The sequence below is a fragment of the Herbaspirillum seropedicae genome (assembly GCF_001040945.1).
Classification (GTDB): Bacteria; Pseudomonadota; Gammaproteobacteria; order Burkholderiales; family Burkholderiaceae_D; genus Herbaspirillum; species Herbaspirillum seropedicae.
On sequence record NZ_CP011930.1, the window covers coordinates 339,993 to 567,056 of the forward strand.

Here is a 227,064-nt window from a genome sequence, read left to right on the forward strand (position 1 = left end):
CCGTGTGATCCGCCAGGCGCTCGCCCCGCTCACCCAGGACCAGCTCAAGCTGCTGTCTTCGCCATTGCGCCGGCAGGCCGATCCCGAGGCCACCTGCGAGGCTTCCATCGCCTACCTGCGCGCGGTCAACCAGCTGCCGCCGCAGGAGCGCCGGGTGGCGCTGCGCGTGCTGTATTCACGCAACTGAGGCGAGCGAACCGGCCTACATGGCCGGGGGTGTTTGCTGCAATGCGGTAGAATGCGGGCTTCACTGCATGCCGACGCCGGTTCCTGGCACCGTTGTCCCTCTGGCATGTTTCCCTGAAGCATCGCCTTTTCCATCGCGTCCCTGCGCCAGCGCGTGCGGGCCGAGCTGCTGCCCATGACGACCATCACGACACCGACTTCGCGCCTGCGCGACCTGCGCCAGAATGTACTGGCCGGCCTCACCACTTCCTTCGCGCTGGTGCCGGAATGCATCGCCTTCGCCCTGGTGGCGCAGTTGAATCCGCTCATGGGTTTGTATGGCGCCTTCTTCATCTGCACCATCACGGCGCTCTTTGGCGGGCGGCCCGGCATGATCTCGGGGGCGGCGGGGTCGATGGCGGTGGTGATCGTGGCGCTGGTGGTGCAGCATGGCGCGCAGTATTTCCTGGCCACCGTGGTGTTGTCGGGGCTGATCATGCTGGCCTTCGGGGCTTTGCGGCTGGGCAAGCTGGTGCGCATGGTGCCGCATCCGGTGATGCTGGGCTTCGTCAATGGCCTGGCCATCGTGATTGCCTTGTCGCAGCTGGAACATTTCCGCATCGCCACGGCGGCCGGCACGCAATGGCTGCAAGGATCGGCGCTGTGGGTGATGATCGCGCTCACGCTGGCCACCATGCTCATCGTCTGGCTGCTGCCGCGCGTGACCAAGGCGGTGCCCCCGGCGCTGGCGGCCATCCTCGGCGTCGGTCTGGTGACGTACGCCAGCGGCCTGCACACCCGCACGCTGGCCGACATGGCGCAGATCGCCGGCGGCCTGCCGCCGCTGCACCTGCCCAGCGTGCCGCTCACGCTGGAGACCTTGCGCATCATTGGTCCCTACGCCGTCCTCATGGCCATCGTCGGCTTGCTGGAGACGCTGCTGACCTTCAATCTGACCGACGAGATCACCGCCACGCGGGGCCAGCCCAACCGGGAATGCCTGGCGCTGGGCGCGGCCAATATCGTCTCGGGCCTGTTCGGCGGCATGGGCGGTTGCGCCATGATCGGCCAGACCATGATCAACCTCGGCTCGGGCGGTCGTTCGCGCTTGTCCGGTGTGGTGGCCGGCGTCATGATCCTGTTGTTCATCCTCTTCCTGTCGCCGGCCATCGAGCGCATCCCGCTGGCGGCGCTGGCGGGCGTCATGTTCGTGGTGGCGCAGGAGACCTTCGCCTGGGGTTCGCTGCGTGTGCTGGGCAAGGTGCCCCGCAGCGATGCGCTGGTCATCATTGCGGTGACGGTCATCACGGTGCTGACCGATCTGGCGGTGGCGGTGCTGTGCGGCATCGTGATCGCCGCGCTCAACTTCGCCTGGCAGCATGCGCGCGAGGTGCGTTCGGACGTGCGTGATGAAGACGATGGCAGCCGTACCTACCTGCCGCATGGCACGCTCTTCTTTGCCTCCACCACGCATTTCCTCGCATTGTTCGATACGGGAAATGATCCGCAAGAGGTTACGCTGGATTGCCGCCACCTGCGTCTGGCCGATCACTCCGCCATTGCCGCCGTGCAGACCCTGGCCGAGCGCTATACACGGATGGGCAAGCAATTGCGCGTGGTGGCCTTGTCGCAACGCTGCAGCCAGTTGTTGCAGCGGGCCGGACTGCCGCAGGTCGCCTGAAGAAAAAAGACCCGCCCTCAGGGGAGCGAGGCGGGCCAAAGTACCACGGGAAACGAGTCGTCACGGACGGCCCGCATCGCAGGATGCGGGCCGTTTTTGCATGCAGCCTACAAGGCCAGGAAGTCCATCTTGCCCAGCTTGACGCCCTTGTGGCGCAGGATGCCGTAGGCGGTAGTGACGTGGAAGAAGAAGTTGGGCAGGCCGAAGGCGGTCAGGTAGTGCTGGGCCGTCATGGTGCGTTCTTCGCCGCGCAGCTTCATGGTCACGGCGCGTTCTTCCTGGCCATCGATGGCGTCGGCCGGGATCGATTCCAGGAAGACGATGGTCTTGTTGATGCGCGCCTGCAAGTCGTCGAAGCTGGCTTCGTCGTCGGCGAAGGCCGGTGCGGCCACGCCAGAGAGCCGGCTGGCGGTGGCCTTGGCGGTATCGCTGGCGCGCTGGACCTGGCCGCTCAGGGCGTACATGTCTTCGTACAGGCGCGCCGTGAGCAATTCGTTGGGATCGAGCTGGTGTTGCGCGGCGTGCTGCTCGGCCTTCTCCAGCAGGGTGGACAGGGTATCGAGGCCGTGGATCAGCATCGGGATGCTGACCTGGTACAGGGAGAGGGACATGGTGTTCTCTATCTATCTTGCTTGGGTGGATGGAAAGAAAGGCGCGGCGTTCCTGCTGCCAGCGGCAGCAGGAACATCTTACCTGGCCGAGGACAACTGCTCGGCCGGGACGCCCCAGCCGCCGCCCAGGGCGCGGATCAGGTTGACGGTGGAGCGGGCGCGTTCGCCATCGAGGGTGACCGAGGCGCGCTGTTGTTGCAGCACGGTGCGGTCGGCGTCGATGACGCTGAAGTAGCTGACCGCCCCTTCGCGATACTGCGTGTGCGAGAGCTTGGCCGCGCGCGCCGAGGCGGCCACGGCTTCATCCTGGGCGCGGTTCTGCTGATCCAGGATACGCAGGTTGGCCAGGTTGTCTTCCACTTCGCGGAAGGCATTCAAGACCGTGCCGCGATAGCTGGCCACCTGTTCTTCATAGCTGGCGCGCGCGCGATCCACGCCAGCCTGACGACGTCCTCCATCGAAGAGCGGCATCGACAAGGCCGTGCCCACCAGCGGACCCAGCAGGAAGGTGCGGCTGGACCAGTTGAACAGGTCGCCCAGCTGCGCCGATTCATAGCCCAGCCCGCCGGTCAGGTTCAGGCTGGGGAAGAAGGCCGACTTGGCCACGCCCACGCGGGCGTTGGCCGCAGCCATGGCGCGCTCGGCCGCGGCGATGTCGGGGCGGCGTTCCAGCAGCGCCGAGGGCAGGCCGGGCGGCACCGTGACAGCAAGACGCGTCAGCGGCTGCGGCGGCAGCGAGAACTCGGCCGGGGTGCGGCCCAGCAGGATGGCCAGCGCATGCTCGGCGGTGGCGCGCTGGCGGGCGATGCCCAGCGCTTCCGATTGCGCCGAGGCCAGTTCGGCGCGGGCGCGGGCGACGTCCACTTCGCTGATGTCGCCTTCATCGAAGCGGCGCTGCACCAGGCGCAGCGATTCCTGGCGCAGGTCTACGGTGCCGCGATAGAGGGCCGCCGCGGCGTCCAGTTCGCGCACCAGGAAATACTGTTGCGCTACGTCTGCCTGCAAGGCCAGCAGCACCGAATGGAACAGCGCTTCGCTGCGCTGGGCGTCGGCGGTGGCGGCGTCGACCGTGGAGGCGACCCGGCCAAACAGGTCGACTTCATAGGAGACATTGACCTGGGCGCGGTAGAGCGTGTTGGGCCGGGTGTCGGCATCGGCCGGCAGGCCTTGCGAGGCGGGCGACGGGCGTTGGCGGGTCGCACCGACGCCGGCATCGACCTGCGGGAAGTAGCCCGCACGCGCATCGCGGGTCAAGGCACGCGCCTGGCCCAGGCGGGCGGCGGCGGCCTTGAGGTCTTGGTTGGCTTGCTGGGCGGTGTCTTCCAGGGCGTTCAGCTTCTCGTCACCGAAGATCTTCCACCACTCGCCGCGGGCGATGTCTTCGGCAGGTTGCGCGGTCTTCCACTGGCTGCCATTCTCGCCGGTCTGCGTGGCGGGGGCGGCTTCCTTGAAGGCGGCCGGGGTGTCCACCGAAGGACGTTCATAGGTCGGGGCCACCGAGCAACCGGCCAGCACCAGCAGCGCAGCCAGCAGGGCCGAGCCGATGCGCACGGGACGCAGCAGGCGGCTCATCGATAGAGGTTGGGTCATCATTTTTCTTGCTCCATTCATGGGCTGATCGGCAGATCAGCGATCATCCTGTGCGTCCGGTGCAGCATGGGCGATGTGAGTGCCGGCAGTCATCGGGGCTTCGTGATGCGAGGCCGAGTGCAGGGCGCGGCGGTCGATGGTGCGCAGCAGGACGTAGAACACCGGGGTCAGGAACAGGCCGAACAAGGTCACGCCCAGCATGCCGAAGAACACCGCAATACCCATCGCATGGCGCATTTCCGAACCGGCGCCGGAGGAGGTCACCAGCGGCACCACACCCATGATGAAGGCGATCGAGGTCATCAGGATCGGACGCAGACGCAGGCGGCTGGCTTCGATGGCGGCCTGCACGGCAGTGCGGCCCTGCATTTCCAGTTCGCGGGCGAATTCCACGATCAGGATGGCGTTCTTGGCCGACAGTCCCACCAGCACCATCAGGCCGATCTGGGTGAAGATGTTGTTGTCGCCACGGGTGAGCCACACACCGGTCAGTGCCGCCAGGATGCTCATCGGCACGATCAGAATCACGGCCAGCGGCAGGGTCAGGCTTTCATACAGCGCCGCCAGCACCAGGAACACCAGCAGCACGCTGATCGGGAACACCCACACGCCGGCATTGCCTGCCAGGATCTTCTGGTAGGTCAGGTCGGTCCATTCGAACTTGATGCCGCGCGGCAGGGTCGCTGCAGCCACACGTTCGGCAGCGGCCTGCGCCTGGTCCGAGGAATAGCCCGGGGCCGGACCACCGTTGATGTCCGCGGCGGTATAGCCGTTGTAGCGCACCACCATTTCCGGGCCGAAGGTCTGCTTGACCTTCACCACCGAGGACAGCGGCACCATCTCGCCGGCATCGTTGCGGGTCTTCAGTTGCGCGATGTCCTCGGCCTTGGCGCGGAAGGGCGCGTCAGCCTGGGCGCGCACCTGGTAGACGCGGCCGAAGCGGTTGAAGTCGTTCACGTACAGCGAACCCAGGTAGATCTGCATGGTGTTGAACACGTCGGTGACCGGAATGCCCAACTGCTTGGCCTTGACGCGATCCAGTTCCACGTCCAGCTGCGGCACGTTGATCTGGTAGCTGGAGAACATCGGGCCCAGCGCCGGTTCCTTGGCGGCGGCCTTCATGAAGGCTTGTGCGGCCTTGTCCAGTTCGGCGTAACCCAGCGCGTCGCGGTCTTCGATCTGCATCTTGAAACCACCCAGCGTGCCCAGGCCCATCACCGGCGGCGGTGGGAAGACAGCGGTGAAGGCTTCCTTGATGCTGCCGAATTTCTTGTTCAGCGAGGCGGCAATGGCGTTGCCCGACAGGTCCTTGCTCTTGCGTTCTTCGAAGGGCTTCAGGCCGACGAAGACGATACCGGCCGACGAGCTGTTGGTGAAGCCGTTGATGGACAGGCCGGGGAAGGCGATGGCGCTGGCCACACCGGGTTCCTTCAACATGATGTCGCTCATCTTGCGCATCACTTCTTCGCTGCGGTCGATCGAAGCGCCATTGGGCAATTGCGCGAAGGCCACCAGGTATTGCTTGTCCTGGCCCGGCACGAAGCCGCCGGGGACGATGTAGGAGATGCCCAGGGTGGCCGCCAGCAGCAGCACGTACACGCCCATGGTGGCGCCCTTGCGCTTGATCACACCGGTGACGCCATGACCGTAGTTGTCCGAGGCGCGGTTGAAGAAGCGGTTGAAGCGGATGAAGAAACCACCGAGGAAACGGTCCATCTGGCGCGTCAGCCAGTCCGGCTTGTCGCCATGGCCCTTGAGCAGCAGGGCGGCCAGGGCCGGGGAGAGTGTCAGCGAGTTGAAGGCCGAGATGACGGTGGAGATCGCAATGGTCATCGCGAACTGCTTGTAGAACTGGCCGGTCAGGCCGGTCATGAAGGCCAGCGGCACGAACACCGCCACCAGCGTGAGGGCAATGGCGATGATGGGGCCGGACACCTCCTGCATGGCGCGATAGGTGGCGTCGCGCGGCGAGAGACCGGCGCCGATGTTGCGCTCGACGTTTTCCACCACCACGATGGCGTCATCGACCACGATCCCGATGGCCAGCACCATGCCGAACAGCGACAGCGCATTGATGGTGTAGCCAAAGCCCAGCATCAGGGAGAAGGTACCGATGATGGACACCGGCACGGCCAACAGCGGAATGATGGAGGCGCGCCAGGTCTGCAGGAAGATGATCACCACGATCACCACCAGGGCAATGGCTTCCAGCAGCGTATGCACCACCGCTTCGATGGAAGCGCGCACGAACTGGGTCGGGTCATAGACGATGCTGTAGCTGACCGAGCTGGGGAAGTCGGCCGACAATTCCTTCATCGCCGCACGCACCTGGGTCGAGACATCCAGCGCATTGGCGCCCGGCGCCTGGAAGATGGGGATGGCCACGGCCGGCTTGTTGTCCAGCAGCGAGCGCAGGCCGTATTCGGACGCGGCCAGTTCCACCCGGGCCACATCACCCAGGCGGGTGGTGGCGCCGTCCGGCGAAGCCTTCAGGATGATGTCGCGGAATTCGCCTTCGGTCTTCAGGCGACCCTGGGCGTTGACCGACAGTTGCAGCGGTGTTTCCGGCGAGCTGGGCGAGGCGCCGATCACACCGGCGGCCACCTGTACGTTCTGCTCGCGGATGGCGCGCACCACGTCGGTGGCGGTCAGGCCGCGCTGGGCCACCTTGTTGGGATCGAGCCAGACGCGCATGGCGTAGTTGCCCGAGCCGAACAGGCCCACTTCCCCCACGCCCTGGATGCGCGCCAGGCGGTCCTTGACGTTCAGGACCGCGTAGTTGCGCAGGTAGGTGGTGTCGTAGCGGTTGTCGGGCGAGGTCAGGTGCACCACCATGGTCAGCGTGGGCGAGGACTTGAGCGTGGTCACACCCAGTCGCTGCACATCTTCCGGCAGGCGCGGCAGGGCTTGCGAGACGCGGTTCTGCACCAGCTGCTGGGCCTTGTCGGGATCGACGCCCAGGCGGAAGTTGACGGTGATGGTGAGGTTGCCGTCGCTGTTGGCCTGCGACTGCATGTAGAGCATGTTTTCCACGCCGTTGATCTGCTCTTCCAGCGGCGAAGCCACGGTTTCAGCGATCACCTTGGGATTGGCGCCGGGATACTGCGCGCGCACCACCACCGAGGGCGGCACCACTTCCGGATATTCGGAGATGGGCAACTGCAGCATGGCCAGCACGCCGCCCAGCAGGAGCAGTACCGACAGCACACCCGCGAAGATCGGGCGGTCGATAAAGAATTTGGAGATATTCATGTAGGTTCCTTGTCAGTCGTCAGGATGCAAATGCCCTTGCAGGGGCCTTGCAGTCCCTGCGACTTGTTCTTCCTTGAATGCGAGAGCTCTGGTGTCGGATCAGGCCTTGCCAGCGCCAGCGGCAGGTGCAGCTGCCGTCTGCATCGGCACCACGGTCGGGGTGATGGCGTCACCCGGGCGGATGCGTTGCAGGCCATTGACCACGATGCGTTCACCCGGCTGCAGGCCCTTTTCGATCACCACCAGGCCGTCGTGGCCAGCGCCTACCACCACCTGGCGATAGTTGGCGTGGTTGTCCTTGTCGGCCACCATGACGAAGCGCTTGTCCTGGTCGGTGCCGATGGCCTTTTCGTCGATCAGCACGGCCTGGTGCGGTTCGCCGCCACCCAGTCGCACCCGGGCATACAGGCCCGGGACCAGCTGGCTGTTGGCGTTGTCGAAGATGGCGCGCACGCGGATGGTGCCGGAGGCGGTGTCCAGACGGTTGTCCACCGAGCCGACACGACCCTTGCGGGAATAGCCGTCTTCATTGGCCAGGCCCAGTTCCACGGGCACAGTGGCGCCGGCGGCGCGGGCCGGGTTGACGTATTTGAGGAAGCTTTGCTCATCCACGTCGAAGGAGGCATACACCTTGGCTACCGAGACCAGCGTGGTCAGCGGCGCATTGGCGGCGCCCGGGTTGACCACATTGCCCACCGTGACTTCGGCGCGCGAGATGCGGCCCGAGACGGGAGCGGTGATGCGGGTGTATTCCAGGTTCAGGCGGGCGGCGCGCAGCGCAGCGCGGGCGGCGGCAACATTGGCCGATGCTTCGCGCGAGGCGTTCTGCTTCTCCTCGAAGTCGCGCTTGGCAATGGCGTTGTCGCTCAACAGGCGCTGGCCGCGGGCGAGGTCGGAGGCGGTGTAGCCGGCGCGTGCTTCGGCGCCGGCCAGTTGCGCTTCGGCGCGCGCCACTTCGGCCTCATATGGGCGCGGGTCGATGGTGAAGAGCACGTCGCCCTTCTTGACCAGGGCGCCATCCTTGAAGTGCACGGCGGTCAGGGTGCCGCCGACCAGCGGGCGGACCTCGACGCGGTCGACCGCTTCGATGCGGCCCGAATAGGATTGCCAGTCGATGATCTGGCGGCTGACCACCTCGGCCACATCGACCGGTGCGCCGGCCGCCGCCGCACTGGGCGCGGTGGTGGCGTTGGCCGACAGGCCTACGACCGAGATGGCGCCGCCGACCGACAGGGCGATGACGGCCAGGACCGTAGCAGTAAGAGCGAAGCGCTTGCGCAGGGGAGCAGGAGTTTGCATTTTCTTATCCTCAGAATGGTGTGGAGGGTTGGAGCTTGTTGGGCAGGAATTCAGGGTGCGGTGCATGGCCCTGCAATTTGGCGAAGCGACATCGCAGGAAGTTGACGATCTCGGTCAGCAGCGGCAGGTGGGTGCGCAGCGCCGCATGGGTGATGCCGGCAAAGCGCGAGACCTGCGTGGGTACGCCTGCGCGGATCAGGCTGGAGGCGTATTTCTCGGCCTCGGGGCACAGTACGTCGCGCTCGGCGGTGGCGATGAAGGCCGGCGGCAAGCCCGCCAGGCGACTCACTTCCAGCGGCGCGGCATAGGGATGCAGGCGCTGCATGGTCTGCGGCAGGTACTGGCGATAGCTGGCCGCGCAGGTCTCGGCGGTGAGGTCCGATTGCAGGCGGGCGGCGTCACCCAGAAGGCGCATGCTCGGGTCCAGCATCGGGCTGATCAGCACCTGCGCGGCCAGCGGCTTGCCGCAGCGGTCGCGGGTCATGAGCGTCAGGCTGGCGGCCAGGCAGCCGCCGGCGTCGTCCCCGGCCACGACCATGCGGTCCAGGTCCACCTTCAGTTCAGTGGCGTTCTTGCAGGCCCAGGTCGCAGCGGCGAAAGCGTCCTCGGGGGCAGCCGGGAAGGGTTTGGCCGGGGCCAGCGCATAGCCCACTGACAGCACGGCCAACTGGCCATGCTCGGCGATGAAGCGCGCCGGGGTGTCGGCGTCCTCCAGCGAACCGCTGACGAAGCCGCCGCCGTGGAAGTACATCACCAGCGGGCGCTTCTGGCCGCGCGCCAAGGGAGTGGCCGGCAGGTAGAGGCGCACGGGAATGCGCCCCAGCGGGCCGGGAACGAAGAAATCGCGGATATCGAGTGAAGACGAACCTTGCATGATGTGCGCCTGGGCATGAGCCACTGGTCCAAGAATGGAGCGGATTGTGCGCCACAGCAGGGGTCTGAATAAACACCTATAATCCAACAACACTGTTCGGTTGCGCCGAACAATCGCAGTGATAAATTCCTTCACAATTGCACTCCGTGATGAGATCAAAGTGCCGGCGACGGCGCCGGCGGGCCTTCATGCGATGCTGCACGTAGAAGGGCGATGATGCGGATTTGTTGTTAAATGCTGCTAATTGCTGAAATTTGCATTAGATTGGAGAGATCTGCCCGGCTGGGCGGAGCGGCTCTCCGATCAAGGCGGGCCAGCGCGCCGGGGGCGGCGCGGGCTTGATGCCACCTGTATCCTTGCCCCCGTTTATCCCCGTTTGTCCCCCGTTTTTCCCGTTCGACGCCGCAGTCTGGCCGGGAAGACGGCCTCAAGGAGAGAGCAATGGACCGTTTCCAGGCCATGCAGGTCTTCACCGCCGTGGTGGATGCCAACAGCTTCACACGCGCTGCCGACAACCTGAACCTTCCGCGCACTACCGTCACCACCCTGGTCCAGGGGCTGGAAAGCATGCTGCAGGTGCGGCTGCTGAACCGCACCACGCGCCGCATCAGTCTCACGCCCGATGGCGCGGCCTACTACGAGCGCTGCGTACGCATCCTGGCTGACCTGGATGAGACCGAGCAGTCCTTCCGCAACGTCACCCGCGGTCCGCAGGGGCGCTTGCGCATTGACGTGCCGGCCTCGGTCGGGCGGTTGATGCTGTTGCCCAACCTGTGCGACTTCTATACCCGTTACCCCGATATCGAACTGATGATGGGCATGGGCGACCGCCCGGTGGACCTGGTGCAGGAAGCGGTCGATTGCGTCATCCGCATCGGCGAGCTGCAGGATTCGTCGATGGTGGCGCGCCGCATCGGCACCTTCCAGACCGTCACCTGCGCTGCGCCTGCCTATCTCGAACGGCACGGCGTGCCGCATACCATCGAAGACCTGCAGCAGCACAAGGCCGTGCATTACTTCTCCAGCCGTACGGGGCGCACCATCGACTGGGATTTCGTGGTCGAGGGCGTCACCCGCGAGGTGAAGATGAACGGCAAGCTGGCCGTCAACGAGGCCGATGCCTACGTCGAATGCGCGCTGCAAGGCTTTGGCATGGTGCAGGCGCCGCTGTACATGGTCACGCGCCACATCGACGAAGGCCGCCTGGTCGAAGTGCTGTCGCAATGGAAGCCGGCGCCCATGCCGATCTCGGTGGTCTACCTGCACAACCGCCATCTCTCGCCCAAGGTGCGCGCCTTCGTGGACTGGGTGGCCGAGCTGTTCGCCACCTGTCCGCTGCACAAGGCCTGCACCATGGGCATGGAAGAGAGCGAATGCCGCTTCGTCGACAAAGCCGAGACCAGTACCGTGCGCAACGTGGTGGAGCAATACAACATCGCCGAGAGCGTGTTCTGAAGCTGTTGATGTTGGCTTGGGTTCGGCGAGGATTATGCAGGGCAAGGCACGTTTTGCACGTGCCGAAAGCTGCCGATTTTTTGCCTGATCCTCTGCGTGTTGCGATTGGAGTTTCAGGTGGATTCGCGCTGGGGCCGGGTGTTGCGGACTGATGGCGTCATCATCGCTGCGCTCATTCGTGCAGTGGCATACCTGATTCTGCAAACTTCTTGCCTGATCCTCTGGCGATGGCTGCTGGAGGATAGTGCAATTGCCGGTCCGCGCTAAAGTTGCATCTGTTTTTCGAAAGAGAGAAGCTTATGGAGCTCGATCTGCACACCATCCAGGATGCCGCTGCGCTGCTGTCGCCCGAAGCGCATGACGCCGCGCCCGCGCCCGCACCTGCACCGGCAGGCGAGGAGGCGCGTTTCCAGGCCATGCAGCAGGAGTTGCTGCAACTGCTGGAGCACTACACCACTGGCGTGGAGGGGATGCTGGAGACGGCCATCCCCAACATGGAAATCTATCGCATCACCTGTCCGAGCGGCCCCAAGCATGCGGTGCAGAAGCCGGTCTTCGCGGTGATCGCGCAGGGTTCCAAGCGCATCTTCGTGGGTGATGAAATCTACGAATACGATCCCATGCATTACCTGGTCGCCTCGGTGGATCTGCCGGTGGTGGGCAAGGTCATGGTGACCAGTCCCGATGAGCCTTATCTGGGGCTGCGGCTGGAACTCGATACCCAGGAGATCGGCGAGCTGATCGGTGACGAGAACCTGCCGGCGGCAGCCCAGGTCAGCGAAGGCGCCGCCCGCGGGCTGTATGTGAACCGGCTCGACGTGGATCTGCTCGACGCCGTGCTGCGGCTGTTGCGCCTGCAGGAGAGACCGGCCGACGTGCCCATTCTGGCGCCGATGATACGGCGCGAGATCCTCTATCGGCTGCTGATGAACGGCCAGGGCGCGCTGCTGCGCCAGACCGTCCTGCAGGACAGCCAGATGAACCGTGTGGCCAAGGCCATCCGCCTGATCAAGGAAGGCTACGACCAGGCCTTGCGCATCGACGATATCGCGCGCGATGTGCACATGAGCGTGTCGTCGCTGCATCACCATTTCAAGCTGGTGACGGCCATGAGCCCACTGCAATACCAGAAGAACCTGCGGTTGCAGGAAGCGCGCAAGCTGATCCTCACCGCCGACGCCAGCGTGGCCACCGCCGCGCATCGGGTGGGCTATGAAAGCTCATCGCAGTTCAGTCGCGAATACAGCCGCCTGTTCGGCGCGCCGCCGCTGCGCGACAAGCGCCGCTGGCAGGAAGAGGAAGCGCCGGTGCTGTAGCGCCAGCGGCGGTGAGCGCCCGGCGCTAGAATGAGCGGCTCCCAGCAGTTAACTTATCCACACCCATTTTTGATTCGGAGACAGCATGCACTATCGTCGCCTCGGCAAGAGCAATCTCAAGGTATCGGCCCTGTGCCTGGGTTCCATGATGTTCGGGGACCAGACCGACCTGCAGGAGTCTGGCCGCATCGTGGCCTCGGCGCGCGAGCATGGCGTCAATTTCATCGATACCGCTGACGTCTATACCAAGGGCAAGTCCGAGGAAATCGTCGGCAAGCTGCTGGCCGGACAGCGCCACGAGTGGGTGCTGGCCAGCAAGCTGGGCAATGCCATGAGCGGCAAGCCCAATGAATCGAACTATTCGCGCAGCTGGATCGTGCGCGAGACCGAGAACATCCTCACGCGTCTCGATACCGATTACCTCGACATCCTCTACATGCACCGCGACTACCAGGACGAGAACCTGGAAGAAGCCGTGCAAGCCCTGGGCGACCTGATTCGCGTGGGCAAGATCCGTGGTTTTGGCGTCTCCAATTTCCGGGGCTGGCGCATCGCCGAGATCGTGCGCCTGTGCGAGAAGAACAATGTGCCGCTGCCGCTGGTCTGCCAGCCTTACTACAACCTGCTGAACCGCCAGCCTGAGGTGGAAATCCTGCCAGCCTGCGCCCACTATGGTCTGGGCGTGGTGCCGTACAGCCCGATTGCACGCGGCGTGCTGACCGGCAAGTACCAGCCCGGCCAGAAGCCCGCGCAGGATACGCGCGCAGGCCGTGGCGACAAGCGCATGATGGAAACCGAGTTCCGCGAAGAGTCGCTGCTGATCGCGCAGCGGTTGCAGCAGCACTGCGAAGCGCGCGGCGTCAAGCTGGGCCAGTTCGCCACCGCCTGGGTGCTGGCCAACTCGGCCATCAGCAGCGTCATCGCCGGGCCGCGTACGCTGGCGCAGATGGAGGATTACTATGATGCGGCGGAATTGAAGATCAGTGCCGAGGAAGAAGCGCTGGTGGATTCGCTGGTGACGCCGGGGCATGCGTCCACCCATGGGTATAACGATCCCAACTATCCGTTCTTTGGGCGCGTGGTGAGGGGCTGACTCTCGCCGGTAATGCACGGGGACGGTTGTCGAGGCTGCTCGTCAATATAGGCGGTGCGGCCGTCCCCGCTGCGTCAAGAGCTGATCCAGGGCCGAGAGGCGCGGATGAGATTGATGCGGCTATTCCATTCCCACCAGGGTGAACAAGTGGGGCGAGGCGACGGCAGAGGCTGGATACAGATTGGGTTTGTCTCGGAATTGAGGATGGGTGAAGGCGTCACGGAAGTGGCGCGTGGATTCCCAAACAGCGTAATTCATGAAGACGGAGCTGTCGCCTGCTCCCTTGTGCAGTTGCGTCGAGATGAAACCGGGTTGCTTCCTCATCCAGTCGGCGTCCGCTTTCCAGGCTTTCTTGAAGGCGTCGATATCTTTCGTGTCCACCGTGAAGATGTTGACCAGTACGACAGGGGACTCGTTGCCATTGAGCTGCTTGCCGATTGGGAAATTGGCGTCCAGTGGACGCATCTGGACAGATCGTGCGTCCTGCCTCGGCGCCGCCGTCTGGGCCAGGGCTGGGCGCGAGCTGATGAGGCCGGCAAGGGTAAGGGTGACCGCTGCGACGGCCAGGAAACGGGGTGGCTTCATTGGAAACTCCTATAGTGTTGGCGGTACTGCATGGGGAGAGTGCGTCGGCGATGGCGTGATTCGCCCGTCGGCCTCTGTCGTGGATGCCGTCCTTGGTATGGCAATCAACAGAATGAGGACGCTAGCAGGGGGCCGAAGATGCGCTCAGTGGCCAGTTAGCGCCACATCGGTTCGGGACCGAATCCGCCCCGCTCGTCTGCGGGCCATAGGACCCTGTAGCCTTCATCCGCCACCTCATGGCGCATCGATTTCTTTTGAATAGACGGCCGTCAATGTCGCGACGATGTCGGTGAGCGCTTTCAGGTCCGTTCCCTTGATCTTCGCTGCCGTTTGGGTCGCGTGCGCAATCCAGCGTTCGTAGATTGCAGCATGAACGGCCTGGCCCCGCTGGGTCAGTTCGTAAAGAGGGGAGCGTTGGTGTATCGGATTGACTTGGCTTTGCATGAGTCCATCCTCGACAAGCTGGTTGACCTGCTTTTGCGCCCCTTGCCGCGTCATGCCCATATTTGCCGCAATCTGTGGAACAGTGAGCGGCCGCTCTGCAATGGCAATCGCACCCAGCATCTGCCATCGCGCGCTGCTCAAGCCTTCAGGGGCGACGAATTCATTGCCCCAGTCGATCAACGCACCGTTGAGACGAAAGATCGCCAAAACCAGGTCTGATAACTGCATCGCTTTGGTACGCGACATCATGGACTCCAGTAACCATATTGGAAATAGGTTACCAATATGGTTACTGGTTGTCAATAAGTCGGATTCTCGAAATGACCTGGGGCGGTGCCTATGTCGTCTCCGCATGGGGGACCTGATGTTGATCGGCCTGATGAGGTATTGACGGTGGAGATCATGGGCGGTCCCCACTTTCGGCGTTTCATCGCAACGCGCTGACCCGCCGCGCCCCCTCCGCCTTGATCTGCTGGATATCCGTCCCCGGCACCACCAGGTCCATGCCGATGCCCTTCATGCGCTGGGCCATCTCCATGGTGCCGGCAAAGATCCCCACGTACTTGCCCAGCTTGCGCGCCAGCGCCAGCAGATGATCGATGGCCTCGTTGAGGCGTACATCGTCGTAGGCGTCCGGCGCCAGGCCCAGTTCGATGGCCAGGTCGCTGGGGCCGATGAAGATGCCGTCCAGGTCGGGCGTCTGCAGGATCGCCTCCGCGTTGGCATAGCCTTCGCGGGTCTCGATCATGGCCAGGGTCAGGAGGGTGGCGTTGGCATGGGTGAAGTAATCCGCGCCGCCATACAGGAAGCCGCGCGCCGGACCATAGCTGCGTCCACCGCGCGGCGAATAATGGCAGGCCCGCACGAAGCGCTCGGCGTCGGCCGCGGTGTTGATGAGCGGGCAGATCACGCCATAGGCGCCGGCATCGAGCAGCTTATTGATTTCGCCCAGGCTGTTTTCCGAGCAGCGCACCAGCGGCACGGCGGGGGTGCTGGAGATGGCCTGCAGCATCGGCAGCGCGGCGTCGATGGAGAAGGGGCCGTGCTGCAGGTCTACCGTCACGGCGTCGTAGCCGCTGTGCGCGATCACTTCGGCCAGGAGGGCGTTGCCCATCGATACCCAGCCCGAGAGGGCCAGTTGCTGTTGCGCGAACAGGGTGCGCAGCCGGTTTTCCCGCATCTTTCGTCTCCCATGGATCAGGCCAGCAAGCGGCTGGCGAGGCTCCATGGTAAGTCTGAATGGGCGGCTAAGGCATGAAACTTCTTCAGGTGCGGTAGCGGAAGGGCGTGTCGTCGATGCTGCACGGCCGGCCGGCGATCTGGTCGGCGATCAGCGCGGCGCTGCCGCAGGCCAGCGTCCAGCCCAGTGCGCCCTGGCCGATGTTGAGATAGAGATTGTCCACAGGACAGGCGCCGACAATGGGAACCCCGCTGGGGGTGGCCGGGCGGAATCCCATCCACGGCGACAGCCGGGCGTCCTCGCCCAGCACGCAGTCCGGGAAGAGTTCGCGCATACCCTGCTTGAGTTCGGCGATGGCGCGCGGCGGGATGCTGCGATCCTGTCCGACCAGTTCGATGCGGCCGGCCACGCGCAGGCGCTGGCCCAGGCGGGCATAGACGATCTTCCTGGCGATATCGGTGATCGATACCTGCGGGGCGGCTGCGCGGCTGGCCTCATCCTCCAGCGGGACGGTGATGCTGTAGCCCTTGAGCGGATAGAGCGGCAGGCGCAGGTCGAGCTGGCGGGCGAAGTCGGCGCTGTCAGCACCCAGCGCCAGCACGAAGCGCTGCGCGCTGATCCATTCATTGCCCGCCTGCACCGCGCTCAGCGCGCTGCCTTGACGGCGCACGGCAGTGATCCTGGCGCCGCCGATGAAGCGGAAATTCGGGTCCGCCTGCATGGCGGCGACCAGGGCGCGGCAGAAGGCGGGGCAGTCGCCGGCCTCTTCGCTGCGTGTATAGACGCCGCCGACCCAGTCGCGCTGCGAACGGCCCAGTGCAGGTTCGATGCGGATGCACTGGGCCGCGTCCAGCACTTCCTGCTGGCAACCATATTGGGCCTGGAATCGCACTTGCCCGGCCGCCGCTTCCAGGCCCTGGGCATCGGTGAACATGACCAGCTTGCCGGAGCGCTGGTGGTCGAAGGACAGCTTCAGCCTGCCATTCCACTGCGTCAACTGGTCGCGGCTGTAGAAGGCCAGTTGCAGCAGGTCGATGGTGGTCTGGCGCACGCTGCCAGCGTTGCAGTAGCGCAGGAAGCCGGCCAGCCAGCGGTACTGGGCGGCCTCCAGCGTGGGTTTGATGGTCAGCGGCGAGTCCTTGCTGAACAGGTAGTAGGCCCACTTGGACCAGACCGAGGGATCGGCCAGCGGCGCCACATAGGAGTAGCTCAGCTGCGCGCCGTTGCCCTGGCTGGTGCCAGCGCCGGGTTGGTCGCGCTCATCAATCAGGCTGACCTGGTGGCCATCCTGCAATAATCGGTAGGCAGTGGTAACGCCGATCACGCCGGCGCCCATGACGCAAATATGCATGGTGTTTCGTCGAAGTCTGTGAAGAACCGCGTGGCGCGTGGCCTGCAGCGGATCAGCATCAGACTACCGAAGAGCCGCGCAGGTGTCACATGCCGAATCGGCATGAGCTTTGCGTGTGCGCACAAGCGTTTTGCGCATGGCAATCTCCGGGGCGGGCGCATGCTGCGCTACAATAGCGCCCGATGCAGGCCAGACAGCCGCTGGCCGCCTTCGCAAGGAGGCGGCGGGAGGAAGGTCCGGACTCCACAGAGCAGGGTGACGGTTAACGGCCGTCCGCTGAAAGCCGGCGCAAGCCGGTATAAGGCGAGGAACAGGGCCACAGAGACGAGCGTATTAAGTTACGGTGAAACGCGGTAACCTCCACCTGGAGCAATTTCAAATAGGCACGCGTTGATGTGGCTCGCGGAGCGTGCGGGTAGAAAGCTTGAGCGGCGGAGCAATCCGTCGCCTAGAGGAATGGCTGTCATAGCGGGTTTCCCGCCGTAACAGAATCCGGCCTACCGGCCTGCTTCATTGAATTCGATTCGTTCATAACAACACTGCGGCCCGTGGGCACTGCGGGCTCGCCAGCGACCCCAGGAGACCCATGAACCAAGCCGCCGCCCCCGTGGTATTCGAAGAACTGACGGCCGCCAATGGCCGCCGCATCGGCATCGCCACCCTCGCTTCCGAAAAGACCCTGCACGCCATCTCGCTGGAGATGGTGCAGCTGCTGACGCCGCAACTGCAGCACTGGCAGGCCGATCCGGAGGTAGCCATGGTGGTCCTGCAGGCGCAGGGCGAGAAGGCCTTCTGCGCCGGCGGCGACCTGCAGCAGCTCTATCGCTCCATGCGCGAGCATCACGCCTCGCCGGCGCGCGAGGATATCCGCGCCAATCGCTATGCGGCCGAATTCTTCGAGCAGGAATACCGGCTGGATTATCTTATCCACAGCTTCACCAAGCCTATCCTGTGCTGGGGACATGGCATCGTCATGGGCGGCGGCATTGGTCTCATGGCCGGGTGCAGTCATCGCGTGGTCACCGAAAAGTCGCGCCTGGCCATGCCCGAGATCACCATCGGCCTGTATCCGGATGTGGGCGGGAGCTGGTTCCTGGCGCGCATGCCGGGCAAGATCGGGATTTTCCTGGCGCTCACCGGGGCCAACCTGAATGCCCAGGATGCGCTGTTCGCGGGGCTGGCCGACTATGGCATGGCGCATGCGTCCAAGGCAGCGGTGTTCGATGCGCTGCTGTCGCAGCCCTGGGGTCAGGGACGCGACGCCGAGTTGCTCGACCGCGTCCTGGCCGGCGCCCAGGCAGCGTCGCGGCGGGAGGGGGTGGCGGCGTTCGTGCCGTCCAACTTGCGCTCCCATTTCGACCAGATCGAGGCGCTGTGCCGCCGGCCCACCCTGCCGGAGATCGTCGACGCCATCCTGGCGGTGCAGACCGATGACGCCTGGCTGCTCAAGGCCCAGTCGACCTTGCGCGCGGGCGCGCCTGGTTCGGCCTGGCTGGGCTATGCGCTGCAGAAAAAGGTGCGTCCGCTGTCGCTGGCCGAGGTGTTCCGGCTGGAATTCGTGGTCTCGCTGCATTGCGCGGCGCGGCCTGATTTCGTCGAGGGCATCCGCGCGCTGATCATCGAGAAGGATCAGAAACCACAATGGAAGCCAGCCTCGCTGAAGCAGGCCACGCCGGCGTGGGTGGAAGGGTTCTTCGCTGATCCCTGGACCCAGGGTGGCCATCCGCTGGCCGACCTGGGGCGCTGAGTCCGTTCACAGGCCCGCCTCGGACAAGCCGGGCTGGTCCGCCCGGCGCGGATGGACGAGCCAAAGCAAGGTTCGCAGACCAAGATCGGAAGGGGCTGTCAGCGGAGGGGCAATGCGGGAGAGGGTTGGTGCAGGGAGGTACTGAGAGGCACTGCGCGGATTGTTGTGGGAGGAGGACCGGCCTGGAGAGGCCGGTTTTCGATTTGAATGCCATGAACCTGGTTCATGGCATTCAAATGCAGAATTATTTCTTCTTCTTGTTCACGGCTTCCTTGAAAGCCTTGCCAGCCGAGAACTTGACGGTGGTCGCAGCGGCGATCTTGATTTCTTCGCCGGTTTGCGGGTTGCGGCCGGTACGGGCAGCGCGCTTGCCGGTCGAGAAGGAACCGAAGCCAACCAATTGCACGGTATCGCCCTTGGTCACGGCCTTGATGATGTTCTCGATGACGGAGTCCAGCGCGCGCTGGGCTGCTGCCTTGGAGATCTCGGTGTCGGCGGCGATAACGTCAACCAATTCAGATTTGTTCACTTGAAAATTCCTTTCACTGTTAAGGTGCCCAGATTTTAGCACTGGAATGAGCCGGATTCGCAAGCCCTATCTGCGTTTTGAGCCGATTTGACCTGGACGCATCCAGCCTTGATTGAAAAAAATCGACCGGTCTTTCGACGCTGGCGAGCAGCCCGGAAAATATCCGTACTGGCGCTTCGATCTTCCCAAAGACACGGATAGTAAAAGGTGGGCGGCGCGGAAGTCAAAGCAAAATCGCGTTGAACCCCCATTTGATGAAGATTCGGGAGGAATTTGCCGCGCTGCGATGAACTAAAGTTGTGCTGCAAAATCCATCTCGATCTTTCTCGGCACTCGCAAATCAGGTCAGCTTGACCCGCTTCTGTTGTCGTCCCTTATCGTTGCCTTCTTGTGGTGCGGGGAAGCTCGTCCACTCCGCGCAAATGCCCGCCGTTACGCAATTCTGACGCGAAACACATGTGTAAAGCTCAGGTTGCACCTTCAATGTAAATGCTAAGTCCTTCATTTAGTTCGAAAAACTTCCCGCAACGGTGTGTTAAGGAAGTGCGCTAAGTCTTTGACTTTATTAGCAAAATCCCTGTTTTTCCCTGCGTATACCGCTTGACCTGCCATAGTGCATCCTCTAAAGTGGGCGGCAGTGTCAAAAAGTGTTTTTTTGTGGGGCGTTTTTGCAAAGTCATTTGCATTTGCCCTTCGCGACAAGACACCCCGATCAACAATCCCAGTAATCTCACTCGCCACAGGCGAAGGAAAACACAGTGTTCCAGGGCGCGTCAGCACTCAATCTCGATGCCAAAGGACGGATGACCATTCCGGCCAAGCATCGTGACGCCCTCATGGTGCAGTGCGAAGGGCGCGCCACCGTGACGCGCCATCCGCATGGCTGCCTGCTGTTCTTCCCGCGCCCGACCTGGGAGACGCATCGCGAGCAGATCGCCAACTGGCCGATGTCGGCCCGTGCCTGGCAGCGCATCTTCCTGGGCAATGCCCAGGACGTGGAACTGGACAGCGCCGGCCGCATCCTGATTGCGCCTGAGCTGCGCGTGGCCGTGGGCCTGCAGCGCGATGTGATGTTGCTGGGCATGGGTAGCCATTTCGAAATCTGGGATGCCGTCAAGCTGGCCGAAAGCGAAGCCGAGGCCGTGGCGGGTGGCATGCCGGATGTGTTGAGTAATTTTTCCTTCTGACGGTCGGACGAGATGAATTTGCAACCGGTGCCCGAGCTGCAGCACCGCACCGTGCTGTTGGAAGAAGCCGTGGACGCGCTGGCCATCGAGGGCGAGCGCGCCAATGGCGTTTATCTGGACGGAACCTTTGGTCGCGGCGGTCACAGCCGCGCCATCCTGTCCCGGTTGGGCCCGCAGGGCCGTTTGATCGCATTTGATAAGGACCCGTTGGCCATCGCCACGGCGCAGAAGATCGCCGATCCGCGTTTCGAGATCGTGCATGACAGCTTCGCGACCATGGACCAGGCGCTGGCCGAGCGCGGCATTGCCCGCGTGGACGGGGTATTGATGGATTTGGGCATTTCCTCGCCGCAGGTGGATGACGCTGCGCGCGGTTTCAGTTTCAGGCTCGATGGCCCGCTGGACATGCGCATGGACACCACGCGCGGCGTGTCGGCAGCGGAATGGCTGGCAACGGCGGATGAACAGCAGATTGCAAAGGTGATACGAGATTATGGGGAAGAACGGTTTGCTCTTCAGATTGCAAAGAAGATTGTTGCTGGCCGGGCAGTCGAGCCAATTTCAAGCACACGACAGCTTGCCGCGCTCGTGGCACAAGCCGTCAAAACCCGCGAGAAAGGCAAAGACCCGGCCACTCGTACCTTTCAGGCTGTACGGATTTTCGTCAATCAAGAGCTTGAAGAACTCGAAGTAGGACTGGAGAAGGCCTTTGCCCAGATGGCGCAGCACGGGAGATTGGTTGTGATCAGCTTTCACTCGCTGGAAGATCGCATCGTCAAGCAGTTCATGGCCTCCAAGGCCCATGCGCCGCAGCCCGACCGCCGCCTGCCGATTCGTGCCGTCGACCTGCCGCAGGCGCCGGCGCGCCTGCTGCCGCGGGTCATGCCCAGCGCCGGCGAGGTCGAGGCCAACCCGCGCGCGCGCTCGGCCGTCATGCGCGGCCTGGAGCTGATCGTGGCCGCGCCCGCGCAAGGAGCCTCGGCGTGACCGGCCGCCTGTGCCTCCTGCTGACCATCCTGCTGGTGGCGTGCGCGCTGTCGGTGGTGAGCGCGCAATACAAGGCGCGCAGCCTCTTCATCGAACTGGAACGCGCCCAGAGCGCGGCTCGCCAGCTCGACGTGGACTGGGCGCAATTGCAGCTGGACCAGTCCACGCTGGGCAAGAACGCCCGCATTGAGGAACTGGCCCGGCGTGACCTGGGCATGGTGCCGGTCTCGGCCGCCCGTACCCAATACCTGACCGTGGGAGCGCCATGACCAAGATGCCTCCCCGCACCAACCTGTCCGGCGGTCGCGTGGCCGCTTCCAAGGGCGTGGCGTTTTCCTCCAATCCCATCCTGCAGGTCAAGCTGCCGGCCTGGCGCTCGCGTTTCGTGCTGTTCGTGCTCTTCGTCGCCTTTGTCGCGCTGGTGCTGCGGGCCTTGTGGCTGCAGGGCGTGTCCACCGACTTCCTGCAGAAGCAGGGCGCCTCGCGTTATGCCCGCACGCTGGAGCTGCCCGCCACGCGCGGCAAGATCACCGACCGCAACGGCCAGGTGCTGGCTTCGTCCGTGCCGGTCAAGGCCATCTGGGCCATCCCCGAAGACGTCCAGGCCGCGCCCAAGGACAAGCTGGTGCAACTGGCCAAGCTGCTGGAGATGAGCGACGCCGACCTGCGCAAGAAGCTCGACTCCGACCGCAGCTTCGTCTACCTCAAGCGCCAGGTCGAGCAGGATACCGCCGACAAGATCGTCAAGCTGGGCATTCCCGGCATCGAGACCCGCAAGGAATACAAGCGCTTCTATCCTGAAGGGGAGGTGATGGCGCACGTGGTCGGCTTCACCAATATCGAGGATGCCGGCCAGGACGGCATGGAACTGGCCGCCCAGAAGACCCTGGCCGGTGTGACCGGCAGCCGCCGCGTCATCAAGGACCGCCTGGGCCGGGTAGTGGAAGACATCGAATCCATCCGCGAGCCGCACGATGGCCGCGACCTGACCCTGTCCATCGACAGCAAGATCCAGTACATAGCCTTCACCCAGTTGAAGGAAGCGGTGGAGAAGTTCAAGGCCAAGGCTGGCGGCATCATCGTGGTCGACGCCAAGACCGGCGAGGTGCTGGCGCTGGCCAACCTGCCCACCTACAACCCCAACGACCGTTCGGTGCTGACCGGCGCGCAGCTGCGCAACCGCGTCGTGACCGATACCTTCGAGCCGGGCTCGACCATGAAGCCCTTCACGGTGGCGCTGGCGCTGGACACCCATCGCGTCACGCCTTCCACCGTATTCCAGACCGCCCCCGGCAAGATGACCATCGGCACCGCCACCATCGGCGACTCGCACGCCCATGGTCCGCTGACGGTGGCGCAGATCATCGAAAAGTCGTCCAACATCGGCACTGCCAAGATCGCCCTGGGCATGCCGCCGGAAGAGATGTGGGAAATGTTCACCACGGTCGGCTTCGGCCAGCAGCCCAAGTTCGGCTTCCCGGGCGCGGTGGCTGGCCGGGTGCGTCCGTACAAGTCCTGGCGTCCCATCGAGCAGGCCACCATGAGCTATGGTCATGGCATCTCGGTGTCGCTGATCCAGCTGGCGCATGCCTACCTGATCTTCGCCCGCAATGGCGACATCATTCCCCTGTCCTTCACCAAGGTCACCGATTCGCCCATCGGCCAGCGCGTGATCTCGGCCGATACCGCCCTGCAGATGCGTCGCATGCTCGAAACCGTGGTTGCTCCGGGCGGTACGGCTCCGCAGGCGCAGGTGCCGGGCTATCGCGTGGGCGGCAAGACCGGTACGGCCTACAAGATCGAGGGCGGCAAGTATGTGCGCAAGTATGTGGCCTCCTTCTCGGGCATCGCCCCGATGTCGGACCCGCGCCTGATCATCTCGGTCATGATCGACGAGCCGCAAGGCCAGCACTATGGCGGCCCGGTGGCCGGTCCCGTGTTTGCCAACGTGGCCGCCAACGCCTTGCGCGCGCTCAATGTGCCGCCGGACTCCAGCGTGACCAACATCATCATTCCCAAAGAACCGCTTGAGGAGAGCATGTGATGCCCGAGCGTGCTCTGAACCTCCACGATATCCAGGCCTGGCTGCGCCAGGCCGCGCCGTCGGCGCAGCTGACATCGGACTCGCGCCGCGTGGCGCCCGGTGACGTCTTCTTCGCCTATGTGGGCGACGCCGATGGGCGCTCCTATATAGCCGACGCGGTCGAGCGTGGCGCCGCCGCCGTGGTCTATGAAGCGGCCGGCTTCACCTGGCCGGCCCAGATCGACGTGCCGCACCTGGCGGTGACCGATCTCAAGTCGCACGCCGGCGAGATCGCCGCGTCCTGGTACGGCCAGCCCGACCAGGGCATGCTGACAGTGGCCGTCACTGGCACCAACGGCAAGACCTCCTGCGCCTACTGGCTGGGTATCGCGCTGTCGCGCCTGGCTGGCGCCAGCACCGCCGGCGTGATCGGCACCCTGGGCGTGGGCAGCTTCGTCAACGGCAAGCCGCAAGGCTTCGATGTCACTGGCTACACCACACCGGACGCCGTGCTGCTGCAACGCAGCCTGTTCAAGCTGGCGCAGGGTCGCGTGGGTGCGCTGGCCATCGAGGCCTCCTCCATCGGACTGGCCCAGGGCCGCATGAACGGCATGCACGTGGATGTCGCCTTGCTGACCAATTTCACCCGCGATCACCTGGATTTCCACGGTGACATGCAGACCTACGAAGACGCCAAGCGCAAGCTGTTCCAGTGGCCGGGCCTCAAGCACGCCGTGGTCAACCTGGATGACGACATGGGCCAGCGCCTGCTGCCGCTGCTGGCCGAGCGAAAGGTGCCGGTGATCGGCTACGCCATTGCCGACGAGCAGGGCGGCGACCCGCACGGCGTGCCGACCCTGCGCGCCAGCCAGCTGCGCAGCAGCCACACCGGCACCGTCTTCCACGTCGATTCACCCTTTGGCAGCGGGCAAGTCAAGACCCAGTTGGTCGGACGCTTCAACGTCAGCAATGTGCTCGGCATCATGGGCGTTCTGCTCACGCAGGGCGTGGCCTGGGACGCCGTGGTCGCGGCGGCCGCCGCACTGAGCCCCGCGCCGGGCCGCATGCAGCAATTCGGCGGCCCCGACGTGCCTCTGATCGTGATCGATTACGCGCATACGCCCGACGCCCTCGACAAGACCCTGTCCACCCTGCGCCAGCTGGCCACCCAGCGGGGCGGCCAGCTGTGGTGCGTGTTTGGCTGCGGTGGCGACCGCGATCCGGGCAAGCGCCCGCAGATGGGCCAGATCGCCGAGCAGGCCGATCAGGTGGTGCTGACCAGCGACAACCCGCGCAGCGAAGATCCGCAAGCCATCATCGACCAGATCCGCGCCGGCATGAGCCGCGTCGAACCCGTGGTGCTGCCGGACCGTGCCGGCGCCATCCTGTGGGCGATCCGCCATGCCACCAAGGCGGACGTGGTGCTGCTGGCCGGCAAGGGCCATGAGTCCTACCAGGAAATCGCCGGCAAGAAATTGCCCTTCCTCGATGCCGACCATGTCGCGCTGGCGCTGGCTGCGCGCTCGACCATGATGGGAGGCGCATGATGCGATTCGATTTCCGCCAGATGCTGGAATGGCTGCGCACCGCCGAAGCCGCCGCCTCCGCCCACACCGTGCCGGGCGTGGTCAATGCGCCGGCCGGCTTGCTCGCGCTCAACGATGTCGTGACCGACAGCCGCGCGGTCAAGCCCGGCAACGTTTTCGTCGCCCTGCGCGGCGAGCGTTTCGATGCCCATGACTTCCTCGACGCCGTGGCTGACCAGGGCGCCGCTGCCGTGGTGGTCGAACGCGTACCGCCGGGGCTGGCGCTGCCGGCCATCGTGGTGCCCGACACCCGCGCCGCACTGGGCCAGATCGCCCATGGCTGGCGCATGCAGCGGCAGATTCCGGTCATTGGCGTCACCGGCAGCAACGGCAAGACCACCGTCAAGGAAATGATCGCCACCATCCTCGCAGCAGCTTTTGGCGAGGAGGGCTATCTGGGCACGCGTGGCAATTTCAATAACGAGATCGGCGTGCCGCTGACCTTGTTCCGCCTGCGCGCACAGCACCAGGCCGCCGTCATCGAGATGGGCATGAACCATCCGGGCGAGATCGCGGTGCTCTCGCGCATTGCCGCGCCCACGCTGGGCCTGGTCAACAATGCCCAGCGCGAGCATCAGGAATTCATGGCCACCGTGGAAGCGGTGGCGCGCGAGAACGGCGCGGTGATCCGCCACCTGCCGGCCGATGGCGTGGCCGTGTTCCCGGCCGATGACGATTTCACGCCGCTCTGGCGCGAAGAGGCCGGGGCGCGTCGTGTGCTGAGCTTTGGCCTGAGTGCACAAGCCGACGTCAGCGCCAGCTATCAGGCCACGGCCTTTGGCAGCACCTTGCAAGTCGCCGTCAAGGGTCTGGCCGTGCCGCCAGCGCAGTTCAAGGTCGAGCTGGCCGCCGTGGGCGAGCACAATGTACGCAATGCCCTGGCCGCCGCCGCTTGCGCGCTCGGCGCCGGCATCGCCATCGAGGCCGTGGTGCGCGGGCTGGAGAGCTTTGCCCCGGTCAATGGCCGGCTGCAGCGCAAAGAGGCCAGAAGCGGCGCGCTGGTGATCGATGACACCTACAACGCTAACCCGGATTCGGTCCGCGCCGCCATCGACGTGCTGGCCGCCATCGCCGGACCGCGTGTGCTGGTGCTGGGCGACATGGGCGAGGTCGGCGACCAGGGACCGCAGTTCCACGCCGAGATCGGCGCCTATGCGCGCAGCCGTGGCATCCCGCTCTTCTTCGGCCTGGGCGAATTGACGAAACACGCCGTCACGGCCTATGGCGCCACACCGCAAGGGGTTGCGCAGGCCCTGCATTTCGACGACATCGCCGCACTCAATGCAGCGGTGGAGCAGGCCGCGCCGCAAGGTGCGACCGTTTTGGTAAAAGGTTCACGCTTCATGAAGATGGAGCGAGTTGTACAGCATCTGGTCAACGTTGAATCCCCCACGCAACATCAACAGGAGACCCATTAGCATGCTGGTCTGGCTCGCACAGAATTTTCAACAGGACTTCGGCTTCTTGCGCCTGTTCAACTTCATCACCTTCCGCGCGGTGTTCGCCACGCTCACGGCCTTGCTGATCGGCATGATCGCCGGCCCCGCCGTGATCCGCATGCTCACCCGCATGAAGGTCGGCCAGGCCGTGCGCACCGACGGTCCGCAGACCCACCTGATCAAGTCCGGCACCCCGACCATGGGCGGCGTGCTGATCCTGATCGGCATCGGCATTTCCACCCTGCTGTGGGCGGACCTGTCCAACCGCTTCGTCTGGATCGTGCTGATCGTCACGCTCGGCTTTGGCGCCATCGGCTGGGTCGATGACTACCGCAAGGTGGTCTATCGCGACCCGCAGGGCATGCGCTCGCGCGAGAAGTATTTCTGGCAATCGCTGATCGGCCTGGTGGCCGCCTTCTACCTGGCCTTCTCGGTCTCGGAAGTGAGCAACATGAAGGTCTTCGACCTGTTCGTGGCCTGGGTGCGTTCTGGCTTCAGCCTGGACCTGCCGCCCAAGGCCGACCTGATCGTACCCTTCTTCAAGACCGTCAGCTATCCGCTGGGCGTCTGGGGCTTCATCGCGCTGACCTATTTCGTCATCGTCGGCACCAGCAACGCCGTGAACCTGACTGACGGCCTGGACGGCCTGGCCATCATGCCCACCGTGCTGGTGGGCGCGGCACTGGGCCTGTTTGCCTACCTGACCGGCAATGCCGCCTATGCCAAGTACCTGTTCATCCCGCATATCCCGGGCGCCGGTGAATTGCTGATCTTCTGCGGCGCCATGGGCGGCGCCGGGCTGGCCTTCCTCTGGTACAACGCCTACCCGGCGCAGGTGTTCATGGGCGACGTCGGCGCGCTGGCGCTGGGCGGCGCGCTGGGCACCATCGCCGTGATCGTGCGCCAGGAGATCGTGCTCTTCATCATGGGCGGCATCTTCGTGGTGGAGACACTGTCGGTGATGATCCAGGTGGCCTATTTCAAGTACACCAAGAAGCGTTTCGGCACCGGTCGACGCGTGTTGTTGATGGCCCCGCTGCATCATCACTATGAGCAGAAGGGCTGGAAGGAAACCCAGGTGGTGGTGCGGTTCTGGATCATCACCATGATGCTGGTACTGCTGGGCCTGTCGACGCTGAAGCTGCGCTGACCCGGGAGCCGGAAAAGATACGCGCCCCCTTGCCATGTGGCCAGGCGGCGCTTTTGTAGCAGGCAGATTTGAAGAAGTGAGTTTGGAAACAACAATGAACTATTCGGGCAAACACGTTCTGGTGCTCGGACTCGGTGAGTCCGGCCTGGCAATGGCGCGGTGGCTGGTCTACTGCGGCGCCAGCGTGCGCGTGGCCGATACCCGTGGCGAAGCAGCGCTGGCCGAGCGCCTGGCCGCGCTGCGCGCGGATGCGCCCGAGGCCCAGGCCGTGCTGGGACAGCCCTTGTCCCCGGCCTTGCTGGAGGGCGTGGATTTCGTCGCCGTCAGCCCGGGCCTGGCTCCCGAGGGCGAACTGGCGCCGCTCATGCCCGCCATCGCCGAACGCAGCCTGCCGCTGTGGGGCGAGATCGAATTGTTTGCCCAGGCGCTGGTCGCCTTGCGCGAAGAGACCCTGTATCAACCCAAGGTGCTGGCCATCACTGGCACCAACGGCAAGACTACCGTGACGCGCCTGACCGGCCTGTTGTGCCAGCGCGCCGGCCTGTCGGTGCAGGTGGCCGGCAACATCAGCCCGGCTGCACTGGATGTGCTGCGCGAAGCCGTGATCAGGGACAAGGTCTTCCTGGCCGAACTGGCCGAGCAGGACGCCCTGGCCGCGGCCCAGGCCGCCGCCGAAGCCGAGGCCCAGGCAGCCCAGCAGGCCGTGCTGGACGCGCAGCAGGAAGCCGAAGCCGAGAAACACCGCCGTGCCGCTGCCCGCATCGAAGAAGCGGCCTCCATTGCGGTGCCGGTGCTGCAGTCGCATCCCGTTGCGCCGGCATCCCTATCCGAATCTGAACAGGAGACGGCTGCGCAGCTGGACCTGCTGGATGCGGCCGACGCCTCCGGAGAGCATGCGCAGGACCATCAGCCGCCCGCCGCCGACGTATCGCCCAGCGCAGCAGAGGCAGCCAGCCAGGTCGATGCAAGCGCTGCCGATGAGCCGGACACCAGCGAGAGGGTGGCCACCGATGAGGCTGACGCGGTGGCACAAGACGCGTCCGCCGCCGCCGCCGCCGCGACCCTGGACGTGGCTTCCGACGTAGTCCCGCAAGCCCAGCCGGATGCGCCCGCCACCACGGGCGAGGCCATGAACCTGGGAGACTTCATGGAAGTCTCGCGCAAGGCCGAGGAAGACGCGCTGGTCGAGGTGCCGCCGCCACCGCCGCCGGAGCCCACCTATCGCGGTTCCATGCCGCAGGCCTGGGTGCTGGAGTTGTCCAGCTTCCAGCTGCACACCACGCATAGCCTGCAGGCCGACGCCGCCACTGTGCTGAACCTGACCCAGGATCACCTCGACTGGCACGGCAGCATGGAACACTATGCCGCCGACAAGGCCCGCATCTTCGGCCAGCACACCGTGCGCGTGCTCAACCGCGACGATGCGCTGGTCATGCAGATGGCTGCTGCCGGTAGCGCGCTCTCGACCTTCGGACTGGATGAGCCGACCGCGCCCAACAGCTTCGGCCTGGTCAATGACAACGGCATGCTGTGGCTGGCCAATGCCTTCGTCCATGAAGATGACGAAGTGCCCGAAGGCAAGCGCCGTCGCAAGCAGAAGGACATGCTGCCGCCGCCGGTCACCCTCAAGCGTCTGATGCCCGCCGACGCCCTCAAGATCCGCGGCGCACACAATGCGATGAACGCCCTGGCTGCGCTGGCCCTGTGCCGCGCCATCGATCTGCCGATGGCGCCGCTGCTGCACGGCCTGCGCGACTACACGGGTGAACCGCACCGGGTGGAGCTGGTGGGCGTGATCCAGGAGGTCGATTACTACGACGACAGCAAGGGCACCAATGTCGGCGCCACCGTGGCTGCGCTCAACGGCCTGGGCCTGGGTGGACGTCCCAATCGCATCGTGTTGATCGCCGGTGGCGACGGCAAGGGCCAGGACTTTTCGCCGCTGGACCTGCCGGTGCAGAAATATGCCCGCGCGGTGCTGCTCATTGGCCGCGATGCGCCGGCCATACGCGCTGCGCTGGCCGACAGCGGTGTCGAGCTGATCGATTGCGCCAGCCTGGAAGCGGCCGTGGAAAAGGCGGGCGAGATCGCTACCGCCGGCGACATCGTGCTGCTTTCGCCGGCCTGCGCCAGCCTGGACATGTTCCGCAACTACGCCCACCGCGCCGAAGTCTTCGTCGATGCGGTGCGCGAACTGGCGCTCTCGCGCGGTGAGGTGCTGGCATGAAACTGAACCTGTCATCGATGCGCAGCTGGCTGGGCGGCCTCAGGGAAGCCGCTCCGGCGGCGGCCGGTCGCGCCCGCAGTGGCCGTGGCGGCGCATCGGGCAGCATCGGTTTCGAGCAGCGCTCGCGCATGATGGAATACGACCAGCCCCTGATCTGGGTGGTCCTGCTGTTGATGCTCTTCGGCATGGTGATGGTCTACTCGGCCTCGGTGGCCTTGCCAGATTCGCCCAAGTACGCCTCCTATTCGAACTACCATTTCCTGATCCGTCAGGCCATCTTCATCGTGCTCTCCATCATCGCGGGCGCGCTGGCCTTCCGCGTGCGCATCGAGACCTGGCAGAAGTGGGCGCCCTACCTGTTCGGCATCACCCTGATCCTGCTGCTGATGGTGCTGGTGCCGGGCGTGGGCAAGGGCGTCAATGGCGCCAAGCGCTGGCTGTCCTTGAAGATCATCAACCTGCAGCCGTCCGAACTGATGAAGCTCTTCATCGTCCTGTACGCAGCCGACTACACCGTGCGCAAGCAGGCGGTGATGCACAAGCTGGTCAAGGGCTTCTTCCCCATGGCCGCAGCCGTCGGCCTGGTCGGGCTGCTGCTGCTGCTGGAGCCTGACCTGGGCGCCTTCGGCGTGATCGTCTGCATCGCCATGGGCATCCTGTTCCTGGGCGGCATCAATGGGGTCTGGTTCGGCGGCATCGGCGCGACCCTGGTTGGCGTGTTCTCGCTGGTCATCGTGACCTCACCCTGGCGGCGCGAGCGCATCTTTGCCTACCTCAATCCCTGGGAAGAAGAAAACGCCCTGGGCAAGGCCTACCAGCTGTCGCACTCGCTGATCGCCTTCGGGCGCGGCGAGCTCTTCGGCGTGGGCCTGGGCAGCAGCGTGGAGAAGTTGCATTACCTGCCGGAAGCGCATACCGACTTCCTGCTGGCGGTGATCGGCGAGGAACTCGGTTTTGTCGGCGTGCTGGTGGTGGTGCTGCTGTTCTACTGGCTGGTCAAGCATGCCTTCGAGATCGGCCGCCAGGCCATCGCCCTGGACCTGACCTTTGCCGGCCTGGTGGCCAAGGGCATCGGTATCTGGCTGGGCGTGCAGGCCTTCATCAACATGGGCGTGAACCTGGGCTTGCTGCCCACCAAGGGGCTGACGTTGCCGTTGATGAGCTACGGCGGTTCGGGCGTGCTGTTGAATTGCGTGGGCCTGGCCATCCTGTTGCGCATCGATTATGAAAACCGGGTGTTGATGCGCGGAGGTCGCCTATGAGCGCGCCCCGCAAGTTGCTGATCATGGCGGCCGGCACCGGCGGCCATATCTTCCCGGGCCTGGCCATTGCCGACACCATGCGCGCACGCGGCTGGGAAGTGAGCTGGCTGGGGACCTCGCACGGCATGGAGCGCGAGCTGGTGCCGTGCCATGGGGTGGAGATGGACAGCATCGTCTTCGCCGGCCTGCGCGGCAAGGGCTTGATGCATACCGTCAAGGGCGCGTGGCGTCTGGTGGCGAGCTTCTTCGATTGCTTCGCCATCCTGGGACGTCGCCGTCCGGATGTGGTCCTGGGCATGGGCGGCTACGTCACCGTGCCGGGTGGCGCGATGGCGCGCCTGCGCGGCAAGCCGCTGGTGCTGGTCAATGCCGACGCGGCGCTGTTGCTGTCGAACAAGGCGCTCACGCCGTTGGCCGACAAGGTCTTGTTCGGTTTCCCGGCGGATTTCGGCAAGGCCGCCGGCAAGGCCGAGGTGACCGGCAATCCGGTGCGCCAGGAAATCACCGCCTTGCCGCCGCCGGTCCAGCGTTATGCCGGTCGTCGTGGCCCGCTGAAGATCCTGGTGGTAGGCGGCAGCCTCGGCGCCAAGGTGTTGAACGAGACGGTCCCGGCCGCGCTGGCCCAGTTGCCGCTCGAGCAGCGCCCGCAGGTGACGCACCAGTCGGGCAAGCAGAATATCGTCGCGCTGCGTGCGGCCTACGAGGCTGCAGGCGTAGAGGCCGAGGTACTCGACTTCATCGAGGACATGCCGCGCCGCTATGCCGAGGCTGATCTGGTGATCTGCCGCGCTGGCGCGATCACGGTGTCCGAGCTGACGGCAGCGGGCGTGGCCAGCGTGCTGGTGCCCTTGGTCGTCTCGACGACTTCGCAGCAGATCGAAAATGCCCGCTGGATGGCCAAGAACAAGGCGGCGATTCACCTGCCGCAACGCGAACTGAGCCCGGACGCCCTGGCCGGTTTGCTGCAGAAACTGGACCGCGCTGCATGCCATGAGATGGCGCAGGCGGCGTACGAACAAGGCCGGCGCGACGCCAATGAGGCGATCGCGCGCGTGCTGGAAGGACTGGTAACACCATGAAGCATCGCGTCAAGAATATCCATTTCGTCGGCATCGGCGGCTCCGGCATGAGCGGCATCGCTGAAGTGCTGCTCAACCTCGGCTATGGCGTCTCGGGTTCCGACCTCGGCAGCAACGCCGCCACCCAGCGCCTGGCGCAACTGGGCGCGTGCATCCGCTATGGCCATGCGGCCGGGAATATCGAAGGCGCCGACGCCATCGTCACTTCCACCGCCGTCAAAGGCGACAATCCGGAAGTGCTGGCGGCCCGCAAGAAACACATCCCCATCGTGCCGCGCGCGGTCATGCTGGGCGAGCTGATGCGGTTGAAGAAGGGCATCGCCATTGCCGGCACCCACGGCAAGACCACCACCACCAGCCTGGTGGCAAGCGTCCTGGCCCAGGGCGGACTGGACCCGACCTTCGTCATCGGCGGCCGCCTCACCAGCGCGGGCGCCAATGCCAAGTTGGGCACCGGCGAATTCATCGTGGCCGAGGCTGATGAGTCGGATGCGTCCTTCCTCAACCTCACACCCGTGATCGAAGTCATCACCAATATCGATGCCGATCACATGGAAACCTACAACCATGATTTCGCGCGCCTGAAACAGGCCTTCGTCGAGTTCACCCAGCGCCTGCCGTTCTATGGCGTGGCCGTGCTGTGCCTGGATGACCCGCACGTGCGCGAGATCATGCCCATGGTCTCCAAGCCCATCCTCACCTATGGCTTCCACGAAGACGCCGATGTGCGCGCCATCGATGCCAAGGCGGTGGACGGCAAGATGGAATTCACCGTGATCCAGGATGGCTATGCGCCCATGCAGGTGAGCCTGAACCAGCCCGGCATGCACAATGTCCAGAACGCCTGCGCCGCCATCGCCATCGCGCGCGAGCTGGACGTGGACGATGCCGCCACCCAGAAGGCGCTGACCGAATTCAACGGCGTGGGCCGCCGCTTCACCCGCTACGGCGAGGTGCCGCTGTGGGACGCCGAAGGCAAGCCGGCCGGTCACTTCACCCTGGTGGACGACTATGGCCATCACCCCGTGGAGACCGCCGCCACCATCGCCGCCGCCCGTGGCGCCTATCCGGGCCGTCGCCTGGTGCTGGCCTTCCAGCCGCATCGCTATACCCGCACCCGCGATCTGTTCGAAGACTTCGTCAAGGTCTTGTCCTCGCCCGATGTGCTGGTGCTGGCCGAGGTGTACTCCGCCGGCGAAGCGCCCATCGTGGCCGCCGATGGCCGTTCGCTGGCGCATGCGCTGCGCGCGGCGGGCAAGGTGGAGCCGGTGTTCGTGGACGATATCGGCGATATGCCTGAGACCATCCGCAATGTGGTGCGCGATGGCGACGTCGTCATGACCATGGGCGCGGGTTCGATCTCGGCGGTGCCGGGTCGTCTTACCGCCCAGGCCGATGTGAAGAATGAACAGGGGGCAGCATGATCAGCCAGGACCAGATCAAGGCCTTTGGCCGCGTCGGCGTGCTCTTCGGTGGCCGTTCGGCCGAGCGCGAAGTGTCGATGATGTCGGGCAACGGTGTCTTGCAGGCCTTGCGCAGCAAGGGCGTGGACGCCCATCCCTTCGATCCGGCCGAGCGCAGCCTGGGTGAGTTGCAGGCCGAGCAGTTCGATCGCGTCTTCATCGCCCTGCATGGCCGCTATGGCGAGGACGGCACCTTGCAAGGCGCGCTGGAACAGATGGGCCTGCCCTACACGGGACCGGGCGTGATGTCTTCCAGCATCGCCATGGACAAGGTCATGACCAAGCGCATCTGGCTCTCGCATGGGCTGCCCACGCCGCGCTTCCTGACTCTGGACGCCCAGGCGACCACCCGCGAACAGCTGCGCCTGGTGCCCGATACGCTGGGCCTGCCGCTGATGCTCAAGGCGCCGCACGAGGGCTCCACCATCGGCATCGCCAAGGTCAACGGCTATTCGGACATGCAGGAAGGCTTCGACCTCTGCGCTCGCTACGACAAGGTGGTGCTGGCCGAGGAGTTCATCCGTGGCCGCGAACTGACGGTGCCGGTGCTGGGCACGGGCAGCGCTGCACGCGCCTTGCCGGTCATCGAGATCCGGGCACCGGAGGGTAACTATGATTACCAGAACAAGTATTTCACCGACGACACGAAATATTTGTGTCCGGCCCCGCTGGATGAGGAACTGACGCGCCATCTGCAGAATCTGGCGGTACAGGCCTTCAATGCCTTGGGTTGCCGTGGCTGGAGCCGTGTCGACTTCATGTTGCGCGAAGTCGATGGCAAGGCCGAGCCCTACCTGCTGGAAATCAACACCTCCCCCGGCATGACCGGCCATTCGCTGGTGCCGATGGCGGCCAAGGCGGTGGGCATGAGCTACGAGGATCTGTGTTGCGAGATCTTGCAGATGGCGGCGCTGGACATGACGCCTTCCAAGGATTGGACGCCGCAGGCGGGCCAGTCGTGATGGTTCGGGTTTAAGGGAGCGCGCGCGTCGATGTGGCAGGACGTCAAGATGCTCAACGCCATCAGCAGTGCGCTCCTTGCGCTGGTGCTGCTGGCCCTGGTGGCGTCGGGTTTGTGGTGGGTGGCGCAGCGGCCGATGTTTACGCTGCACACGATACGCATCGAGTCGGCGGGCGAGCTGCCGCTGGAGAAGGTCAATGCGTTGACGGTGCGGGCTACTGCAGTGCCGCGCATCCATGGCAATTTCTTCACTGCCGACCTGACGGCGGTGCGGGCGGCCTTCGAGGCCGTGCCCTGGGTGCGCAAGGCCATGGTGCGGCGTGAATGGCCGGACCGGCTGGTGGTGAAGATCGAGGAACACAAAGCCCTGGGGACCTGGGGCGAAGATGGCAAGTTGTTGTCGCAGAAGGGCGATGTGTTTACCGCCAACCTGGCCGAGGCCGAGGACGACACCGACCTGCTGGAGTTTGATGGCCCGCCCGGCAGCGAGAAGCAGGTGGTGGCGCGGCTGGCGCAGTTTCGCCAGTGGTTTGCGCCCATCAAGCTGGAGCCGGAGTCGCTGGTGCTGTCCAACCGCTATGCCTGGACGGTGCGGCTGGACAATGGCATGACGGTCGAGCTGGGCCGCGACCAGGGCGATGCGGTGTTGAAGGAACGTGTGGCGCGGCTGGTGGCGGTCTATCCGCAACTGCTGGACAGGCTGCAAGGAAAGATAGAAAGCGTTGACTTGCGCTATCCCAACGGGATGGCCTTGAAGGCGGATGGAATGGTGCTGGCGGCAATGAACGGGAAAAAGAAATAAGCGGAACGATATGACAAAAGACGCAAAGAATCTGATCGTCGGTCTCGACATCGGCACCTCGAAAGTGGTGGCGGTGGTGGCCGAGGTGCTGCCCGATGGCCGCCATGAAGTGATCGGACTGGGGCAGTCCGAATCCAAGGGGCTCAAGAAGGGGGTGGTGGTCAACATCGAGGCCACCGTCGAATCCATCCAGCGCGCCCTGGAAGAAGCCGAGCTGATGGCCGACTGCAAGATCCGCAATGTCTATACGGGCATCGCCGGCAGTCACATCCGCAGCTTCAATTCCAGCGGCATGGTGGCCATCAAGGACAAGGAAGTCACGGCGGCCGACGTCTCGCGTGTGATCGAGACCGCCAAGGCGGTCAACATCCCGACCGACCAGCAGCTGCTGCATACGGTCCCGCAGGAATTCATCGTCGACAACCAGGAAGACGTGCGCGAGCCCATCGGCATGAGCGGCATCCGCCTGGAAGTGAAGGTGCACATCGTCACCGGTGCGGTGTCTGCGGTGCAGAACATCGTCAAGTGCGTGCGCCGCTGCGGCCTGGAAGTGTCGGACCTGATCCTGCAGCCGATGGCGTCGGCCGATTCGGTGCTGACCACCGATGAGCGCGAGCTGGGTGTGGTGCTGGTCGACATCGGCGGCGGCACCACCGACGTGGCGGTCTTCACCGAAGGCGCGATCCGCCATACCGCCGTGATCCCGATTGCCGGCGACCAGATCACCAACGACATCGCCATGGCCCTGCGCACGCCGACGCTGGAAGCCGAGGAAATCAAGCTGCGCTATGGCGTGGCCAAGCAAATCCTGGCCGACCCGACCGAGACCCTGGAAGTGCCCGGCCTGGGTGACCGCAATCCGCGCACCCTGTCGCGCCAGGCGCTGGCGGCCGTCATCGAGCCGCGCGTGGAAGAGCTCTTCGCGCTGGTCCACCAGGTGGTGCGCGAGTCGGGGTATGAAGAGGTGCTGTCCTCGGGCATCGTGCTCACCGGCGGTTCGGCGATGATGCCGGGCATGACCGAGCTGGCCGAGGACATCTTCTTGAAGCCCGCCCGCCTGGGCACGCCCGAATACAGCGGCCAGCTGGCCGACGTGGTGCGCAGCCCGCGCTACTCGACCGTGCTGGGCCTCTTGCAGGAAGCCAAGAAGCAGTATCTGCGCGGCTACATCGTGACCCGCCAGGAGGGTTCGGTGAAGGCAGTCTGGCAGCGCATGAAGGAATGGTTCCTGGGCAATTTCTGAACGATGCAGGCGGCGTGAGCTTGCAGGAACGCCGAGTGCATCAGGATGTAAAAGCATTGGCCGTCAGTGATTCAACAGCGGTACGGTGCAGCATGAAAAACAATGAGAAGCAAATGGCAGCAAGGCAGCAAATGGGCAGGACAGTTTTTCGATTGGCAGTAACCAGGCAAGCAAATTAACGAAGTCAACGAATCAACGTTTAGACAGCAGTGATCAGTTGCTAGTCGTCACACCGCGTGATGCCTATCAACTGCCAGCTGCAGGACACATATATTTAAAGGAGTCATCATGGAAATCGATATGGTCGACAATGCTACGCTGGGTACGATCATCAAGGTCGTGGGCGTTGGCGGTGCTGGCGGCAATGCCGTGCAGCACATGATTAACAAGGGAGTGTCGGGGGTCGAATTCATCGCCGCCAACACCGACGCCCAGGCGTTGAAGCAATCCAAGGCGCACAACGTCATCCAGATCGGTGATACCGGCCTGGGCGCTGGCATGCAGCCTGACGTCGGCCGCCGTCTGGCCGAGGAAACCCGTGCCCGCATCGAGGATTCGCTGCGCGGCGCGCACATGGTCTTCATCGCAGCCGGCATGGGCGGCGGCACCGGCACGGGCGCTGCTCCCGTGGTGGCGCAGGTGGCCAAGTCGCTGGGTGCACTGACCGTGGCGGTGGTCTCCAAGCCGTTCTCCTATGAAGGCCAGAAGTGCATGGATATCGCCGACGCTGGTCTGGAAGAGCTGTCCCAGCATGTCGATTCGCTGATCATCATCTTGAACGAGAAGCTGGAAGAGATCTACGAAGACGACAGCATGATCGAATGGCTGTCCCACGCCGATGACGTGCTCAACAATGCCGTCGCCGGTATTGCCGAGATCATCAATGTGCCGGGCCACATCAACGTCGACTTCAACGACGTCAAGACCATCATGGGCGAGCAGGGCAAGGCCATGATGGGTACCGCCACCGCTTCCGGCGTGGACCGCGCCCGCGTGGCGGCCGAGCAGGCCGTGGCCTCGCCGCTGCTGGATGGCATCGACCTGTCCGGCGCGCGTGGCGTGCTGGTCAATGTCACCGCCAGCCGCAGCCTCAAGGGTAAGGAAATCAAGGAAGTCATGGCCACCGTGCGTGCCTTCGCGGCGCCTGACGCTTCCATCGCCCAGGGTATCGCCTATGACGACAGCATGGGCGACGAGATCCGCGTGACCGTCGTGGCTACCGGCCTGGGCCGTGCCCGCAAGGCCGTGCAACTGGTGCAGACTCCGGTCATGCGCACCGGCACCCACAACGAGCCGATCATGGCCGTTGGCGGCGCGATGCCGCAAGGCGGTGCGCAGGCCGCGCCTGCCTTCGGCGGCCTGAAGGCGCCGGCGGTATGGCGTCGCGAGTCGGCTTCCGACACCGTGCGCGCGCTGGAAAAGAACGGCATGGAAACCTACGACATCCCGGCCTTCCTGCGCAAGCAGGCGGACTGATCGTCGTCGCATTGGAGAGTCCGGCTTGCACAGTCGCAGCAGGCCGGACCGATCCAAGGCATACTAACGCCGCGCCTGGTGCGCGGCGTTTTTTATGCGCGCTGGCCCGCCCACGGCTGTCGTGGTTGCGCCGGGCAAGCGCGACAGAGCCAGTTGCAGCACCGATGCACTCCCCCCCATTCACAGTCATACAACCAGACGAGGAAACACCATGACCATCAAGATCGGCGACCGCCTGCCCGAAGGCACCCTGACCGAATTCATCGAGACCGAGACCGAAGGCTGCAGCCTGGGCCCGAACGCCTTCAAGGTGTCGGACCTGGTCAAGGGCAAGAAGATCGCGCTGTTCGCCCTGCCCGGCGCGTTCACCCCGACCTGTTCGGCCAAGCATGTGCCGGGCTATATCGCCCTGGCTGACCAGTTCAAGGCCAAGGGTGTGGATGAGATCTGGTGCATCTCGGTCAATGACGCCTTCGTCATGGGCGCCTGGGGTCGCGACCAGAAGGCCACCGGCATCGTGCGCATGTTCGGTGACGGCAGCGCCACCTTCACCAAGGCGCTGGGCATGGAGTTCGACCTGACCGAGCGCAACATGGGCGTGCGTTCGCAGCGTTACTCGATGTTGGTCGAAGACGGCGTGGTCAAGCAGCTGAACCTGGAAGCCCCGGGCAAGTTCGAGGTTTCCAACGCCGAGACCCTGCTGGCGCAGCTGGGCTGATTGCTGCCAGGCATCAAGAAGACGGCATGCTGCGGCATGCCGTTTTTCCTGGCGCCAATGTTTTATTGCATTGCTGCGCCTGCTGACATGGTCCTGACGACAGCTTGCAGATGGGAACGATTTGCAACAAAGCCGCGCCCATCGGGGCGGGGCAGGGGCATCTTGGCTATAATGCCTGGATGTTGAAACAGCGCACAATCAAGAATCTGGTCAAGACCACCGGCGTGGGTCTGCACTCCGGCACCAAGGTCGAGCTGACCCTGCGTCCGGCCGCACCCGACACCGGCATCATCTTCCGTCGCATCGATCTCGATCCCGTGGTCGAGCTGCCGATGATGGCTACCGGCGTGGGCGACACCCGCATGGCCTCGACCCTGACCAAGGATGGCGCCAAGGTATCCACCGTCGAACACCTGCTGTCGGCCTGCGCCGGCTTGGGACTGGACAACCTCTACATCGACCTGACCGCCGAAGAGATTCCCATCATGGATGGTTCGGCCTCGTCCTTCGTCTTCCTGTTGCAGCAGGCCGGCCTGCAGGAGCAGGAAGCGCCCAAGAAGTTCATCCGCGTCAAGAAGCCCGTGGAAGTGCGCGAGGGCAGCGGTGACAAGGAAAAATGGGCGCGCCTGGAACCCTATGACGGTTTCCGCCTGAAGTTCTTCATCGAATTCAACCATCCCGCCGTGGACGGCACCGGCCAGGTGGCCGAGGTCGATTTCGGCATCGATTCCTATGTCAAGGAAATCGCCCGCGCGCGCACCTTCGGTTTCATGCAGGACGTGGAAACCCTGCGCGGCATGGGCCTGGCGCGCGGTGGCTCCTTCGAGAACGCCATCGTCATGGATGAGTACCGCATCCTCAACGCCGACGGCCTGCGCTACGACAACGAGTTCGTCCGCCACAAGATCCTCGACGCCATCGGCGACCTCTACATCATCGGCCATCCGCTGCTGGCCAGCTATGACGCCCACAAGTCCGGCCACGGCCTGAACAATCTCTTGCTGCGCGAACTGCTGGCGCAGCCGGATGCCTACGAGATCGTCAGCTTCGATACGCTGGAGCAGGCGCCGCAGACCTATGTGATGCAGGCCAAGCAGGAGTGGGCGCTCAACTGAGGCCTCCCTCCTGCAAGCAAGCAAACGCCCCGGTCAATCCAAATGACCGGGGCGTTTGCTTTTTCGACATCCAGCGAAGAAATCCTTGTAAATTTTTTAGTGAGATTTCGACAATCGACTACTTTCCCTCTGGAAATGGCGGCGCTTCTCCCGCCTGTTTGGCCAATCGGCGCCGTTCGCGCCGCTGTAACATGGCGTCAATGGCATCCTTGAGGCCCTGGCTGCGCGGGTCCCGGGCCAGGTTGCTGCTGAGTTCGGCGAAGGAAGAGAGCGCGTCTTCGGTCAATTCCAGCACCCGTTTCGGGGCTGACGGAGGCTCGGTCCGGCCAACTTGCACTTTGATTCGGATTGAATTAACCTGCCATCCGTCTTTCAGCAGGCGGTCCTGCAAGCGGGGGAGCTGTTGCTTCAACCGGGCCGCCAATGCTGCGTTGGGCGCGCTCATGACCAGCACGCCTGCCTCGAAATGCAGGATCTGACACGCGGCAAACATCGCCGGCAGCGCCGCAGCCACCGACTGCTGCAGCGTGCCCATGCGAGCCAGGGCAGGCAAGAGCGCTGCCATTGTCGAATTCGACCGCAAGAAATCCGCGGCTCCCTTCGTGCTCTTCGCCATGCGTTGGGCGCTCGTGGGAGCAGGCCGATAAGGGGTGAACGTAGATGGGTACTTCATCTTTAAACCTTATCACATCCGGTGTCTGACCGGCCGGAGACCAAGGAGCAAAGATGCAAATTATCCTGTTGCACCCCCGTTTCACCAAAGCCCGTTCCATCACGCTCGGTACGCGTCACCTGCTGCTTCTCCTGCTGTTGCTGATCGGCTCGGTGATCGGCTGCTCGATGCTGATCTCCTATCTCATGCTGCGCCAGGCCGGCGACCCCGAGGCGTCGCCCATGCTGCACAAGCTGGCGGCGTCGATGAGCCAGGAAGAGGACGACCGCAAGGAAAAATTCGTCAAGGAAAACCTGGCCATGATGGCCGTCAAGGTGGGCGAGATGCAGGCCCAGATGATGCGCCTGGATGCGCTGGGCGAGCGGGTGCAGGGCCTGGCCGGCATCCGCCCCGAGGAATTCAACTTCAAGGAACTGCCCGGCCGAGGTGGCGCGGAAGTCTCCAGCCTGGCCGGTCCGGGCCGCGATGTCGGCCTCGATGAGCTGCGCCGCATGCTGGACAACCTGGCCGTGGATGCCGGTCACCGCACCGACTACCTCAACGCCGTCGAATCCACGCTGATGGGCGACAAGATCAAGTCGCGCCTGTTGCCGACCAACCAGCCGGTCAATGTTGCCTACAACTCCTCGAGTTTCGGCTGGCGGCTGGACCCCTTCACCGGCCATAACGCCTTCCATGAAGGCCTGGACTTTCCCGCGCCAGTGGGCACCCGCATCGTGGCCGCCGCCGCCGGGGTGGTGATTGCCTCCGAATATCATTACCAGTTTGGCAACATGCTGGAAATCGACCACGGCAACAACATCATCACTCGCTACGCCCACGCCTCGCGTCTGTTCGTCAAGGTGGGCGACATCGTCAAGCGCGGCCAGCATGTGGCCGATGTTGGCTCTACCGGCCGCTCTACCGGCGCCCACCTGCATTTCGAGGTGCGCATCCGCGGCATCGCGCAGGACCCGCGCAAGTTCCTGGCGCTGGGCGCCAATGGCGGCAACCAGCCCAAGCAGATGCCGGTCTTCGTGGCCGGCCGCTGATCCCGCACCGTCCGCATCGTCCGCTGCTTTCGGTCCGGCCGCCCGCCGCGGCCGCCTGCGGCATTTTCAGCAGCCCATTGAAACCTGGCCAATGCGCCCGATCTAACGCCCATGCAGCATCTGTACGGGCGCGAAAGCCATTGGCGCGGGCCTGCGTGCTAGAATCCATGGTTTATTTTCGGGCGTTGTCGGCTGGAATCCCGCAGCCGGGAGCCCAACGTCACTCTGCCGGATCGTTCATCGGCGCTTTTATAGAATCCAAGCATGTCATTCCTGACCAAGATTTTCGGCAGCCGTAACCAGCGACTGCTCAAACAATATCAAAAAATCGTCCGCCAGATTAATGCGCTGGAGCCCACGGTCGAGAAGCTGACCGACGCCGAACTGCAAGCCAAGACGCCCGAATTCAAGCAACGCATCGCCGGCGGCGAGACGCTCGACGCGATCCTGCCGGAAGCCTTCGCGGTCTGCCGCGAAGCCAGCCGCCGCGTGCTCAAGATGCGCCACTTCGACGTCCAGTTGATCGGCGGCATGGCCTTGCACTTCGGCAAGATCGCCGAAATGCGCACCGGTGAAGGCAAGACCCTGATGGCGACCCTGCCGGCCTACCTCAATGCCCTGGCCGGCAAGGGGGTGCACGTGGTCACCGTCAACGACTACCTGGCCCAGCGCGACGCCGAAGACATGGGTCGCCTCTACAGCTGGCTGGGCCTGACCACCGGCGTGAACCTGTCGCAGATGGAACACGACGTCAAGCAGGAAGCCTACGCTGCCGACATCACCTACGGCACCAACAACGAATTCGGCTTCGACTATCTGCGCGACAACATGGTCTTCGACGCCGACGACCGCGTGCAGCGCGCGCTGAACTTCGCCATCGTCGACGAAGTGGACTCGATCCTGATCGACGAGGCGCGCACGCCGCTGATCATCTCCGGCCAGGCCGAGAACCACACCGAGCTGTACCACAAGATGAACGCCGTGCCGCCGCTGCTGACCCAGCAGATCGGCGAAGAGACCCCGGACGGCAAGGGCAAGGTCGAAGTCCCCGGCGACTACACCAAGGACGAGAAGAGCCACCAGGTGCTGCTGACCGAAGCCGGTCACGACAAGGCCGAGGAAATCCTCACCCAGATGGGCCTGCTGCCCGAAGGCGCCTCGCTCTATGACGCCGCCAACATCACCCTGATCCATCACCTGTACGCCGCCCTGCGCGCGCACACCCTGTACCACCGCGACCAGCACTACGTGGTGCAGAACGGCGAAGTGGTGATCGTCGACGAATTCACCGGCCGCCTGATGACTGGCCGCCGCTGGTCCGACGGCCTGCATCAGGCCGTCGAAGCCAAGGAAGGCGTGAAGATCCAGAACGAGAACCAGACCCTGGCCTCGATCACCTTCCAGAACTACTTCCGCATGTATGCCAAGCTGTCCGGCATGACCGGCACGGCCGATACCGAAGCCTACGAATTCCAGGAAATCTATCACCTGGAAACCGTGGTGATCCCGCCCAACCGTCCCAATGCCCGCAAGGACCGCCAGGACCAGGTCTACAAGACCGCCCAAGAGAAGTACATGGCGATGTTGAAGGACATCCAGGACTGCTACGAGCGCGGCCAGCCCGTGCTGGTGGGCACCACCTCGATCGAGAATTCGGAACTGCTCTCGGGCATCCTGACCAAGGCCAAGCTGCCGCACAACGTCCTGAACGCCAAGCAGCACGCGCGCGAAGCAGAGATCGTGGCGCAGGCCGGCCGTCCCAAGATGATCACCATCGCCACCAACATGGCCGGTCGCGGTACCGACATCGTGCTGGGCGGCAACGTGGGCAAGCAGATCCAGCTGATCGAGGCCGACGAATCCCTGTCGGACGCCGACAAGGCCGCCAAGGCGCAGCAACTGCGCGATGAATGGCAGTCCCTGCATGACCACGTCGTCAATGCCGGCGGCCTGCACATCATCGGTACCGAACGTCACGAATCGCGTCGCGTGGACAACCAGTTGCGTGGCCGTTCCGGCCGCCAGGGTGACCCGGGTTCCTCGCGCTTCTACCTGTCGCTGGATGACGCGCTCCTGCGCATCTTCGCCGGCGACCGCGTGCGCGCCATCATGGACCGCCTGAAGATGCCCGAAGGCGAACCGATCGAAGCCGGCATCGTGACCCGCTCCATCGAATCGGCCCAGCGCAAGGTGGAAGCCCGCAACTTCGACATCCGCAAGCAATTGCTGGAATACGACGACGTCGCCAACGACCAGCGCAAGGTCATCTACCAGCAGCGCAATGAACTGCTGGAGTCGGCGGAAATGGCGGAGATGATCGCTTCCCTGCGCGACGGCGTCTTCACCGACCTGTTCCGCGAATACGTGCCGGCCGAGTCGATGGAAGAGCAGTGGGACATCCCCGGCCTGCAAGCCGTGCTCAAGAACGAATGGCAGCTCGACGTCTACCTGGACGCCACGCTCAAGGCCGAGCCCGACATGGCCGACGACGAGCTGCTGGCGCATCTGCTGAAGGCCGCCAAGGACGCCTACGACGCCAAGGTCGCCGTGGTCGGCGTGGAAGCCTTCGCCGGCTTCGAGCGCAGCGTCATGCTGCAGAGCATTGACAACCACTGGCGCGAACACCTGGCCGCGCTCGATCACCTGCGCCAGGGCATCCACCTGCGCGGCTATGCGCAGAAGAACCCCAAGCAGGAGTACAAGCGCGAAGCCTTCGAGCTGTTCGCCCAGATGCTGGACCTGATCAAGAACGAAGTGATCAAGGTGGTCATGACGGTGCGCATCCAGAGCCGCGAAGAGATCGAAGCGGCCGAGGAAAGCATGGCCGGTGGCTCGCCCATCAACGTCAACTACCAGCACGCCGACTTCGACCCCGAAGCCGCGCCGGAAGAGCTGCTGGCGCCGACCGTCCAGGCCGGTTCCGGAGACGACGGTTCGGAATACGCCAAGGTCGGCCGCAACGACCCCTGCCCCTGCGGCAGCGGCAAGAAGTACAAGCAGTGCCACGGCAAGCTGGCCTGATCGCCGCCTAGCCCGATGTGAAGAGGCCGTCCACCTGCCAGGGTGGACGGCCTTTTTTCTGCGCGGCGCATGAAGGCTTCTGCATGAAGCGCCCGGCTGGCCTTATCATGGGCGCTCCGGCAGCCATCGCCTGCCGCCCAGGAGAACAAGAAGATGTCCCTCGCCACGCTGGTCCGTGCTTTGCCCTTGTCCTTTTCATCCTCCCGTCTGGCCTGTGTTGCTGCTGCCACCGCCGTTCTGCTGGCTGGCTGCGCTTCCTCGCCACTGCCGCAATGGCGCGACAGCGACAATGCCGGTTACGCTCCGGTCACGCCCTCCATCCCGGTGACCAATACCGCTGTGCCCGCAGTGGCCATCAGCACCGCCCCGCCCACGCGTGCAGCGCTGGTGGACGCGGCCAAGGCCGAGTGGGATTTCTTCGGCAACCAGCAGATCGACATGCGCCACGAGCCCTTCAGCGCGCCGCGCCTGGGTTTGCTGGAAGACGAGGGCGAGGCCGTGCAGCGCGTGGCCGAGTATTGGCATGCGGTGGGCAAGAACCTCACCGGTGCGGATTGCCAGCAAGCCTGGTCGGCCGCCTTCATTTCCTGGCTGATGGTGACTACCAATGTGCCACCGCAGGATTTTGCGCCCAACGAAACCCATTTCAATTACCTGAGCTTCCTCAAGGACCGCGAGTCCCGGCCTTCGCCGCAATTCCTGCTGCGCCCGGCGGACAGTGAGCCCATCGCCGCCGGCGACCTGATCTGCGCTCCGCGCGGCAACAACAACATCACGTCCATCGATGAAATCCGTCCCGGCCTGGCCGGACATTGCGATGTGGTGGTGGAAGTGCATGCCGATGATGGCTGGGCCGGGGTGATTGGCGGCAATGTCTTCAATTCGGTGTCGGAATCGCTGATCCCGGTGGATGGCCAGGGGCGGGCGCAGCCGATTGCGGCGCGGCCGTGGCTGGTCGTGGTCAAGAATCTGCTGCCCTGATGAGGGTGGCGGCATGCTGATCCTCGCCAAGCTGTTGCTGGGGCCACTGCTGCTGGCGCAAGCCAGGCGCTTGCGCAGGACGGCCCTGCGCCTGCCGGAAGCTGCCGGCCCGCGCGCCGGGCTGGAGCCAGCGCCGGCCACTGTTGCCGGCAGCGGCGCGCCGTTGCGCCTGCTGGTGGTGGGCGACTCATCGGCGGCGGGCGTGGGGGTGGAGCACCAGGAGCAGGCCCTGGCCCAGCCGCTGGCGCGCCATCTGGCCGAGCGTGCGGGCCGTCCGGTCGCCTGGCAGCTGGTGGCGCAAAGCGGCGTCAATTCGCTTGAGGCGCTGGAGCTGCTGGCGCACCACGAGATCGGTCCGGCGGCCGTGCTGGTGGTAGCGCTGGGGGTCAATGACGTCACTTCGCAGATGCCGCCCCACCGCTACGTGGGCAATCTGCGCCTGCTGTGCGAGCGCCTGATGGCGCAGGCGGGCGTGGAGCACATCGTCTTCTCGGGCTTGCCGCCCATGCACCTCTTGCCGGTGGCGCCGCAGCCGCTGCGCTGGTACCTGGGGCGCTACGCCCGCAAGCTGGACCGCACCCTGCGCGACTGGATCCGCAGCGAGGCCGCCCTGCGTTACTGCTCGCTGCAATGGACGCTTCCCCATGAAATGGCGATCGACCGCTTCCACCCCGGCCCGGGCCAATACGCGCAATGGGCCAGGATGAGCGCCGAGATCATCGAAACCGAGTTCCTGCGTCATCAGCCGGTGACGGAAAGTGTTTAAAATACGCGTTCCGATTTTTACGCTGAAAGCTCGCCATGGCCGTCAATTCCCCGATTCCCGTTCCTTCCGACCTCAAAGCCGTCGCCGGCATCGAACTCGGCCATGCCGAGGCGGGTGTGCGCAAGGCCAATCGCAAGGACGTGCTGGTCATGAAGCTGGCCGAGACGGCCACCGTGGCGGGCGTGTTCACCAAGAACCGTTTCTGTGCCGCCCCGGTGCAGATCTGCCAGGCCAACCTGGCCCAGTTGAGCGCCGGCAAGCCCATCCGCGCGCTGGTCATCAACACCGGCAACGCCAACGCCGGCACCGGTGAAGAAGGCCTGCAGCGCGCCAAGTCGGTCTGCGCCGCCCTGGCCCAGCAGATGGGCGTGGAGGCGCAGCAGATCCTGCCATTCTCGACCGGCGTGATCCTGGAACCGCTGCCGGCCGACCGCATCATCGCCGGCCTGCCGCAAGCCATCGGCAACCTGAAGGCCGACAACTGGTTCAACGCGGCTGAGTCCATCATGACCACCGACACCCAGCCCAAGGCGGCCTCGCGCACCCTCACCATTGGTGGCAAGCAAGTGGTGATGACCGGCATCAGCAAGGGGGCTGGCATGATCAAGCCCAACATGGCCACCATGCTGGGCTTCCTGGCCTTCGACGCCAAGCTGCCGCAGGCCCTGCTGAACCAGCTGGTCAAGGACGCCGCTGACCACTCCTTCAACTGCATCACCATCGATGGCGATACCTCGACCAACGATTCCTTCATCCTGATGGCCACCGGCGCCGGCGAGCTGGAGATCACCAGCGCCGACAGCGAGGAATACCAGCAACTAGCCGCCGCCGTCACCGACCTGTCGCAGCACCTGGCGCACCAGATCGTGCGTGATGGCGAAGGCGCCACCAAGTTCATCGAAGTGGCCGTAGAAGACGGCAAGAGCGTCGAGGAATGCCGCCAGATCGCCTACTCCATCGGCCACTCGCCGCTGGTCAAGACCGCCTTCTTCGCCTCCGACCCGAACCTGGGCCGCATCCTGGCCGCCATCGGCTATGCCGGCATCGATGACCTGGATGTGTCCAAGATCAACCTGTGGCTGGACGACGTCTGGGTCGCCAAGGATGGCGGCCGCAATCCGGATTACCGCGAAGAAGATGGCCAGCGCGTCATGAAGAAGGCCGAGATCGTGGTGCGCGTGAAGCTGGCGCGTGGCGCGGCCAAGGCGTCCATCTGGACCTGCGACCTGTCGCACGATTACGTGTCCATCAACGCCGACTATCGTTCCTGAGCGCCTCCATGACCCAGCTAGACCAATTCCTGCAGCGCGCCGAAGCCTTGCTGGCGCGCGTCGAAGCCATCCTGCCCCAGGCCGCCGCCCGCGAGCCGGACTGGAATGCCGCGGTTGCCTTCCGCTGGCGTGGCGCCACTGCGCAGCGCCCTGGCTACCTCCAGGCGGTCGGCCACATCTCGCAGATCGGCTTGTCGGATCTGCACAATATCGGCCCGCAAAAGGAACAGATCGACCAGAACACCCGCCAGTTCGTCGAAGGCCGTCCGGCCAACAACGTGCTGCTGACGGGCGCACGCGGCACCGGCAAGTCCTCGCTGATCAAGGCCTGCCTGAACCAGTACGCCGATCGTGGCCTGCGCCTGATCGAGGTGGACAAGGACGACCTGCATGACCTGCAGGACATCGTCGAGCTGGTAGCGGCACGTCCGGAGCGCTTCATCGTCTTCTGCGATGATCTCTCCTTTGAGGAAGGCGAGGGGGGCTACAAGGCGCTGAAGGTAGCGCTCGATGGCAGCATCGCCGCCCAGTCCGATAACGTCCTCATCTACGCCACCTCGAACCGTCGCCACCTGATGCCGGAACGTCTCTCCGACAACAGCACCTATACCCACACCGAGGATGGCGACCTGCATCCCGGCGAGACGGTGGAAGAAAAGATCTCGCTCTCCGAGCGCTTCGGCCTGTGGGTGACCTTCTACCCCTTCAAGCAGGACGATTTCCTGGAGATCGTGGCGCATTGGCTGCGCCACTTCGGCTGCAATGACGCCCAGATCGCCGAGGCCCGCGCCGATGCGCTGCGCTGGGCGCTGCAACGCAGTTCGCGCTCGGGCCGGGTGGCCTGGCAGTTCGCGCGCGACTACGCCGGCAAGGCGCAGCGCTGATGAGCGCAGCGTCCAAGCCCGTTGGCAAGCCTATTGGCGAGCCCATCGACGTGGCCGTGGGCATCCTGATGCAGCCCAACGGCGACGTGCTCGTGGGCCAGCGGCCGGAAGGCAAGCCCTATGCGGGTTACTGGGAATTCCCCGGCGGCAAGGTGGAGGCCGGCGAAAGCATCTTCGCCGCCCTGCAGCGCGAGTTCAAGGAAGAGCTGGGCATCGAGGTGCTCGACGGCGAGCCCTGGTGTGGTGTCGAGCACGTCTATCCGCATGCCCATGTCCGCCTGCATTTCTACATCAGCCGCCAGTGGCGCGGCCAGCCGCAGAGCCTGGAAGGCCAGGCCTTCGCCTGGCAGGGCAGCGTGGGCGTGGAGCCTTTGCTGCCGGCCACCATTCCGCTGATCGAATGGCTGGATCAGCTGCGGTACGGCGAACAAGCAGGCAATTGAGCGGGATTGGGCGAGGATAAAACAAAAAGCCCGTGATCACTGCACGGGCTTGTCGCCTTCATCGTCCAGCGGCAGGTTCACGGCCGGGATGGTGTATTTCTCTTCGGCCCAGGCGCCCAGGTCGATTTGCTTGCAGCGTTCGGAGCAGAACGGGCGAAACTTGTTTTTTTCACTCCATTCCACCTTGGCGCCGCAGGTGGGGCAGTCAACGATCGTAGCCATACTTTCTACTTCACTTCCATCACATCAGTTCAAAAGCCGCACAGGGCCAGTTCGAAGGGGACTTCGCCCTCGAAGGAGCGCGGCTTCTCGTCACCATCCTGCTGGGTGAAGCGCACCCACAGCATGTACTTGTTGGCCGAGATCTCGGGAATCGCGCCGAGCTCCATGTCGAGCGACAGGCGCAGCATCTGGTAGACCTTGCCCTGCAGCATCTGTTGGTAACTGCCGCCTTCGGCATTGATCTTCACTGCATGGCCGGATTCGCGCAGCAGTCGCATGACGATGGCGATGGCGTCGAACAGCGGGATCAGCGGAGCGAACCAGTTGGAAATATCCTGGAAACGTCGCTCGAAGGGGTGTTGTTGCCAAGCGTAGTAGGCGGGCAGGTCGAATTCGCAAGCACCGCCAGGGATGATGGTGCGGCCGCGGATGCTCATGAGCCATTCATTGTCGCGGATGTTCTGGCCGGTCTTGCCCTGGGCCGCTGCGAGGGCGCTGCTGGCCTGGTCTACTTCGGCCAGGATGGCGTTGAGCATCTCGGGCTCGACATTGGGATTGGACTGGTAGGCCAGCAGGATCTGCTTTTGCCGTTCCAGCTCTTGCAGCAGGTCGGACTTGAGGTCGGCGCGTCCGGCGACCTCCAGCATTTCAAAAATGGTGGCAAGGGCGATGTGATGCTGATGCGGGCTTTCCTGATGCAGGAAGAAGACGAACTTCTCATACAGGTCTTCCAGTCGCAACAGCGTGCGAATACGCTCGTTGAAAGGGTATTCGTAGACGATCAAAGCATGATCCCTTTATTGGTTGAGCCGGACTTGTTAGGCCGCTGACAGGCCGCGGGTGCAAAAACCTCGTCAACAATGCAATGTCTGTGATTCTGACCCATGCAGCAGAAAATTACAAATGCATGCCGCATCAAATGAAGCGTCAAGCAGGCTCAGCGCTGTGCTGCGAGCGCAAGGTATTGTGAATGCAAGTTGCGCACCCGCTCCGGCAGGCTGTCGGCGGCGCCGCCGTTGTCGACGACGTCGTCGGCCACGGCCAATCGCGCCTGGCGGCTGGCCTGCGCGGCCATGATGGCTTCCACCTCGTCGCGGCGCAGGCCATTGCGCTGCATGACGCGAGCGACCTGCACTTCTTCGGGGCAATCGACCACCAGGATGCGGTCGGCGCGTCCGACCCAGTTGCCCGATTCCACCAGCAGCGGCACCACGAAGATGACGTAGGGGCCGCTGGCCATCTCGGCCGCGCGCAGGGTCTCGCTGCGGATCAGGGGGTGCAGGATGGCCTCCAGTGCGTGGCGCGCTTCGGGATTGCCGAACACGTGCTGGCGCATGCGCGTGCGATCCATGGCGCCGCGCGCATCGATGAAGTCCGCGCCGAAGTGTTCGATGATAGGCGCGATGGCCAGGCCGTCAGGCGCAGTCAGGGCATGGGCGATGACGTCGGTATCGACCAGCGCCGCGCCGAGTGCGCCGAACAGTTCGGCCACGGTGGTCTTGCCGCTGCCGATGCCGCCGGTCAGGCCGATGGTGAAGCGTTCAGAAAGTGCAGTCATGCGTATCCAGGTCAGTAGTCGTAAAGTCCCCGCCAGAGCCAGTCCAGTCCCTGCAACAGCGCCAAGAGGCCGGCGCTGGCCAGGCAAGGTCCGAAGGGAATGGCCTGGCCGCGGCGATGCCGGCCAGCCGCCATCAGCACCACCCCTAGCACCGCGCCCATGGCCGAGGCCAGCAGCAGGATCACCGGCAGCGCCTGCCAGCCCAGCCAGGCGCCGAGCGCAGCCATGAGCTTGAAGTCGCCATAGCCCAGCCCATCCTTGCCGGTGATGAGCTTGAAGAGCCAGAAGATCAGCCATAGCACGCCATACCCGGCCGCAGCGCCCAACACCGCATCCTGCAGGGGCACCAGGCGGTGCGTCAGGTTCACCAGCAGGCCCAGCCACATCAGCGGCAGGGTCAGGTCGTCGGGCAGCAGCATGGTCTGGGCGTCGATGAAGGCCAGCGCGACCAGCGTGGCCGTGCAGGCCATCACGGCCAGGCCGGTGACGCCCAGGCCGAAGCGCCAGGCGGCGAAGGCGAACAGCGCCGCCGTCAACAGCTCTACCAATGGATAACGCAGGCCAATGGCGGCCTGGCAGTGGCCGCAGCGCCCGCGCAGCAGCAGCCAGCTCAGTACCGGCAGCTTGTGACGCCAGGGCAGAGGGGTGGCGCAGTGCGGACAGGCCGATGAGGGCAGCCAGAGGTCGTAGCGGTCTTGATGGGGCGGCGTTTCCCCGCGCTCCTGCGCCACGAAGTTGGCGCTTTCGCGCAGCATCATGATGGGCAGGCGGTGGATCAGCACATTGAGGAAACTGCCCACCAGCAAGCCCAGCAGGGCCGCCAGCGCGCAGAGGATGGGGTCGCCGGGGAGGGCGTAGGCTTCCAGGAAGGGCATCGTGGCAATCGTGGATCGGGGATCGGGGATCGGGCATCGCGGGGATGTTCGTCAGACGACCGACCCCATGCGGAACACCGGCAGGTACAGGGCAATGACCAGGCCGCCGATGACCAGGCCCAGGACCGTCATGATAGCCGGTTCCATGAGGCTGGTCAGTGCCGTGACCGTGTCATCGACTTCGCGCTCGTTGAGTTCGGCGATCTTGATGAGCATGGCGTCCAGCGTGCCGGTCTCTTCGCCCACGGCGGTCATCTGGACGGCCAGGTCGGGGAAGACGCCTGTGGCCTGCATGGCTGCATGCAGCGAGGCGCCATTTCGCACGGCATCGCGCACGGCCAGGCTGGCCTGGCCGATGACCACGTTGCCGGCCGCGCCGGCCACCGTCTCCAGCGCTTGCACCAGGGCGATGCCCGCGCCCAGCAGGGTGCCGAAGGTGCGGCTCCAGCGCGCCAGCGCGGCTTGCCTGAGCAAGCCGCCCAGCAAGGGCAGGCGCAAGGAGAGCCGCTGGGCGTGCTGGCGCAGGGGCAGCCAGCGTCGCCAGGCCTGCAGCCCTGCCAGGACCGCGATCGCCAGTCCCGGCAGCAGCCAGGGCCACGCCTGTGTCAGCGCGTGTGCCAGGCTCATCACGATACGGGTGGGCAGGGGCAGCTCAGCCCCGAAATGGCGAAACATCTGTTCGAAGGCCGGCACCACCCACAGCATGATCACCACGGTCACGGCCACCGCCACCAGCACCACCGCGCAGGGATAGGCCAGTGCGGCGCGCACCTTGCCTCTGAGGGCCAGGGATTTCTCGCGGTAGCTGGCAATGCGGGCCAGCATGCTGTCGAGCACGCCGGCGCTTTCCGCAGCCCGGACCAGTTGGCAGAACAGCGCATCGAAGCGCTGCGGATGACGCGCCAGCGCCGCGTGCAGGCTGTCGCCGCGCGCCACATCCTGGCGGATGGTGGCCAGCAGCCCGCCCAGGGCATCGGCGCCGGCGCCACGGATGGCGATATCGAGCGCCTGCAACAGCGGCAGCCCGGCTTGCAGCATAGTGGCCAGTTGCCGGGTGAAGAGTACGATCTGCTTGTCGGTGATGCGACGCCGCCCCCGGCGCGCCGATATGCCCGGCGCGGGCGTCGCAGCTGCGGTGTCGGCAGGCTGCAGTCGTGCCACCCGTACACCGTCCCGGCGCAGCGCCTGGCGCGCGGCAGTGGCGTCGCGCGCCTGCAGGACGCCGCGTTGCGGCCGTCCGTGGCGGTCCAGGCCCTCCCAGCGGAAGCGGCCGCCCTGACTGCGTTCAGGTGCTGGCAAGGACTTCTCCCAGGCTGGTGTCGCCGCGCAAGGCCTTGAGCAGGCCGGCGCGGCGCAGGTCGATGACACCCTCGGCGCGGGCCTGCCGGGCGATATCCTGGGTGCCGGCCTGGGCCTGGATCAGCGACTGCATCGTGGCGCTGACCGGCATGACCTGGTAGATGCCGGTGCGACCGCGATAGCCGGTATGGCTGCATGCCGGACAGCCATGCGGCACGAAGCTGCCCGACGCGTCGCGCGCCGGGCGGCGGCAGCTGCACAGCCTGCGCACCAGCCGCTGGGCCACGATCAGGCTGACCGAGGCGGCGATGTTGTAGGCCGGCACGCCCATGTTGAGCAGGCGCGTGAGCGTGGCCGGGGCGTCATTGGTATGCAGGGTGGAGAGCACCAGATGGCCGGTCTGCGCGGCCTTGATGGCGATGTCGGCGGTGTCGAGGTCGCGGATCTCGCCCACCATCAGCACGTCCGGATCCTGCCGCAGGAAGGCCCGCAGCGCCACCGCAAAGTTCAGTCCGGCGCGTTCGTTGATGCTGACCTGGTTGATGCCGGGCAGGTTGATCTCGACCGGATCCTCGGCAGTGGCGATGTTGATGCCTGGACGGTTCAGCCGCTGCAGGCAGGCATACAGCGAGACCGTCTTGCCCGAGCCGGTGGGGCCGGTCATGAGCACCATCCCATGCGGCCGTGCGATGGCCTGTTGCAGCGCCTGCAGCTGGGCCGGCTCGTAGCCCAGCTGTTCCAGCGCGAGGGTGGCCTGCTCGGTGTCGAGGATGCGCAGCACGATCTTCTCGCCGAACTGCGTGGGCAGGGTCGAGACGCGAAAGTCCACTGTGCGGGTTTCCAGGGCCAGGCGCATCTTGCCATCCTGGGGCAGGCGCTTTTCGGCGATATCCAGTCGCGCCAGGATCTTGAGCCGGGTCGCCAGCTTGTCCTTCAGGCTCAGCGGCGGCTGCGCCAGCTCATGCAGTATCCCGTCGATGCGCAGGCGCACCCGGCAATAATGTTCGAAGGGTTCGAAATGCAGGTCCGATGCGCCCATGCTGACGGCATCAGCCAAGAGCTTGTACAAGAGCCGCACGACAGGGACGTCGTCGGCCAGGGGAGTCTCGGAAGCTTGCATGGAGGACCTCGCGCGCGAGGTCGCCGGCGGAGGCGGCGACCGGGGGCAGGCAGTCTCCCATGCGGGTTTGCGCGGAGGAAAGCAGGGCCGCTATTGTCTGCGGCAAAGTCGGCAGAGTTCGACGAAGGGTTTCGAGGCCTTGTTCGCCGGGCTCACTCTGCCTTTAGTCGGGCGCCGCCGAGGCTGCCCCCGGCGCCTGCGCCAGCGCGATCAGCTTGACCATGCGGATGGCCTGGTTCTGCACCTGGACGATCTCGATGACGCAGCCGTCCATCTTCACGGCCACGCTGGCTTCAGGGATGTCCTGCAGGTATTCCAGCAACAGGCCATTGATGGTCTTGGGGCCATCCAGTGGCAGCTGCAGGCCGAGGCGCTTGTTGATGTCGCGCAGGGTGGTGCTGCCTTCGAGCAGGCAGGCGCCGTCCTTGTCCCAGCCGAAGCCCTCGCCCGAGCTGCCCGGCGAGGAGGTGGTGAATTCGCCGATCATCTCTTCGATGATGTCTTCCAGCGTCACCAGGCCTTGCACTTCGCCATATTCATCGACCACCACGCCCAGCCGTTCGTGGTTTTCCTGGAAGTACTGCAACTGGGTGAAGACGTCGGTTTCCACCGGCACGTAGTAGGGCGCCGAGAGCAGCTCACGGATGTCGTCGTGGCTGATCTCCTCTTCGCGGCGGAACAGCGAGACCGTCTTGCGCACATGCAGGATGCCGACGATGTGGTTGATCTCGCCCTCGAAGACCGGCAGCTTGTTGTGGTAGCAGGTGGCCAGCTGGTGCAGGATGTCATCGACCGGTGCGGCCAGGTTCAAGGCCTCGACCTGAGAGCGCGGCGTCATCACGTCTTCGACCGAAATCTTTTCCAGGTCGAACAGGTTCAGCAGGATGCTCTTGTGCTTTTGCGGAATGAAGCTGCCGCCCTCGAGCACGATGGAGCGCAGCTCTTCGGGCGAGATGCGCTGTTCGGCGGCGCGCGCGCCGGTCTTGATGCGCAGCAGCCGGAGGATGGCCGAGACGAACAGGTTGACGAACCAGATCAAGGGCTTGGCCACCCGCATCAACGGCTTGAGGATGAAGCCGGTAAAGAGCGAGATGCGCTCGGGATAGGTGGCGCCGATCACCTTGGGCACGATTTCCGCAAAGATGATCAGCAGCGCCGCCACGCAGGCCGTGGCCGCTGTGATGACGCGCTGGTGGTTGCCGAAGGCGGCGATGGCCAGGGCCGTCACCAGGGCGGTGGCCAGGGCGTTGATGGCGGTATTGGCGATCAGGACCAGCGAGAGCAGCCGCTCGGTGCGGTCCAGCAGCCACAGGATGGTGATGGCGGCGCGATTGCCCTGCTTGGCCAGGTGCCGCAGGCGATGGCGGTTGGCGGCCATCAGCGCCGTCTCGGTCATGGAAAAGAAGGCCGAGAGCAGGATCAGGATGAAGAGTGCAAGAACTTGCACCCATATGGGTACGGTTTCCAAACGTTGCCGTCAGGTTGATTACCCTCAGCGGAGGGAGGCGGCGGGCCTGTTTGCCTGCCGGCAAGGCAGGCAGCGCAGGGCGGCCAGGGAGCGCCAAAGTCTAGACGATGGGGGAGTATCCCGCAAGCGGGCATGCTGGCGATGGCGGCAAGTGCGAAGTGGGCGTATAATGCATGGATCGCTCACGAAAAGAGCGGAAATCCCGATCTCCATGAGTGTTGCTGCCGACGCAATCCTCGTGCTTCGCATCTCCATCCGCTTCCCCGAGTTACTGAACGCTGTCGGCCTCACCGCAAGCGCGTTCGCACGTCCTCCGACCTTTACGCTCCCGGCCGCCCTGCTGCGTGGCCAGTCGTCAAAGCCAGAGTTTGCAAATCCCCGAGCCCTTCCTCGCTGGAGGTCGCGTGCTCACGTCAAAGAAAGAGAAAATGGCAAAAGAAGAACTGATTGAAATGCAAGGACAAGTCTCCGAAGTCCTGCCCGATTCGCGTTTTCGCGTGGCGCTGGACAATGGACATTCGCTGATCGCCTACACCGCTGGCCGCATGAAGAAGAACTTCATCAAGATCCTGGCCGGTGACAAGGTCACGTTGGAACTGTCGCCCTATGACCTGAACAAGGGCCGCATCATCTTCCGTCACCTCGAAAACCGTGGCCCGACCGGTCCCCGTCCGGGCTTCCGTCGCCGCTAGCCGTATCCGGCATTGCCGGGCGCGTCTCCCTGCGCCCTAAGGAGGGCGGCCGTCAATGCAGCGGCGGCGCTGGCTCCCCATCAGGTCGGTATTGCGAAAGAAGAACAAGATGCCAAGTCCGATCGATCACCGCGACCATTACCATGGCTACCAGGTCAGTCTGAGCTGCGTGCAGCGCGGTGGCCTCTGGAAGGTTGCGGGCATCACCATCGTGCGCAGCGGTACGCTCACGCCGCTTTTTCCCAGGCGCGCCTTGCCGGGACAATCTCCTGATGCCGACCACGCCGTGCAACGCGGGATGGGCTGGGCGCGCGCGGTGATCGACAACCTCGATCCCGGACGGCTGGTCGAGGCTGTCTGAGGGCTCCGGAGCTGGGGTCCGGATGGACTTGCGCTTGTTTGATTGTTTGAAGATCGATGGCGCAGGGGAAAGTGGAAGCGGAAATGAAAAAGCCCAGCATTGCTGCTGGGCTTTTTTGTCCTTGATGTACAAGGAAATAATTCTGGTCGGGGTGAGAGGATTCGAACCTCCGGCCTCTACGTCCCGAACGTAGCGCTCTACCAGGCTAAGCTACACCCCGTCGAGTGAGATCTAAGTCAGTGATTTCGATCTACTGCGAAAGCCGATAATTCTAACAGGGATTTTTTGAATTGGCTATCCGGAAGTGAAATAATTGCGTCGGCTGCCCGGCGGGCGGCGATTTCCGCCTGTTCGCGGGTATAGGCCAGCGCGCCCGAATGGGTGATGGCCGACAGCACTTCGTCGAAATGCTGCTCGTCGCCATTCTCGATGCAGGTACGCACCAGTTCGCGTTGTTGCGGCGTGCCGTGCTGCATCAGCCAGATCAGCGGCAGGGTGGGCTTGCCTTCGCGCAGGTCGTCGCCGACGTTCTTGCCGATCTCGGCGCTGTTGCCGGAATAGTCCAGGACGTCGTCGATCAACTGGAAGGCGGTGCCGATGGAACGGCCATATTCGGCGGCGGCTTCGATGCCGGCCTCGTCGGCGCCAGCGATGAGCGCGCCGATCTGGCTGGCGGCTTCAAACAGCTTGGCGGTCTTGGAGCGGATCACCTGCAGGTAGCCGTTCTCGTCCACGTCGGGATTGTGCATGTTGAGCAACTGCAGCACTTCGCCCTCGGCGATGACGTTGGTGGCGTCGGCCACGATTTCCATCACGCGAGGATTGCCCACGGCGACCATCATCTGGAAGGCGCGCGAATACAGGAAGTCGCCCACCAGCACCGAAGCGGCGTTGCCGAACATGGCGTTGGCGGTCTGCTTGCCGCGCCGCAAGGAAGACTCGTCCACCACGTCGTCATGCAGCAGGGTGGCGGTGTGGATGAATTCGATCACCGCCGCCAGCGAGTGATGGTGTTCACCCTTGTAGCCGAAGGCGTTGGCGATGAGCACCACCAGCACCGGGCGCAGGCGCTTGCCGCCCGCACTGATGATGTATTCGGCGACCTGGTTGACCAACGGCACTTCCGAATACAGCTGCCGGCGGATGACTGCGTTGACCGCCTCCATGTCGGCGACGATCGGTTGCAGGATGGTTTGTTGCGAAGCGGTTTGTACGGCGGCAGACAAGGCGGAACCTGTGAAAAAGGGTTATTTCCGGGATTATACGATGACAAGGCAGGCCCACGCCAAAGACCGTGTTTGCAGGCCGGCGTGGGAGATGCGCATTGCTGTGGCGAAATTCCCGTTGGATGGATATCTTGCTCGTCCGGCAAGAATGGCTGGCGTCGTCGTTGTCCGGGCGGAAACTGTGTTGTACAGCGGTCGGGCAAAGTGTCAAGCCTTTTGACCGAGCAGCTAAGTGCCTGTATAATTTGCGGTTTTCCTGTTTCGGCAGGGAAAAATCGTTCTTATTCATTCATTCGTGAGGTTTCACATGTACGCGGTCATAAAAACCGGCGGCAAACAATACAAAGTTGCTGCTGGCGAAAAACTCAAAGTAGAACAGATACCGGCTGACATTGGCTCCGAAATCACTTTGGATCAAGTGCTCGCAGTGGGCGCAGGCGAAACCGTGAAGTTCGGTGCGCCGCTGGTCGCAGGTGCTACGGTGCTGGCTACTGTGGTAGCGCAAGGTCGCCATGACAAGGTCCGCATCTTCAAGATGCGTCGTCGCAAGCACTACCAAAAGCGTCAAGGCCATCGTCAGAACTACACCGAACTGCAAATCGTCTCGATCAACGCCTAAGCGTTGACCCAAACGAACTGCTCATCCAAAGTCATCAAGGAGTTTTAAATGGCACACAAAAAAGGCGGCGGCACTACGCGCAACGGCCGTGACTCAGAATCGAAACGCCTGGGCGTCAAGGTTTATGGCGGCCAAGTGATCAACGCTGGCGGCATCATCGTCCGTCAACGCGGCACCCGCGTCCACGCTGGCGAAAACGTCGGCGTCGGCAAGGACCACACCCTGTTCGCCCTGAAGGACGGCAAGGTCAAGTTCGTTGTCAAGGGCCTGCAACAGCGTCAATACGCTACCGTCGTTCCGGCGTAAGCGTTCCTGTCATCCGGGTTCGCCCGGAAACCAGGCATAAAAAAGGCTCTGCCGGCTGGTGGAGCCTTTTTGATTTTTGAAGAGCCGTCAACAAAGCGCCGAGCCCCGGCTTGCATGGCAAGTGCAGGGGTGGGTCCTGATCAGGATCCAGGATGCATCGACGTTTTGTTAGCGGCTCCCATGTCCCACGAGGCGTCAATATCATGAAATTCATCGACGAAGCACGCATTGAAGTCGTGGCGGGGGATGGCGGCAACGGTGTCGCCAGCTTCTGCCGCGAGAAATTCCGCCCCTTCGGCGGTCCCGACGGCGGCGACGGCGGCAAGGGCGGCACCATCTGGGCCGTGGCCGACCGTAACGTCAACACCCTGATCGACTATCGCTACGCCAAGCTGCACCGCGCCGGTCGCGGCGAGAACGGCCGCGGCTCGGACTGCTACGGCAAGGGCGCCGACGACGTCTACCTGCGCATGCCGGTGGGCACGCTGATCGTCGACATCAATACCGGCGAGCACATCGCCGACCTGACCTTCCACGGCCAGACCGTGATGCTGGCCAAGGGCGGCGAGGGCGGCTGGGGCAACATCCACTTCAAGACCTCGACCAACCGCGCCCCGCGTCAGAAGACCGAGGGCAAGGAAGGCGAACGTCGCGAGCTGCGTCTGGAACTGAAGGTGCTGGCCGATGTGGGTCTGTTGGGCATGCCCAATGCGGGCAAGTCGACCTTTATCACGGCGGTGTCCAACGCCCGTCCGAAGATTGCCGACTATCCCTTCACCACGTTGCATCCCAACCTGGGGGTGGTGCGCGTGAGCCACGAGAAGAGTTTCGTGATCGCCGACATTCCCGGCCTGATCGAAGGCGCGGCCGATGGTGCGGGCCTGGGCGTGCAGTTCCTGCGCCACCTGCAGCGCACCGGCCTGCTGCTGCATATCGTCGATCTGGCGCCCTTCAATGAAGAAGTCGATCCGGTCAAGGAAGCCAAGGCCATCGTGCAGGAACTGAAGAAGTACGACCAGTCCCTGTTCGACAAGCCGCGCTGGCTGGTCCTGAACAAGCTGGATGTGGTGCCCGAGGCCGAGCGCGCCAAGCGCGTGAAGGACTTCGTCAAACGCTTCGGCTGGAAGGGCCCGGTCTTCGAGATCTCCGCCCTGAACCGCGATGGCTGCGAAGAACTCATCAACGAGATCTACAAGTATCTGGAAACCAAGCGCGCCGAAGAGCACCGCTCGGAAGAGACGCAGATGACCGAGGAAGCGCGCGCCATCTCCAGCATCGACCCGGACGATCCACGCTTCAAGGTCCTGGACTGATTCATCCGTGCGCGGCCCCGTCCCTTCTCGGGGCTGCGCGCGGGGGCGGTTCGGGCTATCATCTCAGCCTGTCGGATTTTCCGCCCGCCCCCAGAAGAATCAGAACCCGGAACACTATGCAATCGGTCATTCAACGCGCCAAGCGACTCATCATCAAGGTGGGCTCTTCCCTGGTCACCAATGATGGCAAGGGCCTGGACGCCAACGCCATCGCCCGCTGGGCCGAACAGATCGCGCAACTGCGCGCGCTCGGCAAGGAAGTGGTGCTGGTCAGCTCCGGCGCGGTCGCCGAAGGCATGCAGCGCCTGGGCTTCGAGAAGCGCCCGACCGGCATCCATCACCTGCAGGCTTGCGCCGCCGTGGGCCAGATGGGCCTGGCGCAGATCTACGAAACCAGTTTCCGCAAGCACGACCTGCACACCGCCCAGGTGCTGCTGACCCACGCCGACCTGGCCGACCGGGAACGCTACCTCAATGCCCGCTCGACCCTGTTTGCCCTGTTGCAACTGGGCGTGGTGCCGGTCATCAACGAGAATGACACGGTGGTCACCGATGAAATCAAGTTCGGCGACAACGACACCCTGGGCGCGCTGGTGGCCAACCTGATCGAAGCCGAAGCCCTCATCATCCTGACCGACCAGCCTGGCCTGTTCACCGCCGATCCGCGCAAGGATCCGACGGCGACCCTGATTTCCGAAGCGCGCGCCGGCGACCCCTCGCTGGAACTGATCGCGGGCGGCACCGGCACTGGCATTGGCCGGGGCGGCATGCTGACCAAGATCCTGGCCGCCAAGCGGGCCGCCACGTCCGGCGCGCATACCGTGATCGCCTGGGGCCGCGAAGAGCAGGTCTTGACGCGTCTGGCCGCCGGTGAGGCCATCGGCACCCAGCTCAACGCCGAGACCGCGCAGCTGACCGCCCGCAAGCAATGGATGGCCGATCACCTGAAGACGGCCGGTCGCGTGGTGCTGGATGCCGGCGCAGTGCAGAAGCTGAGCCTGGAAGGCAAGTCGCTGCTGCCCATCGGCGTGGTGGAGGTCTCGGGCGAGTTTGGCCGGGGCGACGTGATCACCTGCGTGGACGAGAACGGACGCGCCATCGCGCGTGGCATGAGCAACTACAACAGCTCGGATGCGCGCCGCATCATCCGCCATCCTTCTTCCGAAATCCAGGCGATCCTGGGCTTCGTGGAGGAGCCGGAGCTGGTGCACCGGGACAACCTGGTGCTGCTCTGATTAAAACGATATAAAGAATATAAAGGAAATAAAAAACGCGGCCTGGCCGCGTTTTTTATTGCCTGACTGTCTTTCCAGCGCCCGCTCTTAGCGGCGCACCGGGTCAAGCCGGGTCTGGCTCTTGAGGCGACCGATGATGCTCTTGAGGTTTTCATTGTCGGCAATCATCCTGCCTTCGCAGAAATAGTCCTTGAACAGTGCGCCGTCGATGCGATTGGCACCCATGTCACGGATCGGTTGCCACTTGTCCCGACGCGAACGCGACCAGCTGCCATCGGGATGGCCGAAGGCATAGGTCTTCTTTTCCCAGGTCTCGCAGCGCATGCCTTCATAGAGGGTGTTGACGGCGCCGCCTTCGGTGCGGGTCACCACCGTATAGCGGACCACCTTGTCGGCGCCGATGGAGACCGAGTTGGTATCGACATAGGCCTTCATCGTCGCGTTCGGGCTCAGGTAGAACTCCGCCAGGTTCTGCTGCTGCGGCGCAGGCGGCAGGTGGACGGCGATTTCCTGCCAGGGCTTGGCTTCATCATCGAATTCTTCGTCGAAGCTCTGCGCCAGCGTACTGGCGCAGACCGCCAGCAGCGAGCAGGCCAGCGCCGCACGACGCAGGCCGCGCAGGCTCAGGAGGGAACGGACTTGTTCGGATTGCACGGAAAAAGGCATGTGGCTCACTTGGGTTCGGGCGCAGGCGCCGCATTGGGGGGCAGGCCGCTGGCGGCCGGTTTCTTGTGGGCGGGCAGGGCGCGCGCGGTCGGCTCATGGCGGCGCGCACCTTGGCCGGGCCGGTTCAGGAAGCGCGACAATTCCTGCAGCGCCTGCTGGTAGACCTCGCGCTTGAACTCGATCACCACGTCCAGCGGCACCCAGTAGTCATGCCAGCGCCAGGCATCGAACTCCGGATGCGAGGTGCCGCGCAGGTTGACGTCGCAGTCGCGCCCGACCATGCGCAGCAGGAACCAGATCTGCTTCTGGCCGCGGTAATGGCCGCGCACTTCGCGCTTGATGAAATGATCGGGGACTTCATAGCGCAGCCAGTCACGGGTGCGGCCAATGATCTTCACGTGCTCGGCGCGCAGGCCGATTTCTTCTTCCAGTTCCCGGAACATCGCCTGTTCGGGGGTCTCGCCGTGCTTGATGCCGCCTTGCGGGAATTGCCAGGAGTGCTCGCGCACGCGCTTGCCCCACCACACCTCGTTATTGGCGTTGAGCAGGATGATGCCGACGTTCGGGCGGAAGCCTTCTCGATCCAGCATGGTGATCCTCAAACTTTCTGCGGCTGGAAGTCCCCTTCAGGCAGGCTCATGCGACTGTGCGAGCGCTGGCCGATGCCGGCGCGCCAGGCGTGTCAGGAGCAATCACATCGATGCACGGATGTCATTGAAACTAGGAGCAAATCTGCAAAGAAAGGGCGCATCAGCCAGCTAATCCTTTAAAATTGGAATGATTATAACCCTCCTCTTTTTAAAAAGAACCGACCGTCATGCGCGCCTCACGTTTTTTTATTTCCACCCTGAAAGAAGCCCCTTCGGACGCTGAAATCGTCAGCCACAAGCTGATGATGCGGGCCGGGATGATCAAGCGTCTGGGCGCCGGCATCTACACCTACATGCCGATGGGTCTGCGCGTGATCCGCAAGGTCGAGGCGATCGTGCGCGAGGAAATGAACCGCGCCGGCGCCGTCGAGCTCCTGATGCCGGTGGTGCAGCCGGCCGAGCTGTGGCAGGAGACCGGGCGCTGGAACAAGATGGGCGCCGAGCTCATGCGCGTGAAGGATCGCCATGGCCGCGACTTCGCCATCCAGCCGACCTCGGAAGAAGTGGTCACCGACGTGGCCCGCTCCGAGCTGCGCAGCTACAAGCAACTGCCGGTCAACTTCTACCACATCCAGACCAAGTTCCGCGATGAGCGCCGTCCGCGTTTCGGCTTGATGCGCGGTCGTGAATTCACGATGAAGGACGCCTATTCCTTCGACCGCGATGTCGATGGCTTGAAGAAGTCCTACCAGGCCATGTACGACGCCTACGTGCGCATCTTCACCCGCTTCGGCCTGGAATTCCGCGCCGTGGCCGCTGACAACGGCGCCATCGGCGGTTCCGGTTCGCATGAATTCCACGTCGTCGCCGCCACCGGCGAAGACGCGCTGGTCTACTGTCCCACCTCCGACTACGCCGCCAACATGGAAGCGGCCGAGGCCCTGCCGGTGGACAGCACCCGTGGCGCCGCCACCCAGGCGCTGGAAAAGACGGCCACCCCCGGTAAGTCCAAATGCGAAGCCGTGGCCGAGCTGCTGGGCCTGCCGCTGGCGCGCACGGTCAAGTCGATTGTTCTGGCCGTGGACAACGAAGACCCGGCCAAGAAGGAAATCTGGCTGCTGCTCCTGCGCGGCGACCATGAATTGAACGAAGTGAAGGCCAGCAAGATCCCCGGCCTGTCCACCTACCGCTTCGCCAACGAAGCCGAGATCGTCGAGTGGTTCGGTACGCCGCCGGGCTACCTGGGCCCCATCGGCACCAAGAAGCCGGTCAAGGTCGTGGCCGACCGCACGGTGGCCAACATGGCCGATTTCGTCTGCGGCGCCAACGAAGCCGACTTCCACTACACCGGCGCCAACTGGGGGCGCGACCTGCCCGAGCCGCTGGTGGCCGACATCCGCAACGTCGTCGAAGGCGATGCTTCGCCGGACGGCAAGGGCGTGCTGGCGATCCAGCGCGGCATCGAAGTGGGCCACGTGTTCCAGCTGGGCACCACCTATTCCGAAGCCATGAAGGCGACCTACCTGGATGAAGCCGGCAAGCCGCAACCGCTGGTGATGGGCTGCTACGGCATCGGCGTGACCCGTATCCTGGGTGCGGCCATCGAGCAGAACTTCGATGACCGCGGCATCATCTGGCCGACCTCGATTGCGCCGTTCGAAGTGGTGCTCTGCCCCATGGGCTATGACCGCAGCGAAGCGGTCAAGACCGAGATCGACAAGCTCTACGCGCAACTGAGCGAGGCCGGCGTGGACGTGGTGCTGGACGACCGTGGCGAGCGTCCGGGCGCGATGTTCGCGGACTGGGAGCTGATCGGCGTGCCGCATCGCATCGTGGTAGGCGACCGTGGCCTCAAGGATGGCAACATCGAGTACCAGGGCCGTCGTGATACCGAGGCAACCCAGGTGCCGCTGGCCGAGGCGCTGGCCTTCATCCAGGGCAAGCTGGCGGCCTGACTCGGCACGGCAACAAGACAAAAAGGCGGGCGCCATGCATCGGCGCCCGCCTTTTTGTTTGGGACTGCGGTGATACTTACTTTGACTTACTTGGCAGTGGCCGGAACGATGGTCACGGTCTCGCGCAGGATGCCGCCTTCAGACACGCTGCCTTCGACACGTCCCTCGCCGTTGACGCGCTTCTCGCAGTCGATGCGATCCGATTGTGGCAGACCTTCGCAGCGCTTCATGGCGTTTTCCTTCAGTTGGGCCGCGCCGGGGTCGGTGAGATTGCCGCGGCTGGCGGCCTGTCGTGCAGCGCCGGCTTCGCGCAGGCAGGTGGCGCGGTCTTCGCTGGAACTGCCATTCTTGCAGGCGGCGACCTGTTGCTGGTAATCCGAGTTGTCCGTCTTGCCGGCAGCCAATACGTGCGAAGCGCCGCCCAGGGCCGCCAGGCCGATCACGAGGGCGCTGGCCGAACGCAGCAGTTGATGACGCAGGGTTGCGGTTGAATTGGGCATGTCATTTCCTTTCTCTTGGCAATGAGCGCGCAAGCTCATCATTGGATGGCATGGTAATAGACCTGCTGATGCTTGTTCAGTTCTGTTTACTTCAGTTCTACGGGTGGGGAGGTGAGTGTCGGTACATCGGTACACGGGCAGCGCCGACACATCATGCAGAATGATCAGAATAAGCAGGATAACCAGGCGTCGCCTTGCGCGGCATCAGAGAAGCTCGCCAATGGGCGTCAGACAAGAGGAAACCTGCCGATCCGGCAGGGCCGCTGCAGACGTGCGGACACATCTGGAAACAAAAACGCCCGCATGACATCTGCGGGCGTTTTTGTTTGCAAGTCGCTTGCAAACCGCGGGCGTCGATCAGCTCAGGTGAGCCGAGATCAGCTTGGTCATTTCAAACATCGTGACTTGCTTCTTGCCACCGAAGATCGCCTTGAGCTTGTCATCCGCATCGATGTTGCGCTTGTTCTCGGCGTTCTGCAGCTTGTTCTTCTTGATGTATTCCCACACCTTCTTGGTCACTTCGGTGCGCGGCAGCGGCTTGGCGCCAACCACTTCGCCCAGGGCTGCCGACGGGGTCAGCGGCTTCATGAAGGCGGCGTTGGGGGTGCGCTTGGCGGCGGGCTTCTTGGCTGCTGGCTTGGCTGCGGCTTTCTTGGGTGCTGCCTTGGCGGCGGCCTTCGGAGCGGCTTTGGGCGCTGCCTTTGGAGCTGCCTTCGCTGCAGGCTTGGCGGCCGGTTTGGCGGCTGCCTTGGGCGCTGCCTTAGCGGCGGCCTTGGGGGCTGCGGCCTTGGCGGTCGCCTTCGTCGCAGGCTTTGCGGCTGCCTTGGCGGCGGGTTTTGCTGCTGGCTTCTTTACTGCGGCTGCTGCTTTTTTTGCTGTGGCCATCTGAAAGACTCCTCACAAGAATGAGATGAATGCGTCGATTTACGCACCGCTAATAGTGGTGCTGTTTGCACTGCGGTGCAAGTATTTTTTAGTGGATTTCTGCCCGAAAGAACCAGGAAACAACGAGCCTGTGCGATCCGGCCTCAAGCCGCGCCAGCAAAGGGATCGCGGCAGATCGTCCGGGTCCGCCGCAGCCCTGTCTGCCGACCCTTTGCAAGGGGCCTGAAGAGATGACGGAAGGACATGATCCGGCCCTGGCGGAGCACCCGGAAAAAGGCAGGGGAGGAAGGAGAAAAGGAGGGGGTCTGGTGGCGGCAGGACTGCCGCCGGAGAATCCGGCGCAGGCCGCAAGGCCAGCACCGGCAAGGCTTTTCGGGCGAAGGGCCTAGCGCATGCCGCCGGGCAGCATGCCCTTCATGTTGCGCATCATCTTCATCATGCCGCCGCCCTTGAGCTTCTTCATCATCGATTGCATCTGCTCGAACTGGGACAGCATGCGGTTGACTTCCTGCACCTGCACGCCCGCGCCGGCGGCGATGCGGCGCTTGCGGGTGGCCTTGATCAGTTCGGGCTTGGCGCGTTCCTGCGGGGTCATGGAATTGATGATGCCTTCCATGCGGCGCACCTGCTTTTCGGCCTGGTCCATGTTGGCGTTGCCAGCGGCGGCCTGCATCTGCGCCGGCAGCTTGTCCAAGAGGCTGGTGAGGCCGCCCATCTTCTTCATCTGCGACAACTGGGCCTTGAAGTCGTTGAGGTCGAACTTGCCGCCGCCCTTGATCTTGTTGGCCAGGCCTTCGGCTGCGGCCATGTCCACGCCCTTGCGCGCCTCTTCCACCAGCGCCAGGATGTCGCCCATGCCGAGGATGCGGTTGGCCATGCGCGAGGGATCGAAGGCTTCCAGGCCATCCAGCTTTTCAGCCACGCCGGCGAACTTGATGGGCTTGCCGGTGATGTGGCGCACCGACAGCGCCGCGCCGCCGCGCGAGTCGCCGTCCAGCTTGGTGAGCACTACGCCGGTCAGCGGCAGGGCGTCGCTGAAGGCCTTGGCGGTGTTGATGGCGTCCTGGCCCAGCATGGCGTCGACCACGAACAGGGTTTCGATGGGCTTGATGGCCGCATGCACGGCGCGGATCTCATCCATCATGGCCTGGTCGATGCCCAGGCGGCCGGCGGTGTCCACGATCAGCACTTCGTGGTGGTGCTTCTTGGCGTAGTCCAGCGCGGCCAGGGCGATATCGACCGGCTTGTCGGTCGCCTGGCTGGGGAAGAAATCGGCGCCGGCCTGGCCGGTCACGGTCTCCAGCTGGCCGATGGCGGCCGGGCGGTAGACGTCGGCCGAGACGGTCAGCACCTTCTTCTTGGTGGTCTCGCGCAGGTACTTGGCCAGCTTGCCGACGGTGGTGGTTTTACCGGCGCCTTGCAGGCCGGCCATCAAGATGATGGCCGGGGGCTGGGTGGCGAAATTGAGCTGCGAGGCTTCCGGGCCCAGGTCGGCGCCCATCAGGCTGGCCAGCTCGCGCTGCACCACGCCCACCAGCGCCTGGCCGGGGGTGAGTGAGCCGATGACTTCCTCGCCCAGGGCTTTTTCCTTCACCTTGGCGATGAACTCGCGCACGGCCGGCAGGGCCACGTCGGCCTCCAGCAGGGCCAGGCGCACTTCGCGCAGCATCTCGGCAGTATTCGATTCGGTCAGTCGCGCCTCGCCGCGCATGGTTTTGACGACTTTGGCGAGGCGTTGGGTCAGGTTGTCTAGCATGGTGATATCTGCAAATGAGTGGATGGCCGCCGGACAGGGCTGGCCCGGTGGGGCAGGGCGGCGGGCAATCCCGCATTCTAACCGATCAGCCCCGGCGCGCCCTGGTTGGCGCAGCCCGGCTCAGATGGGGACGCTACGTAAAATTAACAGCTTGTACAGCCCGCGCTCTTTGTGTATACATGGGCGCTGAATTTCCAAGCGCAAATAATAATCAAGGCGCGTCGCCCACGAGGCCGTCGCCAACGCCATCGAGACAGCCGGCCCTGCACCCGCGCCGTCGGCCTGCCGCAACAAGAACGATACACACAAGAGGAGAGTGGAAATGCAAAAGAAATTGATCGCCCTGGCCCTGCTGGCAAGCGCCGGCTTCTCGGCTGCCAGCCATGCCGCCGATGACGTGATCCGCCTGGGCAATCTGAAGTTCGCCCATTATGGTGCGGTCTCCTACATCAAGGAAATCGCGCCCAAGTGCGGCATCAAGGTCGATGAAAAGGTCTTCGCCAAGGGGCCTGACGTGATGCAGGGCATCCTGGCCGGTGAGCTGGACGTGGGCACCACCGCTTCCGAGGCGGCGATTTCGGGTCGCGCCAACGGTGCGCCGATCTACGTGGTGGCCGGCTTCGCCAAGGGCGGCGCGCGCCTGGTGGCGGGCAAGGATTCCGGCATCAAGTCGGTCAAGGACCTCAAGGGCAAGAAGGTGGGCGTGACCCGCGGCGGCATCCACGAAGTGCTGCTGGACGCCGAGCTGGGCCAGAACGGCCTCTCCGCCAAGGACGTGACCATCGTCTACCTGGCCTTCGCCGACCTGAACCAAGCCCTGCTGGGCAAGAACATCGACGCCATGATGCAGAGCGAGCCGCAATCCTCGCAGGCCATCAACAAGGGCTTCGGCGTGGAAGTGATGAAACCCTACGACACCCCCATCGGCGAGCCCTACCGCACCATGGTGATGACCGAGAAGTTCTACAACGAGAAGCGCCCGCTGGCCGAGAAATTCATGCGTTGCTTCCTGGAGGCGACCAAGACCTTCATCGACAAGCCGGAAGTGGCCGAGAAGTACGTGCGTGAAGTGATCTTCAAGAACCAGATCAGCAAGGAAGACTTCTACGACGCCATCGGCAACTCCCCCTACGCCTACGACATCACGGCCGAGCACATCCAGATCACCACCGACACCATGGCCAAGTACGGCACCGGCAAGATGGCCAAGCCGCCCGTGGCCAAGGATTGGGTAAAGACCGATCTGCTGGAGCAGGCCAAGAAGAGCATGAACCTGAAGTAAGCCCAGGGGGGAATCTCGCATGGCAAAGAAGAACAAGGGCAGCTTCCTGCAGGGGCTGCTGGTGCCGATCATCGTGATCGCCCTGTGGGAGGGGGCGTCACGGGCCGGCTGGATCAATCCGCAGATCCTGCCCTCGCCCTGGGCGGTGCTCAGGAAATGGGTGGAATACGCCACCCCGCTCAAACCCTATGACCCTGAGGCGGGCAGCTGGCTGGCCTGGGCCTTTTCGGGCGAGCTGGTGATGGACGCCATCGGCAGCCTCTACCGGGTAGTGGCCGGGTTCCTGATCGGCGCGGGCCTGGCCTTGCCGCTGGGCTTGCTGATGGGGTCGAGCCAGCGTATCTACGGGCTGATGAATCTCACCGTCCAGGTGATCCGGCCGATCCCGCCGATCGCCTATATCCCGCTGGCCATCCTCTGGTTCGGGCTGGGCAATCCGCCGGCGCTGTTCCTGATCTCGCTGGGGGCGTTCTTCCCGGTGCTGATGAATACCATCGCCGGGGTGCGCCAGGTCGACAGCATCTACCTGCGCGCCGCCCGCAACCTGGGCGCGAGCCAGTCCACGCTGTTCTTGCGGGTGATGCTGCCGGCGGCCGTTCCCTACATCCTCTCGGGGGTGCGTATCGGCATCGGCACGGCCTTCATCGTGGTGATCGTGGCCGAGATGATCGCGGTGAGCAATGGGCTGGGCTTCCGCATCATGGAGGCGCGCGAGTATTTCTGGTCCGACAAGATCATCGCCGGCATGATCACCATCGGCCTCCTGGGACTGGCCATCGACCTGGGCATGAGCCGCCTCAACAATTACATGCTGCGCTGGCATCGCGGGCTGGAGAACTGACATGAACCAGACAAATGCTTCCCCCCGCATACGTATACAGGGCGTCCACAAGGTCTTCAAGACCGATGACCGCGAAGTCGTGGCGCTCAAGGACATCAACCTCGATATCCCCGATGGCCAGTTCGTCTGCCTGCTCGGTCCCTCCGGCTGCGGCAAGTCGACGCTCTTGAACGCCATCGCCGGGTTTGCGCTGCCCTCGTCCGGGCAGATCCTCACTGACGACAAGGTGGTCAGCGAGCCGGGGCCGGATCGCGGCATGGTGTTCCAGGAATATGCGCTGTTCCCCTGGATGACGGTGGAGCAGAACGTGGCCTTCGGCCTGGAGATCAAGGGAACGCCCAAGGCCGAGATCCACCAGCGCGTCACGCAACTGCTGGACAAGCTGGGCCTGATCGACTTCCGCACCCGTTTCCCCAAGGACCTCTCGGGCGGCATGCGCCAGCGTGTGGCCATCGCTCGGGTGCTGGCGCTGGATTCGCCCATCATGCTGATGGACGAACCCTTCGGCGCCCTCGATGCGCTTACCCGCCGCAACCTCCAGGATGAGCTGCTGCGCATCTGGGACGAGTTCAGGAAGACCATCGTCTTCGTCACCCACAGCATCGAGGAGGCGATCTACCTGGCCGACCGCATCGTGGTGATGACCTACCGGCCCGGTACGGTCAAGCGCGACATGCTGGTCAACCTGCCGCGCCTGCGTGACCCGGCCGATCCCGAGTTCAATGCCTTGAAGCGGGAACTGGGCCAACTGGTGATGGAAGAGCAGCAACGCCATCACAACGCCGAGATGAAGGCGGCGGCGGTGGACTGAGGCGGCAAAGGCTATAGGGTAGCGCCCCGACACGGCAGGCAAGTCCTGCCGTGTCGCATTGTGGCGCGATGATCGCAGCGCCTACTGACCCTCTCCAAGCGGGCGACGGGCCGAGATAGTGTAAACTTGGGCGATGCAAACTTATTTTTTCATCCTGGCTGCGCTGCTCTACCTGGCCTGCGCCTTCATGCCTTCGCAGCGGCGCATGCCGATCTCGCTGGGCATCGTGGCCGGCTGGGTGCTGCATGGCGGCGCGCTGCTCTCGGACATGTTCGCTCCGGACGCGCTGCGGGTGGGCTTTGCGGTGATGTTGTCCTCCACGCTGTGGATCTCGGTGGCGGCCTACTGGCTGGAAAATCGCAATTTCTCGCTCGATAGCATGCGCGTACTGGTGCTGCCGGTGGCGGCGCTGGCGGTGGTGCTGCCCAGCATCTTCCCCGGCAATATGGTGGCGCTGACCGGCAAGTCCGACTGGTTCCTGGCGCACATCGCCATCTCCATCCTCGCCTACAGCACCCTGACCATCGCCGCCTTCCATGCGGTGCTGATGGTGCTGCAGGAGTCGCGCCTGCATACCCGCCCGGGCCTGGCGACCCAGTCCGGCTGGTTCGGCCTGGCGCTGGATCGGCTGCCAGCGCTGCTGACGATGGAAAAACTGCTGTTCCGCCTGATCGCCTTCGGCTTCACTCTGTTGACGCTGACGGTGCTCTCGGGCGTGGTCTTTTCCGAGCAGTTGTTCGGGACGCCGTTGAAGTGGGACCACAAGACCATCTTCACCATGCTGTCCTGGCTGCTGTTCGGCCTGCTCCTGGCCGGCCGCCGCTGGCAGGGATGGCGGGGGCGTACTGCGCTCAGCTTCACGCTGGCCGGCTTCGCCATCCTTTTATTGGCTTATGTGGGCAGCCGGTTCGTGCTTGAAGTCGTGCTGCATCGGGTTCTGACATGAAATATCTGATCTGGCTGGTCGTGCTGCTGGCCGTGGTGGTGTGGTTCCAGCGCGCCAAGAAATCCATGCTGGCCGGCAATGACGCCGCCGCCGATGCGCGCCCGGAGTCCGGTATCCCCCGGCCCAAGGCGGGCGGTACGCGGCGCAGCGCCGAACCGGGCGCCGAGACCATGGTGCAATGCGCCCATTGCGGCATCCACTTCCCGGTCTCCGAAGCGGTGGTGCATGCCTCGGGCGCCCTGTACTGCTCGGAAGAGCATCGCCGCCTGGCCTCCTTCTGAACCATGACTGCCGCCGTGACTGATCCCGCCGCCTGGAGCATCGATGGTGAGGGCTGGTGCCAGGGCGCCCGCCGCGAGCCTTCCCCCAATTGCGACGACCGGCCCGAGGGCGTGGTGAGCCAATTGCTGGTGATCCACAACATCAGCCTGCCGCCCGGTGAATTCGGCGGCTCTTATATAGCAGACCTGTTCTGCAACCGGCTCGACTTCGACGCCCACCCCTATTTCGACCAGTTGCGTCCCTTGCGGGTGTCGGCGCATTTCCTGATCCGCCGTGATGGCGAGGTGGTACAGTTCGTCCCCGCCCATCGCCGCGCCTGGCATGCCGGCGTGTCCAGCTTCGAAGGGCGGGAGCGGTGCAATGACTTTTCCATCGGCATCGAGCTGGAGGGAACCGACTTCACGCCCTTCACCCCCGCCCAGTACGACGCCCTGCTGGGTTTGTCCCAGGCCCTGGTCAGCCGCTACGGGCTGAGCGCCGTGGCCGGTCACGAACACATCGCCCCGCTGCGCAAGACCGATCCCGGCCCCTTCTTCGACTGGCAGCGCTATCGCGAAGAAATGATGAAAATTGTTAACCCGGCGCAATTGCGCTTCCCTTCTGGCCTTCACAAAAGTCAAGCGTGAGGGGCAGAAAAATTCTCGAAATAGCGGTTGCATCCTCCCTAACCCGCCACTAGAATTAGTCCCAATCGATGTTTTGATACTAGATGTAGTGTCCAGGTGAACTTATTTTTGTACACGGGTCTTCATCCACAGATGGCCCGGCTGGCAGTGCTTCAGAAGGCGCAAGATCCCGCGAGGCAGTCACCAAGTACCAAGCAACAAGTACGAAAGCGCCCCGGTTCTCCCTTCTTATTCCGTCGTTTCGCTCATCAGTTTCAAGCAGTTTTTGCGTCAGCATGAATATCCATGCAAGGGATAGTCATCGTGGGACGCAGTCGTCGTTCGCCAATCCCGTGTAGTTCGGGATTCTGATTTAGCAACTGGAGTCACCGTGTCGGTTGCTCCACTCATGTATCTAGGAGGCTAAGTGCGCTCAACCCAAGAAATTTCCGTCAAATCTCCTGCCGCCTATGGCGTTTCCGCCGAGCTGGAAGGCTCCGCTGAAAGCCAGGCCGTTGCTTCCCAGACCGCTGGCCTGGGCGAATACCGCATCATCCGCCGCAATGGCGCCGTGGTCGGTTTCGAACCCTCCAAGATTTCCATCGCCGTGACCAAGGCCTTCCTGGCCGTCAACGGCGGCCAGGGTGCGGCTTCGGCGCGCGTGCGCGAGATGGTCGAGCAACTGACCACCAACGTGGTCTCGGCGCTGGTGCGCCGCCAGCCCACCGGCGGAACTTTCCACATCGAAGACATCCAGGACCAGGTCGAGCTGGCCCTGATGCGTTCGGGCGAGCATGACGTGGCGCGCGCCTACGTGCTCTACCGCGCCAAGCGCATGGAAGAGCGCGCCCAGCAAGGCGCCGCCACCAAGACCGAAGTGGTCGCACCGCAGCTGCACGTGACCGAAGACGGCCAGAGCCGTCCGCTGGACATCAATGAAGTGCGCTCCCTGATCGCCGCCGCCTGCGTCGGCCTGGAAGAGCACGTCGACGGCGAAGCCATCCTGGCCGAGACCGTCAAGAACCTGTACGACGGCGTGCCCGTCGAAGAGCTGTACAAGTCCGCCATCCTGGCTGCCCGCGCGCTGATGGAAAAGGACCCGGCCTACAGCCAGGTGACCTCGCGCCTGCTGATGCACACCATCCGCAAGGAAGTGTTCGGCAAGGAAGTGGCCCAGGCCGATGCACCGGCCGAGTACCTGGAATACTTCCCGCAATACGTCAAGAAGGGTATCGAAGCCGAGCTGCTCGACACCAAGCTGGCCCAGTTCGACCTGGCCAAGCTGGCCGCCGCCCTCAAGCCCGAGCGCGACCTGCAGTTCGGCTATATCGGCCTGCAGACCCTGTATGACCGCTACTTCCTGCACATCGGCGGCACCCGCATCGAAATGCCGCAGGCGTTCTACATGCGCGTGGCCATGGGCCTGGCATTGAACGAAATCGACCGCGAAACCCGCGCCATCGAGTTCTATGACCTGCTGTCGTCCTTCGACTTCATGAGCTCGACCCCGACCCTGTTCAACTCGGGCACCCAGCGTTCGCAGCTGTCCTCCTGCTACCTGACCACGGTGGCCGACGACCTCGACGGCATCTACGAAGCCATCAAGGAAAACGCCCTGCTGGCCAAGTTCGCCGGCGGCCTGGGCAATGACTGGACCCCGGTGCGCGCCCTGGGCGCCCACATCAAGGGCACCAATGGCAAGTCGCAAGGCGTGGTTCCCTTCCTGAAGGTGGTCAACGACACCGCCGTGGCGGTCAACCAGGGCGGCAAGCGCAAGGGCGCGGTGTGCGCCTACCTGGAAACCTGGCACATGGACATCGAGGAATTCCTCGAACTGCGCAAGAACACCGGCGACGACCGCCGCCGCACCCACGACATGAACACCGCGAACTGGATTCCCGACCTGTTCATGAAGCGCGTGATGGAAAAGGGCGAGTGGACCCTGTTCTCGCCGTCCGACACCCCGGACCTGCACGACAAGTTCGGCCGCGCCTTCGAAGAAGCCTACACCGCCTATGAAGCCAAGGCCGCCCGCGGCGAGCTGAAGCTCTTCAAGAAGGTGCAAGCCAACGACCTCTGGCGCAAGATGCTGTCGATGCTCTTCGAAACCGGCCACCCGTGGATCACCTTCAAGGATCCCTGCAACATCCGTTCGCCCCAGCAGCACGTGGGCGTGGTCCACAGCTCCAACCTGTGCACCGAGATCACCCTGAACACCAACGACAGTGAAATCGCCGTCTGCAACCTGGGTTCGGTGAACCTGCCGGCGCACCTGGTCAATGGCGAGCTGGACCATGCCAAGCTGCAAAAGACCATCCGCACCGCCATGCGCATGCTGGACAACGTCATCGACATCAACTACTACGCCGTCAAGAAGGCCCGTGACTCCAACCTGCGTCACCGTCCGGTGGGCATGGGCATCATGGGCTTCCAGGACTGCCTGCACATCAAGCGCGTGCCGTACGCCTCGATGGACGCCGTCGAATTCGCCGACCGCTCCATGGAAGCCGTCTGCTACTACGCCTACATGGCCTCGACCGAACTGGCTGAAGAGCGCGGCCGTTACGCTTCCTACCGCGGTTCGCTGTGGGATCGCGGCATCCTGCCGCAGGATTCCCTGAAGCTGCTGGCGCAAGAACGCGGCGGCTACCTGGAAACCGACAGCACCGAGACCCTGGACTGGGCCGCCCTGCGCGCACGCATCGCCGAACACGGCATGCGCAACTCGAACTGCGTGGCCATCGCCCCGACGGCGACCATCTCCAACATCATCGGCGTGTCCGCTTGCATCGAGCCGACCTACCAGAACCTGTACGTGAAGTCGAACCTGTCGGGCGAATTCACCGAGATCAACGAGTACCTGGTGCGCGACCTGAAGGCCCGTGGCCTGTGGGACGAAGTCATGGTTGCCGACCTCAAGTATTTCGATGGCAGCCTGGCCAAGATCGACCGCATCCCGCAAGACCTGCGCGACATCTACGCCACCGCCTTCGAAGTGGATCCGTCCTGGCTGGTGGAAGCCGCCTCGCGTCGCCAGAAGTGGATCGACCAGGCTCAGTCGCTCAACATCTACATGGCCGGCGCTTCCGGCAAGCGTCTGGATGAGACCTACAAGCTGGCCTGGCTGCGCGGTCTGAAGACCACCTACTACCTGCGCACCATCGGCGCCACCCACACCGAGAAGTCCACTTCCCGTGCGGGTGCCTTGAACGCCGTGGCTGTTGACGGCGGCGCTGGCGCCATGGCCTCGGCTTCCGGTACGGCCGTGCCGGCCGCCCCGATCGCTTCGGCTGCCACTGCTTCGGCGGCCTACGTGATGCCGAACCCGGGCGCGGCGATCGAAGCCGACGGTCCGGTCTGCACCATGCGTCCAGGCGATGCCGGTTTCGAAGAGTGCGAGGCCTGCCAGTAAATGTAAGTAATCCGGGCAGGGTCGAGACGGCCTGCTGATGAGGATGATCAAGGTCATCCGAGATGACGGCAGCTACACTGTCAACGTCCTGCCCACCCTAGCCGGCGCATCGCGGTGAACTTCACCGGATGCGCCGTTGTCACCTGATAGACACCCGCCGCGCCACGGTCATCCGACCCGCCGGCAGCGACCGATAAAGTAAAGAGGAACCACAGATGCTTTCTTGGGATGATGAAGCCAAGCAGCCGGCCCAGGCGCCGCGCACTCCTAACCTGCAGCCGCAACTGCAACCGGCCTTCGGCCAATCCAACGCCGCGCTGAATCCGGCGCTGATGGCCGGCAACAGCGAGCAGGTCGACACCACCCGCCGCGTCAATGCCGCCGACAAGCGCATCATCAACGGCCACACCGACGTCAACCAGCTGGTGCCCTTCAAGTACAAGTGGGCCTGGGACAAGTACCTGGCCGGCTGCGCCAACCACTGGATGCCGCAAGAGATCAACATGCAGCGCGACATCGAGCTGTGGAAGAACCCCAATGGCCTGACCGAAGACGAGCGTCGTCTGGTCAAGCGCAACCTGGGCTTCTTCGTCACCGCCGACTCGCTGGCGGCCAACAACATCGTGTTGGGCACCTATCGCCACATCACCGCCCCCGAGTGCCGTCAGTACCTGCTGCGCCAGGCCTTCGAAGAAGCGATCCACACCCACGCCTACCAGTACATCGTCGAATCGCTGGGCCTGGATGAAGCCGAGATCTTCAACGCCTATCACGAGGTCGCATCGATCCGCGACAAGGACGAGTTCCTCATTCCCTTCATCGATACGCTGACCGATCCTGAGTTCAAGACCGGCACGATGGAGAATGACCAGAAGCTGTTGAAGTCGCTCATCGTCTTCGCCTGCATCATGGAAGGTCTGTTCTTCTACGTCGGCTTCACGCAGATCCTGGCGCTGGGTCGCCAGAACAAGATGATGGGCGCGGCCGAGCAGTACCAGTACATCCTGCGTGACGAATCGATGCACTGCAACTTCGGCATCGACCTGATCAACACCGTGAAGATGGAGAACCCGCATCTGTGGACTCCTGAATTCCGCGAGGAGATCAAATCGTTGTTTTTACGCGCTGTGGAGTTGGAATATCGTTACGCAGAGGATACAATGCCGCGAGGCGTGCTCGGGTTGAACGCACCGATGTTCAAGAGCTACCTGCGATTCATCGCGAATCGCCGCGCACAGCAAATCGGATTGGACCCGCTGTTCGCACAAGAAGAAAATCCGTTCCCGTGGATGAGCGAGATGATCGACTTGAAGAAGGAGCGCAACTTCTTTGAGACCCGTGTCATCGAATACCAAACCGGGGGCGCACTGAGTTGGGAATGATGTGCAGTCTCGAAGCACTCTTCATCGAGACGTGATGCACAACAGTGGTCGGGTAGCTTGCAAGATGCCCGACTGCTGAAACGGAAAAGGCCTACGCCACATTAATGAACAGTCAGAGACCGAATCAATCTTCTCTGTTATCGCCGCTTAACCCCATCTTGTCGGGTCAGGCGGCTTTTCCTTTGAAAAACACCGAGGTTTTTCAGGAACGCGATTCCGACGCTAGCGTTTGAACACGCTGGCGTTTTTTTTGGTGTCGCGCCTGCTCCCGTAGTCGAAGTCTTCCTGCGCCATTGCGCGGGCACTACCGGAGGGGCGTCGCCAAGATAGCTGAAGCGCTGCATAGGTGAGGGGATGCAGCAGTTCAGCTGGTGCCGAATTCATTAGCGCAAGCGACAGGCTGCTTGTGCCGATGAATAGCTCGCCCGCGTCATCGCGATGTCGCGTGCGGGTTGCTTATATCAAGCTTGATTTTTTCCATTCACGTGAAGAAGGAGAAACAAAATGGCAACAGCAGCAAAGAAGACCGCGGCCAAGAAGCCGGCGGCAAAGAAGGCGGCAGCCGCCAAGGAAACCACCAAGAAGGTCGTCGCGGCTACTGCCAAGAAGACCGTGGCCAAGGCCGCCGTCAAGCCGGCAGCCGCCAAGAAGGCTGCAGCGCCGAAGAAGGCCGCTGCTCCGAAGAAGGCTGTGGCAACCAAGGCCGCCGCCAAGCCGGCAGCCGCCAAGAAGGCAGCAGCACCGAAGAAGGCAGTCGCTGCCAAGAAGCCGGTCGCCGCCAAGAAGGCAGCAGCACCGAAGAAGGCAGTCGCCGCCAAGAAGCCGGTCGCCGCCAAGAAGGCAGCAGCACCGAAGAAGGCAGTCGCCGCCAAGAAGCCGGTCGCCGCCAAGAAGGCAGCAGCACCGAAGAAGGCTGTCGCTGCCAAGAAGCCGGTCGCCGCCAAGAAGGCAGCAGCACCGAAGAAGGCAGTCGCCGCCAAGAAGCCGGTCGCCGCCAAGAAGGCTGCAGCTCCCAAGGCCGCTGCCAAGAAGGTCGCTGCTCCCAAGGCTGCCGCCGCCAAGAAGGTTGCAGCTCCCAAGGCCGCTGCCAAGAAGGTTGCTGCTCCCAAGGTCGCCGCCAAGAAGGTTGCCGCTCCCAAGGCCGCCGCCAAGAAGGTCGCTGCTCCCAAGGCCGCCGCTCCCAAGGCTGCAGCAGCCCCCAAGGCCGCCGCCGCCAAGAAGCCCGCCGTCAAGAAGGCCGCAGCACCGAAGAAGGCAGCTGCCAAGCCGGCAGTCGCTGCAGCACCGGCCGCCAAGACCGTGCTGAACCCGGCAGCCGCATGGCCGTTCCCGACTGGCAACAACCGTCCGTAATCACGGTTCGCGCCTAGTCTGATTCGTTCAGGCGAAAATGCCGCTGTGTGGCTTTATGCCATGCAGCGGTTTTTTTATGCCTGCGCGCCTGCGTGCGGCGCTTGTTGATGCAGGCATGGCTCTGGCAATGCCGCACAATGGCACAATATGGGCACCAGCGGGTTTGACCCGCATCCACGGCTTGGCGATTGCGCCAATGCGCTCTAGTATGTGCGCTGCCTCTCACTGATGGAGAACCCTGTGCTGCATAGTATTTTCATGTTGATCGTCAATGCCGTGGCCAGCATCCTGGCCGGCGTCATGCTCTTGCGCTTCTGGATGCAGGTGGTGCGCGTGCGTCCGCCGCAGTCGGTCGGTCAGTTCGTCTACCAGCTCTCGGACTGGCTGGTCAAACCGTTGCGCCGCGTGCTGCCTGGCGGCGCCTATGACTGGGCCAGCCTGTTGGGAGCCTTCCTGATCGTGGTGCTGGCGACCGTGGCCGCAGTTGGATTGCAGTCGGGCTTCGACTTCAAGATCATCTTCCTGCTCTCGCTGGAGCGCTTCGTCGAGTGGATCTGCTACGGCTTCATGGCCACGCTGATCATCGAGGCCATCTTCAGCTGGGTCAATCCCTACGCGCCGCTGGCGCCTTTCGTGCGGGCCTTGAATGAGCCGCTGCTGCGTCCGCTGCGCCGCGTGATCCCGCCGCTGGGCGGCGTGGACCTGTCGCCGCTGGTGCTGCTGATCCTCCTGCAGATCGCCGTGCGCGTGATCAGCACGCTGCTGTTCGCCCTGCTGTGAGGGCAGGCTGGCCGGACGCTCTGTTCGGCATCGCCATGGCAAAAGAGCCGGACTTCATCGTCCGGCTCTTTTTTTTCCTGGCTCAGCCTGGGCGATCCACACATCAGCGCTTCTGCGCAGCCGACCATTTCTCCAGCGCCTGCATGGTGTTTTCCACATGCTTTTCCGGATTCATGTCGGTGTACTCGTAGAGGATGGCATGGTCCGGCGTGATGACGTAGGAGGTGCGGCTGGCGTAGCCGGTCACCTTCAGGAACTGGGCGTCATAGGCCTTCATGATCTTCTTGTCGACATCGGCTGCCACCGCGAACTTGCTGCGGCATTCGCTGACGGAGAACTTGTTGAGTGTCTCGATATTGTCGCCCGACACGCCGATGACCGTCGCCCCCAGCGCCTTGTAGCGGTCCACCGCCTCGGCGAACAGATGGGCTTCGATGGTGCAGCCGGAGGTGAAGGCGGCCGGGTAGAAGTACAGCACTACCGGGCCTTTCTTGAGCGCTTCCGACAGGGTGAAGGTCGACACCTGCCCGCCCAGCGAGGCCGGCGCCGAGAATTCCGGCGCCTTCTCGCCCGGCTTGAGCGCGGCCGGCGCCGCCGGGCTGGCCAGCACCGCACCGAGCAGCGCCGCGCCGACAGCCAGTCCACGCAAGGTGGACAGTGACGGCAAGACCAGGGATGAACGATGCGGCATGATCAGTCTCCTTGAAGCGGACAGCGTTAGCGGGGCAAGACTCAAGCGAAGCGATAGCCAAAGGCCGCGTGGAAGCGCTCTTCGATTTCTGCCCTGGACGGCGCATGATTCTGCGGACCTTGCGAGGCGATCTTGAGCGACCCCATCAGGCTGGCCAGGCGACCGGTAGTCTCCCAGTCATAGCCCTCGGTCAGGCCAAAAAGCATGCCCGCACGGAAGGCATCGCCACAGCCGGTGGGATCGGCGATGCGGTCGGCCGGGACGCAGGGGATGTCGAACTTCTTGCCCCCCTCGAAGATGTCAGCACCCAGTTCGCCACGCGTGACAATCAGGGCCTTGGTACGTTCGGCGATCTGCGCCAGCGACAGGCCGGTGCGGGCGGTCAGCAGCTCGGCTTCATAGTCGTTCACGGCGACATAGGTGGCCAGGTCGATGAAGTTCTTCAGGTCCTCGCCATCGAACATGGGCATGCCCTGGCCCGGATCGAAGATCAGCGGGATGTTCAGCTCGGCCGCCTGCTGCGCGTGCTGCAGCATGCCGTCACGGCCATCCGGAGCGACGATGGCGAACTTGACCGGGCCTGCATCGGCGACCTTGTTCTCGTGGGACCAGGTCATCGCACCCGGGTGGAAGGCGGTGATCTGGTTGCTGTCGGCGTCGGTGGTGATGAAGCACTGCGCGGTGAAGGAGCTGTCGATCTGACGTACGCAGCGGGTGGAAATGCCCAGCTCGGCGAAGCGTTCCAGATACGGTGCGCTGTCCAGTCCCACGGTAGCCATGATGACCGGGTCGCCGCCCAGCAGCTTGAGGTTGTAAGCGATGTTGCCGGCGCAGCCACCGAACTCGCGGCGCATGGTCGGCACGAGGAAGGAGACATTGACCTTGTGTAACTGGTCGGCCAGCAGCGCTTCGGCGAAGCGGCCCTCGTATTGCATGATGTTGTCGTAGGCGAGGGAACCGCAGATGAGAGAGCTCATGGGAATGGACGCAAGAAGTGACTGATGCCGCATTGTAGAAGAAAAGCGGTGTTCAGGCTGGCTTTGATGCGTCCGGTGTGCGCGGACGGGAAGGGCAGGCTCAGGGATAGAACAGGTAGACGCGGTAGCCCGAGACCAAGGCATCCTTGAGTTCAAAGTTCAGCTTGATCTGCTGTTCGCTGTCGGCCGCGATGCCGCGATCGATCTGGCGGGCGTTAGGCAGGTAATCGCGTGGACGGAAGACCCGGCGCACCACGGCTTTCTCGTCATCATTGTTGAGCGTGAGTTCCAGGTGCGGCCAGGCTTGTGCGCCGGGACCGCGATTGCGCATGACCACCGTCAGCGCATAGACGTTCTGGTTGGGCGGCACGACCTGCAGTTCATTGGCTTCCAGCGACAGGCGGTCAATCTCGGCCGGCAGGCCGACGCTGCAATGCAGGGCCACGCACATGCCGTTGAGCATGGGGCGCACAGGCGGCAGGGCTTCGGCCAGGGGATTGCGCCAGTAATAGAGCGCTTGCAGCAGCAGCACCGGCACCATCACGCCGGCCAGGATCATCATGATGACCTTGAGCACGCGTCCGGCCCGCTCGCGGCGTTCGACACGCCTGACGAAGCCGGGCAGTTCGGCATCGTCTTCGCTGTCGTCGGCTGCGCTGTGGTCAGCTGCGGAGAGCTGGTCTGGTTCGTCCTCATGACCGCGGAGGTGATGCACATCTTCCTCATCCAGGCGCGACGTGGCCGGGCCGAAGGCCGCGTCGATATCGGCTGCGCTGACGATCTCGTCGTCCGTGCTGGAAGAGCGGCGCAACAACGCTGCGCCCCCGGCAGGTGCTGTCGGGATCTCGTCGGCGACGGGGAAGGGAGGCAATGCGTCGGCCTCATCCCGCTTGTCTTTATCCACAGCTGCTGGCGACTTCAGCGGTGCGCCCAGGTCAGGGATGTAGCCGGGACTGGTCGGCGAGCGAAACACCTTGGGCTCGGCGATCACTGGGATGGCTGCAGGAACCGGTGCGGGAACTTGCACCGGCGGGGGCGGTTCGGCACTGACCGGGGCGGTGCCGCTGGAAACGGGGATGGCGTGGACGGGCGCAGACGGCTGTGGCGCGGGTCCGCGCGTCGCCATCGGGCTGGCGGGAACCGGCGATGGCGCCGGTGTTGGCGTGGCGGGGGCCGCAGCGGCGCTGGGCGTCATCACGCCGGCCTGGGCCTTGCTGCCCGGTGCGGGCTGGTAATGGCCGTCGGCCACGCTGGCCTCGACCAGATAGTCATTGCCATTGAAGACCTGGCGGCAACTGCCGCAGCGGACCAGGCCGCCACGCAGTTTGAGCTGGTCGCTGACGACCCTGAAGATGGTCAGGCAGTGCGGACACTGGGTCGCCAACGCCATCGATTACTCCGGCAGGCGGCCTGCCAGCGCCACCCAGCCTTCATGCGCGGCCCACACGTTGAGCGCGATGTAGGGCGCATAGGTGGCGATGACTTCCTGCGCCTGGCGTTCCAGCACGCCGGACAGCACCAGCGAACCGCCCGCGCGTACGCGACCGGCCAGCATGGGGGCCATCAGTTGCAGCGGGCCGGCCAGGATGTTGGCGACCACCACGTCAAAGCGTTCGCCCTCCGGATGCGCCTGGGCAAAGGGTTCCGGCAGGTAGTAGGTGGCCGTGCAGTGATTGCGCTCGGTATTGTGATGCGCCGCTTCCAGCGCCTGCGGATCGATGTCCACCCCGATCACCTGGGGCACGCCGATCTTGGCCGCCACCAGCGCCAGGATGCCCGAGCCGCAGCCGTAGTCCAGCAGCGTGCCGGCCTCGGTAGCATTGGCTTCCAGCCATTCCATGCACAGTCGGGTGGTGGGATGGCTGCCGGTGCCGAAGGCCAGACCGGGGTCCAGCTCCAGCACCAGCGCGTCCGGATCGGCGGGGGCTTCGTGCCAGCTCGGCACCACCCAGATGCGCTTGCCGATATGGATGGGCTCGAACTGGGATTGCGTCAGACGCACCCAGTCCTGCTCTTCCACCACGCGGGTGGAGAAGGGCAGGGCATAGTCCAGGCCGATGGCCTTGGCCGCATCCATGACGATGGTGGCGTGGTCGGCATCCTTGCCGGCCAGCGCTACCACGCGGCTGCGATCCCAGGCGGCTTCCTCCGGCTCCATGCCGGGTTCGCCGAAGAGCGGACGCTCGGCGTCCGTCCCTTCATCCGCATCTTCCACCGACACCGACAGGGCGCCAGACTCCATCAGGGCGTCGGACAATGCCTCCGCCTCTTCCCGCGCCACTTCGATGACGATTTCTACCCAAGCCATGCTCGCCTGCCTTTGCTGATGAGGTGTTGCTGCTGTCTTGCTTACTTCTTGATGGCCTTGTCCGCTTCCGGGGAAGCCGGACGTTCCGACAACTTATGTTCCAGATAATGGATATTGGTTCCACCTTCGAAGAAGCGCGCATCCACCATCAGTTCGCGGTGCAGCGGGATGTTGGTCGAAATGCCCTCGACCACCATTTCCGACAGCGCGATCTGCATGCGGCGGATGGCCTGCTCGCGGGTGGCGCCATAGGCGATCACCTTGCCCACCATGGAATCATAGTTGGGCGGCACGAAGTAACCCGAGTAGGCGTGCGAATCGACGCGGATGCCAGGACCACCCGGCACGTGCCAGGCGGTGATGCGGCCCGGCGAGGGGATGAACTTGAACGGATCCTCGGCGTTGATGCGGCACTCGATGGCGTGGCCCTTCAACTCGATGTCGCGCTGGCGATAGCGCAGCTTCTCGCCGGCGGCGATGCGGATCTGTTCCTGCACGATGTCCACGCCCGTGATCATTTCGGTCACCGGGTGTTCGACCTGCACGCGGGTGTTCATCTCGATGAAGTAGAACTCTTCGTTTTCGTACAGGAATTCGAAGGTGCCGGCGCCACGGTAGTTCATCTTGCGGCAGGCTTCGGCGCAGCGCTCGCCGATCTTCTCGATGATCTTGCGCGGGATGCCCGGTGCAGGCGCTTCCTCGATGACCTTCTGGTGGCGGCGCTGCATGGAGCAGTCGCGCTCGCCCAGCCAGATGGCTTGCTTGTGTTCGTCGGCCAGGATCTGGATTTCCACGTGACGCGGATTTTCCAGATACTTCTCCATATAGACTTCCGGATTGCCGAAGGCAGCGCCGGCTTCCGTCTTGGTCATGGTCACCGCATTGATCAGCGCGGCTTCGGTATGCACCACGCGCATGCCGCGGCCACCGCCGCCGCCAGCGGCCTTGATGATGACCGGATAGCCGATCTTGCGGGCGATCTGGACGATTTCCTTGGGATTGTCCGGCAGCGCGCCGTCCGAACCCGGCACGCAGGGCACGCCGGCACGGATCATGGCTTGCTTGGCCGAGACCTTGTCGCCCATCATGCGGATGTTTTCTGCGCGCGGGCCGATGAAGACGAAGCCCGACTTTTCCACACGCTCGGCAAAGTCGGCGTTTTCCGACAGGAAGCCATAGCCGGGGTGGATCGCCTGGGCGTCCGTGACCTCGGCGGCGCTGATGATGGCCGGCATGTTCAGGTAGGACAGGGTCGACGGGGCCGGGCCGATGCAGACCGACTCATCGGCCAGCTTCACGTACTTGGCTTCGCGGTCGGCCTCGGAGTGCACGACCACGGTCTTGATGCCCAATTCGCGGCAGGCGCGCTGGATACGTAGGGCAATTTCGCCACGGTTGGCGATGAGGATTTTTTCAAACATAAAGGATTGAAGCGTCGCTAGGATCAAGCGTTATAGGTTCGGGAAGCAGGCCGCTGCGGGCGGCCGCATCTGGCCAGGCCGGGGACGATACGCGATCAGCCCAGCACGAACAGCGGCTGGCCGAATTCCACCGGCTGGCCGTTTTCCACCAGGATCTGCTTGACCACGCCACCCTTGTCGGTGTCGATCTCGTTGAGCAGCTTCATTGCTTCGATGATGCACAGGGTGTCGCCTTCCTTGACTTCCTTGCCCACTTCCACGAAGGCCGGTGCGCCCGGCGCGGAGGAGCGGTAGAAGGTGCCGACCATGGGCGACTTGACGATATAGCCTTCCGGCACGGCGGCGGCAGCCGGCGCGGCAGCGGGGGCTGCCACCGGAGCAGCGGCGGCGACGGGCGCGGCGGCCGGTGCGTAGGCTTGCTGTTGCGGCACCATCACGACCTGATTCTGGGTATTCGGGGACGATTTGACGATCCTGACCTTGCTTTCGCCTTCGGTGACTTCCAGCTCTTCGATGGCCGATTCAGCAACCAGGTCGATCAGCGTCTTGAGTTTTCGTAAATCCATTTGAATCCCTCGGAATGTAGATTGAGTAGTGTTAAAAGAAGCGCCGGCGCGAGCTGCGGCCGGCGGGTCCAGTCAGATGATGCAGTCGGTGAAGCGATCCATGGGCGCAGGCCGGAAAACGGCCCGCAAGGCCGTCAGGATTGACGCAGCCAATGGTCGACGGCCATGCGATAGCCATCCACCCCAAAGCCGCACAGGACTGCCCGGGCAATGCCGGACAGGTAGGAAAAATGCCTGAATTCCTCGCGCTGGTGAATATTGGAGATATGCACTTCCACGAAAGGGATGGCCACCCCGGCCAGCGCATCGCGCAAGGCCACGCTGGTATGGGTCAGTCCGCCCGGATTGATGATGATCCCGTCCACGCCCTCGCTGCGGGCCTGATGGATGCGGTCGATCAGCGCGCCTTCATGATTGCTCTGGAAGGCGACCAGGCTAGCGCCTGCGGCGCGGGCCTGTTCTTGCGCACGCTGTTCGATATCGGCCAGCGTGGTGGAACCGTAGACTGCCGGCTCCCGGGTCCCGAGCAGATTCAGGTTCGGACCATTGAGCAGGAGTAGCTGTTTTGCCATGGAGATTAAGCTCCGTTTGACGACGATGCGCGCATTTTGCCGTCAAATGCCATCAATTGGCAAGAAAAACTTTCTTTTTCGCAGATTTTCTCGAATTTACAGCTGGGAGAGGTCCTGGCGCAGTTCGTCGAACTTCAGACGACCCAGGTAGATCTTCTTGACGTTGCCGTCCTTGCCCACCAGAGCGGTGAACGGAAGACCGCCCGCCTGATTGCCGAATTGCCGCAGCAAATCGGTGGCGCCGGTTCCGGCAACGAAGAGAGGATAGCGGATTTGGTACTTTTGCGCAAACTTGCCGATATTTTCCTGGCTATCGACGCCAATTCCGAGGATCTGCACCGGCGCGATTTCTTGCTGCAGAGCCGTCAGCTCGGGCATTTCCTCCACGCAAGGGCCGCACCAGGTGGCCCAGAAGTTCACGATCAGCGGCTTGCCCCGATACTGCGCCAGCGACTGCATCTGCCCGGTAGCGTCAGGCAGCGACTGCGCCAGCAGGCGGTTCAGCGCCTGGGTCTCGGCGGACTCGGCCGGATGGGCGCGATGGCTGGCGTACAGGCCGATCCCCACACAAACGACGGCAACCACGGCCAACAGGATCACATTGCGCAGCTTTTTCATCAATCTTCTTCCTTGCAGGTCTCATCGATCAGGGCGGCCAGGGCGTTGGCATCGCCGCGTTCGGCGCGCTTGCCAGGCGCCGCACGCAGGCTGCCGCGCAGATCGTCCTCCTCATATAGGGCCAGGTGGGCCAGTTCCGGATCGGCTCCGCGCTGGGGCAACAGGAAACTCAGGGTTTCCACCGGCTGGCCGGTGCGGAAGTGCGCCGTCTCGCCCACTTCGAAATTCACGTTCTTGTTGAGCAGGAAGATTTCCACATCCTTGGCGCTGGGAGAGAACAGTTGCAGATGGATGTCGGAATGCTCCCCGGCGGTGCCATTCCAGACCGCGCCGGTAATATAGGGATTGAAGGCCTGCAGGTCCTGCATCACCTGCAGCGCCACCTGGCGCAGGTGCAGCAGCCGCGCCGGCTGCGTATCGGCGAAGAACAATTCATTGTAGACACGCACTTCCTCTTCGATCTGCTCGTTATCGGGCATGATCTCGCCGCGTACTTTCTGGTTGCCCAGGATCTGCCGCGCGGCCTTGCGCTTGGCGCTGCCATAGTCGGCGCCATCTTCGGCGATCATGCGGGCGGCAGCGGCGGCGATCTCGGCGCGCAGCTGCTCGGTGGGGGAGGTGAATTCAGACATGGGCCACATGATACCCGTTGCGCGCCATGGCTGCGCTCCTGGGTACGGGTCAGCTACCGCTCCACTTGGCCGCCCGCCTGGCCAGGGTGGCCTGAGGGCTCTCGCCGAACTGCTTCTTGTAATAGCGCATGAACAGGTAGAGATGGGTGAAGCCCCAACTCAATGCAATGTGCTGGATATCAGCAGGAACGGCCGGATCCAGCAGGTCTTCGCGCACACGCCCCAGGCGCTGGGTGCGCAGGAACTCCATCGGTGTCATTTCCTTGTAGCGACGAAAGCCCGACTGTAGCGAGCGCACGCTGATGGCGGCATGCGCGGCGATGTCGGCCAGGGTGATCGGTGCGGACAGCCTGGCCATGATGAACTCCACGGCGCGCTTGATCTGGCGCGGCGCGGGCGCGGGTGGCCGGCGCGTCAGGGCGTGCGAATGATTGTGCGGCAGGTTGTGCAGGATCAGGTAGGAGGCCGCCTGCAGCAGATTGGCCATGGCCAGCGGCGCATTCTTCAGCGGCGCTGACCCACCCAGGCCTTCGGCGATGAGTTCGCCCAGGGACGCCAGCGGAGCCAGCACATGGGCGTCGTGCACCAGCGGTGACTGGAAACGCAATTGCCGGTGCACCGGCGCCTCCAGCAGCTGGGACAGATTGTGCGTCATGCAATGCATGGAGAAAAAGAAGCCCGTGCCCGAGGATGAGCCCAGGCTGGCGAGCTGCTGCATCCGAGCCAGGTCCAGCATGATGGCGCTGCCACTGCGGCAATGGATCAGGCCCTCGGCCGCGCGCCAGTGCAACTCGCCGCTGCGCGGAATGTAGAGACTATAGCCCTCGGCCTCGGGGATGCTGAGCATGACCCATCCAGAGGCGGTCATGGAACGGTAGAGCCCCCCCTCGGGCAGCAGGAAATATTCGCCTTCATATTGGACCGTGGCGTGTGGCGCATTCAGGTTCTCGATCTTGACACCGGTGGTGCGCAAAAAGGTGTCGGCATGGTGCGGGTCGGACAGATCGACCTTGGTGCTTGAGCCCAGGGCAGAAAAAGAGGCTTGGTTTTTGATGCGGCTTTCAATGAGAAAAGCACTCAGCGGCATTTTCTGTTGCATCCAGGGCAAATCAAGACAGGGAGCATGTCGATTTAAGTCAGAAAATGTTTAATGAATATGTAAGTTTTTACTGTGATTCTCTCTCAAGCCCTGGAGCTTCCTTCCACGGAAACGAAGCGCGCCGAAAAAATGCGCAGGAATTTTTCGGCGCGCCGGAACCTTGGTGAGGAAGCGGTTAAGTTCGGTCTATCGCGTACGCAGCAGACCGGTTTTGGCCATGGGGTCGGGCGTACTTTTCTTGCGCATCCGACTATGAAAAGGGGAAGTCATGAACTGGTTCTACAATCGCAGGATCGCCACCAAGCTGTTGCTGGCCTTTGCCTGCGTGCTGCTGTTGACAGGCGGGCTGGGCATTTTTTCCATTGTCCAGTTGCACAAGGTGAACCAGGCGGCCACGGAGCTGGCCACCAACTGGCTGCCCAGCATCCGCTCGCTCAATGACATGAAGGTGGCGCTCTCGCGCGTGCGGGCCAACCAGGCCCAGCTGGCGCTCTACGATGGCGATGAAAAGCAGAGCAGCGCAGTCATCGGCCTCATGAACAAGAACCTGGAAGCCCTGGCGGAGGCGCGCAAGCAGTACACGGGCCAGATCTCCGAGCCGGGTGAAAAAGCACTGTTTCCTGGCGTCAATGCGCGTATCGACAAATTCATTGCATTGCACGGTGACACGCTGGCCGCCGTTCGGGCCGGCAAGCTGGACGAGGCCAAGCGCCTGCTGCTGGGTCCGGCCTTCGAGAACTACCTGAGCCTGCTCAACGATCTCGACAAGCTGGCCCAGGTCAACCTGGATGGCAGCGTCCAGTCCACCCGCAGCGCCGAGACCACCTATGACCAGGCGCAGGTGTGGGTCGTGGCCATCCTGATCGGCGCATTGCTGGCAGGCCTGGCCCTGGCCTTGTTCATCGCCCGGGTAATTGCCACGCCCTTGCGCAGCGCGGGCGAGTTTGCCCATCTCATTGCCGCCGGTGACCTCACTGCCGACATCACCGCCCGCTCCGACGATGAAACCGGGCAACTGACTGCCGCGCTGGCGGCCATGAATACCAGCCTGCGCCGCATCGTCAGCCAGGTCAGGAGCGGCACCGACGCCATCGCCACCGCCTCGGGCCAGATTTCCAGTGGCAACCTGGACCTCTCCAGCCGCACCGAAGAGCAGGCCAGTTCGCTGGAAGAGACCGCCTCGGCCATGGAAGAACTGACGTCCACCGTGCGCCAGAATGCCGAGAATGCGCGCCAGGCCAACCAGCTGGCGCTGAGCGCCTCGACCATCGCCGAGGAGGGCGGCAAGGTGGTCAGCCAGGTCATCGAGACCATGGGCAGCATCGATGCGTCTTCCAAGAAGATCGTGGACATCATCAGCGTGATCGACAGCATCGCCTTCCAGACCAATATCCTCGCGCTGAATGCGGCGGTGGAAGCGGCCCGTGCCGGCGAGCAAGGGCGCGGCTTTGCCGTGGTCGCCACCGAAGTGCGCTCGCTGGCCCAGCGTTCGGCCACCGCCGCCAAGGAGATCAAGACCCTCATCGACAACTCCGTGCAGCAGGTCGGCCTGGGCAGCGGGCTGGTGCAGAAGGCCGGGGTGACCATTTCCGAGGTGGTGTCCAGTGTGCAGCGGGTCACCGATGTGATGTCCGAGATCTCGGCGGCCAGCGGCGAGCAGACCCAGGGTATCGAGCAGGTCAACCAGGCCATTACCCAGATGGATGAGGTGACCCAGCAGAATGCCGCCCTGGTGGAAGAGGCGGCCTCGGCATCGCAGTCGCTGTCGCACCAGGCCCAGCGACTCTCGGAGCTGGTCGGAGTGTTCCGCCTGCCTGGCGCAGCGCGGCAGCAAGTTCCCGAGGTGGCCGTTGTGGCCACTGCGGCGCCCGCCTACACGCCGCGACGCCCAGCAGTGGCCGGCGCCACGTCAACGGCTACGCCCGCGCTGGCCGTGGCGCAGGGGCCGGATGAACAATGGGAAACCTTCTGAGGCAGCGATGAGCAAGCCCGACAACGCAGAGCTGGACCGCATCCGGCGTGAGCTGGCGGAGGTCTATCATGAGGCCGCCTGGAAGGCGGCGGCCCTCATCACCCGGGCCAGCGCGGTCAGAGATGGTCTGGACCAGCCGTTGGAACCGGATGAATGGGAAAGCCTGCGACTGATCCTCAACCGCCTCAACAGCGCCGCCCGTCATGCCGAGCAGGTGCTCAGGCACATCAGGCGACCGTTCGGGCCGGATCGCTGCTGCGCCGGTGAGGCCGGGCTGGAGCCGGAGGACCTGCCGGCCGCCTTGCGCAGCCAGGACAAGGGCATCGCTTGAGCCCGCCGCGTCGCCGGGGGTAGGGAGGAGCCGCCGGCTCAGGTAAAATCTTGGGATTACACCCCAAGATTCGCTATGCATATACATATCCTCGGCATCTGCGGCACCTTCATGGGCGGCCTGGCCGTGCTGGCCAAAGAGGCTGGTCATACGGTGACCGGCTGCGACGCCAACGTCTATCCGCCGATGAGCACCCAGCTCGAAGCCCAGGGCATCACGCTGACCCAGGGCTTCGATGCCGCCCAGGTGGAGCTCGAGCCCGACCTGTTCGTCATCGGCAATGTCGTCTCGCGCGGCAATCCCCTGATGGAAGAAATCCTCAATCGCGGCCTGCCCTATGTGTCCGGTCCGCAATGGATGGGCGAGAACATCCTGCAAGACAAATGGGTGCTGGCCGTGGCCGGCACGCACGGCAAGACCACCACCTCGGCCATGCTGGCCTGGGTGCTGGAACATGCCGGTTATCAACCTGGCTTCCTGATCGGCGGCGTGCCGATGAACTTTGGCGTCTCGGCCCGCCTGGGCAGCGATGGCCAGGGCGGTCCTGCGCCTTTCTTCGTCATCGAAGCCGATGAATACGACACCGCCTTCTTCGACAAGCGCAGCAAGTTCGTCCACTACCGCACCCGCACGGCGGTCCTGAACAACCTCGAATACGACCACGCCGACATCTTCCCGGACCTGGCCGCCATCGAGACCCAGTTCCATCATCTGGTGCGCACCGTGCCCGGCATCGGCCGCCTGATCGTCAATGGCCGCGAGCCGGCCTTGCAGCGTGTGCTGGCGCGTGGCTGCTGGAGCGAGCGCGAAGACTTCGGCGTGGCCCAGGGCCAGTCGGGCTGGTCGCTGCTGACCCATGAAGATGGCCGTTTCGATGTCTTCTTCGATGGCCAGACGCAAGGCACCGTGGAGTGGCAACTGACCGGCGAGCACAACCGCATGAATGCGCTGGCGGCCATTGCCGCTGCCCGTCACGTGGGCGTGCCGGTGGCCCAGGCCATTGCGGCGCTGGGCGCGTTCCAGAGCGTCAAGCGGCGCATGGAACTGCGCGGCAGCGCCAATGGCGTGGCCGTCTACGACGATTTCGCCCACCATCCCACCGCCATCGCCACCACCGTGGCCGGCCTGCGCAAGAAGGTCGGCGCGGCGCGCATCCTGGCCGTGCTGGAGCCGCGCTCCAACACCATGAAGCTGGGCACCATGAAGCAAGCCCTGCCGGGCAGCCTGGCCGACGCCGACCTGGTCTTCGGTTTCGGCGCCCACACCGGGCGCGACGCGCTGGGCTGGGATCTGGGCGAGGCGCTGGCCCCGCTGGGCGCCAAGGCGGCCGCCTTCGACGACCTGGCTGCGCTGGTGCAGGCCGTCAAGGCTGCGGCGCGGCCCGGCGACCATGTGCTGGTGATGAGCAATGGCGGCTTCGGCGGCGTGCACCAGAAGCTGCTGGACGCCCTGGCATGATTCTCTACCTGCACGGCTTCCGCTCTTCGCCGCAGTCGTACAAGGCGCGCCTGATGGGGCAGCGCATGGCCGACCTGGGGTTGCAGGAGCACTACCTCTGCCCGCAATTGCCGGCCTCGCCGGCAGCGGCCATTGCCCTGGCTGGCGCGCTGGTGGCGCAGGTGGAACCGGCGCAACTGACCGTGGTCGGTTCTTCCCTGGGCGGCTTCTACGCCACCTGGCTGGCCGAACGGCTGGGCTGCCGCGCCGTGCTGCTGAACCCGGCCGTCAAGCCGCCGCGTGACCTGGAGTCGTATGTGGGCGTGAGCACCCAGTACCACTCCGATGAACCCTTCGAATTCAAGCACGAGTACATCGCCGAGCTGCAAGCACTGGTCGTGCCGGCCATCACCCGGCCCGAGCGCTATTTCCTCATCGCCGCTACCGGCGACGAGGTGCTGGACTGGCGCGAGATGGTGGCGCACTACCCGCTGGCGCGCCAGACCGTGATCCAGGGCAGTGACCACGGCATTGCCGAATTTGCCGATTACCTGGATGAGGTGCTGGCCTTCTGCGGCGTCGATCCCCACCGCAAGGCGGTGTCCTGATGCCGCGTGGTGTAGGCCGGGCCCGCTGGATGGCGCACCCGCAGGCGCTGGCAGGGCAACTGGCCGAGCAGGGCGGCGTGGCGCGGCGTACCCGCGCCTGGTTGTCCGATCCGGGTTCCATGACCTTGAAGCTCAAGGCCCGCACCGCGCATTTCACGGTGCGCCTGCTGCGCCAGCGCCCCGGCCCCATCCTGGCCGACGAGCATGCCGCACTGGGCGTGCCGGCCCGCAGCCGGGTGGTCGAGCGCGATGTGATCCTGCATTGCGACGGCCAGCCGGTGGTGTTCGGGCACACCGTCTTGTCCACCGCTTCGGTGAAGTCGGATTGGCCCTTCTTCAGCAAGCTGGGCAACACCCCGCTGGGGGCCAACCTGTTCTTTGATCCGCTGGTGGGGCGCAGCCCTATCCAGTATGCTCGCCTGGCAGCCGATCACCCTCTGATGCGCCGCATCGTGCAGGCCCTGCCTGGCTTGCCCTTGCCTCCCAGCCTCCTGGCGCGCCGCTCCCTGTTTACCCGGCGCGGCGGCGTGCTGATGGTTACCGACGTTTTCCTGCCGGCGCTGGAGCCCTTGATGCGCTCCCGGCCGGCCCATGCACCCGATTGAAAAGCGATAGACGCAGATGAATTTACTGTTCGAAGAATCCGGCGATTTCAAGGCCGGCTCCATCATGACCCAGCAGGGCGAGTCCTACCAGGTCGAGATGGCCTCCGGCAAGCGCGCCAAGGTCAAGGCGCGCGACGCACTGCTGCAGTTCGCGACCCCGGCGCCGCAGGAACTGCTGCAACAGGCCCAGGCCATCGCCGAGGAGATCGACCTGGACTTCCTCTGGGAAGTGGCCGGCGAGGAAGAATTCGGCTTCACCGAACTGGCTACCGACTACTTCGGCCATGCCCCGCTGCCGCCCGAGGCGGCCGGCCTGCTGTTGCGCCTGCACAATGCGCCGATCTACTTCTACAAGAAGGGCCGCGGCCGCTACAAGGCCGCCCCGCAAGCCTCGCTGCAGGCCGCGCTGGCCGGACTGGAAAAGAAGAAGCAGCAACTGCTGGCGCAAGCGGCCTATGTGGACGAACTCAAGGCCCACAAGCTGCCGCAGGCGTTTGCCCCGATCGCGCTGCAACTGCTGTTCAAGCCCGACAAGAACAGCATCGAATTCAAGGCCCTGGACGCCGCCGCCAAGGAAATGCAGACCACGCCGCAGCGCCTGATGCTGGCCGCCGGCGGTGTCGCTTCGCCCAAGGATCTGCACTATGCGCGCTTCCTGTTCGAGCATTTCCCCCGTGGCACCGGTTTCCCCGCCATCGATATTCCTGCGCCGCCCACGGACCTGCCCACGGCCGACGTGCAGGCCTTCTCCATCGACGACGTCACCACCACCGAGATCGACGACGCGCTGTCGGTCACGCGCCTGCCTGACGGCAAGCTGCGCGTGGGCATCCACATCGCCGCCCCGGGCCTGGCCATCAAGCGCGGCGACGCCATCGATGCGATTGCCCGTGCGCGCATGTCCACCGTCTATATGCCGGGCGAAAAGATCACCATGCTGCCTGACGAGCTGGTGGCCGCCTATACCCTGGACGCCGGCGCGGCGCGGCCGGCCCTCTCGCTCTACGCTACGCTGGACGCCACCAACTGGGCCGTGCTGGCCACCGAGACCCGTGCCGAACTGGTGCCGATCACGGCCAACCTGCGCCACAACGATCTCGACGAGCTGGTCACCGAGGAAGCGCTGGCCGAGAATCGCGGCGAGTATCCGCACAAGGATGAGATCGCGCTGCTGTGGCAATGGGTGCAATTGCTGGAGCAGGGCCGCATGGCCAAGCGCGAGAGCTTCGGCCTGCGGCCGGAACAGAACAATCGCGTGGACTTCAACTTCTACGTCGAGGACGACGTGGTCAGCATCGTGCGCCGCCGTCGCGGTGCGCCGCTGGACAAGATCGTGGCCGAACTGATGATCTTCGCCAACAGCACCTGGGGCAAGCTCATGGCCGACCATGGCGTGCCCGGCATCTACCGCGCCCAGGGTGGCGGCGCCGGCGGCTGGGCCGCCAAGATGCAGGTGCGCATGGTGACCCACGCCGCGCCCCACCAGGGCCTGGGGGTGGATCAATACGCCTGGAGCACCTCGCCGCTGCGGCGCTACACCGACCTGGTCAACCAGTGGCAGATCCTGGCCTGCATCGAGCATGGCGTGACGGCGCCGCTGGTGGCGCCCTTCAAGCCGCGCGATGCCGACCTCTTCGCCATCGTCTCCGGCTTCGACGCCGCCTATTCCGGCTATGCCGACTTCCAGTCCACCATGGAACGCTACTGGTGCCTGCGCTGGCTGGCCCAGGAAAACGCCCGTGTGGTCGACGCCGTGGTGTTGAAGGACGAGATCCTGCGCCTGGTCGATATCCCCCTGGTGTTGCGCATGCCGGGCCTGCCGCAGCTGGCGCGCGGCCTGCAGGTCAAGCTGGACCTGCTGCGCTGGGACGAGGTCGACCTGACCGTGGAGGCGCGCCTGCTGGAAGTGCCGGCCGCCGCTGCCCAGGCCGTGGACGCCGACCTGGGCGAGGAGGACGAAGACCTGCTCGAAGGGATGGCGGCGCTGGGCGAGGAAGAGGCCCCGCCGCCAGAGGAGCCGGCGGCGTCGCTGGCAGCCGATGAGAACCCGCCCGCTGAAGCGGCCCAATGATGCGCTGCTGGCGTAGAATTGCACTTTGCGCTGTGCGCAGCTGTCTTTTCTTTCCTGCTGTGAATCTGTGAATCCGTTTGCCCAACATCGTCTGCTGAGCGTGGCGCTGGGCGTCTCGCTGCTGGTGCATGGCCTGATGCTGGCCGTGCATTTCGCCGCGCCCGACGCATTCCGCCTCAAGCCATCCGACCCGGATCTCGAGGTCATCCTGGTCAACGCCAAGCATGACAAGAAACCGGTCAATGCCCAGGCGCTGGCGCAGGCCAATCTGGACGGCGGCGGCAACGCCGAGGACGGCCGCGCCAAGTCGCCGTTGCCGGACATGCAGCGGGTCGACAGTGGCGACAGCGTCAAGGCGGCGCAGCGCAAGGTGGTGGAGCTGGAACAGCAGCAGCGGCGGATGATGGCGCAACTGAAACAGTCGCAGCAGCATGTGGCCAGCGCCGAGCAGCAGAAGCAGACCGAAGCGCCGCAGCTCAACGCGCGCGACATGATCGAGACCGCGCGCGCCATGGCCCGCATGGAGGCCGAGGTGGCCCGCGACATCGAGCAATACAACAAGCGCCCGAAGAAAACCCAGATCACGCCCAGCACCCGTGAAGTGGGCTATGCCCAGTATTACAAGACCCTGCAGGACAAGATCGAGAAGGTCGGCACGCTGAACTTCCCCACCAAGGATGGCAAGAAGCTCTACGGCGAATTGCTGATCGTCATTCCGGTGTTCCAGGATGGCAGCATCTACGAGCGCGATGGCGGCGTGGTGGTCAAGTCCAGTTCCGGCAATGCCGCGCTGGACCAGGCGGCGGTGGCCATCGTGCGCCGCTCGGCGCCCTTTGGCCGCTTCCCCGACAATATGCGTACGGGCGGCCGCGATGACGTCTGGGAAATCATCACGCGCTTCCGTTTCACGCGCGACCAGGGTTTGCAGGCGCAACTGGGGGGCGGTTGACGGGCTGCTCAGCGGCGGCACCGGACAGCCGCAACGGCATCGGACCGACACAACATACAACAAGCGAACAGCGAACAGGCGAACCAACATGGATGAATACGTCGTCATCGGCAATCCCATTGCCCACAGCAAATCCCCCGATATCCATGCGCGTTTTGCCGCCCAGACCGGCCAGTCGATGAGCTACGAGCGCCTGCTGGTCCCGCTGCACGGTTTCAAGGCGGCGGTGCAGGTGTTCCAGCGGCGTGGCGGACGCGGCGCCAACATCACCGTGCCCTTCAAGCTGGAGGCGCATGCCCTGGCCGACCAGTTGACCGAGCGCGCGCGCCTGGCCGGTGCGGTCAATACCTTCAAGTTCGAAGAGGGCTGCATCCTCGGCGACAACACCGATGGCGCCGGCCTGGTCACCGACATCATGGTCAACGCCGGCCAGGCCCTGCAGGGCCGCCGCATCCTCCTGCTGGGTGCAGGCGGGGCCTCGCGCGGCGCCTTGTTGCCCTTGCTGCAGCAGCGTCCGGCCGAACTGGTGGTGGTCAATCGCACTGCCTCCCGGGCCGAGGAACTGGCCACGCAATTCGCCGCCTATGGCCCGGTGCGCAGCACCACCTTTGCCGGGCTCGAGGGGGCCTTCGATGTCATCGTCAACGCCACCTCGGCCAGCCTGTCCGACGACTTGCCGCCGCTGCCGCCGTCGGTCTATGGCAGCGAGACGCTGGCCTACGACATGATGTATGGACGCGGCCCCACCGTCTTCATGCAGAGCGCCCAGCAGCACGGCGCCCATGTGCGCGACGGCCTGGGCATGCTGGTGGAGCAGGCCGCCGAGGCCTTCCAGTGGTGGCGCGGGGTGCGTCCAGCGACCGCCGAGGTGTTCGCCAGCCTGCGCCAGCAACTGTCGCAGTGAGCCGGTCCGCCCGCAAGAGCCGTCCCATGAAATCCCTGCGCAAGCTGCTGTTCTGGATTGTCGTGCTGCCCCTGGTGCTGGTGCTGCTGATGCAGCTGTATTTCTTCGTGCAGATCTGGTGGTGGCGAGACCACAATCCCGAATCGACCAGCTTCATGCGCCAGCAACTGGCGCTGCTGCAAGAGAAGGACCCCAAGGCCCAGCTGCAATTCCGCTGGGTGCCTTATGCCCGCATCTCCAACAATCTCAAGCGCGCCATCATCGCCTCGGAGGATTCCAATTTCTCTTCCCACGATGGAGTGGACTGGGAGGCGCTGCAGAAGGCCTACGAGAAGAACGAGAAGAAGGGCAAGGTGGTGGCTGGCGGCTCGACCATCACCCAGCAGCTGGCCAAGAACCTGTTCCTCTCCGGCGAGCGCAGCTACCTGCGCAAGGGGCAGGAATTCATCATCACCTACATGCTGGAATTCCTGCTGGACAAGCAGCGCATCTTCGAGATCTACCTCAACGTGGTCGAGTGGGGCAACGGCGTCTTCGGCGCCGAGGCGGCCGCCCAGCATTACTACCGGATTCCGGCGGCCAGCCTGGGGGCCGAGCAGGCTGCGCGGCTGGCGGTGATGCTGCCGCGTCCGCGCTATTACGACCGCAATCGCGGCTCCGGCTACCTGGCCGCCCGCACCAGCCTGATCCTGCGGCGCATGAACGCCGCCACCCTGCCGGCCGTGGCCAAATAGGACGGTGCGCCATGACCGCAGCATGACAGCGCACCAGGGCGCCTGAGCGCGCCACAGACACACGCGCCGCGCTTGCCTGCGGCGGGGGTTGAACGTACACTTGCGCACGTTTCGCGCAGCGTGCCGCGCCGTCCCTCCCGGTGGCGCCGCTGCCATGCCGCCATGCCGCCTGCGGCCAGCATTCACCCTCATTCCCCCGCGTTCCAGCCAGCGAGAGCCCATGATCAATGTATTCGTGTTGCAAAACGGCCGACTCAGCCAGGTCAATATCGACAGCCGTACCGACCTGGAACAGGCCGCGCCGGTCTGGGTGGACCTGACCGAGCCGAACGACGAGGAGCGCGCCTGGGTCAAGAGCATCTACGGCGTGACCCTGCCCGACGAGGACGAGTTCAGCGACATCGAAGCCTCGGCCCGCTACTTCGAGGCCGAGAATGGCGACCTGCACCTGCGCACCGACTTCCTCTTCGAGGGCGACGACGATTCGTCCTCGACCATGACGGTGGCCTTCATCCTGGCCCGCAACATCCTGTTCTCGGTGCATGCCGAAGACCTGCCGGTGTTCCGCCTGGTGCGCATGCGCGCGCGCTCGCGGCCCGGTTCCATCGGCGACTACCGCGACGTGCTGCTGGACCTCTACGAGACCGACGCCGAATATTCCGCGGATGCCCTGGAAGGCATCTACCAGAAGCTGGAAGCGGTCAGCACCAGCGTGCTCAAGAAGAGCCTGTCGGACCAGGACGCCGCTGAAGTGCTCAACACCATCGCCCATGAAGAAGACTTGAACGGCCGCATCCGCCGCAACATGATGGATACCCGCCGCGCCGTCAGTTTCCTGATGCGCGGCCGGCTGCTCAGTTCGGAGCAGTTCGAGGACGCCCGCCAGATCCTGCGCGACATCGAATCGCTGGATGGCCACACCGCCTTCCTGTTCGACAAGATCAACTTCTTGATGGACGCCACGGTCGGCTTCATCAACATCAACCAGAACAAGATCATCAAGATCTTCTCGGTGGCCTCTGTGGCCTTCCTGCCGCCTACCCTCATTGCCAGCATCTACGGCATGAACTTCAAGATCATGCCGGAACTGGACTGGGCCATCGGTTATCCGCTGGCCATCCTGATGATGATCGGCTCGGCCATTGCGCCCTTCTGGTATTTCCGCCGGCGCGGCTGGCTGAACTGAGGGCAGCCCACGCCTGTCTGCACACGGCGACGTCGGCCTTTTTCCGACATTCTTTCCGGGGCTTTTCCGATGCCGTCACTGCGGGCGGCGCGGCACACTGGCGTCATCTCGCCTAGTTCGCAAGGAGAATCCCATGTCCGTTCGTCATCACTATGCCTCGCTGGCCATCGTCAGCCTCAGTTTCGCCGGTCTGCTGATCGGCTGCGCCAGCCCGCAGCAGCAGCCGTACGGCGCCGTGCCGCAGTCCCAGAACTATGATCGCGTCGCTTCCTATACCGGCACTGGTGTGGTCGAGGCCATCGAAGTGACCCACAAGGAAAGCAACGGCGTAGCCGGTACCGTGGTCGGCGGTGTGGCCGGCGGGCTGGTGGGCAATGCCATTGGCGGCGGCACCGGGCGGGTGCTGGCCACGGTGGCCGGCGCCGCAGGTGGCGCCTATGCCGGCAACAAGATCCAGCGTAACAATTCGGAAGGCCGCCAGGTCTACAACATCCGCGTGCGCATGGATGATGGCTCGATGCAGACCTTCGCCCAGGAAGACAATACCGATTTCCGCGTGGGCGACCGCGTGCGGCTGGATAACGGACGCATCTCCCGTTATTGAAGCCCCGTACGCTGCAATAAAAATCCCCGCCAGCAGCGGGGATTTTTATTGGGCGATCGATGGACAACGGCAGGATCAGGCCGGATAGAGCGCCCCCAGCACACGCGGGCCGCGCGCACCGGTCACCGCCGGCAGGTTGCCCGCCAACCGCTGGTCGAAACGCTGCGCCAGCCAGGCAAAGGCCAGTGCTTCCACATGCTGGGGCGCTACGCCCAGCGCAGCGGTCGACCTGACCTCCGCGCGGCCCTCCAGCTGCTGACCCAAGAGCCGCATCAGCAAGGCGTTTTCCGCCCCGCCCCCGCAGACATAGACCTGGCCGGCGTCAGCGGCATGCAGCTTGATGGCGTCGGCGATGGTGTTGGCGGTGAGCATGGCCAGGGTGGCCTGGACATCGGCCGGCGCCACTTGCTGGCCGGTGCGCAGCAGCGCGGCCTGCAGCCAGTCCAGGTGGAACAGGTCGCGGCCCGAACTCTTGGGCGGCGGGGCGTGGAAGAAGGCTTCTTCGCGCAACTGCGTCAGCAGTCCCGGATGCACCTGGCCGGAGGCGCCCCAGTCGCCATTGATGTCGTAGCTGCGCTGCTGGTGCAGATGGATCCAGCCATCCATGAGGGCGTTGCCGGGGCCGGTGTCGAAGCCATAGGCCTCTTCCTTGCCGGCCGGCAGGATGCTGATGTTGGCAATGCCGCCGATATTGACCACCACCCGCGACTGCGCCGCATCACCGAAGAGGGCGCGATGGAAGGCCGGCACCAGCGGCGCGCCCTGGCCGCCCGCGGCCACGTCGCGGCTGCGGAAGTCGGCGACGATGTCGATGCCGCTCAGCTCGGCCAGCAGCGCCGCATTGTTGGTCTGGCGGGTAAATCCCAGCTCGGGGCGATGGCGGATGGTCTGCCCATGCACACCGACCATGCGGATAGCGGCGGCGGACTTGCCCGTCTGCAGCAGCAGCTGCGCCACGCAATCGGCGTAATGCACGGCCAGCGCGTTGGCGGCCATGGCTTCGCGCTCGATCTCGTTGGGGCCGGCGGCCTGCAAGGCCATCAGGTCGGCGCGCAGGTGCGGCGGGAAGGGCACATAGGCCGCGGCCAGGGTGGCCGAGACGGACTGGCCCTGGAAGTCGGCCAGCACGCCATCGACGCCGTCGAGGCTGGTGCCCGACATCAGGCCGATATAGAGAGTGGACGGGGTGGAAGACGCGCTCATGGCAGGCAAGGTCCGGAAAAGTTCTGCAAAAGAAAAAGGGCGGTCGCTGATTCTACAGCGGCCGCCCTCGGCGCATGCGGCAGCAATGCCGGTGTGTCGTGTCTTACTTGACCGAGGCCAGTTTCACGTCCGGCGCGCCCGGCACGCGCAGCATGGCCATGCGGTGCTGCATGTCGGCCGCCACGGTGCGGAAGCGCTGCAATTGCGGGCCGGTCAGCGCCTGGTTGTTGGGCACATCCACCGACAGCGGATTGCGCGGCTGGTTGTTGACGCGGAATTCGTAGTGCAGGTGCGGGCCGGTGGCCCAGCCGGTCATGCCCACGAAGCCGATCACGTCGTTCTGGCTGACCTTCATGCCCTTCTTGATATCGGGCGCGAAGCGGCTCATGTGGCCGTAGGCGGTGGAATAGCCGCTCCAGTGCTTGATGACCACGATGTTGCCATAGCCATTCTGCTTGCCGACGAAATCGACCACGCCGTCAGCGGCCGCATGGATGGGCGTGCCGGTGGGCGCGGCGAAGTCCACGCCGGTATGCTGCTTCCACTTGCCCAGGATGGGATGCAGGCGCATCGAGAAGCCCGAGGAGATCCGGGTGAAGGCCAGCGGCGACTTCAGGAAGGCCTTCTTCAGCGACTTGCCGTCAAAGGCGTAGTAGCCGCCTCCACCGGTCTTGCTGGCCGGGTCGCTGAACCAGACGGCCTGGTAGCGGTTGCCAGCGTTGTCGAATTCGCCGGCCAGCACGCGGCCGGTGCGCACCAGGTCGCCGTTCTGCCAGAAGGTTTCATAGACCACATTGAAGCGGTCGCCGCGGCGCAGGTCGGAGGCGAAGTTGATGTTGGTGGCGAACATGTCCACCAGCTGCATGGCCACGGCGTCCGGGATCTGCACCGCATCGGTGGCGGCGAAGAGGGAGGAGAAGATCACGCCGGAGCGCATTTCCACGCGGCGCTCCAGCACGGCCGGTTGGGCTTCGGCGCTCAACTTGCCGTCGTGGCGCGAGATGACCAGGTTCTTGGGCGCGTCGCTGCCGTCATCCAGGGTGGCCGAGAGCTTGACCAGCTCGCCATTGTCATCGGTCTGCGCCACGACGCGCTTGCCGGCGCGCAACTGCATCACCGAACGCGCCAGGGTATCGGACTTGATGAAGGCCATGGCCTCATCGTCATCCACGCCCAGGCGGTTGAGCAGGGTGGCCAGGGTGTCGCCGCTGCGCACCTTCTCTTCGTTGACGTAGTACTGCGATTGCTCTTCCAGGGCGCTGATCTGATGTTGCAGATCAGGCAAGGCCAGTTCCTTGGAGATCGGGTTGACCGGGGCGTCCTTCATGTCCGGCTCGGCCGGGGCGAAGCCGGCTGCGCCGATGGTGAAGGCCGCCAGGAACAGGGCGCTGGCGCCGATGATGCGTGTCTTGGGCGAGGAGGCGGCGACTTTGTGGTGGCAGGACTGCAACACGGAGAAGCACAGGGACGAGGCGTGCTTGAGTTTATCTTGTGGGAACATGCAAACCGAATACGTTAAAATCTGATGTTTCCGTGGTCGGTAGCGGGTATGCGTGTAGCTGAAACGCGGCGCTTCCTGTCCCCTCGCCGTGTTACGCCCGCGTAGTATGAATGACCAACGCACGGTGTTGAATATCCTTTCTGCTGATGAGCTTTTTGAGGCGGCGTCGTGGCGCCCAGCAGAAAAACGAAAGTCGGAATTATAGCAACACGATTTCGCGGTCCTGTCCTACAAACGCCTATTTTTTAGTTATATCGATGAACGCAGACCAGTCTACCCCTACCGCAGCCCCTTCTAAAATGCCCCTTTCGGACAAGGTCCTGGAGGCATTGGCCATCACCAAGCGCGGCATTGACGAACTGCTCATCGAGAGCGAATTCGCGCAGAAGCTGGCGCGCGCCGAGCAAAGCGGCCAGCCGCTGCGCATCAAGCTGGGCCTGGACCCGACTGCGCCCGACCTGCACCTGGGCCATACGGTGGTGTTGAACAAGATGCGCCAGCTGCAGAACCTGGGCCACCAGGTGATCTTCCTGATCGGCGACTTCACCTCCATGATCGGCGACCCGTCTGGCCGCAACGCCACCCGCCCGCCGCTGTCGCGCGAGCAGATCGAGATCAACGCCAAGACCTACTTCGCCCAGGCCAGCCTGGTGCTGGATCCGTCCAAGACCGAGATCCGCTACAACTCCGAATGGTGCGACGCCCTGGGCAGCCGCGGCATGATCCAGCTGGCCTCGCGCTACACGGTGGCGCGCATGATGGAGCGCGACGACTTCACCAAGCGCTTCAAGGAAGGCACGCCGATCTCGGTGCATGAATTCCTCTATCCCCTGATGCAAGGCTACGACTCGGTGGCGCTGAAGTCCGACCTGGAGCTGGGCGGCACCGACCAGAAGTTCAATCTGCTGGTGGGCCGCGAACTGCAGAAGGACTTTGGCCAGGAGCCTCAGTGCATCCTGACCATGCCGCTCTTGGAAGGCCTGGATGGTGTGGAAAAGATGTCCAAGTCCAAGGGCAACTACATCGGCATCACCGAGCCGGCCAACACCATGTTCGCCAAGGTGATGAGCATTTCCGACGTGATGATGTGGCGCTACTACGACCTGCTGTCGTTCCGCTCCATGGCCGAGATCGCCGGCTACAAGGCCGAGGTCGACGCCGGCAAGAACCCGCGCGACATCAAGGTGGCCCTGGCCCAGGAAATCGTGGCGCGCTTCCACTCGCAACAGGCCGCCGAAGATGCGCTGGCCGACTTCGTGAACCGCTCCAAGGGCGGCATCCCGGACGACATCCCGGAAGTCTCGCTGACCGGCGCCCCGCTGGGCATTGGCCAGTTGTTGAAGCAGGCCAACCTGTGCGCCTCCACCTCGGAAGCACTGCGCATGGTGGAGCAGGGCGGCGTGCGCATCGACGGCACCGTCATCAGCGACAAGGGCTTGAAGGTCGAGGCCGGCCAGTGCGTGGTACAGGTGGGCAAGCGCAAGTTCGCCCGCGTCACCCTGGCGTAAGCTGGGGCGTCCATGATTGCCCTGTTGCAGCGGGTCAGCCAGGCGTCGGTGGTGGTCGACGGCCAGACGCTGGGCGCCATCGGCACTGGCCTCATGGTGCTGGTGTGCGCCGAGCGTAACGACAGCACCGCCGAAGCCGACGCCTTGCTCAAGAAACTGCTGGCCTATCGCGTCTTCGCCGACGAGGCCGGCAAGATGAATCGCAGTGTTGCCGACGTGCAAGGCGGGCTCTTGCTGATCCCGCAATTCACGCTGGCCGCCGACACCAACTCCGGCACGCGCCCGTCCTTCACCCCGGCGGCCACGCCCGAACTGGGACGGCAACTGTTCGATCACTTTGTCGCGCAGGCGCGCAGCGGCCACGGTGAGGACAAGGTCGGCACCGGCCGCTTCGGGGCTGACATGAAGGTGTCGCTGACCAACGACGGGCCGGTGACCTTCTGGCTGCAGGTCAAGCCCAAGGCCCCAGCGGTGGCGATGCAATAAACACCGGCCCGGCATTGAAGCCCGGCCGTGCGTCCCCAAATGAATTCGTAAAGCGTGTTGAATGTGGCCTTACTTTAGGAGGTGATATGAAATTCTGGAGCGATTCTTTCAAGGACGGCGCAACCATCCCCGGCGAATTCGCCTTCGCGGTCATGGACCCCAAGACCCATGTTGCCCTGTCGGGTAATCGCAATCCGCACTTCGCCTGGAGCGAACTGCCCGCCGGCACCAAGTCGCTGGCGCTGGTGGTGCATGACCCGGACGTTCCTTCGCGCGGCGACGACGTGAACCAGGAAGGCAAGACCGTGCCGTTGGAGTTGCCCCGCGTCGATTTCTATCACTGGACCCTGGTGGACATTCCCGCCAGCGTCACCGAGATCAAGGCCGGCCAGTTCAGCAATGGCGTGACCGCACGCGGCAAGCCGGGACCGGCGGTGCTGGGCGAGGTCATGCCCGGTGCCCGCCAGGGCATCAACGACTATACCGGCTGGTTTGCCGGCGACGGCGACATGCGCGGCGACTACTTCGGCTACGACGGCCCCTGCCCGCCGTGGAACGATGCGCTCGTGCACCGCTACATCTTCACCCTGTATGCGCTGGACGTGGAACAGCTGCCGGTGGCCGGCAACCTGGAAGGCTCGGTGGTGGTGACCGCGCTGCGCGACCATGTGCTGGAGCAGGCTTCCATCACCGGCCTCTACACCCTCAACCCCAACGCGGTACCGCGTAGCTGAACTGCCTGCATGACCGAGATCCTGCTGATCCGCCACGGCGAAACCGACTGGAACGTGGACAAGCGCCTGCAAGGGCATATCGACATCGGCTTGAATGCCGCCGGCCAGCGCCAGGTGCTGGCGCTGGGCGAGGCGCTGGCCGCGGAGGGCATCGACGCCGTCTTCGCCAGCGACCTGCAGCGCGCCCGCGATACCGCGCAAGCTGTGGCAGGGACGGCGGGATTGACGGTGCAGATCGATGCCGGTCTGCGCGAGCGCTGCTATGGCGCCTTCGAGGGTTTGCGCCACAGCGAGATCGAGGCGCGCTATCCCGACGCCTATCGCCAGTGGAAGGCGCGCGATCCCGACTTCCGCTACCCCGCCGGCGAGCGCGTGGCCGAGACCATGCGCGAATTCTATGAACGCTCGGTCCAGGCCATGCAGCGGGTGCTGGCCTCGGGCCGCTATGGCAAGGTTGCCATCGTCACCCATGGCGGCGTGCTGGAGTGCGTGCATCACTGGGCCAGCCAGACATCCTTCGCCCAGCCGCGTACCTTCGACATCTTCAACGCCAGCGTCAACCGTCTGCACTGGGATGGCCAGCGCGCCCATATCCGCTCCTGGGGCGAGATCGGGCACCTGCAGCGGGAGACCTTGGATGAGGTGGATCGCTAAGGGCGAGCCACATTTTACAAGCCATCATTTGTAATTCAAATATACAAATTTTGATTTGTAATTTGAAAATACAACCTGTAGTGCGTAAAACAAAAAAACAAAGTATGCTTTGTTTTTACGTCATCACGTAGCAGGGGTTGTATGAGCGAATTTCCCGTCCGCACCGGCCGCCAGCTACCTGAGCTGTTGCAGGCCTATCGCAAGCAGTCTGGCCTGACCCAAAGCGAGGTCGCGCGTCGCCTGGGCGTGACCCAGCAGAACCTGTCCTCGTTGGAGCGCAATGCCGACAAGGTGAGCGCTGAGCGCCTCATCGAGCTGCTCAATATCCTTGGCGTCGAACTGGTGTTGCGCAAGATCGAAGCGGCCCCCTCCGACGCTCTTGCTTCCCCCTCGGATACGCCCCAATGGTAACGTCACGCCGCCGCAAGCCGAAGGAGCTCGGTCTGTGGATGAATGGCAGTTTCGTGGGGACCTGGGCGCTGACAGCGCAAGGAGACAGCCTGCAATACGACGCCCGCTGGGTCGTCTCCGCCAGCGGCCGGCCATTGTCGCTTTCCCTTCCTTTCCGGCCGGGCAATCCTCCCCATCGCGGCGACCTTGTCAGGCATTATTTCGAAAACCTGCTGCCTGACAGCAAAGCCATTCGCGAGCGACTGGCACGCCGTTACCAGGCAGCCGATACCGATGCCTTCGCCCTGCTGGGCGAAGCCGGCCGCGATTGCGTGGGGGCCTTGCAGATATTGCCCCTTGGCGCCACGCCTGAGCTGTCCTGGACCATTGACGCCCGCCCCTTGCGTGAACGGGAGGTGGCCGAACTGCTGCGCCAGACCATGGAACCGACGCCCCTGGCCCTGACCCAGGGCGAAGAGTTGCGGCTTTCCATTGCCGGCGCCCAGGAAAAGACCGCCTTGCTGCGTTACCTTGACCAATGGTGTTTGCCGCATGGCGCCACGCCTACCACCCATATCCTGAAACTGCCCATGGGCCTGGTTGGCGGGCTCCAGCTCGATTTGCGCCATTCGGTCGAGAATGAGTGGCTGTGCTCACGCATCCTCGCCGCGTATGGGATGCCGGTCGCCGCCTGTGACATCTTCTGTTTCGAAGACCAGAAGGTGCTGGCGGTGGAACGCTTCGACCGCCGCTGGAGCCGGGACCCCGCGAGCGGCCAGACCATGCTGCTGCGCTTGCCGCAAGAAGACATGTGCCAGGCTACCGGCATCTCTCCCTGGTTGAAATATGAAGCCGATGGCGGCCCCGGCATGAAGGAGATCATGGCCTTGCTGGGCGGCGCTATCGATCCGGTGGCCGCGCGTCGGCATTTCTTCAAGGCGCAGCTGCTGTTCTGGATGCTGTGGGCCACCGATGGTCATGCCAAGAATTTCTCGCTGTTCCTCAAGGCGGGGGGGCGCTACGAACCCACGCCCCTGTATGACGTGCTGTCGGTGTTTCCGCTCATTGGCGAAGGGCCGGGCAAACTCTCACCCCATCGCGCGGCCATGGCCATGGCAGTACGCGCCAAGAATGCCCATCGCAAGATGAAGGACATCCTGCCCCGACACTGGATGGCGCTGGGTAGTCATTTCGGTATCGTCGCCGAGAATGGCGACGGCCCCCTTGCCATCCTGGAGGAACTGGCCGAGCAGACGGAGCAGGTCATTGCCAAGGTGCAAGCCGATCTGCCCCCAGGCTTCCCGTCAGAGCTGGCAGCCTCCATCCTGGATGGCCTGCGTCGTTCGGCAAGCAGCCTCCTGTCATTCGTTCAAACTGCGTGAAATTCCTGCCCGGTGATATAGGGAGTTGGCGTTTAATCAATAATTGATTTTGCCCAATAAATAATCAGCTCCAAAGATGTAACCACCCCCCGATTCTTGTTGGGCGGGGCCGGCAATCGCGCTAAAATAGCGCCCTTTCCCGAACCTCCCCCTGATCCACGTCGTGAACATTGGGCCTTATTCCCTGCGCAACAACGTGTTCGTCGCCCCCATGGCGGGTGTGACCGACCGTCCGTTCCGCCAGCTGTGCAAGCAGCTGGGGGCAGGGTATGCCGTCTCCGAGATGGCAGCGTCCGATCCGAGGCTGTGGCAGAGCGAAAAGACGTCGCGCCGCATCAACCACGATGGCGAGATGGAACCCAAGGCGGTGCAGATCGCCGGGGCCGATCCCGTCATGCTGGCCGATTGCGCGAAGTACAACGTCGAGCGCGGCGCGCAGATCATCGACATCAACATGGGCTGCCCGGTCAAGAAGGTCTGCAACAGCTGGTGCGGTTCGGCCCTGCTGCAGGACGAGGAACTGGTGGCGCGCATCCTCGATGCAGTGGTGTCGGCGGTGGATGTGCCGGTGACGCTGAAATTCCGCACCGGCTGGAACCGCGCCAACAAGAACGCCCTGAAGATCGCTGCCCGCGCCGAAGCGGCCGGCATCGCCATGCTCACGCTGCACGGCCGCACCCGCGCCGACGGCTACAGCGGCGAGGCGGAATACGAGACCATCGCGGCCGTGAAGGCGGCCGTGAAGATCCCGGTGGTGGCCAATGGCGACATCACGACGCCCGAAAAGGCGCGTGACGTCTTGCTCCTGACCAAAGCTGACGCCGTCATGGTCGGTCGCGCCGCCCAGGGACGCCCCTGGATCTTCCGCGAGATCGACCACTTCCTGCGTACCGGCGAACACCTGCCCGCGCCGCTGGTGAGCGAAGTCGAACAGCTGATGGATGAGCACCTGCAAGCCCATTACGCGTTCTACGGCGACTACCTCGGCGTGCGCACGGCGCGCAAGCACATCGGCTGGTATGTACGCGACCTGCCGGGCGGCGAGCAGTTCCGCCGCAGCATGAACCGTATCGAGGATTGCGCGCAGCAGTTGCAGGCCGTGCGGCAGTTCTTCGCCAGCCAGGCCGCCTTCGGCGAGCGCCTGCAATACGGCCTGGCCGTGGATGAGGTGGCGCTGGCTGCCTGACCAAGCCGATGGCGCGACAGGCAAGGCAGGAGCAGGGCAGGACAGGAACGGGTATCGGATGCGCGGTGCGCAATTGATCAACCACACGGCAGGGCCACGATGGCCAGCGTCTCAGGGGAAAAACGGGACGTCTTGGCAAGCACGGGGCAGTGCCGACAAGAACAGAAGCAGCAACGCAATGAGCAAAGAAAGTATTGAGGATGTCGTCAAGAAGAGCCTGGAAAAGTATTTCCGGGATCTTGGTGAGCAGCTTCCCACCAATGTCTACGACATGGTGCTGGCCACCGTCGAAAAGCCGGTCTTCGAGACCGTGATGGCGCGCGCCGAGGGCAACCAGTCCCAGGCCGCCGAAATCCTCGGCATCAACCGCAACACGCTGCGCAAGAAATTGCAGCAGCACGGCCTGCTGTAGTCGGCCGGGCCGGCGTCCACGCGGGTGGGCGCGGCCGGGCATGCAGCTTCCTTTTCACGGTTTTCAGGTTTCCCTTCCTTTTCCAGTCTTGCCTACCATGATCAAACAAGCACTCATTTCCGTATCCGACAAGGCAGGCGTGCTCGATTTCGCGCGCGCGCTGTCCGCCATGGGCGTCAACATCCTGTCCACCGGCGGCACCGCCAAGCTGCTGGCCGACAATGGCGTGCCGGTCACCGAAGTGGCCGACTACACCGGCTTCCCGGAAATGCTGGATGGACGCGTGAAGACGCTGCATCCCAAGGTGCATGGCGGCATCCTGGCCCGTCGTGATTTCCCCGAGCACGTCGCCGCCCTGCAACAGCATGGCATCCCCACCATCGACATGGTGGTGGTGAACCTGTACCCGTTCCAGCAGACCGTGGCCAAGGAGGAATGCTCGCTGGAAGACGCGATCGAGAACATCGACATCGGCGGCCCGGCCATGCTGCGTTCCTCGGCCAAGAACCACAAGGACGTGATCGTCATCTGCGACCCGACCGACTATGAAGGCGTGCTGGCCGAGCTGAAGTCCGGCGGCGACCTGCCCTACGAAAAGCGCTTCGCGCTGGCCAAGAAGGTGTTCGCCCACACCGCGCAATACGATGGCGCCATCACCAACTACTTCACCTCCCTGGGTGAAGACAAGCAGCACAGCACCCGCAGCGCCTATCCGTCGACCCTGAACCTGCACTTCGAGAAGGTCCAGGACATGCGCTACGGCGAGAACCCGCACCAGAGCGCCGCCTTCTACCGCGACATCAAGAAGGTCGATGGCGCCCTGGCCAACTACACCCAGCTGCAAGGCAAGGAACTGTCCTTCAACAACATCGCCGACGCCGACGCCGCCTGGGAATGCGTGAAGAGCTTCGACCCGGCCACGGAAGCTGCCTGCGTCATCATCAAGCACGCCAACCCCTGCGGCGTGGCCATCGGCGCCAACCCGCTGGAAGCCTACAGCAAGGCCCTGCAGACCGACCCGACCTCGGCCTTCGGCGGCATCATCGCCTTCAACCGCGAAGTGGATGCAGCCGCTGCCGAAGCCGTGGCCAAGCAATTCCTGGAAGTGCTGATTGCCCCGTCCTTCAGCGCCGAGGCCAAGCAGATCTTCGCTGCCAAGCAGAACGTGCGCCTGCTGGAAATCCCGCTGGGCACGGGCCTCAATGGCTATGACTTCAAGCGCGTCGGTGGCGGCCTGCTGGTGCAGTCGCCCGATGCCAAGAACGTGCTGCTGGCCGACGTGAAGGTGGTCAGCAAGAAGCAGCCGACCCCGCAGCAACTGCAGGACCTCATGTTCGCCTGGCGCGTGGCCAAGTTCGTCAAGTCCAATGCCATCGTCTTCTGTGGCAATGGCATGACCCTTGGCGTGGGCGCTGGCCAGATGAGCCGTATCGATTCGGCCCGCATCGCTTCCATCAAGGCCCAGAACGCCGGCCTGACCCTGGCGGGTTCGGCCGTGGCCTCGGACGCCTTCTTCCCGTTCCGCGATGGCCTGGACGTGGTGGTCGATGCGGGTGCGACCTGCGTCATCCATCCGGGCGGTTCCATGCGCGACCAGGAAGTCATCGATGCCGCCAACGAGCGCGATGTCGTGATGCTGCTGACCGGTACCCGTCACTTCCGTCACTGATCTCCGATCGCTCAGACAAAGACGCCCGGCTTCGTGCCGGGCGTTTTGTTTTTCACGTCCGCACCCGCCTCTGCCTCCCGTTCGGACCGGGCAGGGCCAAGGCGCAGTGCCTCAACCCAGCTCGGCGGATGTCGCGCCCTCTGCGATCAAGCCTTCATGCTCGGCAATCCGCGTCAAGGCCATCTCGAAGCGCTGGCGCGATTCCGAGGTCAGTTGCTGCAGGTATTGATGCAATTGCGCATCCGCCACATTGCGGTTGGCGCACTGCGCGCTGTAGCGCTCGAACTGCGACAGCTGCATCAGCAGTTCAGCCACATGACGCGGGCATTCGCAGGCCACCGTGGTGGACTGGTTGGCGAAGGCGATGAGCTGGTTGTCGCTCCAGCGGCGCGGTGGCAGCACCGTACCGGCAGCCATCTCCTCGCGCGCGGGAGAAGACAGGGCGACCAGTCCGCGCAGCCACTGCAGGATCACCACGTCCGGCTGCGGCGCGCGCAGCAGGCTGATGCCCACCGCCGCCAGCGTCTCGCACACCGCTTCGCTGGCAAATCCATACAGCACCGCCATCGGCAGTCCGCTCAATGCCGGCGCCGAACTCTCCAGCGCACCCAGCCAGCCGGCGTGCAGTTGCGGTTCGTGCAGCAGCAGGGCGTCCACTTCTTCACGCTTCAAGGCCATGGCCGCCTGTTCGATGTTCTCGAACGGCCCCAGCAATTGCAGCGGACGCCCCAGGCGTTGCAGCAGGCCGGGCTTGTCCAGGCGCTGCGCCAGGGTGGAGCCGATCACGGCCAGCCGCCAGCGCCCTTGTACTGCCTCCGGCGGGGTGGGGCGGCCGGCGTGCAGTTCGGCGTGGGTGGCGGCGACTTGCTGCAATTGCTCCATGTCCAGCCCGGCCAGGCTGCCGATGGCATGACCGAGTTCGGTCAGCTGGCGGATCAGCGCCAGCCGGCGCACATCCGCTTCCGAATACAGGCGCTGTCCGCTGGGGGACAACTGCCCCTGGGTCAGCGCGTAGCGGCGTTCCCACACGCGCAGCGTGGCCACCGGCATGCGCAGCATGCGCGCCACGGCGCCGGTGCGGCGCAGTGGGGCAGGGCCTTTTTCCTCGGGCGAGGAAGTGGAAGAGGTGGGGGCGGTGGGGATGGGCTCGGTCATGATCTCAATGTGAATCAGGTTTGACGCAGATTATACGCATAATATTGCGTCAATGAGTCAAGCGTGAATCGATAATTCTGTAGAATCCTGAGTCATGAAGCCGAAAACCCGGGTCAAAGGACATCGCGGCAACAAGTCCTACCTGCCCAGCAAGCCTTGTGCGGTCTGCGGTCAGCCCATGAGCTGGCGGCGCAGTTGGATGCGGAACTGGGACGAGGTGAAATATTGTTCAGAGGCCTGTCGTCGTCGCCGCAGCGTCCAGCCTGATCCTTGAGGAGTGCCGTCATGTATCGGAAACATCAATTCGATCTGTTGCTCGACACGGTCGTGGCTGAGGAGGCGGTCGAGCCTGCTGCTCTGGTGTCCTCTGCCTCCCCTGCTTCCCCCACCTCTTTTGACCTGCTGACCCCGCTGCCCACCCTGGCCGCCGCACGCGAGCGCATCGCCGCCGTGCGCCCCGGCGCCTATGCGCGTACCCGCAACAGCCTCGACGGCGCGGTCACCGGATTGTCGCCCTATCTGACGCACGGCATGGTCAGCCTGCGCGACGTGCTGGCGGGGGTGTGTCAGCGTTATCCGCTGGAGGTGCAGCACAAGTTCGTCTATGAACTGGGCTGGCGCGCCTTCTATCGCTATGTCTGGTCGCGTCGCGGGGCGCGCATCTTCGATTCCCTGCACGCCGGCCCCTTGCCCGAGGCCGCCTATGCGCGCGAGCTGCCCGATGACATTCGCGCGGGAGCTACCGGCGTGCCGGTCATCGACCAGGCCGTGCGCACCCTCTACGCCACCGGCAACCTGCATAACCACGCCCGCATGTGGCTGGCCAGCTATGTCGTGCATCTGCGCAAGGTGCATTGGCGCGCCGGCGCGGACTGGATGGTGGGCCATCTGCTGGACGGCGACCTGGCCAGCAATCACCTGAGCTGGCAATGGGTGGCCGGGACCGGCAGTCACAAGCCCTACCTGTTCAATGCCGAGAACGTGGCCAAGTACGCGCCGCCGCAGTGGCACAGTCCGGGCACGGCCCTTGATGTCAGCTATGAGGCGCTGGGCGAGCTGGCCCTGCAGCCTGACCCGGTTCCGGCGGAACCGGGCGGGCGCAGGCTAGTGCGCTGCCAGGAACCGGCCCTGCTGGCCGAGCCGCCCAGCAGCCTGGACGTCTGCGCTCCCGATGCCCAGGCCGTCGCGGGCCGCGATGTCTGGCTGGTCCATCCCTGGAGCCTGGGCGAACTGCCCGCCACGCTTGGCCCGGAGACCGTGGTGGTGGGACTGTACCTGTCGGACTTCCACCTGCTCTGGCCCTGGGACCAGCGCCGTTGGCGCTTCGTCGGCAGCCGCATGCGCGAGCTGACTTCATTGCGCTGGCATGGCGACGCCGCCAGCGTCGGACGCGCCTTGAAGGCTGCGCGCAGCGTGCGCTGCCAGCTTGATCCTCACCTGGCTCCCTGGTTGCCGCTGTGGGCGCAATGCCAGAATCCGCCGGCGCTGTTCCCGCCGGTGGACAAGCCCTGCGACCTGTTTACCCAATGGTGGCGGCGCAGCACCCAGGGTCTGCAGACGGCTGCGCAATTACTGGCGGCCGAAGGGCGGCGTGATGAGCGATGACAGCCGCACCTCCAAGGGCGAGCTGACCGTGCTCTACGACGGCGGCTGCCCGCTGTGTCGCCGGGAGATCGGCTTGTACCAGCGCATTGGCGAGGATGCGCCCTTGCGCTTCTGTGATATCAGCCAGCCCTGTATCCCGGCAGATGAACTTCCCGTGGGCCTCACACGCGCCCAGTTGCTGGCGCGCTTTCATGTGCGTCGCGAGGACGGTGCGGTCTTCAGTGGCGCCGAGGCCTTCGTGCAACTGTGGCAGACCTTGCCCGGCTGGCGCTGGCTGGCGCGTCTGGCGCGGTTGCCAGGGATGCTGTGGCTGATGGAGCGCAGCTATCGCGGCTTCCTGCGCCTGCGTCCGGCCATCCAGCGCTGGGTCGTGCGCCTGGAGCGCCGCCGGGGACCTTGCTGACCTCCCAGGCGTCCCGACCGCGCAGTGTTCCAGCGCCTGCCTGAGCGCCTGATCGGTTAGACTGGCGGGCATGAAAATCCTCGGTATCGACCCAGGCTTGCGTACCACCGGTTTCGGGGTCATCCACAAGCAGGGCAACACACTGTCCTACATCGCTTCCGGCACCATCAAGACGCCGGACGGCGATCTTCCCTCTCGCCTCAAGGTCATCCTGGCCAGCGTGGGCGAAGTGGTGAAGTCCTATACGCCTGATTGCGCCGCCATCGAAAAGGTGTTCGTCAACGTCAACCCGCACTCTACGCTGCTGCTGGGGCAGGCCCGTGGCGCGGCGATCTGTGCGCTGGTGGCGGCTGACCTGGCGGTGGCCGAATACACGGCCCTGCAGGTCAAGCAGGCCGTGGCCGGCCATGGACGCGCCCAGAAGGCGCAGGTGCAGGAAATGGTGGCGCGGCTGCTCAAGCTGCCCGGGCTGCCCGGCACCGATGCCGCCGACGCCCTGGGCGTGGCGATCTGCCACGCGCATGGGGGAGGGGTCTTGTCCGACCTCGGCGCACTGGCCCCGGCGCTGGCGCGCAAGGGCATCCGCATGCGCGGCGGGCGTCTGGTCGGTTAGTTCTTCTTCCTGAAGAGCGACAGCACGCGCTGCGCCAGCTTCACCACCACCAGCACCACCGCCCCGGCGACCACGCCAAAGAGCGCATTCAATACCGCAGGAGCAATCGCGCCCAGTACCGGGCCGATCACCGCCACGCCCTCTACGGCCACCGCTGCCGCTTCGATGGCGTGATGAGCGAACGGCAGGCCATGCGTCAGGATGCCGCCGCCGACCATGAACATGGCGATGGTGCCGATCACCGACAGGCTGCGCATCATCTTCGGCGCGGCCGCCAGCACGGCGCGACCGATGCCGGCCTTGATGCGCCCCCAGGCGCTGGCGCTGGCGTGCTGCACCAGGTACAGGCCGCCATCATCGAGCTTGACGATGCCCGCCACCAGGCCATACACCCCCGCCGTCATGATCAGCGCGATGCCCACCAGCACCGTGATCTGCTGCTGCAGGGACGCGCCGGCGACAGTGCCCAGCGTGATGGCGATGATCTCGGCCGAGAGGATGAAGTCGGTGCGCACAGCGTCCTTGATCTTTTCCTGCTCGTAGACCAGCGGGTCGATGTCTTCGGGGGCCCTGGCGGCCACTTCGTGATGCTCTTCGTCGTGCGGCAGGTATTTGTGGGCCAGCTTCTCGAAGCCCTCGAAGCACAGGAAAGCACCGCCCAGCATCAACAGCGGCGTCACCGCCCAGGGGATGAAGGCGCTGATGGCCAAGGCGGCGGGCACCAGGATGGCCTTGTTCTTCAGCGAGCCCTTGGCCACCGCCCACACCACCGGCAATTCGCGCTCGGCGCGCACGCCGGCGACCTGCTGGGCATTGAGGGCCAGGTCGTCGCCCAGCACGCCGGCGGTCTTCTTGGCCGCCACCTTGGTCATCAGGGAAACATCGTCGAGAACGGTGGCGATGTCGTCAATCAGTGCAAAAAAGGCGCTGCCGGCCATGTTTTTCCTTTGTCTTCTCTCTGTGAGGGGGGCTTGGATACTGTTTATCCGAACAGTGCTGTATCATCCCGGGATTATCACAGAAGCTGCACCTCACGCACACCACTGACGCCATGATCGGTCGCCTCTCCGGAATTCTTCTCGAAAAACTTCCCCCCAACCTGCTGGTGGACTGCCAGGGCGTCGGCTATGAAGTGGCCGTGCCCATGAGCACCTACTACAACCTGCCGGCCCTGGGCGAGAAGGTCACGTTGCTGACGCACCTGGCCATCCGCGAGGATGCGCACATCCTGTTCGGGTTTGGGACTGCCGAAGAGCGCAATACGTTCAAGGAGCTGATCAAGATTTCGGGCGTGGGCGCGCGTACCGCGCTGTCCATCCTCTCGGGCATGTCGGTGGCCGACCTGGCCCAGGCCGTCACCCTGCAGGAAGCCGGTCGCCTCACCCGTGTGCCCGGCATCGGCAAGAAGACCGCCGAACGCCTGCTGCTGGAGTTGAAGGGCAAGCTCGGCGCCGATCTGGGCGCGGTGGCCGGCGTGGTCCACAGCGACGCCAGCGCCGACATTCTCAACGCCCTGCTGGCGCTGGGCTATTCGGACAAGGAAGCGACCCTGGCCATGAAGCAGGTGCCCAAGGACAGTACCGTCTCGGACGGCATCAAGCTGGCCCTGAAGGCGCTTTCCAAGGGCTGATGCACAGGTCACAGGTAAAGGGCAGACAAGGATTAGAGCATGAGCATCCAGACCGACGATTTCTCCGAACAGCGCATCATCTCCGCCACGCCGGCTTCGGCCAACGAGGAAGCCATCGAGCGCGCCCTGCGGCCCAAGCAGCTGGACGAATACGTCGGCCAGGAAAAGGTGCGCGCCCAGCTGGAAATCTTCATCTCCGCCGCCCGCAAGCGCGGCGAGCCGCTTGACCACACCCTGCTGTTCGGCCCGCCCGGCCTGGGCAAGACCACCATGGCCCACATCATCGCCCGCGAGATGGGCGTGAACCTGCGCCAGACCTCAGGCCCCGTGCTGGAGCGCGCCGGCGACCTGGCCGCCTTGCTCACCAATCTCGAGGCCAATGATGTGCTCTTCATCGACGAGATCCACCGCATGTCGCCCGTGGTGGAGGAAATCCTCTACCCAGCGCTGGAGGATTATCAGATCGACATCATGATCGGCGAAGGCCCGGCCGCCCGTTCGGTGCGCCTGGACCTGCAACCCTTCACCCTGGTGGGCGCCACCACCCGCGCCGGCATGTTGACCAACCCGCTGCGCGACCGCTTCGGCATCGTCGCCCGGCTGGAGTTCTACACCCCGCCCGAGCTGGCCCGCATCGTCACCCGCAGCGCCGGGCTGTTGAATGCCCCCATCGTCGAGGACGGCGCGCTGGAAATCGCCCGCCGCAGCCGTGGCACCCCGCGTATCGCCAACCGCCTGCTACGCCGCGTGCGCGACTATGCCGAGGTCAAGGGCCAGGGCCGCATCACCCGCGAGATGGCCGATGCCGCCCTCGTGATGCTGGATGTGGACCCGGTCGGTTTCGACCTGATGGACCGCAAGCTCCTGGAGGCAGTGCTGTTCAAGTTCGGCGGCGGCCCGGTCGGGCTGGACAACCTGGCCGCAGCCATCGGTGAAGAACGCGACACCATCGAAGACGTGCTGGAACCCTACCTGATCCAGCAAGGCTACCTGCAGCGCACCCCCCGTGGCCGTATCGCCACCGGCGCGGCCTACCAGCACTTCGGCGTGACGGCGCCGCGCACCAGCCCCAATGGCGACCTATGGGGTGGCTGAAGCCGGTCGGCGCCTGCTGTCCAAGCCTTTCCCGGTAGCTGAACAACAGCGCCGCACAGTGCCGCATAGACTGATGAAATTTTTGTCAGATCTCGTATAAAAGCGAGTTTTTGCTTGTGCAAAAACTAATCGTCATCGACAATGGATAGCTATTCACTATCTTTCGATGTGAGCCCTCCATGCTAATGTCGAGCCAAGCCCTTCGATACGCGCATCAGTTGCTGGATGCCCGCGCCCAGTCCAAGGTCATCCCGCGCATTTCCGAGTCCGAACCGCTGTCGGTAGAAGACGCCTACGAGATCGCCCACAACATCCGCAACATCCGCGTGGCCCAGGGCGAGCAGCCCATTGGCCGCAAGATCGGTTTTGTGGTGCGCAAGAACTGGGAACGCTACGGCATCATCGATGATGCCCGCATCCCGACCTGGGCGCCGATGTACGATACCACCGTGCGCTTCGCCGAAGACAATCACGGCCTGCAGTCGCTGACCGGCGCGGTGCAACCGCGCATCGAACCGGAGATCGTCTTCAAGCTGGGCAAGACGCCGGCACCGAATGCCTCGCTGGAAGAACTGGCCGACTGCCTGGAATGGATGGCGCACGGTTTCGAGATCGTGGTCTGCCCCTTCCCGAAATGGGAATTCACTGTAGCCGACTCGATTGCCGCCTTCGGCCTGCATGGCACCTTGATCGTGGGCGAGCCGCATGTGCTGTCCTCGGCCAGCCGGCATCACCTGCCGCAGATCCTGGCCAGCGCCAGCGTGTCCCTGTCCTGCAGCACCGAGTCCGCCAGCGTCCTGCGCGCCGCCGGTTTCTGCAATGACGAGATGGACAGCCCCCTGCATGCCCTGTGGCACCTGCACCAGCTGCTGCAGAAGCAGACCCGCTTCCGCAAGCTGCAGGCCGGCGAGATCATCACCACCGGCACCTGGACCGACGCCTGTCCCATCGAGCCGGGCCAGACCTGGACCACGGCCTTCTCCGGCGTGACCCTGCCGGGCCTGACCGTCTCCTTCGTCTGAGCCGGGACCTGTTGCGCTGATGGCGATCTGGGTCGATGCCGACGCCTGTCCGGGCGTCATCAAGGACATGCTGTTCCGGGTGGCCGACCGCACCACGATCACCGTCACGCTGGTAGCCAACCGGCCCTTGCGCACGCCGCCTTCGCGCTACATCAAGTCCATGGTGGTGCCCGCCGGCTTTGACGTCGCCGACCGCGAGATCGCCCGCCTGGTCGCGTCCGGCGATCTGGTTGTCACCGCCGATATCCCGCTGGCCGCCGAGGTGGTGGCCAAGGGCGCGCTGGCGCTCAATCCGCGCGGCGAACTCTATACGGCCCAGAACATCGGCCATCACCTCAGCACCCGCAATTTCATGGAAGAGCTGCGCAGCAGCGGCGTGGAAACCGGCGGCCCGGCCGCCTTCAGCGCCGGCGATGGCCGCGCCTTCGCCCGCGAGCTGGACCGCTACGTGCTCAAGGCCTCACGTCCGGTCTGAGCGCCCTGCGTTTATTGTTCGCGCAACCAGGTCTGGGTGCGCCCCAGCATGGGCATGCCGACATAACCGCGCACGTTGAGCTTCTGCCCGTCATCGATGACCGAGAGCTTGCTCTTGTAGACCTTGCCATTGGCCGGATCGATGATCTGGCCGCCGTTGTACTCATCCCCATCCTTCTTCAGGCCCGACAGGATGGTCATGCCGATGATCGGCTTGTCCTTCAACTCCCCCTCGCATTTCTGGCAGACCGGGTTCTGGTCTTCTTCTGGCGCACGGAAGAGCTTCTCGATCTTGCCGCTCAGTTCGCCATTGTTCTCGCTGATGCGGATCAGGGCCTTGGGCTTGCCGGTGGCGTCATCGATGCTTTTCCACAGACCGACCGGCGAACCGTCGGCCCAGGCAGCGGTGCTGGTCAACAGGCTGGTGGCCAGCAGTGACAGGGCGAGCAGATGGGAAGGGGAGGTAATACGGGGCATGGTTGGTCTCCTGTTATCCATTCAAATGCCATAAAAAAGCACGATTGTTCTAATTTATTCGATCCAGTCTAGACAAGCCCGCTGCACAAGGCAAGCACAAAAAACAAAAGCCGCCGCCCCACAAGGGGACGACGGCTTTGGCAGGAAGCGGGCCGGCTTACTTTAGCTTGGCCAGTTGTTCCTTCACCTTTTCCAGCGTAGCGCTGAAGTTGGCAACGCGTTCCTTCTCCTGCGCCACCACCGCCTCGGGCGCACGGGCCACGAAGCTTTCGTTGGACAGCTTGCCATTGGCCTTGGCGATCTCGGCGGTCAGGCGGGTGACTTCCTTGCCCAGGCGTTCGCGCTCGGCGGCCACGTCGATTTCCACCTTCAGCATCAGCTTGACTTCGCCGACGATGGCCACCGGCGCCGGCGACTCCGGCAACTGCGCCACCACCGTGGTTTCCGACAGGCGCACCAGGCCTTGCAGGTAGGGCAGGAAGGATTCCACGGCCGACGCATCGGCGGCTTCCACGATCAGCGGCACGCGCAGCGACGGCGCCAGTTGCATCTCGCCGCGCAGGTTGCGGCAGGCGTCGGTGTAGGCCTTGAACTGGGCGACCCAGGCTTCGGCTTCGGCATCGATCTTCTCCAGGTCCGGACGCGGATAGGCCTGGCGCATGATGGAATCGCCCGCCGGATCGGGCTTGCGATCGGTCAGCGGCGCGACGCTTTGCCACAGCTGTTCGGTAATGAAGGGCAGCACCGGATGCGCCAGGCGCAGCACGCTTTCCAGCACGCGCAAGAGGGTGCGGCGGGTGGCGCGCTGTTGCGCTTCATTGCCGCTCTGGATCTGGGCCTTGGCCATTTCCAGATACCAGTCGCAGTACTCGTCCCAGACGAACTTGTAGATGGCCGTGGCGATGTTGTCGAAGCGGTAGTCGGCAAAGCCCTTTTCCACTTCGGCTTCGGTCCGCTGCAAGAGCGACACGATCCAGCGGTCAGCCTTGGAGAACTGCAGCTTTTCCTTGTCGCAGACGCCCTTCTCGTGGCCGTCGAAACCGCAGTCCTGGCCTTCGGTATTCATCAGCACGAAGCGGGTGGCGTTCCAGAGCTTATTGCAGAAGTTGCGATAGCCTTCGCAGCGGTTCAGGTCGAAGTTGATGTTGCGGCCCAGGGTCGCCAGCGAGGCGAAGGTGAAACGCAGCGCATCGGTGCCGAAGGCCGGGATGCCATCGGCGAATTCCTTGCGGGTGGCCTTCTCAATGCTGGCCGCCTGCTTGGGATTCATCAGGCCGACCGTACGCTTGGCCACCAGCTCGTCCACGCCGATGCCATCGATCAGGTCGATCGGGTCCAGGGTGTTGCCCTTGGACTTGGACATCTTCTGGCCCGAGGCATCGCGCACCAGGCCGTGGACGTAGACGGTGTCGAACGGCACCTTGCCGGTGAAGTGCGTGGTCATCATGACCATGCGCGCCACCCAGAAGAAGATGATGTCGAAGCCCGTCACCAGCACCGAGGAGGGCAGGAACAGCTTGTAGTCCGGCGTTTCTTCCGGCCAGCCCAGGGTGGAGAAGGGCACCAGCGCCGAGGAGAACCAGGTATCGAGCACGTCTTCATCGCGCTTGACGGCACGGCCGCCGGCTTGCGCACGGGCTTCTTCTTCGGTGCGGGCCACGTAGATGCCGCCGTCCTCGTCGTACCAGGCCGGGATCTGATGGCCCCACCACAGTTGGCGCGAGATACACCAGTCCTGGATGTTGTTGAGCCACTGGTTGTAGGTATTGGTCCAGTTCTCGGGCACGAACTTGATCTCGCCCGAAGAAACCTTTTCCAGTGCGGTCTCGGCAATCGACTTGCCGGGGAAGAAGGTCCCTTCCGGCGCCGGCTTGCTCATGGCCACGAACCATTGGTCGGTCAGCATCGGCTCGATCACCACGCCGGTACGGTCGCCACGCGGCACCATCAGCTTGTGCGGCTTGACCTGTTCCAACAGGCCCAGCGCGTCCAGATCGGCCACGATCTGCTTGCGCGCCTCGAAGCGGTCCAGGCCCTGGTACTTCTCGGGCGCGTTCTCGTTGATAGTGGCCTTCAAGGTGAAGACGCTGATCATTTCCAGGTTGTGGCGTGCGCCGACCTGGTAGTCGTTGAAGTCGTGGGCCGGGGTGATCTTCACGCAGCCGGTGCCGAATTCCTTGTCGACGTATTCATCCTTGATGATGGGGATCTCGCGGCCCACCAGCGGCAGCTTGATCATCTTGCCCACCAGCGCGGCGTAGCGTTCGTCAGTCGGGTCCACCGCCACGGCGACGTCGCCCAGCATGGTTTCCGGACGGGTGGTGGCGACCACGATATGGCCGCTGCCATCGGCCAGCGGGTACTTGATGTGCCACATGGAACCGTCTTCTTCTTCCGACACCACTTCCAGGTCGGAGACCGCGGTGCCCAGCACCGGGTCCCAGTTCACCAGGCGCTTGCCGCGATAGATCAGACCCTGCTCGTAGAGGCGCACGAAGACTTCGGTGACGACCTTGGACATCTTCGGGTCCATCGTGAAGTATTCGCGGGCCCAGTCGGTGGAGGCGCCCATGCGGCGCATCTGGCCGGTGATGGTGGAGCCGGATTTTTCCTTCCACTCCCACACCTTCTCGACGAATTTTTCACGGCCCAGGTCGTGGCGCGAGACCTTCTGTGCATCCAGCTGGCGTTCCACCACGATCTGGGTGGCGATACCGGCGTGGTCGGTGCCGGGGATCCAGGCGGTGTTGTAGCCGCGCATGCGGTGGTAGCGTGTCAAGCCATCCATGATGGTCTGGTTGAACGCGTGACCCATGTGCAGGGTGCCGGTCACATTGGGCGGCGGCAGCTGGATGGAAAACGAGGGCTTCTCCGCGTCGGTGGTGGCGGCGAAGTAACCGCGCTTTTCCCACTCCTCGCGCCAGAATTTCTCAATCTCGGCGGGCTCGAACGACTTGGCTAATTCCATGATTTGACGTGTGTTTTTGCGAAACCCAACATTATAAGGGACGGATAGGGCAAATCTCGCAGAGGTGTGAAATTGGGCCTTGAAGATGCCCAATTTAGCCGACATTCACGCGTTTTCTGCTAGTTTCCCGTGGGAATTGAATTTGAGGAGTTAGTGATGGAAGAAAATGAAATCCTTCAGCCAGAGACGAAGGAGCTTTCCCTTGTTGAATTCATGCGGCGTTCTCCACTGTTCGGTTGCGAGGACATCACTTTCGAGCGTGAAAACGGTCCTCTGCGTTCCTGCAACTTTCTAGAATCGGGTCCGGAATGTTGCGCTGCACACTCAACCCATCCGAAATGAAACCTTGTTCCTCACGCCAATTGGAGTAGAATCCGGCCCACGACAAGGACTGCGCAAGCAGCCAGCGTCGCACCGCTAGGGGTCCTGGCGCTCAAGCTCATGCTTGGGTAGCCGGGTGAGAAATACCCTTGAACCTGATCTGGATAATGCCAGCGAAGGGAAGCAACCGGCAGCTTGACGTACCCACGGCCCTGTATCACCTCCACGCCGCCCGTCCTCTTCCGCAACCTCCTTTGCTGGCTCCGAGCCATGAGTCATCAAGCAAAGGAGCCGAAATGAATGCCAACCCGAAATTCCTGTCCGCGACGGCCACCGTCGATGAGGCAGCCATCCAGCCCCTGCCGAATTCCCGCAAGATCTACGTGACCGGCTCGCGCCCGGACATCCGCGTGCCCATGCGCGAGATCAGCCAGGCCGACACGCCGGCCATGTTCGGTTCGGAAAAGAACCCGCCCATCTACGTCTATGACACCTCCGGCCCCTATACCGACCCGGAGGTGAAGATCGACATCCGCGCCGGCCTGTCCACCCCGCGCCTGCCCTGGATCCTCGAGCGCGACGATACCGAGGAGCTGCCCGGCCCGACTTCAGAATACGGCCAGCAGCGCCTGAACGACCCGGCCCTGGCCGAGCTGCGCTTCAACCTGCACCGCAAGCCGCGCCGCGCCAAGGCGGGCGCCAACGTCACCCAGATGCACTACGCGCGCCGTGGGATCATCACGCCCGAGATGGAGTTCATCGCCATCCGCGAAAACCTGCGTCGCAAGGAATATCTGGAGCAGCTGAAGGCTTCCGGCCCGATGGGCAACAAGCTGGCCGACCTGATGGGCCGTCAGCATCCCGGCCAGTCCTTCGGCGCTTCCATCCCCGCCGAGATCACGCCGGAATTCGTGCGTGATGAGGTGGCGCGCGGCCGCGCCATCATCCCCGCCAACATCAACCATCCGGAAGTGGAACCGATGATCATCGGCCGCAATTTCCTGGTCAAGATCAACGCCAACATCGGCAACTCGGCGGTGACCTCTTCCATCGGCGAGGAAGTGGAAAAGATGACCTGGGCCATCCGCTGGGGCGGCGACAACGTCATGGACCTGTCCACCGGCAAGAACATCCACGAAACCCGTGAGTGGATCATCCGCAATTCGCCGGTGCCCATCGGCACCGTGCCGATCTACCAGGCCCTGGAAAAGGTCAACGGCAAGGCCGAAGACCTGACCTGGGAAATCTTCCGCGATACCCTGATCGAGCAAGCCGAGCAGGGCGTGGACTACTTCACCATCCACGCTGGCGTGCGTCTGCAATACGTGCCGCTGACGGCCAAGCGCATGACCGGCATCGTCTCGCGTGGCGGTTCCATCATGGCCAAGTGGTGCCTGGCGCATCACCGCGAATCCTTCCTCTACGAACACTTCGAAGAGATCTGCGAGATCATGAAGGCCTATGACGTCAGCTTCAGCCTGGGCGATGGCCTGCGTCCCGGTTCGATCTACGACGCCAACGACGAAGCCCAGCTGGGCGAACTGCGCACCCTGGGTGAACTGACCCAGATCGCCTGGAAGCACGACGTGCAGGTGATGATCGAAGGCCCCGGCCACGTGCCTATGCATCTCATCAAGGAGAACATGGACCTGCAACTGGAGCAGTGCCACGAAGCACCGTTCTACACCCTCGGCCCCTTGACCACCGACATCGCGCCCGGCTATGACCACATCACCTCCGGCATCGGCGCGGCCCAGATCGGCTGGTATGGCACGGCCATGCTGTGCTACGTCACGCCCAAGGAACACCTGGGCCTGCCCAACAAGACCGATGTGAAGGACGGCATCATCACCTACAAGATCGCCGCGCACGCCGCCGACCTGGCCAAGGGCCATCCGGGTGCGCAGATCCGCGACAACGCGCTGTCCAAGGCGCGCTTCGAATTCCGTTGGGAAGACCAGTTCAACATCGGTCTCGATCCCGACAAGGCGCGCGAATTCCACGACGAAACCCTGCCCAAGGATTCGGCCAAGGTGGCGCACTTCTGCTCCATGTGCGGCCCGCACTTCTGTTCCATGAAGATCACCCAGGAAGTGCGCGATTACGCCGCCAAGGAAGGCATCTCCGAGATCGATGCATTGAAGCAGGGGATGCAGGTCAAGTCGGTGGAGTTCGTCAAGATGGGCGCCGAGATTTATTCGAAGCAGTAAGCGCCATGCAGATCGAACTGAACGGCAAGCCTCACCCGCTGCCTGACGGCGCCACGCTGGACCAGCTCATTGCCGACCTCTCCCTGGTCGGCCGTGCGGTGGCGGTGGCGGTCAATCGCCAGGTGGTGCCCAGTGCGCAATGGAGCTCGCGCGCACTGGCCGAGGCCGACAAGGTAGACGTCGTGCGCGCCATTGGCGGCGGTTGATCCGCCCGCCTGCGCACATCCCCAGACAAGGAATCGACATGAACATGAATGACGCCCCCCTCGTGAATGAGGACAAGGGCCTGACCATCGCCGGCAAGACCTATCGCTCGCGCCTGCTGGTGGGTAGCGGCAAGTACAAGGACCTCGACGAGACCCGCGCAGCGACGGTGGCCAGCGGCGCCGAGATCATCACGGTGGCGATCCGCCGCGTCAACATCGGCCAGGACCCCAATGCGCCCAGCCTGCTGGACGCAGTGCCGCCTTCCGAATTCACCATCCTGCCCAATACCGCCGGTTGCTATAACGCGGCCGATGCGGTGTACACGCTGCAACTGGCGCGCGAGCTGTTGGGTGGCCACAAGCTGGTCAAGCTGGAAGTGCTGGGCGATGAAAAGACCCTGTTCCCCAATATGCCGGAAACCCTCAAGGCCGCCGAGACCCTGGTCAAGGACGGCTTCGACGTGATGGTCTATTGCAGCGACGACCCCATCCAGGCACGCATGCTGGAAGACCTGGGCGTGGCCGCCGTCATGCCGCTGGCTTCGTTGATCGGCTCGGGCATGGGCATCCTCAATCCCTGGAACCTGTCGCTGATCATCGAACAGGCGCGCGTGCCGGTGCTGGTCGATGCGGGCGTGGGTACTGCCTCGGATGCCGCCATCGCCATGGAACTGGGCTGTGATGGCGTGCTGATGAACACCGCCATTGCCTGTGCACGCGATCCCATCCGCATGGCCCGCGCCATGAAGCTGGCGGTGCAAGCAGGTCGCGAAGCCTTCCTCTCTGGCCGCATCCCGCGCAAGTTTGCGGCCTCGCCGTCGTCGCCGATGGCTGGTCGCGTGGCATAAGCATGCAGGCGGCCTATCGTTCCACGCCACCCTGCGTGCTGGTCTTCTCCGGCTCCGACCCTAGCGGCGGGGCCGGCATGCAGGCCGATATCCCGGCCATCACCGCGCTGGGGTGCCATCCCTTGTCGGTGCCGACGGCTTTGACGGTGCAGGACAACGTCAGCGTCTTTGCCGTGCATGCGCTCGATCCTGAACTGGTGCGTCACCAGGCGCAGGTGCTGATCGACCGTTTCGACATCGCGGCGGTCAAGCTGGGCATTGCAGGCAGTCGTGAGAATGCCGAGGTCATCGCGGACTTGATCCGGCAATTGCGCGAGCGCAATCCGCAACTGCCGGTGGTGCTCGATCCGGTGCTGGCCAATGGCAAGGGAGACCAGCTGTCGCGTGATGATGCGGTGCGTGTGATCGAACCGTTGTACGAGCTGGCAACCGTGATCACGCCCAATCTCAACGAGGCGCGCCGCCTGTGCGGTGACGTGGAGCCTACGCAGCAGGCCGCCCTGCTGATGGCGCGGGGTTGCGCGCATGTGCTGCTCAAGGGCGGTCATGGTCCGCAGGAGCAGGATGTGATCAATCGTTGGTACGGCCAGCTGTTCCGTTCCGAGTTTGCCGAAGAAGCGATTGAAACTGCGCGCTGGCGCTGGACCCGCCTGCCCGATGAATTCCACGGCAGCGGCTGCACGCTGGCGGCGGCCCTGTCGGCCTGCCTGGCGCGGGGCCTGCCGATGCGCCAGGCCATCGAGCTGGCCCAGCACTACACCCAGCATGCGCTCGCTACCTCGTATGCCATTGCTGACGGGCAGCGCATTCCCCATCGCGTGCCTGCGTTCGAAGCTGTTGTTGACGCCGCACCCGCGGCAGGAGCCTGACATGAAACCCGAGTATGCAAAGCATCTACGCGGCCTCTACATCGTCACACCCGACTGGGATGACACCGCCCAATTGCTGGCGGCCACCGAGCTGGCCTTGCAACAAGGTGCTGCGCTGGTGCAGTACCGCCACAAGACGGCCGACGCGCAGCAACGGCAGGCGCAAGCCTCGGCGCTGCTGGCCTTGTGCCGGCAGTACCAGGTGCCGCTGATCATCAACGATCATGTGGACCTGTGCCTGGACATCGATGCCGATGGCATCCACGTCGGCGGCACCGACGCTTCCATCGCCGAGGTGCGCAAGGCCGTCGGGCCGGACCGCATCGTGGGCGCGTCCTGCTATGGCACGCTGGAGCTGGCGCATGCGGCCTATCGTGATGGCGCGAGTTACGTCGCCTTTGGCGGCTTCTATCCGTCGCGGGTGAAAAAATATGATTTCCGGACTGCACCGGAAATCATTGCGCACTCCAAGCGCGAGATTCCCTTGCCGGTGGTGGTGATCGGCGGGATCACCCTGGAGAATGCGCCACCGCTGGTGGAGCAGGGGGCCGACATGGTGGCCGTCATCAGCAGTGTCTATCTGGTGCCGGTGGAAGAGCGCAAGACGCGGGAGCTGGCTGATCTCTATCGGTGAGGCATGGAATCCAATATCACCGTTCGGACTGAGTAGACCCGAAGGGGCGTATCGAAGGCGCGCTGGAGGTGCGCAGTCGCCGTCGCGCCTTCGATACGCCGCGCAGCGGCTACTCAGTCCGAACGGTTCGAAAAAAATGCCGTTCGATTGTGAACGGCATTTTCTATTTGGCTAACGCCAGGCGATCATCAGCCTTCCAGCAAGCTGCGCAGCATCCACGCATTCTTTTCATGCAGCTGCATGCGCTGGGTCAGCAGGTCGGCGGTCGGTTCATCGGCGGCTGCATCCACGGTCGGGAAGATCGAACGGGCAGTGCGGGTCACGGCTTCCTGACCGGCCACCAGCTGGGCGATCATCTCCTGGGCGTTGGGCACGCCATCGGCTTCGGGGATCGACGACAGCTTGGCGAATTCCTTGTACGAACCCGGGGCCGGATAGCCCAGTGCGCGGATGCGTTCGGCGATCAGGTCCACGGCCAGCGCCAACTCGTTGTACTGGCCTTCGAACATCAGGTGCAGGGTGTTGAACATCGGACCGGTCACGTTCCAGTGGAAGTTGTGGGTCTTCAGGTACAGGGTATAGGTGTCGGCCAGCAGCTTGGACAGGCCGTCGGCAATCTTCTTGCGGTCCTTGTCGTTGATGCCGATGTTGATCGAGGGGGCTGCCACATTCTTCTTTGCCATTATTCGCTCCTTAGCTGTTCGGTTTTTCGTAAGCGGGTACTTAACACTGCGCAACTCCGCGATTCTATTGCAAATCCGCAGGGACAAACTGCGGCTACGCAAGTATTGATAAGAGAGTCGGGCCGACGTTCCTTATTTCAACCGATTTTTCAGCGCACCGCTGCGCAATAAATCAATGGGGCCGATAGATAAACACCTATCGGCCCCATGTCCAGTCAGTGCTCAGATCGTGCCGATCAAGGCTTGCCGCGCTGCTGCGCACTGCGATACAAGGACAGCGACAAGGCCACCGCACCGATGGCGGCAATGGCGGCGAAAAGGAATACCTGCGGATAACCGAGCTGCCCGGCAATGGCCCCGGCCAGCGGGCCGGTGATGCCCAGCGCCAGGTCGAGGAAGACCGAATAGGCCGCCAGCGCCGCGCCGCGATTGGCCGGCGACACCAGGTTGACCGCCTCCACCCCCAGCGAAGGGAACACCAGCGCAAAGCCGAAACCGGCCAGGCCTGCCCCCAGCAGCGCCAGTTCGGGCGTGGTGGTGCTCCACAGCAACAGCAGGCCGACCGCTTCAGTGAGGAAGCTGACCACGGCCACGCGATAGCCACCGAAGCGCGTAATGGCATTGGCAAACAGCAGGCGCGCACCGACGAAGGCGCTGGAGAAGGCGGTCAGCGCAAAGGCCGCGCCGCTCCAGTGCAGGTCGGCGTAATAGAGCGTAATGAAGGTGGCGATCGAACCAAAGCCGATAGTGCCGAAGGCCAGCCCCATGCCATAGGCGAACACCTTGCGCAGCACCAGCTTGAAGGACAGCTGTTCACCCTGCACCACCGGCGTGACCGGGCCGCCACGCGCCAGCACGTAGCCCAGTGCGGTCAGCAGCATGCCCGACAGGCCGATCATGGCAAAGCCCAGCGAGCGGTCCAGCACCACGCCCAGCGGCGCGCCGATGGCCAGTGCCGCATAGGTGGCGATGCCGTTCCAGGAAATCATCTTGGCCGTGTTCTCGGAACCCACGCGGCCCACGCCCCACATGATGGCGCCGGTGCCGACCAGGCTCTCGCCCAGGCCCAGCAAGGCGCGGCTGGCAAACAGCAGCACCAGCGAGAGGAAGGGCAGCGGCTGGGCCAGCGCCGAGCACAGCAACAAGGCGCCGCTGGCCGAACACAGCAGCATGCCGCGCATGACGGTCTGCTTGGCGCCGACGGTGTCGATCATGCGGCCTGCATTGGCGCGGCTCACGAAGGTGGCGAAGTACTGCACGCTGATGCCCAGTCCGGCCATCACCGAGCTATAGCCCAGGTCCAGGTGGATGTAGCCCGGCAGCACCGCCATCGGGATGCCGATGGCCAGATAGACCAGGAAGGTGAAGAAGGCGGTGGCGATGATCTGCCGGGTGACCTTGGCCGGCGTCAGCGGACGCGGCGGTGCAGCCGGCACAGGCGTGGCGGAGGGACTGGGACTACAGGAATCGTCGGACATGGCGGGGAAGTTCGGAATGAGGTGTCGCAGGCGCGGATGTGCGCGTGAACAACATGCCGGATTTTACTCCCGCCAGAAAAATGCTGCAGGACAGCAAAAGATTTTTTCCTGTCGATTCAGTCGCTTAGTCGCTTTTCTGCCACGTTATCCGGATGGCAAGACAGCCTTCAGCGTTGGCAGCGCAGCGCTTCGGTGGCGCGTTCGCGCACTGCCGGCGGATAGTCCGCGCCCAGGATTTCCGCATCCAGCTCGGCCAGATCGCGCTGCACGGCGGGCTCGCACCAATGGCCGTTCAGGCGCGCCAGCGCCGCCAGCAGGTCGGGGGTGAGGCGGTCCAGCACCGGACGCACCTGCAGCGCCAGGTCAGGCGGATTGGCGAAAGGCGGGCGCTGCTCCACGCGCCACTGGCGGTGCAGGTCGCGCTGCACGATCTTGCCGGCCTCGAACTGGTCCTGGAAGAAACGCCGCGTCCACGCCGCATCCAGGCCCAGCTTCTGCGCCCGGGCGGCCACATCGTCGAGGATCACCGCCTCGCGCGCCGGATCATCAATGGGCGCATGCGAATTCCATTTGCTGCGCGCCACCGGGGCGGCGACATCCAGACGTGTCTTCTGCAAGCTCAGCAATTGCTCGACATCGCTGCGCACAGCCGGTGGCGTGCTGGTGGCGCAGGCGCTCAGCAAGAGGGTGGCGATCAGGGCGAGGGCCGGAAGGCAGGAGGAGGGCAGGCGGCGCATGGGCAGGAGAGTCGTCGATGAAAGAATGGCTGTGGATAAATCAAGGCACCGCAGTATAGCGCCGCCCCTGCTCGCCCGGTCAGGGCACGCGCCCTTTATAATCGCGGGATGCAAAATCTTCTCCTCAACCTCAACGAAGAGCAGCTCGCCGCCGTGACGCTGCCCGCGCAATCGGCGCTGATCCTGGCCGGCGCCGGTTCCGGCAAGACCCGTGTGCTGACCACCCGCATCGCCTGGCTGATCCAGACCGGGCAGGTCTCGCCTTCCGGCATCCTGGCGGTGACCTTCACCAACAAGGCCGCCAAGGAAATGACGGCGCGCCTGTCGGGCATGCTGCCCATCAATACCCGGGGCATGTGGATCGGCACCTTCCACGGGCTGTGCAACCGCCTGCTGCGCGCGCATCACAAGGACGCCGGCTTGCCCCAGACCTTCCAGATCCTGGATACGCAAGACCAGCTCTCGGCCATCAAGCGGCTGTTGAAGCAGATGAACGTGGACGATGAGAAGTATCCGCCGCGCAACCTGATGTACTTCATCAACAGCGCCAAGGACCAGGGCCTGCGCGCCAAGGACGTGGATGCCTACGACGACTACAACCGCAAGTTCGTCGAACTCTATGAACTCTACGACCAGCAGTGCCAGCGCGAAGGCGTGGTCGATTTCGCCGAGCTGCTGTTGCGCACCTATGAATTGCTCTCGCGCAACCAGCCCCTGCGCGAGCACTACCAGAGCCGCTTCCGCCACATCCTGGTCGATGAGTTCCAGGATACCAACGACCTGCAATACAAGTGGTTGAAGCTCATGGCCGGCCAGCACAACGCGGTCTTCGCGGTGGGCGACGATGACCAGAGCATCTACGCCTTCCGTGGCGCCAACGTGGGCAACATGCAGGCCTTCGAGCAGGAATTCCATGTCCAGAACCTGATCAAGCTGGAGCAGAACTATCGCTCGCATGGTCACATCCTGGACACCGCCAACGAGCTCATCGCCAACAACAGCAAGCGCCTGGGCAAGAACCTGCGCACCGATGCCGGCCACGGCGAGCAGGTGCGCGTCTATGAAGCCACCAGCGACCTGCAGGAAGCGCAGTGGATCATCGAACAGGTCAAGGACCTGATCGCCGAAGGCTGGGCGCGCAGCGAGATCGCCATCCTCTATCGCTCCAATGCGCAATCCCGTGTGCTGGAGCATGCGCTGTTCAGTTCGGCCATTCCCTATCGCGTCTATGGCGGCCAGCGCTTCTTCGAGCGCGCCGAAATCAAGCACGCCATCGCCTACCTGCAGTTGATGGACAACCTGCACAATGATTCGGCCTTCCTGCGCGTGGTCAACTTCCCCACCCGCGGCATCGGCGCCAAGGCCATGGAGTCATTGCAGGATGCGGCGCGCCAGTATGGCTGCTCGCTCTATGCCGCCGTGCCGTATGTGGCGGGCAAGGCGGGCTCGTCGCTGAATGCCTTCGTCAAGCTGATCGAAGGCGCGCGCTTCGAGACCCAGCATCTGCCCCTGCCCGAAATGGTCAAGGTGGTGCTGGACCTGTCCGGCCTGATGACGCACTACCGCAACGAAAAGGAAGGCGCCGACCGCATCGAGAACCTGGAGCAATTGGTCAGCGCTGCGACCCTCTTCGTCTCGGAAGAAGGCTATGGCCTGGATGCGCCGGCCTTCCTCGGCCCGCAGGCGCAGGCCACGGCGGGCGCCGCCATCACCACCGCCGATGGCGTGGAAGTGCTGGACGCCGATGCGCCGCTGGTGACCATCATGTCGCCGCTGTCGGCCTTCCTCTCGCATGCCTCGCTGGAAGCCGGTGACAACCAGGCGCAGGCCGGCCAGGACGCCCTGCAGCTGATGACGGTGCACTCCGCCAAGGGGCTGGAGTTCGATGCCGTCTTCATCACCGGCATGGAAGAGGGCCTGTTCCCGCACGAGAACAGCGCCAAGGAAGAGGGCGGGGTGGAAGAAGAGCGCCGCCTGATGTATGTGGCCATCACGCGCGCCAGGAAGCGCCTCTTCATGACCTTCTCGCAGACTCGCATGCTGCACGGCCAGACGCGCTACAACATGCGCTCACGCTTCTTCGATGAGATGCCGGAACAATCGATCAAGTGGCTCTCGCCCAAGATCGCCCAGCATCACTGGTTCGCCAATCCCAAGTCGGCCTGGGATGAAGTGCCGGAGGCGGGCAACAACAAGATCGCCCAGAGCTTCTCGCGCCAGACCGATTCAGGCTGGCGCATCGGGCAGAACGTGTCGCATGCCAAGTTCGGCGAGGGCGTCATCGTCAATATCGAAGGCGGTGGCGGCGCGGCGCGGGCGCAGATCAACTTTGGCAAGTTCGGCATGAAGCTGCTGGATCTGTCGGTGGCCAAGCTGGAAAAGATCTGACGCGCACCGCGGCGCGAGCGCGCCGGTCACGCGTCTTCCCACCCCTGGGCGCGCTGGCGGCGTGCGTGTTTCAGCCAGCTCCTGACCTGTTCGATATCGCCAAACGCGGCCAGCGCGGCGCGCAGGTCCTGCCCTTCCTGGCGTAGCGCGGTGATGCCCCGGTTCAGGTAGCGCATCATCTTCTCGGGCGTCAGCCTTGCCGTGGAAGGCAGGCCATAGGCGCGCCGGAACTGGCGTTGGACGTGGATGATTTCCTGGTCCAGCTCGTCGGCCTGTTCCTGCAGGATCTGGTTGTAATGCGCCAGCCGCGCCTCACTCACCTCGGTCTGGGTATGCCGGGTGATGTGTTCCAGTTCCAGCTGCAATTCCAGCAGCTTCAACAAATCATTTTTTTCGTAGGCCTGGTTGACCTGCTGCATCAGTGCGGTCTTGCGGGTGCGCTCGTCTTCGTCGGGTTCGCGGTCTGGATGCAGGGCGCTGGCCAGACGGCGGTAGACGGCGCGGATGGACTGGCTCAGTTCGGTGCGTTGCGCCTGCTGCTGATGTTCGGCGGCGCGCTGCTTGGGCGGCTTCTTGCGACTGGCGCGACCGGCTTCCCGCGCCTGGGCGGCGGCCTGGCGTTCGCGCTCCTGGCGCTCCAGCATGGCCTCCATGCGCTGCATGATTTCCTCGGGCGTGCCGGTGGTGAAGTCGTCCTCGGCAATGCTCTCGTTCCCGCCAGGCGGTGATGGCGCGTGGGCGATCTCTGCGGCGTGCTCTTCCTCCGCATGCTGCTGGTAGATCAGCGCCAGCTCGGCATCCTCGCTACGTTGCAGCAGCGCCTGCGCCATGTCGGCGATCAGGGCCGACAGGGTGATGCGCTCCCCCTTGCCCAGCGCCTTGTGCGCCCAGGCTTCGTGCAGACGGTAGACCGCCTGGCGTTTCAGGCCAAGCAGTTCCTGTTCCAGCGGCACGTACTGGGCCGCGTATTTCCTGTGGAATTCGTCGCTGGCGGTTTCCCATTCCTTGAGCCGGGCGCGGCGGGCGCCGATGGCGTCGATGAGCGCATTGAATTTCTCTTGCGCCGGTGACAGCCGGGTGGCGGACTGGCCGTTGACCAGGGTGACATCGTGGGGCGTGGGCTTGTGCATGGAGGGAAACAGGTTGAGCGGTGGCGGATTCTAGCCATTCGGCCAGCGACCCACAAGCGCAGCCGCTGCGGCAAGATCAGACGACGAAGCGGCCATCAGGATACTGCCGACACATGAAGTCCACGAATGCCCGCACTTTAGGACTCTGCAAGCGACGCGAAGTATGCAGCACCCACAGCTCGACTTCGCCGCCCAGCTTGCCCCACAGCTTGAGCTGTCCCGCTTCTACCAGCGCGCTGGCCAGCGACCAGGGCAGCAGCGCGGCGCCTGCTCCGGCACAGACCGCATCCTTGACCATCATCAGCGAAGACAGCCGCAGCACCGGTTGCGGAGCGATCAGCAGTTTGCCTTCGCGCAAGGACCAGAGATCGCTATCGCGGAAGGTCGGCATCACCACCGCCGGCACCGGATGCGACTTGCCTGCCCGCGCGCGCGGCATGGGCAGCGTAGGGGCGGCCACCAGGGCCAGGCTGTCGCGGGCGAAGCAGCGGCCCACCAGATTGCCGTCGTCGCTGGGATTGATGCGGATGCACAGGTCGAAGTGTTCCTGCACCAGGTCCACCAGCCGGTCTTCGGCCACCACGTCCACTTCGACCTGCGGGTAAGCGGCATGGAACGAGGCTGCCAGCCGCCCCAGCGCCAGTTGCGAAAACACCAGCGGTGCGGCAATGCGCAGACGGCCACGCGGCGCGCTGCTGCCTTCGCGGGCCTGGGTCATGGCTTCCGCGAGTTCGCGCAGCGGGCCTTCGCTTCGTTGCAGCAGCAATTCGCCAGCCTCGGTGACGGTGAGGCGCTGCGTGCCGCGTTCAACCAGGCGTACCCCCAGCTCTTCTTCCAGCTCGGCTACACGGCGCGAGAGCGTGGCCTTGGCGCGTCCGCTCTCGCGGCTGGCGCGGCCGAAGCTGCCATGGGCGGCGACCAGCTGGAAATCCACTAGGGCATTGATGTCCATGGTGTCTCAAAAATGATCCGGATAGTCTCGATTTTATCGTCTGTGTTTCGAATGCGATACCCATTATCGTGTGTTCCATCAACCACCGACCCGCAAAGGCAGCGTGCAAGCGATGCCTGCCCAGCAAGCCGGTGCTTGCTTTGCATCGAGGTGATGCAAGTCCTGACGCTTTCATTGAAGCAGGCTTTTTAACTTATCCACAAAGGAAAACATCATGAGCATTCTCGTTACTGGCGCTACCGGCGCCGTTGGATCCCTGGTCGTGCAAGGTCTGGCCGCCGCTGGCGCCGAGGTCCGCGCACTGGTGCGCAGCCCCGGCAAGATGGCGCTGCCTGCAGATGTCAAGGAAGTGGTCGGCGACCTGCGCGAGGTGACTTCGCTGCGCACCGCCCTGCAGGGCGTGCGCACGCTCTTCGTGCTCAACGCCGTGGCGCCTGACGAACTGACGCAGGCGCTCAATGTGCTGAACCTGGCCCACCAGGCGGGTATTGAGCGCATCGTCTATCTCTCGGTGATCCATGCGGATCGCTTCACCGACGTGCCGCACTTCACCGGCAAGCACACCGTGGAACGGATGATCGAGGGCAGCGGTCTGCCCGCCACCATCCTGCGTCCGGCCTATTTCATGCAGAACGATGTGCCGCTCTTGCCGGTGTTGTCCTCCTATGGCGTCTATCCCATGCCCATCGGCCCGTCCGGGGTGGAGATGATCGACGTGCGCGACATCGCCGACATTGCGGTGGCCGAACTGCTGGCGCGGGACCGTGCGGACAAGCCACTGCCAACACGTACGCTGGACCTGGTCGGACCGCAATCCTTCACTGGCGCGCAGGCGGCAGCGGTGTGGAGCGAGGTGCTGCAACGTCCCATCCAGGCCGGTGGCGATGATCTGGATGCGTTCGAGCAGCAACTGGCCGCTCAGGCGCCGGACTGGATGGCCTTCGATCTGCGGCTCATGATGGCGCAGATCCAGCGCCACGGCATGCATGGCCGCCCAGGTGCGGTGCAGGTGCTGGAAGGATTGCTGGGCCGACCCTTGCGCACTTACCAGGATTTCGTGAAGGAACTGGCAGGCGCGTGATGTCGTGGGCGAGCGGGAGGGCAGGTCTCCCGCTCATGGTGAGGAGGTACGCGGGACGGCGTTCAGGCGTGCGCGATCAGCGCCTGCACTTCGTCCCAGGTCGCCGCATAGGCGCCGGCCTTGGAGGCCGCAATGGCCGCGCCCGCCGCCGCGCATTGCAGGTGGACCTGGGCCGGTGCATCCGGCTGGCGCAATTGGCTGGCGATCCAGCCGCCCATGGAAGCGTCGCCGCAACCGACGGTGTCGATCACCTCGACCCGATAGGCGGGCTGGTCGATGACCTGCTCGCCCTTGATCCATTGCATCCCCTTGGCGCCCAGCGTGTAGAGGATCTCGGCTTGCGGGGCCAGCGATTGCAGTGTGGCCAGTGCATTGGTATCACCGGGGAAGAGGCGTTCGAGGTCTTCGTCGGATACCTTGACGTAATGCGACAAGGACAGCAGTTGCTGGAACAGGAGGCGATAGGACGGGCTGTCCATGAGCTTGCGCCAGTTCGGATCGAAGGCGATCTTCTTGTTGCGCCGCGCCGCTTCCTGGGCAATCTGCAAGAGGCGCGAGGCCAGTGGTTCGCGGGTCAGGCTGATGCAGCCGAAATGCAGCACCTGGGCATCATCGAGCCAGCCCGCTGGCAGGCGCTGCGGATCGAAGTGCAGGTCGGCGCTGTCGTCGCCGATGAAGAAGTAGTCGGGCGGGGTGGTCGAGGTCACCATCGCCAGCAGCGGCGCCTTGGCGTATTGCTGGGTGAAGCGCATGTCCAGACCGGCCGCTTGCGTGAGGGCGTACAGCTCTGCGCCGAACACATCGGTGCTCACGCTGCCGGCATAGCCGGTGGGCACGCCCAGGCGGGCGGCGGCGCGCGCCACGTTCCAGCAGGCGCCGCCGGGAATGGCGCGCCACTGCTCGTCGGGCTGGCGGATGAAATCGGTCAGGGCTTCGCCGAAGACGACGAATGCGGCGCTCTGGGTCATGCTGGTCTCCGTGGGTCAGGTCGTTGTTGTGCTGGTGTAGTGGCGGGGCTGAAGGCCATTCAATCCTGCAAGGCGTGGCGTGCGCAGACCTCGTCAGTGACCAGGCCGGTGAGCCAGCCGCCGCGTAGCGCTGCGCGCACCGCCTCGGCCTTCTTGCTGCCGCCGCAGAAGGCGATCACCGGACGCTGCGGCCTTTGCGTCAGCGGCGGTGTGGTCACCCGCGCCGATAGCGAGGAAGGCAGCATCACGCCATCGATGTCGAAGGCGTGGCAGATCATTTCTCCCACCGCGCCCTGGCGCTGCAACTCGGCCACTTCGCCGTCGTCGATGAAACCGTCTTCGTGCATCGCGCCCTGCAAGGCGATGGTGCCGATGCCCAGGAAGGTCACATCGGCGCGCTCAGCCAGGCCGGTGACGATCTTGTAGGCGCGGTGGTTGCACCATTGCTGGCGGTCGCTTTCACTCTCGGCCACGCGCGGGGCGGGCAAGAGGTAGAAGCGCGCGCCCAGTTTCTCGGCGGCCTGCAGGGCCACGTCATAGCGGTTGGCCGAACCATCGGAGGCGAAGGCGCCGATCATCGAGACGATCTGGTGCTGCGGACGCTCCAGTTCGGAGAGCCGTTCGATGGCGGCCTTGAGCGTGCGGCCGGAACCGACGTTGACCACCAGCGGCGCTTCCGAACCGAGGTATTGCTCCATCAGTTCGGCGCCAGCCACGGCCAGCATCTGCTGCACTTCCTGCGATTCGTTGGGGTTGCCGGCCCCGCCGGCGCCAGGGACCACCCGGCAGACGTCCAGGCCGTAACGCTCCTGCAGGCCTTGCGCCAGTTCCAGGCAGGACGAGACCGGATGCGTGATCTGCACCTTGACCAGGTTGGCGTCGGCGGCATAGGCCACCATGCGTTGCGCCATCTGGCGCGAGATGCCGAGCCGTTCGGCGATTTCGTTCTGGGTGTTGCCGGCCACGTAGTACATCCACGCGGCGCGGGCCGCCAGGTCCAGTTTGGAGGTGCTGCTCGACATGTTCTCCTCGCCAGCCGCCGGCGCGTACGCGTCGGGGCCTGTGCTGTCTCTGATTCGGTTGGCTGAATTACTGCATTGCCCATTGTTCAATGCTCATTGTTCAATGCTCAATGACGGTGGGCCATTTTACGGCGAGTTGGCGCCTTCATTATTGCCAAATATGGGCAATTGCTCAATCAAAAAGCAAATGCTTGACATGTTTTTGGGAATGGATGATTATTTGCTCATAAAAATAATATTTGCTCAAAGTTGTTCAAGACAACCGGCCCCACCCGCACGTACGCACGGCGTTTGACGATGCCACCCGGGAAGAGCGTGCAGGCGGCCCATAACATTCGGAGACCAGCATGTCCAAACTCGTGCGCCCCCGCGCGTTCGGCTTTACCCGCGTTCGCTTCACCCTGGCCGCTGCGGCCATCTCGACCCTGTTCGCTGCGGGCCTGGCCCAGGCCGAGCCGGTGACGCTGAACATCGCGTCCATCAACAATCCCGACATGATCGAACTGCAGAAGCTGGCGCCGGCCTTCGAGAAGGCCAACCCGGACATCAAGCTGCGTTGGGTCACCATGGAAGAGAGCGTGCTGCGGCAGCGCCTGACCACCGACATCGCCACCAACAGCGGCCAGTTCGACCTGATGACCATCGGCGCGTATGAAGCGCCGATCTGGGCCAAGAAGGGCTGGCTGGCGCCGATGACCGGCCTGCCGGCGGACTACGACGAAGCCGACCTGATCAAGCCGGTGCGTGAGGGCCTGAGCGTGGATGGCAAGCTCTATGCGCTGCCGTTCTACGCCGAAAGCTCGATGACCTACTACCGCAAGGATCTCTTCGAGCAGAAGAAGCTGACCATGCCGCAGCGCCCGACCTGGGACGAGATCGCCAAGCTGGCCGCGCAACTGCATGACCCGGCCAAGGGCGTCTATGGCATCTGCCTGCGCGGTCGCGCCGGCTGGGGCGAGAACATGGCCATCATCACCACCATGGCCAATGCCTGGGGTGGCCGTTGGTTCGATGAACAATGGCAGCCGCAACTGTCGTCGCCGGAGTGGAAGAAATCGGTGGCCTTCTATGTCGACCTGATGCGCAAGTACGGCCCGCCCGGCGCCAGCTCCAACGGCTTCAATGAAAACCTGGTGCTGTTCTCCAGCGGCAAGTGCGGCATGTGGGTCGACGCCACGGTGGCCGCCGGCATGCTCTATCACGGCAAGGATTCCAAGGTGGCCGACAAGACCGCCTTCGCGCCTTCGCCCATGCAGGTGACCGACAAGGGTTCGCACTGGTTGTGGATCTGGTCGCTGGCCGTGCCGAAGTCGTCCAAGTCGCAGGACGCCGCCAAGAAGTTCGCCGCCTGGGCCACCTCCAAGGAATACATCAACCTGGTGGCCAAGGATTCGGGCTGGGCGCTGGTGCCGCCGGGCACGCGCAATTCGACCTATGCCTCGGCCGAGTACAAGAAGGTCTCGCCCTTCTCCGACTTCGTGCTCGACGCCATCCAGACGGCTGATGCCAACAAGCCGACCGTCAAGCCGGTGCCCTATACCGGCGTGCAGTTCGCCACCATTCCTGAGTTCCAGTCCATCGGCACCGTGACCGGCCAGGCCATCGCCGGTGCGCTGGCAGGCAAGACCACGTCCGACGCGGCGCTGGATGCCGCCCAGGCGCAGGCGGTGCGGATGATGCGCCAGGGTCGCTACATCAAGTAAGTCGAGCAAGCCAAGTAAGCCAAGTAAGCCATACAGGCTGTCGTTCCGATGGCATGCATTCCGATGCATGCCCCGTGCGCGGTGAGGCCGGCATGTCCGCATGCCGGTCCGCATCCGCGCCGTCCTGCCCGTCCGCTCGCACCGCACGTGTGTGGCGGCGGGACTGAAATGCCGAGGCCGTCATGTCCACCCTCCACTCCACCCAGGTGTCGTCCACCTCACCGATGATGCAGAGCACCTCCCAGCCTGCTTCCCGCAGGCAGCAGACCAGTCCGCCGCGCAAGGAGCGCTTCAATCCCATCCGCCTGATGCAGACGCCTTCGGTGCTGATCCTGCTGGCCTGGATGATCGTGCCGCTGGCGATGACGATCTATTTCTCGGTCAATCGCTACAACCTGATGGCGCCCGACCAGACCGGTTTCGTCGGCCTGGAAAACTATGCCTTCCTGCTGCAGGACCCGGCCTTCTGGCCCTCCATCGGCAATACCGCACTGCTGATCGGTTCGGTGCTGGCCATCAGCGTCATTGGCGGCACCCTGCTGGCGGTGCTGTTCGACCAGCCTTTCCGGGGACGCGGCATTGCGCGCCTGCTGGTGATCGGTCCCTTCTTCGTGATGCCCACCGTGGCGGCGCTGATCTGGAAGAACATGATCATGCATCCGGTCTACGGCATCCTGGCCTACGTGATGCGCCATCTGGGGCTGGAACCGATCGACTGGCTGGCCGAGTATCCGATGCTGTCGGTCATCATCATCGTGGCGTGGCAGTGGATTCCGTTTGCCTTCCTGATCCTGCTGACCGCCCTGCAATCCCTGGATACCGACCAGAAGGAAGCCGCCCAGCTCGATGGCGCGGGGCCGGTGCGCATCTTCTTCTACATCGTGCTGCCGCACCTGAAGCGCGCCATCACGGTGGTGATCATGATCGAGACCATCTTCCTGCTCTCGGTCTTCGCCGAGATCTTCACGACCACGGCGGGCGGGCCCGGTACGGCCACGACCAACCTGACCTTCCTGGTCTATTCCATCGGCCTGCAGCAATTCGACATCGGCATCGCTTCGGCGGGCGGCATCTTTGCTGTGGTGCTGGCCAACATCGTCTCGTTCTTCCTGGTGCGCATGCTGGCCAGGAACCTCAAGGGAGTCAACGAAAAATGAGCGATCCAAAGAAAAGCCCCCTGTGGGTGGCCGTGCTGGGCTGGGCCTGCGCCATCGTGCTGTTCTTCCCCATCTTCTGGGTGGCGGTGACGGCCTTCAAGACCGAGTCCCAGGCCTATACGCCTTCGCTGGTGTTCCTGCCGACGCTGGAGACCTTCCGCGAAGTCTTCAGCCGCAGTCACTATCTGGGGTATGTGCAGAACTCGCTGATCGTCTCGCTGGGTTCGACCTTGCTGTCGCTGTTGCTGGCCGTGCCGGCGGCGTATTCGATGGCCTTCTTCCCGACCGGCCGCACGCAGAAGCTGCTGCTGTGGATGCTGTCGACCAAGATGATGCCGGCCGTGGGCGTGCTGATCCCGATCTACCTGATGGCCAAGAATACCGGCCTGCTCGATACCGTCACCGGGCTGACCATCATCTATACGCTCATCAACCTGCCCATCGCCGTGTGGATGGCCTTCACCTACTTCAATGACGTGCCCAAGGAAATCCTGGAAGCGGCCCGCATCGATGGCGCCAATGCCTGGCAGGAAATGATCTACCTGCTGCTGCCCACGGCCATGCCGGGCCTGGCCTCCACCGCCTTGCTGCTGGTCATCCTGTCGTGGAATGAGGCCTTCTGGAGCCTCAACCTGACCAGCGTCAATGCTGCGCCGCTGACGGTGTTCATCGCCTCCTATTCCAATCCCGAAGGCCTGTTCTGGGCCAAGCTGTCGGCCGCCTCGCTGCTGGCCATTGCGCCCATCATGGCGCTGGGCTGGCTGGCGCAGAAGCAGCTGGTGCGCGGCCTGACCTTCGGAGCGGTGAAGTGATGATGACGCGTCAGGCGATCACCCATCTGATCTGCGATTGCGACGGCGTGCTGCTCGACAGCGAGAGCATCGCCCTGCGCGTGCTGCATCGTGAGCTGCTGCCGCTGCTGCCGGCCTGGAGCGGGGCCGGGGGCGCCGATGATGGCGAGCAGGAAGAGCAGCGCAGCGCCGCCCTGCATGCCGCCATCGCGCATCGCCTGGGCATGTACACCGACATCCTGCTGGGCGAAGTCGATATGGAATTCGAACTGGGCCTGGACGCCGCCCAGGCCGAACGCATCCACCAGACCGTGGCGCTGGCCTGCGGTGACGAAGCACTGCCGGTGCCGGGCGTGGTCGAGGCCTTGCAGGCCATCCGATTGCCGCGCGCGGTGGCCAGCAACAGTGATGCGCCGCGCATCGAAGCGGGCCTGCGCCGCTGCGGCCTGTATCCGCAGTTCGCCGGCCGCATCTACAGCGGTCACGATGTGGCCCATCCCAAGCCGGCGCCCGATGTGTATCTGGCCGCAGCCGCCGGCTTCGGTGTTGATCCTTCGCGCTGTGTGGCGGTGGATGACAGCGTCACCGGCGTGCGCGCGGCCGTGGCCGCCGGCATGCATGTGCTGGGCTTTACCGGCGTGGCGCATGACCGCAAGACGATGGCGCGCAAGTTGAAGGATGCCGGTGCGCATCAGGTCTTCGAGGACATGAAGCTGTTTCCGCAACTGGTGAGTGAATTGATCTGGCTGCGCTGAGCATCAGCCTGCGCAGTCCCCTACAAGAGAACCGAGGAGAATCCCCATGGCAGCCGTGAGCATCAGGAACCTGGCCAAGCGTTATGACGACAACGAAGTCATGCGCGACATCAATCTGGAAATCGAGGATGGCGAATTCGTCGTCTTCGTCGGCCCTTCGGGCTGCGGCAAGTCGACCTTGCTGCGCATGATCGCGGGCCTGGAAGAGATCAGCGATGGCGACCTCGACATCGGTGCGCGCCGCATGAACGAGGTGCCCGCTTCCAAGCGCGGCGTGGCCATGGTGTTCCAGTCCTATGCGCTGTATCCGCACATGAGCCTGTACGACAACATGGCCTTTGGCCTCAAGATCGCCGGCAAGTCCAAGGCCGAGATCGATGCCGCCGTCCAGCATGCCGCCAAGATCCTGCACATCGATCACCTGCTTGACCGCAAGCCCCGTGCGCTCTCCGGCGGCCAGCGCCAGCGCGTGGCCATTGGTCGCGCCATCACGCGCCAGCCCAGCGTGTTCCTCTTCGACGAACCCTTGTCGAACCTGGATGCGGCGCTGCGCGTGAAGATGCGACTCGAATTCGCCAAGCTGCATGACGACCTCAAGACCACCATGATCTACGTCACCCACGACCAGATCGAAGCCATGACCCTGGCCGACAAGATCGTAGTGCTCTCCGAGGGCCGCATCGAACAGGTCGGTTCGCCCCAGCAGCTGTATCACCACCCGGCCAATCGCTTCGTGGCCGGTTTCATCGGTTCGCCCAAGATGAACTTCATCGATGGCACGGTGGCAGCGATACAGGCCGATGGCGTGCAGGTGCAATTGCCCGGTGGCGGGCTGCAATGGGCGGCGGTCGATGGCAGTACGCTGCAAGTCGGCCAGAAGGTCACGCTGGGCGTGCGTCCCGAGCATCTCAACATCGCCCAGGGCCAGGCCGCATTGCAGGCACGCTGCACGGCGCTGGAACTGCTGGGGGATTTCTCCTACCTGTATGCCGCCTACGAAGGCAGCGAGGATGCGCTGATCCTGCGCGTGCCAGACAGCCTCGATGCGCCACACGGCAGCGTATTGCCGCTGGCCGCCGATCCGGCGCGCTGCCATCTGTTCGGCGCCGATGGCCAGGCCTTGCCGCGCCTGGCGTCGAGCGTGGCGGCGCCGCGCCCGCATTGAAGTGGTCGACGAAGCGCTTTTGAAGCCGTTGTTTGGCTGTTCACCGTTCGTCCTGAGTAGCGACGTAGCCGCGTATCGAAGGCGCACCGTCTGTACGCCTTCGATACGGCCCTGAAGGGCCTACTCAGTCTGAACGGTCTCAGATGTTTCACCACAGTGTTCCAAGGGCTCGGCAAAATTTGCCCCCACTTTTAATCTCCTCGACAAGGACCAGGTATGACCCGCACCGCCACTTCCATCGACCAGGACGCCGCCGATAGCCTGACCTGGCTGCACATCGGCGCCGGTTCCTTCCACCGCGCCCACCAGGCGGTCTACCTGAACGCGCTGCGCGAGAGCGGCGCCGACCGCCGCTGGCAACTGGCGCTGGCCAACATCCGCGCCGACATGAGCCCGCTCTTGGAGGCGCTGGCGCGCCAGCAAGGCCAGTACACGCTGGAAACCGTCACGCCCCAGGGCCAGCGCAGCTACCAGCGCATCGCCTCCATCGGCCGCATCCTGCCCTGGGATGCGCAACTCACCCAACTGATCGCCGCTGGTGCCGAAGAACGCACCCGCATCATCTCCTTCACCGTGACCGAAGGCGGTTACTACCTCGATCACCAGCACCAGCTCGATACCAGCAACGCCGACCTGGCCGAGGACCTGCGCTGCGCCCTCGATGGCAGCGGCGCGCCGCGCACTATCTACGGCGCTATCGCCGCCATCCTGCATGCGCGCAGCCAGGCGCATCCGCAAGCGGCGCTCACGCTCTTGAACTGCGACAACCTGCGCCACAACGGCGAACGCTTCCGCGACGGCCTGCGCCAGTTCCTCACGCTGCGCGGCGAGACCGCACTGGTGAGCTGGATGCAAGCCAATACCACCAGTCCCAATGCCATGGTCGACCGCATCACGCCGCGTCCCACTGCGGCAGTCGCGCAGCGGGTGAAAGAAGCCACCGGCATCGACGATCCCTGCGCACTGATGGGCGAGTCCTTCATCCAGTGGGTGATCGAGGATGATTTCAAGGCGGGCCGTCCGCGCCTGGAAGAGGCCGGTGTGGAGATGGTGCAATCGGTGCTGCCCTATGAAGAGGCCAAGATCCGCATCCTCAACGCCAGCCACAGCTGCATCGCCTGGGCCGGTACGCTGGCCGGGCTGCAATACATCCATGAAGGCACGCTGCGCGATGACATCCGCCAGATGGCGTACGACTACGTGACCCAGGATGTCATCGCCTGCCTCACGCCCAGCCCCATCGACCTGGCGGCTTATCGCGATACCACGCTGGCGCGCTTCTCCAATCCGGCCATCCAGGACACCAACCAGCGCGTGGCCGCCGATGGCTATTCCAAGATCCCCGGCTTCATCCGCCCGACCTTGCAGGAAAGCATGGCGGCGGGACGCGATCCGCGCGCCACGGCCATGCTGCCGGCCTTGTTCCTGGTCTTCCTGCAGCGCTGGAATGCGGGACAGCTGCCGTATGAATACCAGGACGGCATCTTCGACCCCGCTGCTGTACGCACCATGCTGGGGGCAGCCGACCCGGTGCAGGCCTTCTGCGCCGACGCCGTGCTGTGGGGGGAACTGGCCGGCGATGCACGCTTGACCAAGCTGGTGCGCGAGGCGGTGCAGCGCGTCCAGCAATGGCTGGGCGCAGGAAACTAAAGCAGGCCGGCAAGGCCCAAGGCGTCATAGAATTGCCGTTCAAATACCGATAACGAGGAGCACCATGTATCTTGGGATCGACCTGGGCACGTCCGAGGTCAAGGCCGTGGTCATCGACGCGCAGGGCAGCCTGGTGGCGCTGGCCGGCAGCACCCTGAACGTCGCGCGCCCGCATCCGCGCTGGTCCGAACAGGCGCCGGCCGATTGGTGGCAGGCCACCTGCGACACCGTGGCCAAGCTGCGCACCCAGCTGGGCAGCGAGCGCTTCGGCAGCATCCGCGCCATCGGCCTGTCGGGACAGATGCATGGTGCGGTGCTGCTCGATGAGCGCGATGAAGTGCTGCGTCCCGCCATCCTGTGGAGCGATTCGCGCAGCGCCCCGGAGTGCGCCGAACTGGAAAGCCGCGCGCCGCGCCTGCATGGCATCGCCGGCAACCTCGCCATGCCCGGCTTCACTGCCCCCAAGCTGCTGTGGGTAGCGCGACACGAGCCGCAGCTCTTTGCGCGCATCGCGACGGTGCTCTTGCCCAAGGACTGGCTGCGCCTGAAGATGACGGGCCGCAAGGTCTCCGATCCTTCCGACGCCGCCGGCACGCTGTGGCTGGACGTGGAAGGCCGCAACTGGTCCGACGAACTGCTGGCGGCCTCAGGCATGCGGCGCGATCAGATGCCGGCGCTGGTCGATGGCAGCGCGGTGTCGGGCAGCCTGCTGCCTGAGGTGGCGCAGGCCTGGGGCTTGAGGTCCGATGTCATCGTCGCCGGCGGCGCTGGCGATGGCGCCGCCAGTGCGGTGGGCATCGGCGCGGTCAAGCCGGGCGATGGTTTCCTCTCGCTGGGAACGTCGGGCGTGCTCTTCGTGGTCAATGACCGCTTCCGTCCCAATCCCGGACGCGCCATCCATGCCTTCTGCCATACCTTGCCGCAGCGCTGGCACCAGATGAGCGTGATGCTGTCGGCGGCCAGTTGCCTGCGCTGGTTCTGTCGCTTGTGTTCGGTGGACGAGAAGAGCCTGTTGGCCGAGATCGAACAACTGGATGAGCAAGCGTGCAACAATGCGCCGCTGTTCCTGCCCTACCTCTCGGGCGAACGCACGCCGCACAACGATCCCTACGCCACCGGCGTCTTCCATGGACTGACCCCGGAGCACCAGCGTGCTGCGCTTGGCTATGCGGTCCTCGAGGGAGTCGCCTTCGGCATGGTCGATGGCCTCGATGCGCTGCGTGCAGCGGGCACGGATGTGGCCGAATTGTCGCTGGTCGGGGGTGGCGCGCGCAGTGCTTATTGGGCACAGTTGCTGGCCGATGCGCTGCAGGTGCGCATCGTCACCCACGTCGGCAGCGAAGCGGGAGGCGCCCTCGGTGCGGCGCGCCTGGCCTGGCTGGCCGATGGCGGCGATGAGGCCGAGGTCTGCCGCAAGCCGGCGCAGCAGGCGCTATACCAGCCCGACCCTGCGCGGCATGCGGCCCTGCAGGCGCGCCTGCAGCGCTATCGGGCGATCTATGCGCCCTTTGCGCCTTTGCACGGGGAGGGCCATTAACTTCAATCAGAGGAGAGATATGCAGGTCATCGAATGCAGCGAACCCCAGCTCGATATGCTGGCCGTCTTGTTCAACGACTATCGGATCTTCTATGGCTATCAGGATGATCTGCCGGCCTGTCGCGACTTTCTGGAAGAAAACCTGCGGTTGCGTCGTTCGTCGATGTTCCTGCTGACCGATGACGGAGGAGATGCGGTCGCTTTCGCGCAGTGCTATCCCGCCACCTGTTCACTGAGCATGCGCCCTTACCAGTATCTGTCCGACCTGTATGTCATCCGCAGCGCGCGCCAGCAAGGCCATGGCCGCTACCTGATGCAATACCTGCGCGATCACTTCAGTGCGCGGGGAGCGCAAAGGATCACGCTCGATACGGCCACGACCAACACGACCGCCCAGCGGCTCTATGAAGCGCTGGGCTATGAGCGGGAGCAGGTCTACATCACTTATCACCAGGTGCTGGATGCGCCTGGCCAGCCATGAGCGAGCCCGTCGCTACTACTCCGGCGTCCAGGTGGTCGTGGATCAGCGCCGGTTGAACTTGAACACCGAAATCGCCTGCAACAAGCGCACCGTCTGCTCCTGCAGGCTGCCCGCCGCAGCCGCGGCTTCTTCCACCAGCGAGGCGTTCTGCTGGGTGCTGGCGTCCATCTGGGTGATGGCTTCATGCACCTGGTTGATGCCGGCGCTCTGCTGCTGCGTGGCTTCCTTGATCTCGCCCATGATGCCCGAGACCCGCTGCACCGACGCCACGATATCGCGCATGGTGCTGGTGGCCTGTTCCACCTGACGGTTGCCGATGTCGACCTTCTCTACCGAGGCATCAATGAGCTCCTTGATCTCCTTGGCGGCCGCAGCTGAACGCTGCGCCAGCGAGCGCACCTCGGAGGCCACCACGGCAAAGCCACGGCCTTGCTCACCTGCACGGGCGGCTTCCACGGCGGCGTTCAGCGCCAGGATGTTGGTCTGGAAGGCAATGCTGTCGATCAGGCTGATGATGTCCACGATCTTGTGCGAGGACTCGCTGATCTCGTTCATCGTCGTGCCGGTGCTGGCCACCGCGTCGCCGCCGCGCATGGCGATGGCCGAGGCGGTGCCGGCCAGGTCATTGGCCTGCACGGCGTGATCGGCGTTCTGGCGCACGGTGGAGGCCAGCTCATGCATGCTGGAAGCGGTTTCTTCCAGGTTGGCAGCTTGCGCTTCGGTGCGGCGCGACAGGTCGAGGTTGCCGCTGGCGATTTCGCGCGTGGCCAGGGTGATGGTCTCGACGTTGGAGCGCACGTCGCCGATGATGGCCGTCAGGTTCACGTTCATCTGGCGCAGCGAGCGCAGCAGGCGTCCCAGTTCATCGTGGCGGGTCGTCTCGATGCGCACCGAGAGGTCGCCGCCGGTGATGGCGTGGGTGATGTCCAGCGCCTGGTGCAGCGGCTTGATGAGGGCGTTGCGCAAGGCGATCCATTGCACGATGGACAACAGCGCTGCCGCTGCCGCCAGGGCGCTGATCCACCATTGATGCAAGGCCGCCATGCCGGCGACCACGACGGCCAGCTGGATGGCCAACATGATGCCCATGGAGAGGTTCAGGCGGGAATTCAACTGCATGCGCGAGAGCTTGCCCAGCCAGCCGGCCAGCCCGGTGCGCACCACTTCGCCGCGATGCAGGGCGATGCCCTTGGCCTGGCCACGGCGGATGCTGGCGTACAGCTTTTCAGCGCCGGCCACGGCGTCGCGCTCGGGCTTGGTGCGCACCGACATGTAGCCGACGATCTGGCCGTTCTCGCGAATCGGCGTGACGTTGGCGCGCACCCAGTAGTGGTCACCGTTCTTGCTGCGGTTCTTGACCAGGCCGGTCCAGGGCGTGCCGCCCTTGATGGTGGCCCACATGTCGGCAAAGGCTTCGGCCGGCATGTCGGGATGGCGGATCAGGTTCTGCGGCGCGCCCAGCAATTCGTTTTCCTCGAAACCGCTGATCTCGATGAAGTAGGGATTGACGTAGGTGATATTGCCCTTGAGATCGGTCTTGGAAACGATCGCCTTGCCGTCGATCAGTAGACGCTCCTGGCCCGTGACCGGCATGTTCATGCGCATCTTTTATCCTCGTGTTGAGTAGAACCCATTTCATAAATAGGCGTGAGTGCGAGCGAGTCCCGTTTGGGATGAAGTGCAAGGCGCGAATTTGGGTCAAGACTGGACGTCTTGACCCAAATTCGTAACACAGCAATTCGCCCAAACGGGCCGCTCCCTGCGGGTTCTGCCCAGAAAGGGCGCTGGCCGCGTTGCGCTCCTTGCGTGTGGCACCGCCACACGACGCGTCGCGCGCCTTGCCAGCGCCCTTTCTGGGCAGAACGCATCTCACGCCTATTTATGAAATGGGTTCTTAGTGATGGAAAGGGCAGGCTGGCGGCAGGAGAGGTGCGGCGGGCAGGGCATTCGCTCCCGGTGCGAATGGTGTAACTGCGGGTGACTGCGCGCGCCAGGCAGGAACGACAACCTGACGCGGGCCATGTCCGACGATGGTCAGACGGGGGGATTGTCTCCGGAGTGCGGTAGGCTGTCGGACCCTCTGCGGGGCTTTCCGAAGACGGTAGTGTAAGTCGGATAGAACGAACAGTACATGACAACCGTCAATATTATCGAGATGGGCAACAGGATGAAGAACACCGCGCTGAAGCTGCCGGTCAGCAGCGTGATGACCATGCTGATGACGGAGGGGACCACGATGGCGATCACGATCCAGGCCAGGCCATAGACCAGGAAGGCCCCGCCGGCGCGGCGCACGGTGAAGAAGCTGTAGAACAGCGCTTTGCCCAGCGGCATCTGCTGCCACATGATCAGCGGTGCGGCGTACCAGAAGGCCATCGCAGCCGGCACGTACAGCGCGGCGGCCACGAGCATGGCGATGCGCATGCTGCCGGCGGCGCTTTCCAGCTCCTTGGTGGACAGCCCGCCACCCATCATGGCCTTCCAGAAGGCGCCGCCGTCGGCCAGCGCCGAGGCCGCCACCACCAGCGTGGCCACCAGCAGGTAGAGCAGGCCCAGCTTGAGCAGGGTATTGCGCGCCGGGCTGCGGAAGCCCACCAGCAGCAGGTTGGGATAGACGCGCTCGCCCTTTTCGATCTGTGCGCAGGCCTGCATGAAGGACATGGCAAAGAGCGGGATGAGGATCAGCGGCAGCATCTGGCCGAGCACCGGGATGATGCCCAGTGCCAGCATCAGGAACATGTAGGCCAGGAACAGGGTGGAGATCTCGGCGGGCTGCTTGCGAAACAGCGCGAAGCCTTGCTTGACCCAGGACCAGCCGGTATGTGCGGGGATCTTTTCCATAGCTCCAGTCAGGACAGCGCCGGCGGCGTTTCTGCGATGCGCAGGCGCAGGATGCGTTCGAAGTGGGTGGGATCGTGCGGCGTGAGCATCTCGGCCGCGCGCGGCATGTAGAAGTCGTACAGGCGCGAGAGCCAGAAGCGCAGCGCAGCTGCACGCAGCATGGGCTGCCAGGCGATGCGCTCGGCCTCCGAGAACGGGCGCACGGCGCGGTAGGCGGCCAGCATGGCTTCGGTGCGGGCCAGGTCCAGCACGCCCGTGTCCAGGTCCACGCACCAGTCGTTGACGGTCACGGCCAGGTCGAAGAGCCAGGTGTCGCAACCGGCAAAGTAGAAATCGAAGATGCCCGAGAGTCGCTCGCCGACGAACATCGCGTTATTGCGGAACAGGTCGGCGTGCACCGGACCGCGCGGCAGGGCGCGGTAGTCGGCGGTGGCGGCGAAGTCCTTCTGGTACTGGACTTCGTCGGCCAGCAGGCGGCCCAGTTCGGCCGGGAGGAAGGGCAGCACGGTGGGCGTGGTTTCCAGCCACCAGGCCAGGCCGCGCAGGTTGGGCTGGAGGATCTTGAAATCCTTGGCCGCCAGATGCATGCGCGCCAGCATGTCGCCCAGCGCGGCGCAGTGCACCGGTTGCGGGTCCAGCTGCGACTGGCCTTCCAGCTTGCTGACGATGGCCGCCGGCTTGTCGTTGAGCAGGCTGACGATGGCGCCCTTGTCATTGGCCACTGGCGCGGGCACCGGGATGCCGCGCTCGGCCAGGTGGCGCATCAGTTCCAGGTAGAAGGGCAGTTGTTCGATGTGCAGCTTTTCGAACAGGGTCAGCACGTATTCGCCACGTTCCGTGCCGATGAAGAAGTTGCTGTTCTCGATGCCCGAGGAAATACCCTTGATCGAGGTGGCGGTGCCGAGCGGGAAGTGTTTGAGCCAGTCGGAGAGCTGTTCCAGACTGACCGGTGTAAAGACTGCCATGACGAAATCGAAAGTGGGATGCTGAGGGGCTTGCCCGGCCGCGGTGGCCGTTGACAAACCTGATGAACGATGAGGGCCGGGACGGCGCCAGGCCTGCTCCCGCCCCTGCCTGACCTGCCGCGCCGGGCGGCAGCAGAGGGTGGCGCTGGCCTCGGGCCGCCGCGTGGGCGCCGGGCCAGTGCTGCTTACTTCTTGGCCGCGCCCTCGGTCTGGCCTTCCTGCTGCGGCTTCTTCACGCCCCAGTCGAATTCACCGACCTTCCATTGGGCCGAGGTCGGCGGGCCGCTCTGGGCGTCGCCCGGGGTGGAGCTGCCCACGTTCTGGTTGGGGCGCAGGTAGTAGGTGCTGGGGCCGGACTTGACCTCGATTTCCTTGACCTGGCCGTGGTCACGCTGTTCCTTGATGCTGTTGCCCTGGTTGCGGCTGTCCTCGCCCGGCTTGCGGATGGTCACGGCCGGCGGTTCGCCCTCTTCCAGCTTTTCCAGCTCGGGTGGCGGCGGGGCCGGCTGTGCGGCCACACCGGCCGGGGCCGGTTGCGCTAGCGCCAGCGGTGCGGCCAGACCGGCCGATGCGCACAGCAGCACGGCTGCCAGGGACTCTTTGAACCAGGGTTGGGATGGTTTCATGATGTATGCAGGAAAAAGGGGGTGTTGTTTGCTTCATTGTAGCAAACCATTGTGCTCCGCCCCCCGCGTTTATTCGCGGGAATGGTCAGAGTAACAACATCCCTTCTTGCCTGGCCCTGCCCGCTGGCTGCTAGTCCAGCAGGGGAATGCGGGTCTGGACCCAGTCCGCCAGGGTGGGCGGCATGGCGATGACGCGGGCGAAGTCTTCCTCGTCGCCGGCGTCGAAGTAGCTGAGGTGATCGCGCGAGTATTCGAGCAGGGCCGGAAAATCCCGTCCCCATTGCACGCCGAAGTAGCGTACGGCGCGCAGGTCGCCGCTTTCGTCGTAGATGCGCAGCCGCACCCGGTCCAGCCGGTCCGATTCCCGCGGTCCGGCCCCGCACAGCTCGACGCGGAAGCTGAGGCCGCGATACTGGCGCACCCCGCCGTTGAGCTTCTGGGTATAGGTCTCGCAGTCGCGGTATTGCGGCGCCAGGCCAGTGGTGACGAAGATGGCCAGCCCATAGCTCATCGCCAGCATGTAGAGCAGGGTCGCGGTCTGGTAGTTGAGCCTGGGCCCGGCCTTGGCGGGCGCGACGACGCGGTTCATGGAACGATAGAACAGGCCCAGCACGCAGGCCAGTATCGCTCCCAGGATGCAGTAGAGCTCACCCGGCTCCGACGCGGCCTGGTCCATCCACGGCTGCACGCCCAGTTGCTGCTCCAGGGACGCAGGCACGACCAGCGGCAGCGTCAGCACGGCCGCCATGATGCTGCCGAACAGGGCGAGCATGTAGAGCGTGCTCAGGAAGAGCTGGGTGAGATAGGCTTTGGCGACCGGCATGATGATAAAAGGCGAACAGGGTGAAATAGTTCATCTGGTTGCCTTTCATCATGAAGTTGCGACAGGGGTTTTTAAATCGTACCAAGGTGATGGAAAGTGAACAGTTCTCCACCTTTCATGACAATGACGCGGTTCCCCCATGGAGAAATGAAAAGGCCGGGCGACATTTCTGCCGCCCGGCCTGATCGGAGTGATGAAGGGGAGATGTCAGAGATACATCCCGCTCTGCCGTTCCGCTTCCTGCTGGGTCTCGGCCGGCTTGGCCTTCTCGGCATGGAATTTCTGGATCGCCGCCAATACCTCGGCCGGTTCGTCGATCACCTGCAGCAGGTTCACGTCCTTGGGCGAGATCATGCCATCGTCCACCAGGCGGGTCTTGATCCAGTCCACCAGGCCCGCCCAGAACTGGCTGCCCACCAGGATCACCGGCATCATGCGCGACTTGCCGGTCTGCATCAGGGTCAGTGCTTCGGTGAGTTCATCGAGGGTGCCGAAGCCGCCCGGCAGGACCACATACGCATCGGCATACTTGACGAAGGCCACCTTGCGCGCAAAGAAATGACGGAAGGACAGCGAAATGTCCTGCCAGGCATTGCCGTGCTGTTCGTGCGGCAGCTCGATGTTCAGGCCCACCGAAGGGGATGCGCCTTCGTAGGCGCCCTTGTTGGCCGCTTCCATGATGCCAGGGCCGCCACCGGAGATGACGGCGTAGCCGGCGTCGGAGATCAGGCGGGCGATCTCCACGCACAGTTGATAATGGGGATTGTCGGGCCTGATCCGGGCAGAACCGAAGATGGAAACGGCAGGACGCAGCTCAGAGAGACGTTCGGTCGATTCGATGAATTCTGCCATAATCGTGAGTACATGCCACGACTCGCGCGCCTTCTTGGCCGTCGCGCGTTCGATGTCCCCCACCTCCCGCAGACGCGGGACATTTTTTCCTCTCTGTTCCATATGCAAAAAACCTTGTTGTTAGTTGATGGTTCCAGTTACCTCTATCGTGCCTTCCATGCATTGCCCGATATGCGTAACGCGGAAGGCGCGCCCACCGGTGCGCTGTACGGCATCATCAATATGCTGCGCCGACTGCGCAACGATTATCCCGCAAGTTACGTTGCCTGTGTGTTCGACGCCAAGGGCAAGACTTTCCGTGATGATCTGTACCCCGACTACAAGGCCACCCGCAAGTCCATGCCGGAAGACCTGGCCCTGCAGATCGAGCCCATCCATGCCGCCGTGCGCGCGCTGGGCTGGCCGATCCTGATGGTCGAGGGCATCGAGGCCGACGACGTCATCGGCACGCTCTCGGTCCAGGCCACCGCCGCCGGACTGGACACCATCGTCTCCACCGGCGACAAGGACATGGCCCAGTTGGTCAATGAACACGTTACCTTGGTCAACACGATGAGCAATGAAGTTCTCGACATTGCCGGCGTGACTGCAAAATTCGGCGTGCCGCCCGAGCGCATCGTCGATTACCTGAGCCTGATCGGCGATACCGTGGACAACGTGCCCGGCGTCGAGAAGTGCGGTCCCAAGACCGCCGTGAAGTGGCTCACCGCCTATGGCACCCTCGATGGCGTCATGGCCAATGCCGACAAGATCAGCGGCGTGGTCGGCGAGAACTTGCGCCGTGCGCTCGACTGGCTGCCGCAAGGCCGCGTGCTGGTGACCGTCAAGACCGATTGCGATCTGTCCGCGCACATGAGCTCCATCCTTGAATCGCTGACCATGCAGCCGCAGGACAAGGATGTGCTCAAGGAACTCTTCACCCGCTACAACTTCCGCACCTGGCTGCGCGAACTCAGCGATGGCGCCGAGGCGGGCGCATCGAAGGCTCCCATGGTGGGAGCTTCAGCAGCGGCCGCGCTGGAAGCGCCGGCGCAAGGCGGCCTCTTCGCGGCCGCGCCCAAGGTCGAGTACGAGACTGTGCTCACCGATGCGCAACTGGACCAGTGGATCGCCACCATCAACGCCGCAGAACTCACCGCCGTCGATACCGAGACCACCTCGCTGGAAGCGATGCAGGCCGAGCTGGTCGGCATCTCCCTGTGCTGCGAGCCGGGCCGTGCTGCCTATATCCCGGTGGCGCACAACTACCAGGATGCCCCGGTGCAACTGTCGCGCCAGCACGTGCTGGAGAAACTCAAGCCCTGGTTGGAAGACGCCAGCAAGCCCAAGCTCGGCCAGCACCTGAAGTACGACAGCCACATCTTCGCCAACTATGGCGTCCGCCTTGCCGGTGTGAAGCACGATACGCTGCTGGAGTCCTATGTCTTCGAGTCGCATCGTCCGCATGACATGGACAGCCTGGCCGCGCGCCACCTGGAGCGCAAGACCATCACCTATGCCGAGGTCTGCGGCAAGGGCGCCTCCCAGATCGGCTTCAATGAAGTGGCTATCGAGCGCGCCACCGAATACGCTGCCGAAGACGCCGAGGTCACGCTGGCCCTGCACCAGGCCATGTGGCCGCAGATCGAACATGATGACAAGCTGCGCTTCATCTACGAGAAGATCGAAGTCCCCACCTCGGTGGTGCTGCAGAAGATCGAGCGTAACGGCGTGCTGATCGATAGCGAGCGCCTGGGCCAGCAATCGCATGACCTGGGCAAACGCATGCTGGAGATCGAACAGCAGGCCTACGACCTGGCCGGTCAGCCCTTCAACCTGAATTCGCCCAAGCAGCTGGGCGAGATCCTGTTCGGCAAGCTGGAACTGCCGGTGGTCAAGAAGACCGCTTCCGGCGCGCCGTCCACCGATGAAGAAGTGCTGCAGAAGCTGGCCGAGGATTATCCGCTGCCCAAGGTGTTGCTGGACTATCGGGGCCTGGCCAAGCTCAAGTCCACCTATACCGACAAGCTGCCCAAGATGGTCAACCCGGCCACTGGCCGCGTGCATACCAACTATGCGCAGGCCGTGGCGGTGACGGGGCGCTTGTCCTCCAATGATCCCAACCTGCAGAACATCCCCATCCGCACCGCCGAAGGCCGTCGCATCCGCGAAGCCTTCGTCGCGCCCGAAGGCAGCGTGATCGTCTCGGCCGACTATTCGCAGATCGAGCTGCGCATCATGGCGCACATCTCGGAAGACGAGAACATGTTGAAGGCCTTTGCCAACAACGAAGACATCCACCGCGCCACCGCCGCCGAGATCTTCGGCATCGCGCCCGAGCAGGTAGAGTCCGAGCAGCGCCGCTACGCCAAGGTCATCAACTTCGGGCTGATCTATGGCATGAGCGCCTTCGGCCTGGCCAGCAACCTGGGCATCGAGCGTGCGGCTGCGCAGATGTATATCGACAAGTACTTCATGCGCTTCTCGGGCGTGAAGCGCTACATGGATGAGACACGCCTGCAGGCCAAGGCGCGCGGCTATGTGGAAACCGTCTTCGGTCGCCGCCTGTGGCTGCCCGAGATCAATTCGCCCAACGGTCCGCGCCGCCAGGGCGCCGAGCGGGCGGCGATCAATGCGCCCATGCAAGGCACTGCCGCCGACCTGATCAAGATGGCCATGATTGCCGTGCAGGACTGGCTGGAAACGAACAGTCTGCAGACCCGCATGATCATGCAGGTGCATGACGAACTGGTGCTGGAAGTGCCGCAGCAAGAGCTGGAGATGGTGCGTGAAAAGCTGCCTGAATTGATGAAAAATGTTGCGGAGCTGAAAGTTCCCTTGCTTGCCGAGGTGGGAATCGGTAAGAATTGGGACGAAGCACACTAATTGGTCATTCGGGCAAAACAGGGGCGCGCTTCGCATGCGCCCTTGTCATGCGAACGTGATGCCCGCCCCGCCTGGGATGCGGGGTAGGCGGCCATGCCGGACAAGCAGGCGTTGGTGATTCAACAAGCTGTCGAAATAACAAGTCAGCGCGAGAACAATAACAAATTGGCATCAGCATCTGGTGCTTAAAAGTTAGAACTCAGAATTTAGAACTTAGAACGTAGAAAAAAGACAGGCTGCCGTCGCAACCGCAGTAGTCAAAGACGGGACGACGCGCCGAGTGGGACCGGACCTGGTCCGGTGCAACAGAGGCTGTGGCAGGGAGACGATCAGGGGACAGTAGACAGGCAGCGTGCCAGCAGGGCATGGACGTATGACGCGCGCAGCTCTCCGGTTTTTCCGTCCGGCCTCCGACGACTACACGGAGGAGACGTCATGAAGTCAGGAATGAAGATGGGCACGCGCCTGGGACTCGGGTTTGCGTGGGTGGTGCTGTTGCTGGTGCTGGTGACCGGCTTTGGCATCTTCAACATGCACCAGGTGCAGGGCCGCTTTACCCATGTGGTCGAGGTCAAGAATCCCGAGAGTGCGCTGGTCAAGGAAATGCTGGAGACGGTGGGCGAGCGTTCCATCTCGCTGCGCAACCTGATGCTGCCGGCCGCGCCCGAGGACGTGGATATCGAAGCGCAGTACATCGAAGCGCAATCCCTGAAATACAAGATGGCGGCCCAGAAGCTGCAACAGCTCTTCGCCGAATCGAGCGACACCAGCGATGAAGAAAAGGCGGCCCTGCCCAAGATCGCCGCCCAGGCCAGCAAGGCCGAGAAGCTGATCAACGAAGCCGTGGAGTTCGGCAAGCGGCGCGAGGCCTATGAGTTGGCGCAATTCCTCAAGGAACAGTACCTGCCGGTGCAGAAATCCTGGCAGGTCGAGCTCAAGGCCCTGGCTGCGCTGGAAGACCAGCTCAACAAGGAAGCCGCCGAGGCCAGCGCCGTGGCCTATTCGCGCGCACGCATGCTGATGCTGCTCATCAGCGCCATCGGCGTGGTCACCGCGGTCCTGGCCGCTTTCTGGCTGACCCGTCACCTGCTGCGCAAGCTCGGCGGCGAGCCTGACTATGCAGTGCAGATCGCCGGCCAGATCGCCGAGGGCGACCTGGCCGTGGTCATCGATACCCGCGCCGGCGACCACGACAGCCTCATGGCCGCCATGCGCGTCATGCGCGACAAGCTCGCGGCCATCGTGGCCGAGGTGCGCAAGGGGTCCGAAACGATCACCACGGCGTCCTCGGAAATCGCCCGGGGCAACCTGGACCTCTCGGGCCGCACCGAACAGCAGGCCGGTGCGCTGGAAGAGACCGCTTCCTCCATGGAGCAGTTGAATTCCACCGTCAAGCAGAACGCTGAAAACGCCCACCAGGCCAATGACCTGGCGCTGGCCGCCTCGGATGTGGCGGTGCAGGGCGGCAGCATCGTCTCGCAGGTGGTGCAGACCATGCAGTCCATCAATGCCTCGTCGCAGAAGGTGGCCGACATCGTCAGCGTGATCGATGGGATTGCCTTCCAGACCAATATCCTGGCGCTCAACGCCGCGGTGGAAGCCGCCCGCGCTGGCGAGCAGGGACGCGGCTTCGCGGTGGTGGCCTCCGAAGTGCGCTCGCTGGCCCAGCGCTCGGCCTCGGCGGCCAAGGAAATCAAGGTGCTCATCGGTGATTCGGTGGGCAAGGTCGAGAATGGCAGCAAGCTGGTCGAGCAGGCCGGCAGCACCATGCACGACATCGTCACCAGCATCCGCCGCGTGACCGACGTGATGACCGAGATCAACCATGCCAACCGCGAGCAGAGCAGCGGCATCGAACAGGTCAATGAGGCCATCATCCAGATCGATGACATGACCCAGCAGAATGCTGCGCTGGTCGAGCAGGCCGCAGCGGCGGCGCGCTCGCTGCAGGAGCAGGCGGCCGGGCTGCAGCAGCTGGTGAGCGTGTTCCGCCTGGATGCGGCGCAGGCGCATGGGCATACAGCCGCGCCGGCCCATGCCCCGGCGGCGGTCGAGCGCGTCATCGATGTGACGCCCGGTGCACCGGAACTGCCGGCCGGCGGCAACGTGCTGGCGGTGCAGGGCTGAATCGAAGGGCTGCGTCAGCGCGCTGCTGCTCCGGCGCGCTGGCGCAATTGCGGTTAGACTCCGGCATGAGATCGGTCGGAGCGCGTCCGGATGACGCAAGAAGCGGCCCAAGCGTTCTGCCAGGGCCGCTTTTTCATGGGCCGGCCTGATCCGTCCTGTCTTTGTCCTTCCACCACAATGAGGCCAAGCGCCCCCCAAGATGGAGAACCCGATGAACGACCTTCGCAATGATTTCAACAGCCTGCTGGGCCAGAGCACCCTGTCCGGCAATGCTGACCGCCGCAGCTTCCTCAAGACCGCCCTGGGCACCGGTTTTGCCGCCGCCGTGCTGCCGGTGTGCGCACAGACCATGATCAAGACCGATACCCAGGGCCTGACCGCAGGCGAGGTGTCCATCGAGGTCAACGGCCAGCGCGTGCCGGCCTATCGCGCCCAGCCGGAGCGCAAGACCGGCTTGCCGGTCATCATCGTGGTCTCCGAGATCTTCGGCGTGCATGAGCACATCGCCGACATCGCACGCCGCTTCGCCAAGCTGGGCTATCTGGCCATTGCGCCGGACTTCTTCGTGCGCCAGGGCAATCCCATGGCCTACACCTCCATTGCCGAACTGCAGAAGGACATCATTTCCAAGGTGCCCGACGCCCAGGTGATGGGCGATATCGACGCCTACGTGAAATGGGCCGGCGAACACGGCGGCGATATCCGGCGGCTGGGGATCAATGGCTTCTGCTGGGGTGGCCGCATCGTCTGGCTCTACAGCGCCCACAATCCCAAGGTCAAGGCCGGTGCGGCCTGGTATGGCCGCCTGGTGGGCGAGAAGAGCGAGCTGTTCCCGCAGCAGCCCATCGATATCGCGCCTACGCTGAAGACGCCGGTCATCGGTCTGTACGGCGGCAAGGACCAGGGCATCCCGGTCTCGACCGTGGAGCAGATGAAGGAAGCGCTGCAGAAGGCGGGCAACAAATCGGAATTCCATGTGTACATGAATTCCGGCCATGCCTTCAACGCCGACTACCGTCCCAGCTATGTGGAGGCCGATGCCAAGGATGCCTGGAGCAAGGTGGTGGCCTTCTTCAAGCAGCATGGCGTGGCCTGATGCCGATGCGATAAGCTGCGCGAGCTTCGTGTTGGTGCGCTTCTGATACAGATCAAGGCAGGGCGCACCAAGATGTGCAGCCTGCATGCGAAGGGACGGAGTTTTCCGTCCCTTTTTCATTGATGTCCAGAAAGAACACATGGGTTTACGGTGCGTCGCGTCTTGGCACGCCGTTTGCTAAACAAGCCAGTGAGTAGAAGCGGCTAGCAGTCGGTAACGAAGACACTTACCTTCTTGCGGGGCATTGCTCGTGACACCATCGGAACGCTCCGATGGTCCCTTTCTTTCGACAGGACACGAGACCATGCATATTGCCCGCGCGCCCGCTCTTTTTTCCTCGCCGTTTTTATTGGCATTTCTTTCTGCAGTTCTTTCTGCAGTTCTTTCTGCATCTCGCTCTGCATTTTCCACGGCCTCTTTCGCAGCATCTTTCGCAGCATCGCTCCTGAAGCATCCTGCTCGTGACGCCAGCGGCCGAGGTGCGCGATGAATGCCGTCGCCGACCGTTTCAATGGCAGCGCCGCCACCACCCTGATGTTGCGGGTGAGGGCCGTGCGCCAGGCGGCGCAGGATATCCGCCTCCTTGAGCTGGTCTCCCAGGACGGCGCTGCGCTGCCGCCCTGGACTCCGGGTGCGCACCTGCGCCTGCAGTTGCAGGACGGCCTGGTGCGCGCCTATTCCCTCTGCAATACACCGCAACAGCGTGATTGCTACCTGATTGCGGTCAAGCGCGAGCCCGATTCACGCGGCGGTTCCGCCTTCCTGCATGAGCAGGTGCAGGAGGGAACGACGATCAGCGCATCGCCTCCCGTCAATGCCTTTCCTCTCATCGCCGATGTGCGCGCCCCGCTGTTGCTGGCCGCCGGCATCGGCATCACGCCGCTGCATGCGATGGCCGCCGAGCTGGCCACGCAAGGCAGGCGACATCGTCTGCACTACTTTGCGCGCAGCCTGGCGCATGCCGCCTTCTTCCATGAGCTGGCCGCGGGTTCGCAAGGCATGTCGCTGCACCTGGGGCTGGATGGCGCCGAGACCGAGCACGCCATCGCGGCCGCCCTGGCGGCGGCGCCGCGTTCTTCACCGCTCTACGTGTGCGGCCCTTCGCCCTTCATCGACGCCGCACGTCGCCATGCGCAACTGGCGGGCTGGCGCGAGCAGGACATCCACTTCGAACGGTTTGCCGCACCGGCCATGCCGGCGGCGGAGGCTGATCCGGCCCGCCCGGTGCAGGCGCCAGACAGCACGTTCGAGCTGGTGCTGCAGCGTTCCGGCTTGCGCTGCCAGGTGCTGCCCGGCCAGAGCATCGTGGCTGCGGCAGCGCAAGTGGGTGTGGTGATCGGCACCTCCTGCGGCGAAGGCTTCTGCGGCAGTTGCGAGAGCACCGTACTGGAAGGCCAGCCTTGGCATCGCGACAGCGTGCTCTCGGCCGCCGAGCGCGCCAGCGGGCGGCGCATCCTGCCATGCGTATCGCGCTGTGCAGGTACGCGGCTGGTGCTGGATCTGTGAGGTCTCTCACACCCTCGTCGAGATTTGTCAGTGCAAGTTCAACCCACCTGGAGAGGAAGGCTATGAAGAAGCAATCGATGCAAAAGCGCAGGTTCCTGCGGTGTGCGGCGGCGTTGTGGCTGGGCGCGGCCGCGCTGTCGATCACGGGCCTGGCCCAGGCCCAGGACAAGGTCACGCTGCTGTCGAACTGGTATGCGCAGGCCGAGCACGGCGGTTTCTACCAGGCCGTGGCCAAGGGCATCTACAAGAAATACGGCATGGACGTGACCATCAAGATGGGCGGCCCGCAGGTCAACAACATGCAGATCCTGGTAGCGGGGCAGGCCGACTTCAGCATGGGTTACGACTTCACGGTGATGAAGGGCGTCGAGCAAGGCCTGCCGCTGGTGACGGTGGGCACTTCCTTCCAGTCCGATCTGCAGGGGATGATGACGCATGACGATGTCGCCAGCCTGGGCGGACTGAAGAACAAGACCATCCTGGTGGCGGGCTCGGGCCAGTCGAGCTGGTGGCCGTGGCTCAAGGCCAAGTATGGCTATACCGATGCGCAGTCCAGGGCCTATACCTTCAACCTGCAGCCTTTCTTTGCCGATCCCAACATCGCGCAGCAGGCCTATCCTTCCTCCGAGCTGTTCCAGGCCGACAAGGCCGGCGTGAAGAGCAAGTTCTTCCTCTTTGCCAGCGAGGGCTACCCGCCCTATGGCACCACCATCGTGACGCTGCAGAAGACTGTGGCGACCAAGCCTGACCTGGTGCAGCGCTTCGTCAAGGCGACGGCCGAAGGCTGGAAGAGCTACCTGGAAGATCCAGCACCGGGCAATGCCCTCATCAAGGCCGACAACAAGAACATGGGTGATGAACAACTGGCCTATGCCCTGGGCAAGCTCAAGGAGCTCAAGGTGGTGACCGGCGGCGACGCGGCCAGGCTGGGCATCGGTGTCATGACCGACGAACGCTGGAAGCAGACCTATGAGGTCATGGTGGCCACCGGCCTGCTCAAGGCGGGCACCGATTATCACAAGGCCTACACCACCCAGTTCGTCAAGGACATGAAGGTCATGCCCTGACTTGCCGATCTGCAGATCCGGATGGCTGCCGCCGCGTGCAGGTGGTAGCCCGCTCTTTCGCATGAGGACGCCATGATTCCCTACACGCCACCGATGACCGCGCGCCGCATTCCGGTGATCGATTTCGCCGATGCCTTCTCGCCCGAACTGGCCCGCCGCGAGGCATTGGCCTGGGAGATCCACAAGATCTCGCGCGATGTGGGTTTCTTCTATCTCGTCAATCACGGGGTGCCGCAGGCGCTCATCGATGGCCAGTTCGACTGGGCGCGGCGCTTCTTCGCGCTGCCGCAGGCCAGCAAGTCGGCCATCGACATGCGCCACTCTGCCTCCGGTTATGGCTACGAGCGCATGGGCGCGCAGGCGCTCGATGAAGGCTCGCCGGCCGACCTGAAGGAAGGATTCCAGTTCGGCTTCGACATCGCGCCCGATCATCCCTACGTGCTGCGCGGCCTGCTGCGCTACGGTCACAACCTGTGGCCACAGGACCTGCCCGGCTTCGAGACACATTCACGCCAGTATTACGAGGCGGTACGCGCGCTCTCGCATCGCCTGCTGGGAGTGATCGCCCTGTCGCTGGAGATGCCGGAGGATTTCTTCACGCCGGTACTGCACACGCCCATTGCCACCCAGCGCATGCTGCACTATCCGCCGCAGCCGGCCAGTGCACAGCATAACCAGATCGGTGCTGGTGCGCATACCGACTGGGGGCTGGTCACCATCCTCGCGCAGGATGCCATCGGCGGACTGGAGATCTGCAATGCCGAGGGGGATTGGGTGAGTGCGCCGCCCATTGCCGGCAGCTTCGTGGTCAACATCGGCGACCTGCTGCAGCGATGGAGCAATGACCTTTATCACAGCAATGCGCATCGGGTATGCAATGTGGGCAACGCACCGCGTTATTCGCTGCCGTTCTTCCAGGATGGCGACCAGGCCGCCGTGGTGGCCTGCCTGCCCACTTGTTGCAGTGCCGAGCGCCCGGCGCGCTATGCCCCTTGCACCATCGGTGACTATCTGGAGATGAAGGTGAAGCAGACCTTCGGGGCGGTCGCAGCAGCCTGAGCCGGCGCAGCCCACACCCCGGAGTACACCCTATAGCGGCGAAGGCGACCATGTTGGCACGCCGGCCGCGCCACTGTGGACCATGGTTCGCAGTCCAAGCAGAAGGAGCAGCATCATGCTGGTAACCCAACAAAAAGTCTTGCGCAGGTTCTGGTACGCGCTCATGCCCATCGCGCAACTCAGGCAAGGCCCACAGCCCTTCACCCTGCTGGGCGAGAAGCTGGTGGTGTGGTTGAAGGAAGACGGCGCGCCCGCCGCGCTGCAGGATCGCTGCTGCCATCGTACGGCCAGGCTGTCCAAGGGTTTCGTGGAGAACGGCAACATCGTGTGCGGCTATCACGGCTGGACCTTCAATGGCGAAGGGGCTTGCGTGCGCGTGCCGCAGAACGCGGATGGCAGCGTGCCGGCGGGGGCCTGTGTGAAATCCTATTTCTGCAAGGAGCGTTACGGTTACGTGTGGGTGGCGCTGGAAGAACCGCTGCGCGATATTCCGGAGTTTCCCGAAGAGGGTGCGCCGGGCTATCGCCGCATCTTCCAGTTCTACGAGCGCTGGGAGACCAGTGCCTTGCGGATGATGGAAAATTCCTTCGACAATTCGCATTTCAGTTACGTACATCGCGCCACCTTCGGCCTGTACGACCAGCCCAAGCCGGAGAAATACGAGATCGCCGAAACCGACTACGGTTTCGAAGCTGAAACCCGCGTACCCATCAAGAACGTGCCGGCAAGCCATCGCGTCACCGGCAGTACCGCCGACACCACGGTGCGCCACATGTTCAACCGCTGGTACCTGCCCTTCGTGCGCCGCTTTGGCTGCACCTATCCGGAGAGCGGACGACATCACATCATCTACAACTGCGCCACACCCATCGATGATGGTTCCATCATGCTGTCGCAATGGCTGTATCGCAACGACACCGAAGAAGAGTGTTCCGAAGCCGAGCTCATCGCCTGGGATGCGCCCATCCTGGTGGAAGACCGCGAGATCCTCGAAGCCACCGATCCCGATGCCTGCATCGACGTGCGCCGACGCCAGGAATTCCACATGGCCTCGGACCGGCCGGGCCTGATCATGCGCCGCATGCTGCTGCAGTTGCTGGAAGAGCACGGCGAATCCGAAGTGTTCCGCCTCCACCCCGCGGCATGAACCCACCAGGAGATTCCATGGACAGAGATGAACACGCGATGTCGCAGGCCGCCGCCTGGGAGCAGCAGAGCGCCGCCGCGGCAGCGGCCCCGGTGCTGTCGGCGCAGCGGGTGGAGAAGACCTATCGCAACGGCACGCACGCGCTTGATGAGGTCAGGCTCGATATCGGACGGGGCGAGTTCGTCTCGCTGCTGGGCCCTTCGGGCTGCGGCAAGAGCACCTTGCTGAAGATGTTTGCCGGGCTGGAAGAGCCGTCCCACGGGCATATCCGCTGGTGGGGCGGCAACCTGGCCACGGTCGGCACGCCCGAGCGCACCCTGGCCATGGTATTCCAGGAGGCCACGCTGATGCCTTGGGCTACGGTGGAGCAGAATGTGCGCCTGCCGCTGGACTTGCGCCACGTCCCGCGCGCCCAGGCTGATGCGCGGGTCGCCGCCTCCTTGAAGCGGGTGGGGCTGGAAAGCTTCCACGCGGTGCTGCCGCGCGAACTCTCCGGCGGCATGCAGATGCGCGCCTCGATTGCACGCGCGCTGGCCACCTCGCCCAATCTGCTGCTGATGGATGAACCCTTCGGCGCCCTCGATGAATTCACCCGCAACAAGCTCGACGCCGACCTGCGTGACATCTGGAGCCGGCAGGACCTGACGGTGGTGTTCGTCACCCACAGCATCTATGAAGCGGTGTTCCTGTCCTCGCGGGTGATCGTGATGGCGGCGCGCCCCGGGCGGGTGATTGCCGATGTGGCTATCGATGCGCCGGGTCCGCGTGATGAGGCCTTTCGCATGTCGGCGCCGTTCATGCAGTACTGCAAGACCCTTTCCGATTACCTGACGCTGGCCAACCAGCAGGGAGACGGCCATGAAGCCCAACACTGATCCGCTGGTCAATCGCCCCGGTTTCTGGCGCGTGGCGGCGCCGTTGATCATCGGCATTGCGCTGCTGCTGATGTGGCAGATCGTCTGTACGCTGCTGGAGGTGCCACCTTACCTGGTGCCCACGCCCGCGCTGATCGTCAAGACCCTGGCGGCCGACTGGAGCATGCTGATGGCGTCGCTGCTGGTGACCTTGAAGATCACCTTCCTGGCCTTCGCGCTGGCGGTGGTCCTGGGTGTGGCGATTGCTTTCGTGTTCGTGCAGAGCCGCTTCATCGAGATCAGCCTGTTCCCCTATGCGATCATCCTGCAGGTCACCCCCATCGTCGCCATCGCCCCGCTGATCATCATCTGGGTCAAGGACACCACGGCGGCGCTCACCGTGTGCGCCACCATCATGGCGCTCTTTCCCATCATCTCCAACACCACGCTGGGACTGCGCAGCGTCAATCCGGGCTTGCTCAACCTGTTCCGGCTGAACAAGGCCACACGCTGGCAGACCTTGCGACGCCTGCGCATTCCCAGCGCCTTGCCGTACTTCTTCGGCGGGCTGCGCATTTCCAGCGGGCTGGCGCTGATCGGGGCGGTAGTGGCCGAGTTCGTGGCGGGCACCGGCGGCACTGGCTCGGGGCTGGCCTACCAGATCCTGCAGGCGGGTTTCCAGCTCAATATTCCGCGCCTGTTTGCGGCCTTGCTGCTGATCACGCTGACCGGCATCCTGCTGTTCTGGCTGATGAGTGCGCTCTCGCGCGCCATGCTGGCCGGCTGGCATGAGAGCGAGATGGCATGATGATGCTCATCCAGGGAGCCAGACTTTCATGAGTACTTTTCTGATCAGGAACCTGCAGGCCATCATGACCGGCCTGCCCGGCGCCGCCGCGCGCCACGCCGGCCCCGACATCCGGGTGAGCGATGGCGTCATTGCCGCCATCGGCCAGCTCGATGCGTTGCCGGGCGAAGAGCTCATCGATGCCAGCCATTGCGTGGCCTATCCGGCCTGGGTCAACACCCATCATCACCTGTTCCAGTCGCTGCTCAAGGGCGATCCGCTGGGCATCAACGCCACGCTTACACCCTGGCTGGCGGCCACGCCCTATCGCTATCGCGCCAGCTTCGACGCCGACCTGTTCCGGCTTGCGGCGCGCATCGGCATGGTGGAACTGATGCGTTCGGGCTGCGGCACCATCGCCGATCACAATTACCTCTACTACCCCGGCATGCCCTTCGATACCTCGGAGATCCTCTTCGAGGAGGCCCAGCAGCTGGGCCTGCGCTTCGTCCTGTGCCGGGGCACCGCCACCCGCACGCGGCAGCTGGAAGCGGAATTGTCCAGCGCGCTGCGGCCGGAGACGCTCGATGGCTTCCTCGCCGACATGCAAGGTCTGGCCGGGCGCTTCCATGATCCCGCGCCGGCGTCGATGCGGCGGGTGGTGATGGCGCCGACCACGCCACTCTATTCGGCCGCTCCCGACGAGTTGCGCGAGATGGCGGTGGCCGCGCGGGAAATGGGCTTGCGGCTGCACAGTCACCTGTCGGAAACGGTGGGCTACCAGGACAGCGCGCACGCCATGCATGGCTGCCGTCCGGTGGAATTCTGCGAGCGGGTGGGCTGGCTGGGGCGGGACGTGTGGTTTGCCCACCTGGTCAAGCTCGATGCCGAGGAAATCCAGCTGCTGGGCGGCACAGGGACAGGCATTGCCCATTGTCCGCAAAGCAACGGTCGGCTGGGCAGCGGCATCGCTCCGATCCGGGCGCTGGAGGCGGCTGGCGTGCCGGTCTCCATCGGCGTGGATGGCGCGGCCTCCAACGAGGCGGCCGACATGATCTCCGAGACCCATGCGGCCTGGCTGATGCAACGCGCCCGGCGCGGCCAGGAGGCGACGCCGTCTTTCCGCGGAGGTCATTTCGAAGGCGGCGCCGACGCAGCGACGGTGGAAGACGTGGTGCGCTGGGGGACCACCGGCGGCGCGCGCGTGCTGGGGCTGGATGCGCTGGATGGCTTGCAGGTCGGTCAGCAGGCCGATATTGCCTTGTACCGCCTCGACGATCCGCGCTACTTCGGCCTGCATGACCCGGCCATCGGCCCGGTGGCCTCGGGCGGGCGGCCTTTCCTGAAGGCAATGTGGGTCGGCGGGCGCGCCGTGGTGCGCGAGGACGCCATCCCCGGTGTGGACCTGGCCGAGCTGGGCGCGCAGGCGCGGCAGGCAGTCAAAAAGATGCTGAAAAGCAACTAAAGGCGTGCAAAGCAGGCCCGGCGGGGCCTGCTTTGCGGGCGCTTCCCTATGAGCCACATGGGATCCCGGCCAAAACTGCTAAAATGCCGGGATGACCAAGAGACGCAATTCTCCCTTCAGTTTCTCAGCCGAGGATTTCGACGAATCCATGGATTCCTTTGGCGCTTTCGACCCTTTCCATTCTGACTCCACCGCCCGCCAGGCAGCTGCGGCCGACGCCGGCAAGCGCGCCGAAGGCGACGATGCTGCGGCAGACGAGGACCGCCCCCCGCTGGAGCTGGATCTGACCAATCATTTCCTGATCGCCATGCCGTCCATGCTGGACCCGATCTTCGGCGGCACCGTGGTCTACCTGTGCGAACACAACCATAACGGCGCGCTCGGCGTGGTCATCAACAAGCCCACCGACATGACCATGGATGTGCTGTTCGACCGCATCAACCTCAAGCTCGAGATCCAGCCCGATACCCCTGACGCCATGCCGGAGCTGTATCGCCGGCCGGTCATGTTCGGCGGTCCGGTGCAGGTGGAGCGCGGCTTCGTGCTGCATTCGACCTCGGAAAAATACTCATCGACCCTGCAGGTCACCGATGAGGTCGCCCTGACCACCTCCAAGGATGTGCTCGAAGCGGTGGCCCACGGCAATGGCCCGGATCGCGTGCTGGTCACGCTGGGCTGCTCGGGCTGGAGCCCGGGGCAGCTGGAAGGCGAGATCGGCCGCAATGGCTGGCTCACCGTCAAGGCCGACCCCTCCATCATCTTCGAGCTGCCGGTGGAGGAGCGCTTCACGGCGGCCCTGGCCTTGCTGGGCATCGACCCGGTGATGCTCTCCGGCGACGCCGGACGGGCCTGAGAGGGCAGGGGCGCTTGGATACCATCCTGGCCTTCGACTTCGGCTTGAAGCGCATCGGCGTGGCCGTGGGCAACACTGGCCTGAAGCAGGCGCAGCCGCTGGCCGTGATCAGCGAAGCGACCAACGACGGCAAGTTCGCCGCCATCGCGCGCCTGATCCAGGAGTGGCAGCCGGCGCGCTGCGTGGTCGGCCTGCCCCTGCATCCGGACGGCGCCGAGCACGAGATGAGCGTGCGCTGCCGCCGTTTCGCCAACCAGTTGCATGGCCGCTACGGCGTCGAGGTCGTGCTGGTGGATGAACGCTACAGTTCGGCGGTCATCCAGCACCAGCGCGGCGAACAGATCGACGACCAGGCTGCCGCCATCATTTTGCAGCAATACTTTGACGACGCACATTCATGAGCACAACACCTTCCCAGCTTGATGCAGAAGCGCTGTACCAGACCCTGGTGCAGCAGATCAAAGCCGGCCTGCAGGGCGCAACCGAGGTTGCGCTGGTGGGCATCCACTCCGGCGGCGCCTGGCTGGCCGAACGCCTGGCCGCTGAACTGGGCCTGGCCGAGCGCCTGGGCTTCGTCGATGTTTCCTTCTACCGCGATGACTTTTCCGAGAAGGGTCTGCGCGCCGATGTGAAGCCCAGCCAGGTTCCCTTCGATGTCGAGGGCGCCACCATCCTGCTGGTCGACGACGTGCTCTACACCGGCCGCACCACGCGCGCGGCCATCAACGAGCTGTTCGACTATGGCCGCCCGGCGCGCGTGCTGCTGGCGGCGCTGGTGGATCGCGGCGGCCGCGAGCTGCCCATTGCTGCGGACTTTGTGGCGGCCTCGGTCGAACTGAGCAAACAAGAAAACCTGCAACTGCAACGCGCCGATGACGGCCGCTTCTCACTTACGGTGGTCCATGCTTAATCCCCAACTCAACAAAAACGGCGAACTGCAACACCTGCTGACCATCGAGGGCCTGCCGCGCTCCATCCTCACGCACATCCTCGATACTGCTTCCTCCTTCGTCAGCATCGGCGACCGCGAAGTCAAGAAGGTGCCGCTGATGCGCGGCAAGAGCGTCTTCAACCTGTTCTTCGAGAACTCCACGCGCACGCGCACCACCTTCGAGATCGCCTCCAAGCGCCTCTCGGCGGACGTGATCAACCTCAACATCCAGGCTTCCAGCACCAGCAAGGGCGAGTCGCTCTTGGACACCATCGACAACCTGGCGGCCATGCATGCCGACATGTTCGTGGTGCGCCACGCGCAATCGGGCGCGCCCTTCCTGATTGCCAAGCACCTGATCGATACCAAGCAATCGCATGTCCACGTGGTCAACGCCGGTGATGGCCGCCACGCGCACCCGACCCAGGGTCTCCTGGACATGTACACCATCCGTCATTACAAGAAGGATTTCACCAACCTGCGCGTGGCCATCGTGGGCGACATCCTGCACAGCCGCGTGGCGCGCTCGGACATCCATGCGCTGACCACCCTGGGCGTGCCGGAAGTGCGCGCCATCGGCCCGCGCACCTTGCTGCCCAGCGGCCTGGAGCAGATGGGCGTGCGCGTCTTCCACAACATGGAAGAGGGCTTGAAGGACGTGGACGTGATCATCATGCTGCGCCTGCAGAACGAGCGCATGAGCGGCGCCTTGCTGCCCTCGGCGCAGGAGTTCTTCAAGAGCTACGGCCTGACCCCGGAACGCCTGGCCCTGGCCAAGCCGGACGCCATCGTCATGCACCCCGGCCCGATGAACCGCGGCGTGGAAATCGACTCGGCCGTGGCCGATGGCGCCCAGGCGGTGATCCTGCCGCAGGTGACCTTCGGGATTGCGGTGCGCATGGCGGTCATGAGCATCGTGGCTGGCAATTGAATTTGAGTAAGGTTTTCTGAACCTGCCCTTCGATACGCCGCTACGCGGCTACTCAGGGCGAACGGAGTCAATGTTTGATCGTCCCCGTTCCACCTAAGCCCGTTCGGGCTGAGTAGGTCCGCAGGGCCGTATCGAAGCCAGCGCCCGGTGTGCGCGACCAGAATCAGAGGTGAGCATGGCGTTCTATGTTTATCTTTTGCGCTGTTCGGATGGAAGCTATTACGTAGGTCATACGGACAATATCGAGATGCGGATGGCGCAGCATCACTCAGCTGCGCTGAGGTGCTACACGTCGACTCGATTACCGGTTCAGCTCTTGAAGACCGAAAGCTTCGGGACAAGAGAAGAGGCACTGGCGGCAGAGCAACAACTGAAAGGCTGGACCCGTAGGAAGAAGGAAGCCTGGCTCGCAGGAAATTTTGAAGAATTAAGACGACTCGCTAAAAAGACATTCAACTGATGAAACTGCATATCAAGAACGGCCGCCTGATCGACCCGGCCAACGGCATCGACGCCCAGCAGGATGTGTATGTGGCCGCCGGCAAGATCGTCGGCGTGGGCCAGGCCCCGGCCGATTTCGTGGCCAACAAGACCATCGACGCCACCGGTCTGGTGGTCGCCCCTGGCCTGGTGGACCTGTCGGCGCGCCTGCGCGAGCCCGGCTACGAATACAAGGCCACGCTGGAATCCGAGATGCAGGCCGCCATCCAGGGTGGTGTGACCAGCCTGGTCTGCCCGCCTGACACCGATCCCGTGCTGGATGAGCCCGGCCTGGTGGAAATGCTCAAGCACCGCGCCCGTTCGCTGAACCAGGCGCACGTCTACCCGCTGGGCGCGCTGACCGCCGGCCTCAAGGGCAAGGCCTTGACCGAGATGGCCGAGCTGACCGATGCAGGTTGCATTGGCTTCTCGCAGGCCGAAGAGCCGATCACCGACACCACCGTGCTGCTGTCGGCGCTGCAATACGCCAAGACCTTCAACTACACCGTCTGGCTGCGCCCGCAGGATCCGCACCTGGGCCGCTCGGGCATTGCCCACAGCGGTCCGGCCGCGTCGCGCCTGGGCTTGTCGGGCGTGCCGGTGATGTCGGAGACCATTGCGCTCTACACCCTGTTCGAACTGATGCGCGCCACCGGCGCCCGTGTCCACCTCTGCCGCATGTCCTCGGCCGCCGGGCTGGAGCTGGTGCGCCAGGCCAAGAGCGAAGGCCTGCCGGTGACCTGCGATGTGGGCGTGCACCACATCCACCTGTGCGACCTGGACATCGGCTTCTTCGATTCCAATGCCCGCATGACCCCGCCGCTGCGCTCGCAGCGTGACCGTGAGGCGATCCGCACGGCGCTGCTGGATGGCACCATCGATGCGGTCTGCTCGGATCACACCCCGGTCGATGACGACGAGAAGCTGCTGCCCTTCGGCGAAGCTTCGCCGGGCGCCACCGGCCTGGAGCTGCTGCTGTCGCTGTCGCTGAAGTGGGCGCTGGAGACCGAAGGCGAGGGCAAGGAAGTGCTGTCCAAGGCCATCTCCAAGGTGACCCACCGCGCCGCCAAGGTGGCGGGCCTGAAGGCCGGCAACCTGGCCGTGGGCAGCGTGGCCGATCTGTGCCTGTTCGATCCCAACGCCATGTGGAAGGTGCAGGGCGCGGCGCTGGCCAGCCAGGGCAAGCACACCCCGTTCCTGGGTTACGAGCTGCCGGGCGTGGTCAAGGCCACCATCGTGTCGGGGCATATCGCCTTCGAGCGGTGATTGCTGCAGCTTGACTCTTGCTTGATCGATGGTTGCTTTCAGGCAACCTTGATCTTGTTTTCCGCTTAAGCCGTTTTTCCGTCGACGACGACCTGATCACGACCTGATTACGCCATGTTCGTTTTCCGTTTGCTGCGCCTGATCGCGCATCTCTTCAAGGGCATGGCGGTCTGTGCCTTCCTGTTCCCGTTCACGTCCCAGCAGGGCCGCGAGGCGCATATCCGGCGCTGGTCGCGCAAGCTGCTGCGCATCTGCGGCATCGCGATCAGGATCGACAGTCCCTTGCCGATTCCACGTTCGCTGCTGGTGTCCAACCACGTGAGCTGGCTGGATATCTTCGCGGTCAATTCATTGCAGCCCTGCCGCTTCGTGGCCAAGTCGGAAATCCGCAGCTGGCCCCTGATCGGCTGGCTGTGCGCCAAGACCGGCACCATCTTCATTTCGCGCGGCAAGGCCAGCGATGTGCGTCGCATCTTCAAGGGCCTGGTGGAAAGCATCGAGAAGGACGAGCACGTCGCCTTCTTCCCGGAAGGCACCACGGCTGCGCAAGGCACGCTGCTGCCGTTCCACGCCAATCTGTTCGAGGCCGCCATCGATGCCAAGGCGCCGGTGCAGCCCTATGCGCTGCGCTATGTGGACGCCAATGGGCAGTTGCATGCAGCGGCTGACTTCATTGGCGAGATGTCCATCGCCGAGAGTATCCTCACCATCCTCAAGGCGCGCGGCATGACGGCAGAACTGAAGCAATTGCCGCTCATCAGCACCGAAGGCGCACATCGGCGCGACCTCGCGCGCAGCGCGCGTGAAGTCATTGCCACCGGCCTGGGCTATTCGCTGGCCTCGCTCAACCCGGCCGGCGCGCCTGCGGACACTGCACCTGAAACAGCGCCCGATCCTCAAGTCGCACCGCACTGAGCTGGCCGCCCCAGACGCAACCGGTATCGAGGGCGATCAGATTGGGGCGCATCACCAATCCCAGCGTGGACCAGTGACCGAAGACCACGGTCACTTCCTCGGTGCGCCGCCCGGGCACATCGAACCAGGGCGTCAAGCCTGCCGGCGCCGCTGCCGCGCCTTCCTTCACCGCAAAATCCATCGTCCCGTCGGCCTGGCAGAAGCGCACGCGGGTGAAGGCATTGATGATGCAGCGCAGGCGATCGTAGCCGACCAGGTCGTCGCTCCAGCGGTCGGGCTGGTTGCCATACATATGGCGCAGGAAGGCGATCCACTGGTCGCTGCGCAGCATGGTTTCCACCTCACCGGCCAGCGCCAGCGCCTGTTGCAGGTCCCATTGCGGCAGTACTCCGGCATGCACGATCAGGTGGTCCTGGGCGTGGATGGCAAGGGGACGATGGCGCAGCCAGTGGATCAGTTCTTCGCGGTCGGGAGCCTGGAGGATCTCGGCTAGGGTGTCGTCACGGTGGGCGGGGCGGATGCCGCAGGCCACCGCCAGCAGGTGCAGGTCATGGTTGCCCAGCACCGCCTGCGCGCGCTGGCCCATCTGCATGACGGTGCGCAGGGTCTGCAGGGATTGCGGGCCGCGGTTGATGAGGTCGCCGGCGAAGATGAGCTGCGCGTCTGCGCTCAGCGGCAGCTGGCGCTGCAGATCCAGGAACGGGGTGAGGCAACCCTGGAGATCGCCGATGACGTAATGATGAGTCTCTTGCATGAGGCTGGACAATTCTGGCTGGGAGCGCCTGCGCTGGGCGCGGGCGCCGATGTTCAAATGTTCAAATGTTAAGATGTGGCCCGCCCAATGCATCCGGATGTTGCTGTAATGAAAATGCGGCGGGGCTGATTGCTGCAATGCGCAACCATTTTGCGTCAAGCGGATCACAAGCGGGTAGCGTCAGGCAGACGCCTTCCGGTTCTCCTATCAATGAAGGAATCATACTGTGACATCACTTTCACCCTCCATCTTCAAGGCTTACGACATCCGCGGCATCATCGGCAAGACGCTCGATGGCACGGTAGCGTATCGCATCGGCCAGGCCTTTGGCGCCGCCGCCCTGGCCAAGGGACAGAAGAAGGTCGTGATCGGTCGCGATGGTCGTCTCTCCGGGCCTGAACTGGCTGCCGAACTGGCTCGCGGCCTGCAGGCGGTGGGCGTGGATGTGATCGACCTGGGCATGGTGGCCACTCCCATGGTCTACTTCGGCACCCATGTGCTGGACACCCAGTCGGGCATCATGGTCACCGGCAGCCACAATCCGCCGGACTATAACGGTTTCAAGATGGTGCTGGCCGGCGAGGCCATCCACGGCGAGACCATCCAGGCGCTCTACCACGCCATCGTCAAGGGCGACTTCCCGCAGGGCGCGGGCGGCTACGCCACTCATGACATCAAGGCCGCCTATATCGAGCGCATGCTCGCCGACGTCAAGCTGGCGCGTCCGCTGAAGATCGCCGTGGATTGCGGCAATGGCGTGGCCGGCGCATTTGCTGGCGAGATCTACCGGACGCTGGGCTGCGAGGTGACCGAGCTGTTCTGCGAAGTCGACGGCACCTTCCCCAATCATCATCCCGATCCGGCCCATCCGGAAAACCTGCAAGACCTGATCCGCTGCCTGCGCGAGACCGACTGCGAACTCGGCCTGGCCTTCGATGGTGACGGCGACCGCCTGGGCCTGGTGACCAAGGATGGCCAGATCATCTATCCGGACCGCCAGCTCATGCTCTTCGCCGAAGACGTGCTGACCCGCCATCCGGGCAAGGAAATCCTCTACGACGTCAAATGCACCCGCCACCTGGCGCCCTGGATCACTGCGCGCGGCGGCCGGCCGCTGATGTGGAAGACCGGGCATTCGCTGGTCAAGGCCAAGCTGCGCGAGACCGGCGCCCCGCTGGGCGGCGAGATGAGCGGCCATATCTTCTTCAAGGACCGCTGGTTCGGTTTCGATGATGGTCTCTATGCCGGCGTACGCATGCTGGAGCTGATGGCGCGCCAGGCTGATCCGTCGGCAGTGCTCAATGCCTTGCCGCAGTCGGTGAGCACGCCTGAATTGCAGCTCAAGCTGCAGGAAGGCGAGAACGTGGCGCTCATCGGCAAACTGCAGGGCGAAGCCAGTTTCGAAGGCGCCCAGGAGATCATCGCCATCGATGGCCTGCGCGTGGAATATCCGGACGGTTTCGGTCTGGCGCGCTCGTCCAACACCACGCCGGTGGTGGTGTTGCGCTTCGAGGCGGAAACCCCCGAGGCGCTGGCGCGCATCCAGGCGCAGTTCCGCCAGGCCATCCTGGCGGTGCGGCCAGAGGTGGCATTGCCGTTCTGATGGGGTAAGATGCTGGCCCACAGATAACGCCAGAGTGGGTCAGCCTTGAAAATCCTTATCGTCCGCGTCTCCTCGCTAGGCGACGTCGTCCATAACATGCCGATGGTCGCGGACATTCACCGTCATTTCCCTGATGCGCAGATCGACTGGGTGGTCGAGGAGGCCTATACCGGCCTGGTCGGCCTGAACCCCCATGTGCGCAATATCATCCCCATCGCCCTGCGGCGCTGGCGCAAGAGCCTGTGGTCGGCCGCCACCCGCGCCGAGATCGGCGCATTCCGTCGGCAGCTGCGGGGGGAGCGCTATGACCTGGTCTTCGATACCCAGGGCTTGCTCAAGACCAGCGTCGTGATGCGCATGGCGCGCCTGTCGGGCGATGGCCGCCGCATCGGACTGGCCAATGCCACCGAGGGCTCGGGCTATGAACCGATCTCGCGCATCTTCCATGACCAGAGCATTGCCGTGGACCGGCGCACCCATGCGGTGACCCGCGCCCGTCTGGTCGCCGCTGGCGCGCTGGGCTACCAGTTGGACCCGCGGCCCGACTTCGCCTTGCAGCCGGCGCCGCAGCAACGCTGGCCATGGATGCCCGAGCAAGACTATGTGGTGTTCTTCCACGGTACGGCGCGCGCGGCCAAGCAGTGGCCGCAGGCGCAGTGGATCAGGCTGGGCCAGGCGCTGGCCGCGCGCGGCTTGCCTATCTTGCTGCCGTGGGGCAGTCAGCGCGAGCAGCAGGCCGCCCAGCAACTGGCCCAGGCCATTGCCGGTGCGACCGTGTTGCCGGCCTTGCCCCTGATGCAGGCCGTCGCGCTGGTGCAGCAGGCCAGGCTGGTGGTGGGCCTGGATACGGGGCTCACGCATATCGCCGCAGCCTGCGGCAAGCCCACCATCGAGCTGTATTGCGATTCCCCGCGCTGGAAGACCGAGGGCAACTGGTCGCCCTCCATCATCAACCTGGGCGATCTGGGCAGCCCGCCCAGCGAAGACGAGGTGCTGCAGGCTGCCCTGCAACTGCTGGCATGAGCGCCGCGTTGGCCGATCATCCGATGCGTTGAAGCAGATCAAACCGCATCAGCAAAGTCGTCGGAAGCGCCGCCAGAGCGCCTGGGGCGGGCCTGTCGCGGTTTTTTTGCGGTGCTGCGCCAATATACGGGGCTGGCGCTTGCGGGCATAATACCGCCCATGGAATCGCAAATCATCGAGATCGGCCTGACCGAATGGCAGGCTGACAACCCCCATCAGGAGTGGATCACCGCGCTGGAAGCCGGCAAGGTGCTGTATTTCCCGCGCCTTGGCTTCCAGTTGCTGGAGTCCGAGCGCGCGCTGCTGGATCCGGCCGTGCGCGACCCCAAGGTCCGCAACATCAGCCTGGACGCCCGCGGCCACATCAAGGGCGCCGCTGGCGACGCCGAGCAGCAGTTGGCGCTGGCCGCCATGGTCGGACGTTTCCGCGAGCAGGCGCTTGGGCTGGTGCATTCCCTGCTGCCCAAATACAGCGACGCGCTGCGGGTAGCGCCCACCAGCTACCGCCCGATGCAGGTCGAGACCCGCGCCCAGTCCTGGCGTGCCGATGACCGCCGCATGCATGTGGATGCCTTTCCCTCCCGTCCCAACTATGGTGAGCGCATCCTGCGCGTGTTCACCAATATCAATCCCGACGGTGTGCCGCGGGTCTGGCGCGTCGGCGAGCCGTTCGAGACCGTGGCCCGGCGCTTCCTGCCGCGCGCCAAGCCCTATGTGCGCTGGCAGGCCAGCGTGCTGAAGGCTTTGCATGTCACCAAGTCCTTGCGCAGCGAGTACGACCACCTGATGCTGCAATTGCATGACGGCATGAAGGGCGACATGCAGTACCAGCAGGACGCCCAGCAGGTCACCATGCCCTTTGCTGCCGGCTCGGTCTGGATCTGTTTCTCGGACCAGGCTTCCCACGCGGTGATGTCTGGCCAGTACATGATGGAGCAGACCCTGCACCTGGCCCCGGAGCGGCAGTACGATCCGCAATCCAGTCCGCTGGCCATCCTGACGCGCCTGGTCGGCCATCCGTTGGTCTGATGCGCTGGCTGTACAGTGCATTGTGGTGGTTCGCCATGCCGCTGGTGCTGCTGCGCCTGTGGCGCCGCGGCCGCCAGGAGCCCGGTTATCGGGCCCATGTGGCCGAACGGCTAGGGTTCTATCCGCGCCTGCCTGATCCGCAGGCGCGTTTCATCTGGGTGCATGCCGTGTCCGTGGGCGAGACCCGCGCCGCTGAGCCGCTGGTGGACGCCCTGCTTTCCCGCTACCCGGACTGCAAGATCCTGCTGACCTGCATGACCGCCACCGGCCGCGCCACCGGCGCGCAGGTGTTCGGCAAGCATGGCGCGCGGGTGGTGCAAAGCTTCCTGCCGTATGACACGGGATGGATGTGCAGCCGCTTTCTGCGCCATTTCCGGCCGCTGGCTTGCATCCTGATGGAAACCGAGGTGTGGCCGAACCTGATCCGGCAGTGCCGGCGTCATGATGTGCCCGTCATGCTGGCCAATGCCAGGTTGTCGGAGCGTTCATTGCGGCGCGGCCAGCGGTTTGCCTCCCTGTTGCGCCCGGCTGCCGAGGCCATCGACGTCGTCGGTGCGCAATCGGATGGGGATGCCCGGCGTTTGCTGGCCTTTGGTGCTCGTCATGTGGAAGTGACCGGCAGTCTCAAGTTCGATGTGCAGCCGCCCATGCAAGTGGTTGAGCGGGGCCGGGAATGGAAGCGCGCACTAGGCGAGCGCAAGGTCTTGCTGTGCGCCAGTACCCGTGAGGGTGAAGAAGTCCTGATCCTCGATGCCCTGGCCAAGCTGGGGCGGCCGGATTGGCTCACGGTCATCGTGCCGCGTCATCCGCAGCGTTTCGACGAGGTCGCCGCCTTGATCCGCGCCCGTGGGCTGAGGCTGCGCCGCCGTTCCGAACTGGCGCAGGACTTTGCCGTGGAAGATGTGGATGTGGTGCTGGGCGATTCGATGGGAGAGATGTTCGCCTACTATGCCCTTTCCGACGTCAGCTTCATCGGCGGTAGCCTCTTGCCCTTGGGTGGCCAGAACCTGATCGAGGCTCTGGCCTTGGGCAAGCCGGTGCTGATTGGCGAGCACACCTTCAATTTCCTGCGTATTACCGAAGAGGCCGTGGCCGATGGGGCGGCGGTGCGGGTGGGGGATGCGGTGGAGTTGTTGCGGCAGTGGTCCATCCTCATCGCAGAACCCGACCGTATTGATGAGATGGCGCAGGCTGCGCTGTCATTCGCCCAGCGTCATCAGGGAGCGACCGATCGGAGCCTGGTGTTGCTGGCCCCTCTGCTGGAGCGCGCTCATGCGCGCCGATAGGCGTCCACGGTCTTCCTGAAGGCGGCATCTACCGTAATGGGCGGTGACCAGCCCAGCAATTCGCGGTTCTTGCTGATGTCGACCTGCAACGAGCCACAGAGTCTTTGCGCGATGCCTTTCTTGCCCATCAGGCGCGCCGCCAGCGTCAGCCATGATGCCGGTACCGGCAGCAAGGTGGGGGACTTGTCCAGCGCCCGGCCCAACCGCTGGAGCATTCCGGTAGTGGACAGGTCTTCGCCGTCCGAGGCCAGGAATACCTGGCCGGCTGCAGCCGGGTGAGCGAGGCAGACAGTAATCAAATCGACCAGGTTGTCCAACGCCACCAGGCTGCGCCGGTTGTGGGTGATGCCGCCCAGGGGCAGCGGCATACCCTTGTCCAGCCAGCGCATCATGCTCAGGAAGTTGGCTTTCACGCCCGGGCCATAGACCAGTACCGGCCGTATTATCACCACTTGCATCTTTCCCGTGCGGCCCAATTCAAGCAATGCCTGCTCAGCCTCCATCTTGGAAATGCCATAAGGGTCGGTCGGAGCAGGCTTGTCATCGGCGGTGAAGGGCCGCCCAAGGCTGGTTTGTTCGCCATTGACCTTGATGGAACTGAGGAAAATGAAACGTTGCACCCCAGCCTGCTGCGCCTGACGCGCCAAGGCAAGGCTGCCCTCGAGATTGATGCGCCGGAATTCGGCCAGCGGATCACCGGCTGTTTCGTTCATTACATGTACCCGGGCTGCGCAATGGACCACCGCCTCTATATTATGCAAGGCTGCTGACCAGTCTGTTTCAGGATCCAGGCCAGAAATGACAGTGCGTTCGATGCGTTCCCTATCCATGACTGTTTCGGAGGACGGGCGAAATGCGCCTCGCAGAAGGTGTTGTCCTTCCGAGTCCAGGCGGCTGAGCAAAGCTCGGCCTACGAAACCCGATGCGCCTGTGACAAGAATATGCATGGATAGGAAAGGGCTGAAATGAAGAGGGGCAAATCTTATCATCACGGTCAGATCGGGCTGCGTAGCCTGAGCGAAGCGTGGGGCAGGTGATTATTCGGCAGGATGGATGGAAGATCGTTTTTAATTATTTACGGTTATTTTTCAAAAAGGACTTGCACAGCCGATGGTGGGTTGCTATAGTTCGCCCCCTGCTGACGCGACACACGAAGCGAAGTTGAAAAACGAAGCGACGAAGGTCGGCGAAGCAAAGAGTAGTGAAGCAGTTTGTAAGGCGTTTTAAATGGGAGTAGTCAAAGCGGCAGTTAAGCGAAGACGAAAAAATTTAAAACGAATCGCAAAAAAGTAGTTGACGCGATAAACAAGCTGCTACATAATCTCGTTTCTCTGCTGCTGACGAACAAAACGATTCGCAGCGATGCAAACAGCGCACAACGCGTTAGCGACCAACAAGCATGCTCAAAATTAACAGCCGATAAGCGTGGGCGTTTAATGAAGTGCGACAGAACTTCGGTTCTGGAAACTTTAAATATTAAATGCTCACAAGAAATATAGGTAAGTTCGCAAGAAATTACCTGTCAGTATTTTGAGAGAGCGATGCCCTTCGGGGTAGCCAGAAATGGCACAAAACAGAGATTAAACTAAAGAGTTTGATCCTGGCTCAGATTGAACGCTGGCGGCATGCCTTACACATGCAAGTCGAACGGCAGCATAGGAGCTTGCTCCTGATGGCGAGTGGCGAACGGGTGAGTAATATATCGGAACGTGCCCTAGAGTGGGGGATAACTAGTCGAAAGATTAGCTAATACCGCATACGATCTACGGATGAAAGTGGGGGATCGCAAGACCTCATGCTCCTGGAGCGGCCGATATCTGATTAGCTAGTTGGTGGGGTAAAAGCCTACCAAGGCGACGATCAGTAGCTGGTCTGAGAGGACGACCAGCCACACTGGGACTGAGACACGGCCCAGACTCCTACGGGAGGCAGCAGTGGGGAATTTTGGACAATGGGGGCAACCCTGATCCAGCAATGCCGCGTGAGTGAAGAAGGCCTTCGGGTTGTAAAGCTCTTTTGTCAGGGAAGAAACGGTTTTGGCTAATATCCAGAACTAATGACGGTACCTGAAGAATAAGCACCGGCTAACTACGTGCCAGCAGCCGCGGTAATACGTAGGGTGCAAGCGTTAATCGGAATTACTGGGCGTAAAGCGTGCGCAGGCGGTTGTGTAAGACAGATGTGAAATCCCCGGGCTCAACCTGGGAATTGCATTTGTGACTGCACGGCTAGAGTGTGTCAGAGGGGGGTAGAATTCCACGTGTAGCAGTGAAATGCGTAGATATGTGGAGGAATACCGATGGCGAAGGCAGCCCCCTGGGATAACACTGACGCTCATGCACGAAAGCGTGGGGAGCAAACAGGATTAGATACCCTGGTAGTCCACGCCCTAAACGATGTCTACTAGTTGTCGGGTCTTAATTGACTTGGTAACGCAGCTAACGCGTGAAGTAGACCGCCTGGGGAGTACGGTCGCAAGATTAAAACTCAAAGGAATTGACGGGGACCCGCACAAGCGGTGGATGATGTGGATTAATTCGATGCAACGCGAAAAACCTTACCTACCCTTGACATGGTCGGAATCCTGAAGAGATTTGGGAGTGCTCGAAAGAGAACCGGCGCACAGGTGCTGCATGGCTGTCGTCAGCTCGTGTCGTGAGATGTTGGGTTAAGTCCCGCAACGAGCGCAACCCTTGTCATTAGTTGCTACGAAAGGGCACTCTAATGAGACTGCCGGTGACAAACCGGAGGAAGGTGGGGATGACGTCAAGTCCTCATGGCCCTTATGGGTAGGGCTTCACACGTCATACAATGGTACATACAGAGGGCCGCCAACCCGCGAGGGGGAGCTAATCCCAGAAAGTGTATCGTAGTCCGGATTGGAGTCTGCAACTCGACTCCATGAAGTTGGAATCGCTAGTAATCGCGGATCAGCATGTCGCGGTGAATACGTTCCCGGGTCTTGTACACACCGCCCGTCACACCATGGGAGCGGGTTTTACCAGAAGTGGGTAGCCTAACCGCAAGGAGGGCGCTCACCACGGTAGGATTCGTGACTGGGGTGAAGTCGTAACAAGGTAGCCGTATCGGAAGGTGCGGCTGGATCACCTCCTTTCTAGAGTGCGCACGAAGTTAAGCGTCCACACTTATCGGCTGTAATTCAAAGAACAGTTATTTGGTGAAGCGCGGTCTGTGGCAAACGTCACTGACTGGCTACTGATACTGATCCAAGCGGGTCTGTAGCTCAGCTGGTTAGAGCACCGTGTTGATAACGCGGGGGTCGTTGGTTCGAGCCCAACCAGACCCACCAAGGTTTCGGGGGTTTAGCTCAGCTGGGAGAGCACCTGCTTTGCAAGCAGGGGGTCGTCGGTTCGATCCCGTCAACCTCCACCAAGAAATGTCAAACCTAAGTCAGCGTTCAAGTTGGCGTAGTGATTTAGGTTTGATCTTTTACGATCAATGGCTGTTTTTGTTCTTTAACAATCTGGAAGAAGTAAAGATTCATTTAAACGATCGCCAGGACTTCGGTTCTTGCGAAAGTAAAAATGGGTGTGATTGTATCAATCAAAGTATTACGAAGTGATCTTAGCAATTAGAAGACTTACTTTGGAATACGGCAAACGCTAAAACTCAACGCTTCTTTATAACGCTCTTGCAAAAGAGGCTAACGTTATAGGAACAAGCGAATAAGTGCACATGGTGGATGCCTTGGCGATTACAGGCGATGAAGGACGTAGTAGCTTGCGATAAGCTGCGGGGAGCTGGCAAACAAGCTTTGATCCGCAGATTTCCGAATGGGGAAACCCGGCCGTAAGGTCATCGTTATCTGAATACATAGGGTAACGAAGCGAACGTGGCGAACTGAAACATCTAAGTAGCTACAGGAAAAGAAATCAACCGAGATTCCCAAAGTAGTGGCGAGCGAAATGGGATCAGCCTGCAAGATTTAGCATCAACGATAGCAAAACGGAATGGAAAGTCCGGCCATAGTGGGTGATAGCCCCGTATGCGAAATCGATGGTGTGGAACTAGGCTTGCGACAAGTAGGGCGGGACACGTGAAATCCTGTCTGAACATGGGGGGACCATCCTCCAAGGCTAAATACTCGTAATCGACCGATAGTGAACCAGTACCGTGAGGGAAAGGCGAAAAGAACCCCGGAAGGGGAGTGAAATAGATCCTGAAACCGTGTGCATACAAACAGTAGGAGCCTCGAAAGGGGTGACTGCGTACCTTTTGTATAATGGGTCAGCGACTTACATTCAGTGGCAAGCTTAACCGAATAGGGAAGGCGCAGAGAAATCGAGTCCGAATAGGGCGTTCAGTCGCTGGGTGTAGACCCGAAACCAGATGATCTATCCATGGCCAGGTTGAAGGTGCGGTAACACGCACTGGAGGACCGAACCCACTAATGTTGAAAAATTAGGGGATGAGCTGTGGATAGGGGTGAAAGGCTAAACAAATCTGGAAATAGCTGGTTCTCTCCGAAAACTATTTAGGTAGTGCCTCAAGTATCACCATCGGGGGTAGAGCACTGTTATGGCTAGGGGGTCATCGCGACTTACCAAACCATTGCAAACTCCGAATACCGATGAGTGCGAGCTTGGGAGACAGACGCCGGGTGCTAACGTCCGACGTCAAGAGGGAAACAACCCAGACCGCCAGCTAAGGTCCCAAAGATTGGCTAAGTGGAAAACGAAGTGGGAAGGCTAAAACAGTCAGGAGGTTGGCTTAGAAGCAGCCATCCTTTAAAGAAAGCGTAATAGCTCACTGATCGAGTCGTCCTGCGCGGAAGATGTAACGGGGCTAAGCCAGTCACCGAAGCTGCGGATATCCGTAAGGATATGGTAGGAGAGCGTTCTGTAAGCCTGTGAAGGTGTCTTGTAAAGGATGCTGGAGGTATCAGAAGTGCGAATGCTGACATGAGTAGCGATAATGCGGGTGAAAAGCCCGCACGCCGTAAGCCCAAGGTTTCCTGTTCAACGTTCATCGGAGCAGGGTGAGTCGGCCCCTAAGGCGAGGCAGAGATGCGTAGCTGATGGGAAGCAGGTTAATATTCCTGCACCGTCGTTAGATGCGATGGGGGGACGGATCGCGGAAGGTTGTCCGGGTGTTGGAAGTCCCGGTTTTTGCATCGAAGAAGGCTGTTAGGCAAATCCGGCAGCGTAATTCAAGGGTGTGAGACGAGCGAACTTGTTCGCGAAGCAATCGGAAGTGGTTCCAAGAAAAGCCTCTAAGCTTCAGTCTAACGAGACCGTACCGCAAACCGACACAGGTGGGCGAGATGAGTATTCTAAGGCGCTTGAGAGAACTCGGGAGAAGGAACTCGGCAAATTGGTACCGTAACTTCGGGATAAGGTACGCCCAAGTAGTTTGACTGGCCTGCGCCAGAAGGACAAAAGGGTTGCAATAAAATGGTGGCTGCGACTGTTTAATAAAAACACAGCACTCTGCAAACACGAAAGTGGACGTATAGGGTGTGACGCCTGCCCGGTGCTGGAAGATTAAATGATGGGGTGCAAGCTCTTGATTGAAGTCCCAGTAAACGGCGGCCGTAACTATAACGGTCCTAAGGTAGCGAAATTCCTTGTCGGGTAAGTTCCGACCTGCACGAATGGCGTAACGATGGCCACACTGTCTCCTCCCGAGACTCAGCGAAGTTGAAATGTTTGTGATGATGCAATCTACCCGCGGCTAGACGGAAAGACCCCATGAACCTTTACTGTAGCTTTGCATTGGACTTTGAACCAATCTGTGTAGGATAGGTGGGAGGCTTTGAAGCAGGAACGCTAGTTTCTGTGGAGCCGACCTTGAAATACCACCCTGGTTTGTTTGAGGTTCTAACCTTGGTCCGTTATCCGGATCGGGGACAGTGCATGGTAGGCAGTTTGACTGGGGCGGTCTCCTCCCAAAGTGTAACGGAGGAGTTCGAAGGTACGCTAGGTACGGTCGGACATCGTGCTAATAGTGCAATGGCATAAGCGTGCTTAACTGCGAGACTGACAAGTCGAGCAGGTACGAAAGTAGGACATAGTGATCCGGTGGTTCTGTATGGAAGGGCCATCGCTCAACGGATAAAAGGTACTCTGGGGATAACAGGCTGATTCCTCCCAAGAGTTCATATCGACGGGGGAGTTTGGCACCTCGATGTCGGCTCATCACATCCTGGGGCTGTAGCCGGTCCCAAGGGTATGGCTGTTCGCCATTTAAAGTGGTACGTGAGCTGGGTTTAAAACGTCGTGAGACAGTTTGGTCCCTATCTGCCGTGGGCGTTGGAAGTTTGAAGGGGGCTGCTCCTAGTACGAGAGGACCGGAGTGGACGAACCTCTGGTGTATCGGTTGTCACGCCAGTGGCATTGCCGAGTAGCTAAGTTCGGAAGAGATAACCGCTGAAAGCATCTAAGCGGGAAACTCGCCTTGAGATGAGACTTCCCGGGAACTAGATTCCCCTAAAGGGTCGTTCGAGACCAGGACGTTGATAGGTCAGGTGTGGAAGCGCAGTAATGCGTTAAGCTAACTGATACTAATTGCCCGTGCGGCTTGTTCCTATAACATTAGCTCTGTTATAGACAAGTTGAGCATATATTGTGTTTGCCCTAGTGCATCACACCCCAGAATCTAAAATACTTCTTCCAGTTTGGGTTGGTTGCTGCTCCAGCGAGAGCAACTGACTTTACAAGTTATGCCTGATGACTATAGCAAGTTGGTACCACCCCTTCCCATCCCGAACAGGACCGTGAAACGACTTCGCGCCGATGATAGTGCTGCAACCAGTGTGAAAGTAGGTCATCGTCAGGCTTGTTACTCCCAAGAACCCTCGTTACGTAAGTAGCGAGGGTTTTTGCTTTGGGGAATCCGCTCGAGTTCTGGATGCTGCTGCCTTGATGCCGTGTCGGCGACTTCACTCTCCTCATTCCCTCTTCTATCTTCCATCAGCAGGACAATCAAGAACGTCAGTGCCTGTTCCTCGGCGCTGAGATGCTGATGTCCTCCTCTCCAAGCCGAATTGGCCTAGTCCCAGATCACGATCCAGATTGCAGCTCGTCGATACTGAATGACAATGCAAATGCGCGGTGGCCACTATTTGTTTGGTTTTATACACAACGTCCACTGAGATAGGGCCGATTGCGCCACTTCCGCTATTCCTAAATCTCTTAGCGCTGGGCCGTCAAAGTGGCTGGAAAGTCGCTAGTACTCGGCATCCCAGTCAACAGAGATTTAGTTTTATACATAGCTTCTTCAGCTCTTGAGGGCTACAGTTAATTTATGCACAGGCCAAAAGTCTAACTTTCTGGTTCGGCCATCACCGCATTTGCGGTAACCATCAATGCTTCAGCCAACAAAAATGCCGTTCAGTCTTCACTGAACGGCATCTCAAGGCAGATAATCCGCCTTCTTTCTTACGGCCCGGTATGACTTACTGCTTGGCCGCCACACTCACCGTGTTTTCATTCAAGCCGCCTCCCAATGCCTTGTACAGATCAATGGCATTGTTCAACCGCAGCTGGCGCGCCTGGATCAGGGCTTGCTGCGCCGAGAACAGGTCGCGCTGTGCATCGAGCTGATCCAGCGACGAGGCGATGCCATTCTTGAAGCGCAGGTCGGTCAGCTTGAGACGCTCCTGCTGGGCAGCCAGGAAAGCTTCCTGCGCCTTGACCTGCTCATCCAGGCTACCACGCGCCACCAAGGCATCCGCAACCTCGCGGAATGCAGTCTGGATAGCCTTTTCATAGGTCACGACAGCCTTGTTCTTGCGCACTTCAGCCAAGTCCAGATTGGCGCTGTTACGGCCAAAATCGAAAATCGGCAAGGACAGCGAAGGGCCAAAGCTCCATGCGCCAGAACCGCTTTCGAACAGCCCGCCCAGCGTGCTGCTGGCGCTGCCGAAGTTGCCCGTCAGCGAGATGCGCGGGAAGAATGCCGCGCGCGCCGCGCCGATATTGGCGTTGGCAGCCAGCAGGCTCTGCTCGGCCGAGCGGATGTCAGGACGATTGGTCAGCAGGTCCGAAGGCAGGCCAGCGGGAATGTCGGTCACGATCTTTTCATCTGACAGCAACTGCGCCGGCGGCAGCTCGCCGATCTTCTTGCCGACCAGGAGCGTCAGGGCATTCTCTGCCTGGGCACGCTGGCGCTCCAGCTGGGTCTTGGCGACCCTGGCCGATTCCACCAAGGTTTGCGTCAGGCGGAAATCCAGCGCGGTGCTGGCGCCCACGTCCAGGCGCTTCTGCGCCAGATCGAGATTGGACTGGCGCGACTTGAGGGTCTCATCGGCCAGCTTCAACTGCTCGGCATAGGAACGTTCGGCCAGATAGGCTTGCGCCACCTGCGCCACCAGGCTGATCTGCGCCGACTTCTGCGCTTCTTCGGTGGAGAGGTAGCTGGCCAGCGCCGCGTCCTTCAAGTTGCGCACGCGGCCAAAAAAGTCCAGCTCGTAGGCAGGCACAGCCAGGCCGACCTGGTAGCTGTTGCTGATGGTCGGCTGTCCCGTCAGGGACTGGCTGGCGGCGGTGCGGGTGCGCGCCGCATTGCCCGACAGGTTCAGGTTGGGCAGCAGATCGGCGCGTGCGATCTGGTATTGCGCGCGCGCCTCCTCGATATTGAGCACGGCGGTGCGCAGGTCACGGTTGTTTTCCAGCGCCGCCGCGATGAGCTGCTGCAAACGCTGGTCCGGGAAGAACTGGCGCCAGCCCAGGTTGACGGCCTGCAGTTCGGCACGGCCCGCGGCGTCGGCCGGGTAGGACGATTCTACCGGCGCTTGCGGACGCTCATAGGTGGGAGCCAGCGAGCAGCCCCCCAGTACGCCGGCCATCACCAGCGCTGCGCACATGTGCAGCAGGCGAGGCGAGCGCGGCATCGACAGATTAGCCATTGTTATTCTCCACTATTGATCTTGGGCGAGTGCTCGGCGTCAAACTTGCGCTGACGCTCGCTGCCCTTGAATATCTTGCGCACGACCACGAAGAAGATCGGCACCAGGAACACCGCCAGCACCGTCGCCGTGATCATGCCGCCCATCACGCCGGTACCAATGGCGCGCTGGCTGGCCGAACCGGCGCCAGAGGCGATGGCCAAGGGCAGCACGCCCAGGATGAAGGCCAGCGAGGTCATGATGATCGGGCGGAAACGCAGGTGCACCGCTTCCAGTGTGGCCTCGATCAAGCCCTTGCCCTGCGCTTGCAGATCCTTGGCGAACTCGATGATCAGGATCGCGTTCTTGGCCGACAGACCCACCACCGCAATCATGCCCACCTTGAAGTACACGTCATTGGGCATGGCGCGCAGGGTCACGCCCAGGAGTGCGCCGAGAATACCCAGCGGCACCACCAGCATCACCGCCAGCGGAATGGAGGTGCTTTCATACAGCGCAGCCAGCACCAGGAACACCGCGATCAGCGACAGCGCGTACAGGGCCGGAGCCTGGTTGCCGGAGGTCTTTTCTTCCAGCGACTGGCCAGTCCATTCGAAACCGAAGCCCGGCGGCAGCTTGGCCACGAAGGACTCCATCTCGGCCATGGCTTCACCGGTACTGCGGCCAGGTGCTGCACCGCCGGCGATCTTCATGGCCGGGTAGCCGTTGTAGCGGATCAGTTGCACGGGGCCGTTGATCCACTTGGCGGTCACGAAGGCCGAGAAGGGCACCATGGTGCCGCTGGAATTGCGGGCGTACAGGTTGGTCAGGTCTTCCGGCTGCAGGCGGCGCTTGGCATCAGCCTGCACGATCACGCGCTGCTGGCGGCCCAGATTGGGGAAGTCGTTCACATAGGACGAGCCCAGCGCCGTGGAGAGCACGCTGTTGATCGTCGAGAACGGCACACCCAGCGCATTGGCCTTGTCGCGGTCGATGTCCAGTTGCAGCTGCGGCGCATCTTCCAGGCCTTCCGGACGCACCCCTGCCAGCACCTTGCTCTGCGACGCCATGCCCAGGATCTGGTTGCGGGCCTGCACCAGTGCGGTGTGACCCAGGCCAGCACGATCCTGCAGACGGAAGGTGAAGCCGGTGGCGTTACCCAGTTCCGGAATCGGTGGCGGGTTCAGCGGGAACACGATCGCATCCTTGATCTGCGAGAAGGCGCCAAAAGCCTTGCCCGCAATGGCGTCAGCGGACTGCGACTTGTCGCGCTGCGACCAGTCCTTCAGCGGCGTAAACACCAACGCAGCGTTCTGACCGTTACCCGAGAACGAGTAGCCCAGCACGGCAATGGCATGCTCCACCGCCGGGTCCTTGAGGTAGTACTCTTCGATCTGCTTGACCACGGCCGTCGTGCGCGAAGTGCTGGCGCCAGGCGGCAGCTGCACGTTGGTGATGATGTAGCCCTGGTCTTCGTTGGGCAGGAAGGAGGCCGGCAGACGCACATACAGCAGGCCTACGCAGGCCACGATCAGTACATACACGATCATGTAGCGGCCGGCCTTGTTGAGCATGCCGCCGATAATGCCCTGGTAGCCGCTGGCAGTGCTGTTGAACTTGCGGTTGAACCAGCCAAAGAAACCCTTCTTCTCGTGGTGATGACCCTTTTCCACGGGCTTCAAGATGGTTGCGCACAGCGCCGGCGTGAGGGTGAAGGCCATCAGCACCGAGAACACCATGGAGGCCACCATCGACAGCGAGAACTGGCGATAGATCGCGCCCACGGCGCCGCCGAAGAAGGCCATCGGGATAAAGACCGCGATCAGCACCAGGGTAATACCGATCAGCGCGCCGCTGATCTGTCCCATGGCCTTGCGGGTAGCGTCAGCCGGCGAAAGACCTTCTTCGCTCATGATCCGTTCGACGTTTTCCACCACCACGATCGCATCGTCGACCAGGATACCGATGGCCAGCACCATGCCGAACATGGTCAGCACGTTGATCGAGAAGCCGAACAGCAGCAGCGTGGCAAAGGTACCCAGCAGCGCCACCGGCACCACGATGGTAGGAATGATGGTGTAGCGGATGTTCTGCAGGAACAGGAACATCACCAGGAACACCAGCACGATCGCTTCGATCAGGGTCTTGACGACTTCCTCGATGGAGATCTTGACGAACTTGGAGGTGTCGTACGGGATGGTGTACTTCACGCCGGTCGGGAAGTACTTGGCCAGCTCTTCCATCTTCTTGTGCACAGCCGTAGCGGTCCCCAGCGCGTTGGCGGTGGGCGAGAGCTGCACGCCGATGAAGGAGGAGGGCTTGCCATCGAGACGACCGGAGGTGTCATAGCTCTGGCCACCCACTTCGACCCGGGCGACATCGCGCAGGCGCACCGTGGCGCCATTGGCGTTGGCGCGCAGGATGATATTGCCGAACTGCTCAGGCGAGGTCAGCTGGCCGTTCACCACCACGGTGGCGGCGATCTGCTGCGTTCCCGGGCTGGGCAGTGCTCCCAGCGTACCACCGGCCACCAGGGCGTTCTGCGCCTGGATGGCGGCAGTCACGTCGGCCGGGGTGAGGTTGAGCCCGATCAGCTTGTTCGGATCGATCCAGATGCGCATGGCGCGCTCGGTGCCGAACAGCTGCGCCTGGCCCACGCCTGGCACACGCTTGATTTCGTTCAAGACGTTACGGGACAGATAGTCACCCAGCGCCACCGGATCGAGCTTGCCATCGGTGGAGGACAGGCCGATGAAGAGCAGGAAGTTGGAACGCGACTTGGTCACCTGCACACCCTGTTGCGTCACCGCCGCCGGCAGGCGTGCTTCGACGCGCTTCAGGCGGTTCTGCACATCCACCGCCGCCAGGTCCGGATTGGTTTCCGGCGAGAAGGTGATGGTGATCTGCACCTGGCCGTTGGCCTGGCTTTGCGACTCGATGTATTGCAGGCCATCGGCGCCGTTCATTTCCTGTTCGATCAGGCTGGTCACCGAATCGTCCAGGGTCTGCGCGGTAGCACCCGGATAAGTGGCCGTGACCACGATGGTCGGCGGCGCAATGTTGGGGTACTGGGACACCGGCAGGCCGGTGATGGCCAGCGCGCCGGCCAACATGATGAAGATCGCTAGCACCCACGCAAATACGGGGCGATCAATAAAGAACTTTCCCATCTGGCAGCCTCTTAGTTAGCTTTCGGTTGGGCGCTCGCCTCTTGCTTGGCCGGTTGGCCAGACGCTTGTGCGGGAGCGCCCGCGGGATTCCATTGCACCGGCTTGACGGTGGCGCCCGGACGTACCTTTTGCAGGCCTTCCACGATCACGCGGTCACCTTCCTTCAAGCCATCGAGGACCTGCCAGTTGTTGCCGCGCGCGCCGCCGGTCTTGACAGGACGCGGTTCGACCTTGTTCTCGGCATTGACCACCATCACCGTCGAACCGCCGGCATCGCGCACCACTGCCTGTTGCGGCACCAGCAGGGCTTGCTCATCGACGGCCTGTTCGATCTTGGCGCGCACATAGGTGCCCGGCAGCAGCAGGCGCTTGGGGTTGGGGAACTCGGCGCGCAGCGACACCGAACCGGTGTTTTCATCCACGCTGATGTCCGAGAACAGCAGCTTGCCCGGCAACGGATAAGCCTGGCCATTTTCCAGCTCCAGGGTCACGCTGGCCTTGTTGTCGCCCACGCTCTTGAGCTGGCCGGCCGCCATGGCCTGCTGCAGCTTGAGCAGGTCGGCGCTGGACTGGGTCACGTTCACATAGACCGGATCGAGCTGCTGCACCAGCGCCAGCTGGGTCGCATCCCCCTGGCCCACCAGCGCGCCTTCGGTGACCAGCGCGCGGCCGATGCGACCGGAGATGGGCGAAGTCACGGTGGCGTAACCCAGGTTCAGGCTGGCAGTCTGCACCGCAGCCTTGCCTGCAGCGACGTCGGCCTCGGCCTGCTTTTGCGCGGCCACGGCGTTGTCATATTCCTGCTTGGAAACCGCGTTGACTTCCACCAGCGGCTTGTAGCGCTGGGCGGTCAGGGTGGTCTGGGTCAGGTTGGCCTGGGCGCGCGCCAGCGTAGCCTGCGCGCTTTCCAGGCTGGCCTTGTACTGGGCCGGATCGATCTTGAACAGCACCTGGCCTTCCTTGACCTCGCTGCCTTCCTTGAAGACGCGCTTCTGGACGATGCCCGCCACGCGCGCGCGCACTTGCGCCACGCGGAAGGCTTCTACCCGGCCCGGCAGTTCATTGGTGATGGCCACGCGTTGCGGGGCAATGGTCACCACCGAAACCTCGGACGGCGGCATCGGGCCACCCTGGGCGGCGGGTTTCTGTCCGCAGGCGACCAGAGCGGCGGCGATTGCGACGGTCATGGTGAGGCGCGTGAAACGACTGACTGAGCTCATAGATATCTCGCACGAAAGTAAAGTTGAAGCCGCCAGGAGCGGCGATGAAACGAATTCGGTTACATCGGTCACGACGATGCAGCATCGTCGATATCGAGCGCCACGGGGCTGGCCCGATGGCAGTGAACTGCGTTGCTGCGATGCAAAAAGCCACCGCCCGCTTCCCGGCAAGGGCGCTGAAAATTTTTGCAGGTGGGGTACGGCAGGATCTTGAAGCGGGTGCTATTATACATACATCCATGAATGTATGTATTTCTTCGAAACATCATCATAATTTAGCAAACTTGGCTGAAACCGCGTAGCAAAATATGAGTGATTCCTTGCATTTTCCTCCGCAGGCCGAGAAAACGCCTTTTCACAGTCAGGAAAACCGAGCTCTTCCATGTTGGATCAATTTCACAGCGGCCGCAGGGCAAGACGAATGAGGGCCTCAGATATTGTGACTTCACCAGTCTTCCCTTGGCCCAAGGGCGGGGCAATACGCCCGACTGAAGCGTTGCCGCGCCCGCACGCAGGCGATGTGCGCGCGCAGCATGCCTATGCACCGTCCGCTTCGGCCCATAGCGTCGTCTCCTGCTTAGCATCACCGATGTCAGGCGAGGAGCGCTGAGATGGCCCGTTCCACCAAGGAAGAAGCGCTCGAAACCCGCTCCCGCATCCTGGATGCGGCCGAGCAGGTGTTCCACGAGCGTGGCGTCTCCCAGACCTCACTGGCCGACGTGGCCAAGGCCGCCGAGGTCACGCGCGGGGCGATCTACTGGCATTTCAAGAACAAGAGCGACCTGTTTGACGCCATGTGCGAACGGGTGCGGCTGCCGATGGAAGCGGTGCTGGAAGAGAACGCCAGTCCCCAGGTAGAGGACCCGCTGGGGCAGTTCCTGCGCAGCGGCGTTTACGTGCTGACCATGGCCGCCACCGACGAGCGCTGCCGGCGGGTGTTCGACATCATTTTCAACAAATGCGAATTCGCGGATGCCCATGATCCCATCCTCATCCGCCAGCGCGAATGCCATGTGGATGGCATGCTGCGGCTGGAGCAGATCCTGGGCAATGCCGTAGCGCGCGGCCAGTTGCCTGCCACGCTGGATATTCGGCTGGCCTGCCTGATGACGCACGCCACCTTCAGTGGGTTATTGACGGATTGGTTCTTTTCACCGGACAGTTTCGACCTGGTCAGCGAAGGGGAGCGGGTGCTGGCAGCGTCCATGCACGCGCTGAAGACCGCGCCGTCGCTGCAACGTCGCTGAGCCGGTCGTTCCGATGCAGACCGCTCAGAGGATCTTGCGCAGGGAGCCAGGCGCCACGGCGACCGAGACCGGTTTGCTCAGCATTTCGATGAGCACCATGACCCGGCGCTCGCCATCGGCTTCGAGGAAGATGCCTTCGATGCCGGACAAGGCGCCTTCGACCAGCTGCACGCGCTGGCCGGGCGTGAAGGCGCGCTCAACAGGGGCTGCCTCGCTCTGCTGGGCCGCTTGCAGGGCCAGTACCAGGTCATTGCTGATCTTGGCCGGTTCGGTGCCGAAAGTCACCAGCCGGCTCACGCCCTTGGTCGAACGGATGGGCGCCCAGCTCTTGCTGGTGAGGCCCGCGCCCAGGCGGATGAACAGATAGCGGGGGAAGAGGGCCTCGCTGCTGAGCGTCAAGGCGCCGCGGCGGACTTTCTCTTTATGCAACAATGGCAGGTAGCACTCGTAACCTTGCTGCTCAAGATTCTGCTGAGCACAGACTTCCTGTCGGGGTTTTGTATGCACCAGATACCATTGCATGGCCTTCTCCAGGACTCGTTATGGACCATCATTGTAAGCGCGCGTTAAGAAGCGGCAAAGCAAGATGTGGTCGGCAAGATACGCTCGGCGCGAGAGAATCAGGCAAGACTGTCGCGCTTGACTCGCGTTTGAACATGCATCCGGGCCTGCCCGGATGATGCCCTTGGCTGGCTATGCTCAGCTCAGTAGGTCGGCATGGCGGGATCGACCTGGCTGGCCCAGGCATGCACGCCGCCACTGAGGTTGATCACCTTGGTAAAGCCCTGGCGCTCCAGGAAGGCCGCCACCTGCATGCTGCGGCCTCCGTGATGGCAGATGCACACCACCGGCTGTTCTTCATCGAGTTCCGAGAAGCGGCCGGGGATGGTGTTCATCGGCACCAGTTGCGAGCCGGCAATGTGGCAGGTCTGGTGTTCCCAGGGCTCGCGCACATCCAGCAACAGCGGGGTGGGACGGTCCGGATCATTGATCCACGCGGCCAGTTCCGTGGCAGAGATGTGCTCCATGGTGCGCTTTCCTGTGCGATCAGAAGGTGAAGTGGGACGGGGTCAGGGCCGCGTGCAGCGGCTTGGCCAGGGTCTCCACCACGTTGACGGTCTCGAAGGCGTGTTCCGAGGTGCGGGTGATCAGTTGCAGTTCCATCACCGGCAGCGAACCGACGATGGCCAGCAGGCGACCGCCGATCTTGAGTTGCTTGCCGAAGGCTTCCGGCAGCACCGGCAGCGAGCCCGAGATGACGATCACGTCATATTCGGCCGCCTTGCCATCGGCGCCCACCCAGCCTTGCGCGCCATTGCCCAGTTGTACATCCACATTGGCCACGCCGTAGTCCGACAGGTTCCGCTCGGCCAGGGCCTTCAGTTCCGGCGAAATCTCGACGGTAGTGACGTGACGCGCCTTGTGCGCCAGCAGCGCCGCCATGTAGCCCGAACCGGCGCCGATTTCCAGCACATATTCATGCTTCTTGACGTTGGCTTCCTGCAGGATGCGCGCTTCGATCTTCGGCGCCAGCATGTTCTCGCCGCCCGGCAGCGGGATTTCAGTGTCGAAGAACGCCAGGCTGCGATGGGCGGCCGGGACGAATTCTTCGCGCTTGACGACCATCAGCAGGTCCAGCACGTCCTGCGCCAGCACGTTCCAGGGGCGGATCTGCTGTTCGATCATGTTGAAGCGGGCTTGTTCGATATTCATGGCGGTGGGCTCGATCTAATCTAATAGCGACGGAAAGGCAGCATTTTAGCAAACACCGACGAGCTAATCAGCCCATCTGCGCGGGGAACAGGGCTGCCAATGGGCCTGTGTTGCGGGTTTTCCTCGGAGAAAGTGCTCCATCGGGAGGCGCTCATGCCTTCAGCCCATGGACGCAGAGGTCGATCAGGCTGGCCAGGTAGGCAGCGCTGTCGATGGGCGCGATGGCGCAGGGCGCCAGTGACTGGTCCCACAGCATCAGCATCATGATCGGCGCGGCGATGACCTTTTTCAGGGCGTGGGCGTCGAGGGGGCGGAATTCCCCGCGGGCCATGCCGCGTTCCAGCACCCGCACCAGGGTGGCGTCGCCTCGTGAGGTGATTTCTTCATGGTAGAAGCGCGCCAGCTCGGGGAAGTTGCCCGACTCCGCCAGCATCAGCTTGGCGATACCCTTGAGCCCGGAGCGGGACGCGCCCTGCCACCAGCCCAGGATCAGTTCGCGCAGCAGGTCGGCGGTGTGGCCGTCGTGGCTGTCCACGCGCGCTTCGGCCTCGTCCAGCAGCGGCAGCATATGGGCGCGCACGACTGACTTGAAGAGGCTTTCCTTGCTGTCGAAATAGAGGTAGAGCGTTCCCTTGGAAACGCCGGCCTGCGCCGCCACGTCTTCCAGGCGGGTGGCGGCATAGCCGCGCTCGACGAATAATTGCAGCGCCGCCGCCAGCAGTTCTTGCGGGCGGTCCTGCTTGCGTCGTTCCCAACGCGGTTCTTTGGCCGATGCAGACATGAGAAACAAGGTTACCGGGAGTGGGCAATGTAAGTGCGAAGCGCGCGCTGCGTCAAGGAGATGGATCAGACGGAGACGGATCAGGCCAAGAGCAGGCTTTGGTCTACAATGCCCCCGTCCAGACACAACCCGGAGCCGCCATGCAATGCCGCGATCGTTGTGGCGCCTGCTGCATCGCGCCGTCCATCACCAGTCCGATTCCCGGCATGCCACAGGGCAAGCCGGCCGGCGTACCCTGTATCCAGCTCGATGAAGCGATGCGTTGCCGCCTGTTCGGACGCCCCGAGCGGCCGGCCTTCTGTGGTGGTTTGCAGCCGGCGGCCGACATGTGCGGCGACAGTCGTGGCGCCGCCCTGATCTGGTTGCAGGCGCTGGAGCAGGCCACCGCGCCATAAGCCTTGAAGTAAGCCTTGAATCAAGGCCGGGCGCGGCGGGCGTGCTTACGGGAAGATTTCCTTGAGACGCTCGCTGGGCCGCACCAGCATGGTCCCCTTGGGCGCCACCACGATAGGGCGGTTGATCAGGATGGGATGCGCCAGCATGGCCTCGATCAGCTGCGCATCGCTCACGCCGGCAGCGTCCAGCCCCAGCTCCTTGAACAGCGCTTCCTTGGTGCGCACCACCTCCAGCACGGGCACACCCATGTCATGGATGAGCTTTTCCAGCGTGGCGCGGTCAGGCGGATTCTTCAGGTATTCGATCACGGTCGGCTCGACGCCGCCGTCCCGCAGGCCTTGTAGGACGTTACGGGAGGTGCCGCATTTGGGGTTGTGGTAGATGGTAATGTTGCTCATGGGAAATCCTGATCTGTGCGCGGTTGACATCCGAATCGTTCGCCATCTTGCGAAGCGCCCGAAATCGGCCAAAAACCGCATGGTAGCGCGGATTTACCCCCGCAAAACAGGCTTGTCAGAGGGCTTGCGGTAGAATTTCGCCCTATTGCACTGCACCTTTGACGCCGGAGATAGTCAAAATGCCGGTTTTGACCGGCTTGCCAGCAGTCATCTCGCTATTTTTCCTTTTTTATCCTCCTTTATTTCCTTCAACCCCCTCACATAAACAGTCACCCAGCCACCGTATGGATACTCTCCTCGCGCTCAAGGCGCTCATCATGGGCATCGTCGAAGGCCTGACCGAATTCCTGCCCATTTCCTCCACCGGCCACCTGATCCTGGCCAACAGCCTGCTGCAATTCACCGGCCCTGATCTCTCCAAGGAAAAGGCCGACGTCTTCGAAATCGTCATCCAGGCCGGCGCCATCCTGGCCGTCTGCTGGGAATACCGCGTGCGCATCGCCACCGTGCTGACCGGTATGTTCACCGACCGCAAGGCCCAGCGCCTGGTCGTCAACCTGATCATCGCCTTCCTGCCGGCCGCCATCCTGGGCTTCCTGTTCAGCCGTCGCATCAAGGAAGTGCTGTTCAACCCGGTCTCGGTGGCCATTGCCTTCATCGTCGGCGGTCTCATCATCCTGTGGGTGGAACGCCGCAACAAGGACCGCATGAGCATGGCCTCGGCACGTGTGGAAACGGTCGATGACATGACCCCGCTGGACGCCCTCAAGGTCGGCATCGCCCAGGCCTTCGCCCTGATCCCCGGCACCAGCCGCTCGGGCGCCACCATCATCGGCGGCATGATGTTCGGCCTGTCGCGCAAGGCGGCTACTGAATTCTCCTTCTTCCTGGCCATCCCGACGCTGTTTGCCGCCACCATCTACTCGCTCTACAAGGAGCGCGCGCTGCTGTCGGCCGCCGATGTGCCGCTGTTTACCGTGGGCACCGTGGCCGCCTTCGTCTCGGCCTTCCTGTGCGTGCGCTGGCTGCTGCGCTACATCAGCTCGCACGATTTCACCATTTTTGCCTGGTATCGCATCATCTTCGGCATCATCGTGCTGGTCACGGCCTACACCGGCGTGGTGGCCTGGGTCGAGTAATCCGGCCGGGTATTCAGCCATTTGTCAGCCTGCGGCAACCCTGCCGCGCTACACTGCAGCACCCCGCCGCCGGCCTCGCTGCCGGCGGCGGTTCCTCAGAACCATCCATCCTCGCCAATCCCATCCAGAGCACATCCCCATGGCCAATGTTTGCAGCGCCGGTCTCGATATCGGCTTCGCCTCCCTCAGTTACGCCCAGATCGGTCTGCTGGGCATCGTCCAGGGCATCACCGAACTGCTGCCCATTTCCTCCACCGCCCACATGCGCATCGTGCCGGCCCTGCTGGGCTGGCATGATCCCGGCTCGGCCTTCTCGGCCGCCATGCAACTGGCCGCGCTGGCCGCCGTGATCAGCTACTTCCGGCGCGACGTCAGCGCTGTCACCGGCGGCAGCTTGGCCGCCTGGCGCCGGCGCGACTTCAACGACCCCATGTTCCGGCTGGCTGTGGCCATCATCCTGGCCACCATTCCCATCGGCATCGCCGGGCTGTCGCTGTCGCACGTGCTCAACGCCTGCGGCTCGCCGCTGCGTAGCCTCACCGTGATCGGCTGGTCCTGCGTGGGCATGGCCATCCTGCTGGCCATCTCCGAGATGGTTTGCCGCCACCGCCGCAGCGTCGACCAGATGCGCCTGCGCGATGCCCTCATCGTCGGGCTGGCCCAGGTGGGGGCGCTCATTCCCGGCGTCTCGCGCTCGGGTTCTACGCTCACCGCCGCGCTGTTCCTCAACTTCCGCCGCGAAGAAGCGGCCCGCTTTTCCTTCCTGCTGGGTTTGCCCGCCATCGCCCTGGCAGGCCTGAAGGAACTGGCCGTGCTGTTGCATGCGCATATTCCCCTGGAAGCCTGGGGCGTACTGCTGTTCGGGCTGCTGGTGGCGAGCGTGTCGGCCTTTGCGGCGATCTGGGGGCTGATGAAATTCCTGGAGCGTTTCTCGACATGGCCCTTCATCGTCTATCGAGCTGTTCTCGGTGCTTTTTTGCTGGTTGCGGTGGCGCAGGGCTGGCTGCAATAAAATAGCGCCTTCGCTGCACACAGCTTCAAGGCTCTTCTTCCATGGTCGACTTCGATTCCCTGCCCGCCGACGCCCCTCCGCAAGAACGCGCTCTGCACGTGCTGGAGACGGTGTTCGGCTATTCCTCCTTCCGTGGCCACCAGGGTGAGATCGTCCAGCACGTCGCCGGCGGCGGTGACGCCCTGGTGCTCATGCCCACCGGCGGCGGCAAGTCGCTGTGCTACCAGGTCCCGGCCCTGCTGCGGCAAGGGACCGGCGTGGTGATCTCGCCGCTGATCGCGCTGATGCAGGATCAGGTCGACGCCCTCGATGAAGTGGGCGTGCGCGCCGCCTTCCTCAATTCCACCCAGAGCTTCGACGAAGCCATGCAGATCGAACGTCGCCTGCGCCAGGGCGACCTTGACCTGCTCTACGTCGCCCCCGAGCGCCTGATGACGCCGCGCTGCCTGGACCTGCTGGAGTCGGCGCGCATTTCGCTCTTCGCCATCGACGAAGCGCACTGCGTCTCGCAGTGGGGCCACGATTTCCGCCCCGAATACATCAAGCTGTCGGTGCTGCACGAGCGCTTCCCGCAGGTGCCGCGCATCGCCCTGACCGCCACGGCCGACCAGCAGACCCGCGAAGAGATCATCCATCGCCTGCAGCTGGAAGATGCGCGCCAGTTCGTCTCGTCCTTCGACCGTCCCAACATCCGCTACCAGATCGTCGAAAAGGCCAATGGCCGCAAGCAGCTGCTGGACTTCATCAAGAGCGAGCATCCCGAAGACGCCGGCATCGTCTATTGCCTCTCCCGCAAGAAGGTCGAGGAGACCGCCGACTTCCTGCGCAGTGAAGGCATCAATGCGCTCGCCTATCACGCCGGCATGGACTACGCCCAGCGCACCGCCAACCAGGCGCGCTTCCTGCGGGAAGACAAGATCGTGATGGTCGCCACCATCGCCTTCGGCATGGGCATCGACAAGCCCGACGTGCGTTTCGTCTGCCATCTCGACCTGCCCAAGAGCGTTGAAGGCTATTACCAGGAGACCGGCCGCGCCGGTCGCGACGGCCTGCCCGCCGATGCCTGGATGGCCTATGGCCTGCAGGACGTGGTGCAACAGCGCCGCATGATCGACGAATCCGACGCCGACGAGACCTTCAAGCGCGTCCTCGGCACCAAGCTCAACGCCATGCTGGCCCTGTGCGAAACCCTGCATTGCCGGCGCGTCCATCTGCTGGATTATTTCGGCGAGAAGTCCGCCCCCTGCGGCAATTGCGACACCTGCCTCACCCCGCCGGTCTCCTTCGATGCCACCGTCGAAGTGCAGAAGCTGCTCTCCACCGTCTACCGGGTCGAACAGCGCTTCGCCCCCGGCCATGTGATCGAGGTTCTGCGCGGCATCGACGGCGAGCGCGTCAAGCAATGGCGGCATGACCAGCTTTCCGTCTTCGGGGTCGGCAGCGATCGTGGCGAAGCCGAATGGCGCGCCATCCTGCGCCAGGTGATCGCGCTGGGCCTGCTGACAGTGGACGCCGACAACTACAGCGCCTTGAAGCTCACCGAAGCCGCCCGCCCGGTCCTGCGCGGCGAGCAGGCCGTGCAGCTGCGTCGCTACCAGAAGCCCGAGAAGGCCAAGCGCAGTTCGCAGCGCTCCAGCTTCGTCGAGACCGATCTGTCGACCGAAGAGCAGGCCCTGTTCGAAAAGCTGCGCTGGTGGCGCGTGGAAACCGCGCGCGCCCACAACGTCCCGGCCTACGTCATCTTCCACGACGCCACCATGCGCGAGATCGCCAAGGCACGCCCGCAGTCGCTGGACGACCTGCGCCACGTCACCGGCGTGGGCGAGAAGAAGCTGGAGACCTATGGCGCCCAGATCATCGCCCTGATTGCCGAGATGCAGGCCGCGCAGTCCTCGTAGTCCTTGCAGTCCTGATAGGCGCGCCTGACGTTTTCTGCACCATCCTCATTGCATCGCCCATGAAAAAACGGCATGTCCCGCAAGGGACATGCCGTTTTGACTTGAGCACGAGAGCAACCGGCGTCAGGCGCGCTTCTCGAACACCAGGTCCCACACCCCGTGCCCCAGACGCAGGCCGCGGTTTTCGAACTTGGTGGTATCGCGGTATTCCGGACGCGGCACATAGCCGGACGGATCGGTCGCCGTATTCTTCAAGGTCGGCTCGGCCGACAGCACGTCCAGCATCTGGATCGCATATTCTTCCCAGTCGGTGGCGCAGTGGAGATAGCCACCCGGTGCCAGGCGCGAGCTGATCAGCTGCACCAGCGGACTCTGGATCAGGCGACGCTTGTTATGGCGCGCCTTGTGCCACGGATCGGGAAAGAACACATGCACCCCAGCCAGCGTATCGGGCGCGATCATGTTGGTCAGCACTTCCACGGCATCGTGCTGGATGATGCGCACGTTTTCCAGATGGCCTTCGCCGATCAGTTTCAGGTAGCTGCCCACGCCAGGGGTATGCACTTCCACCCCGATGAAATTCTTTTCCGGCATCAGCGCGGAAATCTTGGCGCTGGTCTCCCCCATGCCGAAACCGATCTCGAGGATGGTCGGCGCCTTGCGTCCGAAGGCTGCTTCCAGGTCCAGCGGCGCCTTGTCGTAGGGCAGCAGGAAGCGCGGCCCCAGTTCTTCCAGCGCGCGCCCTTGCCCAACCGACACGCGCCCGGCGCGGGTAACGAAACTACGGATGCGACGCTCGCTGGGATCATAGAACAGCGGCTTGCCGGATTTGTTTTCAGACATGGATGACTCGAGAAACGGTGAGGAGCGGCCTGGAAGCATCTTGCCAGGCAGGGCTGGAAGCGGTCGCAGGCATGCGAGCTGGAGCGGGTGAAGGGGATCGAACCCTCGTCTTAAGCTTGGGAAGCTTCTGCTCTACCATTGAGCTACACCCGCGGAGCCCGCAATTTTACGCGGTTTTCCGGGTGTTTTGTGAACTTGAAAGTTGTCCAGTGGTATCGATTCTGTGATGGCCGGTTGCTTCAAGCTGTTATCGCGGTTGGAAAGAACATGCAATCTCATGCTTTTTTCTCATCGTTGATCTTTATGCACAGAATGCTCTAGTACTGACAAAAGCATCCCGAAGAGATCATTTTCCAGCCTCACTGCGAGCTATGATTTTTCCACCGACCGGCAGTTTGTTGCCTGCGTATATTAATAACTCAAAATCTGAACTGAGCATTGCGCAAGCGCGGACAAATGCTGTACGTGGTGTCTGGACGTTCTCATGAGCGATACACTTAATAGCTCTGCATCTGTCAGATATGTGAGAAGATTCAAAGGTCAATTTTGTATGTTCGGAACGATGGACAATCTGATGAGCAAGCTCATTCCTGATTGAACGAACTATATGTAAGTCAGTTTTAATCGTGCCATTGATCATTCCCAAAAGGCTGCATAAGTCAATTTTTGCCGAAAAGTTGGACAAAGGGCCATCGCCTGTAAAGAGTTTGTTCCAGGACTTTGGGTCGGAATGCAAAAAAAACTCCAATGCCGTAGTCATTGCCTCTTCTACCCAAGCAGCACCAACAATAGCGACGCCTCGGTCTGTTTGATCTTCCATCTCCTCGATAAGCGTTATTAAGCGCTTTTGACCCTCTTCCGAATTTGGATCAAATTTCATAGTCGGTCGTGGAAGATAGTCACGAAAGTATTAGGCATCAGAATTTATTTTATTTTGATGAATTTGCTGTTCTTGAACGATCTCATAAGTTCATTCTTCATCTCAGTTACTAGCTGATCGGCATAGTCTCGTGCTAGAGAGAGACCCACTGCTTTTGCAACAACAACTAAAGATGTAATGTCATTCTCTCTACCACAATTTGCACAAACAACCAGACTTCCCGCGGGGGGAGAATAATCCATATAAGGCAGTGCAAATTCTGAAGAGCGGCAGAATGAGCATCGCAACCGGATTGTTTCTTTCAGTTCTTCCACAGCTATGCAAGCCCTGACAATGAACCTGCAAGTCCGCCGACAATTGACGTTACTAGAGGATGCCCAAGAAACTTCGATAGGCGACCTTTGGCTTCCTGCTTTTCTTCCTCCGTAGCATTGGATTCGTCGATTTTTTGTAGAAGCTGATTAAATACGTTGTGAATATTCTGCACATTTCCGTTCCCGACTTGCGCAGGGCCATGCACGTTTAATGTGGCAATTTGCATACTCGCTCCAAGTTCGTATGAACGGTTTTTTCCGTGCTTAATCGAAATCGCTCTGCTTTGCCCTTCTTCCGTCAGCGTGATGTGTGAAAAATTCCCATAGGTTTTTTTCAGAAGCGACCGTGAATTACAAATATTAATGATTTTGAATAGGTAATCCTCTGACCAGCTGTATTTCTCGTCAAATGCAGTGCGATCGCTTTTACCAGCAACAAATGAAAAATGTACAGATTGAATGGTCCCTCCCATGCCTTCCATGTCATCGTTCATGAAACTCAACACTGTATCGATATCGGATTGTATTTTTTCTGGGTCCATGTTTGGTTCAAATTAGTGATTTAAAGCTTTCCCCTTTTTACACTGCTTTGTCGCGTGAGTACTGGCCTATTCGGATAGCGCGAAACAAAATCAACATACGCTGGGAGAGATTTCATATGCTCATGCATCGGTTCGTCCGCGTGACATCGAATACATAGTACCGAAAGATTAGCATCGGAATTATCATTTTTCATTCCATTTATGTGATGGACGTGCATATATTTTGACTCGCGTATACCCAGCGCAATGCGGCACTTACTGCAGCGATATCCCCGCGTCTGTTTAATCCGCTCGGATATATCTCCCCAATCGACCGAGTAATCATTAAGCGGAGCTGTCTCAGATGTATGAACTGGCTTTTCGAGAATTAGATCTTGTGGGTACTGATTAAAAAAATCCTTCAGTAGAAAATTCTTTACGCGGTCAATACGAAGGGTGCGATCGAGGTCCAGTTGAAATCCCTTCCAGGAAATCGACGCGAGGCACATTTGGCAAACGTTTAGCTCAACGATTTTTGGTTTCGCCCCGTGCTCCATAATATTCACTTGGAACATACCATCGTCTCGATTGGCCACGACGTAGCGAGCGAATCGATGATTTCGCTTCATTTTGTCGAGCGTGCCGCAAAAAGCGAGATGAAATTTGGGCATTTCCTCGCGTTGCCCGAAATTGGATACATCACGGATGTATAGAAGAACGCGGTACCCTTTATAGGCTAGTGTTCCATCTTGCAGAACCTGAACTTCATCGAATTTAACTTCTATGCCGTCTTGCCTCAACTGATCACGAAGATCTATCGGCTTATATATGTTTTCGATTTTAAAGCCTACGGCTAACGATGCGCCCATTTCGTGACGCAACGCATTTAGATCAGAGGCTAGAAGAAAATTTGGTAGCTTCAAGGCTGCTCTGCCTTCAAATCGCGAGCGATTTGATCCATTCTGTCGCTAGCATTTGTGACAATACGAAACTCCACTCGTTGGTTAGCTAGTTGTGCAGCTGCTGAGTTGTCGTCTGGTGATATAGGCTTAGAAGATGAGAGGCCATTGGCTGTGACATGTCCCACTAGCCAGTCTTGCTGTCGTTCTACTGCGGGAAGCCTAAGTAAAAATTCGAGTGCACTTCTGGTTCGCGCTTGAGAGAGCTCCATGTTAAGAAAGTACGCGGTTTTCGTGTCGGTGCTATTTGTCCAGCTTCGGCTGGTGTGACCCTCAATTCTTATTTCTTTTATTGCATCTCGATACTTATCTGACGTAAGCATCGTTACGTATCGGGGGAAAAAATCTCTAAGAATTTGCTTGAATTTTGGCCTAAGTTCAGCAGAGCCTGTGGCAAACAGCACGGTAGGGTCATTAAAACGGATCGTCATGTCGCCGAGCAGTTCTGCATTCCACTGTTTCAAATCTCGTGAAAACTCCTTTTGAAGTGCTTGCAACATATCGCTCTTTGTTTCTTCAAACTCATTCACGACCAGCGTAGTCGTTTGCTCCACACGCAGCATAAAAGCTGCAGTTAGGAGCATGAATACCATCATTAGACCTGTCATGAGGTCAGCTAGTGGGATCCAGTATGATTGGTTGCTTTGCTCAATATCCATATCTATTGGGCGCTAGCGATCCGGACAACATCGCGCAGCTTATCTGTTAGAGGACTATAGTCAGCTACGAACTTCTCGGACAAGGACGCCAACTGACGTCCAAGTGATTCCAAGCTTTTAGTCAATTCCTCTTGCAGTCCTTTGTCTAGGGACACCACACCTTGTCTGATGGTATCTAGCCCCTTCTGCATTTCATCGTTCACTTGCTTTTGCGATGATTTGATCGTCTCAGAGAGCAATTGCTTCATTTCGGCCGACGATCCTTGTATTTGCACACCAAAATTCTTCACTATATCGCTGACATCTGATTGGACTCTAGAAACACCCAGCTTTATTGCATCGGCGAGTTCTTCCATTTTTTTTGCGAACACTGGGGTGACATCCTTCATTTCAATCAGTACGGCGGAAAGAGAGCGCTGCGAATCTTCAATGGCGGCGTATTGCTGGGAAAGTCCTCGAAGCAATTGCTCGAGTCTTGAGGCTGTTTCAGTGAAACCATCAGCGCGGCTCACCATTAGGGACATTCCATTGGCTGCGTTTTGAAGATCTGTCGCTGAAGACTGTTGTACGGCTTGTAGCTTATCTAACTCCTCGCGATATTGAACTTGCCAAACTACTAGTTTTTCCACAGCCATATTTAGATGCTGGAAATTTTGTCCGAATTGCTCGTTGATTTGAGCGTTAAAATCTCGAATCACTTCTTTTAAAGCTTCGATTAACGCTTTCGATCCATCTTCTGCCATCTTGCTGGCGAACGCGTCGAAAGAGCCGCGCAGCGCAGTTAGTTGATCATTTTGTTCTTGTCTCATCAGTTTTAGTTGAGAGAGCAGGCTGCCGTCTTCAGTACCCGATAGGCTCCTCTGCAAAGCTTGAGTAGCGGCCACTACGTCATCTAAGCTCGCCGCTTTAGGGGCGCCAATACTGTGTGGAATGGGGCTCTTTTGTTGGTGATGCCGAAAACGAATACATAAAGAGCCAAAAACCCCGCTGACGGAAGCCCAAAATGCCGTCTTTACACCCTCTAATAAGTGTGGAACGCTTGAAGACACTTTTGCTGAGTCAAAGTGCAATAGCGCAAGGGCTATACCTAGAAAACACCCGAATATGCCAACAGTCGTAAGTATTTCGGGGCCGTGTTGAACAGCAAAGCGGTTGAAGCGAAAGCAAGTGAAATACACCGTTAGAGATAGGTTAATCGCGATAAATGTCATCGTGATTCCATCATGCAGGATAGACTCGAATCCATTCGCTGCGAATGCAAAAGGTGAAACGATCGCAATTCCGAACGCTATAGCTGATTTCAGTAGCATGTGTTTCCCACTCCTCTTGTTTTTTTAGAGTAGTTAAAACAGCTAAAGCTAAGTTAGAGTTTTAATTTCTCTCAAATTTTTCCTGATAAATCGAAGCCCCTATTCGCATCCGATTATCAATTTTTCATCGTTGTGTTTTATGCTGTTGCCACAGTGCATTTTCTGGGAAGGCTCATGGAAAAAGGCTGCTACGGCGAAATTTCAACGCAAACACTATCCCTTGAACAAAAGAATACACTGGTCCACGCTATCGCGGAAGATAGCGGTCTAGGTTTTGGTTATTACGGATTCTTTGAAATACTACTCGTCATCTTCGAAGATATTCCCGGCTTCGAGACCGAACAGCCGGTAGTCAGCTTTCTCGCCGAGATGTGGCAGATCTATGAGGGTATGACGAATTCATCGATGAATTCCATGCGTGTGAGGATTTTATTCTTCTGCATGCGCGGGTAGATTGCCGTGGCGATCTCCATTTTGCGGGCGGTTTTCCCTTCGCATCTACGGCTATCGGCTCGGAGAGAGCCTGAACTTTCCGCGGGATTGTACTTTTCGAACCAACCGGAGGCGGGGTAGGGCGGGGCGAGATCGGACGACGGATTTCCCCTGGGAGCTATCGAATTTGCTATTTAAATCCTGGGCAAATCCAGTTCCCAGCTCATTTATCCTTCTCCTCAGCCTCCCTCGCTTTCCTCTCCTTGGCATATTTCTCAGACATCTTCCGCCATTGATTCAATTGCCGGAAATAAGTCCTTTTGACGCTAACCTCCGACAGAGGCCGTATGCCACGGACTGGACTGACAGGGGGAACACGACGCTCGCTCATGATGCCTGGCTCCTGCTGGAGATGGTTGGCTGGGAGCCTAATCTTACTCTCAGGACCCGGCCCAACGCATTCACCGGCTGAACTGAACAACGACACCCCAGTCTATCTCCTCGTCATTTCCCTGGTTCAGCCATCGGAGACCGCCACCATGTCCCTGCACGAACAGTACATCTTCCCGCTCCAGCCCCACCTGCCGCCGCCCGACTGGCCAGCGCTCGACGCCCTGTTGCTGGAAAAGGGCTTTGTCATCTCACCGCGCGGCAGCGATGTACCTGCCTGGGCGCTCAATGAGCTGCGCCACAGGCTGTGCCAGGCATTGGACTGCCAACTGGTATGGCGTGAGGGCGCGCAGACCACCGGTGACGTGCTGCGTGACTACGTTGGCGCGGGCACGTTGCCCGAGGGCTTGCCCATCCGCGATGACATGACCATGGCCGAGACGCTGCAACTGCTGGCGCGTCACGACATCTGCTCTCTGATCAAGGAAAAGTCGGACCACTGTACCTGGCACAGCCCGGCCTACAAACTCGGACCCGCGGCGGTGGCGCTGCTGAGCGAAGAAGGGGCGCGATACTACGAGGAAGCTCCTGACCGCTTCCACCTCACTCTGCTGGCCTATGATGGCCCGCATCCGTCGGTGTGCGTGGGCGAAAATCTTGAGCCGCCTTGCCTGCCCGGCAGCGATGAGCCATTGGCGGCGCTGCCGCCCTTCGAGAGCCATGTCGATTTCATCGGTGCGGCCTTCGAGGATCCCGGCGCGCAGTGGTATTGCGAACAGACCGGCCAGAACTATCACCTCCTGGATCTGGACTGGCAATACAGCCTCGGGTTTGGATTCCGGATGATCCGGCTGCAGGGGATGGATCAGGACAGCACGATGCGCCTGGCCCAGGCCATCGGCGAGCTGGTCGGCCAGCCTATGGGATGCAGCCATCTGCATTTGTGAGCGGTGGTCGCGGAGCAAGTAGCGCTGCTGTGCCGGTCAGGAAGCGGCGGTTCCGGTCAGCGCCTCGATCTCGACGATATCCACCGCATCAATCTGCCCCTCCTTGAGCAACTCCCCCGCATACACCTCCCACAACCGGCTACGCAGGAAATACCGGAACAACTCCGTATCCAGATGCCGTTCCCGGCACATATTGGCCATGATGCGCAGTGACTCCGAGAGCGTCTTGGCCGGCTTGTAGGGCCGGTCCGCGGCGGTCAGCGCTTCGAACACATCGGCCAGCGCCATCACCCTGTCCTGCAAGGGCAGCTCGCTGGCCTTGAGCCGGCGCGGGTAGCCGGTGCCATCCATCTTCTCGTGGTGATTGGCCGCCGTGTCCGGCACGCTCTTGAGCGATTCCGGCCAGGGCAGGCTCTTCAACATCACCAGCGTCTGTACGATGTGATTGTTGATGGCGAACCGGTCCTCGGGCGTGAGCGTGCCACGGCGGATGCCCAGGTTGTGCAGCTCGCCCATGTTCTGGCGATAGCGCGGCAATGTCATGTCAAAGCCCAGCGTATTGCGCGGGTCGCCTCGCTCCACCGCCGGACGGTGCTCTTCATCCCAGGGCACGATGTGTTCGGGGCGATCGGCCAGCAAGGGCTCGGTCACCGGCAAGACCTGCGCTGCCTGTCCCTGGCGCGTGGCGGCCAGGCGGCGCGCTTCCTCTGCCGCCAGGCCCAGGCTGTCATCGAAATGGCGCTCCCAGGTCTGCGTGGCGATGCGGGCCAGGCGGGCAATGGCTTCTTCTGACATCGCTTCACTGCCCACATTGCACTGGGCCACGAAGGCAAAGTCCTCGCGCAGCCGCGCGCGCTGCGCCTCCAGCGCTTGCGCCTGCTGCTCCGATAGCGCTTGCGGCAACTGATGCAGCAGCGCCAGCTCGGCGTCGCGCCATAAGACTTCAAAGCGCATCCGCACTTCATGGATGCGATTGTGGATCACTTCCAGCTTGGTCGCCTTGTCGACGATGTGCTCGGGGCTGGTCACCTTGCCGCAGTCATGCAGCAGGGCGGCCAGCCGGAAGGCATAGCGTTCGTCTTCGTTCAGGCTGAAGCCGGCATACGGGCCTTCGCGCTCCTGCGCCAGCCGCTCCACCAGCATGATCGCCAGATGCGGTACGCGCTCGCAATGGCCGCCGGTGTAGGGACTCTTGGCGTCGATGGCGTCGGCCATCAGGCGGATCAGGGACTCCAGCAGCGCCTTCTGCGCGGCGATCAGCTGGCGCGTTTCAATGGCCACGGCCAGCATCCCCGACAGCCTGCGGGCAAAGGCCAGGAAACGCGGATCGCCATGCGCGCTGTCATGGGCATGCACCAGCACCAGCAAGCCTTCCAGTGAACCATTGCGTCCGCGCAGGTCCAGCTCTACCCGCAAGCTGCCATCGGGCAGTGCACGCGTGTTGCTGGATGGCGTGTGCTGGCGATCATGAGCGAAGGATTCCGCCAGCCCATGGTCGGCGCCGTAGCCGGCGGCGCGCTGCATCTGGCCGCTCTCGCGCTGCCACAGGTAGACCGCGCCGGCCTGGCAGCGGGTGGCCTGGATGAATTTCTCCAGCACCTGTTGCAGCATCTGTTCGACATGCGTCTCGGTACTGAGGATGGCGCTGATGTCGAGGAAGGCTTCCACGGTCAGGCTGACGTTGTCCACCATCTCGGTGAGCATGTTGACCTCGCGCAGCATGCTGGCGGTCTTGCCCTGCTCGCGGAAGTCGAAGCGCGACATGCGCCGGGCGCGCGCGGCCAGCCGTTCCATGCTGCGGCCAATGGCGCGGCCGGCCCACCAGCCCAGCGGCAGGAAGGCGATCACCAGGAACAGGGCAATGAGCACCATGGTCTTGCGATTGCGTTCCAACTGGCCCAGCAGCTCGTCGCCCGGCGCGGCAATGAGCAGATGCAGGGGATGGTCGTCGATGACATTGAAGGGCAGCGACAGCCCCAGCCACTCCTGGCCACCAGCGTGATAGAGCGCATTGGTCTGGCCGCTACGCGCGCGCCTGGCCAGCAGCGACAGGGTGGGGACATTGAGTTCGTCCAGCGAGCGGAAGCGGAAGCTGTCGCCATCCTGTTCCAGCACCCGGTTCATGTCGCTGTAGGCGATGACCTTGCCGGCCTCATCGACCAGCGCCAGTTCGCTGTGGGGCGTGAGGCGCAGATTGCCCAGGCTGGTGGCGAGATCGTCGAGGGTCATGTCGATGGCGACCACGGCCTCGCTGGCATGGGCGCGCTGCGACAGGCTGATGCCGATCTGGCGGGTGGTGAAGAAGACGTAGGGCGCAGAGATCGAGGGCATCAGCGCACGGTTGGCGCTGGCGTACCAGGGGCGGGTGCGTGGATCGAAGTGATACTCGGGCTGCTCGCGCAGCGAGAGCAGCCTCAGGTCGTCGTCATAGAAGCGGTACTGTCCGTGCTCCTGGCCGTTGGCGTTGCGGGTGATGGTCTGCACCAGGAAGCGCGCCGACTCGGGCGCGCGGAAGAAACTGCGCTGCTCGGCGCCGCGCAAGGCGCGCACCAGCAGGAAGTCGCCATTCGGATAGCCCACATAGACCGCCGAGACCAAGGGATTGGCGACCAGGTCCGCAGAAAAGGCGGCGATGCGCGCGAGTCGCGTATCCAGTTCTCCGGCCTGGGTGATAGGATCAAATGCCAGCTGGCGCAGCGTCGCCACGGCGGGGTCGATGATGCGGCGCGAGCGCTCGGTCATGATGCGCCCGGCGTCCTGGGCCGAACGTTCGGCCATGTCCAGCAAGACCTGGCGCGCACCCCACCAGCCCACCGTCACCAGCACCACGGCCAGCAGGATCATGCCCGCCATCACCAGGGCAGAGATACCGAACCTGACCGGCAGGCCAGTGCTGCGCAGATCACGGGAAGGGGCGTGCAAGGACGAGCGCGAAGAGCGTCTGGAGCGTCTGAACAGTGGCATGGATAAGGGCAGGCAAGGACAGGTGGACTTGCTGGGAAACCGTGGTTCCGTCTTGCCGCCCCAACCTGTGCAAAACAGGACCCGGTCTTTTGCTGCAAGCAATATACCGTATTGATGACTTGGCCGCAGTTACGCCGGAGGTGAAAAAGCGGTTAAGCCCACCATGCCCGCGCTCTAGCCCCTGCCAGCGGCGAGATTGGACGAAATGCCACACAAAAGTCACTAATTTTCGTCATCTTGTTTGTGGTGGTGTACAATACGCCTTGTACTTGCATCAAGTAGTATTCTTGTTGGTTCCAATTCCGCCTGACTGTCGTTCCCTCCTCGGTCGTTCTGTTTTCTTTCCTTCGGTTTCAGTTCTTGGTCTCAAGTGCCCTCCAGGCATGTTGCCTCAACACGTTTCAAAGGAAATAAACATGAGCAGTCAAACCGGCGTAGTCAAGTGGTTCAACGATGCCAAGGGCTTCGGTTTCATCACTCCTGATGCAGGTGGCGCAGACGTCTTCGCCCACTTCCAGGACATCCAGTCCACCGGCTTCCGCAGCCTCTCGGAAAACCAGCGCGTGTCCTTCGACCGCGGTGTCGGTCCGAAGGGCGAGAAGGCGACCAACATCAAGGTCATCGCCTAAGCCAACGAACATCCTCGCTGCCCTTGCCTGGCAGTGCGCTGGAACTCCATACGCTCCAGCGCGCAGGCAGGCAGCAACCAGCCTCACCGACCTGTTCCAGACGGTCAGCCGCAGACTGTCACCTTGCAGATAGCAAGGGCCGGTCATTCTGGACAAGGAAGGTGAGGCGGGTCTGACGTGCGTCGGGATCTTTCCGGCACGCCGGACGCGGCAGGCAGCCGCCAGGCCGCATGTGGCCGTGCAGATAGCGCGGGCATGCAGCAGGGAGTGTGCAAGCCAGCCGCTCACGGGTTTGTCCCGTGTAGCAAATAGTTAATTATGGTTCGTCACCAGCGTCGCTCCCCCGTCAACACAACGGCGGCAGGACAATAAAACGGACAACTGCATGACGACGGCACCGTCCAGATAGGCCGGGTACGTCAGGCCAACGGCACTGCGCAGATAGCGTGGGCCTGGGCCAATCTAGTGTAATCAATGAACGGCCCGCCTGATTCAAGGCGGGCTTTTTGCGTTCTGGGGCAACGCTTCTCACAGATTGAATGTGAACAGGCCCTAGTGTGTCCCTTGCACCAGCAAGCGCCGCGCCTCTGCCACCACCGCCTCCGCCGTGATGTTGAAGTGACGATAAAGCACATCGGCCGGCCCCGGCGCGCCAAAGCCCGGCATGCCGACAAAGCCGCCGCGGGCGCCCAGGTAATGGTCCCAGCCAAAGCGCAGCGCCGCTTCCACACCCACGCGCACCGTCTGCTCACCCAGCACCTGCTGGCGATAGGCCGTGTCCTGCTGGTCGAACAGTTCCCAGCAAGGCAGCGAGACCACCGCCGTGGCGATGCCTGCCGCTTCCAGCTGTGCGCGCGCCGCGCAGGCCAGCGCCACCTCCGAACCGGTGGCCAGCAGCGTGACCTGGCGCGCACCGCATTGCGCCTCGTGCAGCACATAGCCGCCGCGTGCGCAGCGGTTCTCTGCCTCATACTGGCGGCGCACCGGCGGCAAGGCCTGGCGCGCAAAGACCATGCTCACCGGGCCGCTGCGATGTTGCATGGCGATCTCCCAACATTCGACCGCCTCGGTCGCGTCTGCCGGGCGCATCACCAGCATGTTGGGCATGGCGCGCAGCGAGGCCAGGATTTCCACCGGCTGGTGGGTCGGGCCATTCTTGCCGATGCCGATGGAGTCATGGCTGAACACATACTTGACCGGCAATCCCATCAGCGCCGACATGCGCATGGCCGGACGTTCGTAATCCGAAAAGGCCAGATAAGTGACCGACAGCGCAATGACGCCACCGTGCGCCGCCATGCCATTGGCCATCGCACCCATCAGATGTTCACGCACGCCGCAATGGACATAGGCGCCGCTGCGATCATCAGCAGTGAAGGCATGCAATCCCCCCTTGTGCGCCGTCGGCGCTTCCAGGTCGGCGCAACCGACCATGCGCTCGGGCATCACCTCGGCCAGCAGCTTGTTGATGGCCGCCGAGATCAGGATGCCGCCTTGCGCCTGTTCCGGCTCGTGCGCACTGCGCTTGAATGGCAGCAGCACTTCCTGCCATCCACTAGGCAATTCGCCGCGCATGACGCGTTCGAATTCGGCGCGCTGCGCCGCTGGCAGCGCTTGCACGCGGGCTTGCCACTGCTGGTGCTGGGCGTCGTTGCGCTGACCGAAGCTGCGCCATTGCGCAAGGATGTCCTGCGGGACATCGAAGGGAGCGTGCGGCCATTGCAGCAGTTCGCGTGCAGCTTGGGCATCGTCCTCGTACAGGCGCGCGCTGTGACCGCCGCGCTGCCCCTGCACGCGTGGGATGCCGCGACCGATCACGGTGCGGCAGGCGATCATCGACGGCCTGTCCGAGCCTTGTGCGGCATCCAGTGCACGTGACACTGCCTGGATGTCATGGCCGTCCACCTCCACCACATGCCAGCCCGCCACGCGGAAGCGCTCGGCCACGTTCTCGCTGATGGACAGCTCGGTCTTGCCGTCGTCGGTGATCTGGTTGTCATCCCACAGCAAGGTCAGCTTGTGCAGGCGCAGGTGGCCCGCCAGGGAAATCATTTCCTGGCCGATGCCCTCCTGCAGGCAGCCATCGCCGACGAAGGCATAGGTGCGATGGTTGACGATGTCGTCACCGAAGCGCGCATTGAGATAGGCCTCGGCCACCGCCATGCCGAAGGCGTTGGCGATGCCCTGACCGAGCGGGCCGGTGGTGACTTCGATGCCCAGCTCGGGCGCGTATTCCGGGTGGCCGGCGCAGTGCGAGCCGAACTCGCGGAAGCTGCGCACCTGTTCCAGGGTGATGTGTTCGTAGCCGGTCAGGTAGAGCAGGCAATAGAGCAGCATCGAGCCATGGCCATTGGAGAGCACCACGCGGTCGCGATCCCACCAGGTCGGCGCCGCCGGGTTGAAGCGCAGGTGGCGCGCATACAGGGCGGTAGCGATCTCGGCCATGCCCAGCGGCACGCCCTGGTGGCCCTCGGTGGCGCGCACGATGGCGTCGATGGAGAGGAAGCGGATGGCGTGCGCCAGCGGCTGCAGGGGATGTTCGTTCATGACGGCAAGGCGCCCGTGCCGAGCGGCCGGGACGTGGGTCTCCGTTGTGATGGTGGAGGCCTATTCTTTGCGAGGGCGGCCTGATGAGGCAAGCGATGAAAATTCAGCAATGACTGAATCCGCGTCAACTAGGTCCTGCGTCGCACCGGCAACATGCGGCGGCTCGGGGCGTAAGTTGACCTCCTGCCCATTGCCCATTGCCCATTGCCCATTGCCCATTGCCCATTGCCCATTGCCCATTGCCCATTGCCCATTGCCCATTGCCAATGGGCCGGCCAAACCACTGTGCTATATTTTGTCCTATGACAAAGTGTGCAATGCATGAGGCCATCATGAGCGATCCACAATTCCCCGAAGACGAGAGCACCGCAATCCGTCACGACATGCACGGTCGCTGGCCGGCAGCAGCGTCGTTGGATGAATTTCGCGCCAACCTGGCGGCAGTGCACAGGCGCATTGCTGCGGCGTGCGAACGTGCAGGACGTCCTGCTTCCAGTGTGCGGCTGCTGCCGGTGAGCAAGACCAAGCCGGAGTCCAGCATCCGTCTCGCCTATGCCGCCGGCTGTTGCCTGCTCGGTGAAAACAAGCCGCAGGAAGCCTGCCACAAATGGGAAGCCACGCAAGACCTGAGCGGACTGCAATGGTCGGTGATCGGCCATCTGCAAACCAACAAGGCCAAGCTGGTCGCCCGCTTCGCCGCCGAGTTCCAGGCGTTGGACAGCCTGCGTGTGGCGCAAGCCCTGGAGCGCCGCCTGCAGCAGGAAGGACGGGGGCTGGATGTCTTCGTGCAGGTCAATACCTCCGGCGAAGCCAGCAAGTATGGTCTGGCGCCCGAGGAGGTCGCTCCATTCCTGCGCCAATTGCACGCCTATCCGGCGCTGCGCCTGCGCGGGCTGATGACGCTCGCCGTGTTTTCGCCCGACCCGGCGCGGGTCAGGCCCTGCTTTAGCCTGTTGCGAAACCTGCGCGAGCGCCTGCGGCAGGACGTGCCGGCAGGCGCGCAGCTCGATGAACTTTCCATGGGCATGTCGGGTGACTACGAGATCGCCATCGAAGAGGGCGCCACCGTGGTACGCGTGGGACAGGCGCTCTTCGGCGCCCGCGCCTTGCCGGATTCCCATTACTGGCCCTCGCCCGACAACTGATCACTGATGCGGGAGGGCGCTCCCGCACGCCTGTCCGCGCCATCAGCCCTGCCTTCAGCTCAGGCTGCGACGCAGATCGGCCGCGAGCTTGCCGGCGGCGTCAGCCTCCAGCGCCGAAAGGGTGATGCGCAAACCGTGTACGCGCTGCTGCACGGAAAAGGCTTCGCCGTGCCGCAGCAGCCAGCCCAGGCGCGCCATCGACAGGGCCGCGGCCTGGTCATCGCCGGAGAGCGCGATCCACAGATTGAGGCCATCGCCGCCGGTGGCGCATGCAATGCCCTCCTTGTGCAGCGCTCGCTCCAGCCGTTCACGTCGTGCTGCGTAGTCTGCGCGCGCTTGCTGCATCAGCCTGGCGGTGTCGGGTCGGCTCAAGGCTGACTCGATGCTGTCCTGGAGGAAATGACTGACCCAGCTGCCGCCCGGGCTCAGGCGTGTACGCAGCAGTTGCGAGGTGGCGGCGTCGCTTGCCACTGCCGCCACCCGCAGGTCCGGACCGAGCGCCTTGGAAAACGAACGCACCAGCGCCCAGCGCGGCGCAGCCGCAGGAATGACGGAGTGATACCGCGCCATGGAGGTCAGGGCAAAGTGATCATCCACGATCACCAGCACATGCGGATGTTTTTCCAGCAGCCGTCGTAGCGCCAGCGCGCGCGCCGCGCTCAGCGCGCAGCCGGTGGGATTGTGGGCGCGCGGTGTCAGGATCACGGCGCGGACGCCCTTGGCCAGCGCTGACCGCAGTTCGTCCACCCGCATGCCCTCGGCATCGACGCTCACGCCGACGGATTCCAGGCCCGAGGTCCGGATCAGATTGATGCTGGCAAGAAAGCAGGGGTTCTCCACCGCCACCTTGTCGCCGGGACGAAGATAGGCAAAGAGCAGGCGTTCGATCGCATCGACCGCGCCATGGGCCAGATCGACTTCGAAGCCCGCAGGACAATCCAGGCCACACCACTGGGCGATGTAATTGGCCAGTGCAGGATTGACCGTATCGGCGCCATACAGCCGCGGCTGATACGAGCGGCCCCGCCAGAGCGCGGCCAGATCAGGCAGCCAGCGCGGATCGGGATTGCCGTGGGCGAGGTCGATGAGCGTCGTGCCCGGTTGGCTGCCTTCCTGCTCTCCGGGGGCAGGCAAGCTGCGGATGCTCGTTCCCAGCCGGCGCTGGGTGCTGGCGATGCCCGCCGTGGACAGGCGGCGATAGGCCGCCGCCACCGTATTGCGATTCACGCCGAGCTGCTCGGCCAGCTCGCGCACGGGCGGCAATAGCTGTCCGGGATGCAGGCGCTGGGTCTGGACCAGGGTGCGCACGCACTCGAAGATTTCTGTCGCGGTCTTGCCGTGGATTTTCATAGGAGGCGACGTTCTCAGGAGAGGGCGCTCTGGGATGCTTCCAGCTTATCCAGCCAGTTCGACATGACAGCATGCGCCGCGCTGCGTAGATCCGTACCGAAGCGCTTCGCCTGTTCCCGCAGCGAGCGGGGATCGATACCGGCCTGGCCGAGCTCGCAGGCATGGCCGACCAGCCATTGGTTGATCCGTGCAGGATCAGCCTCGAGATGGAATTGCAGCGCCAGGACATGCGCGCCCAGCGAGAACGCCTGATGCGGACACACCGGCGTACTGGCCAGGCAGGTGGCGCCAGGCGGAATAGCGAACTGGTCCCCGTGCCAATGCAGGACGGGCTGTCCCTCCAGCGCGGCCAGGGGCGAGAGCCGGCCTTCCGTGCTCAGGTCGAGCGGTGCATAGCCGATCTCCTTGAGGCCCATTGGCGCCACCTCCGCCCCCAGCGCCCGGGCGATCAACTGCGCCCCCAGGCAGATTCCCAGGAGAGGCCGCTGCTGCTGGAGGCGGCGGGCGATGAGGTCGAGCTCCCTGAGGAGGAAGGGATGCAGGCCCTCGTCATAGGCGCCGATGGGACCGCCGAGAACGATCAGCAGATCTGCCTGTTCGGCAGCTGCCGTATCCGCTTGCTCGATGGTGGCGTCGATATAGCGCAGCCGGTAGCCGTGTGATGCGAGGAGGGAATCAAGTATGCCGACATCTTCGAAATGGACGTGGCGCAACGCAATGGCTTCTTTCATGGGATGCTCATCAGCGGAAGGTGGATGGGACGACTACGGCTGATATTCTAAGACAAAATGGATTATGTCCTAGGTCAAAATCGCAGCCACAGGAAAAAGTTGCGCCAAAATTCAAATCTGATGGCGCACCTGATAGTGAAACATGACGCAATCTTGCTCAGGGCATAGACCAGCCCGAGGGAAGACGGCTCAGGCTAGCGCAGCGCCACTCTCTTCCCGCAACCACTGCAAGAACAGCATTACCTCCGGCCGCGACTTGTTGCGCGCCGGACAGACGGCGTAGTGCTGGGTGATCTCCAGCGCCAGGCCATCCGCGAAAACCGGCTGCAGACGGCCGCTGGCCAGCGCCACCGCGCCGAAGGCGTCGCTCTCGAAGACCACGCCCAAGCCCTGCACGGCGGCTTCGATGCTCATCATGGCGCGGTCGAAACGCAAGGCGATGCGCTCGGGGCGCAGGTCCGGCGCATAACGGGCAAACCACTCGGGCCATTGCAGCAGGCTGCCGCGCGACTGGATCAGCGGGGCCAGCACCAGGTCGTCGGGCGTGTCGATCCGATGGCGCGCCAGGAAATCCGGACTGGCCATGGGGATGACCCGTTCCGACAACACCGCCTCGATCTCCAGATCCGGCCAGTGCGGCACGCCGCAGCGGATGTCCAGGTCCACCTGGCCAATCTCGAAATCCGATATCTCCGGCGAGGCCGACAGGCCCAGCGCGATATCAGGATGCCGTTGCGTGAACCGACCGATGCGCGGCATCAGCCACAGGCTGGCGAAGCTGGGGCTGGAATGGATCTGCAAGGAATTCTCCACCCCATGGCGCAAGTCGTCGGTGGCTGAGTTGATCGCGCCCAGCGCACCCGCCACCCGGTTCAGATAGGACTGCCCCGCCGGCGTCAGTTCCACGCCCTTGGTGGAACGCTCGAACAGGCGCAGCCCGAGCAGCTTTTCCAGACGCGCCACCTGATGGCTGATGGCCGAGGGCGTCAGGTGCAGTTCAGCCGCGGCCAGGTTGAAGCTCTTGCGGCGGGCGATGGCTTCGAACGCCATCAGGGAGGTCAGGGGAGGAATCATCGCGTCTCGGGCTCTTGTTTGTTCTGCTGCGCTACAGCACGTGCTGGCGCGGTCTTGCGGCCGATTTTAGCGCATCACTGCTGCAGATGATCGTTCGTCACATCACCATGACAAAGCATCACTTGTCCGCTGCGGATGAAAGCTCGAAGATCAGGCTCCAGAACCACAAGGAGACCATCGCCATGGCCCATGGCCCCTGGCGGGTGCTCCGGTGTTCCTCATTCGAACGCAATTTCTGGAGATCACACAATGCTGCTCAAGGACAAAGTCGCCATCATCACCGGCGGCGCCGGCCAGAACGGGCTGGGCTTTTCAACCGCACGCCTGATGGCCGCACAAGGCGCCCGCATCGTCATCCTCGACCTGGAACGGGCCGAGCCGGCCGGCGCGGCGGCGCGCCTGGGGGCGCAGCACCTGGGCCTGGTGGCGGACGTCACCGACAAGGCTGCCTGCGAGGCGGCGGCCGCCGCGGTGCTCAAGCAGTTCGGTCGCATCGACATCCTGGTCAACAATGCCGGCGTCACCCAGCCGGCCAAACTGCTCGAGATCACCGGCAAGGACTACGACCGCATCCTCGACGTCAGCCTGCGCGGCACCCTCTACATGTCGCAGGCCGTGCTGCCCGCCATGCAGGCGCAGCAGAGCGGTTCCATCGTCTGCATCTCGTCGGTGTCGGCGCAGCGCGGCGGCGGCATCCTGGGCGGGCCGCACTACTCGGCGGCCAAGGCCGGCGTGCTGGGACTGGCGCGCGCCATGGCGCGGGAGTTCGGCCCGCAAGGCATCCGCGTCAACTGCATCACGCCGGGGCTGATCTCCACCGATATCAACAAGGACATCCTGAGCGCCGAGAAGAAGGCCGAGATCGCCCAGACCATTCCGCTGGGCCGCCTCGGTGGCCCGGATGATGTGGGCGGCGTGTGCGTGTTCCTGGCCAGCGATCTGTCGCAGTATTGCACTGGCGTCACGCTGGACGTCAACGGCGGCATGCTGATCCATTGAGTTTTTCATGCGCCGGCCGATGTGCCGGCGCGGCTTCATCTATTAGAAAATCACAGGAGACAAGAGATGAACGACGAGCGCGCTAAGAAGCAGGTCACACGCCGCAACATGCTGAAGGCCGGGGCGGTGGGGGCCGCCTTGCCATTGTTTTCCATCCTCAGCCGGCCCGCCAGTGCGGCCGAGTTCAGTTATAAATTCGCCACCGGCCAGGACCCCTCGCATCCGGTCAACAAGCGCGCCCAGGAAGCCATCGACCGCATCCGCAACGCCACCAATGGCCGCCTGGAGATCAAGCTGTTCCCGGCCAACCAGCTGGGATCGGATACCGACCTCATGTCGCAGGTGCGCAATGGCGGCGTGGAATTCTTCAACCAGGCCAATACCGTGCTCTCCACGCTGGTGCCGGCAGCCGGCATCGTCAATACCGGATTTGCCTTCCATGATTACGGCGCGGTCTGGAAGGCCATGGATGGTCCGCTGGGGGCGCACGTGCGCGCGCAGATCGAGAAGGTCGGCTTGCTGACCATGTCCAAACCCTGGGACAATGGCTTCCGCCAGATCACCACCTCGACCAAGCCGGTCAGGAATGCGGGCGACGTCAAGGGCCTGAAGCTGCGCGTGCCGGCCGCACCGATGCTGACGTCACTGTTCAGCGCACTGGGCGCGAGCCCCACGCCGATCAACTTCAATGAAGTCTATTCCTCGCTGCAGACCAAGCTGGTCGAGGGCCAGGAAAATCCCTTGGCCATCATCAGTACTGCGCGCCTGTACGAGGTGCAGAAGTTCTGCACCATCTCCAACCATGTGTGGGACGCCTACTGGATCCTGGGCAACCGGCGCGCCTTCGAGAAGCTGCCCAAGGACATCCAGGAAATCGTGCGCCGCGAACTCGACAAGGCCGCCAGCGACGAGCGCGCCGATATCGCCGCGTTCTCCGGCTTTGCCCGCAACGACCTGGCCAGCAAGGGCTTGCAGATCGTCGAGGCCGACAAGGATTCCTTCAAGGAAGCGCTGGCCCGCGCCAACTTCTACAAGGACATGCGCGCCAAGTTCGGCGAAGACGCCTGGAAACTGCTGGAAGGCAGCGTCGGCGCGCTGGGCTGAGCGCCACGACCACACCAGGTAGCGCTGACAGGGATGAGCAGGGCCACAGACGTGCGCATCTGCGGCCCTTCTTGCATGCGGCTCAGTCAAAGCCGCGCACGCGATCCTTGTCCATGCGCGGCAACTCCCAATGGAAGCGGATGGCCAGCAGGCGCACTGCAAAACCCAGCAGCAGCGAGCTCATCGTGGCAATGCGCGGATCGACCTGCAGATGCAGCACGCCCACATAGGTCGCGCCGGTCAGCAGCGAGACGCTGGCGTAGATTTCCCGGCGCAGCACCAGCGGGATTTCATTGCAGAGCACATCGCGCAGGAGGCCGCCAAAGACCCCGGTGACCATGCCCAGCATCACCACGATGGCGGGATGGAAGTCGGCAAAGCCGCGCGCGATATCGCAGCCGATGACGGTGAAGGCCACCAGGCCCAAGGCGTCGACCACCAGGAAGGCCGACTTGAAATGATGCAGCGCCCGCGCCGCCACGGCGGCGACGACTGCCGCGCAGATGGTGAAGGCCAGGTATTCCGGATGCGCCACCCAGCCCAGCGGATAGTGGCCGATCAGGATGTCGCGCATGGTGCCGCCGCCCAATGCCGCGACGGTGCCGATGAGGCAGACGCCAAAGATATCCATGTCCTTGCGGATGCCCATGAGGGCACCCGAGATGGCTTCGGCGCAGATGGCGATCAGGTAGATGGTGTGCAGCAGCATGGCAGGTCCGGGCAGGCCGGGAGAGTCGGATTGCCGCGATTATTGCATGACTGCCATGCATGCAAGCAATGCCAGGCGTGCCAGACTTGCCAGGCATTGCTTGCGCAGGTTCAGGCGCTGGTGTCGATGATGTTGCCGATCGCCTTCACGCCCGAGGAAACGCTGTCGGCCACCGCGTGCGCCGCCGAGGAAACTGCATCGGCGGTGGCGTCATAGGCGTCGCCGATCTCGTCGCCCACTTCGGAGACGACGTTCTTGATCGGTTGCACGATGCTGTTGTAGAAGCTGCTGTTGCCGGAAGAGACGGATGAGATGCTCATGATGGACCCCTGTGTGTAATTAACGATGAAACCGGTCGTTCCATAGTTGATAGGCGACCGGATGTTCATCATAAGGAACACGGGTATCAAGCAAAAGGCGCATCCCGCCAGAAACGGGTAAAGATTTGCAATTCCCTGTAAAGCGGTGCTGGCTGCCTTTGCAGGTGCTTTGGGAATGCTCTTTTCAACGCTGTTTTTTACGCTTTCCTGTACGCGCTCTTGTCCGCTCTGTTGTCCGCCCCTTCGCCGGATCACGCGGCGCTGATCGCTGTTGCATGATCAAGCGCCGCTGAGCGTTTCTGCACTATCGCGCCAAGGCCAGCTTGCGAGGTCCCTGGCTGGCAGGCGGCAGGGCCACGCTGGTATCCGGCGCGACATTGGCTGCACGGCTGACCGCGTAGCTGATCTTGAACACGGACACGGCCTGGCTCAGCTTGACGGCCTGGTCGCGCAGGTTCTCGGCGGCAGCGGCAGCCTGTTCCACCAGGGCGGCGTTCTGCTGGGTGGTTTCGTCGATGGCGTTGACGGCCTGGTTCAACTGTTCGATGCCGCCGCTCTGCTCATTGCTGGCCACCGTGATCTCGGCCATGGTGACGGCCATGTTTTCCACAGCGCCGCCGAGTTCGCCCATGGCTTGCGCGGTTTCGCGCACCAGCTGGTTGCCGCTTTCCACCTTGGCGCGCGAATCATCGATGAGGCCCTTGATGTCCTTGGCCGCCGCCGCCGAGCGCTGCGCCAGCGTGCGCACTTCGGCCGCGACCACGGCGAAGCCGCGTCCTTGCTCGCCGGCCCGGGCCGCTTCGACGGCGGCGTTCAGGGCCAGGATATTGGTCTGGAAGGAGATGCCGTCGATCAGGCCAATGATGTCCACGATCTTGTGCGAGGCCGCGTCGATCTCTTCCATGGTCCGGCCCATGCGCTGCACCGAACTGCCGCCGCGTTGCGCGATGGCCGAGGCCGATTGCGCCTGGCGATCGGCGTTGGCGGCGGAGTCGGCGTTCTGGCGTACGGTGGCGGCGAACTCTTCCACGCTGGAGGCGGTTTCTTCCAGCGCCGAGGCCTGTGCTTCGGTGCGTCCGGACAAGTCCATGTTGCCATTGGCGATCTCGCCGGTGGAGATGGTCATCGATTCGACGTTGCGGCGCACGTCGCCGATGATGGCGCGCAGGTTGACGTTGAGCTGCTGCAACGCCTGCAGCAGCAATCCCATGTCACCGCGTGCGGTGGTGTCGATGTGTGAATCGAGGTCACCGCCAGCCAGGCCATGCACGGCCTTGATGGCTCTTTGCAGCGGCGCCACGATACTGGCGTGCAGCATGGCCCATGAGGCCAGCAGCATCAGCGCACCCGCTGCCGTGCCCAGCCAGACCGCAAAGGGGCTGCCACCGGCGCTCATGACGGCATTGCCCGCCACGGCGCCCCCCAGGATGAACATCAGGGTCAGCACGCCCATCGTCCAGCCCAGCCGGCGCGCCACCGGCAGCTCGCGCAAGCCCTGCAGCCAGCCCGTCAGGCCGGTGCGCACCACGGCTCCGCGATGCACGCGCAGACCGCGCGCCTGGCCTGCGGAAAACTTGCGATAGGCCGCCTCGGCAGCCTGCACCTGTTCGCGCGAGGGGCGCGTGCGCACCGACATGTAACCCACGGCGCGGCCATTCTCGCGCACCGGCGTGACATTGGCCTGGACCCAGTAGTAGTCGCCGTTCTTGCAGCGGTTCTTGACCAGGCCGTTCCAGGGCAGGCCTTCCTTGAGCGTGGCCCACATGTCGGCGAAGGCTTCGCGCGGCATCTCCGGATGGCGCACGATGTTCTGCGGCGCGCCGATCAGTTCTTCTTCCTCGAAGCCGCTGATCTCGATGAAGTAGGGATTGACGTAGAGAATGTTGCCCTGGAGATCGGTCTTGGAGACGATGGACTTGCCATCCTCCAGGAGCCGTTCGGTGGTGGTGATTGGTAGATTTTTGCGCATGCAAGCCCCCGTAGCCTGGTCGGGTCGGCGCTAGCAGCGCTGACCTTCCCCCCTCTTTGATGAAAGCTGCGACGCTTCTTTCCCAAGCGTTGCAGCCCCGATATTCCCCTGGTTGAAAAAGACGTGCGTGATTCTCAACGCCTTGCATTACCGTTGGCCTTGTGGTCGGCCTGTTTTCGGTAATGCGGAAAAAACACTCGGTACTGAATCTATACTGCCGGGCGCCGCTTCAATCCGCGAAACAAGGGGGGCAAAGGCGGCATTTCATCCTGCTTGCACCTGCGCGGCCGGGAGGCGCGACGCAGGTGTTTGATGCCGGGAAAGATTGTCCGGCATCAGCATCTGGCCAAGGGGCTGGGGACGGCTACTGGCGCGGCTGTACCTGGAACAGCACGCCCTGCGGCACCAGTTCCACCGACAGCAACTGGTCGGCCACCACTTCGCTCATGCGCTGGCCGGGATTGTCCAGCGCCACGGTGGTCAGACGGGTGATCAATGGCAACAGTTTTTCCTGGCCGGCGTCGACGAAGCTGCGCGCGGCGCTGGCGGCGCAGACCAGGAATTCCTCGCGCGCTCCCGGAGTCTTGTTGGTCAGCATGACGCCGACGTTGCGTAACTGACCACTCTTGTTGAGGGTGCCGATGATGGTGGTCTGGGAAGGGCCGACCTGGGTATCGAGCACATATTCATACTGGCCAGGATGCAGCCGGCTGGCGTCGAGCATGTAGAGATGGGCCATATGCTCGGGGTCATCGACTTGCATTTCGGTCAGCACATCGCGCAGGCGCTGGTTGAAGCGCCCTGCGAACTCCTTGGGCGTCACGCCCAGCGTGGTCTGCGCCGCTTCATGCGCGGCCAGTTGCTGGTCGATGCTGCGGTCGCAGCCACTGAGCAGCAGCGCCGAGGGCAGGCCCAGCAAGGCCGCCAGCAGCAGGGCTGGCACGGGCCGGCGCAACGGGGAAGGCAAGGGTCTCGGTGTCGGCATGGTGGTCCTGATGTCGCGGTTTGATGACATTGTGCATGATGGCACGTTCGTACAGGCTGTTCCAGATCAAGCCCGCGTCAGCGCTTGTGTGGGTTGGTGATAAAGTACGCAGCTGACAATCCCTCTACCCGACGCCACGCCATGAATGATGCCACCTCTGCTGCTCCCATCTCGGACCTCCACGAACTGCGCGTGATGATCCGTCAGTTTTGCAGCGAGCGGGACTGGCTGCGTTTCCATACGCCCAAGAACCTGGCCATGGCCTTGTCGGTCGAGGTCGCTGAACTGCTGGAGCATTTCCAGTGGCTGCCCACTGGCGCGGATCACGAACTGGACGACGCCGCTCGCGAGGGGATCCGCCATGAGATGGCCGATGTGCTGGTCTACCTGATCCAGCTGGCCGACCACACCGGCGTGGACCTGCGCAGCGCCGTGCTGGAAAAGATGCAGCTCAACGCCCGCAAGTATCCAGTCGAACTGGCGCGTTGCAAGGCTGACAAATACACCACGCTGGGCGCTGCATCGGCCACCTCAGCTTCCGGCGGCGATCGTTAGACCGCGCCTGCCCCTTCCATTTCCGATCCGCCCACGCCACCCGCCGGGAGCCCCTCTTGAACAACTGGAATGACGGTTACGTTGTCGATATCGCCTACACCTATGGCTACTACCCGGGCATGAACCCGGCGCGCCTGCCGCTGGCCTTTGCCTTCCACGGCTTGCAGGCGCCGGCCGTGCAGACCGCCTGCGAACTGGGCTTTGGCCAGGGGCTGTCGAGCAACATCCATGCCGCTGCTTCTACCACGCGCTGGTGGGGCAATGATTTCAATCCACGCCAGGCCGCCTTTGCCCAGGAGCTGGCGGCCGCCAGCGGCAGCGGCGCGCAACTGGAGGATTCCAGCTTCTCGCGCTTCTGCCGGCGCGATGACCTGCCCGATTTCGATTTCATTGCGCTGCATGGCATCTGGAGCTGGGTGTCGCAGGAGAACCGCGACATCATCTTCGATTTCATCGACCGCAAGCTCAAGCCAGGCGGCGTGCTCTACATCAGCTACAACACCCAGCCGGGCTGGTCGGCCTTCATGCCGCTGCGCGAGCTGCTGGTGCAGCACACGCAACAGTCCGGCAACGAGGAGCAGGGCCTGCCCACGGCGGCCCGCATCGATGCCGCGCTGGCCTTCGCGGCGCGCCTGTTCGAGGCCGATCCGGTCTATGCCCAGGCCAATCCCTTCATGCGCGATCGCCTGAAGGTCTTGCAGCAGCAGAGCCGCAGTTATCTCGCGCACGAGTATTTCAATCGCGACTGGCATGTCGAATCCTTTGCCGACATGCATCGCCGGTTCAGCGGCGCGGGGCTGGAATTTGCCTGTCCGGCCCATTATGTCGATCACCTGGACATGGCCAACCTGACGCCGGCCCAGCGCCAGCAGCTCTACGAGATCACCGATCCGGTGCTGCAGCAGAGCGTGCGTGACTTCATGGTCAACCAGCAGTTCCGGCGTGACTATTGGGTACGCGGCGCGCAAGCGCTCGATGACCGGCAGCGGGTGCAGGCGCTGGCCCTGCAAAGCGTGATCCTGTTGACCGAGCCGGACAAGGTGCCGCTGACGATACAGAACGTGGCCTCCGAGATCACGCTCAACCGTCTCATCTACGAACCCATCCTGCAGGCCCTGTCGGATTACCAGCCGCATACGCTGGTGGACCTGGCCGCCTCGCTGGCGCATCGCAACCTGAACCTGGCGCAGGTGCTGGACTCGGTGCTCATGCTCATTGGCACCGGTCACGCCGCGCCGCTGCCAGCCGAGCCCGATGCCGCTACCCGCGCCCAGATCGAGCGCCGCACCGGCGACCTCAATGCCTGGCTGTTGCAGCGCGCCGCCCTGGCCTCGCCCGCCGGCGAGCAAGGCGAGGAGGGCGAGATCACCCATCTGAGCAGTCCCGTCATCGGCGGCGGTGTGCGGGTCGATCGCGTCGAACAGTTGTTCCTGCTGGCGCGGCAATCCTGCGGCGATGACGTGGATGCCTGGCCGGCGCAGGTGTGGCGGTATATCGCCGCGCAGGGCAAGCGGCTGCTGCGCGAAGGCGTGCGCCTGGAGGGGGAGGCCGAGAACCTGGCCGAACTGGCCACCCAGGCGCGTCTGTTTGCCCGCACCCGGCTGCCTTTGCTCAAGGCCCTGGGGGTGGTCTGAAGGCGGGTGGCGGCGTATCCCGGCGCAGTCAGGAGATGACCGGCGCTGCCCCCGGCATCTGCGCGTTGCGTCGCAGCGTGCGAGCCTGTAGCATCTCGGCTGGCCGCATTGCCGGCCATCACTGTCGCGCCAGCAGCCCGGGCGCCGCAATTGTTCCCAAGGAAAATCGGTGTCGCCTATGTCCCTGTCGCAAACGCTCCAAACACGTCTGAGCCTGGCCACTGCGGCCATGGTCCTGCTGACCGCCGCCGTTCTGACCGTGCTTGCCACGACCGCGCCGGCCAGCATGGTGGTCGCCGCCATCGCACTGGTGCTGGCGGCGGCGTTGCTGTCCTGGCTGCTGTTGCGCCAGTTGCTGCGGCCGCTGTCCGGACTGGAAGCCAATCTCCAGGCCTTGCAGCAGGAACGCGTGCAACTGGTGGAAGAGCGCGATGACGCCCGCGTCCATCTGGAAGAAATGGAAAAGACCCTGGCCCGCGTGGGCCTGGAAGATGCGCTCACGGGGCTGGCCAACCGCCGCCAGTTCGAGCGCGGCCTGCTGGAAGAATTCAACCGCGCCGCCCGCACCAGCCTGTCGCTGGCGGTGATCATGATCGACATCGATCTCTTCGACGAGTACAACGACAGCTATGGCCGCATGGCCGGCGACAAGGTGCTGCGCCGGGTCGGCAGCGCCATTCGCGATACCAACGTGCGTCCGGAAGACCTGCTCTCGCGCTTTGGTGCGCAGGAGATCGCCGTGCTGCTGCCGGGCTCGCGCCTGGAAGGGGCGCTGATCGTGGCCGAGCGCATCCGCAAGTCGATCGAGCTGCTGGACATCCCGCACAGCGCCAGCCCGACCGGACGCGTGACCATCAGCATCGGCATTTCCTCGGTGGCCCCGCAACGGCAGGTCGATGAACCCGAGACCGTCTTGCGCGAAGCCGAAGAATCGCTGGCGCTGGCCAAGTCGGCCGGACGCGATTGCATCCGCACCGTGGAAGACCTGCGCAGGATGCGTGGCCAGGCCTGATACTTTTACACTTCAGCGCTTCAGCTCTTTAGCTCTTCAGCAAAAGCAAAACGCCGGCCGTCAGATGACGGGCGGCGTTTTGTTTTTTTCTGTTGCCAGCTCGGCGCCGACATCAGCATCAGGGCGCCGGCTGCTCCGGTCCCGGCACCAGGAACTTGGACTTGGCGCAATACATCTTGGCGTTGATATCG

203 protein-coding genes, 4 tRNA genes, 3 rRNA genes, 1 other RNA gene, 1 pseudogene and 1 riboswitch (2 of these 213 running past the window's edge) are annotated in these 227,064 nt (G+C 63.2%); of the genes and pseudogenes, 131 read left to right on the top strand and 81 right to left on the bottom strand.

Annotation, left to right across the window (positions count from 1 at the left end):
• Together ACP92_RS01540 and ACP92_RS01545 are read left to right on the top strand one after the other, a co-directional pair.
• Positions 1-187, top strand: the 3' end of a protein-coding gene (locus ACP92_RS01540) for a COG3904 family protein (RefSeq protein WP_013232359.1). Its footprint begins 1,403 nt before the window's first position; 187 of the gene's 1,590 nt are visible here — the last part of the coding sequence; its start codon lies beyond the left edge, outside the window; it ends in the stop codon at positions 185-187.
• Between the two features lie 174 nt (positions 188-361).
• Complete coding sequence (locus tag ACP92_RS01545; protein WP_171941747.1) at positions 362-1,846, top strand: SulP family inorganic anion transporter; 1,485 nt, start codon at positions 362-364, stop codon at positions 1,844-1,846.
• Between the two features lie 107 nt (positions 1,847-1,953).
• On the opposite strand, the gene ACP92_RS01550 is transcribed toward ACP92_RS01545, so the two are convergent.
• From ACP92_RS01550 to ACP92_RS01570, 5 genes are all read right to left on the bottom strand, one after another.
• Positions 1,954-2,457, bottom strand: coding sequence for a DUF1993 domain-containing protein (locus tag ACP92_RS01550; protein WP_013232361.1), 504 nt, complete (start codon positions 2,455-2,457; stop codon positions 1,954-1,956).
• Between the two features lie 78 nt (positions 2,458-2,535).
• Positions 2,536-4,050, bottom strand: coding sequence for an efflux transporter outer membrane subunit (locus ACP92_RS01555; RefSeq protein WP_013232362.1), 1,515 nt, complete (start codon positions 4,048-4,050; stop codon positions 2,536-2,538).
• Positions 4,051-4,083: 33 nt separating this feature from the next.
• Positions 4,084-7,299, bottom strand: a complete 3,216-nt coding sequence (locus ACP92_RS01560; RefSeq protein WP_013232363.1) for an efflux RND transporter permease subunit — start codon at positions 7,297-7,299, stop codon at positions 4,084-4,086.
• 99 nt (positions 7,300-7,398) lie between these two features.
• Positions 7,399-8,598 carry an efflux RND transporter periplasmic adaptor subunit gene (locus ACP92_RS01565; RefSeq protein ID WP_013232364.1) on the bottom strand — a complete coding sequence of 400 codons (1,200 nt, stop codon included), beginning with the start codon at positions 8,596-8,598 and terminating at the stop codon, positions 7,399-7,401.
• 10 nt (positions 8,599-8,608) lie between these two features.
• Positions 8,609-9,472: an alpha/beta hydrolase gene (locus ACP92_RS01570; RefSeq protein WP_232284891.1), complete on the bottom strand. Its 864-nt coding sequence runs from the start codon at positions 9,470-9,472 to the stop codon at positions 8,609-8,611.
• Between the two features lie 441 nt (positions 9,473-9,913).
• On the opposite strand from ACP92_RS01570, the gene ACP92_RS01575 reads away from it, so the two are divergent.
• The 3 genes from ACP92_RS01575 (at position 9,914) to ACP92_RS01585 (ending at position 13,336) form a co-directional block, all read left to right on the top strand.
• Entirely contained in the window at positions 9,914-10,927 is a 1,014-nt protein-coding gene (locus ACP92_RS01575; RefSeq protein ID WP_013232366.1) for a LysR family transcriptional regulator, read from the top strand.
• A gap of 299 nt (positions 10,928-11,226) precedes the next feature.
• Entirely contained in the window at positions 11,227-12,243 is a 1,017-nt protein-coding gene (locus ACP92_RS01580; protein ID WP_013232367.1) for an AraC family transcriptional regulator, read from the top strand.
• An 85-nt stretch (positions 12,244-12,328) separates the two neighbouring features.
• The gene (locus ACP92_RS01585; RefSeq protein ID WP_013232368.1) at positions 12,329-13,336 is read left to right on the top strand and encodes an aldo/keto reductase; all 1,008 of its coding nucleotides are present in this window, start codon (positions 12,329-12,331) and stop codon (positions 13,334-13,336) included.
• A gap of 120 nt (positions 13,337-13,456) precedes the next feature.
• Here ACP92_RS01585 and ACP92_RS01590 read toward each other — a convergent pair whose 3' ends face one another.
• The 4 genes from ACP92_RS01590 to ACP92_RS01605 form a co-directional block, all read right to left on the bottom strand.
• On the bottom strand, positions 13,457-13,801 hold the full coding sequence (locus ACP92_RS01590; protein ID WP_013232369.1) for an antibiotic biosynthesis monooxygenase family protein: 345 nt from the start codon (positions 13,799-13,801) through the stop codon (positions 13,457-13,459).
• Positions 13,802-14,155: 354 nt separating this feature from the next.
• A complete protein-coding gene (locus tag ACP92_RS01595; RefSeq protein WP_013232370.1) occupies positions 14,156-14,614 on the bottom strand; it encodes a MarR family winged helix-turn-helix transcriptional regulator in 459 nt (152 codons plus the stop codon).
• Between the two features lie 178 nt (positions 14,615-14,792).
• Entirely contained in the window at positions 14,793-15,545 is a 753-nt protein-coding gene (locus ACP92_RS01600) for an HpcH/HpaI aldolase family protein (RefSeq protein ID WP_013232371.1), read from the bottom strand.
• An 85-nt stretch (positions 15,546-15,630) separates the two neighbouring features.
• A complete protein-coding gene (locus ACP92_RS01605; RefSeq protein WP_013232372.1) occupies positions 15,631-16,896 on the bottom strand; it encodes a D-amino acid dehydrogenase in 1,266 nt (421 codons plus the stop codon).
• Positions 16,897-17,077: 181 nt separating this feature from the next.
• On the opposite strand from ACP92_RS01605, the gene rnpB reads away from it, so the two are divergent.
• Both rnpB and ACP92_RS01610 read left to right on the top strand, forming a co-directional pair.
• Positions 17,078-17,412, top strand: an RNA gene (rnpB, locus tag ACP92_RS24095) — RNase P RNA component class A.
• Between the two features lie 70 nt (positions 17,413-17,482).
• On the top strand, positions 17,483-18,643 hold the full coding sequence (locus tag ACP92_RS01610; RefSeq protein WP_013232373.1) for an enoyl-CoA hydratase/isomerase family protein: 1,161 nt from the start codon (positions 17,483-17,485) through the stop codon (positions 18,641-18,643).
• A gap of 244 nt (positions 18,644-18,887) precedes the next feature.
• Here the strand turns inward: ACP92_RS01610 and ACP92_RS01615 are convergent, their stop codons facing one another.
• Positions 18,888-19,172, bottom strand: a complete 285-nt coding sequence (locus ACP92_RS01615) for an HU family DNA-binding protein (RefSeq protein ID WP_006465510.1) — start codon at positions 19,170-19,172, stop codon at positions 18,888-18,890.
• Positions 19,173-19,930: 758 nt separating this feature from the next.
• On the opposite strand from ACP92_RS01615, the gene mraZ reads away from it, so the two are divergent.
• From mraZ to lpxC, 17 genes are all read left to right on the top strand, one after another.
• Positions 19,931-20,359, top strand: coding sequence for a division/cell wall cluster transcriptional repressor MraZ (mraZ, locus tag ACP92_RS01620; RefSeq protein ID WP_041310010.1), 429 nt, complete (start codon positions 19,931-19,933; stop codon positions 20,357-20,359).
• A gap of 12 nt (positions 20,360-20,371) precedes the next feature.
• Positions 20,372-21,346, top strand: coding sequence for a 16S rRNA (cytosine(1402)-N(4))-methyltransferase RsmH (gene rsmH / locus ACP92_RS01625; RefSeq protein ID WP_013232376.1), 975 nt, complete (start codon positions 20,372-20,374; stop codon positions 21,344-21,346).
• Positions 21,343-21,615: a cell division protein FtsL gene (ftsL, locus tag ACP92_RS01630; RefSeq protein WP_013232377.1), complete on the top strand. Its 273-nt coding sequence runs from the start codon at positions 21,343-21,345 to the stop codon at positions 21,613-21,615. The genes rsmH and ftsL overlap by 4 nt, the downstream gene beginning before the upstream one ends.
• Complete coding sequence (locus ACP92_RS01635; protein ID WP_013232378.1) at positions 21,612-23,390, top strand: peptidoglycan D,D-transpeptidase FtsI family protein; 1,779 nt, start codon at positions 21,612-21,614, stop codon at positions 23,388-23,390. Before ftsL ends, ACP92_RS01635 begins: the two co-directional genes overlap by 4 nt.
• Entirely contained in the window at positions 23,390-24,916 is a 1,527-nt protein-coding gene (locus ACP92_RS01640) for a UDP-N-acetylmuramoyl-L-alanyl-D-glutamate--2,6-diaminopimelate ligase (RefSeq protein WP_013232379.1), read from the top strand. The genes ACP92_RS01635 and ACP92_RS01640 overlap by 1 nt, the downstream gene beginning before the upstream one ends.
• Positions 24,913-26,373 carry a UDP-N-acetylmuramoyl-tripeptide--D-alanyl-D-alanine ligase gene (locus ACP92_RS01645; protein ID WP_013232380.1) on the top strand — a complete coding sequence of 487 codons (1,461 nt, stop codon included), beginning with the start codon at positions 24,913-24,915 and terminating at the stop codon, positions 26,371-26,373. Before ACP92_RS01640 ends, ACP92_RS01645 begins: the two co-directional genes overlap by 4 nt.
• A 1-nt stretch (position 26,374) precedes the next feature.
• Complete coding sequence (gene mraY, locus ACP92_RS01650) at positions 26,375-27,544, top strand: phospho-N-acetylmuramoyl-pentapeptide-transferase (protein ID WP_013232381.1); 1,170 nt, start codon at positions 26,375-26,377, stop codon at positions 27,542-27,544.
• Between the two features lie 94 nt (positions 27,545-27,638).
• Positions 27,639-29,771 (top strand): UDP-N-acetylmuramoyl-L-alanine--D-glutamate ligase, encoded by a 2,133-nt coding sequence (murD, locus tag ACP92_RS01655; RefSeq protein WP_013232382.1) that lies wholly within the window; start codon positions 27,639-27,641, stop codon positions 29,769-29,771.
• Positions 29,768-31,033, top strand: a complete 1,266-nt coding sequence (gene ftsW / locus ACP92_RS01660) for a putative lipid II flippase FtsW (protein WP_013232383.1) — start codon at positions 29,768-29,770, stop codon at positions 31,031-31,033. Before murD ends, ftsW begins: the two co-directional genes overlap by 4 nt.
• A complete protein-coding gene (murG, locus tag ACP92_RS01665) occupies positions 31,030-32,112 on the top strand; it encodes an undecaprenyldiphospho-muramoylpentapeptide beta-N-acetylglucosaminyltransferase (protein WP_013232384.1) in 1,083 nt (360 codons plus the stop codon). Before ftsW ends, murG begins: the two co-directional genes overlap by 4 nt.
• Positions 32,109-33,536, top strand: a complete 1,428-nt coding sequence (murC, locus tag ACP92_RS01670) for a UDP-N-acetylmuramate--L-alanine ligase (protein ID WP_013232385.1) — start codon at positions 32,109-32,111, stop codon at positions 33,534-33,536. Before murG ends, murC begins: the two co-directional genes overlap by 4 nt.
• The gene (locus ACP92_RS01675; protein WP_013232386.1) at positions 33,533-34,537 is read left to right on the top strand and encodes a D-alanine--D-alanine ligase; all 1,005 of its coding nucleotides are present in this window, start codon (positions 33,533-33,535) and stop codon (positions 34,535-34,537) included. The genes murC and ACP92_RS01675 overlap by 4 nt, the downstream gene beginning before the upstream one ends.
• A gap of 30 nt (positions 34,538-34,567) precedes the next feature.
• The gene (locus tag ACP92_RS01680) at positions 34,568-35,338 is read left to right on the top strand and encodes a cell division protein FtsQ/DivIB (RefSeq protein WP_013232387.1); all 771 of its coding nucleotides are present in this window, start codon (positions 34,568-34,570) and stop codon (positions 35,336-35,338) included.
• Positions 35,339-35,348: 10 nt separating this feature from the next.
• The gene (gene ftsA / locus ACP92_RS01685) at positions 35,349-36,581 is read left to right on the top strand and encodes a cell division protein FtsA (protein ID WP_008334543.1); all 1,233 of its coding nucleotides are present in this window, start codon (positions 35,349-35,351) and stop codon (positions 36,579-36,581) included.
• Positions 36,582-36,869: 288 nt separating this feature from the next.
• Entirely contained in the window at positions 36,870-38,057 is a 1,188-nt protein-coding gene (gene ftsZ / locus ACP92_RS01690; protein ID WP_013232388.1) for a cell division protein FtsZ, read from the top strand.
• A gap of 211 nt (positions 38,058-38,268) precedes the next feature.
• Positions 38,269-38,775, top strand: coding sequence for a peroxiredoxin (locus ACP92_RS01695; protein WP_013232389.1), 507 nt, complete (start codon positions 38,269-38,271; stop codon positions 38,773-38,775).
• Positions 38,776-38,954: 179 nt separating this feature from the next.
• Entirely contained in the window at positions 38,955-39,890 is a 936-nt protein-coding gene (gene lpxC / locus ACP92_RS01700) for a UDP-3-O-acyl-N-acetylglucosamine deacetylase (RefSeq protein WP_013232390.1), read from the top strand.
• A gap of 118 nt (positions 39,891-40,008) precedes the next feature.
• Here lpxC and ACP92_RS01705 read toward each other — a convergent pair whose 3' ends face one another.
• Positions 40,009-40,563, bottom strand: coding sequence for a DciA family protein (locus ACP92_RS01705; protein ID WP_013232391.1), 555 nt, complete (start codon positions 40,561-40,563; stop codon positions 40,009-40,011).
• A 53-nt stretch (positions 40,564-40,616) separates the two neighbouring features.
• Between ACP92_RS01705 and ACP92_RS01710 the strand changes: the two genes are divergently transcribed.
• The 7 genes from ACP92_RS01710 to ACP92_RS01740 all read left to right on the top strand — a co-directional run bounded on the left by ACP92_RS01710 (position 40,617) and on the right by ACP92_RS01740 (position 48,960).
• On the top strand, positions 40,617-41,594 hold the full coding sequence (locus ACP92_RS01710) for a M23 family metallopeptidase (RefSeq protein WP_013232392.1): 978 nt from the start codon (positions 40,617-40,619) through the stop codon (positions 41,592-41,594).
• 264 nt (positions 41,595-41,858) lie between these two features.
• Complete coding sequence (secA, locus tag ACP92_RS01715) at positions 41,859-44,615, top strand: preprotein translocase subunit SecA (RefSeq protein WP_013232393.1); 2,757 nt, start codon at positions 41,859-41,861, stop codon at positions 44,613-44,615.
• Positions 44,616-44,768: 153 nt separating this feature from the next.
• Positions 44,769-45,596 carry a DUF2272 domain-containing protein gene (locus ACP92_RS01720; protein WP_013232394.1) on the top strand — a complete coding sequence of 276 codons (828 nt, stop codon included), beginning with the start codon at positions 44,769-44,771 and terminating at the stop codon, positions 45,594-45,596.
• A gap of 13 nt (positions 45,597-45,609) precedes the next feature.
• A complete protein-coding gene (locus tag ACP92_RS01725) occupies positions 45,610-46,362 on the top strand; it encodes an SGNH/GDSL hydrolase family protein (RefSeq protein ID WP_013232395.1) in 753 nt (250 codons plus the stop codon).
• Between the two features lie 35 nt (positions 46,363-46,397).
• Positions 46,398-47,633 carry a bifunctional glutamate N-acetyltransferase/amino-acid acetyltransferase ArgJ gene (gene argJ / locus ACP92_RS01730; protein ID WP_013232396.1) on the top strand — a complete coding sequence of 412 codons (1,236 nt, stop codon included), beginning with the start codon at positions 46,398-46,400 and terminating at the stop codon, positions 47,631-47,633.
• A gap of 8 nt (positions 47,634-47,641) precedes the next feature.
• Positions 47,642-48,517, top strand: a complete 876-nt coding sequence (locus ACP92_RS01735) for an ATP-binding protein (protein ID WP_013232397.1) — start codon at positions 47,642-47,644, stop codon at positions 48,515-48,517.
• Positions 48,517-48,960, top strand: a complete 444-nt coding sequence (locus tag ACP92_RS01740) for an NUDIX domain-containing protein (RefSeq protein WP_013232398.1) — start codon at positions 48,517-48,519, stop codon at positions 48,958-48,960. Before ACP92_RS01735 ends, ACP92_RS01740 begins: the two co-directional genes overlap by 1 nt.
• Before the next feature lie 36 nt (positions 48,961-48,996).
• On the opposite strand, the gene yacG is transcribed toward ACP92_RS01740, so the two are convergent.
• The 7 genes from yacG to ACP92_RS01775 form a co-directional block, all read right to left on the bottom strand.
• The gene (gene yacG, locus ACP92_RS01745; protein WP_013232399.1) at positions 48,997-49,182 is read right to left on the bottom strand and encodes a DNA gyrase inhibitor YacG; all 186 of its coding nucleotides are present in this window, start codon (positions 49,180-49,182) and stop codon (positions 48,997-48,999) included.
• A gap of 29 nt (positions 49,183-49,211) precedes the next feature.
• Complete coding sequence (gene zapD, locus ACP92_RS01750; protein WP_013232400.1) at positions 49,212-49,967, bottom strand: cell division protein ZapD; 756 nt, start codon at positions 49,965-49,967, stop codon at positions 49,212-49,214.
• A gap of 152 nt (positions 49,968-50,119) precedes the next feature.
• Positions 50,120-50,740 carry a dephospho-CoA kinase gene (coaE, locus tag ACP92_RS01755; RefSeq protein ID WP_013232401.1) on the bottom strand — a complete coding sequence of 207 codons (621 nt, stop codon included), beginning with the start codon at positions 50,738-50,740 and terminating at the stop codon, positions 50,120-50,122.
• An 11-nt stretch (positions 50,741-50,751) separates the two neighbouring features.
• Positions 50,752-51,615, bottom strand: coding sequence for a prepilin peptidase (locus tag ACP92_RS01760; protein WP_013232402.1), 864 nt, complete (start codon positions 51,613-51,615; stop codon positions 50,752-50,754).
• Positions 51,616-51,666: 51 nt separating this feature from the next.
• The gene (locus ACP92_RS01765) at positions 51,667-52,914 is read right to left on the bottom strand and encodes a type II secretion system F family protein (RefSeq protein ID WP_048348484.1); all 1,248 of its coding nucleotides are present in this window, start codon (positions 52,912-52,914) and stop codon (positions 51,667-51,669) included.
• Positions 52,901-54,034, bottom strand: a complete 1,134-nt coding sequence (locus ACP92_RS01770; protein WP_013232404.1) for a GspE/PulE family protein — start codon at positions 54,032-54,034, stop codon at positions 52,901-52,903. The genes ACP92_RS01765 and ACP92_RS01770 overlap by 14 nt, the downstream gene beginning before the upstream one ends.
• Positions 54,035-54,197: 163 nt before the next feature.
• Positions 54,198-55,502, bottom strand: a complete 1,305-nt coding sequence (locus ACP92_RS01775) for an HlyC/CorC family transporter (RefSeq protein ID WP_013232405.1) — start codon at positions 55,500-55,502, stop codon at positions 54,198-54,200.
• 428 nt (positions 55,503-55,930) lie between these two features.
• Here ACP92_RS01775 and infA point away from each other — a divergent pair, with 428 nt between their 5' ends.
• Both infA and ACP92_RS01785 read left to right on the top strand, forming a co-directional pair.
• Positions 55,931-56,194, top strand: coding sequence for a translation initiation factor IF-1 (gene infA / locus ACP92_RS01780; protein WP_013232407.1), 264 nt, complete (start codon positions 55,931-55,933; stop codon positions 56,192-56,194).
• Positions 56,195-56,303: 109 nt separating this feature from the next.
• Complete coding sequence (locus ACP92_RS01785; RefSeq protein ID WP_041310014.1) at positions 56,304-56,555, top strand: hypothetical protein; 252 nt, start codon at positions 56,304-56,306, stop codon at positions 56,553-56,555.
• A 143-nt stretch (positions 56,556-56,698) separates the two neighbouring features.
• Here the strand turns inward: ACP92_RS01785 and ACP92_RS01790 are convergent.
• Positions 56,699-56,775: transfer RNA gene (locus ACP92_RS01790), tRNA-Pro, on the bottom strand.
• 16 nt (positions 56,776-56,791) lie between these two features.
• The gene (gene ispB / locus ACP92_RS01795) at positions 56,792-57,721 is read right to left on the bottom strand and encodes an octaprenyl diphosphate synthase (RefSeq protein WP_013232409.1); all 930 of its coding nucleotides are present in this window, start codon (positions 57,719-57,721) and stop codon (positions 56,792-56,794) included.
• A 367-nt stretch (positions 57,722-58,088) separates the two neighbouring features.
• On the opposite strand from ispB, the gene rplU reads away from it, so the two are divergent.
• From rplU to proB, 4 genes are all read left to right on the top strand, one after another.
• The gene (gene rplU / locus ACP92_RS01800; protein ID WP_006713215.1) at positions 58,089-58,400 is read left to right on the top strand and encodes a 50S ribosomal protein L21; all 312 of its coding nucleotides are present in this window, start codon (positions 58,089-58,091) and stop codon (positions 58,398-58,400) included.
• A 48-nt stretch (positions 58,401-58,448) separates the two neighbouring features.
• The gene (rpmA, locus tag ACP92_RS01805; RefSeq protein ID WP_013232410.1) at positions 58,449-58,706 is read left to right on the top strand and encodes a 50S ribosomal protein L27; all 258 of its coding nucleotides are present in this window, start codon (positions 58,449-58,451) and stop codon (positions 58,704-58,706) included.
• Between the two features lie 203 nt (positions 58,707-58,909).
• On the top strand, positions 58,910-60,019 hold the full coding sequence (gene cgtA, locus ACP92_RS01810; RefSeq protein WP_013232411.1) for an Obg family GTPase CgtA: 1,110 nt from the start codon (positions 58,910-58,912) through the stop codon (positions 60,017-60,019).
• A gap of 116 nt (positions 60,020-60,135) precedes the next feature.
• Positions 60,136-61,254 (top strand): glutamate 5-kinase, encoded by a 1,119-nt coding sequence (gene proB, locus ACP92_RS01815; protein WP_013232412.1) that lies wholly within the window; start codon positions 60,136-60,138, stop codon positions 61,252-61,254.
• An 87-nt stretch (positions 61,255-61,341) separates the two neighbouring features.
• Here proB and ACP92_RS01820 read toward each other — a convergent pair whose 3' ends face one another.
• Entirely contained in the window at positions 61,342-61,920 is a 579-nt protein-coding gene (locus ACP92_RS01820) for a CNP1-like family protein (protein ID WP_013232413.1), read from the bottom strand.
• 5 nt (positions 61,921-61,925) lie between these two features.
• On the bottom strand, positions 61,926-62,510 hold the full coding sequence (locus ACP92_RS01825) for an RNA pyrophosphohydrolase (RefSeq protein WP_013232414.1): 585 nt from the start codon (positions 62,508-62,510) through the stop codon (positions 61,926-61,928).
• Between the two features lie 227 nt (positions 62,511-62,737).
• On the opposite strand from ACP92_RS01825, the gene ACP92_RS01830 reads away from it, so the two are divergent.
• On the top strand, positions 62,738-64,465 hold the full coding sequence (locus ACP92_RS01830; protein ID WP_013232415.1) for a proline--tRNA ligase: 1,728 nt from the start codon (positions 62,738-62,740) through the stop codon (positions 64,463-64,465).
• Positions 64,466-64,551: 86 nt separating this feature from the next.
• Here ACP92_RS01830 and ACP92_RS01835 read toward each other — a convergent pair whose 3' ends face one another.
• From ACP92_RS01835 to ffh, 3 genes are all read right to left on the bottom strand, one after another.
• The gene (locus ACP92_RS01835; RefSeq protein ID WP_013232416.1) at positions 64,552-64,965 is read right to left on the bottom strand and encodes a hypothetical protein; all 414 of its coding nucleotides are present in this window, start codon (positions 64,963-64,965) and stop codon (positions 64,552-64,554) included.
• Positions 64,966-65,322: 357 nt separating this feature from the next.
• The gene (locus ACP92_RS24130) at positions 65,323-65,850 is read right to left on the bottom strand and encodes an SWIB/MDM2 domain-containing protein (RefSeq protein ID WP_013232417.1); all 528 of its coding nucleotides are present in this window, start codon (positions 65,848-65,850) and stop codon (positions 65,323-65,325) included.
• 385 nt (positions 65,851-66,235) lie between these two features.
• Positions 66,236-67,606, bottom strand: coding sequence for a signal recognition particle protein (gene ffh / locus ACP92_RS01850; RefSeq protein ID WP_013232418.1), 1,371 nt, complete (start codon positions 67,604-67,606; stop codon positions 66,236-66,238).
• Positions 67,607-67,928: 322 nt separating this feature from the next.
• Here ffh and ACP92_RS01855 point away from each other — a divergent pair, with 322 nt between their 5' ends.
• From ACP92_RS01855 to ACP92_RS01900, 10 genes are all read left to right on the top strand, one after another.
• Complete coding sequence (locus ACP92_RS01855) at positions 67,929-68,888, top strand: ABC transporter substrate-binding protein (protein WP_013232419.1); 960 nt, start codon at positions 67,929-67,931, stop codon at positions 68,886-68,888.
• Between the two features lie 19 nt (positions 68,889-68,907).
• Positions 68,908-69,729 carry an ABC transporter permease gene (locus tag ACP92_RS01860; RefSeq protein ID WP_013232420.1) on the top strand — a complete coding sequence of 274 codons (822 nt, stop codon included), beginning with the start codon at positions 68,908-68,910 and terminating at the stop codon, positions 69,727-69,729.
• Position 69,730: 1 nt separating this feature from the next.
• The gene (locus tag ACP92_RS01865) at positions 69,731-70,540 is read left to right on the top strand and encodes an ABC transporter ATP-binding protein (protein WP_013232421.1); all 810 of its coding nucleotides are present in this window, start codon (positions 69,731-69,733) and stop codon (positions 70,538-70,540) included.
• A gap of 133 nt (positions 70,541-70,673) precedes the next feature.
• Complete coding sequence (locus ACP92_RS01870) at positions 70,674-71,486, top strand: cytochrome C assembly family protein (protein WP_013232422.1); 813 nt, start codon at positions 70,674-70,676, stop codon at positions 71,484-71,486.
• On the top strand, positions 71,483-71,767 hold the full coding sequence (locus tag ACP92_RS01875) for a PP0621 family protein (protein ID WP_013232423.1): 285 nt from the start codon (positions 71,483-71,485) through the stop codon (positions 71,765-71,767). The genes ACP92_RS01870 and ACP92_RS01875 overlap by 4 nt, the downstream gene beginning before the upstream one ends.
• A 3-nt stretch (positions 71,768-71,770) precedes the next feature.
• Positions 71,771-72,394: a 1,6-anhydro-N-acetylmuramyl-L-alanine amidase AmpD gene (gene ampD / locus ACP92_RS01880; RefSeq protein WP_013232424.1), complete on the top strand. Its 624-nt coding sequence runs from the start codon at positions 71,771-71,773 to the stop codon at positions 72,392-72,394.
• A gap of 406 nt (positions 72,395-72,800) precedes the next feature.
• Positions 72,801-75,785, top strand: coding sequence for a ribonucleoside-diphosphate reductase subunit alpha (locus tag ACP92_RS01885; RefSeq protein ID WP_013232425.1), 2,985 nt, complete (start codon positions 72,801-72,803; stop codon positions 75,783-75,785).
• Positions 75,786-76,000: 215 nt separating this feature from the next.
• Positions 76,001-77,167 (top strand): ribonucleotide-diphosphate reductase subunit beta, encoded by a 1,167-nt coding sequence (locus tag ACP92_RS01890; protein ID WP_013232426.1) that lies wholly within the window; start codon positions 76,001-76,003, stop codon positions 77,165-77,167.
• Positions 77,168-77,671: 504 nt separating this feature from the next.
• Positions 77,672-78,520: a hypothetical protein gene (locus tag ACP92_RS01895; protein ID WP_048348485.1), complete on the top strand. Its 849-nt coding sequence runs from the start codon at positions 77,672-77,674 to the stop codon at positions 78,518-78,520.
• Positions 78,521-78,760: 240 nt separating this feature from the next.
• Positions 78,761-79,300: a YggT family protein gene (locus ACP92_RS01900; RefSeq protein ID WP_013232428.1), complete on the top strand. Its 540-nt coding sequence runs from the start codon at positions 78,761-78,763 to the stop codon at positions 79,298-79,300.
• A gap of 103 nt (positions 79,301-79,403) precedes the next feature.
• Here the strand turns inward: ACP92_RS01900 and ACP92_RS01905 are convergent, their stop codons facing one another.
• From ACP92_RS01905 to ACP92_RS01950, 10 genes are all read right to left on the bottom strand, one after another.
• Positions 79,404-79,991, bottom strand: a complete 588-nt coding sequence (locus ACP92_RS01905) for a peroxiredoxin (RefSeq protein WP_013232429.1) — start codon at positions 79,989-79,991, stop codon at positions 79,404-79,406.
• A 41-nt stretch (positions 79,992-80,032) separates the two neighbouring features.
• Complete coding sequence (locus ACP92_RS01910) at positions 80,033-80,968, bottom strand: carbohydrate kinase family protein (protein WP_013232430.1); 936 nt, start codon at positions 80,966-80,968, stop codon at positions 80,033-80,035.
• Positions 80,969-81,068: 100 nt separating this feature from the next.
• Entirely contained in the window at positions 81,069-82,358 is a 1,290-nt protein-coding gene (locus ACP92_RS01915) for a DUF3426 domain-containing protein (protein ID WP_013232431.1), read from the bottom strand.
• Between the two features lie 3 nt (positions 82,359-82,361).
• Positions 82,362-83,276 carry a 50S ribosomal protein L11 methyltransferase gene (gene prmA / locus ACP92_RS01920; RefSeq protein ID WP_013232432.1) on the bottom strand — a complete coding sequence of 305 codons (915 nt, stop codon included), beginning with the start codon at positions 83,274-83,276 and terminating at the stop codon, positions 82,362-82,364.
• A gap of 41 nt (positions 83,277-83,317) precedes the next feature.
• Positions 83,318-84,697, bottom strand: a complete 1,380-nt coding sequence (gene accC / locus ACP92_RS01925) for an acetyl-CoA carboxylase biotin carboxylase subunit (RefSeq protein ID WP_013232433.1) — start codon at positions 84,695-84,697, stop codon at positions 83,318-83,320.
• A 95-nt stretch (positions 84,698-84,792) separates the two neighbouring features.
• Positions 84,793-85,263 carry an acetyl-CoA carboxylase biotin carboxyl carrier protein gene (gene accB, locus ACP92_RS01930; protein WP_048348486.1) on the bottom strand — a complete coding sequence of 157 codons (471 nt, stop codon included), beginning with the start codon at positions 85,261-85,263 and terminating at the stop codon, positions 84,793-84,795.
• Positions 85,264-85,397: 134 nt separating this feature from the next.
• Positions 85,398-85,835: a type II 3-dehydroquinate dehydratase gene (gene aroQ / locus ACP92_RS01935; protein WP_013232435.1), complete on the bottom strand. Its 438-nt coding sequence runs from the start codon at positions 85,833-85,835 to the stop codon at positions 85,398-85,400.
• 96 nt (positions 85,836-85,931) lie between these two features.
• Positions 85,932-86,453 carry a TlpA family protein disulfide reductase gene (locus ACP92_RS01940; RefSeq protein WP_013232436.1) on the bottom strand — a complete coding sequence of 174 codons (522 nt, stop codon included), beginning with the start codon at positions 86,451-86,453 and terminating at the stop codon, positions 85,932-85,934.
• A complete protein-coding gene (locus ACP92_RS01945) occupies positions 86,453-87,094 on the bottom strand; it encodes a hypothetical protein (protein ID WP_013232437.1) in 642 nt (213 codons plus the stop codon). Before ACP92_RS01945 ends, ACP92_RS01940 begins: the two co-directional genes overlap by 1 nt.
• Before the next feature lie 40 nt (positions 87,095-87,134).
• Positions 87,135-88,058 carry a helix-turn-helix transcriptional regulator gene (locus ACP92_RS01950; protein ID WP_232284892.1) on the bottom strand — a complete coding sequence of 308 codons (924 nt, stop codon included), beginning with the start codon at positions 88,056-88,058 and terminating at the stop codon, positions 87,135-87,137.
• 394 nt (positions 88,059-88,452) lie between these two features.
• On the opposite strand from ACP92_RS01950, the gene ACP92_RS01955 reads away from it, so the two are divergent.
• The 11 genes from ACP92_RS01955 to ACP92_RS02005 all read left to right on the top strand — a co-directional run bounded on the left by ACP92_RS01955 (position 88,453) and on the right by ACP92_RS02005 (position 99,585).
• On the top strand, positions 88,453-90,156 hold the full coding sequence (locus tag ACP92_RS01955) for a methyl-accepting chemotaxis protein (protein ID WP_013232439.1): 1,704 nt from the start codon (positions 88,453-88,455) through the stop codon (positions 90,154-90,156).
• 7 nt (positions 90,157-90,163) lie between these two features.
• Complete coding sequence (locus tag ACP92_RS01960; protein ID WP_013232440.1) at positions 90,164-90,487, top strand: hypothetical protein; 324 nt, start codon at positions 90,164-90,166, stop codon at positions 90,485-90,487.
• Positions 90,488-90,562: 75 nt separating this feature from the next.
• Entirely contained in the window at positions 90,563-91,945 is a 1,383-nt protein-coding gene (gene mpl / locus ACP92_RS01965; protein WP_013232441.1) for a UDP-N-acetylmuramate:L-alanyl-gamma-D-glutamyl-meso-diaminopimelate ligase, read from the top strand.
• A complete protein-coding gene (locus tag ACP92_RS01970) occupies positions 91,942-92,532 on the top strand; it encodes a YqiA/YcfP family alpha/beta fold hydrolase (protein ID WP_013232442.1) in 591 nt (196 codons plus the stop codon). The genes mpl and ACP92_RS01970 overlap by 4 nt, the downstream gene beginning before the upstream one ends.
• Positions 92,532-93,137: a chorismate--pyruvate lyase family protein gene (locus ACP92_RS01975; protein WP_013232443.1), complete on the top strand. Its 606-nt coding sequence runs from the start codon at positions 92,532-92,534 to the stop codon at positions 93,135-93,137. Before ACP92_RS01970 ends, ACP92_RS01975 begins: the two co-directional genes overlap by 1 nt.
• A gap of 16 nt (positions 93,138-93,153) precedes the next feature.
• Positions 93,154-95,208, top strand: coding sequence for a ribonuclease catalytic domain-containing protein (locus tag ACP92_RS01980; protein ID WP_013232444.1), 2,055 nt, complete (start codon positions 93,154-93,156; stop codon positions 95,206-95,208).
• Between the two features lie 67 nt (positions 95,209-95,275).
• Positions 95,276-96,157, top strand: coding sequence for a cell envelope integrity protein TolA (gene tolA / locus ACP92_RS01985; protein WP_041310023.1), 882 nt, complete (start codon positions 95,276-95,278; stop codon positions 96,155-96,157).
• An 88-nt stretch (positions 96,158-96,245) separates the two neighbouring features.
• On the top strand, positions 96,246-97,061 hold the full coding sequence (aroE, locus tag ACP92_RS01990) for a shikimate dehydrogenase (protein WP_013232446.1): 816 nt from the start codon (positions 96,246-96,248) through the stop codon (positions 97,059-97,061).
• 26 nt (positions 97,062-97,087) lie between these two features.
• Positions 97,088-97,795: a monofunctional biosynthetic peptidoglycan transglycosylase gene (mtgA, locus tag ACP92_RS01995; RefSeq protein WP_013232447.1), complete on the top strand. Its 708-nt coding sequence runs from the start codon at positions 97,088-97,090 to the stop codon at positions 97,793-97,795.
• Positions 97,796-98,015: 220 nt separating this feature from the next.
• Positions 98,016-98,981 carry a magnesium/cobalt transporter CorA gene (corA, locus tag ACP92_RS02000; RefSeq protein ID WP_013232448.1) on the top strand — a complete coding sequence of 322 codons (966 nt, stop codon included), beginning with the start codon at positions 98,016-98,018 and terminating at the stop codon, positions 98,979-98,981.
• A 133-nt stretch (positions 98,982-99,114) separates the two neighbouring features.
• Entirely contained in the window at positions 99,115-99,585 is a 471-nt protein-coding gene (locus ACP92_RS02005) for a glycine zipper 2TM domain-containing protein (RefSeq protein WP_013232449.1), read from the top strand.
• A gap of 75 nt (positions 99,586-99,660) precedes the next feature.
• On the opposite strand, the gene ACP92_RS02010 is transcribed toward ACP92_RS02005, so the two are convergent.
• Both ACP92_RS02010 and ACP92_RS02015 read right to left on the bottom strand, forming a co-directional pair.
• Positions 99,661-100,788 carry an anhydro-N-acetylmuramic acid kinase gene (locus ACP92_RS02010; RefSeq protein WP_013232450.1) on the bottom strand — a complete coding sequence of 376 codons (1,128 nt, stop codon included), beginning with the start codon at positions 100,786-100,788 and terminating at the stop codon, positions 99,661-99,663.
• A gap of 103 nt (positions 100,789-100,891) precedes the next feature.
• Positions 100,892-102,289, bottom strand: coding sequence for a M23 family metallopeptidase (locus tag ACP92_RS02015; RefSeq protein WP_041310025.1), 1,398 nt, complete (start codon positions 102,287-102,289; stop codon positions 100,892-100,894).
• Positions 102,290-102,546: 257 nt separating this feature from the next.
• Between ACP92_RS02015 and tyrS the strand changes: the two genes are divergently transcribed.
• From tyrS to purH, 9 genes are all read left to right on the top strand, one after another.
• A complete protein-coding gene (tyrS, locus tag ACP92_RS02020) occupies positions 102,547-103,797 on the top strand; it encodes a tyrosine--tRNA ligase (protein ID WP_041310028.1) in 1,251 nt (416 codons plus the stop codon).
• Positions 103,798-103,809: 12 nt separating this feature from the next.
• The gene (gene dtd, locus ACP92_RS02025; protein WP_013232453.1) at positions 103,810-104,283 is read left to right on the top strand and encodes a D-aminoacyl-tRNA deacylase; all 474 of its coding nucleotides are present in this window, start codon (positions 103,810-103,812) and stop codon (positions 104,281-104,283) included.
• An 86-nt stretch (positions 104,284-104,369) separates the two neighbouring features.
• Positions 104,370-105,017, top strand: a complete 648-nt coding sequence (locus ACP92_RS02030; RefSeq protein WP_013232454.1) for a YbhB/YbcL family Raf kinase inhibitor-like protein — start codon at positions 104,370-104,372, stop codon at positions 105,015-105,017.
• Positions 105,018-105,026: 9 nt separating this feature from the next.
• Positions 105,027-105,671, top strand: coding sequence for a histidine phosphatase family protein (locus tag ACP92_RS02035; RefSeq protein ID WP_013232455.1), 645 nt, complete (start codon positions 105,027-105,029; stop codon positions 105,669-105,671).
• Between the two features lie 141 nt (positions 105,672-105,812).
• A complete protein-coding gene (locus ACP92_RS02040) occupies positions 105,813-106,082 on the top strand; it encodes a helix-turn-helix domain-containing protein (RefSeq protein ID WP_013232456.1) in 270 nt (89 codons plus the stop codon).
• Entirely contained in the window at positions 106,076-107,443 is a 1,368-nt protein-coding gene (locus tag ACP92_RS02045) for a type II toxin-antitoxin system HipA family toxin (protein ID WP_013232457.1), read from the top strand. Before ACP92_RS02040 ends, ACP92_RS02045 begins: the two co-directional genes overlap by 7 nt.
• Before the next feature lie 163 nt (positions 107,444-107,606).
• Positions 107,607-108,629, top strand: coding sequence for a tRNA dihydrouridine synthase DusB (gene dusB / locus ACP92_RS02050; protein WP_013232458.1), 1,023 nt, complete (start codon positions 107,607-107,609; stop codon positions 108,627-108,629).
• A 178-nt stretch (positions 108,630-108,807) separates the two neighbouring features.
• Positions 108,808-109,041: a Fis family transcriptional regulator gene (locus ACP92_RS02055; RefSeq protein WP_006463627.1), complete on the top strand. Its 234-nt coding sequence runs from the start codon at positions 108,808-108,810 to the stop codon at positions 109,039-109,041.
• A gap of 97 nt (positions 109,042-109,138) precedes the next feature.
• Positions 109,139-110,710, top strand: a complete 1,572-nt coding sequence (purH, locus tag ACP92_RS02060; protein ID WP_013232459.1) for a bifunctional phosphoribosylaminoimidazolecarboxamide formyltransferase/IMP cyclohydrolase — start codon at positions 109,139-109,141, stop codon at positions 110,708-110,710.
• Between the two features lie 111 nt (positions 110,711-110,821).
• Here purH and ACP92_RS02065 read toward each other — a convergent pair whose 3' ends face one another.
• On the bottom strand, positions 110,822-111,865 hold the full coding sequence (locus ACP92_RS02065) for a MerR family transcriptional regulator (protein WP_013232460.1): 1,044 nt from the start codon (positions 111,863-111,865) through the stop codon (positions 110,822-110,824).
• A gap of 94 nt (positions 111,866-111,959) precedes the next feature.
• Here ACP92_RS02065 and ACP92_RS24135 point away from each other — a divergent pair, with 94 nt between their 5' ends.
• The 4 genes from ACP92_RS24135 to ruvC all read left to right on the top strand — a co-directional run bounded on the left by ACP92_RS24135 (position 111,960) and on the right by ruvC (position 114,486).
• The gene (locus ACP92_RS24135; RefSeq protein ID WP_081441873.1) at positions 111,960-112,139 is read left to right on the top strand and encodes a DUF2256 domain-containing protein; all 180 of its coding nucleotides are present in this window, start codon (positions 111,960-111,962) and stop codon (positions 112,137-112,139) included.
• 11 nt (positions 112,140-112,150) lie between these two features.
• Positions 112,151-113,470: an FAD-binding domain-containing protein gene (locus ACP92_RS02070; RefSeq protein WP_013232461.1), complete on the top strand. Its 1,320-nt coding sequence runs from the start codon at positions 112,151-112,153 to the stop codon at positions 113,468-113,470.
• A complete protein-coding gene (locus ACP92_RS02075; protein ID WP_013232462.1) occupies positions 113,460-113,873 on the top strand; it encodes a thiol-disulfide oxidoreductase DCC family protein in 414 nt (137 codons plus the stop codon). Before ACP92_RS02070 ends, ACP92_RS02075 begins: the two co-directional genes overlap by 11 nt.
• 70 nt (positions 113,874-113,943) lie before the next feature.
• Positions 113,944-114,486: a crossover junction endodeoxyribonuclease RuvC gene (ruvC, locus tag ACP92_RS02080; RefSeq protein WP_013232463.1), complete on the top strand. Its 543-nt coding sequence runs from the start codon at positions 113,944-113,946 to the stop codon at positions 114,484-114,486.
• Here ruvC and ACP92_RS02085 read toward each other — a convergent pair.
• On the bottom strand, positions 114,483-115,424 hold the full coding sequence (locus tag ACP92_RS02085; RefSeq protein ID WP_013232464.1) for a DUF808 domain-containing protein: 942 nt from the start codon (positions 115,422-115,424) through the stop codon (positions 114,483-114,485). The genes ruvC and ACP92_RS02085 overlap by 4 nt on opposite strands.
• A 113-nt stretch (positions 115,425-115,537) precedes the next feature.
• Between ACP92_RS02085 and ruvA the strand changes: the two genes are divergently transcribed.
• From ruvA to ACP92_RS02105, 4 genes are all read left to right on the top strand, one after another.
• A complete protein-coding gene (ruvA, locus tag ACP92_RS02090) occupies positions 115,538-116,116 on the top strand; it encodes a Holliday junction branch migration protein RuvA (protein ID WP_013232465.1) in 579 nt (192 codons plus the stop codon).
• A 39-nt stretch (positions 116,117-116,155) separates the two neighbouring features.
• Positions 116,156-117,211, top strand: a complete 1,056-nt coding sequence (gene ruvB, locus ACP92_RS02095) for a Holliday junction branch migration DNA helicase RuvB (protein ID WP_013232466.1) — start codon at positions 116,156-116,158, stop codon at positions 117,209-117,211.
• 179 nt (positions 117,212-117,390) lie between these two features.
• Complete coding sequence (locus tag ACP92_RS02100) at positions 117,391-118,233, top strand: 2-keto-4-pentenoate hydratase (protein ID WP_013232467.1); 843 nt, start codon at positions 117,391-117,393, stop codon at positions 118,231-118,233.
• A 19-nt stretch (positions 118,234-118,252) separates the two neighbouring features.
• A complete protein-coding gene (locus tag ACP92_RS02105; protein WP_013232468.1) occupies positions 118,253-118,708 on the top strand; it encodes a YaiI/YqxD family protein in 456 nt (151 codons plus the stop codon).
• 11 nt (positions 118,709-118,719) lie between these two features.
• On the opposite strand, the gene ACP92_RS02110 is transcribed toward ACP92_RS02105, so the two are convergent.
• Entirely contained in the window at positions 118,720-119,184 is a 465-nt protein-coding gene (locus ACP92_RS02110) for a DUF2147 domain-containing protein (protein WP_013232469.1), read from the bottom strand.
• A gap of 157 nt (positions 119,185-119,341) precedes the next feature.
• Entirely contained in the window at positions 119,342-122,152 is a 2,811-nt protein-coding gene (locus ACP92_RS02115; protein WP_041310031.1) for a valine--tRNA ligase, read from the bottom strand.
• A gap of 409 nt (positions 122,153-122,561) precedes the next feature.
• Positions 122,562-122,672: riboswitch (TPP riboswitch) on the top strand.
• A 97-nt stretch (positions 122,673-122,769) separates the two neighbouring features.
• On the opposite strand from ACP92_RS02115, the gene thiC reads away from it, so the two are divergent.
• The 5 genes from thiC to thiE are packed head-to-tail and all read left to right on the top strand — an operon-like array spanning position 122,770 to position 127,240.
• Positions 122,770-124,683: a phosphomethylpyrimidine synthase ThiC gene (gene thiC, locus ACP92_RS02120; protein ID WP_013232471.1), complete on the top strand. Its 1,914-nt coding sequence runs from the start codon at positions 122,770-122,772 to the stop codon at positions 124,681-124,683.
• 5 nt (positions 124,684-124,688) lie between these two features.
• On the top strand, positions 124,689-124,889 hold the full coding sequence (gene thiS, locus ACP92_RS02125; protein ID WP_041310034.1) for a sulfur carrier protein ThiS: 201 nt from the start codon (positions 124,689-124,691) through the stop codon (positions 124,887-124,889).
• A 38-nt stretch (positions 124,890-124,927) separates the two neighbouring features.
• A complete protein-coding gene (locus ACP92_RS02130) occupies positions 124,928-125,737 on the top strand; it encodes a thiazole synthase (protein WP_013232472.1) in 810 nt (269 codons plus the stop codon).
• 2 nt (positions 125,738-125,739) lie between these two features.
• The gene (thiD, locus tag ACP92_RS02135) at positions 125,740-126,606 is read left to right on the top strand and encodes a bifunctional hydroxymethylpyrimidine kinase/phosphomethylpyrimidine kinase (protein ID WP_013232473.1); all 867 of its coding nucleotides are present in this window, start codon (positions 125,740-125,742) and stop codon (positions 126,604-126,606) included.
• Position 126,607: 1 nt separating this feature from the next.
• The gene (gene thiE, locus ACP92_RS02140) at positions 126,608-127,240 is read left to right on the top strand and encodes a thiamine phosphate synthase (RefSeq protein ID WP_013232474.1); all 633 of its coding nucleotides are present in this window, start codon (positions 126,608-126,610) and stop codon (positions 127,238-127,240) included.
• A gap of 188 nt (positions 127,241-127,428) precedes the next feature.
• Here the strand turns inward: thiE and ACP92_RS02145 are convergent, their stop codons facing one another.
• From ACP92_RS02145 to aroQ (ACP92_RS02155), 3 genes are all read right to left on the bottom strand, one after another.
• On the bottom strand, positions 127,429-127,923 hold the full coding sequence (locus ACP92_RS02145) for a Dps family protein (protein WP_013232475.1): 495 nt from the start codon (positions 127,921-127,923) through the stop codon (positions 127,429-127,431).
• A 236-nt stretch (positions 127,924-128,159) separates the two neighbouring features.
• On the bottom strand, positions 128,160-129,401 hold the full coding sequence (locus ACP92_RS02150; protein WP_013232476.1) for an MFS transporter: 1,242 nt from the start codon (positions 129,399-129,401) through the stop codon (positions 128,160-128,162).
• A gap of 167 nt (positions 129,402-129,568) precedes the next feature.
• Positions 129,569-130,138, bottom strand: a complete 570-nt coding sequence (aroQ, locus tag ACP92_RS02155; protein WP_013232477.1) for a gamma subclass chorismate mutase AroQ — start codon at positions 130,136-130,138, stop codon at positions 129,569-129,571.
• Between the two features lie 108 nt (positions 130,139-130,246).
• Between aroQ (ACP92_RS02155) and ACP92_RS02160 the strand changes: the two genes are divergently transcribed.
• The gene (locus ACP92_RS02160; RefSeq protein ID WP_013232478.1) at positions 130,247-132,526 is read left to right on the top strand and encodes a UvrD-helicase domain-containing protein; all 2,280 of its coding nucleotides are present in this window, start codon (positions 130,247-130,249) and stop codon (positions 132,524-132,526) included.
• 26 nt (positions 132,527-132,552) lie between these two features.
• On the opposite strand, the gene ACP92_RS02165 is transcribed toward ACP92_RS02160, so the two are convergent.
• Both ACP92_RS02165 and ACP92_RS02170 read right to left on the bottom strand, forming a co-directional pair.
• A complete protein-coding gene (locus tag ACP92_RS02165; protein WP_013232479.1) occupies positions 132,553-133,656 on the bottom strand; it encodes a J domain-containing protein in 1,104 nt (367 codons plus the stop codon).
• Between the two features lie 76 nt (positions 133,657-133,732).
• The gene (locus tag ACP92_RS02170; RefSeq protein ID WP_013232480.1) at positions 133,733-134,608 is read right to left on the bottom strand and encodes a LysR family transcriptional regulator; all 876 of its coding nucleotides are present in this window, start codon (positions 134,606-134,608) and stop codon (positions 133,733-133,735) included.
• A 214-nt stretch (positions 134,609-134,822) separates the two neighbouring features.
• On the opposite strand from ACP92_RS02170, the gene ACP92_RS02175 reads away from it, so the two are divergent.
• Positions 134,823-135,689, top strand: coding sequence for an SDR family oxidoreductase (locus tag ACP92_RS02175; protein ID WP_013232481.1), 867 nt, complete (start codon positions 134,823-134,825; stop codon positions 135,687-135,689).
• Positions 135,690-135,751: 62 nt separating this feature from the next.
• On the opposite strand, the gene ACP92_RS02180 is transcribed toward ACP92_RS02175, so the two are convergent.
• Together ACP92_RS02180 and ACP92_RS02185 are read right to left on the bottom strand one after the other, a co-directional pair.
• Positions 135,752-136,657 (bottom strand): carbohydrate kinase family protein, encoded by a 906-nt coding sequence (locus ACP92_RS02180; protein ID WP_013232482.1) that lies wholly within the window; start codon positions 136,655-136,657, stop codon positions 135,752-135,754.
• 59 nt (positions 136,658-136,716) lie between these two features.
• Positions 136,717-137,679 (bottom strand): sugar-binding transcriptional regulator, encoded by a 963-nt coding sequence (locus tag ACP92_RS02185; RefSeq protein WP_013232483.1) that lies wholly within the window; start codon positions 137,677-137,679, stop codon positions 136,717-136,719.
• A 347-nt stretch (positions 137,680-138,026) separates the two neighbouring features.
• Here ACP92_RS02185 and ACP92_RS02190 point away from each other — a divergent pair, with 347 nt between their 5' ends.
• The 8 genes and pseudogenes from ACP92_RS02190 (at position 138,027) to ACP92_RS02225 (ending at position 146,918) form a co-directional block, all read left to right on the top strand.
• The gene (locus tag ACP92_RS02190; protein WP_013232484.1) at positions 138,027-139,382 is read left to right on the top strand and encodes an ABC transporter substrate-binding protein; all 1,356 of its coding nucleotides are present in this window, start codon (positions 138,027-138,029) and stop codon (positions 139,380-139,382) included.
• Between the two features lie 182 nt (positions 139,383-139,564).
• Positions 139,565-140,539, top strand: coding sequence for a carbohydrate ABC transporter permease (locus ACP92_RS02195; RefSeq protein WP_013232485.1), 975 nt, complete (start codon positions 139,565-139,567; stop codon positions 140,537-140,539).
• Between the two features lie 50 nt (positions 140,540-140,589).
• Positions 140,590-141,351, top strand: a pseudogene (locus tag ACP92_RS02200) (carbohydrate ABC transporter permease); the annotation flags it as partial.
• Positions 141,351-142,085 carry an HAD family hydrolase gene (locus ACP92_RS02205; RefSeq protein ID WP_013232487.1) on the top strand — a complete coding sequence of 245 codons (735 nt, stop codon included), beginning with the start codon at positions 141,351-141,353 and terminating at the stop codon, positions 142,083-142,085. The pseudogene ACP92_RS02200 and the gene ACP92_RS02205, both read left to right, overlap by 1 nt.
• 46 nt (positions 142,086-142,131) lie before the next feature.
• Positions 142,132-143,250 carry an ABC transporter ATP-binding protein gene (locus ACP92_RS02210; protein ID WP_013232488.1) on the top strand — a complete coding sequence of 373 codons (1,119 nt, stop codon included), beginning with the start codon at positions 142,132-142,134 and terminating at the stop codon, positions 143,248-143,250.
• A 216-nt stretch (positions 143,251-143,466) separates the two neighbouring features.
• Entirely contained in the window at positions 143,467-144,900 is a 1,434-nt protein-coding gene (gene dalD, locus ACP92_RS02215; RefSeq protein WP_013232489.1) for a D-arabinitol 4-dehydrogenase, read from the top strand.
• A 64-nt stretch (positions 144,901-144,964) separates the two neighbouring features.
• Positions 144,965-146,437 (top strand): xylulokinase, encoded by a 1,473-nt coding sequence (gene xylB, locus ACP92_RS02220; RefSeq protein ID WP_013232490.1) that lies wholly within the window; start codon positions 144,965-144,967, stop codon positions 146,435-146,437.
• A 19-nt stretch (positions 146,438-146,456) separates the two neighbouring features.
• A complete protein-coding gene (locus tag ACP92_RS02225; RefSeq protein ID WP_013232491.1) occupies positions 146,457-146,918 on the top strand; it encodes a GNAT family N-acetyltransferase in 462 nt (153 codons plus the stop codon).
• A 42-nt stretch (positions 146,919-146,960) separates the two neighbouring features.
• On the opposite strand, the gene ACP92_RS02230 is transcribed toward ACP92_RS02225, so the two are convergent.
• The 6 genes from ACP92_RS02230 to ACP92_RS02255 all read right to left on the bottom strand — a co-directional run bounded on the left by ACP92_RS02230 (position 146,961) and on the right by ACP92_RS02255 (position 153,127).
• The gene (locus ACP92_RS02230; RefSeq protein ID WP_013232492.1) at positions 146,961-148,523 is read right to left on the bottom strand and encodes a methyl-accepting chemotaxis protein; all 1,563 of its coding nucleotides are present in this window, start codon (positions 148,521-148,523) and stop codon (positions 146,961-146,963) included.
• Between the two features lie 429 nt (positions 148,524-148,952).
• On the bottom strand, positions 148,953-149,759 hold the full coding sequence (locus ACP92_RS02235) for a BPSS1780 family membrane protein (RefSeq protein WP_013232493.1): 807 nt from the start codon (positions 149,757-149,759) through the stop codon (positions 148,953-148,955).
• A gap of 8 nt (positions 149,760-149,767) precedes the next feature.
• Entirely contained in the window at positions 149,768-150,724 is a 957-nt protein-coding gene (locus ACP92_RS02240; protein ID WP_013232494.1) for a homoserine kinase, read from the bottom strand.
• Between the two features lie 185 nt (positions 150,725-150,909).
• A complete protein-coding gene (locus tag ACP92_RS02245) occupies positions 150,910-151,350 on the bottom strand; it encodes a hypothetical protein (RefSeq protein WP_013232495.1) in 441 nt (146 codons plus the stop codon).
• 130 nt (positions 151,351-151,480) lie between these two features.
• The gene (locus ACP92_RS02250) at positions 151,481-152,173 is read right to left on the bottom strand and encodes a hypothetical protein (RefSeq protein WP_013232496.1); all 693 of its coding nucleotides are present in this window, start codon (positions 152,171-152,173) and stop codon (positions 151,481-151,483) included.
• Between the two features lie 207 nt (positions 152,174-152,380).
• Complete coding sequence (locus ACP92_RS02255) at positions 152,381-153,127, bottom strand: LOG family protein (RefSeq protein WP_013232497.1); 747 nt, start codon at positions 153,125-153,127, stop codon at positions 152,381-152,383.
• On the opposite strand from ACP92_RS02255, the gene polA reads away from it, so the two are divergent.
• The 17 genes from polA (at position 153,128) to ACP92_RS02345 (ending at position 172,374) form a co-directional block, all read left to right on the top strand.
• The gene (gene polA / locus ACP92_RS02260; protein ID WP_013232498.1) at positions 153,128-155,890 is read left to right on the top strand and encodes a DNA polymerase I; all 2,763 of its coding nucleotides are present in this window, start codon (positions 153,128-153,130) and stop codon (positions 155,888-155,890) included. It abuts the gene before it with no gap.
• A 435-nt stretch (positions 155,891-156,325) separates the two neighbouring features.
• Entirely contained in the window at positions 156,326-158,017 is a 1,692-nt protein-coding gene (locus tag ACP92_RS02265) for a methyl-accepting chemotaxis protein (protein ID WP_013232499.1), read from the top strand.
• A 211-nt stretch (positions 158,018-158,228) separates the two neighbouring features.
• A complete protein-coding gene (locus tag ACP92_RS02270) occupies positions 158,229-159,113 on the top strand; it encodes a dienelactone hydrolase family protein (RefSeq protein WP_013232500.1) in 885 nt (294 codons plus the stop codon).
• A gap of 486 nt (positions 159,114-159,599) precedes the next feature.
• A complete protein-coding gene (locus ACP92_RS02280; RefSeq protein ID WP_013232501.1) occupies positions 159,600-160,619 on the top strand; it encodes a PDR/VanB family oxidoreductase in 1,020 nt (339 codons plus the stop codon).
• Positions 160,620-160,696: 77 nt separating this feature from the next.
• Positions 160,697-161,686, top strand: coding sequence for an ABC transporter substrate-binding protein (locus ACP92_RS02285; RefSeq protein ID WP_013232502.1), 990 nt, complete (start codon positions 160,697-160,699; stop codon positions 161,684-161,686).
• Between the two features lie 72 nt (positions 161,687-161,758).
• Complete coding sequence (locus ACP92_RS02290) at positions 161,759-162,745, top strand: isopenicillin N synthase family dioxygenase (RefSeq protein ID WP_013232503.1); 987 nt, start codon at positions 161,759-161,761, stop codon at positions 162,743-162,745.
• Between the two features lie 115 nt (positions 162,746-162,860).
• Positions 162,861-163,892, top strand: a complete 1,032-nt coding sequence (locus ACP92_RS02295; RefSeq protein WP_013232504.1) for an aromatic ring-hydroxylating dioxygenase subunit alpha — start codon at positions 162,861-162,863, stop codon at positions 163,890-163,892.
• A gap of 17 nt (positions 163,893-163,909) precedes the next feature.
• A complete protein-coding gene (locus ACP92_RS02300) occupies positions 163,910-164,767 on the top strand; it encodes an ABC transporter ATP-binding protein (RefSeq protein ID WP_041310040.1) in 858 nt (285 codons plus the stop codon).
• Entirely contained in the window at positions 164,751-165,554 is an 804-nt protein-coding gene (locus tag ACP92_RS02305; RefSeq protein ID WP_013232506.1) for an ABC transporter permease, read from the top strand. The genes ACP92_RS02300 and ACP92_RS02305 overlap by 17 nt, the downstream gene beginning before the upstream one ends.
• Positions 165,555-165,582: 28 nt before the next feature.
• Positions 165,583-166,998 carry an amidohydrolase family protein gene (locus tag ACP92_RS02310; RefSeq protein ID WP_013232507.1) on the top strand — a complete coding sequence of 472 codons (1,416 nt, stop codon included), beginning with the start codon at positions 165,583-165,585 and terminating at the stop codon, positions 166,996-166,998.
• A 91-nt stretch (positions 166,999-167,089) separates the two neighbouring features.
• The gene (locus tag ACP92_RS02315) at positions 167,090-167,851 is read left to right on the top strand and encodes a YqgE/AlgH family protein (protein ID WP_171941751.1); all 762 of its coding nucleotides are present in this window, start codon (positions 167,090-167,092) and stop codon (positions 167,849-167,851) included.
• Positions 167,852-167,865: 14 nt separating this feature from the next.
• Entirely contained in the window at positions 167,866-168,252 is a 387-nt protein-coding gene (ruvX, locus tag ACP92_RS02320; RefSeq protein WP_013232509.1) for a Holliday junction resolvase RuvX, read from the top strand.
• Positions 168,249-168,761, top strand: a complete 513-nt coding sequence (gene pyrR, locus ACP92_RS02325) for a bifunctional pyr operon transcriptional regulator/uracil phosphoribosyltransferase PyrR (RefSeq protein WP_013232510.1) — start codon at positions 168,249-168,251, stop codon at positions 168,759-168,761. Before ruvX ends, pyrR begins: the two co-directional genes overlap by 4 nt.
• Complete coding sequence (locus ACP92_RS02330) at positions 168,754-169,713, top strand: aspartate carbamoyltransferase catalytic subunit (RefSeq protein WP_008334861.1); 960 nt, start codon at positions 168,754-168,756, stop codon at positions 169,711-169,713. The genes pyrR and ACP92_RS02330 overlap by 8 nt, the downstream gene beginning before the upstream one ends.
• Before the next feature lie 175 nt (positions 169,714-169,888).
• Positions 169,889-170,173: a GIY-YIG nuclease family protein gene (locus ACP92_RS02335; RefSeq protein WP_013232511.1), complete on the top strand. Its 285-nt coding sequence runs from the start codon at positions 169,889-169,891 to the stop codon at positions 170,171-170,173.
• Positions 170,173-171,459 carry a dihydroorotase gene (locus tag ACP92_RS02340; protein WP_013232512.1) on the top strand — a complete coding sequence of 429 codons (1,287 nt, stop codon included), beginning with the start codon at positions 170,173-170,175 and terminating at the stop codon, positions 171,457-171,459. Before ACP92_RS02335 ends, ACP92_RS02340 begins: the two co-directional genes overlap by 1 nt.
• Before the next feature lie 114 nt (positions 171,460-171,573).
• Positions 171,574-172,374 carry a lysophospholipid acyltransferase family protein gene (locus tag ACP92_RS02345; RefSeq protein ID WP_013232513.1) on the top strand — a complete coding sequence of 267 codons (801 nt, stop codon included), beginning with the start codon at positions 171,574-171,576 and terminating at the stop codon, positions 172,372-172,374.
• Here ACP92_RS02345 and ACP92_RS02350 read toward each other — a convergent pair.
• On the bottom strand, positions 172,304-173,128 hold the full coding sequence (locus ACP92_RS02350) for a symmetrical bis(5'-nucleosyl)-tetraphosphatase (RefSeq protein ID WP_013232514.1): 825 nt from the start codon (positions 173,126-173,128) through the stop codon (positions 172,304-172,306). The genes ACP92_RS02345 and ACP92_RS02350 overlap by 71 nt on opposite strands.
• Before the next feature lie 226 nt (positions 173,129-173,354).
• Here ACP92_RS02350 and ACP92_RS02355 point away from each other — a divergent pair, with 226 nt between their 5' ends.
• The 4 genes from ACP92_RS02355 to waaA all read left to right on the top strand — a co-directional run bounded on the left by ACP92_RS02355 (position 173,355) and on the right by waaA (position 178,069).
• The gene (locus ACP92_RS02355) at positions 173,355-174,731 is read left to right on the top strand and encodes a phosphomannomutase/phosphoglucomutase (protein WP_013232515.1); all 1,377 of its coding nucleotides are present in this window, start codon (positions 173,355-173,357) and stop codon (positions 174,729-174,731) included.
• Positions 174,732-174,776: 45 nt separating this feature from the next.
• The gene (gene waaC / locus ACP92_RS02360) at positions 174,777-175,754 is read left to right on the top strand and encodes a lipopolysaccharide heptosyltransferase I (RefSeq protein ID WP_013232516.1); all 978 of its coding nucleotides are present in this window, start codon (positions 174,777-174,779) and stop codon (positions 175,752-175,754) included.
• Between the two features lie 159 nt (positions 175,755-175,913).
• The gene (locus tag ACP92_RS02365; protein WP_013232517.1) at positions 175,914-176,783 is read left to right on the top strand and encodes a Kdo hydroxylase KdoO; all 870 of its coding nucleotides are present in this window, start codon (positions 175,914-175,916) and stop codon (positions 176,781-176,783) included.
• Positions 176,783-178,069, top strand: a complete 1,287-nt coding sequence (waaA, locus tag ACP92_RS02370; protein ID WP_013232518.1) for a lipid IV(A) 3-deoxy-D-manno-octulosonic acid transferase — start codon at positions 176,783-176,785, stop codon at positions 178,067-178,069. The genes ACP92_RS02365 and waaA overlap by 1 nt, the downstream gene beginning before the upstream one ends.
• On the opposite strand, the gene ACP92_RS02375 is transcribed toward waaA, so the two are convergent.
• Complete coding sequence (locus ACP92_RS02375; RefSeq protein WP_013232519.1) at positions 178,054-179,016, bottom strand: UDP-glucose 4-epimerase family protein; 963 nt, start codon at positions 179,014-179,016, stop codon at positions 178,054-178,056. The two genes, waaA and ACP92_RS02375, sit on opposite strands and share 16 nt — an antisense overlap.
• Positions 179,017-179,651: 635 nt before the next feature.
• Here ACP92_RS02375 and ACP92_RS02380 point away from each other — a divergent pair.
• The 5 genes from ACP92_RS02380 (at position 179,652) to rrf (ending at position 184,867) form a co-directional block, all read left to right on the top strand.
• Positions 179,652-181,184, top strand: a 16S ribosomal RNA gene (locus tag ACP92_RS02380).
• A gap of 118 nt (positions 181,185-181,302) precedes the next feature.
• Positions 181,303-181,379 (top strand) — tRNA-Ile (locus tag ACP92_RS02385).
• Positions 181,380-181,386: 7 nt separating this feature from the next.
• Positions 181,387-181,462, top strand: a tRNA-Ala gene (locus ACP92_RS02390).
• A gap of 283 nt (positions 181,463-181,745) precedes the next feature.
• Positions 181,746-184,617 (top strand): 23S ribosomal RNA (locus ACP92_RS02395).
• A 137-nt stretch (positions 184,618-184,754) separates the two neighbouring features.
• Positions 184,755-184,867, top strand: a 5S ribosomal RNA gene (gene rrf / locus ACP92_RS02400).
• Together the 16S, 23S and 5S rRNA genes with 2 tRNA genes alongside form the textbook arrangement of a ribosomal RNA operon.
• Positions 184,868-185,486: 619 nt before the next feature.
• On the opposite strand, the gene ACP92_RS02405 is transcribed toward rrf, so the two are convergent.
• From ACP92_RS02405 to ACP92_RS02415, 3 genes are read right to left on the bottom strand one after another with little or no spacing between them, the layout of a single operon-like run.
• A complete protein-coding gene (locus ACP92_RS02405) occupies positions 185,487-186,938 on the bottom strand; it encodes an efflux transporter outer membrane subunit (protein ID WP_013232520.1) in 1,452 nt (483 codons plus the stop codon).
• A gap of 2 nt (positions 186,939-186,940) precedes the next feature.
• On the bottom strand, positions 186,941-190,087 hold the full coding sequence (locus ACP92_RS02410; RefSeq protein WP_013232521.1) for an efflux RND transporter permease subunit: 3,147 nt from the start codon (positions 190,085-190,087) through the stop codon (positions 186,941-186,943).
• A gap of 11 nt (positions 190,088-190,098) precedes the next feature.
• Complete coding sequence (locus ACP92_RS02415; RefSeq protein ID WP_013232522.1) at positions 190,099-191,307, bottom strand: efflux RND transporter periplasmic adaptor subunit; 1,209 nt, start codon at positions 191,305-191,307, stop codon at positions 190,099-190,101.
• 611 nt (positions 191,308-191,918) lie between these two features.
• On the opposite strand from ACP92_RS02415, the gene ACP92_RS02420 reads away from it, so the two are divergent.
• Positions 191,919-192,554 (top strand): TetR family transcriptional regulator, encoded by a 636-nt coding sequence (locus ACP92_RS02420; RefSeq protein WP_013232523.1) that lies wholly within the window; start codon positions 191,919-191,921, stop codon positions 192,552-192,554.
• Between the two features lie 24 nt (positions 192,555-192,578).
• Here ACP92_RS02420 and rfaH read toward each other — a convergent pair whose 3' ends face one another.
• The 4 genes from rfaH to ACP92_RS02440 all read right to left on the bottom strand — a co-directional run bounded on the left by rfaH (position 192,579) and on the right by ACP92_RS02440 (position 195,048).
• A complete protein-coding gene (gene rfaH, locus ACP92_RS02425; RefSeq protein WP_013232524.1) occupies positions 192,579-193,076 on the bottom strand; it encodes a transcription/translation regulatory transformer protein RfaH in 498 nt (165 codons plus the stop codon).
• 182 nt (positions 193,077-193,258) lie between these two features.
• Positions 193,259-193,582, bottom strand: coding sequence for a rhodanese-like domain-containing protein (locus ACP92_RS02430; RefSeq protein ID WP_013232525.1), 324 nt, complete (start codon positions 193,580-193,582; stop codon positions 193,259-193,261).
• 19 nt (positions 193,583-193,601) lie between these two features.
• A complete protein-coding gene (locus ACP92_RS02435; protein WP_013232526.1) occupies positions 193,602-194,267 on the bottom strand; it encodes a protein-L-isoaspartate O-methyltransferase family protein in 666 nt (221 codons plus the stop codon).
• Positions 194,268-194,418: 151 nt separating this feature from the next.
• On the bottom strand, positions 194,419-195,048 hold the full coding sequence (locus ACP92_RS02440) for a TetR/AcrR family transcriptional regulator (RefSeq protein ID WP_013232527.1): 630 nt from the start codon (positions 195,046-195,048) through the stop codon (positions 194,419-194,421).
• A gap of 140 nt (positions 195,049-195,188) precedes the next feature.
• Between ACP92_RS02440 and ACP92_RS02445 the strand changes: the two genes are divergently transcribed.
• Positions 195,189-195,443 (top strand): YkgJ family cysteine cluster protein, encoded by a 255-nt coding sequence (locus ACP92_RS02445; protein WP_013232528.1) that lies wholly within the window; start codon positions 195,189-195,191, stop codon positions 195,441-195,443.
• A gap of 45 nt (positions 195,444-195,488) precedes the next feature.
• Here the strand turns inward: ACP92_RS02445 and arsC are convergent, their stop codons facing one another.
• On the bottom strand, positions 195,489-195,842 hold the full coding sequence (gene arsC, locus ACP92_RS02450; protein ID WP_013232529.1) for an arsenate reductase (glutaredoxin): 354 nt from the start codon (positions 195,840-195,842) through the stop codon (positions 195,489-195,491).
• A gap of 284 nt (positions 195,843-196,126) precedes the next feature.
• Here arsC and ACP92_RS02455 point away from each other — a divergent pair, with 284 nt between their 5' ends.
• From ACP92_RS02455 to recQ, 3 genes are all read left to right on the top strand, one after another.
• Positions 196,127-196,981 (top strand): undecaprenyl-diphosphate phosphatase, encoded by an 855-nt coding sequence (locus ACP92_RS02455; protein WP_013232530.1) that lies wholly within the window; start codon positions 196,127-196,129, stop codon positions 196,979-196,981.
• Between the two features lie 139 nt (positions 196,982-197,120).
• The gene (locus ACP92_RS02460) at positions 197,121-197,993 is read left to right on the top strand and encodes an undecaprenyl-diphosphate phosphatase (protein WP_013232531.1); all 873 of its coding nucleotides are present in this window, start codon (positions 197,121-197,123) and stop codon (positions 197,991-197,993) included.
• Between the two features lie 41 nt (positions 197,994-198,034).
• Positions 198,035-199,891 carry a DNA helicase RecQ gene (recQ, locus tag ACP92_RS02465; RefSeq protein ID WP_013232532.1) on the top strand — a complete coding sequence of 619 codons (1,857 nt, stop codon included), beginning with the start codon at positions 198,035-198,037 and terminating at the stop codon, positions 199,889-199,891.
• Between the two features lie 123 nt (positions 199,892-200,014).
• On the opposite strand, the gene trmB is transcribed toward recQ, so the two are convergent.
• The 7 genes from trmB to ACP92_RS02485 all read right to left on the bottom strand — a co-directional run bounded on the left by trmB (position 200,015) and on the right by ACP92_RS02485 (position 205,377).
• The gene (gene trmB, locus ACP92_RS02470; protein ID WP_041310046.1) at positions 200,015-200,734 is read right to left on the bottom strand and encodes a tRNA (guanosine(46)-N7)-methyltransferase TrmB; all 720 of its coding nucleotides are present in this window, start codon (positions 200,732-200,734) and stop codon (positions 200,015-200,017) included.
• Positions 200,735-200,813: 79 nt separating this feature from the next.
• A tRNA-Gly gene (locus ACP92_RS02475) sits at positions 200,814-200,887 on the bottom strand.
• A gap of 193 nt (positions 200,888-201,080) precedes the next feature.
• Positions 201,081-201,614, bottom strand: coding sequence for a hypothetical protein (locus ACP92_RS24140; RefSeq protein WP_013232534.1), 534 nt, complete (start codon positions 201,612-201,614; stop codon positions 201,081-201,083).
• Positions 201,615-201,930: 316 nt separating this feature from the next.
• Positions 201,931-202,470 carry a hypothetical protein gene (locus tag ACP92_RS24150; RefSeq protein WP_013232535.1) on the bottom strand — a complete coding sequence of 180 codons (540 nt, stop codon included), beginning with the start codon at positions 202,468-202,470 and terminating at the stop codon, positions 201,931-201,933.
• Between the two features lie 20 nt (positions 202,471-202,490).
• Positions 202,491-203,372 carry an HNH endonuclease signature motif containing protein gene (locus ACP92_RS24155; protein WP_013232536.1) on the bottom strand — a complete coding sequence of 294 codons (882 nt, stop codon included), beginning with the start codon at positions 203,370-203,372 and terminating at the stop codon, positions 202,491-202,493.
• The gene (locus tag ACP92_RS02480; protein WP_244273907.1) at positions 203,369-203,992 is read right to left on the bottom strand and encodes an OmpA/MotB family protein; all 624 of its coding nucleotides are present in this window, start codon (positions 203,990-203,992) and stop codon (positions 203,369-203,371) included. Before ACP92_RS02480 ends, ACP92_RS24155 begins: the two co-directional genes overlap by 4 nt.
• A gap of 77 nt (positions 203,993-204,069) precedes the next feature.
• Positions 204,070-205,377 carry a coiled-coil domain-containing protein gene (locus tag ACP92_RS02485; protein WP_013232538.1) on the bottom strand — a complete coding sequence of 436 codons (1,308 nt, stop codon included), beginning with the start codon at positions 205,375-205,377 and terminating at the stop codon, positions 204,070-204,072.
• Positions 205,378-205,551: 174 nt separating this feature from the next.
• On the opposite strand from ACP92_RS02485, the gene ACP92_RS02490 reads away from it, so the two are divergent.
• Both ACP92_RS02490 and ACP92_RS02495 read left to right on the top strand, forming a co-directional pair.
• A complete protein-coding gene (locus tag ACP92_RS02490; RefSeq protein ID WP_041310049.1) occupies positions 205,552-205,830 on the top strand; it encodes a hypothetical protein in 279 nt (92 codons plus the stop codon).
• Between the two features lie 518 nt (positions 205,831-206,348).
• Positions 206,349-207,146, top strand: coding sequence for a hypothetical protein (locus ACP92_RS02495; RefSeq protein ID WP_013232540.1), 798 nt, complete (start codon positions 206,349-206,351; stop codon positions 207,144-207,146).
• A gap of 36 nt (positions 207,147-207,182) precedes the next feature.
• On the opposite strand, the gene ACP92_RS02500 is transcribed toward ACP92_RS02495, so the two are convergent.
• A complete protein-coding gene (locus tag ACP92_RS02500; RefSeq protein WP_082147452.1) occupies positions 207,183-210,110 on the bottom strand; it encodes an HD domain-containing phosphohydrolase in 2,928 nt (975 codons plus the stop codon).
• Positions 210,111-210,526: 416 nt separating this feature from the next.
• Between ACP92_RS02500 and ACP92_RS02505 the strand changes: the two genes are divergently transcribed.
• The gene (locus ACP92_RS02505) at positions 210,527-210,739 is read left to right on the top strand and encodes a cold-shock protein (RefSeq protein WP_013232542.1); all 213 of its coding nucleotides are present in this window, start codon (positions 210,527-210,529) and stop codon (positions 210,737-210,739) included.
• 552 nt (positions 210,740-211,291) lie between these two features.
• Here the strand turns inward: ACP92_RS02505 and tkt are convergent.
• Positions 211,292-213,286, bottom strand: coding sequence for a transketolase (gene tkt / locus ACP92_RS02510; RefSeq protein ID WP_013232543.1), 1,995 nt, complete (start codon positions 213,284-213,286; stop codon positions 211,292-211,294).
• Between the two features lie 332 nt (positions 213,287-213,618).
• Between tkt and ACP92_RS02515 the strand changes: the two genes are divergently transcribed.
• On the top strand, positions 213,619-214,431 hold the full coding sequence (locus ACP92_RS02515; protein WP_013232544.1) for a YggS family pyridoxal phosphate-dependent enzyme: 813 nt from the start codon (positions 213,619-213,621) through the stop codon (positions 214,429-214,431).
• Between the two features lie 54 nt (positions 214,432-214,485).
• On the opposite strand, the gene ptsJ is transcribed toward ACP92_RS02515, so the two are convergent.
• The 3 genes from ptsJ to ACP92_RS02530 form a co-directional block, all read right to left on the bottom strand.
• Positions 214,486-215,781 carry a MocR-like B6 salvage transcription factor PtsJ gene (gene ptsJ, locus ACP92_RS02520; RefSeq protein WP_013232545.1) on the bottom strand — a complete coding sequence of 432 codons (1,296 nt, stop codon included), beginning with the start codon at positions 215,779-215,781 and terminating at the stop codon, positions 214,486-214,488.
• A gap of 14 nt (positions 215,782-215,795) precedes the next feature.
• The gene (locus tag ACP92_RS02525) at positions 215,796-216,512 is read right to left on the bottom strand and encodes a glutamine amidotransferase (RefSeq protein ID WP_013232546.1); all 717 of its coding nucleotides are present in this window, start codon (positions 216,510-216,512) and stop codon (positions 215,796-215,798) included.
• A 189-nt stretch (positions 216,513-216,701) separates the two neighbouring features.
• Positions 216,702-217,586 (bottom strand): LysR substrate-binding domain-containing protein, encoded by an 885-nt coding sequence (locus ACP92_RS02530; RefSeq protein WP_013232547.1) that lies wholly within the window; start codon positions 217,584-217,586, stop codon positions 216,702-216,704.
• Between the two features lie 249 nt (positions 217,587-217,835).
• Here ACP92_RS02530 and ACP92_RS02535 point away from each other — a divergent pair, with 249 nt between their 5' ends.
• Both ACP92_RS02535 and ACP92_RS02540 read left to right on the top strand, forming a co-directional pair.
• Entirely contained in the window at positions 217,836-218,585 is a 750-nt protein-coding gene (locus tag ACP92_RS02535; protein ID WP_013232548.1) for an SDR family NAD(P)-dependent oxidoreductase, read from the top strand.
• A gap of 66 nt (positions 218,586-218,651) precedes the next feature.
• Positions 218,652-219,689, top strand: coding sequence for a TRAP transporter substrate-binding protein (locus ACP92_RS02540; RefSeq protein ID WP_013232549.1), 1,038 nt, complete (start codon positions 218,652-218,654; stop codon positions 219,687-219,689).
• Between the two features lie 82 nt (positions 219,690-219,771).
• On the opposite strand, the gene ACP92_RS02545 is transcribed toward ACP92_RS02540, so the two are convergent.
• The 4 genes from ACP92_RS02545 to ACP92_RS02560 all read right to left on the bottom strand — a co-directional run bounded on the left by ACP92_RS02545 (position 219,772) and on the right by ACP92_RS02560 (position 223,672).
• Positions 219,772-220,398, bottom strand: a complete 627-nt coding sequence (locus tag ACP92_RS02545) for a trimeric intracellular cation channel family protein (protein ID WP_013232550.1) — start codon at positions 220,396-220,398, stop codon at positions 219,772-219,774.
• Positions 220,399-220,508: 110 nt separating this feature from the next.
• Complete coding sequence (locus ACP92_RS02550; RefSeq protein WP_041310055.1) at positions 220,509-220,718, bottom strand: hypothetical protein; 210 nt, start codon at positions 220,716-220,718, stop codon at positions 220,509-220,511.
• A gap of 304 nt (positions 220,719-221,022) precedes the next feature.
• Positions 221,023-222,687, bottom strand: a complete 1,665-nt coding sequence (locus ACP92_RS02555) for a methyl-accepting chemotaxis protein (RefSeq protein ID WP_013232551.1) — start codon at positions 222,685-222,687, stop codon at positions 221,023-221,025.
• 364 nt (positions 222,688-223,051) lie between these two features.
• The gene (locus ACP92_RS02560) at positions 223,052-223,672 is read right to left on the bottom strand and encodes a hypothetical protein (RefSeq protein ID WP_013232552.1); all 621 of its coding nucleotides are present in this window, start codon (positions 223,670-223,672) and stop codon (positions 223,052-223,054) included.
• A 141-nt stretch (positions 223,673-223,813) separates the two neighbouring features.
• Between ACP92_RS02560 and ACP92_RS02565 the strand changes: the two genes are divergently transcribed.
• From ACP92_RS02565 to ACP92_RS02575, 3 genes are all read left to right on the top strand, one after another.
• Complete coding sequence (locus tag ACP92_RS02565) at positions 223,814-224,227, top strand: nucleotide pyrophosphohydrolase (protein WP_013232553.1); 414 nt, start codon at positions 223,814-223,816, stop codon at positions 224,225-224,227.
• A gap of 56 nt (positions 224,228-224,283) precedes the next feature.
• Positions 224,284-225,861: a methyltransferase regulatory domain-containing protein gene (locus tag ACP92_RS02570; RefSeq protein WP_013232554.1), complete on the top strand. Its 1,578-nt coding sequence runs from the start codon at positions 224,284-224,286 to the stop codon at positions 225,859-225,861.
• Between the two features lie 178 nt (positions 225,862-226,039).
• A complete protein-coding gene (locus ACP92_RS02575) occupies positions 226,040-226,873 on the top strand; it encodes a diguanylate cyclase (RefSeq protein ID WP_013232555.1) in 834 nt (277 codons plus the stop codon).
• Between the two features lie 118 nt (positions 226,874-226,991).
• Here the strand turns inward: ACP92_RS02575 and ACP92_RS02580 are convergent, their stop codons facing one another.
• A protein-coding gene (locus ACP92_RS02580) for a hypothetical protein (RefSeq protein ID WP_041310058.1) crosses the window boundary here: on the bottom strand, positions 226,992-227,064 show its 3' end. Its footprint extends 437 nt past the window's final position; 73 of the gene's 510 nt are visible here — the last part of the coding sequence; its start codon lies beyond the right edge, outside the window — the gene reads right to left on this strand; the stop codon is at positions 226,992-226,994.

What these genes read in the sequence shown, in the direction of transcription:
- ACP92_RS01545 (WP_171941747.1), top strand. Translation starts at nt 362, where the DNA reads ATGACGACCATCACGACACCGACTTCGCGCCTGCGCGACCTGCGCCAG.
- ACP92_RS01550 (WP_013232361.1), bottom strand. Translation starts at nt 2,457, where the DNA reads ATGTCCCTCTCCCTGTACCAGGTCAGCATCCCGATGCTGATCCACGGC.
- ACP92_RS01555 (WP_013232362.1), bottom strand. Translation starts at nt 4,050, where the DNA reads ATGATGACCCAACCTCTATCGATGAGCCGCCTGCTGCGTCCCGTGCGC.
- ACP92_RS01560 (WP_013232363.1), bottom strand. Translation starts at nt 7,299, where the DNA reads ATGAATATCTCCAAATTCTTTATCGACCGCCCGATCTTCGCGGGTGTG.
- ACP92_RS01565 (WP_013232364.1), bottom strand. Translation starts at nt 8,598, where the DNA reads ATGCAAACTCCTGCTCCCCTGCGCAAGCGCTTCGCTCTTACTGCTACG.
- ACP92_RS01570 (WP_232284891.1), bottom strand. Translation starts at nt 9,472, where the DNA reads ATGCAAGGTTCGTCTTCACTCGATATCCGCGATTTCTTCGTTCCCGGC.
- ACP92_RS01575 (WP_013232366.1), top strand. Translation starts at nt 9,914, where the DNA reads ATGGACCGTTTCCAGGCCATGCAGGTCTTCACCGCCGTGGTGGATGCC.
- ACP92_RS01580 (WP_013232367.1), top strand. Translation starts at nt 11,227, where the DNA reads ATGGAGCTCGATCTGCACACCATCCAGGATGCCGCTGCGCTGCTGTCG.
- ACP92_RS01585 (WP_013232368.1), top strand. Translation starts at nt 12,329, where the DNA reads ATGCACTATCGTCGCCTCGGCAAGAGCAATCTCAAGGTATCGGCCCTG.
- ACP92_RS01590 (WP_013232369.1), bottom strand. Translation starts at nt 13,801, where the DNA reads ATGCGTCCACTGGACGCCAATTTCCCAATCGGCAAGCAGCTCAATGGC.
- ACP92_RS01595 (WP_013232370.1), bottom strand. Translation starts at nt 14,614, where the DNA reads ATGATGTCGCGTACCAAAGCGATGCAGTTATCAGACCTGGTTTTGGCG.
- ACP92_RS01600 (WP_013232371.1), bottom strand. Translation starts at nt 15,545, where the DNA reads ATGCGGGAAAACCGGCTGCGCACCCTGTTCGCGCAACAGCAACTGGCC.
- ACP92_RS01605 (WP_013232372.1), bottom strand. Translation starts at nt 16,896, where the DNA reads ATGCATATTTGCGTCATGGGCGCCGGCGTGATCGGCGTTACCACTGCC.
- ACP92_RS01610 (WP_013232373.1), top strand. Translation starts at nt 17,483, where the DNA reads ATGAACCAAGCCGCCGCCCCCGTGGTATTCGAAGAACTGACGGCCGCC.
- rsmH (WP_013232376.1), top strand. Translation starts at nt 20,372, where the DNA reads ATGAATTTGCAACCGGTGCCCGAGCTGCAGCACCGCACCGTGCTGTTG.
- ACP92_RS01635 (WP_013232378.1), top strand. Translation starts at nt 21,612, where the DNA reads ATGACCAAGATGCCTCCCCGCACCAACCTGTCCGGCGGTCGCGTGGCC.
- ACP92_RS01640 (WP_013232379.1), top strand. Translation starts at nt 23,390, where the DNA reads ATGCCCGAGCGTGCTCTGAACCTCCACGATATCCAGGCCTGGCTGCGC.
- ACP92_RS01645 (WP_013232380.1), top strand. Translation starts at nt 24,913, where the DNA reads ATGATGCGATTCGATTTCCGCCAGATGCTGGAATGGCTGCGCACCGCC.
- mraY (WP_013232381.1), top strand. Translation starts at nt 26,375, where the DNA reads ATGCTGGTCTGGCTCGCACAGAATTTTCAACAGGACTTCGGCTTCTTG.
- murD (WP_013232382.1), top strand. Translation starts at nt 27,639, where the DNA reads ATGAACTATTCGGGCAAACACGTTCTGGTGCTCGGACTCGGTGAGTCC.
- ftsW (WP_013232383.1), top strand. Translation starts at nt 29,768, where the DNA reads ATGAAACTGAACCTGTCATCGATGCGCAGCTGGCTGGGCGGCCTCAGG.
- murG (WP_013232384.1), top strand. Translation starts at nt 31,030, where the DNA reads ATGAGCGCGCCCCGCAAGTTGCTGATCATGGCGGCCGGCACCGGCGGC.
- murC (WP_013232385.1), top strand. Translation starts at nt 32,109, where the DNA reads ATGAAGCATCGCGTCAAGAATATCCATTTCGTCGGCATCGGCGGCTCC.
- ACP92_RS01675 (WP_013232386.1), top strand. Translation starts at nt 33,533, where the DNA reads ATGATCAGCCAGGACCAGATCAAGGCCTTTGGCCGCGTCGGCGTGCTC.
- ACP92_RS01680 (WP_013232387.1), top strand. Translation starts at nt 34,568, where the DNA reads ATGTGGCAGGACGTCAAGATGCTCAACGCCATCAGCAGTGCGCTCCTT.
- ftsA (WP_008334543.1), top strand. Translation starts at nt 35,349, where the DNA reads ATGACAAAAGACGCAAAGAATCTGATCGTCGGTCTCGACATCGGCACC.
- ftsZ (WP_013232388.1), top strand. Translation starts at nt 36,870, where the DNA reads ATGGAAATCGATATGGTCGACAATGCTACGCTGGGTACGATCATCAAG.
- ACP92_RS01695 (WP_013232389.1), top strand. Translation starts at nt 38,269, where the DNA reads ATGACCATCAAGATCGGCGACCGCCTGCCCGAAGGCACCCTGACCGAA.
- lpxC (WP_013232390.1), top strand. Translation starts at nt 38,955, where the DNA reads ATGTTGAAACAGCGCACAATCAAGAATCTGGTCAAGACCACCGGCGTG.
- ACP92_RS01705 (WP_013232391.1), bottom strand. Translation starts at nt 40,563, where the DNA reads ATGAAGTACCCATCTACGTTCACCCCTTATCGGCCTGCTCCCACGAGC.
- ACP92_RS01710 (WP_013232392.1), top strand. Translation starts at nt 40,617, where the DNA reads ATGCAAATTATCCTGTTGCACCCCCGTTTCACCAAAGCCCGTTCCATC.
- secA (WP_013232393.1), top strand. Translation starts at nt 41,859, where the DNA reads ATGTCATTCCTGACCAAGATTTTCGGCAGCCGTAACCAGCGACTGCTC.
- ACP92_RS01720 (WP_013232394.1), top strand. Translation starts at nt 44,769, where the DNA reads ATGTCCCTCGCCACGCTGGTCCGTGCTTTGCCCTTGTCCTTTTCATCC.
- ACP92_RS01725 (WP_013232395.1), top strand. Translation starts at nt 45,610, where the DNA reads ATGCTGATCCTCGCCAAGCTGTTGCTGGGGCCACTGCTGCTGGCGCAA.
- argJ (WP_013232396.1), top strand. Translation starts at nt 46,398, where the DNA reads ATGGCCGTCAATTCCCCGATTCCCGTTCCTTCCGACCTCAAAGCCGTC.
- ACP92_RS01735 (WP_013232397.1), top strand. Translation starts at nt 47,642, where the DNA reads ATGACCCAGCTAGACCAATTCCTGCAGCGCGCCGAAGCCTTGCTGGCG.
- ACP92_RS01740 (WP_013232398.1), top strand. Translation starts at nt 48,517, where the DNA reads ATGAGCGCAGCGTCCAAGCCCGTTGGCAAGCCTATTGGCGAGCCCATC.
- yacG (WP_013232399.1), bottom strand. Translation starts at nt 49,182, where the DNA reads ATGGCTACGATCGTTGACTGCCCCACCTGCGGCGCCAAGGTGGAATGG.
- coaE (WP_013232401.1), bottom strand. Translation starts at nt 50,740, where the DNA reads ATGACTGCACTTTCTGAACGCTTCACCATCGGCCTGACCGGCGGCATC.
- ACP92_RS01760 (WP_013232402.1), bottom strand. Translation starts at nt 51,615, where the DNA reads ATGCCCTTCCTGGAAGCCTACGCCCTCCCCGGCGACCCCATCCTCTGC.
- ACP92_RS01770 (WP_013232404.1), bottom strand. Translation starts at nt 54,034, where the DNA reads ATGCAAGCTTCCGAGACTCCCCTGGCCGACGACGTCCCTGTCGTGCGG.
- infA (WP_013232407.1), top strand. Translation starts at nt 55,931, where the DNA reads ATGGCAAAAGAAGAACTGATTGAAATGCAAGGACAAGTCTCCGAAGTC.
- ACP92_RS01785 (WP_041310014.1), top strand. Translation starts at nt 56,304, where the DNA reads ATGCCAAGTCCGATCGATCACCGCGACCATTACCATGGCTACCAGGTC.
- ispB (WP_013232409.1), bottom strand. Translation starts at nt 57,721, where the DNA reads ATGGAGGCGGTCAACGCAGTCATCCGCCGGCAGCTGTATTCGGAAGTG.
- rplU (WP_006713215.1), top strand. Translation starts at nt 58,089, where the DNA reads ATGTACGCGGTCATAAAAACCGGCGGCAAACAATACAAAGTTGCTGCT.
- rpmA (WP_013232410.1), top strand. Translation starts at nt 58,449, where the DNA reads ATGGCACACAAAAAAGGCGGCGGCACTACGCGCAACGGCCGTGACTCA.
- cgtA (WP_013232411.1), top strand. Translation starts at nt 58,910, where the DNA reads ATGAAATTCATCGACGAAGCACGCATTGAAGTCGTGGCGGGGGATGGC.
- proB (WP_013232412.1), top strand. Translation starts at nt 60,136, where the DNA reads ATGCAATCGGTCATTCAACGCGCCAAGCGACTCATCATCAAGGTGGGC.
- ACP92_RS01820 (WP_013232413.1), bottom strand. Translation starts at nt 61,920, where the DNA reads ATGCCTTTTTCCGTGCAATCCGAACAAGTCCGTTCCCTCCTGAGCCTG.
- ACP92_RS01825 (WP_013232414.1), bottom strand. Translation starts at nt 62,510, where the DNA reads ATGCTGGATCGAGAAGGCTTCCGCCCGAACGTCGGCATCATCCTGCTC.
- ACP92_RS01830 (WP_013232415.1), top strand. Translation starts at nt 62,738, where the DNA reads ATGCGCGCCTCACGTTTTTTTATTTCCACCCTGAAAGAAGCCCCTTCG.
- ACP92_RS01835 (WP_013232416.1), bottom strand. Translation starts at nt 64,965, where the DNA reads ATGCCCAATTCAACCGCAACCCTGCGTCATCAACTGCTGCGTTCGGCC.
- ACP92_RS24130 (WP_013232417.1), bottom strand. Translation starts at nt 65,850, where the DNA reads ATGGCCACAGCAAAAAAAGCAGCAGCCGCAGTAAAGAAGCCAGCAGCA.
- ffh (WP_013232418.1), bottom strand. Translation starts at nt 67,606, where the DNA reads ATGCTAGACAACCTGACCCAACGCCTCGCCAAAGTCGTCAAAACCATG.
- ACP92_RS01855 (WP_013232419.1), top strand. Translation starts at nt 67,929, where the DNA reads ATGCAAAAGAAATTGATCGCCCTGGCCCTGCTGGCAAGCGCCGGCTTC.
- ACP92_RS01860 (WP_013232420.1), top strand. Translation starts at nt 68,908, where the DNA reads ATGGCAAAGAAGAACAAGGGCAGCTTCCTGCAGGGGCTGCTGGTGCCG.
- ACP92_RS01865 (WP_013232421.1), top strand. Translation starts at nt 69,731, where the DNA reads ATGAACCAGACAAATGCTTCCCCCCGCATACGTATACAGGGCGTCCAC.
- ACP92_RS01870 (WP_013232422.1), top strand. Translation starts at nt 70,674, where the DNA reads ATGCAAACTTATTTTTTCATCCTGGCTGCGCTGCTCTACCTGGCCTGC.
- ACP92_RS01875 (WP_013232423.1), top strand. Translation starts at nt 71,483, where the DNA reads ATGAAATATCTGATCTGGCTGGTCGTGCTGCTGGCCGTGGTGGTGTGG.
- ampD (WP_013232424.1), top strand. Translation starts at nt 71,771, where the DNA reads ATGACTGCCGCCGTGACTGATCCCGCCGCCTGGAGCATCGATGGTGAG.
- ACP92_RS01890 (WP_013232426.1), top strand. Translation starts at nt 76,001, where the DNA reads ATGCTTTCTTGGGATGATGAAGCCAAGCAGCCGGCCCAGGCGCCGCGC.
- ACP92_RS01895 (WP_048348485.1), top strand. Translation starts at nt 77,672, where the DNA reads ATGGCAACAGCAGCAAAGAAGACCGCGGCCAAGAAGCCGGCGGCAAAG.
- ACP92_RS01905 (WP_013232429.1), bottom strand. Translation starts at nt 79,991, where the DNA reads ATGCCGCATCGTTCATCCCTGGTCTTGCCGTCACTGTCCACCTTGCGT.
- ACP92_RS01910 (WP_013232430.1), bottom strand. Translation starts at nt 80,968, where the DNA reads ATGAGCTCTCTCATCTGCGGTTCCCTCGCCTACGACAACATCATGCAA.
- ACP92_RS01915 (WP_013232431.1), bottom strand. Translation starts at nt 82,358, where the DNA reads ATGGCGTTGGCGACCCAGTGTCCGCACTGCCTGACCATCTTCAGGGTC.
- prmA (WP_013232432.1), bottom strand. Translation starts at nt 83,276, where the DNA reads ATGGCTTGGGTAGAAATCGTCATCGAAGTGGCGCGGGAAGAGGCGGAG.
- accC (WP_013232433.1), bottom strand. Translation starts at nt 84,697, where the DNA reads ATGTTTGAAAAAATCCTCATCGCCAACCGTGGCGAAATTGCCCTACGT.
- accB (WP_048348486.1), bottom strand. Translation starts at nt 85,263, where the DNA reads ATGGATTTACGAAAACTCAAGACGCTGATCGACCTGGTTGCTGAATCG.
- aroQ (WP_013232435.1), bottom strand. Translation starts at nt 85,835, where the DNA reads ATGGCAAAACAGCTACTCCTGCTCAATGGTCCGAACCTGAATCTGCTC.
- ACP92_RS01940 (WP_013232436.1), bottom strand. Translation starts at nt 86,453, where the DNA reads ATGAAAAAGCTGCGCAATGTGATCCTGTTGGCCGTGGTTGCCGTCGTT.
- ACP92_RS01945 (WP_013232437.1), bottom strand. Translation starts at nt 87,094, where the DNA reads ATGTGGCCCATGTCTGAATTCACCTCCCCCACCGAGCAGCTGCGCGCC.
- ACP92_RS01955 (WP_013232439.1), top strand. Translation starts at nt 88,453, where the DNA reads ATGAACTGGTTCTACAATCGCAGGATCGCCACCAAGCTGTTGCTGGCC.
- ACP92_RS01960 (WP_013232440.1), top strand. Translation starts at nt 90,164, where the DNA reads ATGAGCAAGCCCGACAACGCAGAGCTGGACCGCATCCGGCGTGAGCTG.
- mpl (WP_013232441.1), top strand. Translation starts at nt 90,563, where the DNA reads ATGCATATACATATCCTCGGCATCTGCGGCACCTTCATGGGCGGCCTG.
- ACP92_RS01970 (WP_013232442.1), top strand. Translation starts at nt 91,942, where the DNA reads ATGATTCTCTACCTGCACGGCTTCCGCTCTTCGCCGCAGTCGTACAAG.
- ACP92_RS01975 (WP_013232443.1), top strand. Translation starts at nt 92,532, where the DNA reads ATGCCGCGTGGTGTAGGCCGGGCCCGCTGGATGGCGCACCCGCAGGCG.
- ACP92_RS01980 (WP_013232444.1), top strand. Translation starts at nt 93,154, where the DNA reads ATGAATTTACTGTTCGAAGAATCCGGCGATTTCAAGGCCGGCTCCATC.
- aroE (WP_013232446.1), top strand. Translation starts at nt 96,246, where the DNA reads ATGGATGAATACGTCGTCATCGGCAATCCCATTGCCCACAGCAAATCC.
- mtgA (WP_013232447.1), top strand. Translation starts at nt 97,088, where the DNA reads ATGAAATCCCTGCGCAAGCTGCTGTTCTGGATTGTCGTGCTGCCCCTG.
- corA (WP_013232448.1), top strand. Translation starts at nt 98,016, where the DNA reads ATGATCAATGTATTCGTGTTGCAAAACGGCCGACTCAGCCAGGTCAAT.
- ACP92_RS02005 (WP_013232449.1), top strand. Translation starts at nt 99,115, where the DNA reads ATGTCCGTTCGTCATCACTATGCCTCGCTGGCCATCGTCAGCCTCAGT.
- ACP92_RS02010 (WP_013232450.1), bottom strand. Translation starts at nt 100,788, where the DNA reads ATGAGCGCGTCTTCCACCCCGTCCACTCTCTATATCGGCCTGATGTCG.
- ACP92_RS02015 (WP_041310025.1), bottom strand. Translation starts at nt 102,289, where the DNA reads ATGTTCCCACAAGATAAACTCAAGCACGCCTCGTCCCTGTGCTTCTCC.
- tyrS (WP_041310028.1), top strand. Translation starts at nt 102,547, where the DNA reads ATGAACGCAGACCAGTCTACCCCTACCGCAGCCCCTTCTAAAATGCCC.
- dtd (WP_013232453.1), top strand. Translation starts at nt 103,810, where the DNA reads ATGATTGCCCTGTTGCAGCGGGTCAGCCAGGCGTCGGTGGTGGTCGAC.
- ACP92_RS02030 (WP_013232454.1), top strand. Translation starts at nt 104,370, where the DNA reads ATGAAATTCTGGAGCGATTCTTTCAAGGACGGCGCAACCATCCCCGGC.
- ACP92_RS02035 (WP_013232455.1), top strand. Translation starts at nt 105,027, where the DNA reads ATGACCGAGATCCTGCTGATCCGCCACGGCGAAACCGACTGGAACGTG.
- ACP92_RS02040 (WP_013232456.1), top strand. Translation starts at nt 105,813, where the DNA reads ATGAGCGAATTTCCCGTCCGCACCGGCCGCCAGCTACCTGAGCTGTTG.
- ACP92_RS02045 (WP_013232457.1), top strand. Translation starts at nt 106,076, where the DNA reads ATGGTAACGTCACGCCGCCGCAAGCCGAAGGAGCTCGGTCTGTGGATG.
- ACP92_RS02055 (WP_006463627.1), top strand. Translation starts at nt 108,808, where the DNA reads ATGAGCAAAGAAAGTATTGAGGATGTCGTCAAGAAGAGCCTGGAAAAG.
- purH (WP_013232459.1), top strand. Translation starts at nt 109,139, where the DNA reads ATGATCAAACAAGCACTCATTTCCGTATCCGACAAGGCAGGCGTGCTC.
- ACP92_RS02065 (WP_013232460.1), bottom strand. Translation starts at nt 111,865, where the DNA reads ATGACCGAGCCCATCCCCACCGCCCCCACCTCTTCCACTTCCTCGCCC.
- ACP92_RS24135 (WP_081441873.1), top strand. Translation starts at nt 111,960, where the DNA reads ATGAAGCCGAAAACCCGGGTCAAAGGACATCGCGGCAACAAGTCCTAC.
- ACP92_RS02070 (WP_013232461.1), top strand. Translation starts at nt 112,151, where the DNA reads ATGTATCGGAAACATCAATTCGATCTGTTGCTCGACACGGTCGTGGCT.
- ACP92_RS02075 (WP_013232462.1), top strand. Translation starts at nt 113,460, where the DNA reads ATGAGCGATGACAGCCGCACCTCCAAGGGCGAGCTGACCGTGCTCTAC.
- ruvC (WP_013232463.1), top strand. Translation starts at nt 113,944, where the DNA reads ATGAAAATCCTCGGTATCGACCCAGGCTTGCGTACCACCGGTTTCGGG.
- ACP92_RS02085 (WP_013232464.1), bottom strand. Translation starts at nt 115,424, where the DNA reads ATGGCCGGCAGCGCCTTTTTTGCACTGATTGACGACATCGCCACCGTT.
- ruvA (WP_013232465.1), top strand. Translation starts at nt 115,538, where the DNA reads ATGATCGGTCGCCTCTCCGGAATTCTTCTCGAAAAACTTCCCCCCAAC.
- ruvB (WP_013232466.1), top strand. Translation starts at nt 116,156, where the DNA reads ATGAGCATCCAGACCGACGATTTCTCCGAACAGCGCATCATCTCCGCC.
- ACP92_RS02100 (WP_013232467.1), top strand. Translation starts at nt 117,391, where the DNA reads ATGCTAATGTCGAGCCAAGCCCTTCGATACGCGCATCAGTTGCTGGAT.
- ACP92_RS02105 (WP_013232468.1), top strand. Translation starts at nt 118,253, where the DNA reads ATGGCGATCTGGGTCGATGCCGACGCCTGTCCGGGCGTCATCAAGGAC.
- ACP92_RS02110 (WP_013232469.1), bottom strand. Translation starts at nt 119,184, where the DNA reads ATGCCCCGTATTACCTCCCCTTCCCATCTGCTCGCCCTGTCACTGCTG.
- ACP92_RS02115 (WP_041310031.1), bottom strand. Translation starts at nt 122,152, where the DNA reads ATGGAATTAGCCAAGTCGTTCGAGCCCGCCGAGATTGAGAAATTCTGG.
- thiC (WP_013232471.1), top strand. Translation starts at nt 122,770, where the DNA reads ATGAATGCCAACCCGAAATTCCTGTCCGCGACGGCCACCGTCGATGAG.
- thiS (WP_041310034.1), top strand. Translation starts at nt 124,689, where the DNA reads ATGCAGATCGAACTGAACGGCAAGCCTCACCCGCTGCCTGACGGCGCC.
- ACP92_RS02130 (WP_013232472.1), top strand. Translation starts at nt 124,928, where the DNA reads ATGAACATGAATGACGCCCCCCTCGTGAATGAGGACAAGGGCCTGACC.
- thiD (WP_013232473.1), top strand. Translation starts at nt 125,740, where the DNA reads ATGCAGGCGGCCTATCGTTCCACGCCACCCTGCGTGCTGGTCTTCTCC.
- thiE (WP_013232474.1), top strand. Translation starts at nt 126,608, where the DNA reads ATGAAACCCGAGTATGCAAAGCATCTACGCGGCCTCTACATCGTCACA.
- ACP92_RS02145 (WP_013232475.1), bottom strand. Translation starts at nt 127,923, where the DNA reads ATGGCAAAGAAGAATGTGGCAGCCCCCTCGATCAACATCGGCATCAAC.
- ACP92_RS02150 (WP_013232476.1), bottom strand. Translation starts at nt 129,401, where the DNA reads ATGTCCGACGATTCCTGTAGTCCCAGTCCCTCCGCCACGCCTGTGCCG.
- aroQ (WP_013232477.1), bottom strand. Translation starts at nt 130,138, where the DNA reads ATGCGCCGCCTGCCCTCCTCCTGCCTTCCGGCCCTCGCCCTGATCGCC.
- ACP92_RS02160 (WP_013232478.1), top strand. Translation starts at nt 130,247, where the DNA reads ATGCAAAATCTTCTCCTCAACCTCAACGAAGAGCAGCTCGCCGCCGTG.
- ACP92_RS02165 (WP_013232479.1), bottom strand. Translation starts at nt 133,656, where the DNA reads ATGCACAAGCCCACGCCCCACGATGTCACCCTGGTCAACGGCCAGTCC.
- ACP92_RS02170 (WP_013232480.1), bottom strand. Translation starts at nt 134,608, where the DNA reads ATGGACATCAATGCCCTAGTGGATTTCCAGCTGGTCGCCGCCCATGGC.
- ACP92_RS02175 (WP_013232481.1), top strand. Translation starts at nt 134,823, where the DNA reads ATGAGCATTCTCGTTACTGGCGCTACCGGCGCCGTTGGATCCCTGGTC.
- ACP92_RS02180 (WP_013232482.1), bottom strand. Translation starts at nt 136,657, where the DNA reads ATGACCCAGAGCGCCGCATTCGTCGTCTTCGGCGAAGCCCTGACCGAT.
- ACP92_RS02185 (WP_013232483.1), bottom strand. Translation starts at nt 137,679, where the DNA reads ATGTCGAGCAGCACCTCCAAACTGGACCTGGCGGCCCGCGCCGCGTGG.
- ACP92_RS02190 (WP_013232484.1), top strand. Translation starts at nt 138,027, where the DNA reads ATGTCCAAACTCGTGCGCCCCCGCGCGTTCGGCTTTACCCGCGTTCGC.
- ACP92_RS02195 (WP_013232485.1), top strand. Translation starts at nt 139,565, where the DNA reads ATGTCCACCCTCCACTCCACCCAGGTGTCGTCCACCTCACCGATGATG.
- ACP92_RS02205 (WP_013232487.1), top strand. Translation starts at nt 141,351, where the DNA reads ATGATGACGCGTCAGGCGATCACCCATCTGATCTGCGATTGCGACGGC.
- ACP92_RS02210 (WP_013232488.1), top strand. Translation starts at nt 142,132, where the DNA reads ATGGCAGCCGTGAGCATCAGGAACCTGGCCAAGCGTTATGACGACAAC.
- dalD (WP_013232489.1), top strand. Translation starts at nt 143,467, where the DNA reads ATGACCCGCACCGCCACTTCCATCGACCAGGACGCCGCCGATAGCCTG.
- xylB (WP_013232490.1), top strand. Translation starts at nt 144,965, where the DNA reads ATGTATCTTGGGATCGACCTGGGCACGTCCGAGGTCAAGGCCGTGGTC.
- ACP92_RS02225 (WP_013232491.1), top strand. Translation starts at nt 146,457, where the DNA reads ATGCAGGTCATCGAATGCAGCGAACCCCAGCTCGATATGCTGGCCGTC.
- ACP92_RS02230 (WP_013232492.1), bottom strand. Translation starts at nt 148,523, where the DNA reads ATGCGCATGAACATGCCGGTCACGGGCCAGGAGCGTCTACTGATCGAC.
- ACP92_RS02235 (WP_013232493.1), bottom strand. Translation starts at nt 149,759, where the DNA reads ATGGAAAAGATCCCCGCACATACCGGCTGGTCCTGGGTCAAGCAAGGC.
- ACP92_RS02240 (WP_013232494.1), bottom strand. Translation starts at nt 150,724, where the DNA reads ATGGCAGTCTTTACACCGGTCAGTCTGGAACAGCTCTCCGACTGGCTC.
- ACP92_RS02245 (WP_013232495.1), bottom strand. Translation starts at nt 151,350, where the DNA reads ATGAAACCATCCCAACCCTGGTTCAAAGAGTCCCTGGCAGCCGTGCTG.
- ACP92_RS02250 (WP_013232496.1), bottom strand. Translation starts at nt 152,173, where the DNA reads ATGCCGGTCGCCAAAGCCTATCTCACCCAGCTCTTCCTGAGCACGCTC.
- ACP92_RS02255 (WP_013232497.1), bottom strand. Translation starts at nt 153,127, where the DNA reads ATGGAACAGAGAGGAAAAAATGTCCCGCGTCTGCGGGAGGTGGGGGAC.
- polA (WP_013232498.1), top strand. Translation starts at nt 153,128, where the DNA reads ATGCAAAAAACCTTGTTGTTAGTTGATGGTTCCAGTTACCTCTATCGT.
- ACP92_RS02265 (WP_013232499.1), top strand. Translation starts at nt 156,326, where the DNA reads ATGAAGTCAGGAATGAAGATGGGCACGCGCCTGGGACTCGGGTTTGCG.
- ACP92_RS02270 (WP_013232500.1), top strand. Translation starts at nt 158,229, where the DNA reads ATGAACGACCTTCGCAATGATTTCAACAGCCTGCTGGGCCAGAGCACC.
- ACP92_RS02280 (WP_013232501.1), top strand. Translation starts at nt 159,600, where the DNA reads ATGAATGCCGTCGCCGACCGTTTCAATGGCAGCGCCGCCACCACCCTG.
- ACP92_RS02285 (WP_013232502.1), top strand. Translation starts at nt 160,697, where the DNA reads ATGCAAAAGCGCAGGTTCCTGCGGTGTGCGGCGGCGTTGTGGCTGGGC.
- ACP92_RS02290 (WP_013232503.1), top strand. Translation starts at nt 161,759, where the DNA reads ATGATTCCCTACACGCCACCGATGACCGCGCGCCGCATTCCGGTGATC.
- ACP92_RS02295 (WP_013232504.1), top strand. Translation starts at nt 162,861, where the DNA reads ATGCTGGTAACCCAACAAAAAGTCTTGCGCAGGTTCTGGTACGCGCTC.
- ACP92_RS02300 (WP_041310040.1), top strand. Translation starts at nt 163,910, where the DNA reads ATGGACAGAGATGAACACGCGATGTCGCAGGCCGCCGCCTGGGAGCAG.
- ACP92_RS02305 (WP_013232506.1), top strand. Translation starts at nt 164,751, where the DNA reads ATGAAGCCCAACACTGATCCGCTGGTCAATCGCCCCGGTTTCTGGCGC.
- ACP92_RS02310 (WP_013232507.1), top strand. Translation starts at nt 165,583, where the DNA reads ATGAGTACTTTTCTGATCAGGAACCTGCAGGCCATCATGACCGGCCTG.
- ACP92_RS02315 (WP_171941751.1), top strand. Translation starts at nt 167,090, where the DNA reads ATGACCAAGAGACGCAATTCTCCCTTCAGTTTCTCAGCCGAGGATTTC.
- pyrR (WP_013232510.1), top strand. Translation starts at nt 168,249, where the DNA reads ATGAGCACAACACCTTCCCAGCTTGATGCAGAAGCGCTGTACCAGACC.
- ACP92_RS02330 (WP_008334861.1), top strand. Translation starts at nt 168,754, where the DNA reads ATGCTTAATCCCCAACTCAACAAAAACGGCGAACTGCAACACCTGCTG.
- ACP92_RS02335 (WP_013232511.1), top strand. Translation starts at nt 169,889, where the DNA reads ATGGCGTTCTATGTTTATCTTTTGCGCTGTTCGGATGGAAGCTATTAC.
- ACP92_RS02340 (WP_013232512.1), top strand. Translation starts at nt 170,173, where the DNA reads ATGAAACTGCATATCAAGAACGGCCGCCTGATCGACCCGGCCAACGGC.
- ACP92_RS02345 (WP_013232513.1), top strand. Translation starts at nt 171,574, where the DNA reads ATGTTCGTTTTCCGTTTGCTGCGCCTGATCGCGCATCTCTTCAAGGGC.
- ACP92_RS02350 (WP_013232514.1), bottom strand. Translation starts at nt 173,128, where the DNA reads ATGCAAGAGACTCATCATTACGTCATCGGCGATCTCCAGGGTTGCCTC.
- ACP92_RS02365 (WP_013232517.1), top strand. Translation starts at nt 175,914, where the DNA reads ATGGAATCGCAAATCATCGAGATCGGCCTGACCGAATGGCAGGCTGAC.
- waaA (WP_013232518.1), top strand. Translation starts at nt 176,783, where the DNA reads ATGCGCTGGCTGTACAGTGCATTGTGGTGGTTCGCCATGCCGCTGGTG.
- ACP92_RS02375 (WP_013232519.1), bottom strand. Translation starts at nt 179,016, where the DNA reads ATGCATATTCTTGTCACAGGCGCATCGGGTTTCGTAGGCCGAGCTTTG.
- ACP92_RS02405 (WP_013232520.1), bottom strand. Translation starts at nt 186,938, where the DNA reads ATGGCTAATCTGTCGATGCCGCGCTCGCCTCGCCTGCTGCACATGTGC.
- ACP92_RS02410 (WP_013232521.1), bottom strand. Translation starts at nt 190,087, where the DNA reads ATGGGAAAGTTCTTTATTGATCGCCCCGTATTTGCGTGGGTGCTAGCG.
- ACP92_RS02415 (WP_013232522.1), bottom strand. Translation starts at nt 191,307, where the DNA reads ATGAGCTCAGTCAGTCGTTTCACGCGCCTCACCATGACCGTCGCAATC.
- ACP92_RS02420 (WP_013232523.1), top strand. Translation starts at nt 191,919, where the DNA reads ATGGCCCGTTCCACCAAGGAAGAAGCGCTCGAAACCCGCTCCCGCATC.
- rfaH (WP_013232524.1), bottom strand. Translation starts at nt 193,076, where the DNA reads ATGCAATGGTATCTGGTGCATACAAAACCCCGACAGGAAGTCTGTGCT.
- ACP92_RS02430 (WP_013232525.1), bottom strand. Translation starts at nt 193,582, where the DNA reads ATGGAGCACATCTCTGCCACGGAACTGGCCGCGTGGATCAATGATCCG.
- ACP92_RS02435 (WP_013232526.1), bottom strand. Translation starts at nt 194,267, where the DNA reads ATGAATATCGAACAAGCCCGCTTCAACATGATCGAACAGCAGATCCGC.
- ACP92_RS02440 (WP_013232527.1), bottom strand. Translation starts at nt 195,048, where the DNA reads ATGTCTGCATCGGCCAAAGAACCGCGTTGGGAACGACGCAAGCAGGAC.
- ACP92_RS02445 (WP_013232528.1), top strand. Translation starts at nt 195,189, where the DNA reads ATGCAATGCCGCGATCGTTGTGGCGCCTGCTGCATCGCGCCGTCCATC.
- arsC (WP_013232529.1), bottom strand. Translation starts at nt 195,842, where the DNA reads ATGAGCAACATTACCATCTACCACAACCCCAAATGCGGCACCTCCCGT.
- ACP92_RS02455 (WP_013232530.1), top strand. Translation starts at nt 196,127, where the DNA reads ATGGATACTCTCCTCGCGCTCAAGGCGCTCATCATGGGCATCGTCGAA.
- ACP92_RS02460 (WP_013232531.1), top strand. Translation starts at nt 197,121, where the DNA reads ATGGCCAATGTTTGCAGCGCCGGTCTCGATATCGGCTTCGCCTCCCTC.
- recQ (WP_013232532.1), top strand. Translation starts at nt 198,035, where the DNA reads ATGGTCGACTTCGATTCCCTGCCCGCCGACGCCCCTCCGCAAGAACGC.
- trmB (WP_041310046.1), bottom strand. Translation starts at nt 200,734, where the DNA reads ATGTCTGAAAACAAATCCGGCAAGCCGCTGTTCTATGATCCCAGCGAG.
- ACP92_RS24140 (WP_013232534.1), bottom strand. Translation starts at nt 201,614, where the DNA reads ATGAAATTTGATCCAAATTCGGAAGAGGGTCAAAAGCGCTTAATAACG.
- ACP92_RS24150 (WP_013232535.1), bottom strand. Translation starts at nt 202,470, where the DNA reads ATGGACCCAGAAAAAATACAATCCGATATCGATACAGTGTTGAGTTTC.
- ACP92_RS02480 (WP_244273907.1), bottom strand. Translation starts at nt 203,992, where the DNA reads ATGCTCCTAACTGCAGCTTTTATGCTGCGTGTGGAGCAAACGACTACG.
- ACP92_RS02485 (WP_013232538.1), bottom strand. Translation starts at nt 205,377, where the DNA reads ATGCTACTGAAATCAGCTATAGCGTTCGGAATTGCGATCGTTTCACCT.
- ACP92_RS02490 (WP_041310049.1), top strand. Translation starts at nt 205,552, where the DNA reads ATGGAAAAAGGCTGCTACGGCGAAATTTCAACGCAAACACTATCCCTT.
- ACP92_RS02495 (WP_013232540.1), top strand. Translation starts at nt 206,349, where the DNA reads ATGTCCCTGCACGAACAGTACATCTTCCCGCTCCAGCCCCACCTGCCG.
- ACP92_RS02500 (WP_082147452.1), bottom strand. Translation starts at nt 210,110, where the DNA reads ATGCCACTGTTCAGACGCTCCAGACGCTCTTCGCGCTCGTCCTTGCAC.
- ACP92_RS02505 (WP_013232542.1), top strand. Translation starts at nt 210,527, where the DNA reads ATGAGCAGTCAAACCGGCGTAGTCAAGTGGTTCAACGATGCCAAGGGC.
- tkt (WP_013232543.1), bottom strand. Translation starts at nt 213,286, where the DNA reads ATGAACGAACATCCCCTGCAGCCGCTGGCGCACGCCATCCGCTTCCTC.
- ACP92_RS02515 (WP_013232544.1), top strand. Translation starts at nt 213,619, where the DNA reads ATGAGCGATCCACAATTCCCCGAAGACGAGAGCACCGCAATCCGTCAC.
- ptsJ (WP_013232545.1), bottom strand. Translation starts at nt 215,781, where the DNA reads ATGAAAATCCACGGCAAGACCGCGACAGAAATCTTCGAGTGCGTGCGC.
- ACP92_RS02525 (WP_013232546.1), bottom strand. Translation starts at nt 216,512, where the DNA reads ATGAAAGAAGCCATTGCGTTGCGCCACGTCCATTTCGAAGATGTCGGC.
- ACP92_RS02530 (WP_013232547.1), bottom strand. Translation starts at nt 217,586, where the DNA reads ATGATTCCTCCCCTGACCTCCCTGATGGCGTTCGAAGCCATCGCCCGC.
- ACP92_RS02535 (WP_013232548.1), top strand. Translation starts at nt 217,836, where the DNA reads ATGCTGCTCAAGGACAAAGTCGCCATCATCACCGGCGGCGCCGGCCAG.
- ACP92_RS02540 (WP_013232549.1), top strand. Translation starts at nt 218,652, where the DNA reads ATGAACGACGAGCGCGCTAAGAAGCAGGTCACACGCCGCAACATGCTG.
- ACP92_RS02545 (WP_013232550.1), bottom strand. Translation starts at nt 220,398, where the DNA reads ATGCTGCTGCACACCATCTACCTGATCGCCATCTGCGCCGAAGCCATC.
- ACP92_RS02550 (WP_041310055.1), bottom strand. Translation starts at nt 220,718, where the DNA reads ATGAGCATCTCATCCGTCTCTTCCGGCAACAGCAGCTTCTACAACAGC.
- ACP92_RS02555 (WP_013232551.1), bottom strand. Translation starts at nt 222,687, where the DNA reads ATGCGCAAAAATCTACCAATCACCACCACCGAACGGCTCCTGGAGGAT.
- ACP92_RS02560 (WP_013232552.1), bottom strand. Translation starts at nt 223,672, where the DNA reads ATGCCGACACCGAGACCCTTGCCTTCCCCGTTGCGCCGGCCCGTGCCA.
- ACP92_RS02565 (WP_013232553.1), top strand. Translation starts at nt 223,814, where the DNA reads ATGAATGATGCCACCTCTGCTGCTCCCATCTCGGACCTCCACGAACTG.
- ACP92_RS02575 (WP_013232555.1), top strand. Translation starts at nt 226,040, where the DNA reads ATGTCCCTGTCGCAAACGCTCCAAACACGTCTGAGCCTGGCCACTGCG.